This is a genomic window from Micromonospora trifolii (assembly GCF_050516465.1).
GTDB lineage: Bacteria > Actinomycetota > Actinomycetes > Mycobacteriales > Micromonosporaceae > Micromonospora > Micromonospora trifolii.
This window is the reverse complement of record NZ_CP191526.1, coordinates 4,824,171-5,052,239: the sequence shown is the minus strand read 5'-3', so window position 1 is coordinate 5,052,239 and position 228,069 is coordinate 4,824,171. Positions and strand designations below refer to the sequence as shown.

Genomic DNA, 228,069 nt, shown 5'->3' with positions numbered 1-228,069 from the left:
GGTCTGCGAGATACCGCTCACGAGCAGCTCACCGGCCATCAGGCTGCGCCAGGAGAAGGCCCAGCCCTGCTTGAGGCCGGCGACGATCGCCGGCAGGGCGGCCGGCGCGATGACGTACCGGTAGAGGTTGAGCCCTCGGGCGCCCAGGTTGCGGCCGGCGCGCACCAGCAGCGGTGGCACGTAGTCCACGCCGGAGATCACCCCGTTGGCGATGGACGGCGCCGCGCCGAGCACCACCACGAAGAAGATCGCCTTCTCGCTCAGCTCGAAGAGCAGGATGGCCAGCGGGAACCAGGCGATCGACGGCATGGTCTGCAACGCGGTGATCATCGAGCCGATGGCGGCGCGCAGCACCGTGGACCGGGCCACCGCGAGGCCCAGCAGCAGGCCGACGGCGACCGAGAAGACGTACCCGAGGGCGGCCCGTTGCAGCGTGGTGAGCAGGCCGTCCCAGAGCTGCGGGCCCTGGGCCTGGGCCACCAGTTCGCGGCCGACCTCCAATGGCGGCGGCAGTGAGTACGGCGGCTTCCAGCCCGTCCAGACCACGATCTGCCAGACGGCGATGGCGATGGCCAGCGCGGCGAGCTTGGGCCAGGTGGCCGCCCAGATCCGGGCGCCCCGGGAGACCTCCTTGTCCCGGCCGGCGATCTCCAGCGCGTCGAGGCCGGAGATCTGCGCGTCGGTACGCGCCGAACTGGTGAGGGTGTCACTGGCCATGGCGGCCCACCTCCGTACGGAGCCGCTCGGTGACCTCGGCGGCGATGGCGGCGACCTCGGGGGAGTCGATCCGGCGGGGGCGCGGGATGTTCACCTCGGCGGAGTAGATGATCCGGCCGGGTCGGCTGGAGAGCAGGATGATCCGGTCGGCCAGCCGGGCCGCCTCGCGGACGTTGTGCGTCACGAAGAGCACCGAGAGTTTGCGCTCGGACCAGATCCGTTCCAGCTCGTCGTGCAGGATGTCCCGGGTCATCGCGTCCAGCGCGCCGAACGGCTCGTCCATCAGCAGCACCGGGGTGTCCAGGGCCAGGGTGCGGGCCAGTGCGACCCGCTGCCGCATTCCGCCGGATAGCTCGTGCGGGCGCTTACGGCCGAAGTCGGCCAGGTGCACCGTGCGCAGCAGTTCGGCGACCCGCTCGCGACGCTGGGCCCGGGGCAGTCGGCGCAGCTTGAGGGGCACCTCCACATTGGCGTCGACGGTCAGCCACGGGAAGAGCGCCGGCTCCTGGAACATCAGGCCCGGGTTGGCGTCGCCGGCCAGGGTGATCTGCCCACCGCTGACCCGGTCCAGCCCGGCCACCAGGTTGAGCAGGGTGCTCTTGCCGCAGCCGGACGCGCCGACCAGGCAGACGAACTCGCCGGGCGCGACGTCCAGCGACACACCGTCCAGGGCCAGGACGGCGTTCGTCCCGCGCCCGTACACCTTGGTCACGCCGGAGAGCGCGACCGCGGTGGTCGCGTTCCCCGGCGTCGTCGTGGTCGACGTCATGGCTGGACGACCTCGGGCTTGCCCTGCGCCTTGAGCGCGTTGTTGAGGTACTTCAGGTCGTACAGGCCCTTGAGGTCCACCGGCTCGGTCAGGTCCACGTCGACGGCGTGGTCGAGCCCGGCCTTGAGCGAGGACGAGATCGGGTCGTTGGTGAACTCCAACGTCGGCCACGCCTGCTTGATGAGCTTCAGGTCCAGCGGCTTTCCGGTGATCTTGCCGATCGCGTCGGAGATGGCCTGCTGCGCCTCCTCCGGCTTGGTGTTGACGAACTCGTTGGCGGCCACCTGGCCGTCGACGAGCTTCTGCACCACGTCCGGGTGCGCCTTGAGGAACTTCGTGCTCACCAGCAGGTTGGTGATGACGAACTTCTTGTCCGGCCACAGGTCGCGCTCGTCGACCAGCACCTTGCCGCCGGCGTTGACCAGGCGGGAGACGAACGGCTCGGGCACCCAGGCGCCGTCGATCCCGCCGCTGTTGAACGTCTCGACGGTCTGGGCGTTCTCCTGCGGCACGATCTTGACGTCACCACCACCCTCCTTGGTGGTGGTGAGGCCCTGCTGCTTGAGCCAGTACCTGATCGCCACGTCCTGGGTGTTGCCCAGCTGCGGGGTGGCGATCTTCTTGCCCTTCAGGTCCTGCGCGCCGTTGATGCCGGGCTTGACCACCAGCGCCACGCCGCCGGAGGCCGCGCCGGAGATGACCCGGACGGCCTCACCCTTGGACTTGGAGAAGGCGTTGACGGTCGGGTTCGGACCGATGTAGGTGGCGTCCAGTGCGCCGGAGAAGACCGCCTCGATGGCGGCCGGGCCGGCGTTGAAGGTCTTCGGGTCCAGCTTGACGTTGGTGCCGAGCTTCTCCGCGAAGATGCCCTTCTCCACGCCGACGACCGCCGGTGCGTGGGTGATGTTGGGGAAGTAGCCGAGGCGCAGCGTCACCGGGCCGGAGCTGCCGCCCGCGCCCTCGCTGTCGTCGCCGCACGCGGCGGTGCTGCCCAGGGTCGCCGCGCCGACCACGGCGAGGGTGGCCAGGGTGACCAACCGGCGCAGGGGGAGCCGTCTCATCGTCCGTCCAATCCGCAGTATTCCTACTTAGTTGGTAGGAAGAGTGGGCCAGACTGCGACCAGCGTCAAGACCCATCCACATGGCGGGATGACGCGTCTCAGTCATGTCGGTATTTCCTACCAGCTTGCTAGGGTAATCGGCGTTCGGTCACCGGCAGAGAGGCGACTTCGCGATGACCTTCCACTGGTTCCTGCCCACCTCCGGCGACGGCGACCAGGTCGGTGCCGCCACCGTCACCGCCGGTGCCGCGAGGCACGACCGGGCCGCGACGGTGGCCTACCTGGCCGAGGTTGGCCGGGCCGCCGAGACGAACGGGTTCACCGCCGTTCTCACCCCGGTGGGCGCCGGCTGCCCCGACCCGTGGATCGTCTGCGCCGCGGTCGCCCAGCACACCGAGCGGCTCGGCATGCTGGTCGCGGTCCGGGCCGGTTTCGCGCTGCCCACCCTGATCGCCCAGCAGGCCGAGGCGTTCCAGGCCGTCTCGGGTGGCCGGCTCTCGCTCAACATCGTGACCGGGGGCGACCCGGCCGAGCAGCGGGCGTACGGCGACTTCCTCGGGCACGACGACCGCTACGCGCGTACCGGCGAGTTCGTCGAGGTGCTTCGCCGCGCCTGGGCCGGCGGGCCGTTCGACTACGCCGGAAAGCACTACCGGGTCGACGGTGGGGGCCTGGCCACCCCACTTGCCGCGCCGCCGCCGGTCTACTTCGGCGGCGCGTCCCCGGCCGCCGAGACGGTGGCCGCCCGACAGGCCGACGTGTACCTGATGTGGGGTGAACCACCGACGTCGATCGCGGCCCGGGTCACCCGGGTCCGGGCGCTCGCCGCCGAGCAGGGCCGCACCCTGCGCACGGGCCTCCGGCTGCACGTCATCGCCCGGCCGACCAGCGCGGAGGCGTGGGCCGAGGCGGACCGGCTGCTGGCCGGGATGAGCCCGGAGCGGATCGCCGCCGCCCAGGCCCGGTTCCGCCGGATGGACTCGGTGGGCCAGGCCCGGATGGCCGCGCTGAACGCCGGCCGCACCGACGGGCTCACCGTCGCACCGAACCTCTGGGCCGGCGTCGGCCTGGTCCGCGAGGGCGCCGGCACCGCGCTGGTCGGCAGCTACGCCGAGGTCGCGGCCCGAATCGACGAGTACGCCGCGCTCGGCGTCGACGAGTTCATCCTCTCCGGCTGGCCGCACCGCGAGGAGGCGGAGCGGGTCGGCGCCGAGGTGCTGCCCCTGGTGACGGCCCCGGTCGCGGCGGCTCCGGGAAGGTCGCGGGTGGCGGAGGTGTCGACGCGCTAGGGTCGACTCCGTGGCGGCGCGGAGATCCAGAATTCCAGCGACGAAGTATCCGGTCGAGCGGTTCACCCTCGACAACGGCCTGCGGGTGGTGCTCACCCCCGATCGCAGTGCCCCGGTGATCGGGGTGGCGGTGGTCTACGACGTCGGCATCCGCTCGGAGCCGGAGGGGCGTACCGGCTTCGCTCACCTCTTCGAGCACCTGATGTTCCAGGGCTCGGAGAACCTCGAGAAGCTGGCCCACTTCCGGCACGTGCAGGGCGCGGGTGGCACCTTCAACGGCTCCACCCACCTGGACTACACCGACTACTTCGAGACGCTGCCGAGCAACGCGCTGGAACGCGCGCTGTTCCTGGAGGCGGACCGGATGCGGGGGCCTCGGCTGACCGAGGAGAACCTGCGCAACCAGGTCGACGTGGTCAAGGAGGAGATCCGGGTCAACGTCCTCAACCGGCCGTACGGTGGCTTCCCCTGGCTGACCCTGCCGCCGGTCATGTTCGACACCTTCCCGAACGCCCACGACGGCTACGGCTCCTTCGACGACCTGGAGTCGGCGACCGTCGCCGACGCCGCGGACTTCTTCCGCCGCTACTACGCCAGCGGCAACGCCGTGCTGGCTGTCAGCGGCGACATCGACGTGGCCGAGGCGACCGAGCTGGTCACCCGGCACTTCGGCGACGTGCCGGCCCGGCCGGCACCGCAACGGCCCGACTTCACCGAGCCCGACCTGAGCGCCGAGCGGCGCACCTCGTACACCGATGCCCTGGCGCCGCTGCCGGCGGTGGCCGGCGCCTGGCGCGTGCCCGACCCGGTCACCGACTTCGCCGGCTACCTGCCGTACGTGGTGCTGGCCGAGGTGCTCACCGACGGCGACGCGTCGCGGCTGGTCGAGCGACTGGTGCAGCGGGACCGCACCGTGACCAGCCTCGGCGGATACCTCGGTTTCATGGGCGACCCGTTCGACGTCCGGGATCCCACCGCGCTGCTGTTGCAGGCGCACCTGCCGCCCGCTGGCGATGTGGACAAGGTGCTGCGCACCATCGACGAGGAGCTGGACCGGCTGGCCACCGACGGGCTGACCGACGGTGAGCTGGCCCGCACCCAGGCCCGGATGGCGACCCACCTGCTGCGCGACACCGACGCGGTGCTCGGTCGGGCGCTGCGGATGGCCGTGCTGGAGCAGCAACGCGGCGAACCGGGCCTGCTCAACGAACTGCCCCGCCTGGTCGGAGAGGTCACCGAGGAGCAGGTCCGGGCCGCCGCGGCCACCCTGCGTCCGGAGCGCCGGGCCGCCATCGAGGTCATCGCCGGAGGTGCCCGTTGAGCGCGACCACCACCACCGCTCCGGTCGGACCGCGTACGCTGCCGCCGCTCGGGCCGACCCGCAAGCTCAAGGTGCCCAAGCAGGCCGAGCGCACGCTGCGCAACGGTCTCACGGTGATCGCCGTACGCCGGCCCGCCGTACCCCTTGTCGAACTACGGCTCTGGGTGCCGTTCGGCCGGGTCCACCTGGCCCGCGGCGCGATGCTCTCGCAGACCATGCTCTCCGGCACCGAGTCGATGACCAGCGTGCAGATCGCCGCCGAGCTGCAGAAGGTGGGTGGCGGGCTCTCCGCGGGCGTCGACCCGGACCGGCTGATGCTCTCCGGCGCCGGCCTGGTCACCGGTCTGGACCGGATGCTGGAGCTGCTGGCCGAGGTGCTGACCGGCGCCAGCTACCCCAGTGACGAGGTGGCCACCGAACGGGACCGGCTGGTCGACCGGATCCAGGTGGCGCAGAGCCAACCGGCGCACCTGGCCCGGGAGGCGCTGCTCAAGCGGATCTACGGCCGGCACCCGTACGCGACGCAGACGCCGGAGCCCGGCCAGATTCGTGCCGTCCGACCGGCGGCGCTGCGCACCCTGCACTCGGAGCGGGTCCACCCGACCGGCGCGCAGTTGGTGCTGGTCGGTGACGTGCAGCCGGAGAAGGCACTGGACGCGGCCGAGCGGGCGCTCGGTGGCTGGTCGGGTGCCGGGCGGGTGGCCGAGCTGCCGGCGACCCCGCCGCTGGAGCCGGGGCCGCTGCTGCTGGTCGACCGGCCGGGCTCGGTGCAGTCCTCGCTGCGGATCGCGCTGCCGGCGGTGTCGCGCACCGACCCTGACCACGCCCCGCTGCAACTGGCCAACCTGATCTTCGGCGGCTACTTCTCCTCCCGGTGGGTGGAGAACATCCGCGAGGACAAGGGCTACACCTACGGCCCGCACTCGGTGATCGAGCACTCCGTCGCCGGGTCGGTGCTGGTCGCCGCCGCCGACGTGGCCACCGAGGTCACCGGCCCGGCCTTGCTGGAGACGACGTACGAGCTGGGTCGGTTGGCGTCGCTGCCGCCGAAGCCCGAGGAGTTGGAGCAGGCCCGGCAGTACGCCCTGGGCACCCTCCAACTCGGCATGTCCACCCAGGCCGGGTTGGCGGCGTTGACCAGCGCGTACTCCGGCAATGGTCTGCGTCTGGACTTCCTCGCCGAGTACGCGGCGAGGTTGGCGAAGGCGAGCATCGACGACGTCGCGCAGGCGGCGGCCCGCTACCTGGCCCCGGCCCGAGCGGCGATCGTGGTGCTCGGCGACGCCGAGCGGATCACCCCGGGGCTGGCCGCGCTGACCACGGTCACTGAGCAAGAAGCGTGAGCGAGCGGAGCGAGCGAGCCGTGGGGTTCAGCAGCGGGCCGTCTCACGGCGGCGCGCAGCGAAGCGGAGCGCCGGCGTGAGCGGGGAGGCGGCGCCGCCGTTGGCGCGGTCCACGCTGGATCGGGCTGCGCACCGGCGGGGCGACTCGCAGTGGTTGACGGAGGCGTGGTTGCGCGCCCGGGTGCTGCTGCTCGATTCGACCGACGAGGGGCGGACGCTGGCCCGCACCGAGACGTCGCCTCCGACGTTGGTGCTGTTCGGGGCGGCTGACGTGCCCGCCGGGTCCGAGTCGATGGCGATGTTCCTGGGTGTCGAGCCGGACGGGGTCCCGGTCTTCGCTGTCGACGCGCCTCTTCCGGCGATACCGGGGACCCGGGCGGTCCACCTCCGGGAGGTGGGTCACCTGCTCGCCGACCGGGAGGCCGGCATCTTCACCACCGCGTTGGCGCTGGTCAACTGGCACACCCGACACGGTTACTCGACGAGCACCGGCGCGCCGACCTCGATGGACGAGGCGGGTTGGTCGCGGGTGGACCGCAATGGTGGGCGGATCTGGCCGCGTACCGACCCGGCGATGATCGTGCTCGTCCACGACGGCGTGGACGGCCCGGACGGCCGTTGCCTGCTCGGCAACAACGCCGGCTGGCAGGGCACCCCGGGTGGTCGCCGCTATTCCTGCCTGGCCGGCTACGTGGAGCCGGGCGAATCGGCGGAGGCGGCCGTGCTGCGCGAGGTCCGCGAGGAGGTGGGCGTCGGGGTCGAGCGCATCGGGTACGTGGGCAGCCAGGCATGGCCGTTCCCCGGCTCGCTGATGCTGGGCTTCCTGGCCACCGCGAACCCGACCGAGCCGGTGCGGGTCGATCCGTCCGAGATCGCGTACGCCCGGTGGTTCTCCCGTCGCGAGATCGGGGCGGCGTTGGCCGGGCAGACGGTGGACGTGGGCGACGGGGCCCGGCTGATCCTGCCGCCTCCGTCGTCGATCGCGCTGTTCCTGATTCACCGCTGGCTCGACGGCTGGGTGGACGCTGACCGCTGAGCACGGTCCCGACCCGTGGCCGCCGTTGCCGCGGCGGTCACGGGCCGGGAACACGGGCCGTCGTGATCGGCGGGTGCGAGTAACGCGGCGGGGGAGCCGGTCCGACCACGACGGACGACCTGTGGAATCAGGTGCCGGTGCGGCCCGGTCTGTGTCGGAAGGCGGGCCGCGACTCGATCAGCGGGACGACCTTGACCCGTTGCTTGCCGGCGCGGACCGCGCCGACGGTGGCCAGGGCGCGGGCCAGCAGCAGCGCGGCGTCCCGGTCCTCGGCGTGCACGATCTGCCGGCGCGGCTCGGGCGTGGTCGTCTCGTCGCGAAGTCGGTGGCCGTCCGCCCAGGCGGCGGCGATGTCCCCGTCAGCGACGGCGCGGATGTCGGTGCGAACGATCAGGAACCGCATGGGGGTCTCCGGATGAACCGCGACGGATGAGCCAGTGTGGAAGTTCCACGTACTCGAGGGCCATGTTACGCCCCGTGTTCGTCCCAGCAACTGAAACGCGCCTATCGGTTTCGAGCCTCGTCCGATTAGCCGATGGCTGCTCAGCAGGGTCGCCGGGTCGCGAAGCGACGGAGCCGCCGGTCGCCGAGCGACGGATCGGCGGGTGCGACGCGACGGGGCCGCCGGCAGTGCGCCGACGGCCCCGTACCAGTCACCGAATCAGTTCAGATCGAACTGGCCCTTCTTCGCTCCGGTGATGAAACCCAGCCATCCCGCGCGGTTGAAAAGCAGCACCGGACCGCCCCGGTCCTTGCTGTCGCGCAGGGCGACCGCCGACGGGCCGGTGGCGAGCGGGGCAACCTCCACGCAGTTGGAGGTCTGGCTACGTGTGCTGGTACGCCACGGGGCGTCCGCCAACGAGTGGGCGGAGACGGACGGCGTGTTGCGGATGTCTTTCATGGTTCTGCTCCTGATGTGCAGCGATCCGATGGGACGAGTGGTGCCGCACGTCCCGACGGAGGGTCCCCCGTGGATCACCGGTCCGTCAGTCGCCCTGATTCCCGGCGGCGTTGGGTCGGCGCCGTTGCCGGCCCGAACGCCACTGTGGATGGGGGCGTCGCCTCGGTCAGCCGTCCCGTCGCCTCGATCAGCCAGGAGAGGGTGTCCGAAGCGTTAAGTGCCGCCGTGCATAGCCACTCGAACACCACTTTATAGCGATTTAGCGTGATTGACTCGGTCGACATGACGTCGGTGAAGCCACCTTCGATGGCCAATGTCTCCGGATCGAGGGGATCGGCGAACCGATAGACCGAGAAGGCGGTCGGCGGAAGGTACCAATTCCCGATCTGGGTGTCCCGGGGCAGCACGTGCAGGGCCACGTTGGGCAGCAACGCCAACTCGCAGAGTTGGAGCAGCTGCTCGTGCAGCACCTCCGGCGGCCCGGCCCGGCGGCCGAGAGCCGCCTCCTCCAACACCGCTGTGTAGCGGGGAGCGTGCGGTTCGCGGGTCAGCAGCGACTGGCGGGCCAGCCGCGCCTGCACCTCGGTCTCCGGCTCGTCGCCGGGCTCCGGCTCGCCCGCGCCCGCGTTCACCTGGCGGGCCGACACGATCCGCAGCTGGGCGTACCCGGGGGTCTGCAACAGGCCCGGCACCAGCACCGGGTTGTACTCGGAGATCTCCGCGCAGCCCGCCTCCAACTCGGCCCAACTGCGCTGTTGCTGCGTCATCACTGGGAAGTTCTTCAACCAGCCGCGCATGTCGCCGGCCTCGTTGGTGATGCCCAGCAGCTCGTCGTGCAGCGCCTGGTCGGCGCCGTAGAGGTCGAGCAGGTCGCCGACGTCCTGCGGGTCCGGTCGGCTGCGGCCGTTCTCCAAGCGGGACAGTTTGGACGCGGAGGCCCAACCGATACGCTCGATGACCTGATCGCCGGTGAGGCCCGCGGCCTCACGTAGGCGGCGCAGCTCGATGCCCAACCGGCGACGACGCAGGATCGGGCTGGGTGCGGCAGGAGGCACAGTGTCCTCTTTCCCGTCGACCGCCGCAGACGCGACGGTAACTGTATGAAATTCGCCCCCCACGGTCAGTATGGACGGCGCGACCGGTGTCGGAGGTTCCGGCGAGGGCGTGTCTTGCGAAAATCGGACCACGGGAATGCCGGATGACGACGGACCCGCGGTCGCGGCCCGTCGACCTCGCCCATCTGGGCACGCCATCCCGCCGGAGGGACCCCATGCGCACGATCCTGCGCCGACCCGACTTCCGCCTGCTCTTCGGCGGCCTGCTGGCCAGCATGACCGCCGAGTCGATCCTGCTGCTCGCACTCGCCATCTGGGTCAAGGATCTGACTGGCTCGAACGGGTTGGCCGGCGCCACGATCTTCGCGGTCATCGCGCCGATGACGCTGGCGCCCCTGGTCGGCTGGGTCGTCGACCGCTACCCGCGCCGGCCGTTCTTCGTGGCCGCGAACGTGCTGACCGCGGTCCTGCTCGCCCCGTTGTTCACCGTCCGCGACGCGGGCGACGTCTGGGTCGTCTACCTGGTGGCCGCCCTGTACGGACTCTCGTCCATCACGCTCGGGGCGGCGCTCAGTGGGCTCATCCGCGAGATGGTGCCGGTCGAGCTGCTGGCCGACGCGAACGGCGTACTCCAGACCGTGCGCCAGGGGATTCGACTGGTCGGCCCACTGGTGGGCGCGGCGCTCTACGCGGCGCTCGGCGGGTGGGCGCTGGCCGGAATCGGCATGGTCGGATTTCTGACCGCGGCGGCGGTGGTCACCGCGCTGCCCACCCCGCAACAGCTGCCACCGGCCGTACGGCTGCGATGGCCGGCCGAACTGGGCGCCGGTCTGCGGCACCTGGCCGGCGAGCCGGCCCTGCGGCGGGCCCTGCTCGGCTACGGGCTCGGGTCGCTGGTGATGGGCTTCAGCGAGTCGCTCATCTTCGCCTACGTCGACCAGGGGCTGAACCGGGATGCCGCGTTCGTGGGCGTGCTGGTCACCGTGCAGGGCGTCGGTGGGTTGCTCGGTGGCCTCTGCTCACCGACGCTGGTCCGCCGGCTCGGAGAGGTCGGCACGCTGGCCGCCGGGGTCGCCTTCTTCTCTCCGGCCGCTCTCGCGCTCGCGTTCCCCGATCTGCGGCTCGGGTTCGCGGCGGTGCTGCTGGCCGGGGTCTCGCTCCCGCTGACGATGGTGGGTCTGCACACGCTGATCCAGCGCCGCACCCCACCGTCGCTGGTCGGCCGGGTCGCCGCGGCCACCCAGGCGGTGGTCAGCGGGCCGCAGGCGTTCTCCATCGGGGCGGGTGCCCTGCTGGTCGGGTTCCTGGACTACCGGCTGCTGTTCGCGCTGGTCGGGCTCGCCACGCTGGCCGCCGGCAGCTACCTGTGGCGGGGCCGGCACCTGAGCGCGCCGGCCGGGGCCCGCCCGCCGACGCCGCCCACCCGCCCAACGCTCCCGGCGCCCCGCCGACCGGCCGAGGACGCCGACCGACCCGAGCTTCCGGCACCCGCCGACCGCCGCCGCCGTGACCCCTCCGGAACACGACGAGCGGCCGCCCCAAATGAGGCGACCGCTCGTCGAAAATGAACCGGCAGATCAGGCGTTGAGCGTCTCCAGGTGCTGCTTCACCTGGGTGATCGAGGGATTCGTCAGGGCACTGCCGTCGGCGAAGCGCAGCGTCGGCACCGTCTGGTTGCCGCCGTTGACGCTCATCACGAACTCCGCGGCCTTCGGGTCCTGCTCGATGTCGACCACCTCGTACCCGATGCCCTCCCGGTCGAGCTGTGACTTCAGCCGGTGGCAGTAGCCGCACCAGGGGGTGGAATACATCGTCAGCATCCTCGGATCCTCCAACTCCTCCGGCCGCGGCTTGCGGATCAAGCCGAGCCTGTTCGCTGCAACGCTGGGAGGAGCTGAGATGATTCCTGGTTGTGGTGGTTCACTCAGCGTCGGAACAGGTGCTCGCCGGGCTGGACCCTGAGCAACGCTCCGCCGTGACCGCACCTGCCGGCCCGGTCTGCATCCTGGCCGGCGCCGGCACCGGCAAGACCCGGGCGATCACCTCCCGAATCGCCCACCGGGCGCTCTCCGGGGAGATCTCCCCCCGGCACGTGCTCGCGGTCACCTTCACCGCCCGCGCCGCCGCCGAGATGCGCAGTCGGCTCACCGTCCTCGGGGTGGGCGGTGTCCAGGCGCGGACATTTCACGCGGCCGCGCTGCGCCAGGTGCGGTACTTCGCGCCCCGGCTGCTGGCCGGCCGCGCCATGCCCGAACTGCTGGACAGCAAGGTGCGACTGGTCACCCTCGCCGCCGCCCGGGTCGGCCTGCGTACCGACCGGGCCGCCGCCCGCGACCTGGCCGGCGAGATCGAGTGGGCGAAGTCGTCGCTGGTCGAGCCGACGGACTACGTGGTGGCCGCGGCCCGGGCGCTGCGCGACACACCGCACGAGCCGACGAAGGTCGCCGACGTGTTCACCGCGTACGAGCAGCTCAAACGCTCGAACGGCGTGATCGACTTCGAGGACATGCTGCGTGCGGCGGTGTGGGGCATCGAGGAGCACCCGGACGTCGGCGAGCAGATCCGCACCCAGTACCGGCATTTCGTGGTCGACGAGTACCAGGACGTCAACCCCCTCCAGCAGCGGTTGCTGGAAGCCTGGCTGGCCGGCCGCAACGACCTGACAGTGGTCGGCGACGCCAGCCAGACGATCTACTCGTTCACCGGGGCGACCTCCGCGTACCTGGTCGACTTTCCCCGCCGGCACCGCAATGCCACAGTGGTGCGGCTGGTTCGCGACTACCGCTCCACCCCGCAGGTGGTCGGGCTGGCCAACGCGGTGATCTCCCAGGCCCGGGGTACCGAGGCGCGGTTGCGGCTGGAGCTGAGCGGGCAGCGCCCATCCGGCCCCGAGCCGGACCTGCGGATCTTCACCGACGAGCCGGCCGAGGCGAACGCGGTGGCCGCACGCTGCCGCGCGCTGATCGACGCGGGCACGCCGGCGAAGGAGATCGCCGTGCTGTTCCGGGTCAACGCGCAGTCCGAGGCGTACGAGAAGGCACTCACCGAGGCCGCGGTGCCGTACGTCGTGCAGGGCGCGGAGCGGTTCTTCGAACGGACCGAGGTGCGCCAGGCGATGGTCGCGCTGCGTGCCGCCACCCGCTCGATCCCGGGGGAGACACCACTGCCGGCCGCCGTCGTCGAGGCGCTCACCGCCGTCGGCTGGGCCCCGGACGCGCCCCCGGCCGGCGGCGCGGCCCGCGAGCGGTGGGAGGCGCTGTCCGCGCTGGTCCAGCTTGCCGAGGAGTACGCGGCCACCCCCGAGGTCGTGCCGATCGGTGAGGCCGCCTCGGTGGAGCGCCCGGTCACCCTCACCGACTTCACCGAGGAGTTGGCGCGCCGGGCCGCCCAGCAGCACGTGCCGACGGTGGACGGCGTGACGCTGGCATCCCTGCACTCGGCGAAGGGGTTGGAGTGGGACGCCGTCTTCCTGGTCGGCCTCGCCGAGGGCACCCTGCCCACCACGTACGCCAAGACCGTCGAACAGGTCGAGGAGGAGCGCCGGCTGCTCTACGTCGGGATCACCCGCGCCCGGGAGTGGCTGTGGCTGTCGTACGCCGCCGCGCGCTCGCCGGGCGGACGGGCCCGGCGGCCGTCGCGGTTCCTGCCCCAACTGGACCGCTCCGGCGGCACCGAACGGGCGACCGGCGGTGCCGGTCCGGCCCCTCGTCCCGAGCGGCGGCGAACCCAGATCGTCTCCTGCCGGATCTGCGGCGCCACACTGCTCGCCGGCCCGGACCGCAAGCTCGGCCGCTGCCCCACCTGCCCGTCCGACATCGACGATGAGCTGCACGAACGGCTGCGCGAGTGGCGGCAGCGGGTGGCCGGTGCGCAGAAGGTCCCGGCGTACGTGGTCTTCACCGACGCGACGCTTGTCGCGTTGGCCGAGCGGCGACCGGGCCGGTCGGAAGAGTTGATCGCCATCGCCGGTATCGGCCCTCGCAAGCTGGGCCTCTACGGGGAGTCGGTGCTGGCCCTCGTGGCCGGTGCCGGGGTGGACGATGTCTGCCCGGAGAAAACTTTCGAAATCTCGTCGTAAATTCGTTTGCCCTCGCCCCGGCGCGAGGAATAGCCTCAGGACACACCACGCGAGCGGCGCCATTCCGGCTGCTCACGGGGTCGGTCCAGTCGATTCGAGGAACGTGAGGGAGGTGGCACCCGTGAAGATCTTCACCTATGAGCGTCTGACGGCGATGCCGTCTGTCTGCGCTCCGCTGTCGGCTGTCCGGGTGGCCCTCGCGGCTGCACGACCGTCGGTTCCACAGGTGCACCAGGTTCAGGCCGAGCTGATCCTGACCGTCGCGCCCGCTGGAGTCGAGGGGACCAGTGGCTTCACGGGCAATGGCACCCAGGTCGCCAAGAAGCGCATGGATGTCCGCGGCGTTCCACCTCGAGGTAAACCGGTCTGACCATCAGACTCCGGCTCACCTCGAGGCCGCGGAACCCGCTTACCGGGATCCGCGGCCTCAGTTTTTTGCCCGCCGTAAGTACGTCGGAATGCGATCCACGAGATCGAAGTGAGAGAGAGGTGACCGGGAGATGAGTCTGGCGTTGGCCCCCCTCGACATGAGCGTCGAGATGGAGGCGAACCTGCCCTGCCGGAAGTTCGACCCCGACCTGTGGTTCTCCGACTCGCCCACCGAGCTCGAGCTGGCCAAGTCACTCTGCGGGGACTGCCCGCTGCGTGTCGAGTGCCTGGCCGGAGCCGTTGAGCGAGCGGAGCCGTGGGGCGTCTGGGGCGGCGAGATCTTCGAGCGTGGCGCGGTTGTCCCGCGTAAGCGGCCCCGTGGCCGTCCGCGTAAGGAGGACGTCGCCCGTGACGCCGAGCTTCGGGTCGAGGCCGAGGCGCGCCTGGCGGCCAGTGGGCTGTCCGAGGTGCGTGGCGCGGTCCGGCTGGCAGCCTGACATGTTCCCGACCCGTTCCAACTACGCCGGTGGCACACCGGCAGTGAGTGAGAAAACGATGTTGAACGTTCCGAGTGGAGCCTTCGAGATGCAACTACTCCACGAAGCGTTGACCCGGGCTCGAATGCGCCGGCCTCAGGCCGGTCGTACCACCACGAGCACTGAGGCAACCCGATCCGCCCGTACCGTCGCCATGACCGGCCGCAACCAGGCGGCTCGCGACCTGGGCGTTCTCTAGTACCACCCCACGCAGAAGGGCGGGTGCCGACCGGCACCCGCCCTTCCCCATGTGGTCAGGCACCTTGGCCTCGGCGTGGTCAGGCGACCGGGGCGAAGCCGGGCAGCCAGCGCTCCAGGATGCTCCGGTAGGGGGCCTTCGCCTCCAACTGGCAGAGCACCCCGATCGACCCGAGCGTCACCCGGTGGATCAGCAGGTACGACGGTGGCAGGTTGAGCTGCCTGCTCAGCTGGTACGTGGGGGAGCGGGGGCTGGCCAGTCGCCCCGCCTCGGCCCGTAGCCAGGCCCGGGTGAACCGGAAGCCGTCCGCCGCGATGGGCTCCAGCATGGGGCGGATGAAGTCAAGCACCCCCTCGGCGTCGATCTCGTCGGCCGAGCCGATGAACCCCTCCGACCGCAGCCCCGCCACGACCTCGTCGGCATCGCCGCGCAGGGCCATCGCGGCGATACGACCGATCGGCTCCGGGGTGCCCTCCGGCATCCGGGCCACCGCACCGAAGTCGATCACCCCAAGTCGGCCGTCGGGCAGCAGCCGGAAGTTTCCCGGGTGTGGGTCGGCGTGCAACAGCCCGGCCCGCTGCGGCGCGGAGAGGTGCAGGGTAGCCATCAACCGGCCCGCCTCGTCCCGATCCTCCTCGGTGCCCTCGCGGATGATGTCGGCCAGCGGGGTGCCCGTCACCCATTCGGTGACCAGCACCCGGGGCGAGGCGTCGATCACCTCCGGGATGTAGATCTCCGGGTCGCCGGCGTACGCGGCGGCGAAGGTGCGCTGCGACTCGGCCTCCAACTCGTAGTCCAACTCCTCGGTGATCCGTTCGCGCAACTCGGCCAGGAGCGGCTTGACGTCCAGGCCGGGCTGGATGGCCCGGAACATTCCGCCCAGTCGGGACAGCTGCTTGAGGTCGGCGAGCAGGGCGTCGCCGGCCCCCGGATACTGGATCTTGACCGCCACGTCGCGGCTGTTCGGTTCGCCCGACTCGTCGAAGCCCGGCTCGCGCCAGCGCGCCCGGTGCACCTGGCCGATGCTCGCGGCGGCGGCCGGGACGTCGTTGAACTCGACGAACAGGTCCCGCCAGTCGGGGCCGAGCTGCTCGGCCAGCACCTTGTGCACGCTGGCGACCGGCAGCGGCGGGGCCGCCTCCTGCAACTTCGTCAGCGCCTGCCGGTAGGGCGCGGCGATCTCCTCCGGCAACGCGGCCTCGAAGACCGACAGCGCCTGGCCGAACTTCATCGCCCCGCCCTTGAGCTGGCCCAGCACGCTGAACAACTGCTCGGCGGTGCGCTGCTGAATCTCCGCGGAGATCACGTCGGAAGCCAGCCCGGTGACGCGCTTCCCCATCCCGAGAACGGTCCGGCCGGCGAAGCCGAGCGGCAGGGAGGCGAGCTTGGCGGTGCGGGACACGGCGCGGCGCGGGATGTCGGTCACTCGGTCATTGTTACCGACCGGAGGGCCCCGCTGCTGCTCTGCGGCCGGGCTGGTGCGGACACTCGGCCACGCGAGCACCCACACGCCGGGTGTGGCGGCCAACCCCGACGACGGAAACAGCCGGCACCGGTGATCTCCATGGCGCTACCCAGCGTCTCCGGCTGGCCGCCGTCCAGCTGCGTCAGCGCCTCGGCCAGCGCGTACCCGCAGGCGGCGAGCAGCGTGCCGGTCGTTCCGGCGGCCACCGGGTCGGCGGCGGCGAGTTGCGCGGCGAGCCGCGGCCAGTCCGGGTCGCGGTCAGCCCGGTGCAGCTCGACGCAGTGCAGGCAGGGCCCGGCGGGTGGGCGGACCAGAGGCCCGATCACCGGTACGCCCTCGCGCAGTGTGACCAGCAGGTGCGGCTGCCGGCGCTGGGCGAGGCCGGCGGCGAGCAGCGCGGGAGGCCGGTCCGTGCCGAGCTGGATCACCAGGTCGATCCGCCCGGCGCGGCTCGGATGGGTGCCGGTGCCCGGTGCGACGCGGTTGACCGCAGCCCGTACCGCCGGTGCCAGAGGGTGACCGAGTTCGGTGGCGGGGATGCCCGTGCCGATCAGGTCGACGGGGCGTACCGGGCCGGTGAGCTGGGGAATCACCTGCCCCACGCCGGACTGGGCCAACGCCACCGTCAGCGGCCCGCCGAACGCCCCGGCGCCGCTGAGCAGGACGCGGGCCGCCCGTCGCCGACGCAGGACCTGCGCGGGGGTGCCGGGCAGTCGGGCGGCGGCCAGGGCCAGCGCGCCGGCCTCGGCCGCGAGCCGGGAACGGACCGGGCCGGTGAGGTCGCGGGGGAGCAGGCTGTGCGCGGGTACCAACAGGCCGGCGGCCCGCAGGGTGTCGAGCAGGGTACGTGCGTCGTCGGCGCTGACCTGGGCGGCCGCCGCCTGGGCCAGCACGGTGCGCTCGCTGCGGGTGCCGTCGAGCAGGTCGAGCAGGTAGGCGGTGCGGGGGTTGGCCAACTCCAGGAGGACGGCCGGCCCGGGGCCGACGCCGAGTTGGAGGTGTGCCGGTCCCGCCAGAGCCGGTTGAGGCCGGGCAGCAGGGTGGGGCGGGGCAGTGCGGTGCGGCTCATGGTCACGAATCGTGACCGCATCTTCGCTTTCGGTCGATCGTTGTCCACAGGCGGCCAGGCCGCTGTCCAGCGCTATCCACAGGATTTGACGGGTTATCCACAGCCCTTCGCGCCTGTTGTCGGTCAACCGACAGGGCTACCGACGCCGGTGGCACCGAACTCCCGATCGGAAACGGGGGTGGGGCGACCACTGGCCACCCCACCCCCGTTCACCCGTTCGGGTCAGACCTTGGCCTTGCCCAGGATGCGGTTCACTGTTGTGCCGCATACCGGACACTTGCCCTTGGCCATGTTCATTCCGGTCTTCGAGACCTCGACGTGCCCCTCGAAGTCCCGCTTCTCCTTGCACTTCACGCAGTAACCGTTGTAGGTCGTCTGGGCCTGGTCGGCCACGGTGCCCTCCTCGTCTCGTCCGCCGGTCAATGCCGTTCCGGCGGGGTGCCCGGCGGCGGGCCACACGGGGCGCCGGCGCTGGGTCTCACTCCGCGGCCACCTTCGTGACCGCTGGTCCGCGGACCCTACCCAGGTCTGGGCAGTTCCATGTCAGCTGTGCATCGACACTGTGAGCAAGTCGACGTCGAGAGTGTGCATGGCGAAATAGGTCGGATAAGTCAGTTTGGCGGGGACACGCCGACCAAACCCTGACAGCCACCCGTGCGAGTGCCCCTGCGGCGGCATTCGGGACGGTGATCACCTACGGTGGGGACGTGCCGCGCACCGGCGCCATCGCCGTTCACCAAGGGTGACGAGATGGCGCGATGGCGCTGCGGTCAAGAAATTTTCGGGACGCCTGGCGACCAATCACCATTTTCTGGGCGCGTGTCGTGCGGTTGACTCTTGCGGACCCCTGGTCAGTGGGCATTAGCTGTCCTTCGTGACACGTAGTCGAGGCTGCGCGGGCCAGTGATGGCGGGGACGCGCAAGCCGGTCGTCGAGGTGCGACGCAGCCAGCGTCGGCGACGCACGGTGTCCGCGTACCGTGACGGTGAGCGAGTGGTCGTCCTCATCCCCGACCAGTTCTCCCGTGCCGAGGAGAGCGAGTGGGTCGACCGGATGCTCGCCCGGCTCGCCGCCCGGGAGGGGCGCCTCGCCCGCTCCGACGCTGAACTGCTGGCCCGCGCCAACCGGCTCATCGAGCTCTACCTCGCCGGGTACGCCACGAAGGCGGTGCCGGCCAGTGTCCGGTGGGTCACCAACCAGAACGGCCGGTGGGGCTCCTGCACGCCGGCAGACCGCAGCATCCGAATCTCGCACCGCGTCCAGGAGATGCCCGAATGGGTGATCGACTACGTGTTGCTGCACGAGTTGGCGCACCTCATCGTGCCCAGCCACAACGCCCGGTTCTGGGCGTTGGTCGGTCGCTACCCCAAGTCGGAACGCGCCCGCGGCTACCTCGAAGGGGTCGCCGCCGCCTCCTCCTGCGCCCCGCTGCCCACCTGATCCACACCCCCGCGCCGAGCCGAGCCGCGATCGGCCGAGATCCACTCGCGTTCCTGAATACCGCGCTATTGAGGGCTCCGGGACGCCGCGACTTCAATGAAACCGAGTCGATCATGTCGCCGAGCCCCGCTCAGGTAGGCGGGTCGGGCGGGTCGGGTGGCCGTGCGGGGCGGGGCGCTAGGGTCGGGGGATGGCGCGACGGGTGGTAGTGGCGTTGCTCGGGCCGGTGCAGTGGTCGCCGCCCGGCGTCGACCTGGCGCAGTGGCGATCGGCTCTCGCGGAAGACGTGATCGACCTGTTCGCCACGCTCAACGAGGTGGAGGTCGCGGTCGCGGTGACCCCGGCCGACCGCGCTCTGGCCGATGCCCTGGTGTGGCCCGGCACGGCGGTGTACGAGGTGGCCGAGCCGACGCCGAACGCCGTCTTCGCCGCGCTGGAGGGTTACGACCAAGCGGCCGTGCTGGTCAGTGACGTGCCTGACCTGCCCGCACTGACCGTCGGCAAGCTGCTCCGCCCACTCACCAGCCGGCCGGTCGCGGTGGCCCCGGTCGAGGGCGGCGGCCCGGGTCTGCTCGGGGTCGCGGTACGACTGCCCGCGCCGGACTGGCTGCCGACGCTGGAGCTGGACACGGCGACGCCGGCTGAGGCGCGCGCCAACGCCCCGCGACTTGGTGACGTGGCGGTCACCGCCGGTTGGCGACGACTGCGCGGCCCGGCCGACCTGGCCACGCTGGACCCGGCCTTCGAGGGTTGGGAAGCGACCCGCGCCCTGCTCTCCGGGTCGGGCCGACCCACCTGAACCGTCGGCACCGCCGAACGCGCCGCGGGTGCCGCTGTCGATCTGCGGGCACCCGCGGCGCGGGCGGTCGATGCGCGGGCGTCAGGCCTTGGCGTCGCCCTCGCCGTCGGTCTCGTCGGACTGGCCGGACTGACCCGACGAACCGGACTGACCCGGCTGATCCGGCTGGCCGGGGGCCTTCTCCTCCACGCCGCCGGGGGCGGTGAAGTCGAAGCTGTCCAGCTCGCTGAGGTCCATGTCGTTCATCGCGAAGGCGACCGGGTCGGCGAAGTCGTCGTCCGACGGGAGCAGGTCCGGGTGGCCCCAGACGGCGTCGCGGCCCTCGATGCCCCGGTGCTGAGTGAGCGCGGCCCAGAGCGCCGCGGCCTCGCGCAGTCGGCGGGGGCGCAGTTCCAGACCGACCAGCGCGGCGAAGGTCTGCTCGGCAGGACCGCCGGCGGCCCGGCGACGGCGGAACGCCTCGCCCAACCGGACGACGTTGGGCAGCCGGTCGCTGGCGGCGCTGTCCACGACGTGGCACACCCAGCCCTCGACCAGGGCGAGTGCGGTCTCCAGGCGGGCCAGTGAGGCCTTCTGCGCCGGAGTGTCCTCCGGGGTGAAGATGCCCTCCAGGGCGATCGCCTGCATCGACTCGGGGTCGGTCGGGTCGACCCGACCCATCGCCTCCTCGATCGCCTCCCGGTTGACCCGGATGCCCGAGGCGTACATCTCGACCGCGCTGAGCACATGCCCACGCAGCCACGGGACGTGCTGGAACAGCCGCTGGTGGGCGGCCTCGCGCAGCGCCACGTAGAGGCGGACCTCGTCCTCGGGCAGCTCCAGGCCCTCGCCGTACGCCCGGATGTTGGCCGGGATCAGCGCGGCCGTGCCGGCCGGGCCGAGCGGCAGCCCGATGTCGCCGGCGGAGAGCACCTCCGCGGCGAGCGAACCGAGGGCCTGGCCCAGCTGACCGCCGAAGAGCGCGCCACCGAGGGAGGCCACCATCGACTGCATCGGGCCGAGCTGGGCGCGGGCCTCCGGTGGCACCAGGTCGCCCATCGCGCCGACCATCCGGCTGGCGACCGGGTCGCACAGCTTGCGCCACACGTCCAGCGTCTTGAAGATCCACTCGTTGCGGTTCCACGCAACGGGGTTCTGGATGCCGGAGGGCCACGCCGAGGCGGGCTCCAACCACAGGTCGGCAAGGCGCAACGCCTCCTCGACCGCGTTGCGCTCGTACATCGACACCGCCGGGTCACCGGCGGCCGCGAGCTGGCTGGCTGCTACCTGCCGGGCCAGGTCCCAGTTGACCGGCCCGCTGCCCGGCGCGGAGAGCAGGTGCTGCAACTGCGACATGAACTGCTGCATCTGCGCGGGATCGTTGGGGTCTGGTGGCTGCCCACCCGGGAGCGCGAAACCGAACGGAATATCAGGCACGACATCTACGGTACGCGGACCGCGCCCCAGGTCGCCGCTGCTGGCGTTGCGCTGAGGGCGAAGTCGCGCGGCGCATCCGGCGGGTGACCCGCGACCGGTCGGTACGCTCTGCGGCATGAGACGTCGTGGCCTGACGGTCCTGCTCGGTGCCCTGTTCACCGCCCTGCTGAGCATCGGGGTGCTCCGGGTGCCGATTCCGTACGTGGTGCTGGGCCCGGGGCCGACGGTCAACACCCTCGGTACTACCGACGGCAAGGAGGTCATCCAGGTCTCCGGTCGGGAGACCTCGACCTCGGCCGGTCAGTTGCGGTTGACCACGGTGGGGGTGCAGCCCACGGTTCGGCTGCGGGGGGCGATCGCGGGCTGGTTCTCCGACGACGAGGCGGTGGTGCCGCGTGAGCTGGTCTACCCGCCGGGGGAGTCGACGGAGCAGGTCGAGCAGCGCAACGCCGAGGACTTCAAGGCGTCGCAGACCAGCGCGGAGACCGCCGCGCTGCGGGAGCTGGGCTTTCCGGTGCAGGTGGTGATCAAGACGGTGGCCGGGGACGGCCCGGCGGCTGGAGCGCTGAAGGCCGGCGATCTGATCACGTCGGTCGACGGCCAGCCGGTGCCGGTGGCCGCGAAGGTCACCGAGCTGGTCCGGGCCAAGCCGGCGGGCACGGCGTTGACCATCGGCTACACCCGTGACGGCGTGCCGGCCACCGCGACGGTGACCAGTCAGGAGCAGGACGGCCGACCGCGAATCGGTGTCGAGATCGATCAGCAGCAGCCGCACCCGTTCACGCTCGGCATCGACCTGGGGGACATCGGTGGGCCGAGCGCCGGTCTGATGTTCGCTCTGGGGATCGTGGACAAGTTGACCCCGGCCGACCTCACCGGCGGCCAGGTCATCGCCGGCACCGGCACCATCGACGACGAGGGCGCCGTCGGCCCGATCGGCGGGATCGCCCAGAAGCTGGTCGGCGCCAAGCGCGCCGGGGCGAAGGTCTTCCTGGTGCCGGCGGACAACTGCGCCGAGGCGGTCCTCAATCCGCAGCCCGATCTGCCGCTGTTGCGGGTGGGCTCGTTGGACGAGGCGATGACCGCTCTGGAGACGTTGCGCGCGGGTGGTCAGCCGACGCGTTGCTGACCGGTGTGACCGTGCCCCGACACGCTCAGGAACAACCCGTACTCTGGGTGCCTGGTCGGTGCCGATCATATCGAGCGTGCGGAGCCAACAGTGGTCATGCGTAGCAGCAGCCCCCTCCCGAGGATGAGCCGGCGCGGGCGCGTCACCATCGCGGTCCTGGTCGGGGTGTTCGTGCTCTTCACCCTGCTCGGCTGGGGTGTCCAGGCGTGGACCGACTGGCTCTGGTTCGACGAGGTCCGTTACACCGAGGTCTTCACCGGTGTCCTGCTCACCCGGTTGGTGCTCTTCCTCGCCATCGGCCTCGGCATGGCGGTGATCGTCGGTGGCAACCTGTGGCTGGCCTACCGGTTGCGCCCGCGACTGCGTCCGCACTCCGTGGAGCAGGCGACGCTGGAGCGCTACCGGATGGTGCTCAGCCCGCGTCTCGGCACCTGGATCTCGTTGACCGCCGCGGTGGTCGGTCTCTTCGCCGGTCTCTCCGCGCAGAACCGGTGGAACCAGTGGCTGCTCTTCCGCAACGGCGGTGACTTCGGCATCAAGGACCCGGAGTTCGGGGTCGACATCGGCTTCTACGTCTTCCAACTGCCGTTCTGGCGTTACCTGCTCGGGGTCGCCTTCACCGCGGTGGTGCTGGCCGTGATCGGCGCGCTGGCGGTGCACTACCTCTTCGGCGGGGTCCGTCTACAGGGCGTCGGTGACCGGATGAGCAACGCGGCCCGCGCGCACCTCAGCACCCTGGTCGCGGTCTTCGTGCTGTTGAAGGCGATCGCGTACGTGTTGGACCGGCGGGCCATGCTGCTGGAGTACAACGAGGGCGCCAAGTTGTACGGCGCCGGCTACGCCGACGTCAACGCGTTGCTGCCGGCGAAGGAGATCCTCGCCTACATCTCGATCGTGGTCGCCATCGCGATCCTGGTGTTCTCCAACGCCTGGATGCGGAACCTGGTCTGGCCGGGGATCTCGCTGGCGCTGCTCGGCGTGTCCGCGGTGGCCATCGGCGGCATCTACCCCTGGGCGGTGCAGACCTTCGAGGTCAAGCCGAGCGCCAAGGACAAGGAAGCGCCGTACATCCAGCGCAGCATCGACGCGACGCGGGCGGCGTTCGGGTTGGGGGCTACCGAGACGACCCCGTACGCGGCGAACAACCTCACCCCACCGGGGAACCTGGCCACCGACACGTCGGTGGTGTCGAACGTGCGGCTGCTCGACCCGCAGTTGGTCAGCGAGACGTACACCCAGCTCCAGCAGGTGCGTGGCTTCTACGACTTCGGTCCGAAGCTGGACATCGACCGGTACGGGGTGAACGGGAAGGTGACCGACTACGTGGTCGGCGTCCGGGAGATCAACTACGGTGAGCTGACCGACCAGCAGAACACCTGGATCAACCGGCACACCGTCTACACCCACGGGTACGGGCTGGTGGCCGCCCCGGGCAACCAGGTGGTCTGCGGCGGGCAGCCGTTCTTCGTCTCCGGCTTCCTCGGCGAGAAGACCCAGGAGGCGTGCTCCTCCCAGACCGAGCAGATCCCGGCCAAGCAGCCGCGCATCTACTACGGCGAGCGGATGGCCGACGACGACTACGCCATCGTCGGGCAGTCCGACCCGAACAAGAAGGCCGAGTTCGACAGGCCGGTCGGTGAGGGCGGCGGCGAGTCCTACACCTACACCGGTGAGGGCGGTGTGGAGATCGGCTCCTTCACCCGGCGACTGCTGTACGCCATCAAGGAGCAGGAGTCGAACTTCCTGCTCTCCGAGGCGGTCAACAAGGACTCCAAGCTGCTCTACGTGCGTAACCCGCGCGACCGGGTGGAGAAGGTAGCGCCGTTCCTCACCCTGGACGGTGACCCGTACCCGGCGGTGGTCGACGGTCGGGTGCAGTGGATCGTGGACGGCTACACCACGGCGGCCTCCTACCCGTACGCGGAGAAGGTCAACCTGCAGACCGAGACCACCGACGAGTTGACCAACCGGGGCACCTTCCAGCTCGCCCGGGAAGACGTCAACTACATGCGCAACTCGGTGAAGGCCACCGTCGACGCGTACGACGGCACGGTGAAGCTCTACGAGTACGACGACACCGACCCGGTGCTCAAGGCGTGGAACAAGGCGTTCGGTGGTGACCTGGTGCTGCCGAAGGCGGAGATCCCGGTCGAGCTGAGCGAGCACCTGCGCTACCCGGCGGACATGTTCAAGGTGCAGCGCAATCTGCTGACCAAGTTCCACGTGACGAACCCGGGTGACTTCTACTCCGCGCAGGACTTCTGGCAGGTGCCGAACGTGCCGGACGCTCCGGACAGCGGTCAGAAGCAGCCTCCGTACTACCTGTTCACCCAGTTCCCGGGGCAGGAGAGCCCTCGGTTCCAGCTCACCTCGGCGGTCACCCCGAACGGCCGGCAGAACCTCGCCGCGCTGATCTCCGGGTCGTACGTCGAGGGGAAGCCCCGGCTGGAGGTGCTGGAGTTGCCGGATCAGACCCGGATCTCCGGCCCGGTGCAGGTGCACCAGCAGATGACCAACAACGCGAACATCCGTCAGCAGCTCAACCTGCTCTCCAGCAACCAGGCGCAGGTCCAGTACGGCAACCTGCTCTCGTTGCCGTTCGCCGACGGGATGCTCTACGTCGAGCCGGTCTACGTGAAGAGCAACCAGCAGGACGCGTACCCGCTGTTGCAGAAGGTGCTGCTCTCGTACGGTGACGGCGGCTCCTTCGTGGCGCTCGCCGACAACATCAACGACGGCATCAAGCAGTTGGTCGAGCAGGGTAAGAAGGCCGGGCAGGGCACGTCGCCGCCGCCGACGACGGGGGGCAACCCGACGACCCCGAGTCCGACGCCGACGCCTTCGGGGACGGCGGCGCCAACGCCGACCCCGAGCGCCGGCACCCCACCGCCGACCGGTGACCTGGCTGCCGCCGCGGACCGGGTGCAGACCGCGATCACCGAGGTCCGGGCCGCGCAGACGTCGGGCGACTTCGAGCGGTACGGGCGTGCGCTGAAGGCCCTCGACGAGGCGCTCACCGCGTTCCAGCAGGCGCAGCAGGCCGCTGGTGCGCCGGGTGCCAGCCCGAGCGCCGGCGGCTGACCGGCCACCGCCGGGAGTACGTCTCGGAGCCCCCGTCGTCGGACCGCACCGGTCCGAACGGCGGGGGCTCCGCCGCGTCCGGAACTGGGCGCCTGTCACCTCGCCGACAGGCGCGGCTGGGCCGCAACCTGCGGCACCGGTCCACCGTCCTCAATTGCAACGGGGTGGATGAGGGGGAGCAGTTGTGAGGGACGGGCAAAGCTTCGATGACTTCTACCGCAGTACGACGCGGCGGATGATGCGGTACGGCTATGCGGTCGTCGGCGACTACAACGAGGCGCAGGACCTGGTGCAGGAGGCGTACGCCCGGGCCTGGCGGCAGTGGGGCAGGTTGTCGGCGCATCCGGCGCCAGAGGCGTGGCTGCGGTTGGTGGTGTCCCGGTTGGCGACCGACCGCTGGCGGCGGCTGCGCGGTCTGCGGGGCGCGTTGCGGTTGGCCGGGCCACCGCCGTCGGTGTCTCCGCCCAACGAGGACAGCGTGCTGCTGGTCCAGGCTCTGCGCCAGGTGCCGGCAACCCACCGGCGAGCCCTGGCGCTGCACTACCTGTTCGACATGCCGGTCGAGGAGATCGCCGTTGAGATCGGCGTACCCGTCGGCACTGTGAAGTCCTGGCTTTCCCGCGGCCGGGCCCGACTCGCCGCGTTGCTGCCCGATCTGGCTGTCGTGGAATTGGAGGCCACCGATGTCGCGTGAACTGTCCGAGCTGTACAGGTCCCTCGCCGCCGACGCTGACGCCCGCGATCTGGGCCTTCCTGACGTCCTCCGGCACCAGGCGGACCGGCGGGCCCGGCTCCGCGCGGCCGGGGGCACCCTCGCCGTGGGGCTGGTGGTGGTGGGCGTGGTGATCGGGGCCCAGGTGGTCGCCCCGCCGTCGGCGTCCGTACCCGCGCCGGCCGGCACGCCGACGCCGTCGGCGTCGCCGTCTCCGAGCGCGACTGGCGGTTCGCCATCGCCGTCCGTCCCGCCGACGACGCCCGGCCGCACTCCGAGTGCGACGGCAACGTCTCCGGGTGCCACCGGCACGCAGCAGCCGACGCCGACGCGCATCCCGGATCGGGCGTTCTTCACGCTCGCGCCGAGCAACGACAAGGGCATCGCGCCGGTGTTCCAGGACGTGGCCGCGCTGCCGGGCCTGTGCGGCGCACGCATCCCGAGCGAGGCGGTCGTGCACCGCCGAACTCGAGTCCTCATCTACAAGCTGCCCCAAACCCCCAAGGGGTACGTCCCGGACGGCAGCTACGCGCACTCCATCACGATCTACCGGGCCGGGCGCGCCGACGACGTGCTGAAGGAGTTGCGGCAGGCGGTGCGGGACTGCCCTGTGCAGAAACTACCGGGCGACGACACGCCGGGGGAGAGCAGGCAGCGGTTGATCCCCGACAGCGGGTTCGGCGACGAGTCGGTGCTGTTCGAGATGCGCCGCGCGGGTCAGGACGTCGAGGGCAACCCGAACGGTGCGGAAGTGGTTCGGCTGATCCGGGCGATCCGGGTCGGCGACGTGGTGACCATCCTCTGGGAGCAGGGCTGGGAGGGCACCTCCAGCCAGCGGGCGCAGGTCGACGCGGACGGTCGACGCGCGGTCGCCGCCATCCGGAGGTGGCTTGGCTGACCGGGACGTGCCGGACCGCTGTCCGGCGGATTCGGATGTCGTTTTGCGGGGCCCGGGGGTGGTGCGCTACGGTTAGCGAGCCGACGCGGGGTGGAGCAGCTCGGTAGCTCGCTGGGCTCATAACCCAGAGGTCGCAGGTTCAAATCCTGTCCCCGCTACAAGTTCGAAGCCCGTCTCCGGGTCACCGGAGGCGGGCTTTCGACTATCTGGCGTGGCGGGCAGCAGCGGTTGGTGACCCCCGCTGATCATCGCCGGAACGGGTGGGTTAGTCTTAACCAGTCGACGCGGGGTGGAGCAGCTCGGTAGCTCGCTGGGCTCATAACCCAGAGGTCGCAGGTTCAAATCCTGTCCCCGCTACCACTGAAGGTGATATGAGTCCGGCCCCCACAGTGTGGGGGCCGGACTTGTTTGGTGCCGCTGCGCAATGAGGGGCCCCGCAGGGGCCGGCACCTCGTCGGCGCCGACCCCCGGGCGGGTTCTACCGCAGGCCGAAGGCCCGGGTGACGGTCTGGGTGACGCCGCCACCGTTGCGCTGCTTCGCGGTGACCCGGATCGACACGAAGTCGGCCCGGTGCGGCGCGTTCAACGACGCCTGCCAGGTGCCCTTCTTCTCCCGCAGGTCCTGCCTCTGCCAGGTCGCCCCGTCGTCGTAGGAGATCTCCAGCTGGAGTGACGACACGGCGTCGCGGGCAGCGGTGCTGCCCACCACCACTGGCGTGATCGCGAAGTCGGTTCGACGCTTCGTCCGACCCGCGAAGTCCACATCCGTCCCGTAGTCCAGCTGGACCAGCGGGATGGCCTCCACCTCGGCGCTGCCGCCGGAGACGAAACTCCACTCGGTGTGCGTGGCGGTCGAGTACGGGCTGAACTCGGGCTTGCCAGTGGTATCGACGACCAGTCGGTACGGCAGCTTCTCCGGCGACAGGTCACCCGCGCCGACCTCCGGCCAGCCGTCGAACTGGGTCAGCTGCTTGTCGCCCTGATAGAACGTGGCGATCTGCGACATGCTGGCCCCGCCGCTGTGTGCGGCGCCCGCGTCACCGAACCCCTGGATGTAGGCGCTCATGGCGGTCTCACCACGGAACGGGATCTCGGTGCTGAGCAGCCGCGGCCGGGTGATGGGCCCGAACCAGCGGTCCTTCTGGACGCTGCCCGGCTGGTACGCGATGGCCTCGGTGTTGGACCGCGCCCAGTCGGCGACGTCGGCGTACTGCATCCACTTGATGCCGCCGCCCGCGGAGACCCAGTCGGTGCGCGGCCCCGGAGCGACCGGCTCGAACGGGAACGGGCGTGCCGCCGCGTACTCGTACGGCGGGAAGTCCATCCGCGTCTCGCTGGACTGCTTCCCCGGGGGCGGGGAGAAGGTGAGATCGATCCGGGCGAGGTCGCGCGGGTCGGTCTTGGCGGACGGGTCCTTCGGCACCCCGCCACTGTGGTAGTCCACCAGGTCGTACAGGTACTTCGCCCTGGGGTGGGCGACCACGGCCAGTCGTACCGGGATGCGGCCCGCTGCGGTGATCTTCTGGATCAACGCCTCGCCCTCGTCCATGGTCACCGAGGCCACCGGGATCGGTCCGGTCGTCACGGCGTCGGGGTTGCCGTACCAGTCGCTCTTGCGACCCGCGCGGTCGTTGACCACGACGAGCATCGCCGCACCGGCGGTGTGCGCCGCCGCTGCCTGGTCCGTGGGGGTCACCGAGTCGTTGCCGCGGACGACCACGGCCTTGCCACGGGCGGAGACGCCGGCGTAGTCGGCGGTGCCGCCGACGCCCGCGAAGACCGCGTCCAGGCGCGAGGTGCCGTCGGGCAGCGGTGGGGAACCGGGCTGCGCGAGCGGGTCGCTGAGGTGCCGGTCCTGGTAGCTGATCGCCAGCGGCGTCTGCTCGGCGCGGATCCGGGTGGTGAAGACGAAGCTGCCCTTCCGCACCTTGTCCCTGGTCGGCAGGGCCCACAGGCTGTCGTAGGCGGCGCCCGGCCAGAACGTCTCGCGGAGGGCGCTCCAGTCGGTGGGTGTCGGCTCGCTCGAGGTGAAGGAGCGGTAGACGTCGATTCTGCTGTTGACGATGGCGGTCGGCTGGGGTGTGGCCACCTTCACCTGGCGGGCCCGCGCGGCGTCGAGTTCCACGACCCGGTTGGTCGACAGGTCGACCTCGGGGGCGGTCAGCATCGCGAGCCCGAGGGAGCGGGGCCCGTGCAGACCCTCCACGTCCGCCGCCGTGACGACGGTGTAGGAGCCGGGCGCCAGGCGGGCGGCGAGCTTTCCGTCCGGCACCCACATGAAGGCGGAGCCGGTCTCGGCGTTGACGACCTCGACCTCGCCGCTCATGGGCCGGCCGGCGCGGTCCTTCAGGTGGATGGTGAGGTCGTACTTCTTGGACTCGACGGCGACCCCGACGGCCGTGTGCACCTCGCCGGCGGCGAAGCGGGCCGTGACCTGGGCGGAGTACCTGCCGGCGGGAAGGCCGGCCGGGGCCACCACGACGTCGACCGTCGCGCTGGCCCGAGCCGGCACCGTGACGCGGTCGGCGGTTGCCGTGAACGTCTGCGCGGGGGAGTTGCCGTGGTCGACGGAGAGCTCCAACGCGATCGGGCTGTCCGTGGTGTTGGTGTAGGTGATCGTCCGCTTGATCGGCTGTGGTGTGCTGCCCGGCGACCACGTGACGAGGCCGGCGTCCACCGACCCGGACGCGACGACCTGGTCCTGGTGGTAGGCGGCGGCGACGTTCAACCGACCGCTGCCGGCCTGGTAGGCGTCGTAGTCGGGCGTGCGGACGCTGGTGCTCATCAGCGCGTCCTTGAGCTGCCGCGCGCTCCACGTCGGGTGCTTCTGCACCAGCAGGGCGGCCGCCCCGGCGACGTGCGGCGCTGCCATCGAGGTGCCACTGTCGACGTAGTAGTAGCCCTCACCCCAGGGGATGTGCTGCGAGCGTGCCGCCAGCACGTCCACCCCGGGAGCGGTCATGTCCGGCTTGAGGGCCTCGTCGTTCATCCGGGGCCCGACGCTGGAGAAGCCCGCCAGGTGGTCGGAGGTGTCCACCGCGCCGATGGTCAGCGCGGCGTCCGCGGTGCCCGGCGCGCCGAGGGTGTACGGGTCTGGTCCGCTGTTGCCGGCGGCCACGACGAAGAGCGCACCCGTCTCGGCGGTCAGCTGGTTGACGGCCTGGCTCAGCGGGTCGTCCTGGGTGTGCCACGCGCTCACGCCGAGGCTCATGTTGATCACTTTGGCGTGCTCGGCCCGCGCCGCCCACTCCATGCCCGCGATGATCCCCGAGATGGATCCGCTGCCGTACTCGTCGAGGACCTTGCCGATCACCAGGTCGGCGTCGGGGGCCACGCCCCGTTCCTTGCCGCCGGAGGCAGCGCCCGTCCCGGCGACGGTGGAGGCGGTGTGGGTGCCGTGCCCGTTGCGGTCGATCACGTCCTGGCCGGTGATGAAGCTGCGGGAGGCCACCACCTGGTCGGCGAGATCCGGGTGGGTGGTGTCCACCCCGCTGTCCAGGACGGCGACCCGGACACCGCTGCCGGTGCCACCCGCGGCCCACGCCGCGGGCGCGCCGATCTGGGCGGTGGTGTCGGCCAGGGTGGCCTTCGCCTTGCCGTCGAGCCACACCTTGTCGACGCCGGCCGCGAAGGAGGGTGCCGGGGTGGCGGCGCTGCGGCCGGTCGGCGACTGTCCAGCGGTGAGGGCCGACCAGAAGTCCGCGGCCTGCGATCGGCGGGTGCGGATCGCCTCACCACGGACGGAGGGAAGCTCCAGCGTGGTCTGCGCGCCCGGCAGCGTGGTGCCGGTCCTGAGCTTCGCCGAACCCGGCGTGCGGGTGACGATCAGGGGGAGTTCGGCGGCCCGCGCGTCGTCGTAGCCCTGGGCGATGAGCTGGGTGACGTCGAACAGCTGCTTGTCGAGTCGACCGGTGGCGAGGTACGGCAACGCCTCGTCCGGGTAGACGTAGGTGTCCCGGCCCTCGGTGGAGATGCGTACGGAGCCGGTGGCGCCCGGGGCGCGCTTGATATCCACCGAGGGGGTTGCGCCGTGGACGCCCGGGGTCACCGTCACCCGGTCGCCGGTGATCAGCGTGACCGTGACCGGTGTGCGGTCCGCGTTGCCGCTCGGAGCGGGTCTCGTCGGCGGCGGTGTGGGCGGTGGGGCGCCGTGCGCCGTGGTGGGGGTGAGGAGTGCGGCGACGAGGGTGACGCCGACCGCTGCCGCCGCAGATCTTCGGGTGCGAGAGATCCGCGCACTGTCTACAGAGTTGAGCATGAGGCGAATCCGATCACCTCGAGAGATTCATGTAAAGATCATCATCTTTGCCGGGAGGTTGCGAGCGCGTTGCGCGCCGGCCGGAGAGATTCTGGATCATCCGGTCCCGTGATTCGGCGTGGACCGACGTGCCGAGGTTGCGCCCTTCGGCGAGAATGGGCACATGTCTTCATTCGCTAAGTGGTGGGGCCGCCTGAGCGCGGTCTTCGGTGCTGTCGTACTTGCGGTCTTCGTGCCCGTCGCGGCCTGGGCGTCCACGGGCACCGGCGAACTCGTGGTGGAGGCCGCCCGGCGGCGAAGCCGCAGTGGCTTCGGGGTGCTCCCGCTGCTCTGCTGCCTGGTGGTGGTCGCGATCGTCGTGTTCCTGGTGCTGCGTCTGATGCGCAACCGCCGGGGTGGCCCGCCGCGCTGAGCGGGCTCGAGGCTCGGCGGGTCACCAGCGGCCGGCTTTGTGCCGGCCGCCGGTGTTCACACCGCCAGGGCCGCGATGGCCTGGGACAGGAAGCGCGCGGTGGCCTCGCGGGTGCCGTCGCGCTTGACGCGGATGCGCTCGGCGGCGGTGACCAGCAGGGTGCGCACCTTGGCGTGCCCCTTTGGCGGCGGCGCCGGCGCCGGCCCGAGCAGGTCGGCGATGCTGGCGCCGAACTCGGCGGCACGCCGCTGGGCCGGGTCGGTGATGCTGCCCTCGGCGTAGCGGCGGACCGCGGCACTGGCGTTCAGCCCACGCTCGTGGCCGAGAACGGCGCCAACCTCACCATTGGTGGTCAGAAAGTTGATCACGTCGGCGACCGTGTCCGGGTGGCGGGTGCCCCGGAACGCCGCCCAGTACATCGACGCTCGTGCCCACTGTGCGCCCGGCGGGCCGGGAACGCCGACGATGCCCAACTCGGACTCGGTGAGTCGTTGTAGCTCCGGTAGCTGGTGCGACCAGGCGAAGGACGCCGCCGTCACCCCGCTCACCACCAGTTGCCGGGCCGGCTCGCCGCTGTCGGCCTGCTCGACCAGGGCCGCGCTCGGCGTGGCGCGGCCCCGGCGGGCCCGCTGCCACAACTCGAACCACGCGATCAGCTCGTCCGCGCCGAAGCCGAGCTGGTTGCCCCGGTAGAACTCGCCGCCCTGCGACCGCAGCCAGAGCCAGAGCGCCCGGTAGTCGCCCGACCCGTCCATGGTGCCGGCCACCCGACGGTCGCTGGCCTCGGTGACCTGCGTGGCCCAGGAGATGTAGTCGGCCCAGGTCATCCCGGCGCGCGGCTCCGGCATCTCCAGCTCCCGCAGCAGGTCCCGGTTGAACACCACGACGGCGTGGGTCTGCCCGGCGGCCACCGCCATCGTCCGCCCCTCCACCGTGCCGTAGCGGATCAGACCCTCCGGCAGGCCCCGAAGATCCAGGTGGCGGTCGGTGAGGTCGAGGATGACCTGACGTTGGGTGTACTCGGTCAGCATGGCGTCGTCGATCTGGATCAGGTCCGGTACGTTGCCGCCGCCCGCCTGGGTGGCCAGCCGGTCGTAGTAGCCGTCGGCGCCCTGCCAGGTGACCCGGAACGTGACCCGGGGGTTGCGATCCGAGTAGAGCCGCAGCGCCTTCTCGGTGAGCTCGGCCCGCTTGGTGCCACCCCACCAGAAGACCGACAGCTCGACGGGCCCGTCCTGGGTCGAGGTGGCGGCACCGTCGCTGCACCCCGCCAGCCCACCGGACGCGAGCAGAGGTGCGCCGAGCAGCGCGCCGAGCAGTCGGCGCCGGCCCGGGTCGGCACCGAGGGGGACGAGCGGGGGTCGAACAACGGGCACGGGGCTCTCCTGGACCTACGGGGGTGGCGGTCGGACCATTCACGCAGGCAGCGCACGAAGGTGTCAACGTCCGTCCGGTCACCCTCGGTCGGGTGGTCGAATCAGGCCCGCCCAATGTCGCGTGGTGTACTAGGGCGCGTGGAACTTCTGCACTCGGGCAAGGTCCGGGACGTCTACGCCGACGGCGACGACCTGATCCTGGTGGCCTCGGATCGCATCTCGATCTACGACGTGGCGCTGCCGACACCGATCCCGGACAAGGGTCGCCTCCTCACCGCGCTCTCGCTCTGGTGGTTCGAGCAGCTCGCCGACCTGGTGCCGAACCACGTCATCTCGGCCACCGACGTGCCCGCCGAGTTCGCCGGGCGGGCCATCCGCTGCCAGCGGCTGGACATGGTCCCGGTCGAGTGTGTCGCTCGCGGATACCTGACCGGTGGCGGCCTGCGGGAGTACGAGCAGACCGGCGCGGTCTCCGGCGTGCCACTGCCGCGAGGGCTCGGCGAGGCGTCGATCCTGCCTGAGCCGATCTTCACGCCGTCGAGCAAGGCCCCGATGGGTGAGCACGACGAGCCCATCACGTACGACGACGTGGTGGACAAGGTGGGTCAGGCCACCGCCGAGCGGCTCCGGCAGATCACCATCGACATCTACCGGCGCGGCGCCGAGCTGGCCGCCGACCGGGGCATCCTGGTCGCCGACACCAAGATCGAGCTGGGTTGGGCGCCGGACGGCACCCTGGTCCTCGCCGACGAGTTGCTCACCTCCGACTCGTCGCGGTTCTGGCCGGCCGAGTCGTACCAGCCGGGCCGGGTGCAGTTCTCCTACGACAAGCAGTACGTGCGGGACTGGGCCACCGGCAGCGGCTGGAACAAGCAGGCCCCCGCCCCGGACATGCCGGCCGAGGTGGTCGAGGCGACCCGGGCTCGCTACGTCGACGTCTACGAGAAGCTCACCGGCAACCACTGGGAGTGACCGCCGCAGCGGCGGTCACTCCACCCAGTCGAGGGTGCGCTGCACGGCCTTGCGCCACTGGCGCAGCTCCTTCTCGCGCAGGTCCGGGGCCATGGCCGGCTCCCACTGCGCATCGGAGCGCCACTGCGCCCGCAGGGTGGCCAGGTCCGGCCAGAAGTCGACCGCCAGACCGGCCGCGTACGCGGCGCCCAGGCAGGTGGTCTCGGTGATCCGGGAACGGACCACCGGCACGTCGAGCACATCGGCGAGGAACTGCATGAGCAGGCCGTTCGCAGTCATCCCGCCGTCCACCCGCAGACGGCGCAGCGCCACATCCGAGTCGGCGTTCATCGCGTCGACCACCTCGCGGGTCTGCCACGCCGACGCCTCCAGCACCGCACGCGCCAGGTGCCCCTTGGTGATGTAGCCGGTCAGACCGGCGATCACCCCGCGGGCGTCGCTGCGCCAGTGCGGAGCGAACAGCCCCGAGAACGCCGGCACCACGTAGCAGCCGCCGTTGTCGTCCACGGTGCGGGCCAACTCCTCCACCTCGGCGGCGGTGGAGATCAGCCCGAGGTTGTCCCGCAGCCACTGCACCAGCGAGCCGGTGACCGCGATGGCGCCTTCGAGGGCGTACGCCGGTGGTTGGTCCTTGATCCGGTAGGCGACCGTGGTGAGCAGGCCGTGCGTCGACGGGACCGGGCTGGCGCCGGTGTTGAGCAGCAGGAAACTGCCGGTGCCGTAGGTGCACTTCGCCTCACCCGGCTGGAAGCAGGTCTGCCCGAACAGGGCGGCCTGCTGGTCGCCGAGCGCACTGGCCACCGGCACCCCGGCGAGCACCCCGCTGGCAGTGCCGTACACCTCGGCGGAGCAGCGGATCTCCGGCAGCATCGCCGCCGGAACGCCCATCGCGTCCAGCAGCTCCGGGGCCCAGTCCAGGGTCGTGAGGTCCATCAGCATGGTCCGGCTGGCGTTTGTCACGTCGGTGACGTGCTCGCCGGTCAGCTTCCAGATCAGCCAGCTGTCCATGGTGCCGAAGAGCACCTCGCCGCGCTCGGCGCGCTCGCGCAGGCCGTCGACCTCGTCGAGCAGCCAGCGCAGCTTCGGCCCGGCGAAGTAGGTGGCCAGCGGCAGGCCCGTGCGGGCCCGGAACCGCTCCTCGCCGTACGCCGAGGCAAGCTCGCGCAGCAGCGGCCCGGTCCGGGTGTCCTGCCAGACGATGGCGTTGGCCACCGGGCGGCCGGTGGCCCGGTCCCAGACGACTGTGGTCTCCCGCTGGTTGGTGATGCCGACGGCGGCCAACCCCGACGTGTCGGTGCCGGCGGCCCGCAGCGCCTCGACGACCACCTGCTGGACGTTGTCCCAGATCTCCTCGGCGTCGTGCTCCACCCAACCCGGTCGGGGAAAGATCTGCCGGTGCTCGCGCTGGGCCACGGCGACGATGTCCCCGGCCCGGTCGAAGACGATGCACCGCGAGGAGGTGGTGCCCTGGTCGATGGCGGCGACGTACTGGGGAGTCACCGCAGCACCGTACCCGGACGGCGGCGCGGCGCGACAGGCGTCACGGCGGGTTCGGGCCCGCCGCCGTCGGCGGCCGTCGGCTTCCCCTACGATGTGCGAACGTGCGCGACATCGCAGTTTTCAGTGGAACCGCCCATCCCGACCTGGCTGCCGAGATCTGCGCCCACCTGGGGGTGCCGCTGCACCCGGTGCGGGTCTCCCGGTTCGCGAACGACTGTCTGGAAGTCCAGTTGCAGGCCAACTGCCGGGAGCGGGACGTCTTCCTGATCCAGCCGTTGGTGCCGCCGGTGCAGGAGCACCTGGTCGAGCTGCTGCTGATGATCGACGCCGCCCGGGGCGCCTCCGCCGGTCGGATCACTGTGGTGCTGCCGCACTACGCGTACGCCCGTTCGGACAAGAAGGACGCGCCACGGATCTCGATCGGCGCGCGGCTCGTCGCCGACCTGCTCACCTCGGCCGGAGCGGACCGGGTGCTCGCGATGACCCTGCACTCGCCGCAGGTGCACGGCTTCTTCAGCGTCCCGGTGGATCACCTGCACGCGCTGCGGGAGTTGGCCACCCACTTCCGGCGCTACGACCTCAGCAACACAGTGGTGGTCTCGCCCGACCTGGGCAACGCCAAGGAGGCCGCGGCGTTCGCCCGGCTGCTCGGCACGCCGGTCGCGGCCGGGGCGAAGCAGCGGTTCAGCGACGACCTGGTCAAGATCAGCGCGGTGATCGGCGACGTGGCCGACCGGGACGTCATCGTCCTGGACGACGAGATCGCCAAGGGCAGCACTGTGGTCGAGCTGATGGAGCATCTGCGCGGCCTGAAGGTCCGGTCGATCCGGCTCGCCTGCACGCACGGCCTCTTCTCCGGTGACGCGTTGCAGCGGCTCAGCGACCAGGACGGCGTCCTGGAGATCGTCTGCACCAACACGGTGCCCATCCCGGCCGCCAAGCGGGTTCCCAAGTTGCAGGTCCTGTCGGTGGCCCCCGCCCTGGCCGAGGCGACGCGCCGAATCCACAACGGAGAATCCGTCTCCGCCCTCTTCGCCTGACCCGCCCCCTTACCCGCGCGATCTTGCAGTTTGTGTCGCCTATGGGCGGGTTCGGGTGATTCGTCGGGACAGTAGTAAGTGCAAGATCGCGCGCGGCGGGGGTGCGGGCGGGGCGCGTGGGGCGGGGGGTTAGCGCGGGGTGTGGTTGTGGGTGGTTAGGCCCGTGGTGATGCGGACGGTGGTGCCGGCGGTGCCGGTCGCGACCTCCATCGCGTCGGTCAGCTCGCGGGCCAGCCAGAGGCCCCAGCCGCCGGCGGTGTCCGGGGCGGGTCGACTGCGGTCGCCCAGGCGCTGTGGGCTGATCCCGTGCCCGTGATCGGCGACCTCGCAGACCAGCACATCCGACTCGTGCCAGAGCCGCAGCCAACCGCGCCCGCCGCCGTGTCGCACCGCGTTGGTGATCAGTTCGTTGATCGCGAGCACGAAGTCGTCCAGCCGTTGGCCGCTGAGACCCGAGGCATGCGCGCAGGAGGTGACCGAGTGTCGAATCTCGGTCACCTGGGCCTGGTCAAAGGCTTCGGCGATCAGGAGGGCGGTTTCGATGGGCACAACCGTACGCGGTGCGTGCGGATCTGCGTTCGTCATGGGCCCGTCCCGGCGGCGCATCTCGGAGTATTTCGCGGCTTTTTCACCGTACGTCAGCGTTTCCCGAACCGCACTCGCTGCTCGCCGTGCGCCGGCCCGGTTATGGCATCCTGACCGCCATGCCGTCGCCGCCGGGTGGGTTCGAGGTGCCGCTGTGGCGTGCGCTCACCGTGTTCCGGCTGGCCTCCCTGGCGTACGTCTGCGCGCTCGCGGTGCGCGACGCCGACCGGTACGCCCACCCGTACGCCGTCGGCGCCCTGATCCTGCTGATGATCGCCTGGACCGGCGCGACCGCGATCGGGTACGCCCGACCGGCCTGGCGGCGCTGGCCGCTGCTTCTGGCCGACCTCGGGGTGGTCATGGCCATCGTGCTGGCCACCCCGTGGGTGGTCGGCCGGACGGCGCTCACCCACGGCGTACCCACCCTGGGGGTGGCCTGGATGGCCGGCCCGGTGCTGGCCTGGGCGGTCTCCGGCGGCCGGCGGCGGGGCACGGTCGCCGCGCTGCTGGTCGCCGGCGCGGACCTGGCCACCCGGGAGCGGATCGGCCAGTCCTCGTTCACCGGGGTGATCCTGATGCTGCTCGCCGGGGTGGTGGTCGGGCACGTGGCCCGGCTGGCGGCGAGCGCCGAGGAGCGGTTGCAGCGCGCGGTGGAGCTGGAGGCCGCCACCCGGGAGCGGGAGCGGCTGGCCCGGGACATTCACGACTCGGTGCTCCAGGTGCTGGCGCTGGTGCAGCGACGCGGTGCCGACCTGCCCGGCGAGGCCGGCGAGCTGGCCCGGCTGGCCGGCGAGCAGGAGGTTGCCCTGCGGGCGCTGATCGCCGGCGCCGGCCCGGCCGCCGCGAGCCTCCCGGACGGCGGCGAGGCGGTGGACCTGCGGACCCTGCTCGGCCGGTACGCCTCGGCGGCGGTCGCGCTCTCCGCCCCGGCCACCCCGGTGCCGCTGCCCCGACGGGTTGCCGGAGAGTTGGCCGCCGCGACCGGCGCGGCCCTGGACAACGTGGGGCGGCACGCCGGTGGGCGGGCCTGGGTGCTGATCGAGGACGAGGGGGCGACGGTGACCGTGTCGATTCGCGACGAGGGGCCGGGCATCCCGGACGGCCGGCTGGACGAGGCGGCCGCCCAGGGTCGGCTCGGCGTGACCCAGTCGATCCGGGGCCGGGTGGCCGACGTGGGCGGGACGGTGCGGATCATGTCCGCCCCCGAGGCGGGCACCGAGATCGAACTGAGCGTGCCGAGGTCACCGCGGTGAATCCGATCCGGGTGATGGTGGTGGACGACCATCCGATGTGGCGAGAGGGCGTGGCCCGCGACCTGACCGAGGCCGGTTTCCTGGTGGTGGCGACCAGCGGCGAGGGGCGACAGGCCATCCGGGTGGCCGCCGCCGCCCGGCCCGACGTCGTCGTCCTCGACCTGCAACTACCCGACATCTCCGGAGTCGAGGTGATCCTGGGGTTGCGCGCGGCACTGCCCGCCGTACGGGTGCTGATGCTCAGCGCCAGCGGCGAACAGCAGAGCGTGCTGGACGCGGTCAAGGCCGGGGCCACCGGTTACCTGGTGAAGTCCACCGCGCCCGCCGAGTTCCTGGAGGCGGTGCACCGCACCGCGGCCGGCGAGGCGGTCTTCACCCCCGGCCTGGCCGGGCTGGTGCTCGGCGAGTACCGGCGGCTGGCCGCCGGACCGGGGCGGGGGACCGGCCCGGCCGGCGCTGCCGAAACCGCGACGCCCCAGCTCACCGAACGGGAGACGGAGGTGCTGCGGCTGGTGGCGAAGGGGATGTCGTACAAGCAGATCGCCCAGCGGCTCGGCCTGTCGCACCGCACGGTGCAGAACCACGTGCAGAACACTCTGGGCAAGCTGCAACTGCACAACCGGGTCGAGCTGACCCGGTACGCCATCGAACGCGGCCTGGACGACTGAGCGGACGTCAGACCGAGCGCGGCGGCTCCGTCTCGTGGATGGCCAACTCCTCGGCGGTCGCTCCGCCCCCGGCCGATCCGGCGTCGTACGCCACCGAGTCGGTCTCCTGGTCGGTGTGCGACCCCTCGTCCGGTTCCACCAGCCGGCCCACCGTGGCGTCGGCCACCGTGCCGAGCTGACCGTGGTCGTAGAGGGAGACCGGTGAGTTCGGGTCCGAGGTCGGCCCGGGATCCATCACGTCGGCGTCCAGTTGAGCCTCTGCCGCGGCTTCCAGGTTGTCCGCCTCGAAGGCGATCTTCGGGTCGATGGTGCCGGCCAGCGGGTCGTCCGCCGGGCGCTCGTAGACCTCGCGGTCGAGCTTGTAGTCCAACGACTCACCGTCGAGCTGCTCCTCGGCGGTCGTTCCGAACCGGTCCACCGCCACCGGCGTCCGATCGCCAGGCAGTTGGGCCGGGTCCGGGCCGTCCGCCTCGCGCCCGGTGAGGACGTCGTCGTTGGCGGTCGAGTCGTCATCGGCGGTGTCGGGCAGCCCTTGCGCCTCGGTGTCGGACAGGGGGGTCGGGTACTCGTTGTCGCGCATGTCTGATCACTACCCGCTGCCCTGCCGCCATAACCGGGCGACCTCCGGCGGTACGTCGCCGAACCGGGCGCCGATGGCGAAAGCCCCGTCAGGCGGCCTCGTCGTCGGGGTGCAGCACACACCAGACGACCTTGCCGTCCGGTACGGCACTGCTGCCCCAGCGACGGGTCACCGTGTCGATCAGCAGCAGGCCCCGGCCGCCGGCCCGGGTCGGCGGGGATATCCCGGCGAACGTCGGCTGACGCGGGGAGTGGTCGCGAACCGCCAGGTGCAGGGTGGTCTCCTGGGGCGCCAGTCGAACCGTCATCGGGGTCCGGGCGTGCGCCACCACGTTGTTGACCATCTCGGTGATCGCGATGCACGCCGGGTCGATGAGCGTCGGCATGCCCCAGCGCTCGCAACCGGTGGTGACCAGCTCGCGCGCCTGCCGGGCGGCTCCCACCGCCGGAGCCAGTTCGGCGGTGAGCACCGCCGCCAGTGGTGTCGCCGCGACAGCGGCCAGCGCCCCGTCGAGCGTCGGCCAGGCCGGCACCCCGGCGAGCGCGGCGTCCGGGTGGGCGGGCCCGTCGACCGCCGGGTCACACAGCAGCAGGTCCGCGGCGGGCCAGTCGGCGACCTCCCGGCGTACGTCGGCGAAGACGCCCCGCCCGGCCGGGTCGACGACCCGCAGGCCGGTCACGTCGGCCACCACCGGGCCGGGCCGGGCCAGCAGACGGGCGAGCAGCGCGCCGCGCAACGCCTCGGCGCCGGCGGCATCGAGCACACCGGTCAGCCGGACCACCGCTGACGACTCGTCGATTTCCACGAGACAGCTCGACATGATCGCCCCATTGTGCGCGCCGGTGACGGTCAGCGCATTCGGGCGCTCGACATCGGCCATCAGCGGTCCGACCGGGAGCGGCGGTTGATGGCCGCCAGGGTGCCGACAGCGGTGCCGGCGGCGGCCAGACCGAACGCGGCGGTCATCCGCACCAACTGTCGCCGCCGACCGTTCCAGCCACCGTCCTGGCGTGCCTGAGCATCGGCGTGGAACACGTTGCCGCTGCTGTCCACCCGGGCACCCGGGCCGAACTGGGTGCGGTGGGCGTACCAGCCGAGGGTGCGCTCCATCAGCGCGGGCGCCAGCCGCCACTGGAGGCCGATCAGCCGGGCCGCGCCGCCGGCGTACGCCTCGCGGCGGGGCCGGCGCAGCAGCCGGACGATGGTCTCGGCGACCACCTCCGGCGGGTAGACCGGAGGAGGCGGCACCAGATCTCGGCCGCTGTGGTTGCCGGTGTGCCGGAAGAACGGGGTGTCGATCGTGGCCGGCAGCACAGTGCAGACGGAGATGTGACCGCGACCGGTGACCCGCAGCTCCTGCCGGACGGTGTCGGCCAGCCCGCGGATGCCGTGCTTGGTGGCGTTGTACGCCGACTGGTACGGCATGGCCACCTCGGCCAGCACCGAGGCGTTGTTGACCAGCACACCGCCACCGGCGGCGCCCAGGTAGGGCAGGGCCGCCTTGATGCCGTGCACCGCCCCGAGCAGGTTGACCTCCAGCACCCGGCGGAACTCGGCGACCGGGATCTCGTCGAACAGCCCCACGGCGCTCACCGCGGCGTTGTTCACCCAGGCGTCGATCCGGCCGAACTCGGCCGCCGCCCGATCGGCCAGCCGTCGCACCGACTCCAAGTCCGTGACGTCGGTCGGTACGACCAGCGCTTGGCCGCCCAGCTCCCGGCAGCGCTGCGCGACCTGTAGCAGGGCGGGCTCGCTGCGGGCGGCCAGCACGACGGCGGCGCCCCGGCGAGCCAGTGCGTACGCGGTCGCCGTGCCGATCCCGCTGGACGCGCCGGTGATCACCACGGTCGAATCGTCGAGACTGCGGGTCAGCGGCATTCCTGAGCGGTACCCCCGGCCGGGCCTGGTCACACCGACGACGGCTTGTCGATCATCGTCGAACCCTGCTGTCGCGTGTCGCGTGTGCTTGCCGTGGCGCAAGTGTCGGTGGCACTCGCGCGGACTCTTCCCGATCTGCCAGGTTTCGGCTCAGCGTCGCGGGGTTAATGGGACGCTCTGACCGGGAGGACCACCGCCGAGGAAAGATCGCAGGGAGGTGACCCATGCGCGTCGGCCTCGTCTGCGCGCACGCCAGTTCCTACCGCCACGCCGACGGCCCGCCGGTCGGCACCCGACAGCACACCGCGCGGGTCGCTGCCGAGCTGGCCGAGCGAGGCCATGACGTCCGGCTCTACGTGCGCCGCGACGACCCGACGCTGCCGGCGACGACGAACGTCGACGGCTATCAGGTGCACCAGGTGCCCGCCGGCCCGCCCAACGCACTACCCACCGCCGAGCTGATCCCGTACGTGACGGAGGTCGGTCGCTGGCTGGCCGACGACTGGTCGGGTGCCTGGCGGCCCGAGGTGGTGCACGGGCACTACTGGGTCGGTGGCCTGGCCGCCGCGCACGCGGTTCGGGAGACCGACATTCCGGTGGTGCAGACGTTCCACTCGCTCGGCATCGAGCAGCTGCGTCACCTGGGCGGCCATTACGACGGGCCGGGCCAGCGGATCACGCTGGAGCGCGCGTTGACCCGAGCGGTCGACATCGCCGTGGCCCAGTCCAACGACGAGGTCGACGAGCTGACCCGGATGGGTCTGCAACGCAGCTCGGTCGCGTTGGTGCCGGCCGGCGTCGACATCGACCTGTTCCATCCCGATGGCGAGGCCGCGCCGCGCGAACAGCGGCCCCGCATCCTCTCGGTGGGCTCGCTGGCCGCCGGGCACGGCCAGGAGGACCTGATCCGGGCGATGCGGCTTGTCGGTGACGCCGAGCTGGTGATCGCCGGTGGGCCGCCGGCCGACCAGTTGGCCAACCACGCCGAGGCGCGCCGGCTGCGTGAGCTGGCCGAACAGCTCGGCGTCGTCGACCAGGTACGGCTCGTCGGGGCGGTGCCGCACGACCAGATGGCCACCTGGTACCGGTCGGCGGACGTGGTCGCCTGCACGCCGCACTACTCCTCGGCCGGGCGGGTCTCGCTCGAGGCGATGGCCTGCGGGGTGCCGGTGATCGGCTACGCGATGGGCGGCCTGGCGGACGCCGTCGTCGACGAGGTCACCGGCCGTCTGGTGCCCCCCGGTGACGTACGCGCACTCGGAGTGTCGATGCGCCGGCTGCTCGCCGACAACGCCGGCCGGTTCGCGTACGGGCACGCCGCGGTGGACCGGGTGCGCAGCAGCTACACCTGGGAGCGGACCGCCGGCGCGTTGGAACGCCTCTACGAACGGGTGGTGAGCCGCCGCAAGCCGGTCGAGGCTTGAGTCGGCGGTGCTGTAACCGCTCTGCTGTGGTGCGGTGCCGGATGGTCAGCCCGGCCGGCCGGCACCGACCATGGCGCGGTCCCGACGGCGCGCCACCGAGCGGTGCTGCTGCGGTTCGGCGTACCGGGTCAGGCCGATCACCGCGGCCAGGGTGACCAGGAAGCCGGCCGCGGCCAGCCACTCCCGCCCCGGCCAGATCTTGTCGTTGAGCAGTAGCAGGCCGACGATCGCGGCCGGCACCGCACCGGCCGCGTCCATCGCGGCGACCGCAGCGGTCGTCGAGCCGCGCTGCATGGCCAGACCGAGCAGCAGCTGACCGACGATCGAGTGGGCGATCAGCAGGTAGAACAGCGGGTCGGCGAGGAATGCCTCGGCGGACGGCGCGGATGCCAGTGGCCGGGCGGCGACCGCGGCCGAGCTGAACGCCAGCCCGGCCAGTGAGCCGAGGGCCACCGAACCCGGCGCCCCGCGCAGCCGGACGGCGAAGACACCGAGCACCGCGATCACGCCCAGCGCCACCAGCAGGGCGATCGAGCCGGCGGTGCCGAGCTGCTTCGACGGCGCCGGCCGCGCGGACAGCACCAGCGCGGTGATCCCCGCGAAGAGCAGCGCCAGCAGCACCACCTCCGCCGCCGGCAGCCGCCACTTGAGCACCAGCACCCCGAGGATGGCGGTCACCCCGAGCCCGGCGGCCACGCTGGCCTGCACGAGGAACAGCGGCAGGTCCCGCCGGGCCAGGAAGGCGAGCACGAAGCCGCCGATCTGACAGCCGAGGCCGATCAGGTACGTCCGGTGCCCGGCGAGGCGCAGCAGCAGGCCCGGATCGAAGGTGTGGTGGACCGTGGTGCGGGCCGCCGCCACCGACTGGAGCAGGTTGGCGAAGCCGTACGCGACGATCATCGCCGCGAGAAAGCACCAACCGGAGGAGACCACCTGGCGAGGATAGAGGTTGCCGGGGGTCAGCGCTCGGCTGGTCGATTGAGGCGGGCGAGGATGTCGGCGTGCAGCACACCGTTGGTGGCCACCACGCTGCTGTCGGTGCCCGGGGCGCCGGCGGGGGCCGGTTGTCCGGCCAGATCCGTGACGGTGCCACCCGCTTCCGTGACGATCGGCACCAGCGCCGCCACGTCCCACACTGACAACTCCGGCTCGGCCATCACGTCAAGTGCCCCCTCGGCCAACAGCATGTAGCCGTAGAAGTCGCCGTACGCCCGGTTGCGCCAGCTGCCCCGCATCAGGTCGAGCACCGCGTCGAGCCGCCCGACTTCCTCCCACCCGTTCAGTGACGAGTAGCAGAAGCTGGCGTCCGCGACCCCACGCACCGCGGACACGCCGATCCGTTCGCCCGCGTCGGGGCCCGGCCCGGCGTACGCGCCCGCGCCCGCGCTGGCCCACCAGCGTCGTCCGAGCGCTGGTGCGGACACCACGCCGACCGCCGGCCGATCGCCGTCGTATAGCGCGATCAGGGTGGCCCAGATCGGTACGCCACGGACGAAGTTCTTGGTGCCGTCGATCGGGTCGATGATCCACCGGCGGCCGTTCGGGTCGGCGGACGGCTGCGCGCCGTACTCCTCACCGAGCAGGCCGTCGGCCGGTCGGCGCTCGGCCAGCAGGGCGCGGATCTCCCGCTCCACGGCGGTGTCCGCGTCGGAGACCGGGGTCAGGTCGGGCTTCGCCTCGACGCGAAGGTCGAGCGCGCGGAACCGGGCCGTGGCGATGGCGTCGGCCCGGTCGGCGAGCAGGTGGGCGAGGGCGAGGTCGTCGGCGTACCCGGTCATGCCCGGCAACCTAGCCCACGCCCGTCGGGTCACTCGTCGGGCCCGCGCCGGTCACCCTCGCCGGGACCGCGCTGGTCGCTGTCGCCGCGCGAGTCACCCTCGCCGGCCCGGGAGGCGAGCAACCGACGGTACGAGGCCAGCCGGCGCGGGTCGGCCTTACCGGCGGCCACCCACGCGTCCAGCCCACAGTCGGTCTCGTCGGCCGTGTGGGGGCAGTTCGGTGGGCAGTCGACGGTGCCCTCGACCAGGTCCGGAAAGCCGTGCAGCAGGCTGTCGGCCGAGACGTGCGCCAACCCGAAGCTGCGGATCCCGGGGGTGTCGATGATCCAGCCCGGGTCGGTGTCGATCCCGGGCACCGGTGGCAGCCGTAGCGCCACCGCGCTGGTCGAGGTGTGCCGGCCCCGGCCGATCGCGCTGACCACGCCGACCGCGCGCAGCGCGTCCGGAACGAGGCGGTTGACCAGCGTCGACTTGCCCACGCCGGAGTGCCCGACCAGCACCGACACCTTGCCGCTGAGCAGCGAACGGAGCGCGTCGAGGTCGGAGTCGGGGCGGTTGAGCACGTACGGCAGCTCCAGCTCGGTGTAGTAGCCGAGCACCTCCTCCGGCCCGGCCAGGTCGGCCTTCGTGAGGCAGAGCAGCGGCTCGACGTCCGCGTCGTACGCGGCCACCAGGCAGCGGTCGATGAACCCGGTACGTGGCGGTGGGTCGGCCAACGCGCTGACGATCACCAACTGGTCCGCGTTGGCCACCACGACCCGTTCCAGCCGACCCTCGGCGGTGGTCTCGTCGTCGTCGGCGGTGCGGCGCAGCACTGAACGGCGCTCGGCGATCCGGACGATGCGGGCGAGTGCGCCCTCCGCGCCGGACGTATCGCCGACCAGGCTGACCCGGTCACCGACCACCACCGACTTGCGGCCCAGCTCGCGGGCCCGCATGGCGGTGACCGTGGGCAGCTCGGCGCCGACCACGCCGCGCTCGGCCCCGGAGAGCACGCAGGTGTAGCGCCCCCGGTCGACGGCGATGACGAACCCGTCGACCGCGTCGGTGTGCTGTGGGCGGGTGCGCGTACGCGGGCGCGACGACTTTCCGGGCCGGACCCGTACGTCGTCCTCGTCGTACTCCCGCCGTTTGGTCGCCAGGACCTGTCCTCTTCTCGCGTCAGCTCTTGCCGGTCACCATCGCTGACCATAGTGCCGGGAACTCGGGCATGGTCTTGGAGGTACACCCCACGTCGTCCACCTCGATGCCCGGAACGGCGAGCCCGGCCACCGCGGCGGCGTGCGCCATGCGGTGGTCGTGGTAGGTGCGGAAGACCGCGCCGCGCAGCGGTCGGGGCCGGATCTCCAACCCGTCCGGTGTTTCGGTGATGTCCGCCCCGAGCCCGCCGAACTCGCGCGCGAGCGCGGCCAGTCGGTCGGTCTCGTGGCCACGGATGTGCCCGACGCCGGTGAAGACCGACGGCGAGTCGGCCAGCATGGCCAGCGCGGTCAGCACGAGGGTCAGCTCGCCGACGTCGGAGAGGTCGGCGGTCAGACCGTGCACCACGCCGGTGCCACGGACGGTGAGCCCGTTGGTGGAGAGGGTGACCTCGCCGCCCATCCGCTGTAGCAGCGAGCGGAGTTTCTCGACCGGCTGCGCGCTGCTGTGCGGCCAACCCTGCAAGGTGACCTCGCCACCGGTGACCAGGGCGGCGGCGAAGAACGGCACGGCACCGGAGAGGTCCGGTTCGATGTCCCAGCCGCGCCCGGTGAGCGGGCCGGGCTCGACGGCCCAGACGTCGGGGGTGCCGTCGTCGACCGCCGCACCGGCGGCCCGCAGCATCTGCACCGTCATCCGAAGGTGCGGCGCGGAGGGCACCGGCGGGCCGACGTGGCGGACCACGACGCCCCGGTCGAAGCGCGGGGCGGCCAGCAACAGCCCGGAGACGAGTTGGCTGGAGGCGGATGCGTCGATCACCACCTCGCCGCCGGTGACGCGGCCGGTGCCGAGCACGGTCAGCGGCAGGCTGCCGGTGCCGGTGACGTCGATCCGAACGCCCAGCGAGCGCAGCGCGCCGACCAGCGGGCCGAGTGGCCGGGTGCGCACGTACGGGTCACCGTCGAAGGTGACCTGCCCGTCGGCCAGGCCCGCCACCGGTGGCACGAACCGCATAACGGTGCCGGCCAGCCCGACGTCGACGTGCGCGGGGCCGGCCAGCGGGTGCGGTCGGACCAGCCAGCGCTCGTCGTCGCTGATCGAGACGTGCGCGCCCATCGCTCGCAGGCCGGCGGCCATCAACTCGGTGTCGCGGGCGCGCAGTGGCCGGGCCAGCGTCGACGGGCCGGCGGCCAGCGCGCTGAGCACCAGGGCCCGGGCGGTCATCGATTTGGAACCGGGCAGGCGCAGCGTCGCCGCCACCGGGTCGGATGCGGTCGGTGCGGTCCACGGCTGCGGCGGCCGGGTCGCGGTCAGGTTCCCCACGGTTACATTCTGCCGTGTCGGCGGGTGGACGGCGGCGCCCGGCGCTCGTACTCCCGGTTGGCGGGACAGCCGACGGGGTCTCCGACGCGTTAGCGTGTGCCCCATGTGCGGCAGGTACGCGACCACTCGGAGCGCCGGCGAGCTGAGCGCGCTGTTCGAGTCTTCCGACGACTCCGACGGCCTGGTCCGAGCGGATCACAACGTCGCGCCGACCGACCCGGTGCCACTGGTCCGGGTCAGCCCGGAGGGGCACCGCAGCCTCTGTGTCGGCCGCTGGGGTCTGCTGCCGCACTGGTCCCGGTCCGTCTCGGGAGCCGCCCGCATGATCAACGCGCGAGCGGAGACGGTGGCCACCAGCCGGGCGTACGCCGGCTCCTTCTCCCGTCGCCGTTGCCTGGTCCCGGCCGACGGCTGGTACGAGTGGGTCCGGCTGCCCGACGGCGAGCGACAGGCGTACTTCATGACCCCCCGGGACGGTTCGGTGCTCGCGCTGGCCGGCATCTGGTCGGTCTGGGAGTCCGACGCCGAGACCCGGCTCACCTTCAGCGTGCTGACCACCGCGGCGCTCGGCGACCTGGCCGAGGTGCACGACCGGATGCCGGTGCTGCTGCCACCCGAGCGTTGGTCGTCGTGGCTCGCGCCGACCGACGAACCGGGGCGGCTGCTCACGCCGGCGTCGGCGGAGCAGTTGGCGGGGTTGGAGATCCGCCCGGTGGGTGCGGCGGTGGGAGACGTTCGTAACGACGGGCCGCAGCTGACCGCCCGGGTGGCGGTGGCGCCGACGGTGACACCGCAGGAGCTGACCCTGTTCTGACGCGCTGTGCATCGTCGTCCGCCGATTTGCCAGGGTTCCGCTCGATTCGTCTCCTGACTGTTTAGTCATGTTCCCGGCAGACCCTTGTCCCGGTGTTGTGAAGTGCGATAGAACACAGCGCCGGTAGTGGCTGTCGATCCGCACGGGGCGGACGACGTCCACAGATTTTGCCGGTCCCACGGGGGAGGTGGGTGGATGACACGGGCACGTATGCCGCGCCCGCACGAGGTGGCGGCGGCGCGGCGAGATCCGCGACTGCTGCGGGCCGTGCGAGAACGGCGAGAGGACGACGCGTGGCGCACCAGGGGAACCTGCCAGAGCGTCGATCCGGAGACATTCTTTCCGGCACCGAACGAGCCGGCGGACGCCGCCGTCGCGCTGTGTCGCAGTTGTGACGTGCAGGGGTCCTGCCTGGCCTGGGCCCTCGACGTCGGTGACTGCCACGGCGTGTGGGGCGGCACCACGCCGCGGGAACGACGGGCGATGCTGGTCGCCTGGCGCGGCGAGGTCGAACCCGACCCGGACGCCATCGACGACGCCGGCCCGCCGGTGCGCGATCGCCTGCTCGCCCTGGTCCCGCTGAGCTGATCGGCGGCCGGGTTCGCACCCGACGCCCGTCCGGCGGCGCAGAATAGGCCGGTGCCAGCCAGCAACGAGATCGACACCCCGCGCGGTCCGGCGTGGATCGACACCGACCTGCCGGTCCGCCCGGCCACCGCTCTGCTCGTGCTCGGGCACGGCGCGGGCGGCAGCGTCGACGCGCCCGACCTGCTCGCGGTCCGGGACGCGTCGGTGGCGGCCGGCCTGGCGGTGGTCCGGGTGACCCAGCCCTACCGGGTAGCCGGCCGACGTGCGCCGGCGCCGGCAGGTCACCTCGACGAGGCCTGGGCGGCGGTGCTCGCCGTGCTGCGTGACCGGCACGCCGGCGTGCCGACGGTGGTGGTCGGTGGGCGTTCCAGCGGTGCTCGGGTGGCCTGCCGGACGGCCCGTGCGGTGGGCGCGGTGGGCGTGGTCGCGTTGGCCTTTCCACTGCACCCGCCCGGCCGGCCGGAACGCTCGCGGGCCGCCGAACTGGACACCGGCCTACCGACGTTGGTCGTCAACGGCGACCGGGACCCGTTCGGGACGCCGGAGCCGGGGCCGGCCGTGCAGGTGGTGAGCCGTCCCGGTGAGACGCACGATCTGCGCCGGGATCCGGCCGGCACCGCCACCGCCGTGCGCGACTGGCTGTCCGCCCAGGGTTGGGCGGCCAACTGACCCGCCGCGGCCGGCTCGCCGGGGCGACCGTTTCCGGCGCCGGGCACGGGTCGTTGCATCCGATGGTGCCGCCGGCCCGATCAGGGCCGGTGACACCAGTCCTCCCAGGCCCTTCCTGGTCCCAGCGCCGGCCGCCGTCGGGGCCGGGACCAGGAACGGGAGGGCCGGACGGAATGCCCCAGTGGTCATCTCGCGTTACTACCCCCGGACGACTTTTCTGCGAGGGGGGTGACCGGTGCCAACCGAGACACGAAGCCTGGAACGGGACGAACGGGACGCCCGGCAGCTGAAGCGGCTGCTGGATGGCCCGGAGTGGCCCGCGACGGCGGGACCGGGCGGGGTGGGTGCGGTGAGCACGGGCACACCGGCTGGAAGTGAATCTGCGGGCAGGTCCGTGCGCGTATCCTCGGCGGGAAAGCATCCGACGCGAGGGGATGTGCGGTTGACCACCGAGAAGACGGACGAGCGCAGGGCCCGATTCGAGCGGGACGCGATGCCATTCGTCGATCAGCTCTACGCTGCTGGGCTGCGGATGACACGCAACCCGGCGGATGCCGAGGACCTGGTCCAGGAGACGTACCTGAAGGCGTACGCGGCCTTCCACCAGTTTGAGCAGGGCACGAACCTCAAGGCCTGGCTCTACCGGATCCTGACCAACACCTACATCAACTCCTACCGCAAGCGGCAGCGCCAGCCGATCCAGGCGCCCACCGAGGAGATCACCGACTGGCAGCTCGCCGAGGCCGAGTCGCACACCTCCAGCGGGTTGCGCTCGGCCGAGACCGAGGCACTGGACCGGCTGCCGGACAGTGACGTCAAGGAGGCCCTCCAGCAGTTGCCGGAGGAGTTCCGCCTGGCCGTCTACCTCACCGATGTCGAGGGCTTCTCCTACAAGGAGGTCGCGGACATCATGGGCACGCCGATCGGCACCGTGATGTCGCGTCTGCACCGGGGCCGTCGTAATCTGCGCAAGCTGCTCGAGCGTTACGCGGGGGAGCGGGGCTTCAGTGCGGCCCGCTCAGCGAAGGGCTCGACCGCCGCTGCCGGCCGGGAGGTGTGACGTGAGCTGTGGGGAGCCGCACGAGACGGACTGCCGCGAAGTGCTCGCGGAGGTGTATCTCTACCTGGATCTGGAGTGCGCCGACGAGCGCCGCTCGCTGATCCGGCACCACCTGGACGAGTGCGGGCCCTGCCTGCGCGAGTACGGGCTGGAGCAGGAGGTGCGGGCGCTGGTGGCGCGTTGCTGTGGCAACGAGACCGCGCCGGATGAGCTGCGTGAGCGGCTGCGGGTCAAGCTCACCGAGCTGGTGGTCTTCGAGACCAGCGACTCCCGTGAGCTGGCCGACTGAGCGTCTGAGTTGGCCGATCGAGCGTCGGCACCAGCTGGCAAGACCGGTGGCCCGGGTCGATGTCGACCCGGGCCACCGGTGTACCCGGCCTCGGCCGGCTGAGCGGCGACGGGCAGTCGGCCCGTCGACCCGTTCAGGAGTTGGGACGCTTGCCGTGGTTCGCGGCGTTCTTCTTACGAGCCTTCTTCTTCCGGGACTTCTTCGCCATGCTGACCTCCTCGTGATGGGTCGGATCCGTCCTGCGCACGACCTCGGCGCGGATGCGGCCACCGGCGGTCCGGCGTCGGGTCCGACCCGCTGATGGTAGTGCGGCCGACACCCGCCGCCTTCCCCAGGGCGGGCCTGTCATCCCGGCTGTGCCGCTGCCCGCCCGTCGCCGGTCGGCGCATGATTGGATACATCGGCAGGCACGTCGCGAAGAGGGAGGGCCTGGACATGGCCGAGGAGATCCGCGCCGAGATGGTGGCCAACGTCTGGAAGGTCGTCGCCACGGCGGGTGACACGGTGACCGAGGGTGACACCCTGGTGATCCTCGAGTCGATGAAGATGGAGATCCCGGTCGTCGCCGAGTCCGATGGCGTGCTCCAGCAGCTCGTCGTCAACGAGGGCGACGTCGTGCAGGACGGTGACCTGATCGCGGTGATCGCTTGACCGGGTTGCGGGTCCGTCCGGCCGAGTCGGCCGACTTCCCTGCGGTGGCCCGGCTGACCGTGGCCGCGTACGAGGCGGACGGCCAGCTCAAGGGCGAGCACGGGTACGGCGAGGTGCTGGCCGACGTGTCGACCCGAGCCGTCAACGGCGAGGTGCTGGTCGCGGTCGACGAGGTGACCGGGGCGGTGCTCGGCTCGGTGACGTTCGTGCTGCCGGGCACCCCGTTCGCCGAGCTGTCCGGGCCGGGCGAGGCGGAGTTCCGGATGCTCGCGGTCGACCCTGGCGCGCAGGGGCGGGGCGTCGGTGCCGCGTTGGTCGAGGCGTGTGTCGAGCGGGCGACCGGGTTGGGTTGCACGGCGGTGGTGATCTGTGTCCGGGCCGGGATGGCCGATCCGGCGCACCGGCTCTACTCGCGGCGCGGGTTCGTCCGTTCGCCGGAGAAGGACTGGTCACCGGCGCCGGGTGTGGACCTGCTCGGCCTGCGGCTGGAGCTGACGCGCGGCTGAGCCGCCGGCCGACGAGCCCGGGCCGGAACGATCACGACCGGGTCAGGCGTCGGGCTGCGTGCCGATGGCGGCCAGCAGCTCGTCGGCCACCTCCAGGGCGAGCTTGCGGCGTTCGTCGTCGCTGATGTGCGGCGCGCGGACCGCGAACCAGCTGGTGTGCACCGCAAAGATCGACAGCGCGGCGCGCAGTTGGGCGGCGGGAGAGTCATCGCCCCGGCAGAGCGCGTCGGCCAGCTCCAACATCCGACCGCGCATCTTCTTGCCGGCGGACAGGCTCTTGAGCGCGGTCTGGTTCTGCTCGAAGAACCGCATCACCGACGGCTGGGTCCCGTCGAACATCGTGTCGGCGTACCGGGAGATCAGCTCGCGCCGGGTGGCCAGGGTGGCGGGTTGGGTGGCGGCCCAGGCGATCAACGCGTCCATCCCCTCCAGCCGGTCCTCGACGAAGCTGGCGACGATGTCGTCCTTGCTCTTGAAGTGGTAGTAGAGCGCGGCCTTGGTGACGTTGAGGCGCTCGGCGATTTCCCGGAGCGAGGTCTTCTCGTACCCCTGCTCGGTGAAGAGCTCGAGCGCGACGGCCTTGATCCGTTCCCGCGTTCCGCCGCCTGTGCTCTCGCTCACCTACGCCCTCCAAATGGCTTGACCGTTGCTTGTACCCAACTTACCGTGCGGCTAGTAAGGTGACTAGCCGGGCGGCAAGTAAGTACGGCAATCTTCGGGGGGAGCTTACCCATGACTCAGGCAACCCAGGCCGGCACGCGACCCAACAACATCCGGGTCGTGCTGTTCGGGCTGATGATCGCGATGATGCTCGCGATGCTCGACAATATGATCGTCAGCACCGCGTTACCGCGGATCGTCGGCGAGTTCGGCGGGCTCAACCACTTCACCTGGGTGGTTACCGCGTACGTCCTGGGCACCACCGTCTCCACCCCGATCTGGGGCAAGCTCGGTGACCTCTACGGCCGCAAGTCGGTCTTCCTGACCTCGGTCGTCGTCTTCCTGGTCGGCTCCGCACTCTGTGGCATGGCCGGCTCCGGGATGCTCGGCGGCCCGCAGGACGGCATGGTCCAGCTCATCGCCTTCCGGGCCGTGCAGGGCCTCGGTGCCGGCGGCCTCATGGTCGGCGTGATGGCGATCATCGGTGACCTGGTCCCGCCCCGCGAGCGTGGGCGCTACCAGGGCATGATCGCCGGCATCATGGCCATCGCCATGGTCGCCGGCCCGCTGGCCGGCGGATTCATCACCGACCACCTCTCCTGGCGCTGGGCGTTCTACGTGAACCTGCCGCTGGGCGGAGTCGCGCTGCTCGTGCTGATCACCACCATGCACCTCCCGAAGTACCGCACCGAGCACCGGATCGACTGGCTCGGCGCCGGGCTGCTCTCGGTCGGCATCACCGCGATCGTGCTCATCACCACCTGGGGTGGCAACGAGTACGACTGGACCTCGGCGCAGATCTCCGGCCTGGCCGTGCTCGCGTTTGTGACGTTGGTCTTGTTCGGCCTGGTGGAACGCCGGGTCCAGGAACCGATCCTGCCGCTGGCGCTCTTCGCCAACCGCAACTTCGCGCTGATCTCGGTGATCGGCTTCCTGCTCGGCTTCGCGATGTTCGGCGCGATGAACTTCCTGCCGCTCTACCAGCAGACCGTGCAGGGGGCGTCGGCCACCAACAGCGGTCTGCTGCTGCTGCCACTGATGTTCGGCATGCTGGTCGTCTCGCTGGTCATCGGCCGGGCGATCACCCGCAACGGCAGGTACCGGGCGTACCCGATCATCGGTGGTGTCGTCATGACCGCGGGCATGGCGCTGCTGTCCATGCTCGACACCGACACCAGCAAGCTGATGTCCTCGCTGTACATGGTCGTGCTCGGCGTCGGCATGGGCTTTCTCATGCAGACGTCCATGCTGATCGCGCAGAACAGCGTGGAGCAGAAGGACCTCGGCGCGGCCAGCGGCGCGGCCACCTTCTTCCGGTCGATCGGCGGTTCGTTCGGCATCTCGCTGTTCGGCGCGATCTTCGCCAACCGGCTGGCCAATTCCGAGGGCGGTCGGGCCTTCGGCGGCGAGTCCGGCGGCGCCGGGATGGACCTGGAGAAGCTCAAGGACCTGCCCGCTCAGGCCCGCGAGTTGGTGCTCGGTGGCCTCTCCGACGCCATCTCGCACGTCTTCCTCTGGGCGGTGCTGTTCACCATCGTGATCCCGGTGCTCGCCTGGTTCATAAAGGAGATCCCGCTGCGCACCGCGAACGAGGCGCCGCCGCAGGCCACCCCGGAGGAGGACGCCGAGGTCGCCCTCGGCAAGGCCCCGGTCGCCTGACCCCACCGAGCGACACGCGCCGCGTCAGCCCTCAGGGCCGGCGCGGCGCGCCCTTTCCCCCGCGATCTTGCACTTTCTGTCCCGGCATAAGCCTCTTCCCGACAAATCACCAACAGCAAGTGCAAGATCGCCGGGGCGGGGGTTAGGGGTGCCTGGTTGTTAGGCGTTGCCAGAGGCGGCGCAGGGGGTTGCGGGGGCGGGGAAGTCGGGGGGAGTGCGCTTCCAGCAGATCGGTGGCCAGTGCCGCCGTCGCCGGATCCAGCTGCGGGGCGGCGAGTGCCAGGTGAGCCAGCGAGGCGGCGATCGGGACCGGTCGGCTCCGCGCCACGGCGGCCGCGTCGGCCAGTCGCTCCGCCACCACCCGGGCCACGTCCGGCCGCACCGAGGGGTCCACCCAGGCGGCGGTGACCAGGGCGAACAGCGCCGCCTCGGTGACCCAGTCCTCGACGCCCCAGATCAGATCGAGCAGCACCCGGCGTCGGGTCGAGCCCTCCCACGGCTCGTCGGTGCGATGGTGCAGCAGCCCCAGACAGGCCCACACCTGCACTCCACGGACCCAGACCGACGGGTCGTGGGCGGCCAGCAGTCGACCCACCGCGTTGGCCGGCGCCGCCGGTGGGTGCACCAGCAGGCCGAGCAGGTCAGCCAGGTCGAGGCCGGCCAGGCCCACCGCCGCGTCGTACGCCGCCGGTGGGTGTGCCCACGCCGGGTGGGCGATCTGCCCGATCCGTTCGACCGCCGTCGCCGAGGGCGCCGCCAGCGCGGGCGTGGGCACCGCGTCCGCGTAGTGCCACAACCGCTGGGCGGACGCCCGCCGGGGCTCGCGCGGGTCGGGCTCCGGCGTACCGACGACCTCGATCCTCAGCCCCGGGGCGGTGGAGATCGCCGTCCCGACCGCGCTCGGAGGGGCGGCGGCGGGTAGGCGTACGGCGCCGCCGAGACCGTTGTCGTCATCGGCCACCGCCTGGCGCATCGCGTCGACCAGGGGCCCGCCGGCCGGGGTGAGTTGACCGAGCCACGGCCGGCCTCGGCAGCACTGGGCCAGGTCGCCGTGCTCGTGGCTGTCGTCCGGGTGGTCCCGCACGAAGTCGGCGAGCGCGACCAGGTGGGCGAGGTCGCCGTCGCGCAGGTGCCGCAGGCGGTGGGCGGTGTGCACCGCGCAGTCGAACGACGGATCGCGCGCCAGCGCCCGCTCGATCCACTCCAACGCCTCGTCCAGCCGGCCGATCTCGGCCAGGGTGCCCGCGATGTCCGCGTAGATCGCCAGGTCGTCGGGGTCCAGCTCGACGGCCCGACCGAGGGCCGCGAGGCCGTCGCGGGTCCGGCCCGAGCTGCGGTACGCGTACCCCAGCCACACCTCGCCCATCTTCGAGGGCTGCGCGCGTACCCCTCGGGTGGCCCAGCGGACCGCCAGCTCGACCTCGCCGAGGCGCCGGGCCAGCGCGGACGCCGCGCCCAGCAGCAGGCCGTGGTCGGGGTGCACGGTGGCCGCGTTGCGGGCGAGCGTGAGGTACGGGGTCAGCGGGGCCCGGCCGATCCGCGGCACCGGGTCGGGCAGCGCGGCGCAGACCTGCATGAGGACGCGGGCGATGTGCGCCGGGTCCAGTCGTTCGGCCAGCTCGGGCGCGGTGACCCAGGGCACGCCGGCCCACTCGGTGCCGGGCGCGTACGACGTCGCCGCGGCCAGCAGCTCCAGCCCTTCGGCGGGGCGGCCGGCGGTGGCGAGGAGGTGGGCGCGGGCGACGACCGCACCGACGAAGGTGTGGTGGTTGATCGGGAAGAGGTCGAGGCCACCGCCGCTCGTCGCGGCGAGCCGGGCCAGAGTCTCGTGCACCTCCGGGAGGGTGGGGGCCCGTGCCAACGCGCCGGCGAGGTGGCCGGCGGCGTGGTGCAGGTCGCCCTCGTCGAGTGCCAGCCGGGCGAGCGCCAGCTCCTCCGTCGCGGAGAGCGCGGGATCGTCCGTTCCCTCGGGCACGTCGTCCTCTCGTGGCAGTTGAACCGGGTGCAGCGGGTAAAGCCTAGTTGATATTGAGATCAACTGGTGATCACCTGCGCAGTCCTGCTCGTTCGATTGCTGAGATACGCTTAAAAGTGCAAGACTGAGCAAGAATCGCGCGGCAACCGCGCAGGGGGAGGGGTTTCCGTGACACGTGCAGGGGCTGGAATGGCCGCCGACATCGACGAGCAGCCGGCTGGCTACGCGCGCCTGCTCTCGGCTGCCAACGCCGCCGATATCGCCCGGGTGGCGGCGGTCATCGCGGAACGTCGGCCACGGCACGTGGTCTTCACCGCGCGGGGCACCTCCGATCACGCGGCCCTCTACGGGGCCTACCTGACCGAGATCCGGCTCGGCCTGCCCGCCGGGCTCGCCTCGCCCAGCGTCGTCACCCTGTTCGGGGCCCGCCCCGACCTGTCCGACGCGCTGGTCGTCGGGGTCAGCCAGAGCGGCGGCTCACCCGACCTGGCCGAGGTGCTGCGTGCCGCCCGAGCCTCCGGTGCGCTGACCCTCGCGGTGACCAACGCCCCCGACTCGCCGCTGGTCGACGTGGCCGAGCTGAGCGTCGACATCGCCGCCGGGCACGAGCGGGCGGTGGCCGCCACCAAGACGTACACCGCCGAGCTGCTCGCCCTGCTGATGCTGGTGGAGGGGATCCGGGCTGGTGACGGCGTGCTCCCGAAGGCCGAACGGGAGGCGCTCGACGCACTGCCCGAGCTGGCCGCCCGCACCCTGGCCGACGGCACCCCGGCCCAGCTCGCCCCGCGCTACCGGTTCGCTCGTCAGCTGGTCACCACGGGCCGGGGGTACGCCTACCCCACCGCTCGGGAGGCCGCGTTGAAGCTGATGGAGACCTCGTACCTGCCGGCTCTCGCCTTCTCCGGCGCCGATCTGCTGCACGGCCCGCTCGCGATGACCGACCCGGAGGTCCCGGTGCTCGCCGTGGTCGGCTCCGGCCCCGGTGGCCGGTCGATGGGTGAGGTGCTGCCCCGCCTCGGCGAACGCCGCGCCGACGTCGTGGTGGTCGGCTCCGCCGACGTGCCGGGCGCCACCCGGCTGGCCGTCCCCGAGGTCGACGAGCGGTACGCCCCGCTGTTGGACATCCTGCCGATGCAGCGGTTGGCGCTGGCTCTGGCGCTCACCCGGGGCGAGGACCCGGATGCGCCGCGCGGGTTGAAGAAGGTCACCGCGACGATGTGAGGCGCGGCGTGGCACCCTGGTCACCGTGTCCACGCTGCGCGACCTCGCCGAGGAGCACACCCATCTCCGTCCGGCCGACATCGACCACCTGCACCGGATCGCCGGCGACTGGCAACTGCTCTCCGATCTGTCCTTCGCTGACCTGCTGCTCTGGGTGCCGGTCGACGCCGACGGCACGTTCCTCTGCGTCGCCCAGGTGCGCCCGACCACCGCACCGACCGCCTACCAGGACGACCAGGTGGGTCGGATCGTCGGCGGGCCGGAGGTGGCCCACCTGGGGGTGGCGTACTCCCAGGGCCGGATCTGGCGCGAGGGCGACCCGGTCTGGTACGGCGACGTACCGGCCCGGCACGAGGCGATCCCGGTTCGGCTGCGTACCGCCGAGGGGGAGGCCGGCGAGGTGATCGCCGTGGTGGGGCGGGACACCAACCTCTCCACCGCGCGTACGCCCAGCCAGCTGGAGCTCAACTACCTCACCACGGCCGACGACCTGGCGCAGATGATCGCGGACGGCACCTTCCCGCCGCCGCGGCATCCGGGCGAGACCACCTCGGCGCCCCGGGTCGGCGACGGCCTGGTCCGGCTCGACGCCGGCGGGAAGGTCACCTACGCCAGCCCGAACGCGCAGTCCGCGTACCGCCGACTGGGCTACGCCTCGCACCTGGTGGGGGAGGACCTGGCCGCGTTGCACCGCCGGTTGGCCGGTGACCCGCTGGACGGCACCGAGGCCTCGAACGGCATCCTGGCCGCGCTCCGTGGTGAGGCGCCACCCCGCCGGGAGATCGACGCACGAGGTGCCACGATGCTCACGCGGGCTTTGCCGCTGATGCCGGCCGGGGTGCCGATCGGAGCGTTGGTGCTGGTCCGGGACATCACCGAGGTCCGCCGCCGGGACCGGGCACTGATCACCAAGGACGCCACCATCCGGGAGATCCACCATCGGGTGAAGAACAACCTCCAGACGGTGGCCGCGTTGCTGCGGTTGCAGGCCCGCCGGGTGGCGATGCCGGAGGCCCGGGTCGCGCTGGAGGAATCGGTCCGGCGGGTCGCCTCGATCGCCCTGGTGCACGAGACACTCTCGATGTCCAGCGACGAGGCGGTGGAGTTCGACGGCATCGTCGACCGGGTGGCCAGCGCGGCGACCGAGGTCGCGGCGACCGAGGTGAGCGTCGGCATGCGTCGGCGGGGCAGCTTCGGCGTACTGCCGGCGGAGATCGCCACCTCGCTGGTGATGGTCCTCAACGAGTTGCTGCTCAACGCCGTCGAGCACGGCTTCCCGCCGGCCGACGAGACGGAGGAGGCCCCGGTGGCCGCCGCCTCCGGCATGGTGCCGGTCGCCGCTCCCGAGGTCGACCCGTCGCTGCGGCCCGAGGTGGTGGTCTCCGCGCACCGGTTCCGCAAGATGCTGCACGTCTCGGTGACCGACAACGGGCGCGGCCTGCCCCCGGACTTCGACGCCGAACGCGGCAGCCGGCTCGGCCTCCAGATCGTCCGAGCCCTGATCACCGGGGAGCTGCGCGGCACCATCGAACTGCGTGCCGGCGCAAACGGTGGCACCGAGGCCATGCTGGTCGTCCCGCTGGCCCGCAACACCCACGACGGCCGCTCGCAGGCCTGACCGCCGCGCCGCCCGGCCGCGGCTCGCCGGGCTGTGAACGGGTCAGCGGTCGGGGCGGGTGCTCAGCAGGGCGACGGTGAGGCCGGGGCGCTGCCAGACCTGGGTGACGGTGAAGTCCGTGCGTAGCGCGTCGCCCTTGGGGCCGGGCACGGTAGCCAGCGGCTCGGCGTGCCGGCCGGAGACGACGAGCCACACCCGTGTCGTACCGGCCAGGCACGGTGCTGGCTGGGGGCACTCGGCGGCCCACAGGTCGCCGCGGCGGACCTCGTCCTCGGTGACCAGCACGTCGCGTGGTGGGTCACTGAGGTGGTATTCGATGCCGAGGTCGAGGAAGAGCCAGCTGTGCCGGGGCGAGTAGACCACCGCGTCCCCCGGGCGTTGACCGTCGGCGATCACCCGGGCCGCCCCCGCGTAGTCCAGCGGCGCGCTGCGCGGCCACTCGTGGGTCCGTCGCAGCGCGGCCTGGTCGGGTAGGCCGAGCAGCCCGGCCAGGACCACCACGACGAGCGCGGCCGGAGCGGCCACGGCGGCCAGCGCCGCTCCCGCCAGCAGGCATGCGAAGGGCACCACGAAGACCAGGTACCGGGGCACCCACAGCGGTACGACCGTGCCGGCGGCGAAGAGCAGCAGTACGGGCAGCAGCACCGCGCTGACCGGCAGCAGGGCGCGCCGCCCGAGCCGGGCCGCGCCCAGCGCGGCGACCCCGACCAGCAGGCCACCGACCACGCTGCTCTGGGCCACGCCGCCGGGCAGCGCGGTCAGGTCGTCCAGCCGGGCCAGGTGAACCCAGTTCAACTGCCGGGACTGCTGGGTCCGGGCCTTGACCAGCAGCGGGCTGGCCAGCAGCGCGACCGGCACCACGGCGACCAGCCACCGCCACACCCGCCGGTCCCGCTCGACGTCGGGCTGGGCCGGGGTGGCGATGCCGGCCGGGGCCGGGCCGCGCCACCAGGCGATGAGGACGACCAGCGCGTGGGCGGCGAGCACTGTGAGCGCGATCAGGTGGATGAGCCCGAGAGCGGCGACGGCGGCGGCGTAACCGGCCCAACGGGCCCAGCTCGGCCGACGCAGCGCGGTCACCAGCAGCAGCGTGGCGAGCACGGCGAGCATGGTGGCCAGCGCGTACGGGCGAGCCTCCTGCCCGTAGCGAGAGGTGCCGGGGAGCACCGCGAACAGCAGCCCGGCGAAGAGGCCGCCGCGCCGGTCGACGAGCCGCGCGCCGAGCACGGCGAGCAGCCCGGCGGCCACGGTCATCGCCAACACCGCCGGTACGCGCAGGGCGATCGTGGAGTCGCCGAAGACCCTGGTCCAGAGGTGCATCAGCAGGTAGTACGGCCCGGTGGCGGCGTCGATGGTGCCGGCCAGTCGGGCCAGGTCGCCGGGCGACCGGGTGGCCGCGCTCCACGTCGCCAGCTCGTCGCGCCAGAGCTGGGCGGAGCCCAGCCCGGTCAGGGTCACCGCCAGGGTCAACAGTGCCGGGGGGAGCCAGACCGGCAGGCGGCGCAGGTGCTCCCACGCCGCCCCGGCCGACCTCTCGGACAATTGCCCCACGGTCCGAGCCTGCCACGGCCACCCCCTCCGTGGGCGTCAGCCGGCGGCAGGTGGCGGGCGCCAGGCGGGCATCACGTCGTTCGGCCGGGCGGTCTTCGCCGGATCACGCTCCACGAGTTCGTCGAGAACGGCGTCGATCCGGGCCATCAGCTCGTCGTCGAGCCGTACCGTGGCGGCCTTGGCCGTCTCGGCGAGCTGCTCGGGCCGTGACGCGCCGACGATCGTGGCCGCCACTGTGGGCTGGCGCAGCACCCACGCCACCGCCAACTGGGCCATCGTGCAGCCGGCGGCCTCGGCGATCGGCCGGAGCTGGCGTACCCGGGAGAGCAGTAGATCCGAGGAGTAGCGGGCGATGAACGAGCCACCGAAGCCGTCGGTGGCCCGGGAGCCGGCGGGCGGGCGTCGGCCAGGTTCGTACCGACCGGTCAGCACGCCCATCGCGAGTGGCGACCAGGCGAGCTGGCCCAGGCCCAGGTCAGCGCAGGCGGGCGACACCTCGGCCTCCACCACCCGCCACAGCATCGAGTACTGCGGCTGGTTGGCGATGAACGGGATGTGCAGCTCGGCGGCGAGCCGCAGGCCGGCGCGCAGCTGCGGGGCGGTCCACTCGGAGGCGCCGACGTAGAGCACCTTGCCCTGGCGGACCAGGTCGGCGAAGGCGAGCATCGTCTCCTCCAGCGGCACGCTGTCGTCGTACCGGTGCGCCTGATAGAGGTCGAGGTAGTCGGTGCCCAGCCGGCTCAACGAGGCGTGACAGCCCTCGATGATGTGCTTGCGGGACAGCCCGGCGTCGTTGGCCCCCGGCCCGACCGGCAGGCACACCTTCGTGCACAGCTCGATCGAGCTGCGCCGGACGCCGCTCAGCGCCTTGCCCAACGCCTCCTCGGCCCGCCCCTGGGCGTACCGGTCAGCGGTGTCGAACGTGGTGATGCCCGCGTCCAGTGCGGCCGCCACGCACGCGGCCGCCGCACTGTCGTCGAGCTGGTTGCCGTGGGTCACCCAGTTGCCGTACGCGACCGCGCTGACGCGCAGGCCCGACCGGCCCAGTTGCCTGTACTCCATACGGGGATCCTCGGGCCGCCCCGCGCTGTCGCCGAACCGTTCGAACGTGGTCGAATCCGTGGGTGATCGAGATCCGGTTCTCGCCCGACGACCTGAGCCGGGTCCGGTTCGTGCACTCGCCCATGGCTGAGCTGGTGGCCAGTTCCTGGGCGTTGCGCAAACCGGCGAAGTACTGGATGCACCGGCCGTGGCGGGAGCGCGCGGAGCGGCTGCTGCCCGATGCCGGCCTTGAACCGCTGTTGGCGGTGCTCAGGTCGTCCAACGGCTACGTGCCGGATTTCCTCACCCCGATCGGGGTGGCGCCGAACCTGGCCGCCGAGTTGCGGGCGGTCGCCGGCACCCACCCGTCCCGGGTGCGCCGGCAACTGGAGCGGGCCGGAGCACCCTGGCTGGCCCCGGACGAGCTGGTCGCGCAGCTCCACCGGTACTTCACAGTGCTGATCGCACCGGACTGGCCGCGGCTGCGGGCGCTCGCGCTGGCCGACATCCGGCGGCGGACGCTGCTCGCCGCCGAGCAGGGCGGGCGCACCCTGCTGCGCGAGGTGCACCCGTTGATCCGGTGGGACGGCGCGGCGCTGCGGGTCGCCGTCGGCACGACCCTGCCGGCCGGACTGGACGGGCGCCCGTGGACGCTGCTGCCCACCGCGTTCTCCGGGCCGACGGTGCACGCGATCATGGAGGGTGACGCCGGGCCGGCCCTCTGCTATCCGCCCACCGGGTTGGGCGGGCTGTGGGATTCGCCGGCACCCAGCGCGGCGCTGGGCGCCCTGCTCGGCGGTACCCGGGCGGCGGCGCTCTCCCTGCTCGACTCGCCGCTGAGCACCGGGGAGCTGGCCGCGATGCTGGGTCTCGCGCCGGCGACGGCGTCGCACCACCTCACCACACTGCGGGACAACGGCCTGATCGTCGGCGTACGACAGGGGCGGGTGGTGCGTTATGCCCGAACTATCCTTGGTGACCAGCTGGTCGGCTGAGCCCTGGCCCGTGATGTGGGATCCAGCACGTGGACATTGGCCGGCCCCCATGGGGTGTGGCAGCATGGGCCCCATGACCGCCGCTGTCGTCCGCCGCTTCGTGGCACGTCGCCACGTCGATTACGGCCGCGTGCGCAGCGCGATCTGTCCGGCCTACTGACGACGCCCGACCAATCTGTCTCGGGCGCGCTCCGCGCCGGCTGTCTCCGACACCGTTGTCCCGCCCGCTTCGCCGGGCCGGCCGCCGCGCCCCGCGTATCCCGAGGCACAGCAGACAACGGAGGACGCCGCGATGGCGGTCAGCAGCATCCCGGCCCGTTCCGAGGACTCGACGGCTCGCCCGACCCGAGCGCCGCGCCGGCCACGGGGTGAGGGTCAGTGGGCGCTCGGCCACCGCGAGCCGCTCAACCCCAACGAGCGGATCAAGAAGGACGACGACCCGCTCAACGTCCGGGCCCGCATCGAGACCATCTACGCGCACCGCGGCTTCGCCTCGATCGACCCGCAGGACCTGCGGGGCCGGTTCCGCTGGTGGGGCCTCTACACCCAGCGCAAGGCGGGCATCGACGGCGGGCGCACCGCCGTGCTCGAGCCGCACGAGCTGGAGGACGAGTTCTTCATGCTCCGGGTCCGCATCGACGGCGGTCAGCTCAGCCTGGCGCAGCTGCGGGTGATCGCGGACATCTCCCGGGGGTTCGCACGGGACACCGCCGACATCACCGACCGACAGAACATCCAGTACCACTGGATCCGGGTCGAGGACATGCCGGAGATCTGGCGTCGGCTGGAGTCGGTCGGTTTGCAGACCACCGAGGCGTGCGGCGACTGCCCGCGGATCGTGCTGGGCAGCCCGGTCGCCGGGGTGGCCCGCGACGAGCTGCTCGACCCGACCCCGGCGATCGACGAGATCGTCTCCCGCTACGTCGGCGACAAGCAGTTCTCCAACCTGCCCCGCAAGTTCAAGACCTCGATCTCCTGGCTGGTGGACACCCCGTACGAGTCGAACGACATCGCGTTCCTCGGTGTCGACCACCCGGAGCACGGGCCCGGCTTCGACGTCTGGGTCGGCGGGGGCCTCTCCACCAACCCGATGCTCGCCAAGCGGCTCGGCGTCTGGGTGCCGCTGGCCGAGGTGCCGGATGTGTGGGCCGGGGTGGTCGGGATCTTCCGCGACTACGGCTACCGCCGACTGCGCAACCGGGCCCGGTTGAAGTTCCTGGTGGCCGACTGGGGCGTGGAGCGCTTCCGCGAGGTCCTGGAGAAGGACTACCTCGGTCGTACGCTGCTCGACGGCCCGGCGCCGATCCTGCCGTCGAAGCCGGTCGACCACGTGGGCGTGCACGAGCAGGCCGACGGGCGGCACTACGTGGGCGCCGCTCCGGTGGTCGGGCGGGTCTCCGGCGCGCAGCTCAGCCAGCTGGCCGACGTGGTCGAGGCGCACGGCAGCGACCGGGTGCGGCTCACCCCGTACCAGAAGCTGCTGGTGCTCGACGTGCCGTCGGAGCGGACGGAGTCGCTGATCGACGCGCTGCGCGGGATCGGTCTGGAGGCCCGGCCGTCGGCCTGGCGGCGCGGCACGATGGCGTGCACCGGCATCGAGTACTGCAAGCTCGCCATCGTCGAGACGAAGGCCCGCGGCGAGGAGTTGGTGGCCCGGCTGGAGCAGCGGCTGCGCGACTTCGACGCGGACATCTCGATCCACATCAACGGCTGCCCGAACGCGTGCGCACGCACCCAGGTGGCCGACATCGGGCTCAAGGGTCAACTGGTGGTCGGGCCGGACGGCCGGCAGGTCGAGGGTTTCCAGGTGCACCTGGGCGGCGGCCTGGGCATGGCCCAGGGGCAGACCGCCGGTTTCGGCCGCAAGCTGCGCGGCCTGAAGACCACCGCCGACGAACTTCCGGAGTACGTGGAACGGCTGGCCCGTCGCTACCTGGCCGGTCGGAGCGAGGGCGAGACGTTCGCCAACTGGGTGATCAGAGTCGACGAGGAGGAACTGCGGTGAGCAGCGAGAACCGAGCGGCACCTCTGTACTGCCCGTACTGCGGCGAGGAGGACCTGCGGCCGCACGAGGCGGGTCACGGCGCCTGGGAGTGCCACGCCTGCACCCGGGTCTTCTCGGTGAAGTTCACCGGGTTGCTGAGTCGGGCGGTGACCTCATGAGTCTCGTCTCGGCCGCGAGCCTGCGCCTGGTGGGGCCGGGCGGCTCGACGCCGGTCGACCCGGCCCGACGCGGCCCGGACGAGCTGCGGGCACTGGCCGAGCAGGCCGCTCGGGACCTGGAGGGCGCCCCGGCACTGGAGATCGCCCGCTGGGCGGCGCAGACCTTCGGTGAGCGGTTCTGCGTGACCAGCTCGATGGCGGACGCCGTGCTGGCGCACCTGGTGTCCCGGGTGGCCCCCGGGGTGGACGTGGTGTTCCTCGACACCGGCCTGCACTTTCCCGAGACGCTGCGGGTACGCGACGAGGTCGCCCGGACGCTGCCGGTGAACGTCCGGTCGATCCGGCCGCGGCTCACCGTCGGCCAGCAGGACGGCCAGTACGGCCCCCGGCTGTTCAACAAGTCGCCGGACGACTGCTGCCAGCTGCGCAAGGTGGAGCCGCTGGAGCGGGCTCTGACCGGGTACGACGCCTGGGCCGCCGGTCTGCGGCGGGACGAGTCGCCGAGCCGGGCCAACACGCCGGTGGTGACCTTCGACGCGCGCCGTGGCAAGGTCAAGGTCAACCCGATCGCGGCCTGGTCGCAGAAGGATGTGGACTCCTACATCGCCCGCTTCAACGTGCCGGTCAACGAGCTGTTCAAGCAGGGTTACGGGTCGATCGGCTGCTGGCCGTGCACCCGCCGCACGAAGGCCGGCGAGGACGCGCGGGCCGGCCGGTGGGCCATGTTCGAGAAGACCGAGTGCGGGCTGCACGTCTGACCTCCCCGGCGACGACCCTGACCGGCCTCGGTGCGGCCGGCGGGGCGGACCCGGTGGTACTGGTCGCGCACGGCAGCCGGGACCCACGGGCAGCCGATGCCACCCGGGCGCTGGCTCGGGCGGTGTCGGCGGCCCGGCCGGGCACACCGGTGTGGGCGAGCTGGCTGGACCACACCGAGCCGGGGCCGACCGAGGTGCTGCGCGACCTGGCCGTGGCCGGCCATCGCCGGGCGGTGCTGGTGCCGCTGCTGTTGACCGCCGCGTACCACCATCGGGTGGACATCCCGGCGGCGGTCGCCGCTGCGGCGCGGTCCGGGCCACCGCTGTCGGTACGGGTCACCGATGTGCTCGGCCCGGCGGACGACGCGCCCGATCCTGGGTTGTTGGCCGGGCTGTGCCGTCGGCTGGGTGAGACGTGTCCGGGCCGCTTCGACGCGTTGGTGCTGGCCGCGGCGGGCACCCGGGACGCGCGGGCGCGCCGCTCGGTGGGCCGGGTCGCCGACGCGCTCGGCGCGGAGTTCGGGGTGCCCTGCCGGGTGGCGTACGCCTCGGCGGCGCCACCGGCGACCGGTGTGGCGGTGTCCCGGCTGCGGGCGTCCGGCGCGCGCCGGGTCGCGGTGTCCGCGTACTTCCTGGCGCCGGGGCTGTTCCACGACGCGGTGACCGAGGCGGCCGGGGCGGCGGGTGCGGTGGCGGTCGCCGCGCCGTTGACCGACGCACCGGAGTTGGTCGAGTTGGTGCTGCGTCGGGTCGACGACCGGCCTGTGCTGGCGTCTACGGGCTGACCCGTGCCGGCACGGGTGATCCGGTGCCGGACAGCAGAACGCCCCGGCGGGCGGACCCACCGGGGCGTACAGCTGTGTGTTGGGAATCAGGCGGAGTGAGCGCGCAACACCCGGAGACCGCCGCGCCGCTTGACAGCGCGCCGCTCCTCCTCGCTCATTCCGCCCCAGACGCCAGCGTCCTGACCTGACTCGAGTGCCCACTGAAGGCACTGGTCGGTCACGGAGCAGCGCCTGCAGACGGCCTTGGCCTGCTCGACCTGCAGGAGAGCCGGACCGGACGTCCCGATCGGGAAGAACAGCTCCGGGTCCTCGTCACGGCAGACACTATGGTGACGCCAGTCCATGGCGGCAACACTCCTCATTCTGGATGGGTGGCAACAATTGCTTGGTCGTGCTTTTCCTATATGCATCCGCGTGCCGATGGTGACAGTTAGCGTCCGTCCATTCGGCAGTGCGTGAGCAGGCAGTTAGTGCCGGGGACCTGCTGGAACAGCTCAACTTGACGAGCATATCCAGGCAATGTCCCGGTAACTCAAGTTCGCTTGTGAATACTTTCACGAACAGTCGTGATGTCAAGGGTGACGCTCGGAAAAACTCCGGGCGGTGAGCAAGCCCACAACCCATTTGTCCGGGTTTCAGTGCTTTCCTGGTTACCCGCCGTGCCACAGTCGAGGATCAATATAGTACAGTCCGCGTGACATTGCTGACATTTCCGGCACCTGTCCTCGGTGTGGCGGCGACCGTGTCGATCGGTTGCGGCTACCGCGTCGACCAAGGGCAGTACCCCGAGACCTAGCAGATTACTCTCAGTGCGGCCGGAACGGAGGTGAATCTGACTTTTTCCCGCTCGCCGAGATAGTCCCCGTCCAGCTGGAACGCCTGCGGACGGCTCGAGACCAGCGTGAACTCCGCCGTGTCATGGAGTCGTAACACCTGCCGGCCGCGCGGATTCGGTTGCCGGGAGAGGAACTGCGTCACTGTCCGTGTTGTGCTAGCCACCCGGAGCTGACGCAACGCCAGCACATCCAGCCCGAGATCGAACGACGCCGCCGGGTTCGGGTTGACCTCCCGGTCGCCCAGGTACGTCCAGGGTGCCGTGTTCTGGATGATGACGGTGGCCAGCTCGGCCTCCGCCGGCTCGCCCGGACGCTCCAGCACGATCGCCGGGTGTCGCCGGTCCGAGGCGAGGAAGTACTGGTTCATGATCGAACGCAGATAGAGCGACGGCGTGGACACCCGCCCCTTCCGCCGGGCCTGCTCCACCCGGTGGATCACCGCGGCGTCCAGGCCGAACCCGGCGCAGAAGGTGAAGTAGCGGTCGTCGGCGAGGCCCAACCCCACCGTCCGGCTCCGGCCCAGCCGCAGCCCCTCCAGGATCATGCTGGTCGCCTCCGGCCACTCCCGGGGCAGACCCACCGCCCGGGCGAACACGTTGGTCGAGCCACCGGGGACGGTCGCCAGCGCAGGCAGTCGCTCGGCCATCGGCACGTCGCCGGCGCGAGTCGGCGGTTCGGCCGTCATCAGACCGTTCACCACCTCGTTCACCGTGCCGTCGCCACCCAGGGTGACGACCAGGTCGACCCCCTCGGCGGCTGCCTCCCGGGCCAGCGCCACGGCGTGCCCACGCCGACGGGTGTAGCGCACGCTGAGATCGACTTCGCTGCGCAGCGCCCGGACGAGCACGTCCCGGCTGCGTTCGCTGGTTGTGGTGGCCTTCGGATTGACCACCAGGACGGCCCGCATGGGCGGCACTGTACCTTCCGGAAGCCCGGGTATCGTGGCGCGCGTGACCATCGACTCGGACCCGATTCCCGTCACGCTCCGCTGGGCGGTCCGGCTGCTGTGGGCGGAGGCGGCCGTCGTCGGGCTGATCGCCGTCTGGCTGGTCTGGGCCGACCTCACGGCCACCCGCACCGACCTGCTGGCGGCGTTGCTGGTGACCGTGTTCGCCATCGGGGCGGCCGTCGCGCTCTGGGCCCTGGGCCGCGCGCTGCTGCGCCGTCAGGCGGGCGCACGAGCCCCCGCGATCGTGCTTCAGCTGATGCTGCTGCCGATCGGGTGGTTCATGATCCAGGCTGGCCTTGGCTGGCTGGGCGTGCCGCTGATGGCGCTCGGCCTGGGCGTGGCCTGGTTGCTGATCTGCCCACCGACGACCCGCGCCCTCGGCTTCGAGTGACCGCGCCGGCGCGTCGGCCCGGTCAGTAACCGCCGGAACGGCGGGTGAGCAGCGCGATCGTGGCCCGATCGTCGGCGGACGTGGCGGACGCCGAGGTGGTCAGCGCGGTGAGCACCTTCCAGGCGAAGGACGACTCGGCGGGCAGGGTGGCACCGCGCACGGTCGGCACGGTCACCTCAACGGTCAGCGCGTCCTCGGTGACTGCGAAGCGGCACTCCAGCTCGGCGTCGCGGGTGGCGATGGCGAGCAGCATGGCGCACGCCTCGTCGACCGCGATCCGCAGATCCTCGATCTCGTCGAGCGCGAACTGCAAGCGGGCCGCGAGACCGGCGGTGGCGGTGCGGAGCACGCCGAGGTAACCGCCGTCGGCAGGCACCGTGAGGTGCACCACGTCGTCGTCGGTCGCTGGCTGGCCAGTCAGTTGAGTCACGCCTCATCCCCCCGGTCGGGGACTCTACCCGGTCAGTCGCCCGTACGCGTGCCGGCGGTGGTGGCCAGCTCGCGGAGCGCGGCGCCGCTGAGTCGGTAGGGAACCCACTCGCTCGTCTGCTCGGCGCCGATCGAGGCGTAGAAGCCGGCGGCCGGATTCCAGTCGATCATTTGCCAGTCCAGCCGCTGGTAGCCGCGTCGTACGCAGATGTCGGCCAGCGTGGCGAGCAGCAGTCGACCGGCTCCGGTGCCCCGGGTGGCCGGCCGGACGTAGAGGTCCTCCAGATAGATGCCGTGCACGCCGGCCCAGGTGGAGAAATTGAGGAACCACAGCGCGAAGCCGACCGGCTCGTCGTGCTCGTCCACCGCGACGTGACCGAAGAGCGCCGGTGCGGTCGTACGACCGCTCCAGCTCGGCCCGTCCGACGCCACGCCACGACCTGGAGCAGTCGTAAAGAGCGCCGAGGTCAGCTGCTCGGTGGTGAGGTGGCACTGCTCCGGGGCACGCTCGTACTCGGCCAACTCGTGCACCATGGCGACGACGGCCGGCACGTCCTCGGGACGTGCCGGCCGGATCGTCGGGATGACCGGGGAGGTCACGCCTTCTTGGTCTCCCAGAAGATCTTCGAGATCTCGTCGATCTTCGCGAGGAGCTTGTCGGCGGTGGCCGGGTCGAGGCTGCCCTTGACGCCACCGGCGCCGGCGAGCTTGGTGGCCTCGTTGAACAGGCTGTGCAGGTTCGGGTACTTCTCGAAGTGCGGCGGCTTGAAGTAGTCGGTCCACAGCACCCAGAGGTGGTGCTTGACCAGCTCGGCGCGCTGCTCCTTGATGATGATGGCGCGGGTGCGGAACTCCGGGTCGGTGTTCGACTGGTACTTCTCGCAGATCATTTTGACCGACTCGGCCTCGATCCGGGCCTGAGCCGGGTCGTAGACACCGCACGGCAGGTCGCAGTGAGCGCTCGCGGTGACGCGGGGCGCAAGGATGCGCGGAAGTCGCATCGGGATCCTCCATGGGAAGTTTGCGATGATCAAAGGCGACATTACTCCTGGGGATGCTCCCCGAACCGGCTGGAGGTGAAACCAGTGGTCGCCGATCACCCGGCTGAGGTGCCCCGGTTGCGGAGGCCGCTGACCGCCGTTCTGGTGACCGGCCCGTCCATGGCCCCGACCCTGCGGCACGGTGACGCGGTTCTGGTTCGTCCCGGTGGCCGCCCGATCCGAGCCGGTGACGTGGTGGTCGCGGTCTTCCGGACCCGGCCCGATCTGCTGGTGGTGAAGCGTGCGGTCCGGCCGCAGGACGGCGGCTGGTGGCTACGCGGCGACAACGACCTGATCACCGACGACTCCCGGGCGTACGGGGTCGCCGACGTACGCGGACGGGTGGTGGTCCGCTACTGGCCCCGCCCCGGACGGGTGCCTCGTCGTCAGTTATGACCCTGCTCACATCCGAGGGGTGGTGCCGACACTATGCTCGGAAAGTGCCCGGGTGACCCCCCGCACCGCGTGCCACCGCTCGCCGCCCACCTCGCGGCGGGGCCGGCCGCCTCACATCTGCTCGACAGATCCTGGAGTCACCACCATGTCTTCGTCCAACGTGGACCCCGCTGATCCCGTCTTCCTACTGCACCGGGGCGGCAAGATGGCCGTCACCTCGACCGTGCCGCTCACCAGCCGGGAGGACCTCTCCCTGGCGTACACCCCGGGGGTGGCCCGGGTGTGTGAGGCGATCGCCGCCGACCCCGCACTGGTAGACGACTACACCTGGGTGTCGCACACGGTCGCGGTGGTCACCGACGGCTCGGCGGTGCTCGGGCTGGGCAACATCGGCCCCCGGGCCGCGATGCCGGTGATGGAGGGCAAGGCGGTGCTGTTCAAGCAGTTCGCCGGGGTGGACGCGGTGCCGGTGTGCCTGGACACCCAGGACGTGGACGAGATCGTCGCGGTGGTGCGGGCGCTGGCCCCCTCCTTCGGTGGGATCAATCTGGAGGACATCAGCGCGCCGCGTTGCTTCGAGATCGAGCGTCGGCTCGACGAGGCGCTGGACATCCCGGTCTTCCACGACGACCAGCACGGCACTGCCATCGTGGTGCTGGCCGCGCTGCGCAACGCCGCGATGTTGCTCGACCGCAAGCTCGGTGACCTGCGGGTTGCGGTGAGCGGCGCGGGCGCGGCCGGCGTGGCCGTGACGAAGATGCTGATCGCCGGGGGCGTCAACCCCGACCAGGTGGTGGTCTGTGACTCCAAGGGGATCATCGGCCGGCACCGCACCGAGCTGACCGGCACCAAGGCCGAGTTGGCGGCGAGCACCAACGCCGACGGCCGTCACGGCGACATCACCGAGGCGCTGCGCGATGCGGACGTGCTGGTCGGGGTTTCCGGCGGGCAGATCCCCGAGGCCGCGGTGGCCGGGATGGCGCCCGGCGGGATCGTGTTCGCGCTGGCGAACCCGACTCCCGAGGTGCACCCCGAGGTGGCCGCCCGGCACGTCGCGGTGGTCGCCACCGGGCGCAGTGACTACCCCAACCAGATCAACAACGTGCTGGCCTTCCCCGGCGTGTTCCGCGGCGCGCTGGATGCCGGCGCCACCCGGATCACCGAGGCGATGAAGGTCGCCGCCGCGGACGCCATCGCCGGTGTGGTGGCGGAGTCCCTGACCGCCGACGCGATCGTGCCGTCCCCGCTCGACCCGCGCGTCGCGCCGGCCGTGGCCGAGGCGGTCGCCGAAGCCGCCCGCCGCGACGGCGTCGCCCGCCGCTAAGCGCGCATGGCCGGTGGCGCTCTGCGCCGCCGGTGTGCGCGCACGCGTGGGCTGGGGGCGCTCCGGCGCAGCATGCGCCGCCGGCCTGCGCGCACGGCTTCTTAACGAGCGCTCAGCTTGTTACCGTGCCGATCATGCGTGCTGCCTTTGCCTCCCGTTTCGACGACGCCGATCCGCTCGCCGCGCTCACCGTCGGCGAGCGGCCCGAGCCGACCCCTCCGGCCGACGACTGGGTGACCGTGCAGTTGCGGGCCACCTCGCTCAACCACCACGACCTCTGGTCGCTGCGCGGGGTGGGTCTCACCGAGGCCCAGCTGCCGATGATCCTCGGCTGCGACGCGGTCGGGCTGGACCCGGAGGGGCGCCAGGTGGTCGTGTACCCGGTGGTCGTCACGCCGGGTGACCCGCGCGGGGTTTCCATCCTCTCCGAGCACTTTGCCGGGACGCTCGCCGAGCGGGTGGCCGTACCCCGATCGAACTTGATCCCGCTGCCCGACGGCATGGCCGCGACCGACGCGGCGTGCCTGCCCACGGCCTGGCTGACCGCGTGGCGGATGCTGACCACCAAGGGCCGCGTCGCGGACGCCGACAGTGTGCTGGTCCAGGGCGCGGGCGGCGGCGTGGCCACCGCGGCCGTCGCGCTCGCCGTCGCGATGGGCAAGCGGGTGTACGCGACCAGCCGCGACGCCGTCAAGCGGGACCGGATCTCGGCCCTCGGCGCCATCGCTGTGGAGCCCGGCGCCCGGCTGCCGGAACGGGTGGACGTGGTGATCGAGACGGTCGGCGCTGCCACCTTCGACCACTCGCTGAAGTCGGCCGCGCCGATGGCCCGGATCGTGGTCTCCGGCGCGACCGCCGGGCACGAGCCGTCGGTCAACCTGCGCCGGGTCTTCGCCATGCAGCTGGAGATCCTGGGCACCTCGATGGGCACGCCCGGCGAGCTGTACGAGCTGCTGGCGTTCTGCTCCGACAACGAGGTGCGCCCGGTGGTGGACAGCGTCATCCCGTTCAGCCGGGTCGAGGACGCCTTCGCCCGACTGCACTCCGGTGACGCCTTCGGCAAGGTCGTCATCGACCACACCGCCTGACGCGCACCGCCTGACGCACACCGCGCCGGCACCGCCCCAGGCCGGGTCCGGCCCGGCCCGGCCCGGCCCGGCCCGGCCCAGCCGCAAGATCGCGCAACATCATGGAAATAGTGGCCTCCGCGTCCTGGGAGGCCACTATTTCCTGGTTATTGCGCGATCTTGGGCGGCCGGAGCGGTCGGCGCGGTCGGCGCGGTCGGGCCTCAGAGGTGGTCGTCGAAGGTGGCGATGTCGCCGCGCGTCGCGTCGGTGGGGATGCGCTTCTTGGCGTCGGCGTCGCCGTAGAGCGACCAGCGCAGGAACTCGACAGACGTGTCCGAGACGACCCGCAGCGTCGCGCCGTCGCTGAGCAGCGCTCGGCCGTGGTCGCCCTTGGGCAGGCTCAGCATCGCCTTCGGCCAGGGCACCTTGTCGTACGCGGCCCTGCCCGCCGCGTACTCGACCACCTCGTCCAACTCGCCGTGCACGAACAGCTGCGGTGCGGCCGCGCCGGCGAACGCGGTGCCCACGCCGAGCGCCGTGCCGGCGAACACCACACCCGCGTCCAGTCGTTCGTCCCGGCTCGCGGTGAACAGGCCGATGGTGGTCACCCCGCCCGCCGAGTGCCCGGCCGCTGCCACCCGCTCGGCGTCCAACCGGCCGCGCAACGCGTCGCTGGCCTTGCCGTCCAACGCCAGTACCTGGTCCAACGCGTACGACACGTCGGCGGGCTGGTTGAGCACGTCGAGGACGTTGTTGTCCGCGCCACGGGAGGTGTGTGGGAACGTCGGGGCGGCCACCACGAAACCCGCCGCCGCCCAGCGGGTCAGCAGCGTGGCGTAGTCGTCGGGCCGCCCACCCAGGCCGTGACTGAACATCACCACCGGGAACCGGCCCTCCGCCGCCGTCGCCGACCGCTTGGCCGCGCCGCCGGACTGCCCGGCCGCCGGGTACCAGAGCGTCGTCGGCAGCGCGCGGCCGTCCCGGTTCAGCTTGAGCTGGCGTACGCCGACCGCGAAGGCGCGCTGCGGGGCCTTGCCGGCGGGGACCTGCGGTGTTGGTGTGGCGGCGGGCGGTGGTTCGACGGGCGCCTGCTGACCCTCGGTCTTCCTGGCGTCCGCCGAGCAGCCGACCAGACCGGCCAGGAGCACGGCGCTGGCCAGCAGGGCGGGGGTGACGCGACGTGGCATGAATCCGATTGTGCCTTGCCCCGCAGACGTGCCTGGTGGACTTCGACACGGTGTGCCCGCCCGCTCACTCAGCGCTGGGCGGCCGGCATCAGGCCGCGGCACGTTCGGCTAGCGGGCGTCGCCGTCGTGTGGTGTCGGTCAGCGCGCGCGGAGGGAAGGCGGCGTTGGGGTTGTACCGGTTCGTTCCGGGCGGGACGATCTCGTCGATCCGGTCGAGGGTCGCGTCGTCCAGGGTGAGCGTGGCGCCCTTGAGCAGGTCCTCCAGTTGCGGCATGGTTCGCGGCCCGATGATTGCCGAGGTGACGGCCGGATGGGCCACGGCGAAGGCGATGGCGAGCTGCGGAAGCGTGCAGCCGATGCTCGCCGCGAGATCGACGAGCTGTTCCACGATGTCGAGCTTGGCGGCGTTCTCGGCGATCGTGGGGTCGAACTGCGCCGGCCGGAGCACGGCACGCCCGGTCGACAGGTCGATGGGCTGGTCCCTGCGGTACCTGCCGCTGAGGAACCCGAAGGCGAGCGGGCTCCAGACCAGCACCCCCATGCCGTAGCGCTGGCAGACCGGAAGGGTTGACGCCTCGACCCCGCGAGCCAGGATCGAGTACGGCGGCTGCTCGGTGCGCAGGCGCCCGAGGCCGCGCCGCTCGGACACCTGGTGCGCCTCGACGATCTCCTCGGCCGGGAACGTCGAGCAGCCGAACGCGCGGATCTTCCCGTCGCGGACGAGGTCGGTGAGCACCGAAAGCGTCTCCTCGATGTCGGTCGAGGGGTCAGGACGGTGGATCTGGTAGAGGTCGATCCAGTCGGTGTTCAACCGCCGGAGGCTCCCCTCGACGGCCTTGAGGATCCACCGCCGCGAGTTGCCACCCTGGTTGGGGCCCTCGCCCATCGGAAAGTGCACCTTGGTGGCCAGCACGACGTCGTCCCGGCGTCCCCGCAGCGCCTTGCCCACGATTTCCTCGGACTCACCCCGGCCGTACATGTCGGCGGTGTCGACGACGTTGATCCCCTGGTCGAGGGCGGTGTGGATGATGCGGACGCAGTCGTCGTGGTCGGGGTTGCCGACGGCACCGAACATCATGGTCCCGAGGCAGTGGGTGCTCACCTCGATGCCGGTGCCGCCGAGGGTGCGATAGCGCATGTCGATGCTCCTTGGCTGATTCAGTCACGATCACCGCGCACCCTAGGAGCTCGAGTCGGCTCTAGGTCAACTCCTCGTTACCGTGCTCGGCATGGCTGAGGTCACCGCGAGTCTGAGCATCGGACAGGTCGCCGAACGCACCGGCTTGAGCGTGCACACCCTCCGCTTCTACGAGCAGGAGGGCCTCTTCATCAGCCCGGTACGCCGTGGGCCTGCCGGGCGTCGCAGCTACACCCAGGACGACGTGGACTGGCTGACCGTCTGCATCATCCTTCGCGCCTCCGACATGCCGCTGCCCGCGCTCCGCCGGTACACCGACCTCGTCCGGGAAGGCGCCGGCAACGAGGAGGAACGACTCGCGCTCCTCCGCGAGCACCACGGGCGCGTCACCACCCAGATCGGCAGGCTCACCCAGAGCCTGGACCTGATCACCTTCAAGGTCGGGGTGTACGAGGATCTGCTCGACCAGGACCGCCCCGCAGCCACACCGGGATACCGCCCGCCCCGGTCACCGCGATGACCGCGGCGATGCTCGCCAACTGCCGGCGTCGGCCGGGTCAGTGCGCCGGGCGGGACTCGTAACGGGTCAGGGTGGGGGAGTGGGCGTCGGCGGGGAGGCGGGCGCCGGCGGCCCGGTCGCCGTAGAGGGTCCAGCGCAGGAAGTCGGTGGTGGTGGCGAGGACCGGGGCGAAGCCCGGGTGGCCCGGCGTGAGGTACGCGCCGTGGTCCTGGCCGAGCAGGCTGAGGAACGCGGCCGGCCCGGGGGTGCGCGTGTACGCGGCCCGGCCGACCGTCACCGGCACCACCGGGTCGGCCGTGCCGTGCACGAAGAGCACCGGCGCGGCGGGCCCGGCGAAGCTGCCCGGCAGCCCGCCGCCGGCGATCACGATCCCGGCGCGTAGCCGGGCCGGGTGGCCCTCGCTGAACATGCCGGAGGTGGTGAAGCCGCCCGCCGAGTGCCCGGCGGCGGCGACCGCGGTCAGGTCGAGGTGCCCGGCGAGGGGGTCGACCCGGCTCCGGTCGAGGCCGGCCAGATACCGGATCAGTCGCCAGGCGTCGGCCGGCTGGTGGCGTACGTCGGCCCGGGTGAAGTGCGCGGCACCCTGTCGGGTGTGCGGGTAGGCGGGAGCGGCCACCACGAAACCGGCCGCCGCCCAGCGGGTGGTCAGGCCGGCGTGCAGCTCGGGTCGGCTGCCCAGCCCGTGGCTGTAGATCACCACCGGGAACCGCCCGGCCGCCACCTGATCGGTCGACGCCGGGTACCAGATCGTCACCGCCAGGGGGCGCGCCGAGCGCGGATCGAGGGTGAGCGTACGCACGCCGACGGCGTACGACCCCTCGGGCGCCCGACGCGCCGACACCGGGCCGGTGGCCCCGCCGGCCACGGCCGTTGCCGGCGCGCAACCGGCCAGCAGCGCTGTCACCAGTACGGCCATCAGCCGGCCCACCCCCATCGTTCCACGGTAGGTGCCCGGGCGGGCGTAGCGGCCCCGCCGTCCGGCTCGGGTGCACCCGCCACCCGGTCGGGTCGCCTCCGCCGGCCGGGTCCACCCCTGGGACGCCGCGGGCCGGGGACGGTGCCGCGTGACCAGCTTCGCTAGGGTCACCGGCATGCCTGAGAACTACACGGACCCCAGCGGCAACACCGAGGCGTTCCGCGCCTTCAACCAGACGCCGGAGGCTGCGGCGCCGACGGAGGCCCCGTCCCGCCTGCCGCTCATCATCGGTGCGGCAGTGGTCGTCGTGGTGCTGGTGGCACTCGTCGCCTGGCTGGCGACCGGCTGATCGGGTCGCCTGGCTGGCGTCTCGCTGATCGAGTCGCCTGGCTGGCGTCTCGCTGAACGGCTCTACCGACTCGCGCGCACCCTCGGGCCTCCCGGGGGTGCGCGCCTCAGTGGCGTCAGGCCGCTCCGATCACGTCCCGGGTCTGCCGGGCGATTTCCCGTTCCTCGTCGGTGCGGATGACGCAGACGCTCACCTCGGCGCCATCGGGCGAGATCAAACGGTCGCCCTCGCCGTCGTTGCGGGCGTCGTCCACTGTGATGCCGAGCCGGCCCAGGCCGGCCAGCGCGGCAGCCCGCACCGGCGCGGCGTGCTCGCCGACCCCGGCGGTGAAGGTGATCGCGTCGACCCGACCGAGCAGTGCGTAGTACGCCCCGACGTACTCGGTGATGCGCCGGCAGTACACGTCGAAGGCGAGCGCCGCCGCCCGGTCACCGGCCGCCCGGCGTTCGAGCACCTCGCGCATGTCGTTGACGCCGGTCAGCCCGAGCAGGCCGCTGCGGTGGTTGAGCAGGTCGTCGATGTCGTCCACCGACAGCCCGCCCTCCCGGCGCAGGTGAAAGATCACTGTCGGGTCCACGTCGCCGCTGCGGGTGCCCATCACCAGCCCCTGCAACGGGGACATGCCCATCGAGGTGGCGACGCTGCGACCGTTCGCCACCGCGCAGGCGCTGGCCCCGTTGCCCAGGTGCAGGGTGATCGTGTTGACCTGCTCGTACGGGCGGCCCAGCAGCTCGGCGGTGCGCCGGGACACGTACGCGTGTGAGGTGCCGTGGAAGCCGTACCGGCGGATGTCGTACCGCTCGGCGGTGTCCCGGTCGATCGCGTACGTCGCGGCGGCCTCCGGCAGGGTGTGGTGGAACGCGGTGTCGAAGACGGCGACCTGCGGGACGTCCGGCAGCGCCGCGCGGGCCACCTCGATGCCGGCCAGGTTGGCCGGGTTGTGCAGTGGGGCGAGCGGCACCAGATCCTTGATCGCGGCCAGCACCGCGTCGTCGACCAGCACCGGCGCGCTGAACGTCCGGCCACCGTGCACCACCCGGTGTCCGACCGCCGCCAGCCCGGTCAGGTCCAGCCCGTCCAGGATCTGCCGGACCGCCTCGGCGTGGTCCGCCGGGCCGCCACCGGGCTCACCGATCCGCTCGACGGTGCCGTGGTCGAGTGCCCGGTCGTCGTCATAGCGGCGCCACTTCACCGACGACGACCCGCAGTTGAGCACCAGTACCCGACTCATGACGCCTCCTCGGTGGCCGCCTGGATGGCGGTGATCGCCACCGTGTTGACGATGTCCGGCACCGTGGCGCCCCGCGACAGGTCGTTCACCGGCCGCCGCAGGCCCTGCATGACCGGGCCGACGGCGACCGCCCCGGCCGAGCGCTGCACCGCCTTGTACGTGTTGTTGCCGGTGTTCAGGTCCGGGAAGATGAAGACCGTTGCGTGCCCGGCGACGGGGCTGTCGGGCAGCTTCGTGGCCGCCACCGCCGGGTCGATCGCCGCGTCGTACTGGATGGGCCCCTCGACCAGCAGGTCGGGCCGGCGCTCCCGGACCAGCGCGGTGGCCGCGGCGACCTTCTCCACGTCCGCGCCCGCGCCGGAGCTGCCGGTGGAGTACGACAGCATGGCCACCCGGGGTTCGATGCCGAACCGGGCGGCGGTGTCGGCCGACGAGATCGCGATGTCGGCGAGCTGGGCCGCGTCCGGGTCGCGGTTGACCGCGCAGTCGCCGTAGACCAGCACCCGGTCGGCGAGCAGCATGAAGAAGACGCTGGAGGCCACCGAGACGTCCGGCAGCGTACGGATGATCTCGAATGCCGGCCGGATGGTCGCGGCGGTGGTGTGCGTAGCGCCGGAGACCATGCCGTCGGCGCGGCCGGTGGCCACCATCAGCGTGCCGAAGTAGTTGGGCTGCGCCACGATGTCGTGCGCCAACTCGGCGGTGACGCCCCGGTGGGCGCGCAGCCGGGCGTACTCGGCGGCGAAGTCGTCGCGCCACCCGCTGGTGCCCGGGTCGACCACCTGCGCGTCGCCGAGGTCGATGCCCAGCTCCCGGGTGCGCCGGGCGATGTCGTCCGGCCGGCCGAGCACCGTCAGCTCGGCCACCCCACGGCGCAGCAGGATCTCCGCCGCGCGCAGGATCCGCTCGTCGGTGCCCTCCGGCAACACCAGGTGCCGGGGCTTCGAGCGGGCCCGGTCGATCAGCTCGTTCTCGAACATCAGTGGGGTGACCCGCGCCGACCGGCTGACCCGCAGCCGACGGGCCAGGTCGTCGGTGTCCACACACCGCTCGAACGCACCGAGCGCGGCCTCCACCTTGCGGGGATTGGTCGCGCTGGGCCGGCCCTCGATGCGACTGGACGCGGCCACCGTGTCGTAGCTGTCGCTGCGTACGGAGAGCACCGCCAACCCGGTGTTGAGCCCCTCCACCAGCCGCATCACCCGGGGGTCGGGCTGCTCGCCGAGGGTGAGCACCAGCCCGGCCACCGACACCTGCCCGGCCACGTGCGCGGCGCTCGCGGCGACGAGCAGGTCGGCCCGATCCCCGGGGGTGATCACCAGGGCGCCCTCGGTGAGGTGGCCCAGCAGGGTCGGCACATGTGCCGCGCCGACCACGAAATCCAGCACGTCGCGACCGAGCGCGGCGTCGTCCCCGGCCAGCAGGGTGGCGCCGAGCGCCGCCGCCACCTCCGCGACCGTCGGCGCCGACACGGTCGGCACCTCCGGGATGGCGTACGCGGGGACCGGCAGTTCGGGCAGCGTCATCGGTTCGGTCATCCGGTTGGCGATCACCGCGAGCACGGTCGCGCCGAGGTCGGCCAGGTCGTGGTACGCCCCCCGCATCGCCGACGCGACGGCCGCCGGCTCCTGCCCGAAGCCGTCCACCACCGGCACCACCACGCTGCCGAACTCGGTGGCCAGCCGGGCGTTGAAGGCCAGCTCCCGGGGATGGGCGGGGTCGCCCGGCTCGTCGAAGTCACTGCCCACCACGACCACCGCCGGGCACTGCCGCTCCACCGCCCGGTAGCGCTCGACGATGGCGGAGATGAGCTGCTCCCGTCGGCCGTCGGCGACCAGCGCCGCAGCCTCGGCGTAGCTCGCCCCGGCCAGTTCGGACAGCGGCACCTCGACCCGGTAGCGCTCGCTCAGCAGGGCGAGGATCGGGTCCTGGCCGGTGTCGGCCACCAACGGTCGGAACACGCCGATCTGCCCGACCTGGCGAGACAGCAACTCCGCCAACCCGAGGGCAATCGTCGACTTGCCCCCGCCGGACCCCACGCTCGTCAGATACACACTTCGGGCCACAGCCCCACCCTAGAAGATCGCAAGGCCCTCCACCCGGGCCCTCCGCCCCTGCCGCCCCGACCCATCGCCCCGGCGATCATGGAGTTATCGCCCGACACGCCGACGACACGCGCGGACAACTTCATGATCAACGCGTCGGGTGGGGGTGGGGGTTAGGCGTCTTCGTCGTCGGGGTCGTCCAGGCGGGCCAGGTAGGTGGCCAGGCGCTCGATGGGGGTCTCGAAGTCGGGGTTGAGGTCGACGAAGTCGCGCAGGCGCTCGCCGAGCCACTCCAGGGTCACCTGCTCTTCGCCCCGGCGCTCGACCAACTCCTCGATGCCACGGTCGGTGAAGTACATGGGTACGTCCTTGTGCTCGGCCCGGCTCGGGCCGGGCGGGTGATGGGTGGGCCTACGAGAGCCGGGGCAGGACCGTGGTGAAACGGCCCTGCCCCGGCTTCCGTGCTCAGGTCAGGTCACGGGCGGGGGAGAGCCGCCTCGATCAGCGCGTTCTGCTCGACCTCGTGGGTCTTGGCCGAGCCGACCGCCGGGGCCGCCGCGGCCGGGCGGGAGATCCGCCGCAGCCGAACGTCCGTGAGGTGCTCCAGCAGGTTGAGCGCGACGAACGACCAGCCACCCTGGTTGGCCGGCTCCTCCTGCACCCAGGCGAAGTCCTCCGCGTTCGGGAACTGCGCGAGGGCGGCCCGGATCTCCTCCACCGGCAGCGGGTACAGCTGCTCCAGTCGGAGGATCGCGGTGTCGGTGACGCCGCGCTCCTGCCGGGCCTGGAACAGGTCGTAGTAGACCTTGCCGGAGCAGAGCAGCACCCGCTTCACCGCCTCCGGCGCCGGGGCGGCCGTGTCGCGCAGCACCGGCTGGAAGGTGCCGGTGGTGAAGTCCTCCACCGACGAGACGCAGAGCTTGTGCCGCAGCAGCGACTTCGGCGTGAACACCACCAGCGGCTTGCGCTTGGGCGACAGGGCCTGGCGGCGCAGCAGGTGGAAGTAGTTCGCCGGGGTCGTCGGGATGGACACCCGCATGTTGTCCTCGGCGCACATCTGGAGGAACCGCTCCGGCCGGCCGGAGGTGTGGTCCGGGCCCTGGCCCTCGTGGCCGTGCGGCAGCAGCAGGGTGATGGCGGAGCGCTGGCCCCACTTCACCTCACCGGACGAGATGAACTCGTCGATCACCGACTGGGCGCCGTTGACGAAGTCGCCGAACTGGGCCTCCCAGGCGACGAGGGCGTTGATGTTCTCCACCGAGTAGCCGTACTCGAAGCCCATCGCCGCGTACTCGCTGAGCAGCGAGTCGTGCACGAAGAACCGGGAGCGGTCGCCGTCGCCGGTGAGCGACTTCAGCGGCAGGTAGTCGTCGCCGGTACGGGAGTCGACCACCGAGGCGTGCCGCTGGACGAACGTGCCGCGACGAGAGTCCTGCCCGGCGAGCCGGACGGTGACCCCGTCGTGCAGCAGCGCCCCGAGCGCGATGATCTCGCCGAAGCCCCAGTCGATGTTGCCCTCGACGGACATCTTGGCCCGCCGGTCCAGCAGCTGCTGGATCCGCTTGTGCGGGGTGAAGCCCTCCGGCAGGTTGATGTGCGCCTCGCCGATGGCCTTGACCACGGACGCGTCGGTGGCGGTGTCGACCTGCGGCTCCGGCTCCTCCTCGCGGCGCGGCCGGTTGAGCTGGCGCGGTGCCGAGGCGGCGTCCCGGGTGGCCTTGAAGACCTTCTCCAGCTGCGCCTGGTAGTCGCGCAGCAGCTCCTCCGCGTCCTCCACGGTGATGTCACCACGACCGATCAGCTCCTCGGTGTAGAGCTTGCGGACCGAGCGCTTCGAGTCAATGATCTTGTACATCTGAGGGTTGGACATCGACGGGTCGTCGCCCTCGTTGTGCCCGCGCCGGCGGTAGCAGACCATGTCGATCACGACGTCCTTGTTGAACGTCTGCCGGTATTCGAACGCCAGCCGGGCCACCCGGACCACTGCCTCCGGGTCGTCGCCGTTGACGTGGAAGATCGGCGCCTGGATCATCCGGGCCACGTCGGTGCTGTAGAGGCTGGACCGGCTGTACTCCGGGGCGGTGGTGAAGCCGACCTGGTTGTTCACCACCACGTGGACGGTGCCGCCGGTGCGGTAGCCGCGCAGCTGGGACAGGTTGAGCGTCTCGGCGACCACGCCCTGCCCGGCGAAGGCGGCGTCACCGTGCACCGCCAGCGGCAGCACGGTGTAGCCCTCCAGCTTGAGGTCGATCCGGTCCTGCTTGGCCCGGACGATGCCCTCCAGCACCGGGTCGACGGCCTCCAGGTGCGACGGGTTGGCCACCACCGACACCTTGACCGCGTGCTCGCCGTCGGGAGTGGTGAACTTGCCGTTCTGACCCAGGTGGTACTTCACGTCGCCGGAGCCCTGCGTCGAGCGCGGGTCCAGGTGACCTTCGAACTCCGAGAAGATCTTCTCGTAGGGCTTGCCGACGATGTTGGCCAGCACGTTGAGCCGACCCCGGTGGGCCATGCCGATGACGACCTCGTCCAGCCCGTTCTCGGCGGAGGATTCCAGCACCTCACCGAGCAGCGGGATCAGCGATTCGCCGCCCTCCAGCGAGAAGCGCTTCTGGCCGACGTACTTCGTCTGGAGGAAGGTCTCGAACGCCTCGGCGGCGTTGAGCCGGTTGAGCACGTGCTTCTGCTCGTCGGCGGACGGCTTCTCGTACTTGCGCTCGATCCGTTCCTGGACCCAGCGCCGCTCCTCCGGGTCCTGGATGTGCATGTACTCGATGCCGACCCGGCGGCAGTACGAGTCGCGCAGCACGCCGAGGATCTCGCGCAGCTTCATCCGCTGCCGGCCGGCGAAGCCGTTGACCGGGAACTCGCGGTCCAGGTCCCACAGGGTGAGCCCGTGCTGGAGGACATCCAGGTCGGGGTGCTTGCGGATCTTGAATTCCAGCGGGTCGGTGTCGGCCATCAGGTGACCGCGCACCCGGTACGCGTGGATCAGCTCGTGCACCCGGGCGGTCTTGTTGATCTGACCCTCGGAGTTGACCGCGACATCGCGCATCCAGCGCACCGGCTCGTACGGGATGCGCAGCGCGGTGAAGATCTGATCGTAGAAGCCGTGCTCGCCCAGGATCAGCTCGTGCATCACCTTGAGGAACTCGCCGGACTGCGCGCCCTGGATGATCCGGTGGTCGTACGTGCTGGTCAGCGTGATGATCTTGCTGACCGCCAGCTCGGCCAGGGTGGCCTCGGACATCCCCTGGTAGGGGGCCGGGTACTCCATCGCGCCGACGCCGATGATCGCGCTCTGCCCCTGCATGAGCCGCGGCATCGAGTGCACCGTGCCGATGCCGCCCGGGTTGGTCAGCGAGATCGTGGTGCCGGAGTAGTCCTCCATGGTCAGCTCGTTGCGCCGCGCCCGTCGGACCACGTCCTCGTACGCCTGCCAGAACTGCCGGAAGTCCATCTGCTCGCAGCCCTTGATGGAGGGGACCACCAGGTTGCGGCTGCCGTCCGGCTTGGCCAGATCGATAGCGATGCCGAGGTTGACGTGCGCCGGACGGACCACCGCCGGCTTGCCGTTGGCCTCGGCGAAGGAGTTGTTCATCTCGGGGTGCTGGACCAGCGCGCGCACCATGGCGTAGCCGACCAGGTGAGTGAAGCTGACCTTGCCGCCCCGCCCACGGGCGAGGTGGTTGTTGATCACGATGCGGTTGTCCACCAGCAGCTTGGCCGGGACCGCACGCACGCTGGTCGCGGTGGGCACGCTCAGCGAGGCGTCCATGTTCTGGACGATCTTCGCCGCGACGCCCCGCAACGGGGTGGTCTGCGGGCCGTCGGCGCTCGGCGCGGCGGCCTTGGCGGCCGGCTTGGCCGGGGCGGCCTTCTCCGGCGTGGCCTTCGGCGTCGCCGGGGCGGCGGGCTTGGTCGGCGCTGGCTGGGCGGCGGCCGGCTTGCTCGCGGTCGCCGGCTTGGCCGGGGCGCTCGGCTGGGCCACAGTGGCGGCTGCCTCCGGCTGGCCGTCCGGCTCCGGGGCGGCGGCCGGCTTGTCCGACGATTCGGCGCCGCGCGGGGTGCCCGCACCGGGTGCCGGTCGGTAGTCGGCGAAGAAGTCGTGCCAGGCCGAATCAACGCTCGATGGGTCGGCGAGGTAGCGCTGGTACATCTCCTCGACGATCCACTCATTCGGGCCGAAACCCGCCAGTGGGTTCTCCTGCGAAGTCTGCTGGGTCGACACGGCCGGTAATCGCCTCTTTCACGCGGGTTTGTGTGGCACGCGGTGGGTCCGTCGCGCCCGATTAGGAGCACGGACTGGACGGGTTCCAGGCTACGCCGTACCGATCCCGCAGGCATTTCCGCCTCGGTCCCGTGGCCGGTTTCACAGAAGATGCCAGAAGTTCAGCAACGCCTGCGCGCACCGTGTCGAACTGGTAACACCCGGCCCTCGCGCGGCCGGTCGGCGCGGGTGACGCCCGACCCCGGAGCGGCCAGCGTGTCGTTGCCGCCCCGGGGTCGCAGACGCCATCAGGCGATGTCGCGCCGCCGGGTGAGCAGGATTCCGGCGATTCCGCTGACCAGCGCGTAGCCGATCAGCACCAGGGCACCGACCCACCAGGACGGGGTGAACTCCGAGGTGCCCTCCGTGATCATGACCTGGGATGCCACAGCGGGCCAGACCACCTGCCACTTGAGCACCGCCTGGCTGTCGAGCACGTTCGACAGGAGCAGGAACAGCAGACCCACCACCTGGGTGCCGATCAGATAGAGCACCGCCGCCGTGATCACCGCACCGAGTTGGTTGGTGATCAGCGTGCCGATGCCCACCCCGAGGATCGTCCAGATGGCGTAGGCCAGCAGGTTGAACAGCAGGGCCCGCTGCACCGGCCACTCACCGAGCTGAGTGCCGTAGTCGTTCGCGGACAGGAAGATCGCGCCGGCGGCGAGGTCGATCAGCGTGGTCGCCAGCCAGAACATGAAGCCGAGCAGGCTGGCGGCGACGAGCTTGCTGACGATGACCGACGTTCGCCGGGGAGTCGTCAGGAACGTCGTGGTCGCGGTCTGGTGGAAGAACTCGTTGGTGACCATCAGGATGCCGATGAGCATCACGAACATCAGCCCGAGGTACTGGCCCGAGGTGTAGAGGTTCGCCGCCTGCGCCGGCGCGGTCGCCTGCTCGGCGCTGACGCCGATCTCCTCGGCGTCGCCGCCGAGCGTCGTGACGAGCAACCACGCGTTGATCGCGAAGGCCAGTGCGATCGAGAGGAACGCGCCGAGGGCCAGCCACCACCAGGTGCTGGTGGTACGGATCTTGAGTAGCTCGGATCGGACCAGGTTCATCGGATGCCCGCCTTTCCGGCCGTCAGCTCCAGGAAGACCCGTTCCAGATCGGGCCGTTCGGTGGTCAGTTCGTGCAGCTCGACCCCGGCCGCGAGGGCGGACCGGCCGATCGTCGGGGCGTCCACCCCGCCGACCAGCAGCACACCCTGCTCATCGGTCTCGATGGTTGCCGACTGCGCCTTGAGGGCGGCGGTCAACGCCTCGGCCTGCGGGGTGCGGACCCGGACCCGGGCGCCCTGGGCCATCGACCCGAGCACCTGGTCGACCGGACCCTGCCGGACCAACTGCCCGGCCGCGATGATCACCACGTCGTCGGCGAGGAGCTGCATCTCCGACAGCAGGTGGCTGGAGACCAGCACCGTGCGGCCCTCGTGGGCGAGGTTCTTGAGGAACCCACGCATCCACCGGATGCCCTCCGGGTCCAGCCCGTTGGCCGGCTCGTCGAGGATCAGCACGCGGGGGTCACCGAGCATCGCGGCGGCGATGCCGAGCCGCTGCTTCATGCCCAGCGAGTAACCCTTGAACTTGCGCTTCGCCGCCGGGGTCAGCCCGACCAGGGCCAACGCCTCGTCGGCCCGCTGCTTGGGCAGCCCGGCCGCCGCGCAGATGACCCGCAGGTGGTTGATGCCGGTGCGGCCCTTGTGCGCGCTGGACGCCTCCAGCACCGCGCCCACCTGCCGCAGCGGGGTGGCGAGGTCGGCGTACCGCTGGCCGCTGATGGTGGCCGTGCCGGCGGTCGGCGTGACCAGATTCAGCAGCATGCGCAGTGTGGTGGTCTTGCCTGCGCCGTTCGGGCCGAGGAAGCCGGTCACCCGCCCCGGCGCCACGGTGAAGGACAGGTTGTTCACCGCCCGGACGTTCTTGTACTGCTTGGTCAGACCGGACACCACGATCTGACCGTCGCTGGTGGGGCTTCGCTGCCCGTCAGTCATCGTTCTCCTCCCGTGTGTGGCGTCGAGGTACGCCGTGGCACAGCGTGACGGCCCGTGGCAACAAGGTCAATCAGGCGCGGTCGGTACGTTTGCCTCCGTCGCGGGGTGGAGGCGACTCATCCCTGCGGACGACGGCCCGGCTTCAGCGGGCGATCCAGGTTGCCCGGGCCGCGCCGAGCAAGGACCCGTCCGGGCCGTACAGGCTGGTGTGTACGAGCGCCTTGCGCCCATCGACGCGCAGCAACGCCCCGGTCACCACGCACTCGTCGCCCGGCCCGGGCAGCGCCGCGACAACGGCGGCGATCCGGCCCAGCAGGTACGGGCGGCCCGGCGCGAGCACAGCCCAACCGCCGGGGCAGTCCAGCGCCGCCCAGACCGTGGCCGCGCTGACCTGAGCGGGCGCGCGGAACGGCGCGGCGGTCCGGCCGTCCGGCAGCCGGCCGGGGAAGATCCGCAGCCCGTCGGCCCGCTGCGGCCCGCAGACGTAACAAGTGGGGAACGGATGCTCGACCAGGCCGGGGTAGCGGGCCGCCGCGGCCACCGCCGTCGCCAGGTCGACCGGGGGTACGACGGCATCGATCACCCCGGCCGGGCGCACCTCGGCCACCAACTCGCCGGCCGGGTCCCGGACCTCGCCGTCGACCAGGGTCAGCTCGGTCTCCAGCGGTGGTGGCCGGCGCAGCGTCACCTCGACCGGCCCGCTGCCGCCCGCCTCGGCGGCGAAGACCCCCGCGCTCCAGCCGCCGTTGCCGGAACCGGTGGGCCCGTTGTAGCGGGGTTCGATGCGCATCGTCGACCTCCGATGGTGCGTGTCGGCGCCTTCGCCGGCCTGCCCGGGCAGCCTCGCACGGGCCGCGCCGGGCGCCGCTAGCGGTCTCGCCTGCCGGCGTTCATCCGATCGACACCGGTGCGCCCCGTGAATGGCAACCCGGGCACCTACACAGATCCCATGGCCGTTCTGCATGCCGCTGGCGCACCCCTGAAGACCAGCGGATACACCCTGCTGATCGCCGACGACCCCACCCAGGTCGCGGCCGCGCAACGCCTGCGCCACGAGGTGTTCGCCACCGAGCTCGGCGCCACCCTCCTTCCCGGCGAGGCCGGGTTGGACGTGGACCCCTTCGACGCGTACTGCGATCACCTGATCGTCCGCGAGGACAGCACCGGCGAGGTGGTCGGCACGTACCGGCTGCTGCCGCCGGGGCGCACCACCCGGCGCTACGCCGAGGACGAGTTCGACCTGAGCCCGCTCGACCCGCTCCGCGACGACCTGGTCGAGGCGGGTCGGTCCTGCGTGCACCCGGACCACCGCTCCGGCGCGGTGATCAACCTGATGTGGGCCGGCATCATCCGTTACCTGCACCTGCGCGGCTCCCGCTGGCTCGGCGGCTGCGCGTCGGTGCCGGTGGCTGACGGCGGGCGGACGGTCGCCGAGGTGTGGACCCAGGCCCGGGCCCGGCACCTGTCGCCGCCGCCGCTGCGGGTCCGCCCGTTGCGGCCCTGGTTCACCGAGGGGGCTGCCGCCGGCCCGCTCACCGCTGCCCCGGCCGGGCGGGTAGCGGTCCCGCCGCTGCTGCGTGGCTACCTCCGGCTCGGCGCGTGGATCTGCGGCGAGCCGTCGTACGACCCCGACTTCGGGTGCGCGGACTTCTACGTCCTCTTCTCCCTGGACCGGATGAACCCGCGCTACCTGCGGCACTTCCTCGGCGGGGAGCAGCGGTGACCGCCGTGCCGCGTGACCTGTGGCGGCCCTCCTCGGGCTGCGACGACGACTGCCTGCCGGCGGCCGGCGAGGTGCCCACGGTGCCGGTGGCCCGCCGGGTGCTCCGGCTGGTCGCCGCGCTCGGCATGCTGCTGGCCGGGATCCCGGTGGTGCTGCTGCTGCCCGTGCTTCCCACTCGGGAACGGCAGGCGCTGGTCAGCGGCTGGGCGCGGGCCACCGCGCGCGCCTTCGGCGTCCGCCTCGTGATCCGGGGTCGGTTGCCGCGGCGGCGCGCGCTGCTGGTCGCGAACCACGTCTCCTGGCTGGACATCCTCGCCGTGCTGGCAGTCGCGCCCACTCGGATGGTGGCGAAACGGGAGATCCGTTCCTGGCCGGTGGTCGGTCTGCTGGCCGCTGCGGCGGGCACGGTCTTCGTGGACCGCGCCCGGCCGCTGGCGCTGCCGAGGACCGTCGCCCGGGTCGCCGACGCGCTGCGCGCCGGGCGGTCGGTGGCGGTCTTTCCGGAGGGTACGACGTGGTGTGCCGGGAGCGGTGCCACCGACTGCCGCCCCGGCGGTGGTTTCCGGCCCGCGACGTTCCAGGCGGCCATCGACACGGGCAGCCCGGTGGTGCCGCTGCGGCTCACCTATCGCTGTGCGGCCACCGGGTCGAGCACCACGGCAGCCGCCTTCCTCGGTGCGGACACCCTGCTGCGCTCGGTGGCCCGGGTGGTCGCGGCGCGGGAGCTGGTGGTCTCGGTGACGATCGCCGGTGCGCTGCACCCGGCCCGTGATGCCGATCGGCGGTTGCTGGCTCGGGCCGCCGAGTCGGCCGTACACCTGGTGCCGACGGCGGGTGCCGTGGCGCGGGCCCGGCTGCGGCCGGTGCCGACGGTGACCCCGGCCGTTCCCGTGCCGGCTCCGCTCGTCGATCGGGAGCTGGACCTGGCGGCCTGAGGGGAGCACGCCGAACGCCGAGCGGGCGACCAACTCACGACCTGTCTTGTGGTGTCGCGATGTATCGCGTTACATTCTCCTCCTGTTCGACGTGCGTCCCGCGCGTCGTCGAGAGGGGGACGCCATGGCCGGATGGACGGTCGAGAGCCCGCAACGGCTCACCCTGGACGCTCCGGTCGTCCGGCTGGACGTTCGACTGATCAGTGGGCGGCTCAACGTGGTCGCCACCGACGGCCCGACCCGGATCGACGTGACCCAGGTCGGCCGTCGGCCGGTCCTGATCGACCACACCGACGGTCGGCTCAGCATCCGCCAGGAGCGCGGTCGGGGCTGGTCGGACGTCCTGCGCTGGCTCCGGATGATCCACCGCTACCCCCGGGTGGACGTCTCCATCGCCGTGCCCGCCGACGTCCTCGCCGACCTGGGCCTGGTCGCGGGCTCGCTGGTCGCGTCCGGGCTGCGCCGGCAGACCACCGTCAACGTCGTGGCCGGCCAGATCACCCTGATGGGGCTGCGCGGCAGCACCTCCGCGAAGCTCACCTCGGGGCCGGTGGAGGCGCTCGGCGTCCGCGGCGACCTCACCCTGGAGACGGTCTCCGGGGAGGTGATCCTCGCCGACAGCGCCGCCGACCGGGTACGGGCGCAGACCGTCTCCGGCGCCATCACCTGCGACCTGGACAACCCCCGGCGCAGCGAGATCCGGTTGACCACCATCTCGGGCAGCATCACCGTCCGGGTCCGCGCGGACAGCGACCTCGCCGTCCAGCTGAACACCGCCTCCGGCCGGATCACCAGCGGCTTCCCGCAGCTGCGCAGCTCGACGTTCCCACTGCCCAGCAGCGAGGGGGTGCTCGGCGCCGGCGAAGGTAAGCTCTGGGCTTCCGCGACCTCGGGGAGCATCGCCCTGCTCGCCCGAGCCGTCGACGACGATGGGGAGGAGCTGCCGTGACCGCCGTGTTCAGCCACGGGCGGCTCCGGCTCTACCTGCTCAAGCTCCTCGACGACGGCCCGAAGCACGGCTACGAGCTGATCCGGCTGCTGGAGGACCGCTTCCTCGGGCTGTACGCGCCCAGCGCCGGCACCATCTACCCCCGCCTGCAACGGCTGGAGGTCGAGGGTCTGGTCAGCCACACCGCGGCGGGTGGCCGCAAGACGTACGACATCACCGACGCCGGTCGGGAGGAACTGCGCCAGCGGGCCGGTGAGTTGACCGCGCTGGAGACGGACATCGCGGCCTCCGTGGCGGATCTCTCCAGCCTGGCCGGCGAGATCCGCAGCGAGGTACGCGGATCGGCACGCGACCTCAAGCGGGAGTTGAGCGAGGCCACCCGGCAGACCCGGCGGGCCCGGTGGGAGGCGCCCGCACCGCCGCCCCGGCCGGCGTCGACCGCCGGGCCGCAGGCCGAGCTGCTCGACGAGCTCGACAAGCGGCTGGCCGCGTTCACCGCCGAGGTGGGCAGGCTGATGCGCGCCCGGCAGTTCAGCGACACCCAGCTGCGCACCGCGATCCGGCTGCTCGACGGCGCCCTGGACGGGCTGCGTCGCCTGCTGCGCTGACCGACGTCACCGGGCGGCCGGGGACTCACAGCCTTTTTGCAGGAAGCGTCCAGCGCTGACGCAGTGATGTCACCGATGATGGGCCCATGCCCGCTACCCAGACCGAGGCGCGACTGCTTGTCGTCGAGGACGACCCCAACATCCTCGAACTGCTCTCCGCGAGCCTGCGGTTCGCGGGCTTCGACGTGGCCACCGCGACAAGTGGGAGCGCGGCGCTCAACGCCGCCAAGGACCACCGGCCCGACCTGGTGGTGCTCGACGTGATGCTCCCCGACCTGGACGGCTTCGAGGTCATCCGGATGCTCCGCGAGGGCGGCACGCGTACCCCGGTGGTGTTCCTGACCGCCCGGGACGCCACCGACGACAAGATCCGTGGGCTGACCCTGGGCGGCGACGACTACGTCACGAAGCCGTTCAGCCTGGAGGAGTTGACCGCCCGGATCCGCGCCGTGCTGCGCCGCACCACGACCGGCGAGCAGGCCCCGTCCCGGCTCACCTTCGCCGACCTGGAGTTGGACGAGGAAACCCACGAGGTGCACCGGGCCGGCCAGCGGGTGCAGCTCTCGCCGACCGAGTTCAAGCTCCTGCGGTACCTGATGCTCAACGCCAACCGGGTGCTGTCCAAGGCACAGATCCTCGACCACGTCTGGAACTACGACTTCCGTGGCGACGACAACATCGTCGAGTCCTACATCTCGTACCTGCGTCGCAAGGTCGACACCACCCAACCCCGGCTGATCCACACTCTTCGCGGCGTCGGGTACGTCCTGCGCAAGCCGGCGGCGTGAACGCGGTCCAGCAGGCGAAGGGACGGGTGCGCAGCGTTCCGCTGCGGGTGAAGCTGGTCACCTCGGTGCTCGCGCTGGTCGCCGTCGCGCTTCTGGTGATCAGCTCGCTGACCGCGTACTTCCTCCGCAACTACCTGGAGGGCCAGGTCGACGGGCAGGTCCGGTCGACCGCCCAGGGCCTCGGCCAGTTGCTCCCGAAGCTGCGCAGCGGTGAGGTCGGCGCGATGCTGCCCAGCGACTACGTCGTCATCGTGGCCGACGAGCAGCGGGTGTACGCGCCCAAATACGACGACCTCAGCTACGACCCCGACCAACTGCCCGCGTTCCCCACCAGCCGCGCGGGTTTCGAGGCCGAGGAGGGCGAGCCGCAGACCGTCCTGTCCCACAACGGCTACACCCGCTGGCGGGTGTACTACGCCCCCCAGCCGGACGGCTCGGTGCTGGCCGTGGGTCAGCCGCTGACCGACGTGGACCGGGCGGTGAAGCAGCTCGTCTGGATAGACCTCCTGGTCGGTGGCGCAGTGCTGATCATGCTGGCCTCGGTCGGCGCCGCGATCGTCCGGACCAGCCTCAAGCCCCTCGTCGAGATCGAACAGACCGCCGCAGCGATCGCCGGCGGTGACCTGACCCGCCGGGTGCCCGACCCGGAGGAGGGCCAGGCCGAGCCAACCTCGGAGCTGGGTCGGCTGTCGCGGGCGCTGAACGCGATGCTCACCCAGATCGAGGCGGCGTTCACCGCCCGAGCCGCGTCGGAGACCTCGGCCCGGTGGGCGGAGAGCGCAGCCCGGGACGCCGCCGCCGCAGCTCAGGCGTCCGAGGCGCGGGCCATCCGCTCCGAGGAACGGATGCGGCAGTTCGTCGCCGACGCCTCCCACGAGCTGCGGACTCCGCTCACCACCATTCGTGGCTTCGCCGAGCTGTACCGGCAGGGTGCGGCAAGTGCGCCGGAACAGACCGCCGGCCTGCTGCGCCGGATCGAGGACGAGGCGGCCCGGATGGGGCTGCTGGTGGAGGACCTGCTGCTGCTCGCCCGGTTGGACATGGAACGGCCGCTGTCGCTGACCCCGGTGGAGCTGCCGGTGCTCGCCTCCGACGCGGTGCAGGCCGCGCGGGCGATGGCACCGGACCGGCGGATCGAGCTGGAGATCGCGCCCGAATCCGGCCCGCTCGTCGTCTCCGCCGACGACGCGCGGCTGCGGCAGGTGATCGGCAACCTGGTCACCAACGCGCTCACCCACACCCCACCGGAGGCCGAGATCCGGGTACGGCTGCGCGCCGAAGCGGGTGACTTCGCCGTCGTGGAGGTGGCCGACACCGGCCCCGGCCTCTCGGCCGAGCAGGCGGAACGTGTCTTCGAGCGGTTCTACCGGGCCGACGCGGCCCGTACCCGGCGGGCCGACGGCAACACCGGCACCGGCCTCGGCCTGGCCATCGTGGCGGCGCTGGTCGCCGCCCACCACGGCTCGGTCGAGGTGGCCGAGACGCCCGGCGGTGGGGCCACCTTCCGGGTTCGGCTGCCGCTGCTGCCGCAGGTCGACGGAGCGGGCGAGTGACTTTCAGCCAACTTCCAGGACGGTTCCAGGTTGATTGCAGTGCCGGGGGAGAAGGTAGTGCCATGACCGAGTTCGAGTCCGACCCGCAGCGCCGGCCGGCCCCCACCGACGCCGAGCCGTCGCACCCCACCGCCGAGCTGCCGCGCGACGAGCGCGTGCAGTCCGACTCCCCGACCACTCCCGTACCGGTTGTCTCGACCGGCGGTGAGCCGACGGTCGCCTCCACCACCGGTGACGCCGAGACCACCGCCGTCACCCCGGCCGCCGCGCCCGCCGGGTACGCCGGCTCCACCGCGCCCGCCGGGTACGCCGGCTCCACCGCGCCCGCCGGCCCGCCGGCCGCCGCTCAGCCCGCCGGGTACGAGCCGTCGACCGGCTACGAGCGCCCGGCCGCCACCGCGTCCGCGCCGCCGTACCCGGTCTCCGGTCACCCGGCGCCCGGCCAGCCCGGCTACCCACAGCCGGCCGCCGGCCACTACCCCGGTGCACCCTGGTACCCGGGCCAGCAGTCCGGCTGGGCCGGCGGGGGCCAGCCGGGCATGCCGTACGCCCAGCACCAGCAGCACCCCGGGCAGCACGCCCAGCACCCCGGACAGCACCCGCACCACCCGGGCCAGCCGGTCCCGCCGTGGGGCCCGCAGGTCGCGCCGCCCGGCAGCGGCCCCCGGCCGGGTCGAATCGCCAAGTTCGCCGGTGCCGGCGTCGCGGTGTTCGCCCTGATGCTCGGTTCCGGCGTGGCCGGTGGGGCACTCGCGCTCGCCCTCGACGGCGACGGCGGTGGCATCACCCGCACCTACTCCGCGGCTCCCGTGATCAATGGCGCCGACCTGCCGAAGATCGCCGCGGCGGTGCAGGACAGCGTCGTCTCGATCACCACCGACAGCGGTGAGGGCTCCGGGGTGGTGCTCAGCGCCGACGGGTACGTGCTGACCAACAACCACGTGGTCGCGTCCGCCGCAGGCGACGCCGTGCGGGTGGTCTTCGCCGACGGCAAGACGGCCGACGCGAAGATCATCGGCACCGACCCGAAGACCGACCTGGCCGTGGTGAAGGCCAACGGGGTGAGCGACCTCAAGCCGGCCAAGTTCGGCGACAGCGACGCCATGCAGGTCGGTGATCAGGTGCTCGCCCTGGGCAGCCCGCTCGGACTGCAGGGCTCGGTGACCTCGGGCATCCTCAGCGCCCGGGACCGCACCATCCGGGCCGGTGAGGGTCAGCCGCAGGACCCGACCCAGCAGCAGAGCCAGCCGGTCAGCTCGATCTCCGGCCTGCTCCAGACGGACGCCCCGATCAACCCCGGCAACTCTGGCGGAGCCCTGGTCAACACCCGGGGCGAGGTGATCGGCGTCAACACCGCCATCGCGACCTCCGGGCAGAGCACCGGCAACATCGGTGTCGGGTTCGCCATCCCCAGCAACAAGGCCAAGGACGTCGCGGGCAAGCTCCAGCGTGGCGAGAAGGTCAGCCACCCGTCGCTCGGAGTCGGCGTCAACCAGGCCGAGGGCGGCGGCGCGCTCGTCGCGTCGGTCACCCCGGGCAGCCCGGCGGAGAAGGCCGGCCTCCAGCGCGGCGACGTCGTCACCCGGTTCGGCGACAAGCCCGTCAACGACTCGGACGACCTGGTCGGCGCGGTGCAGGCCGGCAAGGTCGGCGACCGGGTCGAGGTGCAGTTCAAGCGCAACGGTGTCGAGAAGTCGGTGACCGTGACGCTCGCCGAGACGTCCTAACCAGCTATCTGAACCTGCTTCCTCCCTCCGGCGGCGGGTGGCGGGGCCGAGGGGGTCGGCTCCGTCACCCGCCGCTTTTTTCCGCCCCGACGGCGGTTCACCCGGATCGGGTGAACCGCCGTCACCCGTTCGCCCGGCAGGTTCGGGGGGCGACGACCGGAACCGGGGGTGGGGTGCCATGACCGAGGTGGTGGGTGTCCGCGACGACCAGCGGATCCAACGCGACGTCCTGGCCGAGCTGGCCTGGGACGCCCGGCTGCAACCGAACGAGATCGGGGTCACTGTCGACCAGGGCGTGGTCACCCTGACCGGATTCGTGGACGGTGCCGCTCGCGGTTGGGCCGCGACCCGATGCGCACAGCGGGTTCGTGGCGTACGGGCGGTGGCCGACGAGATGGAGGTGCGGTTGCCCGGCACTCCGGGGCGTACCGACGCCGAGGTCGCCAACGCCGCCACCCGCGCCCTGGAGTGGGACAGCTTCGTGCCCGCCGAACGGCTGGACGTGACAGTGGCCAACGGTTGGCTGATGCTGCGCGGTGAGGTCGAGTTCGGGTGGCAGCGGCGGGCCGCCGAGGGCGAGGTGCGCCGGCTCGACGGCGTACGGGGGATCACCAACCTGATCGAGGTACGACCCGCGGCGCCACCGGCCGCCGAGCGGCTGCGGCGGGACGTCCAGCGCGCGCTGTTGCGCACGCTCGGCGGCGAGCGGGTGACCGTCGAGGTGGACGGCGACACGTTGGTCCTTGCCGGGGTGGTCCGTTCCTGGTGGGAACGCGACCAGGTCGAGCGAGTGGCATGGTCCGCGCCCGGGGTGCGAGTGGTCCACGACCAACTCCTGGTGGGCGGGTGATCGTCCGCCATGTCCGGTTTACCTGTGCCGCCACCGGGAAACCGCCGCCGACCGGCGGTGTCGCCGCACCGGGGAGCAACGGGGAGGACTCGTGGCCGTGAACCACCCGCCTGCGGGCCGCCCCGAGGAGCGGTCGCTGCGCATCGCGATGGTGGTTCCGCCGTGGTTGTCCGTACCGCCGCCCGGCTACGGCGGCCTCGAACAGGTCGTCGCTGCCCTGGTGGACGCGCTCTGCAGGCAGGGGCACTCGGTGACCCTGTTCGGCGCAGGTGGTGACCACGGCACGGCGGCCGACGGCTTCGTCTCCACCGTTGCCGAGGTCCAGTACGAGCGGCTCGGCGAGTCACTGCCCGAGCTGGCCCACCTGGCCCGGGTGAATCGGCTGATCAGCGCGGCCGACTTCGACGTGATCCACGACCACACCACGATCGGTCCGCTGGTCGCCGGCCGCCGGGCCGTGCCGACGGTCGCGACAGTGCACGGCAACCCCGTCGGGGAGTACGGCGACGTGCTGAGCGACATCGACGCGGGCGTCGCTCTGGTGGCCATCTCGCACGCCCAGCGCCGGCTGAACCCGAACCTGCCCTGGGCTGGCACCGTGCACAACGCGCTGGACATCCGGGGCTTCCCGCGCAAGCACACGCCCGGCGCGGGGCCGGTGCTGTGGCTGGCCCGGTTCAGCCCGGACAAGGGCCCGGACACCGCCATCCGGGCGTGCCGGGCGGCCGGTGTGCCCCTGCTGCTGGCCGGCAAGTGCAACGAGCCGGCCGAGCGCCGCTACTACGAGCAGGTCGTCGCGCCGATGGTCGACGAGGATGTGACAGTCGTGCTCAACGCGGACCGCGCGACGACGTTACGGATGCTTGTCGACGCCCGCTGCCTGATCATGCCGATCCAGTGGGACGAGCCGTTCGGCATGGTGATGCTGGAGGCGATGGCCACCGGCACGCCGGTGGTCGCCCTCAACAGGGGTGCGGTGCCGGAGCTGGTTCGGCCGGGGCTGACCGGGCTCGTCGTCGAGCGGTCGGAGGAGCTACCCGCGGCGTTGCTCGCGGCGGAGCGACTCGACCCGGAGGACTGCGTGGCGCACATCGCGCGGAACTTCTCGGTCGAGCGGATGGCGAGCGGCTACGCGGAGGTCTATCGGCGCTTCGCCCTCGGCCGGCACGACGTCCGTGAACCGGCCCGGGTGCCGGTGCGCTGACCCACCGGTGCCGCCGGGTCAGGCCCCGGTCGCGCCCAGCTCGGCGATGGCGGCGTCGAGGCGAGAGGCGTACGCCGGGCTGATGCCACCCTCACCGAGGCGGACGGCGACCTTGGTGCGCAGCCGGGCCACCGGCGGCGCCAGCTCTTCGCGGCCGGAGCTGACCGCCACGGTCAGGTTGCGCAGCTCGTTGCGAAGGTCGAGGGCCACGTCGTCGCGGATCTCCCCGGCGCTCAGCCCGGCGCCGATCAACCCGTCGACCCGGTTCGCGACCTCGGTCAGGGTGCCCGGGTTCGAGGTGGGCGCCCCGGTGGTCGGCTTCGTCGACGGCACCGTGGTCGGCGGGGTCGACGTGATCGGCGCGGACGACTCGGGGGCCGGCGGATCGGTCGACGGGGTCGTCACCGGCCCGGCGGAGGGCTGCGCCCGGCGGGTCGGCTGCTGTTCCGGCAGCAGGGCCACGCCGGCCAGGGTCACCCCGACGGCCAGCACCAGCAGCAACACCAGCCGCCGCCGCGACCAGCCCGACCCGGTCGCCGGACCGCCCACGCCGGAGGAGGCCCCGCCGTCCGAGGTGTCTCCATCCGTCCGCGCCGCCGCCGGGACGCTGGCCGTCGCGACGCCGGGTGACTGTGGTGGCAGGGGCTGGGTGGGCACCCGGATGGTCGCGGTCGGAGGTTCGGCGGGCAGCGAGTGGTCGCGGAGCGCGGTGGCGACCTGCCGGGCGGTCGGCCGATCGGCCGGGTTCCGGGCGAGGCTGCGCAGGCAGATCTGGGCCACCGGTGCGGGCAGGTCCGGCAGGTCGGCCAGCGTCGGCGGCGGACCACTGGCCAGCGCGGCGCTGAGCTGCTCCCAGGTGTCCGCCGGATACGGGACCCGGCCGGTGAGCGCCTCGTGCAACAGCACGCCGAGCGAGTAGACGTCGGTGGACGGCTGGGCCGGCGCGCCGTCAAGGCGTTCCGGGGCTACGTACGCCGGGGTGCCGAAGGTCTCGCCGTCCTCGTCCTCGTCGGGTGCGCCGATCCGGGTGGCGATGCCGAAGTCGAGCACCTTGACGCCCGTCCCCGTCATCATCACGTTGGCCGGGGTGATGTCCCGGTGCACGATCCCGAGCCGGTGCGCGGCGGCCAGCGCGTCCGCGACCTGCGCGCCCACCTGGACCGCCTCGGTCCACGGCAACGGCCCCTCGGTGAGCCGCAGCTTCAACTCCTCGCCGCTGAGCAGCTCCATCACCACGAACGAGGTGATCGAGCCGTCCGGGTCGACCGTCTCGCCGTAGTCGTGCACGGAGGTCAGGTGCGGGTGCACCAGCTGGGCGGCGGCCCGTGCCTCCTCGCGCACCATGCCCCGGAACCGCGCGTCGGCGGCGAGTGACGGGGCGAGCACCTTCAGCGCGACCACCCGGTCCAGTACCTCGTCCCGGGCACGCCAGATGACCGACATGCCGCCGGCGCCGATCTGGTCCAGAAGTCGGTATCTGCGAGCCAGCAATCGGCCCGGATGCAGTGCTGCCTTCACGGATCGCACCTGCCTCAGGGGTGGGAGCGGTATCAGGTTGCGCGAATGCGTCCGGCCTGTCAACGCCGTCGGCGCCGGCCGTCGACGGACGGTGCGTGCCGTGCGCTGACCGCCGGTCGACGCCGGCCCACCGGTCGGCGGCGGGCCCGTGCCAGGATGAGAGACATGGCGGGGGGACCGGTGGCGTTCGTGCTCGGCGGCGGGGGAGTGCTCGGCGCGGTCGAGGTCGGCATGTTGCGGGCCCTGTTCCGCGCCGGCATCCAACCCGACATGGTGCTCGGCACCTCGATCGGAGCGGTGAACGGCGCGCTGGTCGCCGCCGACCCGTCCGAGGCGGTGACCGACCGGCTGGTCCGGCTCTGGGCCTCACCGGAGGCGAGCGAGGTGTACGGCGACTCGGTGGCCCGGCAGCTGCGCCGTTTCGCCGCCCGCACCCACCTGCACTCACCCCGGCCGCTGCGCCGCCTGTTGGAGACCGAGCTGGGGGTGGACACCACCTTCGCCGACCTGCGGGTGCCGTTCCGCTGCTGCGCCGCCCACATCGAGCGGGCCGCCGAGCACTGGTTCGACAGCGGTCCGGTCGTGCCGGCGGTGATGGCGTCGGCCTCGGTGCCGGGCCTGCTTCCGCCGATGGAGATCGACGGCGCGCACTACGTGGACGGCGGGATCGTCAACTCCATCCCGATCGGCGAGGCCGTGGCCGTCGGCGCCCGCCGGATCTACGTCCTCCAGGTGGGTCGGATCGAACGGGAGCTGACCCCGCCCCGCCGGCCGTGGGAGATCGCGCAGGTCGCGTTCGAGATCTCCCGCCGGCACCGCTTCTTCCGGGAGATGGCGGCGCTGCCCGAGGGCGTGGAGGTGCACGTCCTGCCGACCGGCGGCCTCAACCCACGCGACGACACGCCGTGGGCGTACCGGGACATGGCGGCGGTGGGACGGCGGATCAGCCGCGCGTACACCGCCTCCCGGCGCTACCTCGCCACCCACCTGGAGCGGTGATGCCGCTGCCTCCCCGGTGGCTGCGTCGGCTGCTGTTCGCCCCCGCCGTCGTGCTGCTCGCCTTCCTCGTGGTCACCACGTTGCCGATCTGGGCGCTGCTCGCCGCAGCCGCGTCCCCGCTGGTCCCGGGCCGGTTGCGCCCGCTGCGACTGCTCTGGATCGGCTGCTTCTACCTGGTCTGGGACGCCGCCGCGCTGCTCGCGCTCTTCCTGCTCTGGGTCGTCTCCGGCTTCGGCTGGCGGACCCGGTCGCCGGCCTTCCAGCGCGCGCACTACGTGCTGGCCGGCTGGTTCCTGCGGGTGCTGTTCTGGCAGGCACGTTGGACACTGCGGTTGCGCATCGACGTGGTGGGCACCGACCCGGACACCGCGCTGCCCGGCCGGCCCGAGCTGGTGCTCTGTCGGCACGCCGGGCCGGGCGACTCGTTCATCCTGATCCACGGGCTGGTCAACTGGTTCCACCGGGAACCCCGGATCGTTCTCAAGGACAGCCTCCAGTGGGATCCGGCGATCGACGTGCTGCTCAACCGGCTGCCCAACCGGTTCATCGCGCCGACCCCGGAGCGCGGCGAGGAGACGGTACGCCAGGTCGGACACCTCGCCACCGGCCTGGACGACAACGACGCGTTCGTGATCTTCCCCGAGGGCGGTAACTTCACCCCCCGGCGACGGCTGCGCGCCATCGCCCGGCTGCGCTCCCTCGGCCTGGAACGGATGGCCCTGCGCGCCGAGCGGATGCGCCACGTGCTCGCCCCGCAGCCCGGTGGGATGCTCGCCGCGCTGGACGCCGCACCGGACGCCGGGGTCATCTTCGTCGCCCACACCGGGCTGGACCGGATGCTCACCGTCGCCGACGTGTGGCGGGAGCTGCCGATGGACAAGCGGATCGTGATGCGGTTCTGGTCCGTGCCCCCGGAGGACGTACCGACCGGACGGCAGCAACGCATCGACTGGCTCTTCGATTGGTGGGCGCAGATTGATGCCTGGATCGCCGCTAATCGGTAGATGTCCGCGTAGGGTGCGGGCGTGGACGAGATCTGCGTGGTGACAACGGTGGTGGATGCGCGTTCGGTCGCCGACGTGCTGGCGGCTGCGGCCGTCGCCGGCAGGCTCGCCGCCTGCGCCCAGGTGGGTGGTCAGGTGGACAGCACCTACTGGTGGCGGTCCGGGATGGAGACGAGCACCGAGTGGTCGGTGCAGTTCAAGACCGCACCGGATCGGCTCACCGCGTTGCTGGACCAGATCCGGGTCAGCCACCCGTACGAGGTGCCGGAGATCCTGGTGTCCAGGGTGGAGAGCGGCAACCCCGACTACGCCACCTGGGTGTACGAGCACACCCGATCCTGAGTACGCGCACTCTGGGTCGCACCCCGGCCGGTTGTCGATGATGACCGGGTGGACGACACCCGTTACCCCTGCCCCGCCTGCGGTGCACCGGCCGATCTGAGCGCCGGTTGCTCCGGCTGCCGACGCGCGCCCGACCCGATCGCCGCTGAGGTGGTTCGGCTGAGCCGGGAGGTCGCCGAGCTTGAGCCGCAGGTGGAGCGGGCTCGCCGCGCGTACACCGAGTTGGCCGGACGGCTGTCGACAGTGTCCGGGCGGCGAGCCGAACTGGCGGCGGTCGTCCGCGCCGGGTTGGCGGCCTCGGTCGTGGCGCGCCCGGCGCCTCTCGTCGTCGGCCCGGCGCCGTCAATCGGCCCGGGTCCCGGGGTCGCGACGGATTCGCGGCCGGGTGCGGCGGAGACCTCGACCCGGACGGTCCAGGGTCTGCTCTTCGTCCTCGGTGGACTCCTGCTGGGGACCGCGGCGGTGGTGTTCACCGCGGTCGCCTGGGCGGCGGTGGGGGTCGCCGGGCGGGCGTTGATCCTGGCCGTGTTCACCGCGCTCGCGCTGGGCGTACCGCTGCTGGCGGTCCGCCGAGGGCTGCGCGGTACTGCGGAGACGTTCGCCGCGGTGGGGTTGCTGCTGGTGGTGCTGGACGGTTACGCGGCCTGGTCGGTGGACCTGGCCGGCGTGACCGGCTGGCCGGGCAGCCGGTACGCCGCGCTGGTCGGGGGGGCCAGCGCGGCGGTCGCCGTGGCGTACGGCCGGTGGAGCGGGTTGACGGGGCCGTGGTTCGCCGCCCTGGTGGCCGCCCAGCCGGCGTTGCCGCTGCTCGCCGCCGAGGCCGGGCTGGGTGCCGCGGGGTGGGCGTTGGTCCTGCTCGGGGTGGCGTCGCTGAACCTGGCCGTGCTGGCCGCGCTGCGTGGCCGGGAAGGGGTGGCGCAGCTCGTCGGCCGGGTGTTGGCCGGCGCCGGTCACGTCGCCGCGCTGGTTGGCGCCTCGGCGTGCGCGGTGGTGCCGCTGGTCAGTGGGCGGGCGGGGGGCTCGCCACTGCTGGCCGGGGTGCCGCTGTTGCTGGTCGCGCTGACCGGGTTCGGCGCGGCCTGGCTCGTCGGGGGGCGGGCGCTGCGGGCGGTGGCGGCCGGGCTGCTGGTGCCGGTGCTCGCCGCCGCCCTGCTGCGTCCGGTGGCGGAGCTGCGGCCGTCCCTGCTGCTGCTCGCGGCGGCGACGGTGGCGGTGGGGATGGCCGCCGCCGTGCGGCTCCTGCCGGCGGCGGCCGGGGCGGCGCTGGACGGTGGCGGCGGTTGGCGGACCGGTCCGCGGGCGGGTGCGCTGTTCGTCGCGGCGGGCACGGCGCAGGTCGCCGTGTTGATCACCATCGGGCTGGCGCTCGCCGCCGTCGGCCGGTCGCTGCCGCCCTGGGGTGGGGCTGGGACGGGGCCGGACCTGCTCTGGGGTTGGCAGCTGGCACCTGCGGTGGCGCTGGCGATCGGCGCGACGGTGCTGCTGCTCCCTCGGAACACGCGGACGGTGCTCGCCACGGCCGGCGCGGTGGCGGTGCTGTTCGCCGTGCCCGCCGGCTGGACGGCCTCCTGGCCCCAGGTGGTGGCCATCGACCTGATCGGCGGGGTCGCGCTGCTGCTCGCCGTGCTGGCCCGCCCGAGCACCCCATCGGTCGCCCTGCGCATCCGTGCGCTCGGCGGTGCCGTCCTGCTCGGGCACGGGCTGCTGGTCGCCCTGGCCGCCCCGACCGGTGCCCTGGTGGCGCTCGGTGTGCTCGCCGTGGTCGGGTTGGCACTCGCCGTCCGACGGGGGGCCGGCGCGTACCGGGAGGTGGCCGGCGCGGGTCTGCTGGTCGGGCAGCTCGCGCTGCCCGGGATCGCGGCGGTGGCGATGTTCGCCGCGGGCGGGCCGCCGTGGTGGCAGGCCCGGCTCGCGCTGGCCGCCGCCGGGCTGTCGCTGGTCGCGGCGCTCGCGGCCCGCCGCCACCGGGTGGAGCTGATCGGGTACGCGGTGACCGGCGCCGTCGCGGCGGTGGCCGTGCCTGGCCTCGCGCCGCTGGTCGGCGCGGGTGACGAGCCGCTCGCGCTGTACGCGGCGCTGGCCGCGCTGGGGGTCTGCTGGCTGCCGTCGGCGAGCGCCTCAGGTCAGGCGGCCCTCGGGGACCGGCCGACGGCCGACGAGCGCGAGCCGGCCCGGTCGGCGCCGTTGCTGGCGGCCGGCGGAGCCCTGGCGGTGGTCGCTGTGCTGGCGGCCCTGCCGACGGTGCTGACCGCGCTCGTGTCGCCCTACGGCGGCCGGGACCGGGTGTGGTCGGGGGTCCCCACGGTCGTCGCCGACCCGACGGTGCTCCCGGTCGGGTTCGCGCTGGTCGTGCTCGCGGTGGCCGGGGCGCTGGCCGGTCGGCGGGTCGGCCTGCCGGTGCCGCTCGCGCTGCCGTTCGTCGCGGTGTCGCTGCCGGTGCTGCTCGTCGCGGTCGGCGCGCCGTGGCCGGTGCTCCCGGCCGCCGTTCTGCTCGCCGGCCTGGCCGCGTTGCTGTTCACCGCGTTGGCCGCGGCCCGCCCGGCGCTCGCACCGGTCGCCGTGCCGGTGGGCGTGGTGCTGGTGGCCTCCGGTGTGCTCGGTCTACTGGCCACCCGGGCCGGGACGCTCGCGGCCGAGGGGGCGCTGCTGGTGGCGGCGGTCGCGGTCACCGTCGGGGCGCGCAGCTTCGCGGTACGGGTCGCCGGTTGTCTCGCCGCCGTTGGTGCGGCGTCCGCGTTGGCGGTGACCGCCCCGCTCGCCGGTGGGCTGCCGCTGCGGGCTGCCGCGTACCCACTGCTGGCGGTGGCCGCGTTGGTGCTGGCCGCCGCGGCGGTCACCCCGGCGCGGGCCCGGCTGGGACGGGTGCTGGACGCCACCGCGCAGGCCGTCGCGCTGGTGGCGGCGGTGCTCACCGTCGAGGTGGCACGGCACCTCGCCACCGTCTGCGTGCTCTGGGGTGTCGCCGTGGCGCTGCGGCTGCTGCGCCGGGGCGAACCGGCCGGTCGGCGGTGGGCGTTCGCCGGGATCGCCGCCGGCAGCGAGTTGCTCGGGGCCTGGGTGCTGCTGGCCGCCGGTGGGGTGACGGTGCTGGAGGCGTACACCCTGCCGGCTGCGGCGCTCGCCGTCGGTGCGGGTCTGCTGGCGCTGCGTACCCGACCGGGTTTGACCAGCTGGCCGGCCCTCGGCCCGGGGCTGGTCGCGGCGTTGCTGCCCAGCCTCGTGTCGGTGCTGGCCGGGGCGGACCCACAGCCGTGGCGGCGACTGCTCCTCGGCGCGGCGGCGACCGGCGTGGTGCTGGCCGGCGCGACCCGTCGCTGGCAGGCGCCGGTGCTGCTCGGCGGCGGGGTGCTGACGCTGTTGGCGCTGCACGAGCTGGCCCGGGGGTGGGATCTGCTGCCCCGGTGGATCTACCTGGGGGTCGGCGGGCTGGCGCTGGTCGGGCTCGCCGCCACCTACGAGCGGCGGCGCCGTGACCTGGCTCGACTGCGCTCCGCGGTGGGCCGACTCGGCTGAGTCGAACCAGTAGGGGTAGGGCCTGCCCTACCCCCCATTCGGGGGTTGTCGGGGTTACTCAGCGCTACCGCGATTGGGAGACTTGACATTAAGCCCGAACCATCCTGGTACGGGCGCAAGCGGAACGGGAGCAGCGATGGCGCTCGGAGCGGTGGCAGAACCGCCGGTACGACGGCGAGGTAGTGACTACGCACAGTTGTCCCGACGGATCAGCCAGGCGGGCCTGCTGGAGCGGCGTCCCGGCTGGTATGTCACCCGCATCGCGTTCACCCTCGGTGCCTTCGTGGCCGGCTGGGTGGCCGTGTTCCTGCTCGGCGACTCCTGGTGGCAGCTTCCGCTCGCGGCCCTGATGGCGGTCGCCACCACCCAGGTCGCGTTCCTCGGTCACGACGCAGGGCACCGCCAGATGTTCCGTCGGCGTGGCCCCAGCGAGTTGGTGGGGCTGCTCGCCGGCAACGCGGCGGTGGGGCTCAGCTACGGCTGGTGGGTCGACAAGCACAACCGGCACCACGCCAACCCGAACCACGAGGACGAGGACCCGGACGTCGGCGCGGGCGCACTGGTGTGGACACCCGAGCAGGCGTTGGAGACCCGCGGGTTCGGCCGTTGGATGGCTCAGCGGCAGGCGTACTTCTTCTTCCCGATGCTCCTGCTGGAGGGCCTGAGCCTGCACGTGGCGAGCATCCGGGCGATCATCGGCCGGGAGCCGAACGGCGGCGGGTACACCGTCCCGATGCGGCACCGGGCGGTCGAGGCGGCGTTGCTCGTCGCGCACACCGCCGCCTACGTGGCGCTGCTGCTGGCGGTCATGTCCCCGGTCAAGGCGCTGCTCTTCGCCGTCGTGCACCAGGCGCTGTGGGGCCTCTACATGGGCTGCGCGTTCGCGCCGAACCACAAGGGCATGCCGATGCCGACCGCCGAGGACGAGCTGGACTTCCTGCGTAAGCAGGTGCTGACCTCCCGCAACGTGCGCGGCAGCCGACTGGTGGACACCACGCTCGGCGGTCTCAACTACCAGATCGAGCACCACCTCTTCCCGAACATGCCCCGCGCCAACCTGCGCCGGGCCCAGCCGATCGTGCGCGCCTACTGCGCCGAGCAGGGCATCCCGTACGCCGAGACCGGACTGGTCGAGTCGTACCGGCAGGCGCTCGGTCACCTGCACGAGGTGGGGCGGCCGCTGCGCGGCTGAACGGAAACGGCCGCTGCGCGGCTGTTGCGAGGACTGATCGGTGGGGCGGCATCTGACGATGCCGCCCCATCGTCGCGTTTCTGACCCGACATCTCCGGTCCGGGCCGGGAGCATCCGGTAGATCCGGTTGTTCCCAATATTCGTATTCCGCCCGCCGTTGCTCCCGCCTCCGCCAAAAATTGTCATAGGTCAATAGTTGCCATGGTCAATCTGGGCTTGCTAGGTTCACTGCGGCACCCACGGGGGGCGCTGATCCGACTCATTCTCTGAGCCTCGTCGCGGTGTCCGGCGCTGTCTCCGCGCGCCGATTTCTCCTTCGCGGCAGTTCGACCGGCACGAGCTGTGCCGTGGGCAAATCGTGTCTTTCGTCGTCGGCATCGCGTGAAGGAAATCAGATGAGCATTGTCGGTAATGGACGCCGCCTAATTGCAGTACTGGTCGGTGTCCTGCTGGTGGTTTCGGGCAGTCCCGCGTACGGGCGCCAGGCGGGTGAGCCCAAACCGGCACCCCGGCCGGGGACTGTGTTGCGTCCGCCAACGCCGCTTGGCCGCGAGGTGCCGCCGACCCCGCCGGGTCCGGCGAAGGTCCTGCCCTCGGTGGCCCGGCCGGTGACTGCCGAGGCGATACCGCCGGCACGCCGGGTCCGGGAACTGGTCGACCGCCGCACCGCGAGCACCAAGGTCTACCTGTTGGCAGACGGTCGGATGCAGGCGGAAGCCAGTCGTGAGCCGGTCCACTACCGCGACGGCAAGGGTCGCTGGCAGGACATCCAATCGACAGTGTCCGCCGGTGACAGGGCGGGTTATCCGTATGCCGCCACCCGGAACACGTTCGTCGGCAGGTTCGGCGACCGCAGCGACCGCGTGCTCTCGTACTCGATGGGGGGTTACGGGTTGACCCTCGGGCTCGCCGGCAGCGCGCGGGCCCTGCGCCCGACCGCGAAGGGCACCCGGGTCACCTACCCGGGCGCGGTCGGCGGCGCCGACCTGGTCTATGAGGTGACCCCGTCGGCGGTCAAGGAGCAGATCGTGCTGGCCGCCGCGCCGAGCGGGCCAGCGACGTACACGTTCACGCTGGACACGGATTCGGTTCGGGTGGTGCCGGAGGCGGACGGCTCGCTGTCGTTCTTCGCCACGGACCGGCAGGGTCCGGCACTGTTCACGATGCCTCGGCCGTACATGTACGACAGCGCCGACGACGCGACCTCGGTGGTCGGCAAGGCGATGAGCTACAAGGTCAGCCAACGGGTCAGCCAGCAGGGTGGCCGCACGGTGGTGACGGTTGCGGCGGACGACGCGTGGCTGCGCGACCCGGCCCGTAAGTACCCCGTGGTGATCGACCCGACGATCAAGGTGCAGCCGACGTTGAGTCAGGCCCAGGACGTGATGATCGCGTCCGGTGGTCCGACGGAGAACTTCGACAGCACCTGGAAGCTGTCCGCCGGCGCCTCCACCGGGGGCACGTTCCGCGCCCTGACCAAGTTCGACCTGTCCAAGGTGCCGGCCAACACCGTGCTGGACTCGGCGCAGCTGCAGATGTACTTCGATCAGGTCCACGGGGGCGCCGACGAGGCGTCGATGGCGTTCGAGGCGCGTCGGGTGACCGCGGCGTGGAACGAGACCACCGCGACGTGGGGCACCATGAACACCAAGTTCGCCGAGGTCGGGGAGAACCGCGAGCAGGTGGACGAGGCGGACGGCGCCAAGGTGTCGGCCAGTGGTGAGTGGGTCGGCGCCACGGCCACCGACCGCAGTCAGGCGAACAACGGCACGTACCGGTACAACGCCGACGCGTCCACCGGGCAGACGTTCACCTGGGTGCCACGGCTGACCGAGGATGGTCAGTACGAGGTGTACGTGCACTACGTGCCAGGTTCCGACCGTGCCACGAACGCGCCCTACACCGTGTTCCACGACGGCGGCTCGGTGGTCAAGACGGTCAACCAGACCACCGGTTCCGGCAATCAGAACTGGGTGTCGATCGGCACCTACGGGTTCAAGGCGGGCACCACCCACAAGGTGGTGCTCGGCGACGTGGCCAACAAGAAGGTCGTGGCCGACGCGGTCCGGCTGGTCAAGCGGGCCGAGGTGACCAAGCCGCTGCACCAGACCAACGCCTGGCACAGCTACAGCGTCCGCTCGACTGTGCAGGGCTGGCTGGACAACCCCGCGACCAACTACGGCTTCATGGTCAAGGGCAAGGACGAGACGAACAAGAACGGCGGCCCGCGGTACGAGTCCGGCGACTTCTCCTACGGAGGCGAGGACGACCACGGCCCGAAGCTGGTGCTCACCTGGGGCAAGCCCGGAGTCGCGCTGAATCCGGTGACCACCGTCCGGGCCACCGGCGCGGACCTGTCCTGGTCGTCCTACACCGACCCCTCGTCGTCGCCCGATGACGACCTGGTCGAGTACCAGGTGCACTCCAGCAAGACGCAGAACTTCATGCCGAACGCGTCCAGCCTGGTCGCCCCTGTCCGACCGGGCCGCACCACGTACTCGGACACCCACGCCACGCCCACACCGGCGAACTCGGCGAGCCAGTTCGGCGACGCCTACTTCTACATGGTCGCCGTGCGGTTGCGGAACGGCACTGTCATCCCGGCGCAGACCCAGATGGTGCGGCTGCCCAAGGCCGGCCAGGTGATCAGGTTCTTCACCGGCGCGGACGACAACACGCTGACCAGCCTCAAACCAGACAGCAACTGGGACAAGCTGGATGCCGGCGGCGAACTCCAGGTCGGCAACAAGGGCCCGATCTACGGCACCAGCCGGGTGGTGATGAAGTTCCCCAACGTCACCGGGCTGCCCGCCCAGGCAAAGGTCATCAACGCGCAGGTCGGCCTGTGGGGCTGGTACGCCGACGGGACGGGCGTCGGCCAACAGCAGTTCCAGCTGCGCGGGCTGACCCGTGACTTCAGCGAGACCACCTCGACGTGGAAGAGCGCCCAGACCGGGATCGCCTGGATCACGCCCGGCGGCGACGCCGAGTCGACTGTGCAGTCGTCGGTCGGCTCGGTCAACGGTGACCCGGGCTGGACCAACTGGGAGGCCGGGCCGCTGGTGCAGCGGTGGGTGGACACTCCGAGCAGCAACAAGGGAGTGCAGATCCGGCTGGCCGACGAGGCCGGCGCGGAACAGCGGTCGCTCTTCCTCTCCGCCGAGGCGGCCGAGCCGTCGCTGCGCCCCCGGCTGCGGGTCATCTACACCGCGCCGAACAGCGCCAGCACCTATCACGCGCCGAACACGCCGAGCCGGATGATTCCGGGCGACCAGTATCTGGTGCCGGTCACCGTCACCAACACCACGTCGTCGGTGTGGTCGCCGTCGGACTGGGTGCTGTCGTACCACTGGGCGCTTCAGGACGGGCCGGACGCCCCCAACGCGGGCAACCCGATCGAGACGCCCCTGCCGTCGGCGCAGGCACCCGGCGGTGTCGTCACCATCAACGCCACGGTCAAGGCTCCGAACTCCGGCAGTGACGGTGACCGCCGCGAACCGTATGTGCTGAAGTGGGAACTGCGTAACAAGAACAGCGGGAAATGGCTGTCGGAGGTCGCCCAGATCGATCCGCTGGACCAGTCGGTCGCGGTGGAGGACCCCACCTCCGACCAGCTCGGGCTGGAGAAGTTCTACCAGTACGCGGGCGGTGGCACCGGGGCTGGCGCCACCCTTCTGGTCAACCAGTTCTCCGGCAACGCGCTGGTCGGCTACAACCCGATCAACAACCCGAGCCGCGGCGTCACCACGTTCGTCCGGATGACCTACAACAGCCAGGACACCTCCACCTCGTCGGCGGGCCTCGGCTGGTCGTTGTCCACCTCCAGCGCGGTCCGGCTCGGCTCGCCGCTCGAGTTCCGCGGTGGCGACACGACGTGGCCGCAACAGGTCGCGATGACCGACGGTGACGGCACCACCCACCTGTTCAACCTCGACAAGCACGGCAGCGGCAATCCGGCCGACTGGCGGTACATCCAGCCGTCGGGCGTCCACCTCTTCCTGCAACGCACCGGCAGCGGTGACACCGCCGAGGCCTGGACGATGACCCGCCCGGACCGCAGCCAGTTCGTCTTCGACGAGCAGGGCTACCAGATGGCCGTCCGGGACCGTAACGGCAACCAGTTGCGCTTCACGTACGAGCGCAAGCAGGTCGGCTACCGGAATACCGCGGTGCTGCGCTACCTGACCGATCCGGACAACCGGCAGACGTTGACGCTGGAGTATTACGAGCCGGGCGACGGCTACACCGCCTTCGTCGGCGGTGTCCGACAGACCCTGACCAACCTCCAGAACTCGCGGATCATTGGCCAGCTGAAGACGATCACCGACGTCAGTGGTCGGACGATGTCGTTCGTCTACAGCGACACCGGTCTGCTGCGAGAGGTCACCGACGGCGCTGGCACGGGAGAAGCCAAGACATTCGGGTACGCCTACGACGAGTCACAGGGCGCGCAGAACGCCCGACTGACCAAGGTCACCGACCCGCGCAACTCGAACACGAAGGTCGCCTACAACGACCCCGGCGACGCGTTCCAGCAGGGCAAGGTCAACTCGATGATCGACCGGATGAACAGGTCGACGCTGTTCGAGTACCAGGACCCGGACGGCGAGTCGAGTGCGGGCGTGGTCACCACTGTGACCGACCCCAAGGGCAGGGCGACCGAGACGACGATCGACGGGTACGGCCGCAGTACCCGGATCTCCAACGCCAAGGCCCAGGTGACTCTGCTGGGCTGGGACGCGGACAACAACGTGGTCCGGCTCGAGGACGACAAGAACGCGGTCTCGACCTGGCGCTACGACCAGTTCACCGGCCTGCCGCTCGAGGTCAGGGACGCGGAGGCGGTCAAGAACAACACCCCGGGCATCCGGCTGGACTACCGGTTCGGCCTGAGCGGGCACACCGCCGAACTCACCGACAAGTACTCGGCCGAGGGCCGGCACTGGAAGTTCGGCTACGACGGGGTCGGCAACGTCACCTCGGTCACCGACCCCAAGGGCACCGCGACCGCGGCCGAGGGTGACTACACCACGCTGTACTCGTACGACTCGTACGGGCGGATGCTGACCGCGACCGACGCGAACGACGGTGTCACCGAGTACGCGAGCTTCGACGCCAACGGATACCCGAAGACGATCACCGACGCGCTGCTGAACGACACCACCTACACGTACTCCGCGATCGGTTCCGTCACCACGGTGACCGACGCGAACCAGCACACGTCGACGTACGGCTACGACATCCTCGGCCGACCGACCACCAGCAAGGTGCCGGTCGACAGCGCCGCGGGCGTGTACGCCACCACCCCGTCGCCGGTCTACGACAAGAACGACAACGTCACCCAGCAGACCACCGCCACGGGTGCGGTGACCACCGCCACGTACGACCTGCTCGACCGGGCCGCCACGGTCGTCACCGCCAAGGACACCTCCACCTCCGACGCGCCGACGACCAAGTACGAGTACGACCCGGTCGGCAATCTCACCAAGGTCACCGAACCGCGGGGAATGCTGACCACGACGGACCCGAACGACTTCGCCACCGTCTACGTCTACGACGAGCTGAACCAGCCGACCGACGTCACCGACGCCGCGAACGGCCGGCTGCACGTCGACTACGACACGGTCGGCAACGTGATCAACGTGGTCGACCAGCGGAAGATGGCCACGTCCGACTCGACCGACTACACGGCCAAGTACAACTACGACGCCAACCACCGGGTGATCAGCACGGTGGACGCGAAGGGCTACACCACCTCGGTCACGTACGACAGGGACGGCAACACGACGTCGTCGACGGACCAGGACGGCAACAAGACCCTGATCGACTACGACGAGCGCTCCGCGGTGATCGCGCAGAAGGTGCCCTATGTCTCGGTCAACGGCACGATCACCTACCGCACCACCCGAAGCGGCTACGACGAGGTCGGCAACCGGACGACCCAGGTCAGCCCGAGGGGCGTCGACACCACCGACGACCCCGACGACTTCACCACCGTCACCCTCTACGACAAGCTCAACCGGGTCCGCGAGGTCCAGCAGCCGTACGACCGGGACGACTCAGAGTTCAAGACGCCGCCGAGCACCATCTACACCTACGACAAGGTCGGCAACCCGGAGCGGATCTCGGCACCGCCGTCAAAGGGGGAGAGCACCCGCAACGACACGGTCCAGACCTTCTTCGACACCGGGTGGGTGCGTACCTCCGAGGACGCCGGCTGGAACATCAAGACGGGGTACAAGTACGACCTGGTCGGCGCGCAGACCTCCCGCACCGTCACCGGGTCCAGCGGCACCCCACGCGAACAGCTCTGGACCTACTACCCCGACGGCAAGAAGAAGACCCAGGCCGACAACGGCGCGGGCTCCGGCACGCCGAGCAAGAACTTCAGCTACGAGTACGACGTCAACGCCAACCTGACCAAGATGTCGGACAGCAGCACCGGCGCCACCATCGACACGTACGCGATCTCCTACGACCCCCGTAACCAGGTCGCCAGTGTCGAGGAGAAGAAGTCCGGCACCGTCAAGAACACCACCACCTTCAGTTACGAGCCCAACGGCCTGCTCAAGCGCCGGACGCACGACACGCAGATCTCCGAGTACACCTACGAGCCCCAGCGCGATCTGGCGACCGAGATCAAGAACCTGACCTCGCCGACCGACCCGAAGCCGAAGTACACCCGGTACACCCACACCAAGCGGGGGCAGACCGACACCGAGACCAAGGGCAACGGGAACGTCGTCACCAACGCCTACTTCCTCAACGGCGCGGTGCAGAGCCAGGTCGAGAAGAAGTCCGGCGGCACCCTGGTCAACCAGCACACCTACGAGTACGCGGCGAACGGGCAGAAGTCGAAGGACGTCTCCCGCAAGCAGAACGCGGACAACCGGACGTCCTATCTGGACACCACCACGACCTACGGGTACGACCCGCAGGACCGGGTCCGTTCGGTGACCAAGACCGGTTCGGGCGCGACGACCGAGAGCTACGTGCACGACGCGAACAGCAACGTCATCACGCAGACGGTCGGCGGCCTCACGACCTCGTTCAACTACACGAAGAACCGGTTGCAGTCCGCGACGACGAGCGGGGCGAGTGTAAGCGCGACCTACGCCTACGACCCGTACGGTCGGCTCAAGACGGTGACTGCCGACAGCACCACGCTGGAGAGCTACACGTACGACGGTTTCGACCACGTCGTCACGAACGTCAAGAACCCCGGCAACAAGACCACCACCTACAAGTACGACCCACTGGACCGGCAGGTCGAGCGGACCTACGCCGGCAAGACCACCACGTACGCGTACCTCGGCCTCAGCTCGGACATCTCCGCCGAGCTCGAAGGCACCAAGGTGGTCAAGTCCTACCAGCGTGGCCCCGGCGGTTCGCTGCTGTCGCAGGTCAAGACCAACACCGACAACAGCCAGGAGGACTCGTACGCCGGGTACGACGGCGGCTCGGACATCGAGCAGATCACCGACGACAAGGGTGACGGGCGGGCGACGTACGGATACACCGCCTACGGCAAGAACGACAGTGGCCAGTTCACCGGGGCCGACAAGCCGGACGCGAGCAACCCCGACAACCCGGACCGGGTGCCCTACAACTCGTACCGCTTCCAGTCCAAGCGGTACGACCAGTCCACCGGCAAGTACGACATGGGCTTCCGTGACTACGACCCGGGCATCAACCAGTTCCTGACCCGGGACTCGTACAACGGGGCGCTGAACGACCTGTCGCTGGCGATCGACCCGTACACCGGCAACCGGTACGCCTTCGCCGGCGGCAACCCGATCTCGAACGTCGAGCTGGACGGTCACGGCTGGCTCGACACGGCGAAGGACGCCGTCAAGGATTACGTCGGAACGGTGGCCAGTGGCCTGAAGGACACCGCGAAGGGGGCGCTGGACACCTACGCCGAGTTGGACGACTGCTCCTCCGGCGACAGCGATGCGGCCTGCGACAGTCTTCGCGGCAAGGCCAAGACGGCCGGGGAGCAGTTCGACAAGGCCGGTGACTGCGGCTACAACAACGACAAGGCCGCCTGTGACTCGGTGAAGCAGTCGGTCGGGTGCGGTGACGACAAGTCCGGTGCCGAGTGTGCGGGCAATCTGACCGTGGCCGCGGTGGACATGTTCGCCGGCAAGGGCGCCGGCCGGGCCAGCAGCGCGGCAAAAGCCGGCACGGCCAGCCGCGCCTCGAAGGGTGGTGCCGCCTCCAACGCCGCCAAGGACTGTTTCTCCAACAGCTTTGTGGCAGGCACGCTGGTGCTGCTCGCCGACGGCAGCACGAAGGCCATCGAGGACGTGAACCTCGACGACGAGGTGCTGGCGACCGATCCGGAGACCGGCGAGACCAAGGCCAAGCCGGTGAGCCGTCTCATCGGGGGCGAGGGGCATCGCGACCTGGTGGACGTCACGGTCGACGTCGACGGTGACGCCGGAGAGTCGACCGCCGACATCGTGGCCACCGACGGACACCCGTTCTGGGTGGCCGACGAGGGTCGATGGATCGAGGCCGGGCAGCTCCTCGTCGGCGACCAGGTGGCGACGCCGGACGGCCAGACCCTGACGGTGGTCCGGACTCGGCACTGGACGCAGAGCACTGCGGTCTACAACCTCACCGTCGAGGACATCCACACGTACTACGTGTTCGCTGGCACGACACCGGTCCTGGTACATAATTGCGGTGCCAAGCCCGGCCCGGCTCCAGCAGGATCCACCTTGGGTGACTATCGGCAGGCGAATCTCGGGACGAATGCGCCGCGATTTGTCACCGAATACACCTCGCCTAACGGGAACCGGTATTACGGCCGGACTACACCTGGAGGGGTAGACGTCGAATCGGGATCCGTTTTGGATGATGTTCTGCGGGGGCGGCATACGGGCTGTTCCGAAGTCTGTGCACTCAACGAGGCGCAAAAGGCCGGGGATGAGATCTTCGGAGGAACCTTCCGTACGCTCAAGACCAATTCTGGGCAGGCGGTGGATCCCTGCAAGGACTTCTGCCAGCCCTTGATCAACCGGCTATACGGTACGTGGTGATGAGGTAAGATTCGTTGTCGGTGAGTGAAAGGGTGCGTCGTGATGGATCTACCGGAAGGCGCCTTGTCTCGGCGTGCCCTTTCATTTGTGCGAGCGCATGGGCAGCGAGTCACTAGTAATCGAGTACAGCGGTCCGCGGCGCATTGGATCGAGCAAGGGTTCGACGAGGGGCTAGTTCTGCGAGCTGTGGACTATGAGCGGCGGTGGGGTGATCTATATCTTCCACCATCAATACTGTTTAACGGCGGTCCACAATATCTCGGCCCCGATCTGCTTGCTGGGCATTGGTCGGACGGCGGATATCTTGAGGCAGGCCCTGCCCGTTATTCCGTCTTCTATGACTTCCTTCTTGGGCCCGATGGCGCCTTCGGTGTGGGGGACACCGAATTCATTCCACTTTACGCGTCTGTGGAGGGATGGATTGAGTCGCTGGCGCTTGAGTATGAGATCCGCGGAGTAGCGAAAGAAATACGGAAGTTAAGAGGATCCGAGGTCTCATCACTCGATCTATTGTCGATGCCATCTTTTCCGGGAGTCTCAGGACATTCGGAGAGTTGGCTCATGGATGCCGAGCGGGTCGTCCTTGTCAGCCGCGGGATTTGTCTCATCTCCGGCCATCCGGACGATTTAGTCGCGATCGTCTATTCAGGTATTCCTGATCGCGAGGCGAGTCTCGGAATGCGGCTACCTTGAGTAATGAGAATTTTTTCCGATACCCGGTTGTGCGAGTTCTTGAAGGATGGTCGCTGTGATCGAAGTGGCCCTCAAGCTTCCAGTATGTGCACGATTGCGCGTCTGAGTGCTTCGGATGAGTTCCTCGTTCCTGGACAAGGTCAGCGGCGCTGCCCAGCGGTATGACTTGCAAGGCTCCGGGGGAAGCCCACGTATCGAATTCGAAATTCCGTTTAGTCCGCCTTGAGGAGTTCAACAAGCTTACTGAGCATCGCATGGGTGCCTATGGGAAGTTGCTGACAGGCATGCGGAGCGTCTGCGGCTGTAAGTAAGTGATCGCCCCGCTGTCCCGTCTCACGGTGGCGCGTCCGGCTCCCTGGACGCGCCACCGGTAGGGTCTGGTCATGGCAGACCTGCTCACCGCTGATGCGGTGCGAGAAGAGCTGAGCCGGTTGCCCGACTGGTCGGGTGACCCGACCGGCATCGGCCGTACCGCCCAGCTCGGCAGTTTCCCGGCGGCCATCGCGGTGGTGGACCGGGTGGCGACGGTGGCCGAGGAGCTCGACCACCATCCCGACATCGACATCCGATGGCGGACCCTGATCTTCCGCTGTGTCACGCACTCGGCCGGTGGGGTCACCCACCGGGACATCGAGCTGGCCGGGCGGATCGACGACATCGTCCGGAGCGCGGCATGAGATTTGAGATCAGCAAGGTGTTGGACGCCATCGAGGGTCGCGTCTGCACGGACCCGTCACTGGCCCGAGCCGTGATCGACCTGGCCGAGGTGATCCGCTACCAGGACATCGACGGTGGTCGGCCGGCCAGCCTGCTGCGCCTCGGCATGGTCATCGACGCGCTCTCCCGCGAGTTGGAGGAGGACAGCGTCCAGGTCTACGCGGTGGTGCACCGGGCGTTGCTCTCCGACGCCGACCTCACCTCGAACGAGCGGATGGTCGTCCGCCGCTGGGCCGACGACGGGCTCGTCGAGGTGCTCGACAACCCGGGTGACCGGATGTTGGAGGTCGCCGACCTGCTCGGTCTGCCGGTGCTCAGCCGGGTCCGCTTCGACGGGTTGCGCGGTCGGTTCCCGTGGCTGGTCGAGCAGCCCGGTCGGGTGGTCGCGCCGGTGCCGGGCGCCGGCGGCCCGGTGTTCATCGCGCACGTCGGTGGTGGGCATTCGCCGGTGGCCGGCAAGCGGTCGCCGACCGGTGCCAAGCTGCTGGCCCGCCAGTGGCGCTGCCCGGAGTCGGGCTGCGCGCTGTTCGGCGGCGGTGGTGGGGGCGGCGCGTTCGCCGACCTGGCCGGGGGTGCCGACCGCAGCCCCGCCGCGCAGCCGCCGCCCGCGCTGCGCAACGGCGTGCCGACCTGCCCCCGGCACGGCGTACGGCTCGGTGACGCCGGCCCGCGTCCGCGTACCGAGGTGCTCGCGGTGCGCGTCGGCGGTCTGGTCCGACGGCGGTTCGTGCTCAGCGAGGAGCAGCCGATCGTGGCTGGTCGGGCTCCCGAGCAGGACGGCGGGATCATGCTCGGGCAGTGGCTCAACGACGAGGCCCGGCGCTGGATCAGCCGGGGTCACGTCCGCTTCGAGCTGCGCGTCGGCGAGGTCATCGTGACCGACGTCAGCACCAACGGCTCCGGCATCCGCCCGGCCGGTTCGATGACCGAGTCGGAGCGGATCCCGCTGGCGCCGCAGCAGTCCCGGGTGCTGGGCGAGAACGACATGGTGGAGCTGTACCCGGGGGTGCAGATCGGTCGGGCCGAGGAGTTGCCCACCGGCGCCCCGTTCACCCCCACCTCGGTGATGGCCGAGGCCCCGACGATGGCCATGCGCCTACCCCGCCCCTGACGCGAAAGGCGGGCGCCGGAACCCCGACGCCCGCCTTTCACCACGTTCCTGGGTCAGCCGGCCAGCACCTCGGCCAGCTGGGTCACCGCCAGGTCGATCTCCTCCTCGGTGATCACCAGCGGCGGGGCGAGCCGGATGGTGGAGCCGTGGGTGTCCTTGGCGAGCACGCCACGCTCGGCGAGCCGCTCGCACGCCTCCCGACCGCTCATCAGCGCCGGGTCGATGTCCAGACCGGCCCACAGGCCACGGACGCGTACCCCGACGAGACCCTTGCCGACCAGCCCTTCCAGGCCGGCCCGCAGCCGCTCACCCAGCTCGGCCGAGCGGCGCTGGAACTCGCCGGTGGCCAGCAGCCGGACCACCTCGATGGCCACCGCGCAGGCGAGCGGGTTGCCGCCGAAGGTGGAGCCGTGCTGGCCGGGCTTGAGCACGCCGAGCACGTCGGCGTTCGCGGCCACCGCGGAGACCGGCACGATGCCGCCGCCGAGCGCCTTGCCGAGCAGGTACATGTCCGGCACGACGCCCTCGTGGTCACAGGCGAAGGTCGCGCCGGTACGCCCCAGACCCGACTGGATCTCGTCGGCGATGAACAGCACGTTGCGCTCGGTGCAGACCTGGCGTACGCCCGGCAGGTAGCCCTCCGGCGGCACCACCACACCCTGCTCACCCTGGATCGGCTCCAGCAGCACGGCCACTGTGTTCTCGTCGATCGCGGCGGTCAGCGCGTCCAGGTCGCCGTACGGCACGACAGTGAACCCCGGGGTGTACGGCCCGAAGTCGGCGCGGGCGTCCTCGTCGGTGGAGAAGCTCACGATGGTGGTGGTCCGCCCGTGGAAGTTGCCCTCGGCGACCACGATGTTGGCCTGCCCGGCGGCCACGCCCTTGACCTGGTAGCCCCACTTGCGGGCCACCTTGATCCCGGTCTCCACCGCCTCGGCGCCGGTGTTCATCGGCAGCACGAGGTCCTTGCCGCACAGCTCGGCCAGCTCCCGGCAGAAGTCGGCGAACTGGTCGTGGATGAACGCCCGGCTGGTCAGCGTCAGCCGGTCCAGTTGGGCGTGCGCGGCGGCGATCAGCTGCGGGTGCCGGTGACCGAAGTTCAGCGCGGAGTAGCCGGCCAGGCAGTCCAGGTAGCGGCGGCCGTCCACATCGGTGAGCCAGGCGCCCTCGGCGGACGAGATCACCACCGGCAACGGGTGGTAGTTGTGCGCAGTCCAGCGCTCGGCGTCCCGGACCGCTCCCGGCGTACGCAGCTTGTCATCCACGATCACTTGCTTGCCTTTCCCTGGCGGAGTCGCAGCGTGCAGCACTTCGGTCCGCCGCCGGCCTTACGTAGCTCGGACAGGTCGACCCCGATGGTTTCGTAGCCCCGGTCGCGCAGCTTGGCGGCCAGGTCGGTGGCCTGCGCGGGCAGCACCACGTGCCGCCCGTCGCTGACCGCGTTCAGCCCCAGCACCTCGGCGTCGGCCATGGTGGCGTGCACCGCGTCGGGGAAGAGCCGGCGCAGCACGGCCTGGCTGCCCGGGGAGAACGCCTCCGGCAGGTACGCCACGGTCCGCTCGTCGAGCACGGTCAACGCGGTGTCCAGGTGGTAGAAGCGCGGGTCGACAAGCTGCATGGTGATCACCGGGTAGCCGAAGACCTCCTGCAACTGGGCGTGCGCGGCGTGCGCCGTGCGGAAGCCGGTGCCGGCCAGCAGGTGGTCACCGGCCAGCAGGACGTCGCCCTCGCCCTCGTTGACGTGCTTCGGGTCGTACATCTCGAAGCCGGCGGCCTCGAACCAGGCCCGGTACGCGGGCGCCTCGTCGGCGCGCTGCGGGTCCCGGAACTGCACGGCCATCGCCTTGCCGTCGATCACGGTGCCGCCGTTGGCGGCGAAGACCATGTCCGGCAGGCCGGGCACCGGAGTGATCTCCTCGACGGTGTGGCCCAGGTCGAGGTACGTCTGGCGCAGTTGCTCCCACTGCCGGACGGCCAGCGCGGCGTCGACCGGCGCGCTCGGGTCCATCCAGGGGTTGATCGCGTAATCGACGGCGAAGTACGTCGGCCGGCACATCAACAGGCGCTGGCTGGTGGCGTCCATCGTCATTGTCCTGCTCCCAGGGTCGGGCGCGCCCCGGCCACCGTGGCCCACGGGCTGGCGCCGTTGTTCAACGGTATGCGGCGTCAGCGGCAGGATCCACCACCGAGAGTTGCGCAGACCGAACATTCGTTGCGTCTGGACGGCATCCGACCGCGAATCGTTGCGTGCAAGCCTGCCTGGGTCGGGATTCGTGTTCCGGGCCACCCCGCCGCAGGCCTTTCACGCGGCCTTTGCTCTGCTTCACCGGGCGCACCAGTCACGTCCGATACCGGACATGCGGTGTCGCCTGGAGTGAAGCAGAGCAAAGTGGCGTGCAGAGGTGGTCGGGCCGTCGCTCAACCAGGGTCTGCTTTGTCGGTCAGCGAGCCGATCCATCGGGACTGTCAGGCCCCGGAAACACTTCAGGGGCGGCGAACCGCCGCCCCTGAAAGGGTGTCGCCCGGCCGGTGAACCACCGGACTGATCGGGCTGCCGGCGAATCGCCGGCTGTTCGCCGGTGCATCACCGGCGAGCGGAACAGTGCCCGCTAGAAACGATCCACAAACTGTGAGTCAAGCCACTCTCGGAAGCGCGACACCCAGTCGCCGTCGGTGGTCGGCCAGTCGAACTGGCCGGTCATCGCGAGCACCCCGATCACGACCGCAGCCAACCCGATCAGCACGCCGAAGAGCGCGTCGGTCTTGCCGGCGACGTGCCGGCGACGAGTGGCCATCAGACCGAGCACCGCCAGCACCGCACCGAACGCGCCGAGCCCGATGCCGTACCCGGCCAGGGTCCCGGTCAGCACGAACATCGCCCCGACGACCGACACGATCAGGCCGAGGGTGGCGAGCAGGCTGGCTCGCGGCTTCGGGCCACGCGTCACCGGCGGCTCGGGCGTGCTCACGCCGGGGGTCGGGTCGACCGGGCGGTCGGTGGTGTCCCGGTCGGTCGTGTCGGGCCGACGGGTGGTGCTGTCGAGGTCGGCGTCCCGCTCGGCGGTGCGTGCCATGGCCGGGGCGACGGCGGGCCGGGACTCGGTCTCCACCTTGGGGCCGGTGCCGGTGCGGGGCTCGGGCGTGACCGGGCTGGTCGTGCCGTTCAGGGGCTCGGGCGCGACGGGCCGGGTCGTGCCGTTCACGGGCTCGGGCGCGACCGGGCGGGCGGTACCCCGGGGCTCGGGCTCCGCCGGTCGCGCGGTAGCGGCTCTGGCCACCGCCGCGCGCTCGTTGGCTCGCCGCTCGGCCTCGCTGGTCTGGCCGCCGGTCGCGCCGGCGCTGCGGTACGTCGTCTGGTCGGCGTCCCGGTCGGTGACCACCGGGCGGCCGGCGCTGTCGTCGGACTGACCGGTCTCGGTGACCGGGGTGTCGCGGCCGTCCACGCGGCCGTCGAGGTTCTCGTCCCGCTTCGGTGCCGGCTCGGACCGGCGGGACAGCGAAGGAATCCTGACCACTACACACCTCCTGATGAATGCGTGGTGGCCGACGGAAAGGGTGGCACCCACGCGGTGTCGCCCCCCAAATACCCACCTGGGCGTTTCCTGACACCAATCCTGGGTACGGCCGCCAAGACCGGCCTTGACCGGCCCTGGTCCCGGCGCGGCGGCGGGCCCGAGCCGATCGGCGCGCGGTCCGGTCGGGCGGGGCTGGCTATCCTTGGCACCTGTGCCAGAGGGACACACGATCCATCGCCTGGCGGCCCGGCACGCCGAGCTGTTCGCCGGGGACAAGCTGCACGCCGTGAGCCCACAGGGCCGCTTCGCCGAGGGTGCCGCCCGGCTATCCGGGACCGTGCTGGAAGGCACCGAGGCGTACGGCAAGCACCTGCTGCACCACTACGCCGGCGAGCTGACCCTGCACGTACACCTCGGGCTGTACGGCAAGTTCACCGACGGGACGGGGGAGCCGCCGGAGCCGGTCGGGCAGGTGCGGCTGCGACTGGCCAGCGACCGGCACTGGCTCGACCTGCGCGGGCCCACGGCCTGTGAGCTGCTCACCCCACCCGAGGTGGCCGCGCTGCGGGACCGCCTCGGGCCGGATCCGCTGCGCGCCGACGTCGACCCGGAGCGGGCCTACGCCCGGATCGCCCGCAGCCCCACCCCTCTCGCCGCGCTGCTGCTGGACCAGTCGGTGGTGGCCGGCACCGGCTTGATCTTCGTGACCGAGGCGCTGTTCCGGGCGGGGCTGCCGCCCACGATGCCCGGCCGACAGTTGACCAGGACCGGCTGGGACGCGCTCTGGGCCGACCTGGTCGGGCTGATGCGGCTCGCGGTCGAGCAGGGCCGGATCGACACGGTCCGCGACACGCACCTGCCGGAGGCGATGGGCCGGCCGGCGCGGGTGGACCGGCACGGTGGCGAGGTGTACGTCTACCGCCGCCCGGGAGCGCCCTGCCACGTCTGCGGCACCGAGGTCAGTCGGGGCGAGCTGGCCGGCCGCAACCTGTACTGGTGCCGTACCTGCCAGGCCGGCTGAGCCGCCCTGCCCGTCCCGCGCCCTCGGCGCCCGCCTGGCGCCGATCTTGCAGTTCCTGTTGTCGACATGGATGGATATGCACCCTAGGTCGGGACAGAAAGTGCAAGATCGCGGAGCTGGGTCAGGATCGCCGAGCCCGACCTCGGTTGGCGTCGAGCAGCCAACGGACCACCTCGATCTTCTCGGGGAAGATGATGTCGTCGGCGACGCTCCAGGCCAGCGTGTGCCCGATCGTCCAACCCCGGACCCGTTCCCGGTCCAGCCCCAGTTCGGTGCTGAGCCGGTCCAGCCGGTGCCGGACCGCGGTCGGTGAGTGGCCCAACTCCGGGCCGCGCACCATCGGCACGACCGAGAACTCCCGCTCCCCGATCAGCGGCTTCGGGTCGATGGCCAGCCACGGCCCGCGGTCGCCGGCGAGCGCGTCGGCGGCGAGGATGTTGCCGGCGTGCAGGTCCTGATTGACCAGCACCTGCTCACCCTGACTCGACGCCAGGCCGGTGAGCAGGTCGAGCGCCGCGTCCAGCAGCCGCCGCTCGTACGGTCGACCGGCCCGTTCCCAGGCCCAGGGCATCCGGTCGATCCAACCCGCGGCCTCCTGCGCCAGCGGGCTGAACGGCGCGCCGGCCGGTCGCCAGAGCCGGGGGAGTAGCCCGATCACCGCGTCCAGCGCCCGGTCCAGCGGAAGGTCGTGCAGGGGAGTGCCGGGTTGGCAACGTTCGAGCAGCAGGGCGCGCCGCCCGGGGTCGTGGGCGAGCAGACGGATCGCCGCGTCGCCGTCCCAGTGGGTCAACGCGTCGGCCTCGTGCCGGCTTTCCTCGTCGGGGTACTGGAGCTTCAGCACCGCCGCCGTGCCGTCGGGCAGGTCGGCGGGGAGCGCGAGTGAGGCGTACGCCTGCCGGAAGGGCGGACCGACCCGCAGCGACCACCGCTCGGCGCACTCAGTCAGCCACGTCGGGAGTGCGGCCAGCCAGGCGCGGCCGGCGGGTGTTCCGCGTACCCAGTCGAGCCCTTCGGGTAGATCCATCGGGCCAGCCACCGTCCCGTCACGACCGCTGCGGCGTCAGGCGTGGGCCGCGATAGGGCAGTGTGGCGCTGTAGACCACGTTCGTGGTGGTGCTGCCGAAGCCGGCGAGATCGTTGATGATCTGTTCGAGGTGCGCCATCGACGTGGCTGCCACCTTCAGCACGTAACAGTCGTCCCCGGTGGTGCGCAAGCACTCCAGGATCTCCAGCCGCCGATCCAGTAGTCGGTGCAGCGGCTCGTGCCGACTGCCGGGGTATTTCAGCCTGACCACCGCCAGCACCGCGAAGCCCGCCTTGGACAGGTCGACCTCGGCGCGGTAGCCGCTGATGACGCCGGTCGCCTCCAGCCGTCTCACCCGTTCGGTGGTGGCCGACGCGCTCAACTTGACCCGGCGGCTGAGTTCGGTGATCGGCAAGCGGCCGTCGCCCTGCAACTCGGTCAGGATCGACCAATCGAGATTGTCAAGATTCTCGGCCACCGGGCCAATCTACCGGTGAATCAACGGCAGATGGCAGCGTAGGCAGGGATCATGGCGTTCCCACGTTGGGTCCGTAATGACTAGCGTGGACGGGTGCAGATTGGCGTGAACGTACCGAACTTCGCCCCGGGAACCGACCCCGACGTGCTGCGGCGGTGGGCGCAGACAGTCGAGGGTCTCGGCTTCGACCTGTTGATGGTCTCCGATCACATCGCGGTGACCCCGGACGTGGCCGAGCAGTATCCGGCGCCGTTCTACGAGCCGTTCACCACGCTGTCCTGGCTGGCCGGGGTGACCAGCCGGGTCCGGCTGGGCACCACGGTGCTCATCGTGCCGTACCGGCATCCGCTGCTCACCGCCCGGATGGCGGCGAACCTCAACCGGCTCAGCGGCGGCCGGCTCGTCCTCGGTGTCGGCGTCGGCTGGGCCCGGCAGGAGTTCGAGGCGCTCGGCGTGCCGTTCCGGCAGCGCGGCGCGCTGACCGACGAGTACCTGCACACCATGCGTGCGGCCTGGCAGGACACCGACGACTACGACACGGATTCGATCCCGATCTGGGTCGGTGGCAACAGCGAAGCCGGCATGCGCCGCGCGGTGTTGCTCGGTGACGCCTGGCACCCGCTGCGCGTCACGCCGGGACGGCTGGCCGAGGCGCTCGGACGGCTGACGGCCATCGCCGACGAGCTGGGTCGCCCGGTGCCCGCGTTGGTGCCGCGGATCGCGCTCCAGGAGACCCGAGATCCGGTGACCGGCCCGGACCGGCTCGCCGGTGTCGGCACCATCGATCAGATCGTCGCCGACCTCGACCAGCTTCGCGCGCTCGGCGCGGAGACGGTGGTGCTGGACCCGTTCAACGGCGACCTGACCGAGATCCGCCAGCCCGAACGCGCCTGGCGGACCCTTGCGGCCGTGGCCGCACATCACGCAACCCAGGAGGATCGATGACCCCCGACGACGAGAAGTTTCTCCGCCACGCAGTGGAAATCGCCAGGCGGGCGGGGGCTTCCGGCGAACGCCCGTTCGGCTCGTTGCTGGTCGACGCGGCCGGCGTCGTCCTGATCGAGGACCACAACACTGTGGTCTCCGACGCGGACATCAGCGCCCATCCGGAGTTGAAGCTGGCCCGCTGGGCGGCTCGGGAACTCTCCCCAGAGGTGGCCGCCGGCACCACCATGTTCACCAGTTGCCAGCCCTGCGCGATGTGCGCGACGGCGATCGACCGATCCGGCCTCGGTCGAGTGGTGTACGCGCTGTCCACCGAGCAGTTCGAGGAGGTCAAGCCGGCCACCCCGCCGCTGCCCCCGGTCCGTTACGAGGGGCCGGCGCTGTTCGATGAGGCACGCCAGCCGATCGACGACTACTACTGATCGGAGCTGTCCCGGGGCGGTGTGACGCAGCCGGAATTGACAGTCGGCGGGCTGCCGGAGCAGGGTTGAGCAGTGACAACGATGTCAACGGGCAAATGGGAGCAAAGCTCCGCGCCGCGTGCCGACTCCGGCCAGTCGATTCGTGGCGTACCGTTGGCCGTTTTGCGGCGCGGACCCGGTCCGTCCGCCGATCCTGGCCGTATGTCCCTTTCCTACCCGACGGTGACCAGCTGAAATGACCGACGTGCCCCGATCTAACGCCGCAACGACCCCCACTCCGACGGGGTCACCAGACCTCCCCGATCTGGACGATTTCCTCGTCGACCAGACCCGGACGCTGCTCGACACCGCCCGCCGCTCGGTGCGGCCCGAGGGCGGCTTCTGGTGGCTCACCGACGACCGCACCCCGGACCGCGGCGAACCGATCCACACCTGGATCACCTGCCGGATGACCCACGTGGCCGCCCTCGCCCACCGCAACGGAGACCCGGACGCCGCCGCCCTGGTCGACCACGGGATCGCCGCACTCAGCACGCTCCTGCGCGACGACCGGTACGGCGGCTGGTTCGGCGCGGTGGACCAGCAGGGAACGCCCGTCAACGACCGCAAGGCCGGCTACGACCACGCGTTCGTGCTGCTCGCCGCCTCCAGCGCCGCACGCGCCGGCCGGCCCGGAGCGGACCGGTTGCTCGCCGACGTGCTGGCCGTCGTGCGGGACCGGTTCTGGGACGACGAGGCCGGCGCGGTCCGCGAATCGTGGAACCGGGACTGGACGGTCACCGAGGACTACCGGGGCGCCAACAGCAGCATGCACATGGTCGAGGCGTTCCTCGCCGCTGCCGCCGCGACCGGCGACGCGAGCTGGGCCGACCGGGCCCTGCGGATCGCCACCCACCTCGTGCACGGTGAGGCGGCCCGGCACGACTGGCGGCTGCCCGAGCACTTCACCACCGACTGGACGCCGCTGCCCGACTACAACCGGGACCAGCCCGCCGACCCGTTCCGGCCGTACGGCTCCACCATCGGGCACTGGCTGGAGTGGGCCCGGCTGCTGCTGGAGTTGGAGGCGGTGCTGCCGCAGCCACCCCGCTGGCTGCTCGCCGACGCCCGTTCCCTGTTCGCCGCCTCCGTGCGTCGCGGCTGGGCGGTCGACGGTGCCGACGGCTTCGTCTACACGATCGACTGGGACGACCGCCCGGTGGTGCGCTCCCGGATGCACTGGGTTCTCGCCGAGGCCATCGGCGCGGCGATCACCCTGCACCGCCGCAGCGGGGACACGGTCTACCTCGACTGGTACCGGGTCTTCTGGGCGTACGCCCGCCGCAGCCTCATCGACCAGACCGGATGGCGGCACGAGTTGGACGCGCAGAACCTGCCCGCCGACACGGTCTGGCACGGCCGACCGGACGTCTACCACGCCTACCAGGCGGTACTGCTGTCCCGCGCGGCCGACGGGCTCGGCGGCCCCGGCCCGCTCGCTCCCGGGGAGGTGACCGCGTGATCGTCGTCGCGGGTGAGGCGTTGATCGACCTGGTCGTCACCGCCGAGGGGCAGCGGGCCGTCCCGGGTGGCTCCCCGGCGAACGTCGCGGTCACCCTGGCCCGGCTCGACCAGCCGGTACGGCTGCTGGCTCGCCTCGCCAGCGACGAGTACGGTCGGCAACTCGTCGAGCATCTGAGCGCCAACCGGGTGGACCTGGAGTGGGCGGTACGCGCCGAGGAGCCCACGTCGGTAGCGGTGGCCACCCTGAACGCCGCCGGGCAGGCCAGCTACGAGTTCCGGCTGGCCGGCGCGGCCGACTGGCAGTGGACGCCGCAGGAGCTGCCCGAGCTGGCCGGGTCACCGGCGATCGCGCTGCACACCGGGTCCCTCGCGCTCGCGTTGGCGCCCGGCGCGGACGCGCTGGAGGGCCTGCTCGCCCGGGAACGCCAGCGCGACGGGCTCACCGTCTCCATCGACCTCAACCTGCGGCCGAGCATTGTCACCGACCGGTCGGCGGAGCAGGAGCGGGTACGCCGGCAGATACGCCTCGCGCACCTGGTCAAGGCCAGCGACGAGGACCTGGCCTGGCTCTACCCGGACCGTTCGGTGGCCGACGTGATGACCGAATGGCATACGGCCGGCGTGTCCTGCGCCGTGGTGACCCGGGGCGGGGACGGCGCCTGGCTGCTCGCGCCGGACGGCTCGCTGCACGAGGAGCCAGCGGTCCGCACCACAGTGGTCGACACCGTCGGTGCCGGCGACTCGTTCACCGGGGGCCTGTTGGCCGCGCTGGCCGACCTCGACGCGCTCGGTGACCGACCGGCCGACCGGCTCGCCGCGGTGACCCCGCAGCAGTGGGCGGAGGTGCTCCGGCAGGCCGCCACGGTGGCCGCGCTGACCTGCGGCCGCCGGGGCGCCGACCCGCCGACCCGCGCCGAGGTAGACAAACTCCTAAACCCCGCAAGCTAACCCCGTCCCGCCCCGCCCCCCGCGATCTTGCATTTTCTGTCGCGACAAAATTGGCCATCTGCCGCAAGCCGGCAACCGAAACTGCAAGATCGCGCGGGCGGGGGCGCGGGCGGGGGCGGGGGGTTAGGTCAGGCCGCGCTTCAGGAGTCTGGTGGGCAGGACCGTGGTTGAGGGTGGGGTGTCGTCGCCGGCTACTCGTTGGAACAGTCGCTCGGTGGCGACTCTTGCCAGCTCCCTCGTGTCGTACGCGACGACGGTCAGCGGTCGGGGCATCAGGTGGGCCAGTTCGAAGTCGTCGAAGCCGACCAGCGCGGCGTCACTGCCCCGCCGGTGCAGCTCCTGGAGCGCGCCGACGGTGAGTCGGTTGTTGGCGCAGAAGAACGCGGTGGGCGGCTCCGGAAGGTCGAGCAGCGCGGCGACCGCCCGCCCGGCCTCCTCGGGAGCGATGAGCCGCTCACGGATCAGCGTCTCGTCCGGCTCGACCCCGGCGGCGTCCAGCGCCGCCCGTGCCCCAGCCAGCCGCTCCCGCATGGTGGGCACGCTCGGCGCGCCGAGCAGGAGCCCCACCCGTCGGTGTCCCTCGTCGAGCAGCGCGCTCACCCCGGCGTGGCTGCCACCTCGGTTGTCCAACAGCACGGCGTCGGCTTGCAGCCCCTGCGGCGGCCGGTCCAGGAACACCACCGGCATGCCCAGCTCGACCTCGCGACGCAGGAACGAGTGGTCCAGGCCCGCCGGTACCACCAGCAGGCCGTCGACCCGGCGCTGGGTGAAGTCCTGGAGTAGGGCGCGTTCCCGCTCCGGGTCCTCCTCCGACGACGCGGTGATCAGCATGGTGCCGTGGGCGGCGGCGATCTCGGCGGCGACGCTGGCGATGGTCGCGTAGAACGGGTTGGCGATCTCCTCGATCAACAGCCCGACGGTGGCGTTGAGCTGCCGGGAGCGCAGGTTACGAGCGATGTCGTTACGCCGGAAGCCCAGCTCGGCGATCGCGGCCAGCACCCGGCCGACCAACTCCTGCCCCACCGGCTCGTCGTTGACGACCCGGGAGACCGTCTTCAGGCTGACGTCGGCCCGCCGGGCCACGTCGACCATCGTGGGACGCCGACGCACGGTCGGCCGGGTCGGGGTCTGGGTCACGGGGTGGTCCTCCACGGCGGGCGCGGGTCAGCGGTCGAGGGCGGCGAGCGCGTCGACCGCTTTTCGGGCGGCGATGAGCACCGGATCCCAGACCGGCGCGTACGGCGGAGCGTAGCCCAGGTCCAGCTGCGTCATATCGTCCACCGTCATGCCGTTCCACAGCGCCACGGCCAGCGAGTCGATCCGTTTGGCCGCCTCGGACCAACCGACGATCTGCGCGCCGAGCAACCGGCCGCTGGGGCGCTCGGCGATCAGCTTCACCGTCATCGGCCGGGCGCCCGGGTAGTAGCCGGCCCGGTTGGTCGACTCGGCGATCACCGAGACGAACTCGAAGCCGGCAGCCGTGGCGTCGCGCTCGCGCAGACCCGTCCGACCCACCTCCAGGTCGCAGACCTTGGTCACCGCCGTGCCGATCACGCCCGTGAAGGTGGCGTACCCGCCACCGATGTTGATCCCGGCGACCCGGCCCTGCTTGTTGGCGTGCGTGCCGAGTGGCACGTGCACCGGCAACCCGCTGACCCGGTGCAGGGTCTCCACGCAGTCACCGGCCGCCCAGATCCCGGCGTGCCCGGGCACCCGCATCCGCCGGTCCACCCGGATCGCGCCGGTCGGCCCGAGGGGCAGCCCGGCCGCCTCCGCGAGTGCGGTGTTGGGGCGTACGCCGAGACCCATGACCACGACGTCGGTCGGGATCGGCCCCTCGGCGGTGACCACGGCGGACACCCGGCCGTCCCGCTCCTCTAGGCCGGTCACCGGCAGGCCGCCGCGGATCGTGATGCCGAGGCCGCGCATCGCCTCGGCGACCAGCTCGCCCATGTCGCTGTCGACCGTCGACATGGGCTGTTCGCCCGCCTCCACCAGGGTCACCGAGAGGCCGCGTTGGATCAGGGCCTCGGCGATCTCGACGCCGATGTACCCGCCGCCGACCACCACGGCCCGGCGGGGCTGCGGGTCGGCGTCCAGCCAGTCGCGCAGCGCCGCACCGTCGTCGAGGGTCTGCATGCCGAACACACCGCCCGCGTCGGTGATCGCCCACGGCGGCTTCACCGGCACCGCGCCGGTGGCGTACATCAGGTCGTCGAAGCGCTCACGGACCTCGCCGCCGCCCTTCAGGTCCCGGGCCACCACCTCGCGGCGTTTCAGGTCGATGGCCGTGACCTCGTGGCGCATCCGGACGTCCATCGCGTACTCGGTGCGGAACGTCTCCGGGGCCCGGGCGATCAACGCCTCGGGACCGGGCACCAGGCCACTGATCCAGTACGGGATGCCGCACGCCGAGTAGGAGGTGAAGTGACCTCGCTCGAAGACCACGATCTCCAGGTCGCCACGGTCACGGCGGCGTCGGGCCTGGGACGCCGCCGACATTCCGGCGGCGTCCCCGCCGATGACGATCAGCCGTTGCGCCACGGGTTCATCCTGTCACGCGGTGATCAGCCGCGGGTCTGCCGTGCGACGTCCTGCACCACGTCGGTGAGTCGGCCGGTGCGCTCGAACACCGCGCGCTGCCGTGCCGCGCCGCTGCCGTGCCGGCGCAACCCACCCAGCAGGTCGGTCACCTCGGCCCAGTCGCCGTGCTCCTCCAGCGCCGGCCGCATCCGCTCCACGAACCGGTCCAACAGCTCCCAGGCCGGGCGCAGCTCACCGTTGGTGACGTCGACGGCCTCGCCTTCCAGGCCGTCATGGGCGGCCCGCCAGTGCGCCCCGACCAGCAGGTGGTGTTCGGTCTGCAACGCCGGTCGGCCGGCCTCGACGTCCGCCATCGCGGTGGCCACGAGCGCCCGGACCAGCGCGGCGACCAGCACCGCGTCGTCCACCGACGGGCAGACGTCGCCGATCCGCAGCTCCACCGTCGGGTACTTCGCCGACAGGCGGGCGTACCAGTAGAGCATTCCCTCGTCGAGCATCACCCCGCTGGAGATCAACTGACGGATCAGCCGTTGGTAGTGCTCGTGCGACTCCAGGAACGGCGTCGGCGCCACCGACGGCCAGCGCTCCCACTCCACCGAGCGCCAACTGGCGTAGCCGGTGTCCTCGCCCCGGGAGAACGGCGAGTTGGTGGTTACCGCGTGCAGCATCGGCAGCCACGGCCGTACGTGGTTGAGCACCTGCACGCCGGTGTCCGGGTCGGGCACCCCCACGTGTACGTGCATACCGTTGTTGCCGGGACCGGGGACGAGCAGCCGGAACCGCTCGATCATCCGGTCGAAGCGGGGCTTGTCCACCACCGGCGGCACCGGGCCGTCCACCGGGCCGGTGCCGATGGCGAGCAGGCGTACGCCGGCCCGCTCGGCGGCGTCGGAGAGCTCCCGACGCAGTACGCCGAGGGAGTGCCGGATCGACGAGAGCTCCAGGCCGGGCGGGCTGCCGATCTCGATCTGACTGGTCTGGAACTCCCGCTCCACCTGCCCGCGAAGTTCGGCCGGCACCTGCTCCATGACCAGGTCCACGGCCGGGACCGCAGCCCCGGTGTGCGGGTCGACGAGCAGGAACTCCTCCTCGACACCCACGGTGAGCAACCCGGTCGCCGCAGCCATGTCGCTGGGCACCTCCGCCACCTGACCGGTCATTGACATCACCCGTCCGTTCCTACCGTCCGCGGTCCGTCCGCGTTGGTCCGCCGTTGGTTACCCAACGTGGCGATGCCGGGAAACGTGGCGGCGGTGCGTCGTACTCGGGTCGGCCCGCCGAATTCGGCTGGATGACGTGACAGCGGGTCCTATGCTGGGCCCGTGCCGGTGCTGCTGGGCTATGTGGGGGTCGCGTGGATGTCCGCGTTCGCCCAGCTCACCCTGCTCGCGGGCCGACCTGTCGACCTGCTCGCGGGCGCCGCGTTGACCGCCCTGGTACTGCTCGCGGTGGTGCTGGCGGCCCGGGTGCACGACCGGGCGGGCGCGCCCGGTGCCGGGCCGCGGTGGGCCGGCCTCCGGGCCCGCTCCCGAAGTCGCCGAATGCCCCGCCAGATCGACCCGGATGCCCCCGGTCGTCCTCGTCCCCGTGCTCCGGGGCACCCCTCGGCCGCGTAGCGCCTCGCCGCCGCGCGGCCGATCCCGCCGTCACCGGCCCCCCTTGCTGAGCGGATACCGCCCGGGGGAAGGGCCTCACCGGAATCGGACCGAGGGGTTCCCATGCTTGCCTTCGCACCACTGCACGACGCTGTCGCCGCTGCCGGCAGCGCGCTGTCCTGGCTCACCGAGCTGCTCGAACCACTGGCCGGCGGCGGAGCGACCGCCGCCGCCATCGTGCTCTTCACCATCGCCGTCCGCCTGCTGATCTCGCCGCTGACAGCCGCGCAGGTCCGCGGCGAGCGGCGCCGCGCGGCGCTCGCCCCACAGGTGCGTGACCTTCAGCAGCGGTACGCCGACGACCCGGCGACGCTTCAGCGCGAGGTGTTCACGTTGTACCGCGAGGCCGGCGCGAACCCGATCGCCGGCTGCCTGCCGCTGCTCATCCAGGCACCGTTCCTGCTGGTGCTGTACCGGTTGTTCAGCACCAGTGAGGGCGGCACCGGGTTGCTGGACGAGCGGTTGGCCGGCGTGCCACTGGGTCACCACCTCAGCGACGGGCTGGCCGGCGCGGCCGGACCGCTGTTCGGCGTACTGCTGGTGGTGTTGCTGGCGGTGGCATGGTGGTCGTCGCGGCGGGCCCGCCGGGCGTCGGCGGCGGTGGGCACGGTGGCCGGTACGCCGACCGAGGGGCCGGGGGCGGCCACGCTCGGCCGGCTGCTGCCCCTGCTGCCGTTCACGACCGTGCTGGTGGCGCTGGTGCTGCCGCTGGCCGCGGTGATCTACCTGGTGACCACGAGCGTGTGGTCGGCCCTTGAGCAGGTGGTGCTGCGCCGCCCACAGGCGGCCCCGTCGTCGCGCCCTCTGGACAGAAACAGTTAACTGTCTTAATAATTGGCGGCAACGTTGACGTCCATAAATGCCCGTCCGGGCCCGGAGGGTCGCATGAAACGCTCGAGATCCCTTGTCCTGTCCCTCGTCGCCGCCCTCGCGGCGACACTCGGCGCGGCCTGGGTGGCACTGCCCGCGTACGCCGCCGGGGCCACCGCCAGCTTCGTCAAGACCGCCGAGTGGGGCTCCGGCTGGGAGGGGAAGTACACCATCACCAACGGCGGCAGCTCGACCATCAACGGCTGGAGCCTCGCCTTCGACCTGCCGTCCGGCACCACCCTCGGCAGCTACTGGGACGCGTTGCTCAGCTCATCCGGCCAGCGGCACACCTTCACCAACCGGTCCTGGAACGGCACCATCGCCCCGGGCGCGTCGGTCTCCTTCGGCTTCCTGGCCAGCGGCTCCGGCTCGCCGGGCGGCTGCCAGCTCAACGGCGCGTCCTGCGGCGGCGGCACCCCGCCCACCACGCCGCCACCGACCACGCCCCCACCGACCACGCCCCCGCCCACCACCCCACCGCCGACCGACCCGCCCACCGGTGGGCTGCCGAAACACCTGCTCACCGGGTACTGGCACAACTTCGACAACCCCGCCGTCGAGCTGCGGCTACGCGACGTCCCCGCCGAGTACGACCTGGTGGCGGTCGCCTTCGCCGAGGCCACCGCGACCCCTGGGGCGCTCACCTTCGGCGTCGACCCCGGACTGGCCGCCGCTCTCGGCGGCTACACCGACGCGGACTTCACCGCCGACGTCCGCACCCTGCACAGCCGGGGCAAGCGGGTGATCCTCTCCGTCGGTGGCGAGACCGGCCGGGTCACCGTGAACAACGCCGCCTCGGCCACCGCGTTCGCCGACACGGCCGCCGCGCTGATCGCCCGGTACGGCTTCGACGGGATCGACATCGACCTGGAGAACGGACTCAACCCCACGTACATGGCGCAGGCGCTGCGCGCGCTGCGGGCCACTGTCGGATCCGGGCTGATCATCGCGATGGCGCCGCAGACCATCGACATGCAGAACCCGGCCGGCGGCTACTTCAAGCTGGCGCTCGACATCAAGGACATCCTCACCGTCGTCAACACCCAGTACTACAACTCCGGCGCGATGCTCGGCTGCGACCAGAACGCCGCGTACGGCCAGGGCACCGTGAACTTCATCGTCGCGTTGGCCTGCATCCAGCTGGAGGCCGGGCTCCGCCCCGACCAGGTCGGCCTCGGCCTGCCCGCCGGAGCGGGGGCGGCCGGCGGCGGCATCGTCGCGCCCAGCGTGGTCAACGCCGCCCTGGACTGCCTGGCCCGGGGCACCAACTGCGGCAGCTTCCGCCCGCCACGCACCTACCCCGGCATCCGGGGCGCGATGACCTGGTCGGTGAACTGGGACGTCAGCAACGGCAACGGCTTCGCCAACACGGTGGGCCCGCACCTGGACACCCTGCCCTGACCGTGCTCGCCGGCGTCCGTCCAGGACGCCGGCGGTAAGCGGTAGCGCGGATCAGCGACCGGCGGTCACCGACCGCCGGTCGTCGCGCTCACGACGCTTGCGAACCTTGCGGATCACCCAACTGGCCACCATCACGACGAAGACCGCGACGATCGCGTAGTTGAACCAGTCGCTGTAGCGCTCGACGTCCTGCCAACGGCTCCCGAGCGCGTAACCGGCCCCCACGATGAGACCGTTCCACACCCCGCTGCCGATGGTGGTGAGCAGGATGAACTCACCCAGCGGCATCCGGTTGGCCCCGGCCGGCACGGAGACCAGGCTGCGGACCACCGGCACCACCCGGCCGATCAGCACCGCCCACCGACCGTGCCGCTCGAACCACTTGTCGGCCTTCTCCAGGTCGTCGCTGTCCACCAACGGGATGTGGTCCAACCAGCGCTTGAGTCGTTCCTCGCCGAGCGCCGCGCCCAGCCAGTAGAGCACCAACGCGCCCACCAGCGAGCCGACCGTCGCGGCCAGCACCACGAGGAAGACGTTGAACTTGCCCTCGTGCGCCAGGAAACCGGCGAGCGCCAGCACGATCTCACTGGGGATCGGTGGAACGATGCTCTCCAGCGCCACCAGCAGCGCCACGCCGACCGGGCCCATCGCCTCGATCACCGAGGCCACCCAGCCGGTCAACCCGGTGAACTCGGACGGGTCGCCAGCCTGGGCGTACGCCATGGTCGTCCTTCCGGTCGGCTGTCGGGGATCGGAGGGTCATACCCAGCGGGGCCCGAACTACACCTGCGCTCAGTGCTCCGGGTGCAGGGCCGTGTCCGCCGGCCCCTGCCGCCAACCGGTGAACACCACAGTCAGACCGGCGCGGGACGGCGCGCAGCAGAACGGGCCGGCCACGGCCTCGGCCGTCGGGTCCAGCGGGGCGAGCCGGACCAGTCGCCACGGCTCGTCGTCGACCCGGGCGCGGATGGTCAGCGCGTCGCCGGCCCTGCTGACCCGGACGGTCACCTCCCGGCCCGCCCACTCCGGCACCGGCCCCACCGACCAGTCAGAGAACTCCCGGGTCACCACCGCGCCGAGCTGAACCTCGCCGTCGCTGATCTCGACACCGGCCTTGGTCCAGGTGCGTTCGTCGACGCGGACGAACGCACCGGCCTGATCGAACTGCGCCGAGAAGTCGAGCCGGAAGCTCACCTCCATGGCGGCGCCCACCGGCAGCGGCGCCAGCAGGGCCGGGCCGTTGTCGTGGACGAAGCCGTAGCTGGTCCGCCGCCAGAAGTCGCTGTCCGCCGCCGGCTCGACGATCAGCTCGCCGGCCGGGCCCTCCTCGACGCGTACCGGCGGGTGCAGCCAGCTGCCCCGGGACCAGTCCAACAGTTCGCTCGGCGGTACGAGGTCGTTCTCCATGACGGCACGGTAACCAACGCCACCCACAGCCGCCGCACGGGTTTGCCGCGGTGATCGAACGGAGATGTTCCTCCGGCATGGGTGACCGTTGGTATTCCGAAGCCGTCGTCTACTGCCTCGACATCGACACGTACGCCGACTCGGACGGCGACGGGGTCGGTGACATCCGTGGGCTGATCGGGAGGCTGGACTACCTGGCCCGGCTCGGGGTGACCTGCCTGTGGCTGCACCCGATCCACCCGTCGCCCAACCGCGACGACGGCTACGACGCCACCGACTTCTACAACGTGGACCCGCGCTTCGGCACCCTGGGCGACTTCGCCGAGCTGCTGCACCAGGCGCAGAACCGGGGCATCCGCGTGATCATCGACCTGGTGGTCAACCACACCTCCGACGAGCACCCGTGGTTCCAGTCCGCCCGTTCCTCGCCGGACTCGCCCTACCGGGACTGGTTCGTCTGGTCCGACACCGAACCGGACGACCGGCACCAGGGCATGGTCTTCCCCGGCGAGCAGGACGAGACCTGGAGCTACGACCGGACCGCCAAGGCCTGGTTCTACCACCGGTTCTACAAGTTCCAGCCGGACCTCAACTTCGCCAACCCGCAGGTCCGCGACGAGATCAAGAAGATCATGGCGTTCTGGCTCCAGCTCGGTGTCTCCGGCTTCCGGATGGACGCGGTGCCGTTCATCATCGAGCTGACCGAACCGGGCAACCCGAACTCCCCGAAGGACTTCGAGTTCCTCACCGAGATGCGCCAGCACGTCCAGTGGCGCCGCGGCGACGCCGTCCTGCTGGCCGAGGCGAACGTCGAGCCCGACCAGCTACCGACGTTCTTCGGCGACGCCAGCGGTTCCGGCAACCGGATCCACATGCTCTTCGACTTCATGCTCAACGGGCGACTCGTGCTCGCCCTGGCCCGCGAGGACCCGGAGTCGCTGATCGAGGCGCTCCGCGACACCCCGAAGCTGCCGGTCGGCGGGCAGTGGGCCACCTTCCTGCGCAACCACGACGAAATCGACCTGTCCCGGCTGACGACCGAACAGCGCAACCAGGTGTACGCGCAGTTCGGCCCGGACGAGAACATGCGCATCTACGACCGGGGTATCCGTCGCCGGCTCGCCCCGATGCTCGGCAACGACCGACGGCGCATCGAGCTGGCGTACGCCCTCCAGTTCTCGATGCGCGGCACGCCGGTGCTGCGCTACGGCGAGGAGATCGGGATGGGCGAGGACCTGTCGCTGCCCGGTCGGGAGGCGATCCGTACCCCGATGCAGTGGTCGTACCAGCCGAATGCCGGCTTCTCCACGGCGGACCCGGAGAAGCTGGTCCGCCCGGTGATCGACAAGGGTGAGTTCGGCTACCAGAACGTCAACGTCACCGCCCAGCGGGGCGACGCCAAGTCGTTGCTCGCCTGGTTCGAGCGCATGATCCGTACGCTGCGGGAGGCTCCGGAGATCGGCTCCGGCTCGACGACCCACATCGACGTGGCGATGCCGGCCGGAGTGCTCGCGCACCGGGCCGACGGGCCGACCGGGACGATGGTCTTCGTGCACAACCTCAGCACCGACGACGTCGAGGTGGACCTCAGCAGCCTCGAGCCGGAGGCCGACCTGCCGATCGACGTGCTTGCCGACCGTGGCTACGGAGAGTTGGGCAAGCTCGGCGCGGTGAAGGTCTCCGGCCACGGATACCGGTGGATTCGCCTATGCCGAGGGTCGGCCTGTTGAGGTTAAGCTCCTCCGATCGACCCCAAGTTACCGGGAGGTAATCATGTCGGAGGAGTCCCGCGTCGCCATCGTCACCGGAGCCGCACGCGGCATCGGCGCGGCCACCGCCCGACGGCTGGCCGCCGACGGAATGGCCGTCGCCGTGGTCGACATCGAGGAGGCGGCCACCAAGGAGACGGTGGACGCCATCGCCGGGGCCGGTGGCCGGGCGCTCGGGGTGGGCGCCGACGTGTCCGACCGGGACCAGGTCGAGTCGGCGGTGAGCCGGATCGCCGCCGAGCTGGGCGCGCCCACCGTGCTGGTCAACAACGCTGGTGTGCTCCGCGACAACCTGCTGTTCAAGATGACCAACGCCGACTGGGACACGGTGATGGGCGTGCACCTGCGCGGCGCGTTCCTGTTCAGCCAGGCCGCCCAGAAGCACATGGTGGACCGGAAGTGGGGGCGGATCGTCAACCTCTCCAGCACCTCCGCGCTGGGCAACCGGGGCCAGGCGAACTACGCCGCCGCCAAGGCCGGTCTACAGGGCTTCACCAAGACGCTCGCCATCGAGCTGGGGCCGTTCGGGGTGACCGTGAACGCTGTCGCACCCGGCTTCATCGTCACCGACATGACGGCGGCCACCGCCGCCCGGATGAAGGTCGACTTCGACGACTTCCAGAAGCACGCCGCCGCCGAGATCCCGGTCCGTCGCCCGGGCCGGCCGGAGGACGTCGCGCACACCATCTCGTTCCTGGCGAGCGAGGGCGCCGGCTTCGTCTCCGGTCAGGTCATCTACGTCGCGGGCGGCCCACGGGACTGATCCGTACTCCCGACGAGGGCGCTCCGGCAGGTAGGCCGGCGCCCTCGTCGCCGGGTCGCCTCCCTGGGTCTTTCGCCCGGTCAGGCGGGTGCGCGGCGGGTGCGCCAGAGCCAGATCAGGCCGAGCACCGGCAGCACCAGCGGGATGTAGCCGTACCCGCTGCCGAACTGCGACCAGACCGTCTCGTCCGGGAAGAGGTCCTTGTCGACCAGGCTCAGAATGCCGACCGCGACCACCCCGACCAGCTCCACCGAGCAGCACGCCAGCGCGACCCGACGGCCGGTGTGCCCGGCGCGGGCCAACCCCAGAGCCGCCACGATGTAGATGAGCGCGGCCAAGCCGGAGAGCAGGTACGCCACCGGCGCCTCGTCTAACTTGGTGGCGATCTGCAAACCCGCCCGACTCGTCGCCGCGATGGCGAAGAGCAGGTAGACAGCGATCAGCAGCCGCCCCGGGCCGGAGTTCGTGCGCTGCCGAGCCGTTCCCGTCTCAACCACCGAGCACCTCCCAGGTCTGCTGCAACCGGACCACCACCACCGGGGCCACCAGGCAGACCGCGCACACGATCGCCGAACCCCAGCGGGTCGGTTCCATCCGGGCCAGCACCCAGGCCAGCGGCGGCAGGCACACCAGCGTGACCAGGTAGCCGAAGAAGGCGCCGGGCTCGCCGGGCCGATCCCCGCCGCCGACCGCGACGAGCGCCAGCACGCTCAACACCAACAACGCCACTTCGAGTACGGCCAGACCGACGAATTGCACCCGGTCCGGCGGCCGGTGGCGTACCGCCGCCACCAGCGCCCACACCGCGACGAGCAGCGACAGCACGATCGGCACTGTCGCGACGATCCCGTCCACCGGTGAATCGGCGCCCACGCTGGTCACCGGACCCACCCGGTCGTTGCCTCGGTCACCGGCACAGCCTACTAACCGTCGTAGTAAAGGGGTGCCCTGCCTCTCCGCGTGTGACGCGCGCCCATCGAGGGGTCCGCAGCCCCGGTGCCCACGCTTCTCGGGTGGGCGTCAGTCGCCTGCTTGCAGCCAGTAGACGGAGATGGCGAGGAGCAGGTCCGGTCCGTCGTTCCGAATCTGGTGCGGCACCCTGCTGTCGAACGCCGCGACGTCGCCGGCCCGCAGGACGCCCGTCTGGTCGCCGAACGTCAAGGTGCCGGTCCCGGACACGATGATCCACACCTCACGAGACCGGTGGACGTCGAGGTCGTTGGAGGTGTTCGGGGCAACCGACCAGCGAGCAACCTCGAACGGGGCGGGCGCCGTGGACGGGAACGGCAGCAGCGCGCGGTGCACGGGGCCGCCCTCGGTGAAGTCGTACCAGTGTTCAAACGTCACGACACCGCTGGTGATCGCTGGATTCGTGCTCGGCATGTCGTCGAGACTGCCTGGTCGCACCTGGTGTGTCTGGCGGCAATCGGACCTGAGGCTACCGAGAGCGGCGCAGGCGGTGCCGTCAGCCCGACGGGTAGCTCGACCAACGACCCGGAAACGAAGGTGGACTGCTTCGATTGGTCGAACCCGCCGCCGTCATGGCCGCCGGGGCGACTAGCGTGGATCACGTCCGTGGCGTTGCCGCGGTGCGGGGAAACAGCGGAGGTACACGTGCTGCGGTTCGGCTTGTTCGGCACCGGTCACTGGGCGATCGAGACGCACGGGAAGGCGCTGCACGCACATCCCGATGCCGAGTTGGTCGGGGTGTGGGGCCGCAACCCGGAGCGGGCCTCCGCGCTGGCCGAGCGGTACGGGGTGCCCGCCTACGCCGACGTCGACGCGCTGATCGAGCAGTGCGAGGCGATCGCCGTCGCGCTGCCGCCGGACATCCAGGCCGACATCGCGGTCCGGGCCGCCCGCGCCGGTCGGCACCTGCTGCTGGACAAGCCGCTGGCGCTCAGCGTGGCCGACGCCGATCGCGTCGTGGCCGCCGCCGAGGAGTCCGGAGTCGCCTCGGTCGTCTTCTTCACCCAGCGGTTCCAGCCGAACGTGACCGCGTTCCTCGCCGCCACCGCCGCCGCCGGGGGCTGGCAGCATGGCCGGACCACCGCGTTCGCCTCGATCTTCCAGGACGGCAGCCCGTACGGCGGCTCGTTGTGGCGTCGGGAGCACGGGGCGCTCTGGGACATCGCCCCGCACGCGCTCTCGATCCTCCTGCCGGTGCTGGGCCGGGTGACGCAGGTGGCGGCGATGGACGGACCGAGCGGGATGGTGCATCTGCTGCTCACCCACGAGGGCGGTGCCACGAGCAGCGCCTCGCTCTCCCTGGATGCCCCGAGCGAGTCGATGGCCCGGGAGTTCGTGTTCTACGGCGAGAACGGCATCGAGGACGTCCCGTTCGGCGAGAACGACGCCGCTACCGCGTTCGGCGTCGCCATCGACCAGCTCGTCGAGCAGGTGCAGGCCGGCACCAGGGACCACCGCTGCGACGTCCGCTTCGGCCGCGAGGTCGTCGCCATCCTCGCCGCCGCCGAAACCGCCCGCACCGAATCCCGCACCATCCCCGTCCCTAACCCCTAACCCCTAACCCCCCGCCCACCCGTCGACCCCGGCGATCATGGAGTTAGCGGCGCGACACGCCGTGGTAGACGGCAACAACCTCATGATCACCGGGGCTGGGCTGGGCTGGGCTGGGTTTAGGTGGGGGTGGAGAGGGCGGCGTTCAGTTCGTCGGGGGAGTTGAACTGGTCGGGTGGTAGGGCCTGGAGCATTTGGAGCATTGCCGTGCTGGCCCCGTTCTCCTGACCCCAGCGGATCAGGTCCTCCCGGGAAACCGGGTAGTCGAGCCCGGCCAGGTACTCCTGCAACTGAACGCCGGTGACGGTCATGTCGGCCGGCTACCCGCTCGCGGTGGCCGTACACCGGCTTGGTTGGCGCCCACGACGGCCCGGCGGCCGGCGTGTCGGCCCGCGACGCGCGCACGGTTTGCCGCAGCGGCGGCCGGGTAGCCGCTGGCATGCTGGTTCAGCGGCTCGGCGCGCCGAGCGATTTCGACCCGTTGCTGGAGCGCGTTCGGGACGCCCGGGTGGTGATGATCGGTGAGTCCACCCACGGCAGTTACGACTACTACCGGTTGCGTGAGCAGCTCACCCGCCGGTTGATCGCGGAGTGCGGCTTCTCCTTCGTCGCCGTGGAGGGTGACTGGCCCGACTGCGATCGGGTGCACCGTTCGGTGACGGCCGCGCCGGGCGGCGCGCTCGAACCGCAGCTCGCACTCGACCAGTTTGAGCGATGGCCGACCTGGATGTGGGCCAATGCCGAGGTGGCCCGGTTCGCGAGCTGGCTGCGGGCCTGGAACGTGGAGCGTCCGGAGGAGCAACGGGCCGGGTTCCACGGCCTCGACGTGTACAGCCTCTGGGAGTCGATGCAGGCGATCTTCGACTACCTGGGGGAGGAGGACCCGAAGTCGCTGGAGGCGGCGCAGGACGCGTACCGGTGTTTCGAGCCGTACGGCAAGAGGGTCGAGGAGTACGGCGCGGCCAGTCGGTTCGTCTCCGCCCGCTGCGAGGAGGAGGTCGTCCGGTTGCTCGCCCGGACCCGCGAGCACGCCCTCTCTGATGGCCCGGACCGCTTCTCGGCCTGGCAGAACGCGGAGGTGGTGGCCGGCGCCGAGCGCTACTACCGGGCGATGGTGGCCGGCGGGCCGGACTCGTGGAACATCCGCGACACCCACATGCAGGACACCCTGGACCGGCTGTTGGACCGGTACGGCCCCGATGCCCGGGGCATCGTCTGGGCGCACAACACGCACATCGGGGATGCGCGGGCCACCGACATGGCCGCCGACGGGATGGTCAACATTGGTCAGTTGGCCCGGGAGCGGCACGGCGAGGACGCGGTGGCCCTGGTCGGCTTCGGCAGCTACCGGGGCACGGTGATCGCCGCACCCCGCTGGGGTTCGCCGCCCGAGGCGATGGTGGTGCCCCCGGCTCGGGAGGGTTCGATCGAGCGGCGGTTGCACGAGCTGATGCCGGAGCGGGCGGTGCTGATCTTCGGCGGCGACGACCAGCCGGGCTGGGTCACCGAAACCGTGGACCACCGGGCGATCGGGGTCGTCTACGACCCGTCGTTCGAGTCCTGGGGCAACTACGTGCCCACCCGGCTCGGCGACCGCTATGACGCCTTCATCTGGTGCGACGACACCACGGCCCTGCACCCGCTACCGGTGCCAGCGGTCCCCGGCGAGATGGAGACCTACCCGGCGGGCGTCTGACGCGGTGGAGGTGTGGTGCCCGGCGGGCACCACACCTCCACTGTCGGGTGGGTCAGACGTGCGTCGGGGTGCGGTCTTCGAGGTGGGTGCGCAGGCCCTCGCCTTCGATGTCCACGTTGGGCAGGGCGCGGTTGAGCCAGCGGGGCAGCCACCAGGCGCGGTCGCCGAGGAGTGACATCACCGCCGGGACGATGGTCATCCGGACCACGAACGCGTCGATGGCGACACCGATGGCGAGCGCGAAGCCCATCGACTTGATCACCGGGTCCTCCAGGAAGACGAAGCCCCCGAAGACCGAGATCATGATCAGCGCTGCGGCCGTGACCACCCGCGCGCCGTGCCCCATGCCGCTGATGGTGGCCTGTCGGGCGGTCTCACCGTGGACGAAGTCCTCCCGCATCCGGGACACCAGGAACACCTCGTAGTCCATGGCGAGCCCGAACAGGATGCCGATGAGCAGGATCGGCAGGAAGCTGATCAGCGGGCCGGGCGTGTCCAGGCCGACGAGGTCGGCGAGGTGCCCCTGCTGGAAGACGGCCACCGTGATGCCGAACGTCGCGGCGACGGTGAGCAGGAAGCCCAGCGCCGCCTTGATCGGCACCAGCAGCGAGCGGAACACCAGCATCAGCAGCAGCACCGAGAGCCCGACCACCAGCAGCAGGTAGATCGGTAGCGCGTCGGAGAGCTTCTCGGAGACGTCGATGCCGATGGCGGTGACGCCGGTGAGCAGCACGTCCGCGTCGGGGATACCGCTCACCGCCCCACGGATGTCGTGCACCAGGGTCTCGGTGGCCTCGTCGGTCGGGCCGGTCTTCGGCACCACGCCGAGCAGCGCGGTCCGGCCGTCCGGGCTGAGTTGGGGCGGCGCCACCGCGAGGACGTTCTCGGTGCGCTGGAGCAGGGCGGTGACCTGCGGCACGGCGGCCGAGGTGGCCTGTGGCGTGTCACCGGCGACCACCACCGCGAGCCGGCCGGTGAAGCCCGCTCCGAAGCCCTCGACGGTCAGGTCGTTCGCCACTCGGGCGGGTGAGCCGACGGCGGCCGTCGCGGCGCCCGGCAGGGCCAGCCGCATGTCCGGCGTGGGCAGCGCGAGCAGCCCCAGGCCGAGCAGGCCGACCAGGATGACCGGTACCCGGAACCGGGTGACCAGTCGCGCCCAGCGGAAGCCGAACCGGTTGCGCTCCTCGGTCGTGGTCGTCGTCGCCGCGGGCGGCCGGTCGGTGACGTCCGAGTCGTCCTCGTCAGCGGCGGTGCCGTCGGTGGGAACGGAACGCAGCCGGCGGGGGAGCACCCGGCGACCGGCGAAGCCGAGCAGCGCCGGCTGGAGGGTGATGGCGACCAGCACGGCGACAGTGACCGTGCCGGCGGCGGCGAGACCCATCACGGTGAGGAACGGGATGTCCACCACGGCGAGCCCGGCCAGGGCGATGACCACTGTGGCGCCGGCGAAGACCACTGCCGAGCCGGCGGTACCCACGGCCCGGCCGACCGCCTCCTCCGGGGACAGGCCGTCGAGCAGGTTCTGCCGGTGCCGGGAGGTGATGAAGAGTGAGTAGTCGATGCCGACCGCGAGACCGAGCATCAGCGCCAGGATCGGCGCGGTGCTGGTGAGCTGGACGACTCCGCTCAGCGCGAACAGCCCGGCCATGCCGGCGCCCACGCCGATCAGCGCGTTGAGCATCGTCATGCCGGCGGCGACCAGGGAACCGAACGTGATGATCAGGACGATCGCGGCGACCAGCACGCCGAGCGCCTCGGTGGAACCGATCTCCGGCTCGCCGCCGAGCACCTCACCGCCGGGGGCGACCTGCCAGCCCTGCGCCTTGGCCGCTGCGCCAACCTGCTCGTACGCGGTGCGCTGCTCGTCGGTCACGTCGTCCCCGCCGGTGGCGAACTGGACCTGGACCAGCGCGTACCGGCCGTTGGGTGAGACCGCGCCGACCTGGAGCGGGTTGACCGCGCCGACCACGCCGGGCAGTGTCGACGCCTGCTGGACGAGCTCCTGCACCACGGCCTGACCCTGCGGGGTGGCCAGTTGGCCGTCGGCGGGCGCCTTGACCGCGATGGTGCCGGTGGCGCCGCTCGCCGCGGGGAACTGGTCGGCCAGCAGGTCGAGCGCGCGCTGGCTCTCGGTGCCGGGCATGGTGAAGTTGCTCGCCGTCGGGCCGCGCAGGGTCGCCGCGGCCAGGCCGGCGCCGACGAGTACGACGAGCCAGAGCGCGACGACGAGCCGTCGCCGGCGCAACGCGCCCCGGCCGAGCCGGTAGAGCAGGGTGGCCATCAGGAGTCCTTGTCCTCGGTCGTGGGTGGATGGGGCAGGGGTGCGTCGACGGGTTCGACGGCCCGCCGGGCGAGGGTGAGCAGGGCGAGGCGCAGTTCGTCGTCGGGGATGTCGGCGAACTCGGCGCACGCCTCGGAGATGCCGGCGAGCAGCACCAGCGCGGCGATCCGGGCGCCCGGCCGGTCGGAGTGCCCGGCCAACGCGTCCCGCAGCCGGTCGGAGATCTCCTGGATATGCGCGAAGGCCGGCTGGCACAGCAGTTCCGGGAACTCGCCGCGCAGTACGGCGATCTCCTGCCGGAACCGGACCGCGAGGTCGACGAAGCCCTGTGCGGCGACCTCCTGGGCGGCCGCACCGGTCAGGCCGTTGAGCTGGTCGTCGAGGCTGCGAAGCACCTCGATCGCGGGGGCCATCAGCTCGGCGAGCAGGGCTTCCTTGTTGGCGAAGTGGTAGAGCACGGTGGCCTTGGAGCAGCCGACCTCTCGGGCGATGTCCTGCAATGAGGTGCCCCGGTAGCCGGTCACCGTGAACTGCCGCGCCGCCGCGGCGAGTATCTCGCCGTGCGTGTCGGGTACCGCTCTGACCATGCCCGGTCCACCTCCCGCAGACCAGCATGCCTGACCGATCGGTCAGACCCTGACCGATCGGTCAGATGGAAGCGGTGGCGTTCACCACACCCCTGGCGTGTTTATCCGATCTGTTGGGCGTCGTACCTGGTCCGCGCCTCGGCGATGGCCCGGCGGTGCCGCTCGGCCCAGCTGGTCAGCGCGACCAGCGACTCGTAGAGCTCCAGCGCCATCGGGGTGGCGGTGTATTCGACCTTGGGCGGGACGGTCGGGTAGACCGTGCGGTGCAACAGGCCGTCTCGTTCCAGGTTGCGCAGCGTCAGCGTGAGCATCCGGCGGCTGATCCCCTCGATGTGCCGCTCCAGCTCGGTGAAGCGCACCGGCCCGCTCGAGGCGGCCACCAGGATGCCGATGCTCCACTTGCCGCCCACCCGGTCGAGCACCTCGCGGACGGTGCACGCCCGAGCCTGACCCGGGGTGAACGGCACGTTCTCGGCCGAGCAGGTCAGCTCGGCCTTGACCAGCGCGGACACATCGCTGTTCCTCTGGGACATCAAAGTGCCTCCTTCCGCTCCGGTTCATGGTCACAGACGATGACCTCGGTAACAAACCGTGCACCAAGGAGGGTTTCGTGGAGCGTGTCGTCCCATCCCGTTGGCCGGCGCTGCTGGTGCTCTGCGCCGGCAGCCTGATGATCATCCTGGATGGCACCGTCGTCGCGGTGGCGCTGCCCGCCATCCAACACGACCTGGGCTTCAGCGCCGCCGGCCTGGCCTGGGTGGTGAACGCCTACCTGGTCGCGTTCGGCGGGCTGTTGCTGCTCGCCGGCCGGCTCGGTGACCTGCTGGGCCGGCGCAGGGTCTTCCTGGCCGGCGTCGCGCTGTTCACGGTGGCCTCGCTGGCCTGCGCGGTCGCCACCGGGCCGGCCCTGCTGGTGGGCGCGCGGTTCGGGCAGGGCGTCGGCGGCGCGCTGGCCATGGCCGTCAGCCTCGGCATGATCGTCCGGCTCTATCCCGAAGCGGCCGAACGGGCCCGCGCCATCGCCGTCTTCAGCTTCACCGGCGCGGCCGGTGCGTCGGTCGGCACGGTCGCCGGAGGGGTGCTCACCCAGGCCGCCGGGTGGCGGACGATCTTCCTGGTCAACGTGCCGATCGGGGCGGCGATCCTCATCGCGGCCCTCCGCCGGCTCCCGGCCGAACGAGGGATCGGCCTGCGCGCCGGCCTGGACCTCCCCGGCGCGCTGCTCGCCACCGCCGGTCTGATGGCCGCCGTGTTGGGCATCGTCGGAACGGGCGAGCACGGCTGGACCAGCCCTCGGACGCTCGGCGCGGTGGCCCTCGCGGCGCTGCTGCTCGGCGGGTTCGCGCTGCGCCAACGGGTGGCGGCGGCCCCGCTGGTGCCGTCCCGGGTGCTGCGCGTCCCGGGTCTGGTGGCGGCGAACGCCGTGCAGTTCCTCATGGTCTGCGCGTACTTCGGGTTCCAGTTCCTGCTCGCCGTGGAGCTGCAACTGGTGCTGGGGTTGGACGCCGCCGCGACCGGCTGGGCCTTCCTGCCCACCCCGGTCGTGATCGCCGTTGTCTCGCTCGGCCTGGCCGGTCGGCTGATCGCCCGCTTCGGTGCCCGGATGGTTCTGCTGGTCGGACTCGGCCTGGCGACCGTCGGCTTCCTCCTGCTCGCCCGGCTGCCCGCCGACGGCGGCTACGTCGCCGACGTACTCCCGGCGATGTTGATCTTCGGCGTGGCCGGCGGCCTGACCCTGCCGGCGGTCACCACGGTGGCCATGGCCGGCGCGACCGACACCGACGCCGGGCTCGCCTCCGGCCTGGCCAACACCACCCAACAGGTCGGCGGAGCGGTCGGCCTGGCCGCGCTGGCCACCCTGGCCGCCACCCGCAGCGACGGGCTGCGGGCCGCCGGCTGGGCCGAGACCGCCGCGCTCGCCGGCGGCTACCGGACCGCGTTCGCAGTGGCCGCCGGTCTCGTGGTCGCCGCGTGGCTGGTGGCGCTGACCACCCTGCCCCGACGCCCGGCCGGGCCGTCGTCGGCGGCCGACCCGTCGGAACCGGCCGGGGTGAGCGCCGGAATCGATTCGTACCGAAGCGCCGCGTCCAGTTGACCGACGGCACCGGGGCCGGGAGGGTGGTCGGGTGAGCAAGGCTGACGAGACCCGGGACGGCGTGGCCCTGACCAACCTGGACCAGCCGCTGTCCGACCGCGATGACGCGACGAAGCGTGACCTGGTCGACTACCTCGACGCGGTCCGGGACCGGATCCTCCCGCAGCTGCGGGGCCGGCCGCTCTCGGTGATCAGGGTCCGTCCCGGCCAGCCGCCGTTCATGCAGAAGAACCTGCCCCGCTACACCCCGGACTGGGTCCGCCGGGCGCCGGTCTGGGCGGAGGCGTCGCACCGGGAAATCTCGTACGCCCTCTGCGACGACCGCCGCACCCTGCTCTGGTTCGCCAACCAGCGGGCGGTGGAGTACCACCCGACGTTGGCCACCGTGGCGGATCTGCACCGCCCGACCCACCTGATCCTCGACCTGGACCCGCCGGACGGCGACGGTTTCCGCGCGGCGGTCGGCGCCGCCCTGCTGGTTCGTCAGGCGCTCGCCGATGCCGGCCTGGCCGGCGCCGTCAAGACCAGCGGCGCCAAGGGCGTGCACGTCTTCGTTCCGGTGACCGACGAACCCACGGCCGAGGAGCTGGCCGCCGCCACCCGGGCGCTCGCCGTCCGCGCCGAGCGGCTCGACCCGGCGCTGGCCACCACGGCGTACATCAAGGAGGACCGGGGTGGCCGGGTCTTCGTGGACGCCACCCGGGCGGGCGGGGCGACAGTGGCCGCCGTGTACAGCCCCCGGCTGCGCCCGGGGATGCCGGTCTCGTTCCCGGTCGACTGGGCCGACCTGACCGAGGTGACCCCCGCCGACTTCACCATTCGGACCGCGCCCGCACTGCTCGCCGACGGCGACCCGTGGGCCGCGCTGATGCCGGCCCCGCAGTCGCTGCCCGCCGACCTGGTCGCCGAGGGCAGGACCATCCCGGTGGCCCGGGTGCAGGCCATGCACGAGGGGAAGCGCCGGGCCCGCGCCCGTCGCGAGGCCGGCTGACCGGTTCGTCGGCCCCCGCTCGCGCCCGGCGAGCGGCGGATTGTCGGTGGGTTGTGGCACGATTTCGCAGGTGAGCAGCAAATCCGACGCGACCCAGCGACTGGCCGACCTGGCACGGCTGCGTCGGGTCCGCGACCGGATCGACCGGGAGTACGCGCAGCCGTTGGACGTCGAGGCGCTCGCCCGTGGCGCGCACATGTCGGCCGGGCACCTCAGCCGCGAGTTCCGGCTCGCCTACGGCGAATCTCCGTACAGCTACCTGATGACCCGACGGATCGAGCGGGCGATGGCCCTGTTGCGCCGTGGCGACCTGAGCGTCACCGACGTCTGTTTCGCAGTCGGTTGTTCGTCGCTGGGCACCTTCAGCACCCGCTTCACCGAGTTGGTGGGCGTGCCACCCAGCGTCTACCGGCGGCAGGCGGCGCAGGCGACGGCCGGAATGCCATCGTGTGTGGCGAAGCAGGTGACCAGACCGGTCAGGAATCGAGAAGCGCGGGTCACCGAGCCGCAACTAGCGTGACCAGCATGGACATCACCATTCATTCGAGTTTCCTGCCGCACACCGATCCGGAGGCCTCGCTGGCCTTCTACCGCGACATCCTCGGCTTCGAGGTCCGCCTCGACGTCGGGTACGAGGGGATGCGGTGGATCACGGTCGGGCCGGTCGGCCAGCCCAGCACGGCCATCGTTCTGCACCCGCCGGCCGCCAACCCCGGCATCACCGACGACGAGCGGCAGACCATCCTTGAGCTGATCACCAAGGGCAGCTACTTCGGCGTCAACCTCGCCACCACCGACCTCGACGCCACCTTCGCCAAGCTGGAGGCCAGCGACGCCGAGGTCGTCCAGGAGCCGACCGAGCAGCCGTACGGCGTGCGCGACTGTGCCTTCCGGGACCCGGCGGGCAATATGGTCCGCATCCAGGAAGTGCGCTGAGTCCTGCGCGCCCGACAGATGGAGACACGATGAGCACGGCCATCCAGCCGTCCGCGCCGCACGTCGCCGACAGCCACGACCTGATCCGGGTGCAGGGCGCGCGGGTGAACAACCTCAAGGACGTCAGCGTCGAGATCCCGAAGCGGCGGCTGACGGTGTTCACCGGTGTGTCCGGCTCCGGCAAGAGCTCGCTGGTGTTCGGCACCATCGCGGCCGAGTCGCAGCGGATGATCAACGAGACCTACAGCGCCTTCGTGCAGGGCTTCATGCCGACGTTGGCGCGGCCCGAGGTCGACCTGCTGGATGGCCTGACCACGGCGATCATCGTGGACCAGGAGCGGATGGGCGCCAACTCCCGCTCCACCGTCGGCACCGCCACCGACGCCAACGCGATGCTGCGCATCCTGTTCAGTCGGCTCGGGCAGCCGCACATCGGCTCGCCCAACGCGTACTCCTTCAATGTTCCCTCGGTGAAGGCGACCGGCGCGATCACCGTCGATCGCGGCGCCGGCAAGACGAAGACCGAGAAGGCGACCTTCAACCGTCTCGGCGGCATGTGCCCGCGGTGCGAGGGCATGGGCGCGGTGACCGACATCGACCTGTCGGCGCTCTACGACGACAACCTCTCGCTCAACGAGGGCGCGATCACCATCCCGGGTTACAGCATGGAGGGCTGGTTCGGCCGGATCTTCCGTGGCTGCGGCTACTTCGACCCGGACAAGCCGATCGCCAAGTTCAACAAGCGGGAGCTGCACGACCTGCTCCATCGGGAGCCCACCAAGATCAAAATCGACGGGATCAACCTGACGTACGCGGGCCTGATCCCGTCGATCCAGAAGTCCTTCCTCGCCAAGGACATCGACGCGTTGCAGCCGCACATCCGCGCCTTCGTGGAGCGCGCGGTGACCTTCACGACCTGCCCCGAGTGTGCCGGCACCCGGCTCAGCAAGGAGGCCCGGTCGTCGAAGATCAAGGGCAGGAACATCGCCGACGCGTGCGCCATGCAGATCAGCGACCTGGCCGCCTGGGTGCGCGGGATCGAGGAGCCGTCGGTGGCCCCGTTGCTGGCCGGCCTGCAACACCTCCTCGACTCGTTCGAGGAGATCGGGCTGGGATACCTGTCGCTCGACCGGCCGTCAGGCACCCTCTCCGGCGGCGAGGCGCAGCGCACCAAGATGATCCGCCACCTCGGGTCCTCGCTCACCGACGTCACCTACGTCTTCGACGAGCCGACGATCGGGCTGCACCCGCACGACATCCAACGGATGAACGAGCTGCTGCTCCAACTACGCGACAAGGGCAACACCGTCCTGGTCGTGGAGCACAAGCCGGAGGCCATCGCCATCGCCGATCACGTCGTCGACCTCGGGCCCGGCGCCGGCACGGAGGGCGGGACGGTCTGTTACGAGGGCACCGTGGAAGGTCTGCGGGCCAGCGGCACCATCACCGGCCGCCACCTCGACGACCGGGCGGCCCTCAAGGAGACGGTGCGGACGCCCACCGGCAAGCTGGAGATCCGGGGCGCCACGGCCAACAACCTCCAGGACGTGAACGTCGACGTACCCCTCGGGGTGCTCGTCGTCGTGACCGGCGTCGCCGGCTCCGGCAAGAGTTCGCTCGTGCACTCCTCGATCCCGGCCGGCGCGGGCGTGGTCTCGATCGACCAGGGCGCGATCCGCGGCTCAAGGCGCAGCAACCCGGCCACGTACACCGGGTTGCTCGACCCGATCCGCAAGGCATTCGCGAAGGCCAATGGGGTGAAGCCGGCGCTGTTCAGCGCCAACTCCGAGGGTGCCTGCCCGAGCTGCAACGGCGCCGGCGTCATCTACACCGACCTGGGGATGATGGCGGGCGTCGCCGCCCCCTGCGAGGACTGCGAGGGCAAGCGGTTCCAGGCGTCGGTGCTGGAATACCGCTTTGGCGGTCGCGACATCAGCGAGGTGCTCGCGATGTCGGTGACGGAGGCCGAGAAGTTCTTCGGCGCAGGCGAGGCGCGTACGCCGGCAGCGCACGCCATCCTCGACCGGCTCGCCGACGTCGGGCTCGGCTACCTGAGCCTGGGGCAGCCGCTCACGACCCTCTCCGGCGGAGAGCGGCAACGGCTCAAGCTGGCCACCCACATGGCCGAGAAGGGCGGCGTCTACGTCCTCGACGAGCCGACCACCGGCCTGCACCTGGCCGACGTCGAGCAACTGCTCGGTCTGCTCGACCGCCTGGTCGACGCCGGCAAGTCGGTGATCGTCATCGAGCACCACCAGGCGGTCATGGCGCACGCCGACTGGATCATCGACATCGGCCCCGGTGCCGGCCACGACGGTGGCCGGATTGTCTTCGAGGGCACACCCACGGACCTCGTCGCCGCCCGCTCCACCCTCACCGGCGAGCACCTGGCGGCGTACGTCGGCACCTGACCGGCCGCCGTCGGCCGGACGTCAGGCCACCGGCGGTCGGACGCGCCGTGCCGCCGTGGTGGCGAGGACTCCGCAGGTGGCGGCGACCAGACCGAGGCCGGTCGTGCCCGGGTTGACGTACCCGGGCACGGACGAGGTGACGTAGGCGCCACCACCGCTGAGACGACACTCGAAACGCAGCGGTAGGAAGCTGACGTCGTACCCGACGACCAGGCTCGCCAGCTGTGGTCCGGCCTCGCGACAGGGTCCGACGGGGGCGGATCCGGCGCCACCGTCCTCGGCCTGCATCACCGCGTAGCCGAGATGGAGCAGACCCCAGGCGTACAGGGCGACGGCACCCGCGCCGACGAGCAGCGCCGCCGTGCGCAGGCGGCCTGACCGTCCGCTGTTCCTGAACATCGCGCGGAACCCGCGGACGGCCAAGGCTGTTGCGATGACGGCTCCACCCAGCGCGGCGACGAGCAACCCGAGAAACAGCATGATCGACATTCTGGCGGGTGTTCGGCCAACACAATGAAGGCCCCTGACCCAATTCCTGGTCAGGAGCCTTTGGTGCTGGTCAATCTTGGTGCCCCCGGCAGGATTCGAACCTGCGCCCCCGCCTCCGGAGGGCGGTGCTCTATCCCCTGAGCTACGGGGGCTCAGCGACTGGAGAAGACTAGCAAACCTCCCCTGCGTACGCCGAATCGGTATCGGGTGAGCCGATCGTGTCGGACCGGCCCACCCGGTGCTCAGGCGGCTACCGCCCGCCCGCAGCTGGGCAGCGGGTGCAGGACGACTCGCCGAGGGAGCCGGCGCGGCCACTCGTTGCGCGGCCAGGAGCCGTCCACGATCAGGTGGACGGTGCGCTGCTCCTCGCCGCTGAGTCGCAACACGAAGTCGCGGGGGAGCGGCGGGTCCACCGTCGGCGTGGTGATCATGAAACGCACCCGGCCGCGAGACGAGACAGCGGAGATCACGTCGGCGGCCGGCATCGTGCCGCGCAACCGGACCCGGCCGATCCAGTAGACCTCCGCGAGGTGCTCCTGGGCGGCCCGGGTGATCGCCGGGTACTCGCTGCGGACCCAACGCTCGACCGCGCTGACGCAGAGCCCGCAGGCCCGCTCGCGCGGTTCCCGCGGACCCAACCCCCAGGCCCGCAGGTACGCCCCGACCGCGCCGGCGTCCAGCGGCAGCTCGAAGCGCCGCTGGATGAGCGTGGTGAGGCTCTGCCGCGTCCACAACTCCTCGTCCAGGCCGAACTCGTCGGGATGGACGCCCCGCAGCATGTCGATCAACTCGAGTTCCTGTTCGCGGCTGAGCATTCCCGGCTCGCCCTGCCGCTGTCCGCGACGGACGGCTGCCACCGCCCCGTCACCACCGATGGTGTGGCGTCGGCACCAACTGGTGACCGAGCGCCGTGCGTCTCTGAGTGCAACCCCCACGTCTTGGGCAACGAGCCCGAATCGCAACTGGTCACGATATGTGGGGAGAAAACTCTCTAAGCAACGTAATCGCCTGTGCCACGCAAAACACCCACAAGGTCCAAAGGGGGGTGATTGCACCTCAAGCGGGCGTCGGCTCGCCTTGATCGACTCGGGTTCCTGGAAGTCGGGGCGTCCCGATCGTGGGGACAGCGCGGTTTCCTGAAAACCGAGTCGATCAAGGCCAAGACTGCGGCCCGTGTCACCGCCACGGATCGGCGGGGACACGGGCCGGGTGCCCGTCCGGTCGGTCAGCCCTTGGCCTGCGCCTGGAGCTGCCGGAGGTTGTTCAGCTCGGTCTGCTGGGTGTTCTTCATGGTGTTCGCCACCCGCAGCACCTCGGCGTTGTCGGTCGCGCCGAGCGCTGCGTCGATCATGTGGATGCCGCCCAGGTGGTGGGCGTACATCAGGGTCAGGAACTGTCGGTCGACCTCGATGCCCTGAGCGTTGCGCAGGGCGGTCATCTGTTGCGGCGTGGCCATGCCCGGCATCAGACCGTCCTTGACGGTGGCCCCGTCGGACATCCACGACATCGGCGGGTTCGACCCGGTCGGGCTGAGGCCCCATTCGCGCAGCCAGGTCTGCATCGCGCCGATCTCGCCCTGTTGCCCGGTGGCGATGTCGACGGCGATCTGCCGCACCTCGGGGAGGGTCGCCGACCGGTACGCGATCAGGCTCATCTCCACCGCCTGCGCGTGGTGGGTCGTCATGTCCCGGGCGAAGCCCGCCTCGACCGAGGCGTCACCGGGTCGGGTGAGCCGCGGGGTGAGCAGACCGCCGGCGTATCCGAGGAGGAGCCCCACCACCAGCATGATGGCGAGCGCCAGCACGCCGTAGCGCGACGCCGGGGCCCGGCCGCCCTCGTCCGGGACGGCCGGGATCTCGTCGTACTCGCTGTCGGTGGTCGCCGGAGCGGTCATTGCCGTCCTTACTGTGTGGGCTGCTGCTGGAGCTCACGCGGCGTGGTGCCGGTGGCGGTGATGCCGGTGTTGCACAGCGCCGTCGGGCCCTCGACGGAGGCGTTCACCCGCAGGTCCTTGATGAACTCGTCGATCCGCGAGTCGTCGGCGTTGTCGACCTTGAGCTGGTAGCCCCAGGCCTGAAGCGAGATCGGCTTGTCCAGGCCCTCGTACGGGCTCATCAGCGTCTTCTCGACACCGCGCACCTTGCCGGCGAGCTTGTCGACCTGGTCCTTGGGCAGGTCCGGGCGGTAGGTGATCCACACCGCGCCGTGCTCCAGGCTGTGCACCGCGTGCTCGTTGGCGATCGGGGCGTCGTACACGTCGCCCATGCAGTTCTGCCAGGCGGCGTTGTGCACCCCACCCACCGGCGGTGAGTAGTTCCAGGTCAGCGGGCCCGACTTGTGCGACTCGTACTTCAGGCTGTCCGGGTCGGACTTGCGGATGTTGGAGATGCCGTCGATGGCGTTGGCCCGCTTGTCCCACGGCTTGGAGCCCTGGAACGACGCCCAGGCGCCGTAACCGATGATGCCGGCCGCGAGCACGCCAACCGCGACGAAGAGCGCGATCGGCCCCCACGCGCGGCCCTGGCTCACCTTGACCGGGGTGACCGGCTTGCGCGGGCCCTTGCCCCCGGCCCGGGGGGTGCCCGTCGGCTTGCCGGAACCGGCCTTGGCGCCGGACGCCGGCCGGCCCGCGGCCGGCTTCTTGCCGGTGCTGACCACGGTCGGGCGGCGCTCAGGGCCACCCGGGGTGCTGATGCTCATCGTGCCTCGTCAAGTCGGTCGGTCAGGGGAGTGGCGGGCCGGATGACGCGCAGGGGAGCCGCCGAGTGCCCGAGTCTACCCCCGATAACATGGTTGGGTGACTCCTGCAGAACTAGCCTCGGTCGTCCTTGCCGCCGCCCACGCCGTCTTCGAGCAGCGTGGGCTCGACCGCGCCGCGCTGCCGGCGAGCACTGTGGTGGAGCGACCGCGCAACCCCGAGCACGGCGACTACGCCTCGACGCTCGCGCTGCAGTTGAGCAAGAAGGTGGGCGTCCCTCCCCGGGAGCTGGCGACGGCCCTGGCCGACGAGCTGGGCCGGGCGCCGGGGGTCAAATCGGTGGAAATCGCCGGGCCGGGCTTCCTGAACATCCGGCTCGACGCCGCCGCGGCCGGTCAGCTCGCGCGGGTGATCGTGGAGACCGGCGCGGAGTACGGCCGCAGCGACCGGCTCGCCGGCGAGAAGATCAACCTTGAGTTCGTCTCGGCCAACCCGACCGGGCCGGTGCACATCGGCGGGGTCCGCTGGGCGGCCGTCGGCGACGCGCTGAGCCGGCTGCTGCGTGCCACCGGCGCCGACGTCGGCACTGAGTACTACTTCAACGACGCCGGCTCGCAGATCGACCGGTTCGCCCGGTCGCTGCTCGCCGCCGCCAAGGGTGAGCCGGCGCCGGAGGACGGCTACGGCGGGGCGTACATCGCCGAGATCGCCGCCGAGGTGCAGGCCCGCCGGCCGGAGGTGCGCTCGCTCGACGACGACGCCGCCCAGGAGGTCTTCCGGGTCGAGGGCGTCGCGCTGATGTTCGACGAGATCCGCACCTCGCTGCGCGACTTCGGGGTGGAGTTCGACACCTACTTCAACGAGAAGGACCTGCACGACCGGGGTGAGCTCGACCTGGCGTTGAACCGGCTGCGCGAGCAGGGGCACCTCTACGAGTCCGAGGGCGCCACCTGGCTGCGCACCACCGACTTCGGGGACGACAAGGACCGGGTGCTGCGCAAGTCCAACGGCGAGTGGACGTACTTCGCCGCGGACTGCGCCTACTACCTCGACAAGCGCGAGCGCGGCTTCGAGCGGGTCGTGATCATGCTGGGCGCCGACCACCACGGCTACATCGGCCGGATGAAGGCGATGTCCGCCTGCTTCGGCGACGACCCGGAGCGCAACCTGGAGATCCTCATCGGGCAGCTGGTCAACCTGCTGCGCGACGGCGCCCCGATGCGGATGAGCAAGCGGGCCGGCACCGTGATCACCCTGGAGGACCTGGTCGACGCGATCGGCGTGGACGCCTCCCGGTACGCGTTGGCCCGCTACTCCAGCGACTCCCCGATCGACATCGACATCGAGCTGTGGACCCGGGCGACCCGCGACAACCCGGTCTACTACGTGCAGTACGTGGCAGCCCGGACGGCGGGCGTGGCCCGCAACGCCGCCGAGGTGGGGCTGGTTCCGGGCGACGCCGACGCGTTCCGCCCGGAGCTGCTCGACCACGAGAAGGAGAACGAGCTGCTCAAGGCGCTCGCGCAGTTCCCCGCGGTGGTGGCGACGGCCGCCGAGCTGCGGGAGCCGCACCGGGTGGCCCGCTATCTGGAGGAGAGCGTCGCCGCCTCCTACCACCGGTTCTACGACAACTGCCGGGTGCTGCCGCTGGGCGACGAGGAGATCACCGACCTGCACCGCGCTCGGCTCTGGCTCAACAACGCCACCCGCACGGTGATCGCCAACGGCCTGTTCCTGCTGGGCGTCTCCGCCCCCGAGAGGATGTGACATGAGGGCTCATGAGGCTGGTGCGCTGCACGCGGACATCAGCAACCAGGGGCCGGCCTGGCTGCGTGCCCCGGCCGACGTCAACGCCCTCGTGCCGGCGCTGTGGCCGCGGTCGGTGACGCGCGGCGCCGACGGTGCGGTCGCCGTCGCGGGCCTGAGCGTCCGCGACATCGCGGCCGAGTTCGGCACCCCGGTGTACGTCCTCGACGAGGCCGACCTGCGCTCGCGCTGCCGCGACTTCCGGGCGGCCTTCCCGACCGAGGACGTCTTCTACGCGGGCAAGGCGTTCCTCTGCCGGGCGGTGGTCCGGATGATCGCCGAGGAGGGGCTGCACCTGGACGTCTGCACCGGTGGCGAGCTGGCCACCGCGCTGTCGGCCGGGATGCCGCCGGAGCGGATCGGTTTCCACGGCAACAACAAGTCGGTCGCCGAGCTGGGCCGGGCGCTGGACGCCGGGGTGGGCCGGATCATCGTCGACTCGTTCACCGAGATCGACCGGCTCACCGCGCTGGCCCGCGAGCGCGGGGTCCGGCCCCGGGTGCTGGTCCGGGTCACGGTGGGCGTCGAGGCGCACACCCACGAGTTCATCGCCACCGCCCACGAGGACCAGAAGTTCGGCTTCTCGCTTGCCGGCGGTGCCGCCGCGAACGCCGCGTTCAAGATCCTCGACGAGGGTGTGCTGGAGCTGCGCGGTCTGCACTCGCACATCGGCTCGCAGATCTTCGACGCCAGCGGCTTCGAGGTCTCGGCCCGTCGGGTGCTCGCCCTTCAGGCGCAGATCCGCGACGCGCGCGGGGTGGAGCTGCCCGAGCTGGACCTGGGCGGTGGCTTCGGCATCGCGTACACCACCCAGGACGACCCGGCGACCCCGCAGGATCTGGCCAAGCGGCTGCGCAAGATCGTCGATTCGGAGTGCGCGGCGGAGAACCTGGCCGTGCCGCACCTGTCGATCGAGCCGGGCCGGGCCATCGTCGGGCCGGCCGTGTTCACCCTCTACGAGGTCGGCACGGTCAAGGACCTCGACGGCCTCCGGACGTACGTCAGCGTCGACGGCGGGATGAGCGACAACATCCGCACCGCCCTCTACGACGCGTCCTACTCGGCGACGCTGGCCTCGCGGGCCTCCGGCGCGCAGCCGTTGCTCGCCCGCGTGGTGGGAAAGCACTGTGAGTCCGGGGACATCGTGGTGAAGGATGAATTCCTGCCCGCCGACGTGCAGCCCGGAGATCTTGTCGCAGTGCCCGGCACCGGTGCGTACTGCCGAAGCATGGCCAGCAACTACAACCATGTGCCCCGGCCACCGGTGGTCGCGGTGCGCGACGGCCAGGCGCGCCTGATCGTCCGGCGGGAAACCGAAGAGGACCTGCTCGCATTGGATGTTGGATGACGTCACCTGTGCGCTTGGCGCTGCTCGGCTGTGGCACTGTCGGCCAGGAGGTGGTCCGGCTGCTGCACGAGCAGTCGGCCGACCTGACCGCGCGGATCGGCGCCCCGCTGGAGATCGCCGGCATCGCCGTCCGTCGGCTCGGCCGCGACCGGGGTGACCTGCCGGTCGACGAGGACCTGTTCACCACCGACGCGCTTGGCCTGATCAAGCGCGACGACGTGGACGTGGTGATCGAGGTGGTCGGTGGCATCGAACCGGCCCGGAGCTGGCTGGTCGAGGCGCTGCGCGCCGGCAAGAGCGTGGTCACCGCCAACAAGGCGCTGCTCGCCGAGGACGGCGTGGCCCTGCACGAGGCGGCGGCCGAGGGCGGCGGCGACCTCTACTACGAGGCGTCCGTGGCCGGGGCCATCCCGCTGCTGCGCCCACTACGGGAGTCGCTGCACGGCGACCGGATCAACCGGGTCACCGGCATCGTCAACGGCACCACCAACTTCATCCTCTCCGCGATGGACGCGACCGGCGCCGGCTTCGCCGAGGCCCTCGAAGAGGCCACCGCCCTGGGGTACGCGGAGGCCGACCCGACCGCCGACGTGGAGGGCTTCGACGCGGCGGCGAAGGCGGCGATCCTCGCCTCGCTGGCGTTCCACACCCGGGTCGGCGCCGCCGACGTGCACCGCGAGGGCATCACCGAGGTGACCGCCGCGGACATGGCCAGCGCCCAGGCGATGGGCTGCACGATCAAACTGCTCTGCATCGCGGCCCGGGGTGTCGACCCCACCGGCCGGGAGACGGTCAGCGTCCGGGTGCATCCGGCGATGATCCCGCGCAGCCACCCGCTGGCCAGCGTCGGGGACGCGTTCAACGCGGTCTTCGTGGAGGCGGACGCTGCCGGGCAACTGATGTTCTACGGTCGGGGCGCCGGTGGCGCGCCCACCGCCAGCGCGGTGCTCGGTGACGTGGTCGCGGTGTCCCGCAACCGGCTCGCCGGGGTGCGCGCGGCCAGCGAGAGCGCGTACGCGGACCTCGCGGTCCGGCCGATGGGTGAGGCGTTGACCCGCTACCACGTGAGCCTCGACGTGGCCGACCGCCCGGGTGTGCTGGCCTCGGTGGCGAGCGTGTTCGCCCGACACGACGTGTCGATCGCGACGGTGCGGCAGGGCTCGGCCGGCGGGCCAGCGGGCCGCGACGGCGACGCCGAGCTGGTCATCGTCACGCATGTGGCACCGGACGCCGCGCTCGCCGCGACCGTCGACGAGCTGCGCGGTCTGGACATTGTCCGGTCGGTGACCAGTGTGCTGCGGGTCGAGGGCGACGCCTGAGTCGTTGCATCATCGACGGGACGGCTCACGCGTCCCGCCAGGTGGGTAAGCCGGGGTGTGCCATCGACCACTCCAGCAGGCTGGTCCAAGGTGGCCCTGATATTCGGGTGGGCGCGGCGGTAGAGGCGAGGAGAGCGACATGTGGCGGGGTCTGATCGAGGCGTACCGGGATCGGCTGCCGGTCACCGCGGCCACGCCGGTCGTCACGCTGCACGAGGGGAACACCCCGCTGTTGCCGGCGCCGGTGCTGTCCGCCCGGCTCGGTTGCGACGTGCACCTCAAGGTGGAGGGCGCCAACCCGACCGGCTCCTTCAAGGACCGGGGGATGACCCTCGCGGTGTCCAAGGCGGTCGAGGCCGGTAACAAGGCCATCATCTGCGCCTCCACCGGCAACACCAGCGCCTCCGCCGCGGCGTACGCGGCCCGGGCCGGGTTGACCTGTGCCGTGCTGGTGCCGCAGGGCAAGATCGCGTTGGGCAAGCTGGCCCAGGCGCTGGTGCACGGCGCGAAGCTGCTCCAGGTGAACGGCAACTTCGACGACTGCCTCGCGACGGCCGCCAAGCTCGCCCAGGACTACCCGGTTGCGTTGGTCAACTCGGTCAACATCGACCGGCTGCACGGCCAGAAGACCGCCGCCTTCGAGATCGTCGAGGCGCTCGGTGACGCGCCCGACATCCACTGCCTGCCGGTCGGCAACGCCGGCAACATCTCCGCGTACTGGATGGGATACGAGGAGGAGTCGGCCGTCGGCGCGACCACCCGGACGCCCAAGATGTACGGCTTCCAGGCCGCCGGGGCGGCCCCGATCGTGACCGGCCAGGTGGTGCCGGAGCCGTCGACCATCGCCACCGCGATCCGGATCGGCAACCCGGCGAGCTGGACCAAGGCGTTGGATGCCCGGGACGCCTCCGGTGGCCTGATCGCGTCGGTGACCGACCGGGAGATCCTCTCCGCGTACCGCCTGCTCGCCCGTGAGGTGGGGGTCTTCGTCGAGCTGGGCAGCGCGGCCAGCGTGGCCGGCCTGTTGCAGCAGGCCGCGGCGGGCGCGGTCCCGCCCGGTTCCACTGTGGTCTGCACGGTGACCGGCCACGGGCTGAAGGACCCGGAATGGGCGATCTCCACCGCGCCGGCGCCGGTGACCATCGCGAACGACCCGCTGGCCGCGGCCCGCGCCCTCGACCTGGCCTGAGCGGGCCACCGTCCGGGCGGTGAACGACGGCGGGTAGCTGGACGGCGGGACGGCCCGGGGGCGGCGGGGGTCGAGGTATGCGAGTCCGGCACACTTTCGGGTATCCCCGCCCGCATTCTCGTTCAGGAGTGAGCCAGGCCGATGTCGCTGCTCGCCAGATTCAGCCTCGCCAACCGAGGGCTGATTGCCCTCATCGCGGTGGTGACCACGGTGTTCGGAGTGTTCGCCGTGCCGTCGCTGAAGCAGCAACTGCTGCCGTCGCTCGAGTTCCCGGCCGCGTTCATCGTGGCCCCCTACCCCGGCGCCGGCCCCGAGATCGTCGAGTCGCAGGTGACCGAGCCGATCGAGAACGCCCTCCAGGGCATCCCGGGGCTGGACCAGGTCACCTCCACCTCCCGCGAGGGGGCGGCCACCGTCCAGGTGACGTACGAGTTCGGCACCGACCTCGACGACGTGGTCAACAAGATGCAGACCGCGCTGAGCCGGATCGACGCCCAGCTCCCGGAGAGCGTCGACCCGCAGGTCATCGCGGGTAGCACCGACGACCTGCCGGCGGTGGTGCTGGCCGCGGCCGGCGCTGCGGACGAGCGGGCGCTCGCCGAGAAGCTGCGCGCGACGGTGGTGCCGGAGCTTGAGGGCATCGAGGGGGTACGCACTGTCGAGGTGACCGGCACCCGCGACGACGTCGTGGTGGTCACCCCGGACCCGGCGAAGTTGGCCGCCGCGAAGATCCAGCCGACGGCGATCGGCGCGGCGCTGAAGACGAACGGCGTGGCGGTTCCGGCCGGCGCGGTGACCGACGGCGCCTTGGCCCTCCCGGTGCAGGTCGGCACGCCGATCTCCACCCTGGAGGAGTTGCGCGGCATCGTGGTCGTCCCGGCCGCGGCACCCGTTCGCCTCGGTGACGTGGCGACGGTCGAGCAGCAGCTCGCCCCGGCCACGGCGATCACCCGGACCAACGGCAAGGACAGCCTCGGTATCGCGGTCACCGCGGCACCGGACGGCAACGCCGTGGAGATCTCGCACGAGATCCGGGACCGGCTCGACGACCTGAAGGACGCCTCCGGCGCGGAGCTGACAGTGGTCTTCGACCAGGCGCCGTTCGTCGAGAAGTCGATCGAGTCGCTGACCACCGAGGGCCTGCTGGGCCTGGTGATGGCGGTCATCGTCATCCTGGTCTTCCTGCTGTCGGTGCGCTCGACGGTGGTCACCGCGGTCTCCATCCCGCTCTCCGTGCTGGTGGCGCTGATCGCCCTGTGGATCGGTGACTACTCGCTCAACCTGCTCACCCTCGGCGCGTTGACCATCGCGGTCGGTCGGGTGGTCGACGACTCGATCGTGGTGTTGGAGAACATCAAACGACATCTGGAGTACGGCGAGGAGAAGCGGCACGCCATCATCACCGGCGTCCGGGAGGTGGCCGGCGCGGTGACCGCGTCGACCCTCACCACGGTGGCGGTGTTCGCGCCGATCGCGCTGGTCGGCGGGTTCGTGGGCCAGCTCTTCGCGCCGTTCGCGATCACAGTGACGGTGGCCCTGCTCGCCTCGCTGCTGGTGTCGCTCACCGTGATCCCGGTCCTCGCGTACTGGTTCCTCAAGCCGCGCGGCGGCACCGCGGACGACGAGGCGGTACGGCACGCCGCGGAGGCGAAGGAGCTGCGCAGCCCGTTGCAGCGCGCGTACCTGCCGGTGATCGGGTTCGCCACCCGCAAGCGGTCGACCCGTTGGATCACCGTCGGGCTCGGCCTGCTGGTGCTCTTCGGCACCTTCGGTCTGGCGCAGAAGTTGGAGACCAACTTCCTGGACGACTCCGGCCAGGACACCCTCAACATGAGCCAGGAGCTGCCGGCCGGCAGTGGTCTGGCGGCCACCGACGCGGCGGCCAAGCAGGTCGAGTCGGTGCTGTCCCGCACCGACGGCGTCGAGACGTACCAGGTGACCGCGGGCGGTGGGGACAACCCGTGGGCGGGCGGTGGCGGCAACAACGTCGCCAGCTGGTCGCTGGCGCTCGACGGTGACACCGACGCGAAGCAGATGCGTGAGGTGCTGCGCAAGGAGTTCGACAAGCTCGGTGCCGGTGCGGGTGAGATCAGCTTCGGTGGCGGGCAGGAGGCGTCGACCAGCCAGCTGGAGGTGATCGTCCAGGCCAGCGACCCGGAGGCGCTGACCCGGGCCGCCGAGGAGGCGCGGGCCGCGATGGCCGGCGTCCCGGACGTCGAGGACGTCTCCACCAGCCTGGCAGCGCGGGTGCCGCGGGTCGACGTGGTGGTCGACCGGGTCGCCGCCGGTCGGGTCGGGCTCACCGAGGCCGCCGTGGGGCAGCTCGTGTCCCAGGCGTTCCGGGGAGCGCCGCTGGGTCAGGTAGCGCTCGACGGCCAGCAGCAGAACGTGGTGCTGCGGTTGGGCACGCAACCGCCGATGACAGTGGATGAGCTGCGGGCACTGCCGGTTGGTCCGGTCAAGCTGGGCGACATCGCGCAGGTCACCCAGGGCGAGGGCCCGCAGCAGGTCACCCGGATCGATGGTGAGCGCAGCGTGTCGGTGACCGGCGCTGCGACCGGCTCGAACCTGGGCGCGACCAGCCAGGAGTTGCAGAAGCGGCTGGACGGCATCAACGTGCCGGGTGCGAGCTTCACCATCGGCGGTGTCAGCGCGGATCAGGCGGATGCCTTCGCGGACCTGGGCCTGGCGGTGCTGGCCGCGATCGCCATCGTCTTCCTGATCATGGTGGCCACGTTCCGCAGCCTCACCCAGGCGCTGATCCTGCTGATCTCGATCCCGTTCGCCGCGACCGGTGCGATCGGTCTGCTGTTGATCACCGGGACGCCGCTCGGTGTGCCGGCGCTGATCGGTGTGCTGATGCTGGTCGGCATCGTGGTGACCAACGCGATCGTGTTGCTCGACCTGATCAACCAGTACCGGGCGCAGGGCATGGGGGTCCGGGAGGCGGTGGTCGAAGGTGGCCGTCGCCGGCTGCGCCCGATCCTGATGACGGCGGTGGCGACCATCTTCGCGCTGCTGCCGATGGCGTTCGGGTTGACCGGTGAGGGCGGCTTCATCTCTCAGCCGCTGGCGGTCGTGGTGATCGGTGGTCTGCTCAGCTCGACGCTGCTCACGCTGATCCTGGTGCCGACGCTCTACACGATGGTGGAGCACACCAAGGAGTCGCTGCGGGGCCGGCGCGCACGGCGGCGCTCCGGGGGGTCGGCGGTGACCACGACGGAGACCGACGAGGTGCCAGCCCCGAACCAGGTCGCGGTGCCGAGCGGCGCGCCCGCCCCGGCTGCGTCCGAGGGTGGGCAGCCGGCCGCGCGACCCGCGCCGTCGGCCGCGTTGGTCGAGGGCACGGACCAGTTCGAGGTGCTGCGGCTGCCCCGTAGCCGTACCTCGCCGCTGCCTCCGGCGGAGCCGACCGAGTAGGTAGCAGTGCGGTTCGGAACGCCCCCGGCGGATTTTCGCCGGGGGCGTTCCGGGTTCATTTCGTCCAAAAACACTCCGACTCGACCACCCCATACTTTGTGTAACTTCTTGCATACTCCTCGTAGACGGGTGGGGGTGCGGGTGGAGCGGGGCGGGCGGATGGTCGAGGGCGCGCGCGGGTGGGGGCGACGCGACCTGCTGCGCCGTGGCCTGCTGGTGGTGGGCGGCGTGGCCATCGGCGCGGGGACGTCCGAGGCGTGGTGGACCACCCATCGCCGGATGCCGATCGCCGGCGCCCCCGCCAGCGCCACCCTCGGTAACGGCCAGCAGGGTGTCGGCTCCGGCGCGCTGGAGGTCGTCTGGTCGGGAAGAACCGACCAGCGTCTGGTGGCCCTCACCTTCGACGACGGTCCCGCACCAGAGTGGACCCCGATGGTGCTCGACACCCTGGCCCGGCACCGGGTCCCGGCCACCTTCTTCATGGTCGGGGCGCAGGTCCGCCGGCACGCCGACGTCGTCCGCGACCGGCTCGCCGGGCACGAGGTGGGCAACCACAGCTGGGGGCACCGGGACCTGGCCGAACTGGACGCCGCAGAGGCGTACGACGACCTGCGCCGCAGCCACGACGCGATCGTCGACCTGACCGGGGTGCCGCCGGTGCTCCTCCGCCCGCCGTACGGCCACCTGGGCGGGGCGGTGCTGCACGCGGCGGCCCGGCTGGACTATCGGCTGGTGCTCTGGTCGTTGCAGATGGTGGAGCGCGAGTTCCCTGACGATCCGGCCGGTCACGCCCAGCGGATCGTGGCCGAGGTCCGACCGGGAACGATCGTGCTCGGCCACGATGTGGGGGCGCGCCGGCGGCTGGTCGCACTGCGGGGTCTGACCGACATGATCAACGGACTCCGGTCGCGCGGTTACACCTTCGTCACGGTTTCGGCGCTGCTGGGAGCGGGTGTGGGTCCGACACCGACCAGGTAGGGTCGCGCTCCGTGACGTCCACCCTCTCGGTTCTGACCGGCAATCGGAGCTTCCGCAATCTGTTCCTCGCCGAGTTGGTGGTCTTCGGCGCCGACTGGTTCGTCATGGTGCCGCTGCTGGTGCTGCTGCCGCACCTGACCGGCAGCGGCGTCTGGGGCGCGCTGGTGTTGGCGGTGGACACCGGCATCGTGGCGTTGCTGCTGCCGTACACCGGCACGATCGCCGACCGCTTCGACCGCCGCAAGATCATGATCGTCGCGAACGTGGCCGCGCTGGCGGGCGTGCTGCTGCTGCTCGGCGTGCGGGACGCCGGAACGGCGTGGCTGGCGCTGGTCGCGATCGGCGTGGTGGCGGTCGCCAAGGCGTTCTACTCGCCGGCCGCCCAGGCCGCGCTGCCCAACGTGCTGGAGCCGCACGAACTCGCCGCGGGCAACGCCGTCGCCGGCTCGGCCTGGGGCACCATGACCGTGGTCGGCGCCTCGCTCGGCGGCGTGCTGAGCACCGCTGCCGGTCCGTACGTCTGCTTCTGGGTGGCGGCGGCGGGCCTGGCGGTGGCCGCGGGCCTCGCCACCCGGATCCGCCGGCCGTTGCAGGCACCCCGGGACGCCGACCAACCGGCCCAGCGGACCTGGTCGGCGGTCCGCGAGGCGCTCGGCTACATCGGTCACCGCCCCCGGGTGCTCGCGCTGGTCACGGTCAAGTCGGCGGTGGGCCTGGGCAACGGCGTGCTGACCGTGTTTCCGCTGCTGGCCGGCGTGTACGGTGTCGGCTCGCTCGGCGCCGGCCTGCTCTTCGCGGTACGCGGCGCGGGAGCGTTGGTGGGGCCGATCCTGATGCGCCGGGTGTTGACCAACCGGGCCTGGCTGCTGCCCGGGCTCGCGCTGTCCATGTCGCTCTACGGCCTGTCCTACCTGGGCACCTCGGTGGTGCGATGGTTTCCGCTGGTGCTGCTGCTGGTCTTCGTGGCGCACTTCGCGGGTGGCAGCAACTGGGTGATGTCGAACTTCGCCCTCCAGGGTGAAGTCCCGGACCGGTTGCGGGGCCGCGTCTTCGCCACCGACATGATGCTGGCGACGCTGGCGATCTCGGTGAGCCAACTGGCGGTGGCCCTGGTGGTGGACTCGGTCGACGAACGGGTGGTGCTCGCCGGCTGCGGTCTGATCACCCTCGTGTACGCGGTCGGCTGGCGGATCGCCACCCGCCGGCTGTCGCTCACCGATCCGGCCGCCGAGCCGGTCCCGAAGCCGGCCGGCTGAACTCGGCGGTCCCAGGCAGCGGGCGCGGGGCCGGTTCGTCGGTCCCGAGCCCTAGCATGAGCGCGTGCCGACGAACTTCACCCCCGAGCCGGTCCGGGTCCGGGTCCCCGCGACCAGCGCCAACCTGGGTCCAGGCTTCGACGCGCTGGGCCTCGCCCTCGGGCTCTACGACGACGTGGCCGCCGAGGTCGCCTCGGGTGGTGTCCGGGTGGCAGTGACCGGGCAGGGCGCCGGTGAGCTGCCCGACGACGACCGGCACCTGGTGGTGCGGGCCATGCGTGCCGCGTTCGACGTGCTCGGGGCCCACCCCGCGGGGCTGAGCGTGGAGTGTGTCAACCGGATCCCCCAGGCACGTGGGCTGGGCTCCTCGTCCGCCGCGATCGTCGCCGGGGTGCTGCTGGCCCGTGCCCTGGTCGTCGACGGGGAGCACCGCCTCGACGACGCCGGCGCGCTGCGGCTGGCCGCCGAGATCGAGGGCCACCCCGACAATGTGGCGCCGTGCCTGCTCGGCGGTTTCACAGTGGCCTGGTCCGAGCCGGGCGGCGCCCGGGCGGTCTCCCTGCCGGTCGCCGCCGCGGTGCGGCCCACCGTTTTCGTTCCGGCGGAACGCGGTTTGACCGCGACCGCGCGGGCGGCTCTGCCGGCAACCGTGCCGCACGGTGACGCCGCGTTGACCGCCGGGCGGGCAGCGCTGCTGGTGCACGCGCTCACCACGGACCCGACCCTGCTGCTGCCGGCCACCGTCGACCGGCTCCATCAGGATTATCGCGCAGCCGGGATGCAGGGAACGTCTGCCCTGGTCAGCGCGTTGCGAGCGGCCGATGTGGCAGCTGTGGTCAGTGGGGCGGGGCCGACTGTGCTGGCGCTCAGCGAGCCCCCAGCGGGCTTCCCAGTGGGAACAGACTGGGAGATCTGGCAGTTACCGATAGACGTCAGCGGCGCGCGGGTTGCGCGGGGTAGACTTGGACACGCCGAGCGGGACCCTGTTGCCGCAGGTCGGAAGAGTTGATTACGCTCTAGACCTAGCACAGCCGCGAAGCACGCGATCTCCTGCGGGGCGGCGCACCCCCGAAGCTCTCGGCGGTCAGCCCGTCTACCCCTGCCAAAGGCCCACGCCGCACCGCAGTTTCCACAGGTCGCCGCAGACGGCGAGACCTGCTCACCGACGTTGGTGAGTCGGGATACCGACCGGCTGCTGTGTCACAGACTCCCGCGACGCGTCCTTGCGAGGCGGGTGCACCGAGGCCGCCCGGCCACCTGAGCTCCGACTCCGGGCAGTCCCGGCCTTATCGAGGGAAGGAATCCATTGAGCGACACCACCGACGTGACGTCGGATGTTTCCAACGTCGCTGGCGATGCCACCGCCGCCGCTCCCGCCCGTCGTCGGCGTAGCGGCACCGGTCTGTCGGCGATGCTGCTGCCAGAGCTGCAAAGCCTGGCTGCGTCGCTCGGCATCTCCGGCACGGCTCGCATGCGCAAGGGCGAGCTGATCGCCGCGATTTCCGAGCGGCAGGGCGGCAACGCCGCCGGGACCCCTCGACCACGGGCCGAGGTCGCGGCCGCGGCCGCCCCGACCCGTGAGGGAGTGCGCGCCGAGGTGCGGGAGACCGCCGACCGGCCGGCAGCCGAAGGACGCGGTGCCGAGCAGGCGCCGGCCGAGCCGGCCGCCGAGACCGAGGGTCGTAGCCGCACCCGGCGGAGCCGGACCGCAACGGCGGAGGCCCGTGCCACCGAGGCCCGTGCCACCGAGGCGCGCCCCGCTGAGGTGCGTGCGACCGAGGCGCGTGCGACCGAGACGCGTACCGACGAGGCGGAAGCCGGCGAGCGGGCCGACCGTGGCGAGAACCGCCGCGACCGGGCCGAGCGTCCGGAGCGCGCCGAGCGGGGCGAGCGCAACGAGCGCAACGACCGGGGCGAGCGGACCGAGCGTGCCGACCGTGGCGAGCGGACCGAGCGGACCGAGCGTGCCGACCGGACCGAGCGTGCCGAGCGGACCGAGCGGACCGAGCGTGGCGAGCGGACCGAGCGTGGCGAGCGGACCGAGCGTGGCGAGCGGACCGAGCGTGGCGAGCGGACCGACCGTGGCGAGCGCAACGACCGGGGCGAGCGTGCCGATCGTGGCGAGCGCAACGACCGGGGTGAGCGTTCCGACCGGGGTGAGCGTGCCGAGCGCAACGACCGACCCGACCGCAACGACCGCAACGACCGGGGTCAGCGTGCCGAGCGGGACAGCGACGACGACGACGAGGGCGGCGGCCGGCGCGGCCGGCGCAGCCGTTTCCGGGACCGTCGCCGCGGGCGCGGCGAGCGCACCGAGACCGGCGCCGACACCGGCGGGCGTGAGCCGCAGGTCAACGAGGACGACGTGCTCGTCCCGGTGGCCGGCATCATCGACGTGCTCGACAACTACGCCTTCGTGCGGACGACCGGTTACCTGGCCGGCCCGAACGACGTGTACGTCTCGATGTCCCAGATCAAGAAGTACGGCCTGCGCCGCGGTGACGCGATCACCGGTGCGGTGCGGGCGGCCCGCGAGGGCGGCAACAGCGGCGACCAGCGGCGCGACAAGTACAACCCGCTGATGCGCCTGGACACGATCAACGGGATGGAGCCGGAGGAGGCGCGGCGTCGTCCGGAGTTCTACAAGCTCACTCCGCTCTACCCGCAGGAGCGCCTGCGGCTGGAGACCGAGCCGCACATCCTGACCACCCGGGTCATCGACCTGGTCATGCCGATCGGCAAGGGCCAGCGGGCACTCATCCAGTCTCCGCCCAAGGCGGGTAAGACGATGGTGCTGCAGGCGATCGCGAACGCGATCACCCGCAACAACCCGGAGTGCCACCTGATGGTGGTGCTGGTGGACGAGCGGCCTGAAGAGGTCACCGACATGCAGCGGTCGATCAAGGGCGAGGTCATCGCGGCCACGTTCGACCGTCCGCCGCAGGACCACACCACGGTGGCGGAGCTGGCCATCGAGCGGGCCAAGCGCCTCGTGGAGCTTGGGCACGACGTCGTCGTGCTGCTCGACTCGGTGACCCGGCTCGGTCGGTCGTACAACCTGGCGGCGCCGGCCAGCGGCCGGATCATGTCGGGTGGTATCGACTCCACCGCGCTCTACCCGCCGAAGCGCTTCCTCGGCGCGGCCCGCAACATCGAGAACGGCGGGTCGCTGACCATCATCGCCACGGCGCTGGTGGAGACCGGGTCCATGGCGGACACGGTCATCTTCGAGGAGTTCAAGGGCACCGGCAACGCCGAGTTGAAGCTGGACCGGAAGATCGCCGACAAGCGGACCTTCCCGGCCATCGACATCAACCCGTCCGGTACGCGTAAGGAAGAGGTCCTGCTCGCACCGGAAGAGCTGGCCATCATCCACAAGCTCCGGAAGGTGCTGCACTCGCTGGACTCGCAGGCCGCGATGGATCTCCTGCTGGACCGGCTCAAGCAGTCCCGCACGAACATCGAGTTCCTGATGCAGATCGCGAAGTCGACGCCGGGGGAGTAACCATCCCCGGGTGAGACGAAGGGGCACGGCCACACAGGTCGTGCCCCTTCGCCGTGTCTGCGGACGGCACTTGATGGAATTTTCCTTCGGTTCAGTCGATAGGTATTGAAACTTCTATTCATTGCCGGGTTGACTGTCGTCCATGCGTACCCGCAGACGATCCGCCCGCCGCACCGGCGTCCTGCTGCTGACGCCGCTGCTCGCCCTGGCCCTGTCACCGCCGGCCACTGCGGCACCCACCGTGGACCCGCCCACCGTCGCCTCACCGTCCCTGGCCTCACCCACGATCGCGGAGGACGCGCCGCCCGCGTCCTCCCGCCCAGCCGGCTCGGTCAGCCTGGCCGCCGCCCCGACCGCCGACGTTGGTGGGCTGGAGCCGGCCGGCGGGCTGGAGACCACGAAGGCCATCCGGCCGGTCGCGCCCGGCGTGCAGTTGACGTCCTTCGACCGGTACGACGCCGAGGGCTGGTTGCGCGCCGACGCGCTCACCACCGACCTGGCCGGCGGCTCCACCGTCGACTACGTCAACTCGGGCGCGGTCAGCCGGGCCGAGCCGCTGCGAAAGGCGGTGGACCAGTCGCATGCGGTCGCCGCGGTCAACGGCGACTTCTTCGACATCAACAACTCCGGCGCGGCCCAGGGCGTCGGAGTCCGTGACGGCGAGCTGATCCAGTCGGGGGTCAGCGGTCACCGCAACGCGGCGGCGGTCACCACGACCGGGCTCGGGCGGGTGATCGAGGTGAACTTCGACGGCAGCGCCACCCTGCCCACCGGGCCGGTCCCGCTGACCCAGTTCAACAACATGGTGCAGGCCGACGGCATCGGCGCCTTCACCGAACTGTGGGGGACGTACACCCGGCAGCGTGCCGTGGAGGGCGCGGCCCGGGTGGTCGAGGTCACCGTGACCGACGGTCGGGTGGCAGCGGTGGGAAGCGTGGCCGGTAGCGGCCCGATCGTCGCGGGCAGCACCGTGCTGCTCGGCCGCGACCTCGGCGCGGACGCGCTGGCCGGCCTGCGCCCCGGTGACCAGGTGGCGGTGGCCTGGCGGCCGAAGCCCTCCGACGGCAGCACCCTGCACGCGGCGGTCGGGGGCGGCAACGTCCTGGTCCGCGACGGCGTCGTGCAGAGCATCGCCGACCCGACCCTCGCCCCCCGCACCTCCGTCGGGTTCAGCGCCGACGGTCGAAAGATGATCATGCTGACGGTGGACGGCCGTCAGGTCGACAGCCGCGGCGTGACGCAGACCGAGATGGGCCGGATGATGGCCGAGCTGGGCGCCCACCACGCGCTCAACCTCGACGGTGGCGGATCGTCCACGCTGCTGGCCCGGGAGCCGGGCGCGCCCGCCGTGCAGCTGGAGAACGGCCCCTCCGACGGCAGCGAGCGGGCCGTGCCCAACGGCCTGGCCATCTATGCGCCGAAGGGCAGCGGGCGACTCACCGGCTACTGGGTCGAGACGGCCAGCGACCCCACCGCCGCCCCGGGCGTCTCACCGGTGCGAGGTGGGCGGCCCGACCGGGTCTTCCCGGGGCTGACCCGCACCCTCACCGCAGCCGGCTACGACGAGACGTACGGCCCGGCGGCCGGCGCCCCCACCTGGCGGGCGACCCCGGCGGTACGCGGCCGGGTCGACAGCGACGGCGTGTTCCACGCCGGCGCACCGGGGGCCAGCACGGTCACCGCCGCACGGGGGCGGGTCACCGGCTCGCTGAACCTCACAGTGCTCGGCCCGCTGGCCCGGATCGGCACCACCGCGCCGCGGGTCGGACTGACCGGCCGGGACGGTAACGCCCTCGTCGGCGTGGTCGGGTACGACGCCGAAGGCAACACCGCGCCGATCGAGCCGGCCGACCTCACCCTCGACTACGACCGGGACCTGCTGCGGATCACTCCCACCGGGGACGGCAACCTGTCCATCGCCGCGTTGCGGGACACCGGCTCGGGGCTGGTGACTGTTCACGTCGGACGCACGAGCGCTGTCCTGCCGGTCACCGTCGGGCTGACCGACGTGCCGGTCGCCGGTTTCGACGACGCCGCGTCCTGGCGGTTCAGCCAGGCCCGCGCCAGCGGTTCGGTCGCGCCGGCACCAGGGCACACCGGCACCGGCCTGCGAATGTCGTACGACTTCAGCCAGTCCACCGGCACGCGGGCCGCGTACGCCGACCCGCCCGCCTGGATCGAGGTGCCCGGTCAGCCGCAGGCCTTCGGGATGTGGATCCACGGCAACGGCACCGGGGAGTGGCCCAGCCTGCACCTGCACGACGCCCAGGACACTCAGCACGTGCTGCGTGGCCCACTGATCACCTGGACCGGCTGGCGGTACGTGGAGTTCGCGGTGCCGGCCGGGGTGCAGTACCCGGTGCGGGTACGCCGCTTCTACGTGGCCGAGACGAACGCCGCGGCGCAGTACACCAGCGAAGTGATCATCGACGACCTGGTGGCGAAGGTGCCCCCGACGGTCGACGTGCCGGAGGTGGCACCGCGTACCGATCGGGTGGTGGTTCGCGACGGCACGGTGGACGGCGCGCCCTGGCGGTTCGCGGTGCTCTCCGACGCCCAGTTCGTCGCCGCCGACCCGGACAGCGACCTGGTCGCCCAGGCCCGGCGGACGTTGCGCGAGGTGCGGGCGGCCCGGCCGGACTTCCTCCTGATCAACGGCGACTTCGTGGACACCGCCTACCCGGCCGACTTCGCGCTGGCCCGGCGGATTCTCGACGAGGAGTTGGGCGACGCGCTGCCCTGGTACTACGTGCCCGGCAACCACGAGATCATGGGCGCCCCGATCAGCAACTTCGCGGCCGCGTTCGGCGCCACCTCCCGGGTGTTCGACCACAACGGCACCCGGTTCGTCACGCTGAACTCGTCCACCGGGACGCTGCGCGGCGGAGGCTTCGACCAGGTACGGATGCTCCGCGAGACGCTGGACGCGGCGGCCACCGACCGGCGCGTGGGTTCGGTCGTCGTCCTGCACCACCACCCGCCGCGTGACCCCAGCCCGGCGCAGGCCAGCCAGCTCGGCGACCGCAAGGAGGCGGCGCTGCTGGAGCAGTGGCTCGCCGACTTCCAGCACCGGACCGGCAAGGGCGCGCTGTTCGTGGGCGGGCATGTCGGCACCTTCCACGCCGACCGGGTGGACGGGGTGCCCTACGTGATCAACGGCAATGCGGGCAAGACGCCGTCCACCCCTGCCGACCAGGGCGGCTTCACCGGCTGGACGGAGTTCGGCGTGGACCCGGTGACCCCGGCCGAGGCCGACCGGGCCCGCCGTAACCCGCTCGCCGAGGGCCCGCGCTGGGTGGACGCGGAGTTCCACGCGCACGCCGACCGTCTCACGGTGGCCGCCCCGGCCAGCGTCGTGGTCGGCAGCCCCGCAGCGGTCACCGCCACGCTGACCCAGCCCGGCGGGCGTACGGTCCCGGTGGCCGCACCGGTCAGCGCCGACTGGTCGGCCTCGCCGGGAGTGCACGTCGGCTCGGCGGCCGGGGTGCGCCCCTGGCACACCGCCCGATTCGACCCGGCCACCGGCACCCTGACGGCACTGCGGCCCGGCGCGCCGATACGCCTGACGGTCGAGGTCAACGGCGCCCGTGCCGAGGCCACCATCACCGTCACCGGGTGAACTGTCCGGACGGGCCCCCACGCGCGGGGCCCGTCCGGACACCTCAGAAGTCGCCGTCGGCCACCTGGAAGACGGTGAGGCCGAGGGATCGCCACATCTGGACCACCTGGACGCGGTCGTCGAAGACGCCGGCCACCCGGTAACGGTCCCGGATCTCCCGGTCGTAGATCTCCCGCTTGACGATCGAGTCCTTCCGGGAGTCGCCGACGGCGCGCAGGTGCAGGCCCAGGTAGGGCACTCGTACGTGCCGGGCCAGCCAGGCCTCGGTGGCCGCGCGGGCGGAGGCGTCCCGCCCCGAGCAGAAGACCACCCCGTAGCCGGCGGCGTGCATCGCCCGGACCGCCGCGATCACCGCCGTGTTCGGCTGGTCCTGGCCCACCCGGGTCATGTCGTACGGGCTGCGGGAGACGGCCAGCGCGACGGTGCCGTCGATGTCCACCAGGACGATCTCCGGTGGCTCGGCCGACGGCGGGTGCACCACGGCGGGGCGTCCGGTGCGGGCCTGCGGCACCGGCAGCGGCAGCTCCCGACCCTGAAGGTACCGCTCGTGCAGCCGGCGGATCGCGTCCGCGCCGACCTGGTCGACGGCCGGCCGGGCGGCGTCGCGGCGCAGGCACTCGTCCAGCGGCACGTCGGTGAAGTCGTGCACCTCGAAGTCCGCGCCGTGGCGGGCGGCCAGCTCGGCCCAGCCCCGCAGGGTCCGCGCACGCAGGTTGGTGTCGTCCACGCAGACGTCCGCTCGGGCCCGCAGCAGCGCCTCGACCTGAGCCTGCTGTACGGCGGTCACCTGCGCCTCGGCCCACTGGGTGAACAGCCGTTCGCCGTGCAGCATCCGGCGCAGGTCGTCCCGGTTGACCCGCGATACGGACGGCTGGAGCGTGCGGGCGAACGTCGTCTTGCCCGAGGCGGGCAGTCCCCGGGTGGCGATCAGGCGGGTCATCGACGCATCTCCGGCTCGACGGGCGTACCCCGGCCGGGGTACCTGGCGGCGGTCCGCCGGGTGCGCGAATGCCCCGCCGGGCGGCGGGAATGCGGACGGGTAGGCACGTGTTGACGATGCCGGACGAGGTGTGCGGCCCGATTACCGGGTCGGCTCAGGCCCATGGCACACTGGTCAATCGGCCACCGGTTCCGGTTCACGCCCGAGCCCGTCGCGTACGGCGCGACGAGCGATGACGGCGACCCGGCGACCACCAACGAGAGGACCGAGGCGAGATGAAGGCAAACATCCACCCGGAGTACGTGACCACCGAGGTCAGCTGCTCCTGTGGCAACACGTTCACGACCCGCAGCACCGCCAAGGGCGGGGCGATCCACGCCGAGACCTGCAGCGCCTGCCACCCGTTCTACACCGGTAAGCAGCGCGTTCTCGACACCGCCGGCCGGGTCGCGAAGTTCCAGCAGAAGTACGCCAAGGTTCAGGCCAAGAAGGCCAAGTAGCTCCTCGTTCGGCGCCCGCGTCCGGTTTTTCACCGGACGCGGGCGCCGTCCGTATTTTCCTCCATTTCCGCCCGGCCGCTGGCCCCCGGCCCCGGCCCGGTCGTCGCGCACCGTCGAAGGAGCATCCGCAGCATGAGCAGCGAGCGTCTGGCCGGCCTTCTCGACGAGTACGCGCAGCTGGAGAAGCGGTTGGCCGATCCGGCCATCCACGCCGACCAGGCCACCGCGCGCAGGGTCGGCCGCCGGTACGCCGAGCTGGTGCCGCTGCACAAGGCCGCCGACGAGTTGGAGCAGGCCCGCGCCGATCTGGCCGCGGCTCGCGAGTTGGCCGCCGAGGACCCGTCCTTCGCGGCTGAGGCGGACGCCATCGCCGGGTCCCTGCCGGTGTTGGAGGAGCGGCTCGCCGAGCTGCTCATTCCGCGCGACCCGCACGACGCCAAGGACGTGATCGTCGAGATCAAGGCGGGTGAGGGTGGCGAGGAGTCGGCGCTGTTCGCCGGTGACCTGCTGCGGATGTACACCCGGTACGCCGAGCGGCACGGCTGGGTCACCGAGGTGATCGACGCGCAGGATTCCGACCTCGGCGGGGTCAAGGACGTCTCCCTGGCGATCAAGACCAAGGGTGTGCCGGACGGCGGCAACGGCGTCTGGTCGCGGCTCAAGTGGGAGGGCGGCGTGCACCGGGTGCAGCGTGTCCCGGTGACCGAGTCGCAGGGCCGGATCCACACCAGCGCCGCCGGGGTGCTGGTGCTGCCGGAGGCCGAGGACGTCGACGTCACCATCGACCAGAACGAACTGCGCATCGACGTGTTCCGCTCGTCCGGCCCGGGTGGCCAGTCGGTGAACACCACCGACTCGGCGGTGCGGATCACCCACCTGCCGACCGGCATCGTCGTCTCCTGCCAGAACGAGAAGTCCCAGTTGCAGAACCGGGAGCAGGCGATGCGGATCCTGCGGGCCCGGCTGCTCGCCGCCGCCCAGGAGCAGGCCGACGCCGCCGCCTCGGACGCGCGCAAGGCGCAGGTGCGCACCGTGGACCGCTCGGAGCGGATCCGCACCTACAACTTCCCGCAGAACCGGATCACCGATCACCGGATCGGCTACACCGCGTACAACCTGGATCTGGCGCTCGGCGGCGAGCTGGACGGGGTGCTGGACGCCCTCACCGAGGCCGACCGGGCCGCCCGGCTCGCCGGCGACACCGAGCTGACCCGCCGCTGACCGCGGCAGCGAGCTGACCGGCGCGGTCAGCTCGCGCGGGGGCGGGTCTTGGCGCGGAGCATCTCGCGGTCGGCCTGCTCGAACGCGACGCTGAGCGCGTCGCGCAGCCCGCCGCCACCGGAGACCTCGGCGAAGCCGATGCTCACCCCGACCGGGGTGCCGGGCACCAACGATTCCCAGTCCTCCAGGCGGACCGCGGCCTCGATCCGGCGGGCCACCTCGGCTGCCTCGGCCATGCCGGTGTCCGGCAGCACCACCACGAATTCGTCACCGCCGTAGCGGGCCACGAAGTCGCCCCGGCGCATCACCCGGTTGATCACGCCGGCGATGCGTTGCAGCACCAGGTCGCCGGAGTGGTGCCCGTGCCGGGTGTTTACCGCCTTGAAGCCGTCCAGGTCGCAGACGCCGATCACGACTCGTTCGCCACGGGTGACCACGGCGGTGATGTAGCGCTCCAGCCGGCGGCGGTTGGGCAGCCCGGTGAGCGGGTCGGTCAACGCCTCGCCCTCGAAGCGCGCCGCTTCGCGCCGCATCTCCTCGTGGTCGATGCGGGCGGCGATGCCGTCGATGTAGACGTCGCGCAGCCGGTCGTTGCGCTGCGCGGCGAGCCGGAACGCCAGCCGGTCGGCCCGGTGCGCGGCCAGGTGGTCCCCGGCGCGGGTCAGCGCGATGCTGCGCAGCCGGGCCGGTTCGGCCGCCCCGAGCGTCTCGTTGGAGACCTGGACGGTGTCCAGTCGGGCGACCGCCTCGATCGGCCGGCCGTCGGCGACGGCGAGGCACACCTGCCCGAGCTGACGCAGGTCGCGGGCGCGGGCGCTGTCGCCGCCATGGGTGATCAACCGGGCCGGCTCGGGGCCTTCGGTCGCCACCTGGTCGCCGAGCGCGGCCTGTCGGGCCGCCGCGTAGCCGTACGCGGCGAGGCTGCTCGGGCGTAACTGGCCGGCTCGCCCGGCGCGGACGAAGCGGGTCAGGTCGGCGGCCACGTCCCGGAGCACCCGCAGACAACCGTCGCTGTCGCCGTTGTGGTCCAGGGCCACGGCGTTGCGCAGCCGGATGCCCGGCGCGGCGAAGGTCTCCTCCGGGATCCCGGCGGTCAGCCCGAGCTGCCGGGCACGCTCGATGGCGCCCAGGGCGTACCCGTGGAAGCTGAGGTAGCTGTAGGCCATGGCCAGGTCGTGCCAGCCCCAGGCGGTGTCCCGGTCCGGGTCGGCGACGGCGCCCAGGGCCCGAGCCGCCCGGACGAGGTGCATGACGCAGCGGTCCAGTGCGCCCTGGTGGTGCGCGGCGAGCGCGGCCAGCGCGTTGAGGTGACCGTGCAGATAGGGCTCGGCGAGGTCGCGGACCGCCGCCGACGCCTCTTCGATGGCCCGGGTGAACTCCGCGGTGCGACCGAGATTGATCAGCGCGGAGAGGCGCTGCACCATGGCGTCCGCTCGCGCCGCCGGGTCGTTGGTGGTGCGGATCACACGCTCCAGCAGGACGTACGCCTCCGCGGAGCGGCTGGCCTCCTGCAACGCCCGGGCGTGCGTGAGGGCGTCAACCTGGTCATCGACCCGGTCGAGCCAGCCCACCCGCCAACCTCCTGTCGTGCGCGCCTGGGCGCACCTGTTCGTCACGTCGCCCGCGACGCTTCATGATTATGTCGTGAGTACTTTGCCGCAACACCCCCCCGAAGGGACAGGCCCCATCCGGCCGTCCGCCGCGGTGGCCCGAGCGGCCCGCGCGCTCGCCGCCGCCGGGGTTGGCTCGGCCCGGGTGGAGGCCGAGTTGCTGGCGGCGTACGTGCTGGGGGTTCCCCGGGGCCGGCTGGCTCTCGCCGACGACCTGAGCGACGACCAACTGGTGCGGCTCGACGAGTTGACGCGCCGCCGTGCCGCGCGGGAGCCGTTGCAGCACCTGACCGGTCGGGCCGGGTTCCGGCATCTGGAGCTGTCGGTCGGCCCGGGTGTCTTCGTGCCCAGGCCGGAGACCGAGCTGTTGGCCGGCTGGGGTGTCGAGCAGGCCCAGGGCCGGCCCGACCCGGTGGTGGTGGACCTGTGCAGCGGCTCCGGGGCGATCGCGCTGGCGGTGGCTCAGGAGCTGCCGGGAGCGCGGGTGATCGCGGTGGAGCGGTCCCCGGCGGCGCTGGCCTGGCTGCGGCGCAACGCGGCGGAGCGCGCCGCGGCGGGGGACCGGCCGATCGAGGTGGTCGAGGCCGATGTGACAGCGCCGGACCTGCTGGCCGAGCTGGTGGGCCGGGTGGACGTGCTGCTCTGCAACCCGCCGTACGTGCCGGAAGACGTGGTGGTCCCGCCGGAGGTGGCCGGGCACGACCCGGCGGAGGCGGTCTTCGGCGGCTCGGACGGTCTGGTGGTGATCCGGCCGGTCGTCGCCCGGGCGGCGGTGCTGTTGCGCCCGGGGGGCGTGCTCGGCGTCGAGCACGACGACACCCACGGCGCGGCGGTGCCCGAGCTGCTCGCCGGGAACGGCGGCTTCACCGCTGTAGCGGAGCATCTGGACCTCACCGGGCGTCCCCGCTACGCCACCGCGTCCCGACGGGCGGACGGCCAGCACGCCCCGATCGGGGCGGCGTGGCAGACTGACTCCTCGTGATGCTCTACGACTGCCGGTCGCCCGCCGATCGGGACCGCGGCATCGCTGCGGCGATCGAGGCGGTCAAGAACGGCGAGCTGGTCGTTCTTCCGACGGACACCGTGTATGGGATCGGCGCGGACGCGTTCACCCCGTACGCGGTGAAGGCGCTGCTCGACGCCAAGGGTCGGGGTCGGCAGATGCCGCCGCCGGTGCTGATCGGCTCGCGGCACACCCTGGACGGGTTGGTCTTCTCGCTGCCCACTGCCGCACGGGATCTCGTGGAGGCGTTCTGGCCGGGTGCGCTGACGATCGTGGTCGAGCACTCGCCGAGCCTGCAATGGGACCTGGGCGACAAGACCGGCACGGTGGCGGTGCGGATGCCGCTGCACCCGGTGGCGTTGGAGGTGCTGCGCGAGACCGGCCCGATGGCGGTCTCGTCGGCCAACAAGACCGGGCAGCCGGCCGCGGTCACCGCCGACGAGGCGCGTGACCAGCTCAGCTACTCGGTGCGGGCCTACCTGGAGGCCGGCCCCTGCCCGGACCCGGTGCCCAGCACGATCGTGGATCTGACCGGTGAGGTGCCGCAGCTGTTGCGGGCCGGGGCGATCCCGCTGGAGAAGCTGCGCGACGTGGTTCCGGATCTCATCGACGGTCGGGCGGTCTGAGTGCCCCCGTTCACGGTTCTGCACGTCTGCATGGGCAACATCTGCCGCTCGCCGATGGCGGAGCGGCTGCTGGCCCTGGCGGTGCGGGAGCGGCTGACCCGGCGTTCGCAGGACCCGGCCCAGGCCGAGGAGCTGGTGCACAGCCACAGCGCCGGCACGGGTGGCTGGCACGCGGGCGAGGAGATGAACCCGCCGGCGGCACGGCAGGTCACCGGCCGTGGTGGGGACGTGGCGGGGTTCGCCGCGCGCAAGCTGCGCTCGGACCACATCGACGCCGCCGACCTGGTCCTGACCGCCACCGCCGACCAGTTTGAGTACGTTGTGGCGCTTCGTCCGGACGCGGCGGCCCGCACGTTCGTGCTGGGGGAGTTCGGCCGGCTGCTGGCCGCGGTGGACGCCGCCGCGCTGCCGCCGGGCGACGCCACCCCGGAGGCCGTGTACGCCCGTGGGGTGGCCCTGGTGGCGGCGGCTCACGACGCGCGGCTGGGCGCTTCGGCGTTGGCCACCGATGATCTGGACGACCCGTGGGGTCGTGGCGACCAGTGCTTCAGCCGGGTCGCCGACGAGATCGAGGAGACGGTCCACCCGCTGGCCGGCGCGCTGCTCCCCTGAGCGTGGTGCGAGTTTCCTCCGGGTTTGGGGAAAACCCAGGGCTAAAGGGGCGTTCCGGGTCATTCTGAACGGGTCCTAGCGTGACCGGCTCCTGCGGGGAGAGCTGATGATCCGGGCCCAACTCGACAAACTGCTGACCGTGGTGATCGCCGGAGTGCTGGCCGGGTTGGTGCTGGCCGCCGCCGCACTGCCCGCGGCCCTGGTCTTCGGGATCGGCTTCAGCGCCCTGTCGACGCCGTACTCGGAGCTGCCGAACACACTCCGGACGCCGCCCACCGCGCAGCGCTCCAACCTCTACGCCAACGACGGCACCACCCTGATCACCTCCTTCTACCAGGAGGACCGGGTGGACGTGCCGCTGCACGAGGTGGCTCCGGTGATGCGCCGGGCGATCGTGGCCGCCGAGGACGTCCGGTTCTACCAGCACAGCGGGGTCGACCTGCGGGGCGTGGTGCGCGCGTTCACCGTCAACAAGCGCGACGGCCGGACCCGGCAGGGCGCCTCCACGCTGACCATGCAGTACGTCCGTAACGTGCTCAGCAACGATCCCCGGCTGACCGAGGCGCAGCGGGACGCCGCCACCGAACTCACCACCGTCCGCAAGCTCCAGGAGATGCGGTACGCGCTCGCGTTGGAGCGGGAACTCGACAAGGACGAGATCCTGACCCGCTACCTCAACATCGCCTACTTCGGTGCCGGGGCGTACGGCATCGCGGCGGCCAGCAAGCGGTACTTCTCCCGCTCCCCGGCCGAGTTGACCCTGGCCCAGGCGGCACTGCTCGCCGGTCTGGTGCGTTCGCCGGACAGCGACGATCCGATCAACGGCGACGCCGACAGCGCGGTGGCCCGGCGGTCGTACGTGTTGGAGCGGCTGGTGGAGTCGGGGCAGGTGCCGGCGGACGCGGCGGCGGCGGCACGCGCGGAACCGCTGCAACTGCGGCCCAGCGAGACCCCGAACGACTGCACGGGTGTGCCCGACGCGCACAACGACTGGGGCTTCTTCTGCGACTGGTTCACCCGCTGGTGGAGCAGCCAGTCCGCGTTCGGGGCGACCGCCGACGAGCGGCAGCGCGCGCTGCGCCGGGGCGGCTTCTCCATCGTGTCGTCGCTGGACCCGGGGGTGCAGCGGGCCACCACCGAGCAGGTGTTGAAGATCTATCCGACGACCAGGGCCGAGGCGGTGCCCACCGCCGTGGTGCAACCGGGCACCGGGCGGGTCCTGGCGATGTCGGTGAACCGCGCCTACAGCGTGGCGGACAACCCGGTCGGGCAGAAGAACCGCCCGAACACCGTCAACCAGTTGATCGCCGGCGGCGGCGCGATCGAGGGGTACCAGGGCGGCTCGACGTTCAAGCTCTTCACCCTGCTGGCCGCGCTGGAGTCCGGCCTGCCGCTGTCGACCGACTTCGTGGCGCCGACCCAGTTGCTCACCCGCTTCCCGGTGACCGGGGAGGCGAGCTGCGACGGACGGTGGTGCCCGGCCAACGCCAGCCCGTCGGCGATGGACGGCCCCCGCACCATGTGGAGCGCGTTCGGCCGCTCGGTGAACACGTACTTCGCCTGGCTCACGGAGAAGGTCGGCGCCGACCGGGTGGTGGAGATGGCCGAGCGGCTCGGCATCGTGCTGCGGGCCGAGTCCGACGCCAAGCTGGCCCGCTACGGCGCGAAGGACTGGGGTCCGTTCACCCTGGGCGTGGCCGCGACCACCCCGTTGGACCTGGCCAGCGCGTACGCCACGGTGGCGGCCGAGGGGACGTGGTGCGCGCCGCTGCCGGTGGTCTCGATCACCGACTCGGGCGGCCGGCCGGTCGACGCCGCCAAGCCGGACTGCCGGCAGGTGCTCGACGCCGACGTGGCGCGGGCGGCCACCGACGCGGCCCGCTGCCCGGTCGGCGACCAGTCGATGTACGGGCGCTGCGACGGCGCCACAGCACCCGGGCTGCGGGCGAAGCTCGGCCGTCCGGTGGCGGGCAAGACCGGCAGTTCGGAGCGGTACGAGACGGAGACTGTGGTGGCGTTCACGCCGCAGCTCGCGGTCGCCTCGATGGCAGCGAACCCGGACGATCCCCGGGACGCGGTCGGTCAGGCGGTGCAGGCCCAGATGGTGAACGCGGTCGGCGAGGTGCTCGCCTTCGCCCTGCGCGACCAACCGGTCCGCGACTTCGTCCCGCCCAGCCAACGAACCGCCCTCCAAGCCCAACCCCAAGCCGGCAACTAACCCCCCGACCCCCACCCCACCCCACCCCACCCCACTCGCCGATCTTGCACTTCCTGCCGTGACAAAAGGTGCCGAGGTCCGCAAATCGGCAACACAAAGTGCAAGATCGCGGGAGCGGGGCGGTCAGGGGGTCTGCTCGGCGTTGCGGGCTATGTTGCGGGCCATTCCGCCGAAGACCACCGTGTGGAACGGGGCCACCGACTTCCAGTAGGCGTGCCCCGGCAGGCCGCGCGGCAGGAAGACCGCGCGCTGCTGGTAGCGGCTGCGGCCGCCGTCAACCGGTAGTACCCGCATCTCCAGCCAGGCCCGGCCGGGTAGCCGCATCTCGGCGCGCAGCCGCAGCAACTCACCGGGGATGATCTCCTCGACCCGCCAGAAGTCCAGCGCCTCGCCGACCTGGAGGTGGTGCGGGTCGCGTCGGCCCCGGCGCAGCCCGACCCCGCCGACGAGCCGGTCCAGCCAGCCGCGGATGGACCAGGCGAGGGGGAACGAGTACCAGCCGTGTTCGCCGCCGACGCCCTCGATCACCCGCCAGAGCGCCGTCGGCGACGCGTCCACCGCCCGTTCCCGGACGTCGGTGTAGGCGGTGCCACCGGACCACACCGGGTCGGTGGGTAGCGGTTCGGCCGGCGCGTCCGGGCCGCTCGCGTTCGACCAGCGGGTCTCCACCTGGGCGTCGCGCACCTTCGCCAGCGCCAGCGCCACCGCGTCGTCGAAGCCGGTCAGCCCGCCCGGCGGGTCGGGTACGTAGCGGGCGATGTCGTGTTCGTCCGCGACCGCCTCCTGGATCAGGCTCTCCACCAGCGGGCGGGCGATGGCGTTCGGCACCGGCGTGATCAGGCCGACCCAGTGCGAGGAGAGCGACGGGGTGAGCGCCCGGACCGGCACGATGATCCGCCGGCGCAGCCCGGCCACCCGGGCGTAGCGCTGCATCATCTCGCGGAACGTGAGCACGTCCGGCCCGCCGATGTCGAAGCCCCGGTTGACCTCTGCCGGCAGCGCGGTGCAGCCGACCAGGTAGTTCAGCACGTCGCGGACGGCGATCGGCTGGATCTGGTTGCGCACCCACCGCGGCGTGATCATGGCGGGCAGTCGCTCGGTCAGGTACCGCAGCATCTCGAACGACGCCGAACCGGAGCCGATGATCACCGCGGCCCGGAGCACCGCCGTGGGCACCCCGCTGGCCAGCAGGATCCGGCCCACCTCGGCCCGGGAGCGCAGGTGCGGCGAGGGGACGGTGTCGGTCGCCGGCAGCGGGCCGCCCAGGTAGACGATTCGACGTACGCCGGCCGCGCGCGCCGCTGTCGCGAAGTTGGTCGCCGCCGTCCGGTCGGCCGCCTCGAAGTCGGGCCGGCCCAGCGAGTGCACCAGGAAGTACGCGACGTCCACGTCGGCGAACGCGGCGGCAAGCGTCTCCGGTCGACTCAGGTCTCCCTCGACGATTTCGGCCGCCGAGGCCCAGGGCACGTCCCGCAGCCGCACCGCCTTGCGGGCGAGGCAGCGCACGGTGTGCCCGTCGGCGAGCAGCAGCGGCGTCAGCCGCCCGCCGATGTAGCCGGTCGCTCCGGTGACGAGGCATCTCACAGGTCCCAGTCTGCTGCCCCCTAGACTCGTTCGCTGTGGAGACCGAGACGAGCACCTTCTGGGGGCCGGATTTCGCGCAGCTCAGGGCCACTGACCCGGAGATCGCCGGGGTGGTCCTCGGCGAGTTGGACCGGTTGCGGGGCGGCCTGCAGCTGATCGCCAGCGAGAACCTGACCTCGCCGGCGGTGCTGGCCGCGCTCGGTTCGACGCTGACCAACAAGTACGCCGAGGGTTACCCGGGCCGGCGCTACTACGGCGGCTGCGCCGAGGTGGACCGGGCCGAGGAGATCGGCATCGCCCGGGCCAAGGAGCTCTTCGGGGCCGAGCACGCCAACCTCCAGCCGCACTCCGGGGCGAGCGCCAACCTGGCCGCGTACGCCGCGCTGGTGCAGCCGGGGGACACGGTGCTGGCGATGGACCTGCCGCACGGCGGGCACCTCACCCACGGCAGCCGGGTGAACTTCTCCGGCAAGTGGTTCCACCCGGTCGGCTACCCGGTCCGGTCGGACACCGAGCAGATCGACTACGACGAGGTACGGGACCTGGCGCGGGCGCACCGACCCAAGCTGATCATCTGTGGGGCCACCGCGTACCCGCGCCTGATCGACTTCGCGCGGTTCCGGGAGATCGCCGACGAGGTCGGCGCGTACCTGATGGTGGACGCGGCGCACTTCATCGGCCTGGTGGCCGGCCGGGCGATCCCGTCCCCGGTGCCGTACGCCGACGTCGTCTGCGCCACCACCCACAAGGTGCTGCGGGGGCCGCGCGGCGGCATGATCCTGTGCCGCGAGTCGCTGGCCCAGCGGATCGACAAGGCGGTCTTTCCGTTCACCCAGGGCGGCCCGCTGATGCACGCGGTCGCGGCCAAGGCGGTCGCGCTGCGCGAGGCCGCCCAGCCGGATTTCCAGACGTACGCCCGGCAGGTGGTCAGCAACGCCCAGGCGCTCGCCGCCGGGCTGGCCGACGAGGGGATGCGCCCGGTGTCCGGTGGCACCGACACCCACCTCGCCCTGATCGACCTGCGGGAGCTGGGGGTGACCGGCACCGAGGCCGAGCGACGCTGCGACGCCGCGTCGATCACCCTGAACAAGAACGCCATCCCGTACGACCCGCAGCCGCCGATGGTGGCCTCCGGCATCCGGGTGGGCACGCCGAGCGTCACCACGCAGGGGATGCGCGAGGGGGAGCTGCGCCAGGTGGCGACGTTGATCGCCCGTGCGGTGCGCACCGATCCCGGCGCTCCGGGTGGTGCCGACGAGCTGATCCGGCTCGGTGCCGAGGTGTCCGAGCTGGTCGCGGCGTTCCCGGCGTACCCCCGTGGCTGAGCCCGGGGTGGTCGAGCCGGACACCGACCGGCGGTGGCGGCTGCGGCACCTGCCGGTGCTGTTGGCCGCGTCGGCGGCGCTCGCCGCGGTCGCCGCGGTGGTGGGCGGGGTGACCGGTGGCGTGACGGCCGCGCTCGGCGCGGCGGCCGGCGTGGGCGTCACGGTGCTCAGCTACACCCTCACCACTGTGGTGCTGGCCCGCGCCGACCAGGTCAACCCGCAGTTGCTGCTGCCGCTCGGCGTGGGCCTGTACGTGCTGAAGATCAGCCTGCTGGGTGCGGTGCTGGTGGCGGTGGCGTCGACCGGTTGGCCCGGTTTGATCCCTCTCTGCCTTGGCATCGTCGCCGGGGTGGCAGTGTGGACAGCGGTGCACCTCTGGTGGCTGACCACGGTGCACGCTCGCCGGCCGCGCGGCTGACCTGGCGGTCGTCCCAACCAGCGGACGCGCCGCAATGTGTCGGCCTCCGGTCATTTTCCGACGGGCGGAAGGGGAGTAGCGTGCCCACAGACGACGGCGCCCACGAGAAGCCCACACAACGACGGTTGTGCGGGGGGTGAGGCACAGCCTCGTCTTCCCGGCTGATATCGTTCGCCCCGTCATGGCTGGTGACCAAACCCCCCGTCCCGCCGGTGAACCGGACGATTATCCGTCCGGCGCCGGTCAGGGTTGGACCGCGCTCAGCTACCTCATCGGAGGAATGCTTGTGTGGGGTTTCATCGGCTGGCTGGTCGACCAGTGGCTCGATACCGGTGGCGTCGCCACCGGGATCGGCGTCGTGCTCGGCGTGACCGGGGGGATCATCCTCGTCGTCCGTCGGCTCGGCACGCCTACTTAGGAAGGGACACGGTGTTCGGACAGGCGAACGTTCTGGCAGCGGGCCAGGCGGCATTCCCACCCAGTGTGGACGACTTCTACCTGCCCGCGATCGCGCCCTGGGGTGTGGAGAACGCTCCGTGGTTCACCAAGTTCACGCTGATGATCTGGATCGCGGTCGGCGTTCTGATCATCTTCTTCCTGGCGACCTATCGGAACCCGAAGTTGGTGCCGACCAAGAAGCAGTGGTTCGCTGAGTCGATCTACGGCTTCGTCCGGAACAACATCTCGGTCGACATGATCGGTCACCAGGGCGTGCGGTTCGCTCCCTACTTCACGACGCTGTTCTGCTTCGTGCTGCTGACGAACGCGTTCGCGATCATTCCGCTCTTCCAGATCTCGCCGAACTCGCACATCGCCTTCCCGGCGATCCTCGCGGTGATCAGCTACGTGCTGTTCAACTACATCGGCATCCGGCACCACGGCTTCGGCAAATACTTCAAGCACGCCCTGATCCCGCCGGCACCGTGGTACATCCTGCCGCTGCTGATCCCGATCGAGGCGTTCTCGACCTTCATCATCCGGCCGTTCTCGCTGGCCGTCCGTCTCTTCGCGAACATGTTCGCCGGCCACATGCTCCTGCTGGTCTTCACGCTCGGCGGCTTCGCGATGCTCAACGCCAACGCCTGGCTGGCGCCGATCTCGGTGGTGTCCTGGGTGATGACCGTGGCGCTGACCCTTCTCGAGGCGCTGGTCATCGTCCTGCAGGCCTACGTCTTCACCGTGCTGAGCGCCAGCTACATCCAGGGCGCGCTCGCCGAAGAGCACTGATCCACGCACCAACCGTTGTCGTCCCGCGTGAGAGTCACGCGTGATAACCAGGAGGAACCACACCAATGGACGCTAGCGTTCTCGCCGAGGTCACCGGTAGCACCGCTGCCATCGGCTACGGTCTCGCCGCCATCGGCCCGGGCATCGGCGTTGGCCTGGTCTTCGCCGCCTACATCCAGTCGACCGCCCGGCAGCCCGAGTCGTCGCGCATGACCCTGCCGTACGTCTGGATCGGCTTCGCCGTCATCGAGGCGCTCGCGCTGTTCGGCATCGCCTTCGGCTTCATCTGGGCCGGCTGATCCCGCCCCTTCCGACCGGGAGGTCACCCATGTTGTTCCTCCTCGCCGCCGAGGGTGGTGAGTCAGACCACAACCCGATCATTCCGATCTGGCAGGAGATCGTGGTCGGCACGGTCGCCTTCGCCGTGCTCTGCTTCGTGCTGATGAAGTTCGTCTTCCCGCGCATGGAGCAGACGTTCCAGGCTCGGGTCGACGCGATCGAGGGCGGCATCAAGCGCGCCGAGGCCGCCCAGGCCGAGGCGAACCAGCTGCTCGAGCAGTACCGTGCCCAGCTCGCTGAGGCCCGGACCGACGCCGCCAAGATCCGTGACGACGCGCGGGCCGACGCCGAGGGCATCCGGCAGGACATCCTCGCCAAGGCGCGGGAAGAGTCCGACCGGGTCATCCAGGCGGGCAAGGACGCGCTCGCCGCCGAGCGGGCCACCATCGTGCGCGAACTGCGCGCGGAGGTCGGCACGATCGCGGTGGACCTGGCCAGCAAGATCGTTGGCGAGTCGCTGGCCGACGAGGCGCGGCGTAAGGGCACCGTCGACCGGTTCCTGAGCGGTCTCGAGAGCACGGGGGCCCGCTGATGCAGGCCGCCAGCCGGGAGTCGTACAAGGCTGCGGCGGAGCACCTGGAGACGTACGTCCGCGGAGCGGAGCCGTTGGCGGTGGCCAACGCCGCCGCCGGCATCCTCTCCGTCGCCACCCTGCTGCGGCGCGAGCCGCGGCTGCGCCGGGCGCTGTCCGAGCCGGCCCGGTCCGGCGCGGACCGTGCCGGCCTGCTCGGCGAGATGCTGCGCGGCAAGATCGACGCGGGGGCGCTGGACCTGCTCTCGACGCTGGTCGCCGGCCGGTGGTCGGCACCGTCGGAGCTGCTCGACGGCGCCGAGCGGCTCGGCGTGGAGGCGCTGCTCGCCAGCGCCGACTCCGCCGGCGGCCTCGGGGAGGTCGAGGACGAGTTGTTCCGCTTCGGCCAGGTGGTCGCCGGTCAGTCGGCGCTGGGCAACACACTGGGCGATCCGGCGGCTCCGATTGAGCGGCGGGCCGCCCTGGTCCGCGAACTGCTCGCCGACAAGGCCCACCCGATCACCGTCCGGCTCGTCGAGGCGGCGCTGGGCGGGTTCGGTGGACGCTCCTTCACCAGCGCGCTCACCCGGCTGGTGGAACTCGCCGCCGAGCGACGTGACCGGCAGGTGGCGTACGTGACCGTCGCGGCCCCGTTGAGTGACGAGGACGAGCGCCGGCTGGGTGCGAGCCTCGGCGCGATATACGGTCGAGAGGTCTCCGTCAAGCAGACGGTGGACCCCCACGTCCTGGGTGGCGTGAGCGTTCGGGTCGGCTCCGACCTGTACGACGGCACCATCCTGCGCCGCCTCAACGAGACCCGCAACGCGCTCGCGAAGCGCTGATCGGCTTCGCCGCCCCGCGGCTGAGCGGCTTTGCCGCCCAGCGTCGGGGTGGCTGGACCGCGCAGCGCCCGGAATGACAGACGCCATTCGGACCGGTCGGTACTAGGTATCCCGGGCCCCTGAATTTTAAGGAAGCAGAGGATGGCCGAGCTGACCATCTCGACGGAGGAGATCCGCGGCGCCCTGGAGCGCTACGTCTCTTCCTACTCGTCCGACGTCTCCCGCGAGGAGGTCGGCACCGTCGCCGACACCGGCGACGGTATCGCCCACGTCGAGGGCCTGCCCTCGACCATGACCAACGAGCTCCTGGAGTTCGAGGACGGCACGCTCGGCGTGGCGTTGAACCTCGACGTCCGGGAGATCGGCGTCGTCGTTCTCGGTGACTCCGCCAAGCTGGAGGAGGGGCAGCGCGTCAAGCGCACCGAGCGGGTTCTCTCCGTTCCGGTCGGCGACGCCTTCCTCGGCCGCGTGGTCGACGCGCTCGGCAAGCCGATCGACGGGCTCGGTGACATCGCCAACGAGGGCTTCCGCGAGCTGGAGCTGCAGGCTCCGAACGTGATGTCCCGGCAGTCGGTGTTCGAGCCGCTGCAGACCGGCATCAAGGCGATCGACGCGATGACCCCGATCGGTCGGGGTCAGCGGCAGCTGATCATCGGTGACCGGAAGACCGGCAAGACCACTGTCGCTCTGGACGCGATCCTCAACCAGCGGGACAACTGGCGCACCGGCGACCCGAAGAAGCAGGTCCGCTGCATCTACGTCGCCATCGGCCAGAAGGCCTCCACGATCGCCTCGATCAAGGGGCAGCTCGAGGAGGCGGGCGCGATGGAATACACGACCATCGTCGCCTCGCCCGCGTCCGACCCGGCCGGCTTCAAGTACCTCGCCCCGTACACCGGCTCGTCCATCGGGCAGCACTGGATGTACGGCGGCAAGCACGTTCTGATCGTCTTCGACGACCTGAGCAAGCAGGCCGAGGCGTACCGGGCCGTGTCGCTGCTGCTGCGTCGCCCGCCGGGCCGTGAGGCGTACCCGGGTGACGTCTTCTACCTGCACTCCCGCCTGCTGGAGCGCTGCGCGAAGCTCTCCGACGAGCTGGGTGGCGGCTCGATGACCGGTCTGCCGATCATCGAGACGAAGGCCAACGACATCTCGGCCTTCATCCCGACCAACGTCATCTCGATCACCGACGGTCAGATCTTCCTGGAGACCGACCTGTTCAACCAGGGCGTCCGTCCGGCGATCAACGTCGGCACCTCGGTCTCCCGGGTCGGTGGCGCCGCGCAGGTCAAGCCGATGCGCAAGGTCGCCGGTTCGCTGCGGCTCAACCTCGCGCAGTACCGCGAGCTGGAGGCGTTCGCCGCCTTCGCCTCCGACCTGGACCGGGCCTCTCGCGCCCAGCTCGACCGGGGCGTCCGCCTCGTCGAGCTGCTCAAGCAGCCGAACTACTCGCCGTTCCCGGTCGAGCAGGAGGTCGTCTCGGTCTGGGCCGGCGTCGAGGGCAAGCTGGACGACATCCCGGTGGGTGACGTTCGGCGCTTCGAGGCGGAGTTCCTCCAGTACCTGCGGCACAAGCACCAGGGTGTGCTGGCCGGTATCGCCGACAACCAGTGGGGCGACGACATCGTCGGCTCGCTGGACGCGGCGATCGCCGAGTTCAAGCAGGTCTTCCTCAACAAGGACGACGAGCGCAAGGTCAACGACGCGCCGGCCGCGCCGCTTGAGGGCGACGAGAACCGCGAGACGGTGACCCGCTTCCGCGACAGCGCGACCGACCGCCCGGCCGAGAGCTGATCCCGTGGCGGCCCAGGTACGCGTTCTTCGTCAACGGATCCGCTCGGCGAAGTCGATGAAGAAGATCACCAAGGCGATGGAGCTCGTGGCGACGAGCCGGATCGCCAAGGCCCAGGCCCGGGTGCAGGCGTCCCTGCCGTACGCCCAGGCCATCACCGGTGTGCTCACGGCGCTGGCGTCCAACGCGCGGATCGACCACCCGCTGCTCACCCCGCGCGAGCGGGTGCGGCGGGCGGGCGTCCTGTTGGTCACCAGTGACCGTGGCCTGGCCGGCGGCTACAGCTCCAACGCGATCAGGATGGCGGAGTCGCTGATCGCGCGGCTCAAGGCGGACGGCAAGGAGCCGGTGCTCTACGTCATCGGGCGTAAGGGCGTCGGGTTCTACCGGTTCCGCAACCGGCCGATCGAGGCGAACTGGACCGGCTTCAGCGAGCAGCCGTCGTTCGAGGACGCCCGTACCGTTGGTGAGACGCTGATCAAGGCGTTCACCGCCGGTGCGGACGACATCGACGGCGGCGGCGGAGCGGACGGGGTGCTCGGCGTCGACGAGTTGCACATCGTCTACACCGAGTTCCACTCGCTCATGACGCAGAGCCCGGTCACCAAGGTCATCGGTCCGATGCAGGTGGAGGACCGGCCGCGCTCCGAGGGGTTGCTGCCGGCGTACGAGTTCGAGCCGGAGGCGGAGGCGCTGCTCGACGCGCTCCTGCCGAGGTACATCAACACGCGGATCTACGCGGCGTTGATCGAGTCGGCGGCGAGTGAGTCGGCGGCACGGCGGCGGGCGATGAAGAGCGCCACCGACAACGCCGAAGAGATGATCGAGAAGTACACGCGCGAGATGAACTCGGCTCGCCAGGCCGGGATCACCCAGGAGATCAGCGAGATCGTCGGCGGCGCCAACGCGCTGGCCGCGTCGGGAAGTGAAGTGTGATGACTGCACCAGTAGAGACCAAGACGGCCACGGGTCGCGTGGTCCGGGTCATCGGCCCGGTCGTCGACGCCGAGTTCCCGCGCGACGCCATGCCGGCCCTGTTCAACGCCTTGAACGTGAAGGTGAACCTGTCCGGCGGTGAGAAGACGCTGACCCTGGAGGTCGCCCAGCACCTGGGTGACAACCTGGTCCGTGCCATCTCGATGCAGCCGACCGACGGCCTGGTCCGTGGCGCCGAGGTGCGCGACCGCGGCGAGCCGATCACGGTGCCGGTGGGCGACGCGGTCAAGGGCAAGGTGTTCAACGCGATCGGCGAGGTGCTCAACCTCAAAGAGGGCGAGACGTTCGAGGCCGACGACCGGTGGGGCATCCACCGCAAGGCCCCGGCCTTCGCGGACCTGGAGCCGAAGACGGAGATGCTGGAGACCGGCATCAAGGTCATCGACCTGCTCGCCCCGTACGTCAAGGGCGGCAAGATCGGCCTGTTCGGCGGCGCGGGCGTGGGCAAGACGGTGCTCATCCAGGAGATGATCACCCGGGTTGCCCGCAACTTCGGTGGTACCTCGGTCTTCGCCGGCGTGGGTGAGCGCACCCGTGAGGGCAACGACCTCATCGCCGAGATGACCGAGTCCGGCGTCATCGACAAGACCGCGCTGGTCTACGGCCAGATGGACGAGCCGCCGGGCACCCGGCTGCGGGTGGCGCTCTCCGCGCTGACCATGGCCGAGTACTTCCGGGACGTGAAGAAGCAGGAGGTGCTGCTCTTCATCGACAACATCTTCCGCTTCACGCAGGCCGGTTCGGAGGTGTCCACCCTGCTCGGCCGGATGCCGAGCGCCGTGGGTTACCAGCCGACCCTGGCCGACGAGATGGGCGAGCTCCAGGAGCGGATCACCTCCGTCCGGGGCCAGGCCATCACCTCCATGCAGGCGATCTACGTGCCGGCGGACGACTACACCGACCCCGCCCCGGCCACCACGTTCGCCCACCTGGACGCGACCACCAACCTGGAGCGGTCGATCTCCGACAAGGGCATCTACCCGGCCGTGGACCCGCTGGCGTCCTCGTCCCGGATCCTCGCCCCGGAGTTCGTCGGCAACGAGCACTTCCAGGTTGCCACCGAGGTGAAGCGGATCCTGCAGCGCTACCGCGACCTGCAGGACATCATCGCCATCCTCGGTATCGAGGAGCTCTCCGAGGAAGACAAGATCACAGTGGCTCGCGCCCGGCGGATCGAGCGCTTCCTCTCGCAGAACACCTACGCGGCGGAGCAGTTCACCGGCGTGCCGGGCTCGACGGTCCCGATCAAGGAGACCATCGAGGCGTTCCGCAAGATCAGCGAGGGTGAGTACGATCACTTCCCCGAGCAGGCGTTCTTCATGTGCGGCGGTCTCGAGGACCTGGAGCGCAAGGCTGAGGAGCTGATGAAGGGCTGACCAGCCCCCATCCGATCCGTAGCAAAAAGACTGCCCCGGCAATGCCGGGGCAGTCTTTTGTTCATGTTCGCGTCTTACCATCGTCGCGGTCCGTTACTCGTGGTCGTCACTCCGGAGGCTCCCGAGCTACGGTTCGTTCCGCGCGCTCACCTGAACGAGCGTTGATCCTTGCAACCTTTCGACGACGTGCGCCCGTCTTCCTCGTCGTGGGCGTAACGAACGGAGATGCTCGTGGGTAAGGCCGGCAAGAGTGGCCGCAAGCCGTCCATCTGGCGAGGTGTGCCGCGGTGGGCCAGGATCTGCACGGTGTTCGGCACCGTGCTGACCGTGCTCAGCGGCGCCGTGCTGGTCGGCACCGAGGTCCTCATGGCCCGCTACGAGGGCGCTGTCGGCAAGGCCGACCTGTTCGGCGACCAGGCGGCGGGGGCCCAGGCGAAGAAGAGCGAGATCAAGGGTCCGCTCAACATCCTTCTCGTCGGCATCGACCCGCGTACGCCGACGGCCGCACCACTGGCCGACTCGATCATGGTGCTGCACGTGCCGGCCTCGATGGACCGGGCCTATTTGTTCTCCCTGCCACGTGACCTCTACGTGAAGATCCCGGCGTTCAAGAAGGCCGACTTCCCGGGCGAGACCACGAAGATCAACGCCGCGATGTCGTTCGGCAGCAAGGTGCCGGGGGCCAACCCCGACGCGGCCCGGGGCTTCGAGCTGCTGGCCACCACCGTGCAGAACGTGACCGGCATCAAGCGCTTCGACGCTGGCGCGATCATCAACTTCACCGGCTTTCAGAAGATCGTCGACGCCATGGGCGGTGTCGACATGTACATCGAGCGCGACGTGAAGTCCGAGCACAAGCAGCCGGACGGCAAGCCGCGGCCGGGCAACACCCGTGGTGAGGGCTATGTCGGCCCGCAGGCGCTCTACAAGAAGGGCAACCGGCACCTGAGTGGGTGGCAGGCGCTGGACTACGTCCGGCAGCGCTACCCGAAGAACGGCGTTCTGGATTCCGACTACGGCCGGCAGCGCCACCAGCAGCAGTTCGTCAAGGCCATGGTCGGCCAGGCGTTCAGCGCCGACGTGGTGTCCAACCCGATAAAGCTGGACAAGGTGCTCCGGGCCGCCGGTCAGTCGTTGATCTTCAATGGTCGAGGCAACAGCGTGGTCGACTTCGGGCTCGCCCTGAAGGACATCCGCCCGAACACCATCGAGATGATCAAGCTGCCCGGTGGTGGGGTGTTCGAGGGTAAGAAGTACCTGGGCGAGCAGTTCCAGGACGGGGTCCCGGACTTCTTCACCGCCCTGCACAACGAGCAACTCGACCCGTTCCTGCTGGAGCACCCGGAATTCGTCAACAAGGCCAAGTAGTCAGGTCGGCGTTGTCCCCACCCGCGTTGGGCGCGCCGCGTCGTCAGGCTAGACTTTCGGCAATCCGTAGCCGCAGCAAGGAGACAGCGTGGCACAGCAGCTTCACGTCGAGCTCGTCGCCGTCGAGGAGAAGGTCTGGTCCGGTGACGCCGAGATGGTCGTCGCCCGGACGACCGAAGGCGAGCTCGGTGTCCTGCCGGGGCACGCGCCGCTACTCGGCCAGCTCGCCGAGCCCGGCCAGGTCCGCATCAAGCTCGCCGGCGGTGAGCAGGTCTCCTACGAGGTGTCCGGTGGCTTCCTCTCGGTGAGCGCCGACGGTGTCACCGTGCTGGCCGAGAGCGCAACCCCGGTCTCCGCGCAGAGCCGCTGAGCCACACCGGGGATGGAGATCGTCGAAGGATTCGGAATCGGCGTTGTCGTCATCCTCGGCGCGCTTCTGATCCTCTTCGTCCGGCGAGCTCTGGTCACCCGCAGCGGTGGCATCATCCGGCTCAGCGTCCGGGTCTCCACCATGCTCGACGGCCGCGGCTGGTCGCCCGGCTTCGGCCGGTTCGCCGGTGACGAGCTGCGCTGGTACCGGATGTTCAGCTTCGCGATCCGGCCCAAGCGGGTGCTCTCCCGCAAGGGGCTGGCCGTGGAGCGCCGCCGGTTGCCCGAAGGTCAGGAACGGTTCTCCATGCCGGCCGACTGGGTGATCCTCCGCTGTACCAGTCACCACGCACCGGTGGAGATCGCCATGGCGCGATCGACCGTTACCGGTTTTCTCTCCTGGCTCGAGGCCGCCCCTCCGGGGGCGGTCTCGCCGCGTATGGCCTCCCAGGACTGGCCGGCTGCCTGATCTGCTCTTCTGTGGTCGCTCTTCTGGGCTCCCCCGGAAACCCGTCGCTGCCGCCCTGCGTCGGTCTGGCGCGGTTTTTCATCACCTGCCGTTACCGACGCGGCTGAGTCCCGCCTCCTCAGCGAGCCGGCCTGCGTGGCGAGCGCGTTAGGCGGGTTGATCGACTCGGTTTCTTGATGTCGGGGTGTCCTGGTGGCTGGGATGGCCCGACATCAAGGAACCGGAGTTGATCAGGCGCTGGTCGGGCCTGGCTCGCCGAGGAGTCAGTGAGTCAGCCTGGGCTACGCGTGGTGGCGGGCAGAGTGGGAACCCATACCTCGACGTGGTGCGGAGCGCCGACGTTCAGCGCTCGCCGCCCGGCACCCATAGCACGTCTCCTGCCGGATTTGCCGTTCTTGACAGGATAAAGAGCAGATCGGAGAGCCGGTTGAGATACTTTGCCGGGAGCGTGCTGGTTCGTTCCGGATCGTGGCCGACCAGCGCCCACGCTGCCCGTTCGGCACGCCGGGCGACGGTCCGCGCCACGTGCAGCAGCGCCGCACCTGCGGTGCCGCCGGGGAGGATGAAGGAGTCGAGCTTGCTCAGGCGTGCGTTGTACTCGTCGCACCAGCCTTCCAGGCGCTCGACGTACTCCTCGGTCACCCGCAGCGGCGGGTACTTCGGCTCCGGCTCGACCGGGGTGGACAGGTCGGCGCCAACGTCGAACAGGTCGTTCTGCACCGACCCCAGCACGCCGCGAAGCTCCTCGTCGAGGTTTCCCAGCGCGAGCGCGACGCCGATCGCCGCGTTGCACTCGTCGACATCCGCGTACGCGGCGATCCGTGGATCGGTCTTCGGCACCTGCTCGTTGTTGCTCAGCCTGGTCATGCCGGCGTCGCCGGCCTTGGTGTAGATGCGCGTGAGGTGGACGGCCATGACGCACAGCCTACGGATTCCCGACCTGACGATCCCGGCCCGGCCGGACAGCACCGCCGGTTGGCCGGTGGTGGTGGGCCCCGGCGACGCCGGCGATCCGGCGGTCAACGATGTCGACGTCATCCGGGTCCGCGGTGACGCCCGACTGGCCGGCACCGTGCACGTGGTCGGTGCCAAGAACTCGGCGTTGAAGCTGATGGCCGCCGCGCTGCTCGCGCCGGGCCGCAGTGTGATCACCAACGTCCCCCGGATCACCGACATCGCGATCATGGGGGAGGTGCTGCGCCGGCTCGGCTGCGACGTCCAGTTCGAGGCGGACGATCCGGTCGACCCGATGGTCGCCCGTGGCGGCGTGGCCCGGTCCCGGTCGGTGACGATCGACGTACCCGAGCAGCCGGGCGCGGAGGCCGACTACGACCTGGTCCGACGGTTGCGCGCGTCGATCTGCGTGCTCGGCCCGTTGCTGGCCCGTCGGGGGTACGTGCGGGTGGCCCATCCCGGCGGCGACGCGATCGGGTCGCGGGGGTTGGACATGCACATCTCCGGGCTGACCCGGATGGGCGCGGAGATTTCCGGTGAGCACGGGTTCGTCATCGCCTCCGCCCCGCACGGGCTGCGTGGCGCGGACATCGTGCTGGATTTCCCCAGCGTCGGCGCGACCGAGAACCTGGTGATGGCGGCGGTGCTGGCCCAGGGCACCACGATGATCGACAACGCGGCCCGGGAGCCGGAGATCGTCGACATCTGCACGATGCTCAACCAGATGGGCGCGCGCATCGTCGGCGCGGGCACGTCGATGTTGCGGATCACCGGTGTGCCCGGTCTGCGTCCGGTGCGCCACGCCACTGTGGGGGACCGGATCGTCGCCGGCACCTGGGCGTTCGGCGCGGCGATGACCCGGGGCGACGTGACGGTGACCGGGCTGGACCCGGCCTTCCTGGAGGTCGCCCTGGACAAGGTGGTTGCCGCCGGCGGGCTGGTGGAGACCCGGGGGGACGGCTTCCGCGTACGGATGGACGAGCGGCCCCGGGCGGTGGACGTGGTGACGCTGCCGTACCCCGGCTTCGCCACCGACCTGCTGCCGATGGCGATCGGGCTGGCGGCCGTCAGCGACGGCGCCTCCCTGATCACCGAGAACATCTTCGACGGCCGGTTCATGTTCGCCAACGAGATGATGCGGCTCGGCGCGGACATCAAGACCGACGGGCACCACGCGGTGGTCCGGGGCCGGGGTCGGCTCTCGGGTGCCCCGGTGCAGGCCACCGACATCCGGGCCGGAGCAGGGTTGATCATCGCCGGGCTCTGCGCGGAGGGGGTCACCGAGGTCTCCCACGTGCACCACGTCGACCGGGGCTACCCGGACTTCGTGGCCGACCTGCGTGCGCTCGGGGTGGCGGTCGAGCGGGGCACCACGCCGGAGGAGCCGGCACTGGAGATCTGAGGTCCCCCACGACCCAGCCCCGACCGCCACTTAGCCATCGTTCAGGCTCGCCGACTAGGGTGCAGGCAGGCACTCAATCGCAGCGAGGGAGAAGCAGATGGCGGGTCGACTCGCGGTCGTCGGGGCCGGGCTGATGGGCTCCGGCATCGCCCAGGTGGCGGCGCAGGCGGGCTGGCAGGTGACGCTGCGCGACCTGGACGACGCGGCCACCACCCGGGGTCTCGGCGGCATTCGGAAGTCACTGGAGAAGTTCGCCGAGAAGGGCAAGATCGAGGCGTCCGAGGTCGAGGCGACGCTGGCTCGGATCACCCCGACCACCGACCTGGAGGCGGCGGCGGACGCGGACATCGTGGTCGAGGCGGTCTTCGAGCGGCTGGAGATCAAGCATGAGGTGTTCCGCGCCCTGGACAAGATCTGCAAGTCGGACGCGGTGCTCGCCACCAACACCTCGGCCATCCCGGTCACTCAGATCGCCGCGGTGACCGAGCGGCCCGAGGCGGTCGTCGGCACCCACTTCTTCTCCCCGGTGCCGATGATGCAGCTCTGCGAGCTGGTGCGCGGTTACAAGACCAGCGACGCCACGCTGGACACCGCGCGGGCCTTCGCCGAGGAGATCGGCAAGACGGTCGTCGTGGTCAACCGGGACATCGCCGGCTTCGTCACCACCCGACTGATCTCCGCCCTGGTGATGGAGGCGGTCAAGCTGGTCGAGTCCGGAGTGGTGTCCGCGGAGGACCTGGACACCGCCTGCCGGCTGGGCTTCGGGCACGCGATGGGCCCGCTGGCCACCACCGACCTGACCGGTGTGGACGTGCTGCTGCACGCCTCGAAGAACATCTACACCGACACCGCCGACGAGAAGTTCTTCCCGCCGGAGCTGCTCCAGCGGATGGTCACCGCCGGCGACCTGGGCCGCAAGACCGGCAAGGGCTTCTACACCTACTGAGACCGGCAGCCGCGGGGGCCCGGTTCGCGGGCCCTCGCGGTCAACTCAGTTCGGGCCGGGTGGCGCGGTCAGCGCCGCCGCGACGAAGTCGAGGGCGCCGGGTATGACCGAGCCCCAGTATCGGAAGTCGTGCCGGCCGTCGGCGTACTCGGATCGGGCGGCCGGCTCGGGAAGGGCCCGCTCCAGCGCCTGCACGTCGGCGAGGAAGTCGTCCTGGCGACCGCACCAGAGGCCCAGCGGAGTGCCGCGCAACCGGTCGACACCGGCGAAGACGGCATCACCGGGCGCGACGGCGGGGGAGAAGGCCGCCACCGCCCGCAGCAGCCCCGGCCAGGTGGCGGCGAGCAACAGCGAGCCGAAGCCCCCCATGGACCAGCCCCAGGCCGCCAGCCGGGTGGCGTCGAAGCCCCGCTCGGCGCACCAGGCCGGCAACTCCTCACGCACCATCCGCTGCGGGTCGTCCCGGCCGGCGGGGCGCCAGGAGAGGCGGTCGCCGGTCGCTCCGGCGAGCACGAACGGCGGCGCGCCCCGACGCACCGCGTCGGTCAGGAAGCGCCCCAGGCCGAGCCCGGGGAAGTCCCGTGCGGTGGTGGACGCGCCGTGCAGCACCAGGCAGACCGGCAACCCCTGACCGTCGCCGTGCCCGTCCGGGACGGCGGTGTAGAAGTCGACTGAGCGGCCACGTGCGGCGGACGGGCGGCTGACCAGTCGCTCGTCGCCGGCCGGCGCGTCCGGGGGGACGGGTCGCGTCGGTGACGGGCGGATCAGGTCGCGGGCCGTCCAGCCGACCCCGACCGCCAGCGCCGTTGCCCCTGCCCCCGCGAGCAGGAGCCCGCGCCGGGTCGGTCGAACGGCCATGGTCAGAGTCTGGCAGCCCCGGGGCGGATCGGGGGCCCCGGAGAGGGGTCAGCCGTCGCGCTTGGTGGTCCAGCGGAAGGTGGTCAGGCAGAGCACCACACCGATCACGCACCACAGGACCAGCACCACCGCCACCCGGCCCAGCTCGAACGAGCCGCCCGGCTCCTGGGCGCCGAAGCTCTCCGGCAGGAACACCGACCGCAGCCCCTGGCACATCCACTTGAGCGGGAACAGCGCCGCCACCTGCTGCATCCAATTGGGCAGGTCGGTGAAGACGAAGAACACCCCGGAGATGAACTGGAGCACCAGGGCCACCGGGGTGACCACCGCCGAGCCGCTGCGGGCGGTGCGGGCCAGCGACGAGATCGCGATGCCGCACAGGGTGCACGCGGTGACCCCGAGCACGGCGACCCAGCCAAAGGTGAACCACTTCGCGGCGGTGCCCGGCAGGTCGAGGTCGAACAGCGCCACGGCGACGGCCAGGAGCAGGACCGTCTCGGCGATGCCGATCGCCACCACCATGATCACTTTGCCGGCGAACCAGACCCACTTCGGCATCGGTGTGCCCCGGTAGCGCTTGAGCACGCCCCGGTCCCGTTCGATCGGGATCCAGATGCCGAGGTTCTGGAAGCTCACCGTCATCAGGCCGGTCGCGATCATGCCGGTGATGAAGTACTGGGTGAACTTGACCCCGCCGCCGATCGTGCCGTCGAAGATCGACGCGAAGATCAGGATCATGATGATGGGGAAGCCCATCGTGAAGACCACCGACTCCCGGCTGCGCAGGAACTGGGTGATCTCCAGTCGGCCCTGGCGCAGGGCGAGCGTGCCGGCACTCGGCCGTCGGCCGCGGGTCGCGGTGACCGGCGTCGCCGGCTTCGTCGTGGTCGTCATCGCGCGTGTCCGATCATGGTGAGGTAGACGTCCTCCAGGGTCGGCCGGGTCACGGTGAGCCCGGGGACCTCGCCGCCGTAGCGCGCGGCGAGGTCGGCCACGAAGGCCGTCGGCGTCGCGGTTTGCGCAAGCTCCAGCGTCCCTTCCGGGGTACGCCAGGAGACCGTCGCGAGGGCCTCCTGTCGATTGCCCAGCCGGTTGGGAGCGGCGACCTCGACCAGCCGGCCGCCGGCGATCACGCCGACCCGGTCGGCGAGGGCCTCGGCCTCGTCCAGGTAGTGGGTGGTGAGCACGATTGTGGTGCCGGCCGCGGCGAGGTCGCGGATCAGCTCCCAGAACTCGCGGCGGGCCTCCGGGTCGAAACCGGTGGTCGGCTCGTCGAGGAAGAGCAACTCAGGACGGCCGATGATGCCCAGGGCCACGTCCAGGCGGCGCTTCTGCCCACCGGAGAGGGTGTGCGTCCGGGCCTTCGCCTTGTCGGCCAGCCCGACCCGGTCGATCACCTTGTCCGGGTCGTCCGCGTCGGGGTAGAAGCCGGAGAAGTGCCGGATCACCTCGGCGACGGTCAGCTCGTCGAACTCGCCGGTGCCCTGAAGCACGATGCCGACCCGGGTACGCCAGTCGGCATCCGGTTGGGCCGGGTCGACGCCGAGGACGGTGACCTCGCCGGCGTCCCGGCGGCGGTAACCCTCCAGGATCTCCACCGTGGTGGTCTTGCCGGCGCCGTTCGGGCCGAGCAACGCGAACACCTCGCCGCGGTGGACGTCCAGATCCACGCCCGCCACCGCCACGTTGTCGCCGTATGCCTTGCGCAGCCCTCGGACGGAGATGGCCAGCTCGTCATCCATGCCGTCCAGTGTGCGTCCTGGCCTGGGCCGGGTGGTGCCCGGGGTGTGGCGGTCCGCGCCACTGCGGGCGCTTGCCACCCGGACGTCCCCGACATGGACCTGTGTGGTTTTCCACAGCTCCTTTTACTGAACGGTAACTTAGACTCCGGCCATGGATGAGACGGCATTCCCGGGGCGACTGCCCGAGCGGGACCGCCCGTGGGTGATGCGCACCTACGCCGGCCACTCGTCGGCCGCGGCGACCAACGCCCTCTTCCGCCGCAACCTGGCGAAGGGGCAGACCGGCCTGTCGGTCGCCTTCGACCTGCCCACCCAGACCGGGTACGACCCGGACCACGAACTCGCCGCCGGCGAGGTCGGACGGGTCGGCGTGCCGGTGGCCCACCTCGGCGACATGCGGGCGCTCTTCGACGGTCTCCCGCTCGCCGACACGAACACCTCGATGACCATCAACGCCCCGGCGATGTGGCTGCTGGCCCTGTACGGCACCGTCGGGCTGGAGCAGGGCGCCGACCTGGCCCGTTGCGCCGGCACCACCCAGAACGACATCATCAAGGAGTACCTGTCCCGGGGCACCTACATCTTTCCGCCGGCGGCGTCGCTGCGGCTCACCGCCGACGTGGTGGCGTACACGCTGCGCGAGATGCCCCGGTGGAACCCGGTCAACATCTGCTCGTACCACCTCCAGGAGGCCGGCGCCACGCCCGTGCAGGAGGTCGGCTTCGCGCTGGCCACCGCGGTCGCCGTGCTCGACGCGGTCCGTGACTCCGGTCAGGTGCCGGCCGAGCGGATGGGCGACGTGGTCCAGCGGATCTCGTTCTTCGTCAACGCCGGGGTGCGCTTCGTCGAGGAGATCGCCAAGATGCGTGCGTTCGGCGTGCTCTGGGACGAGATCACCCGGGACCGGTACGGGGTCACCGACGCCAGACAACGGCGGTTCCGCTACGGCGTGCAGGTCAACTCGCTCGGCCTGACCGAGGCGCAGCCGGAGAACAACATCCAGCGCATCGTGCTGGAGATGCTCGGCGTGACGATGTCCCGCGACGCCCGGGCCCGCGCGGTCCAACTGCCCGCCTGGAACGAGGCGCTCGGCCTGCCCCGACCGTGGGACCAGCAGTGGTCGCTGCGGATGCAGCAGGTCCTGGCGTACGAGTCGGATCTGCTCGAATATCCCGACCTCTTCGCCGGCTCGCACGTGATGACCGCGCTGGTCGACGAGGTCGTCACCGGGGCGCGGGTCGAGCTGGACAAGGTGCTGGAGCTGGGCGGCGTCGTCGCCGCCGTGGAGACCGGCTATCTCAAGAGCGCGCTGGTCGCGTCGCTGGCCGAGCGCCGTCGCCGGATGGAGTCCGGTGCCGACGTGGTGGTCGGGGTCAACCGATACACCGAGACCGAATCCTCCCCGTTGACCGCCGCCGGCGCGGGCGCCGTCGAGCAGGTCGATCCCGCGGTCGAGGCGGCCGGCGTGGACGGCGTACGCCGGTGGCGGGCCGACCGGGACGCGACCGTGGTCGACGCGGCGCTGGCCCGGCTCCGCGCGGACGCCGCGACCACCACCAACCTGATGCCGGCCACCCTGGAGTGCGTGCGGGCCGGGGTGACCACCGGCGAGTGGGCCGGCGCGCTGCGCCAGGTCTTCGGCGAGTACCGGGCGCCGACCGGCCTGGCCGGCGCCACCGGCGGCGGTGGGGAGCCGGGCCTCGTGGCGGTTCGCGAGCGGGTAGCCGCCACCGCGCGGGAACTGGGCAGCGGCCGGCTGCGGCTGCTGGTCGGCAAACCCGGCCTGGACGGGCACTCCAACGGCGCGGAGCAGATCGCGGTACGCGCCCGCGACGCCGGCTTCGAGGTCGTCTACCAGGGCATCCGGTTGACCGCGGGGCAGATCGTCGCCGCCGCCGTGGAGGAGGACGTCGACCTGGTCGGGCTCTCCGTGCTCTCCGGATCCCACCTGGCCGCCGTGCCCGCGGTGCTCGACGGGCTGCGCGCCGCCGGCCGGGCGGACCTGCCGGTGGTGGTCGGCGGCATCATCCCGGCCAGTGACGCGGACACCCTCCGAGCGGCCGGGGTAGCCCGGGTCTTCACCCCGAAGGACTTCGCCCTCACCGGCATCATCGACGACCTGGTGACGGTCATCCGTCGCGCCAACGACCTGCCCTGACCGAACGCCGTCCCGGCAGGTCGTCGGCCGACGTGGGTCAGCGGCCGGCGTAGGTCATGCAGTCGGCCATGTCGTTGTCCGGGCCGACCCTGATCGACGCCGCGTGGCACTCCAACTGCTCGTTGTGCCGGCAGTCGGCGCGCTGGCAGGCGCCCACCTGCGCGATCAGGTTCTCCACGCCGCCCCGGACGGGCGACTCGACGAAGGTGTGGCAGTGGGCGTGATCCATGCTGCCGATGGTGATCGCGAAGGCGTGGCAGTCACCCGACTGGTTGTACGCGCACGCGGCGACCACACATTCCTGGACTCGGGGCATCTCCAACGCTGCGGTCATGCCGACCTCCTCTAGGCTCTTGCCCCGATCCTAGGCTTTTGTCAGCCCCCGAAACCCCGGTATGGCGAGCCCGCCCGCCCCTCAGACGCGGAAGCCGGCGGCGCGGGCGGCCTCTCGTTCACGGCGTCGTTCGGAACGACGGCGGACGAACCAGAAGGTGAAGAACGCCAGGCCAACCAGGAAGACGAGCACCAGCACCGGCAGGATGATCGCCACCAGGGAGACCACCACGCTGGTGGCGTCCTCGGCGGTGCTGGCGACCGGGGCGCCGATCCCGGCGGTGGTCGCGTTGATCACCGGGCGAGCAGCGGACTTGAGCAGGTGCACGCCCAACGCCAGCAGTACGCCGGTGACGACCGGCACCCACTGGTGGGACGAGAAGAAGCTCCCCGGGTCGCTGACCGTCACCGTCTCCGACGAGGAGCCGGCGCCGAAGGCCAGGCCACCGGCGGTGGGTCGGACCACGGTCTGCACCACGTCGTTGATGTGGTCGACCACGGGCACCTTGTCCGCCACCATCTCCACGGCGAGCAGCACGGCCATGATGGCGATGACCCAGCCGTTGCCGAGCCAGGTCCAGCCGCTGGGCAGGTCGATCAGGTCGGTGTAACGGCCGAGCAGGCCGAGGATGAGCAGGGGTATGTAGGCGTTGAGCCCCGCCGAGGCGGCGAGACCGGTGCCGGTGAGGACTTCGAACACGGTCTCAGCATCGCATCGACGCGCCAGTGCCGCTCGCTGGCGACCGGTGGGTGCTCGGCTACCCTCGTCGGGTGCGGTTGGTCATTGCGAAGTGCTCGGTGGACTATGTCGGACGGCTCTCGGCTCACCTGCCGCTGGCCACCCGGTTGCTGATGGTGAAGGCGGACGGGTCGGTGTCTATTCACGCCGACGACCGGGCGTACAAGCCGTTGAACTGGATGAGCCCGCCGTGTCGGTTGGAGGAGGCCCCCGGTGTGTGGCGGGTCGTCAACAAGGCTGGCGAAGAGCTGCGGATCACCCTGGAGGAGATCTTCCAGGACACCTCGTACGAGTTGGGTGTGGATCCGGGCCTGCGCAAGGACGGGGTGGAGGCGCACCTCCAGGAGTTGCTGGCCGCCAACCCCGGTGCCCTGGGCGAGGGGTTCACGCTGGTCCGGCGCGAGTACATGACTGCCATCGGCCCGGTCGACCTGCTGTGCCGGGATGCCAACTCGGGCTCGGTCGCCGTCGAGGTCAAGCGGCGTGGCGACATCGACGGCGTGGAGCAGTTGACCCGCTATCTCGAGCTGATGAACCGTGACCCGCTGCTCAGCCCGGTCGTCGGAGTCTTCGCCGCTCAGGAGATCAAGCCGCAGGCCCGGGTGCTCGCCACCGACCGGGGCATCCGGTGTGTGGTCGTGGACTACGACAAGCTGCGTGGCATCGTGAAGGACGAGCTGACCCTCTTCTGATCGGCGCCCTACCCGGTGCGCACCGCGATGAGTGACTTCGGCAGGCCGAACACCCGCTCCACCAGCATGGTCGAGTCGGGGAAGTAGTGGCGCATCTGCGAGCGGTCCAACAACTCGGTCCAGAGCACCTGGTGGATGGCGGCGTCGTGGCTGCGGGTCGGCTTGTGCCCCAACGGCCAGCGTCGGGCGAGCGCGGTGCGCAGTCGTACCGGCAGGAACTGCATGCCCGGCGCGATCCAGTGTGGCTCGATGGGGAAGTAGCGGTAGGGCGTCTGCACCCAGTGCCGGTCGGCCAGTGAGCGGGCGGCGGCGGCGAGGCGAATCCGGCGTTCGTGCCCGCCCACATGCTCCAGCACCGAGTTCGAGAAGACCAGGTCGTAGCTGCCCTTGGCGAGGTGCGGGGGCAGGTCGCAGGCGTCGGCCTGCTCGACGTGGGCCCATTCCGGGACGACGGCGGGCGGCTGCTCCAGGTTGACGACGGTCACCCGGGCCGGTCGGACGGTGGCGCGGTGCCAGGTGCCGAGCCGGCCACCGAGGTCGACCACGTGCATGTCGCCGATGTCGGGGAAGGTGCGTGCCAGCCAGTCCGAGCGGTGCCGACGCCGCCGGGCGCCCCACGACTGCTCACTGTCGACAAGGCAGTAGCGCAATCGATTGGGCCCCAATTTAACGCAATGTACCGCCGTGGCGACGCTGTATAAACATGTGGATACGCCGATCCTTCTTGATGATCGGTTATCCGACACTCACCTTCCGTACATGACCTTGATGGCCTTGACGAGTCGGGCCACGTCGGCGGGGGTGCGCTCGAAGGTCATCGACGGCAGCAGTGACCGGGCACGACGTCGGGTGATCGCCTTGGATCGACCGAACTCACGCAGGCCGTCCTCCCCGTGGATCCGCCCGAAGCCGGAGTCGCCGACACCGCCGAACGGCAGAGTGGACATGCCGGCGAAGGTCAGCGTGGAGTTGATCGAGGCCATCCCTGAGCGCAGCCGCCGGGCGATGGCCACCGCGCGCCGCCGACCGAAGACCGAACCCCCGAGGCCGTACGAAAGGGCGTTGGCCCGGGCGACGGCCTCGTCGGCGTCGCGAACCCGGCTGATGGTCAGCGTGGGGCCGAAGGTCTCCTCGCGGACGGCGTCCGACTCCTCCGGGACATCCACCAGCACGGTGGGGTGGACGTACGGCGGCTGCACGGCGCTCGGGCCGCCGAGCACGGCGCGCCCGCCGGACGTGATCGCGGCGTCGATGTGCCGGCGGATCACGTCGATCTGCTTGGGCATGGTGATCGGGCCGATGTCGGTGCCCTCCGGCCCGACCGTCAGTTGACCGGCGCGGGCCACCACCTTGTCGACGAAGGCGTCGAAGACGGCGTCGACCGCGTACACCCGCTCGATGCCGATGCAGGTCTGGCCGGCGTTGGTCATGCCGCCCCAGACGCACGCCTCGGCGGCCGCGTCCAGGTTGGCGTCGCTGTCCACGATCATGGCGTCCTTGCCGCCGCCCTCGATGAGCACCGGGGTCAGCGTCTCGGCGCAGGCACCCATCACCTTGCGGGCGGTGGCGGTGGAGCCGGTGAAGGCCAGCTTGTTGACGCCGGAGCGGCACAGCGCCGCGCCCACGTCGCCCAGCCCGTGCACGGCGGTGAACACCGGCTGCTCGGGCACCACCTCGGCGAAGCTGTCCACCAGCCACTGGCCGACGACGGGCGTGTACTCGCTCGGCTTGAGCACCACGGCGTTGCCGGCGGCGAGGGCGTACGCGGCGGAGCCGATCGGCGTGAAGACCGGATAGTTCCACGGCCCGATCACGCCGACCACCCCGTACGGCTGGTATTCGAGGTGCCCGGAGAACTCGGCGAGGATGAGCCGGGACCGCACCCGGCGTGGACCGAGCACGCGGCCGGCGTTGCGGGCGGCCCAGTCGATGTGCTCGATCGCGGTGACGATCTCGACGATCGCGTCCGCGATCGGCTTGCCGCCCTCGACGTGCACCAACTCGGCCAACTGCTCGATGCGCTTGGCGAGCAGGGCACGCCAGCGCAGCATCCGCTGGCGGCGGCCGGTGAAGCCGAGACCGGCCCACCACTCGCCGGCGGCGCGGGCGCGGTCGACGGCCTGCCGCACGTCGGCGTCGGTGGCGACCGGGAGACGACCGGCCTCAGCGCCGGTCGCCGGGCTGGTGGAGACCAACTGGCCCGCGTCGATGACCGGGACGCCCGGGATATGCACTGCCGTCATGGCGGAAGTCTAGACCCGAGGATTACTCACCGGTAGGGTCCCCGATTCGGGGCCGGGGGACCGGCGTCGCACCAACCCGGCCGATCGTTGATCAGTGCAGGTCAGGGCGTTGGTGGCGGATGCGGCCCGCCCGAATCGTCGAACGGCAGGTGTCCAGGAGGTGACGAGAGGCTGACCGGCCGGTCGGTATTGACGACTACCGTCTGATGGCAAGCTGACGCGCGGAGTGACGGTGTGGGGTGGAGGGCTGACTGTCCATGGAGGAACATCCGGAACTGATGCCGCTGTTGACGGTCGCGGGTGGACCGATGCGCGGAGCGAGCTTTCGCATGCGAGCCGAAATACAGGTGATCGGCCGAGCGCCGACCGGTCAGGTGGTCATCAACGACCCACACCTGAGCCGTCGCCACGCCGAGGTGTGGCTGGCACCGGAGGGCCCGTCCCTGCGGGACCTGGGCTCCACAAACGGCACCTGGCTCAACGACCGGCGGATCACCGAGGTGGAACGACTCTCCGACGGCGACGTGATCCGGTTGGGCCGTACCGAGCTGCGCCTGTTCGACCCCGGGGTGGCGCTCACCGACCCGGTGGGGCTCAGCTTCGGCCCGTCCCGGCGCGACGTCCGACCGACGCTGCCGCTGCCGCTGGCCGCACCACCGGGCTCCCGACGCTGATCTCCTGGCGGCCGGCCACACCGGGCAGCTCCGTTGGATGGCGGTCCGACACCTGGACCGGCGGGGACACCCGTGGCAGCATGCCGCGGATGGAGACCGAGCAGCGGACCGTGACGGCGAACGGCATCACCCAGGCGGTACGGGTGGCCGGCCCGCCGGACGGCACTCCGGTGCTGCTGATCCACGGCAACTGCTCGTCCGCGCTGTTCTGGGAGCCGCTGGTCCGCCGTCTGCCACCGACGCTGCGGGTGGTCGCCCCCGACCTGCGGGGGTACGGCGACACCGCGACCGCCCCGGTGGACGCCACCCGGGGTCTGCGGGACTTCGCCGACGACGTGGCCGCCCTGCTGGACGACCCGACGCTCTTCGGCGCCGACGCGCGCCCGGTGGTGGTCGGGCACTCCCTCGGCGGCGGGGTGGCGATGAGCCTGCTGGTCCACCACCCGCACCGGGTGGGGGCGTTGCTGCTCGCCGCGCCGGTCTCCCCGTACGGCTTCGGCGGCACCCGTGACCTGACCGGCACGCCGACCACCCCCGACTTCGCCGGCACCGGCGCCGGCACGGCGAACCCGGACTTCGTCGCCCGCCTCGCAGCCGGCGACCGGAGCACGGACGCCCCGGCCAGCCCACGAGCCGTGCTGCGAGCCACCTATGTGGCCGATCCCGCCTCGCTGGGCACGGACGAGGAACTGCTGCTGGACACAGTGCTCTCCACAGCGACCGGGGACGACAACTACCCGGGCACGGCGGTTCCGTCGGAGAACTGGCCGGGCACCGCGCCGGGGGAGCGCGGGGTGCTCAACGCGCTCGCGCCGACCTGGTTCCGGCTCGCCGACGAGCTGGTGGCCGTCGCCGAGAAACCCCCGGTCACCTGGGTACGCGGAGACGTCGACGTCATCGTCTCGGACACCTCGCTCTTCGACCTGGCGTACCTGGGTTCGCTGGATCTCGTGCCCGGCTGGCCCGGCGCGGACGCCTGCCCACCGCAGCCGATGGTCGGCCAGACCCGGGCGGTGCTCGACCGGTACGCGGCGGCCGGCGGCGCGTACCACGAGGTCGTGCTGCCCGGCTGCGGGCACAGCCCGCACCTGGAGCGCCCGGCGGAGTTCGTCGCGGAGTTGCTGGCTTTGACCAGCCTGTCGGCCGCATAGCGGCGCTGCTGCGCCGTGGTGAAATATGCCACGGCGTCTCGACAACTCACCGTCACGTGGCAGACTCGCGCGCATAACCTTAGCGGCCGTTCAGTGGTCGTGCGGAGTCTCTGGGGAGGCCGGTCGTGGCGCGCGAGTTCAGCACCGTTGGCGTGGTGGGGCTGGGCACCATGGGTGCCGGCATCGTCGAGGTCTTCGCCCGCAACGGCATCGACGTGGTGGCCGTGGAGATCTCCGCGCCGGCGCTGGAGCGCGGCCGGGCCACCCTGAAGGGCTCCACCGACCGGGCGGTCGCCAAGGGCAAGCTCGCCGAGGCGGACCGCGACGCCCTGCACGAGCGGGTGCACTTCGCGGTCGGGCTGGACGCGCTGCACTCCGTCGACCTGGTCATCGAGGCGGTGCCCGAGCACCTGGACCTCAAGCAGCGGATCTTCGCGGAACTGGACCGGATCTGCCGACCGGAGACGATCCTCGCCACCAACACCTCGTCGTTGAGCGTCACCGAGATCTCGGTCGCCACCAGCCGACCCAACCAGGTGATCGGCATCCACTTCTTCAACCCGGCCCCGGTGATGAAGCTGGTCGAGGTGGTCCGCACTGTCGTCACCGCACCCGAGGTGGTCGCCGACGTGGAGGCGCTCTGCGCCCGGCTCGGCAAGGTCGACGTCACCATCAACGACCGGGCCGGCTTCATCGCCAACGCGCTGCTCTTCGGCTACCTCAACCACGCGGTCGGCATGTTCGAGTCGCACTACGCGACCCGGGAGGACATCGACGCCGCCATGAAGCTCGGCTGCGGCCTGCCGATGGGCCCGCTGGCGTTGATGGACCTGATCGGCCTGGACACCGCGTACGAGATCCTGGACACCATGTACCGGCGCGGCGGGCGGGACCGCCGACACGCCCCGGTGCCGCTGCTCAAGCAGATGGTGACGGCGGGACTGCTCGGCCGGAAGTCGGGCCGGGGCTTCTACACCTACGAGCGGCCCGGCTCCCCGGTGGTCGTACCGGACGAGGCGACGCCGCTGGCCACGGATGGCGCGCTCGCCGACGGCGCGCGCGCCATCGCGAAGGTGGGCGTGGTCGGCTCCGGAACGATGGCCACCGGGATCATCGAGGTCTTCGCGAAGGCCGGCTACGAGGTCGTCTCGGTGACCCGCGGCATGGAGAAGTCCGCGAAGGTCTGCGAGGCGGTGAAGACCTCGCTGAACAAGGGCGTGGTGCGCGGCAAGCTCGCCGAGGCCGACCGGGACGCCGCCCTGGGCCGGATCAGCTGGTCCGCCACGCTCGACCATCTCGCCGACGTCGACCTGGTGGTCGAGGCGGTCGTCGAGGAACTGAGCGTCAAGAAGGCCCTCTTCGCCAGCCTCGACGAGATCTGCAAGCCGGGCGTGGTGCTGGCCACCACCACCTCGTCGCTGCCGGTGATCGACGTGGCAATGGCCACCCAGCGCCCGGCCGACGTGGTGGGGCTGCACTTCTTCAACCCGGCGCCGGTCATGCCGCTGGTCGAGGTCGTCCGCACCATCCGCACCTCCCCGGAGGCCACCGCCACCGCCCGCGCCGTCTGCGCCGCGCTCGGCAAGACCGGTGTGGTCTGCGGCGACCGGTCCGGCTTCATCGTCAACGCGCTGCTCTTCCCGTACCTGAACGACGCGGTGAAGATGCTGGAGGCCAGCTACTCGACGGCCGACGACATCGACCACGCCATGAAGCTGGGCTGCGGCTACCCGATGGGCCCGTTCGAACTGCTCGACGTGGTCGGGCTGGACGTCTCCCTGGCCATCCAGCGCGAGCTGTACCTGGAACTGCGCGAGCCGGGCTTCGCCCCCGCGCCGCTGCTGGAGCACCTGGTCACCGCCGGCTACCTGGGCCGCAAGACCCGTCGCGGCTTCCGCGACCACTCGCACCGCTGACCGGGTCAACGCTGGGCGGCTCCGGCCGCGTCTGCATGGTGTGACCTTCGAGGAGTACGTCGGCAGCCGCGGCGCGGCCCTCGTTCGGCTCGCCCGGCTGCTGACCGGTGACGAGCACCGGGCCGAGGACCTCACCCAGGAGGTGCTGTCCCGGGCGTACGTGCACTGGCGCAGGATCTCTCGGGCGGACCGGCCCGACGTGTACGTGCGCCGGATGCTGGTCAACGCCAACTACTCCTGGTGGCGCCGCCGGTCGAACCGCGAACTGTCCATCGACACGTTCGTGGACCGGCCGCACCGCGGCGACCTCGGCGGCGAAGCGGCCGACCGGGACGAGATGTGGCGACTGATCCTCGGCCTGCCCGACCGCCAGCGGGCGGTCCTGGTGCTGCGCTACTACGAAGACCTGGACGACGCGACGATCGCGCAGATCCTGGACTGCTCGCCGGTCACCGTCCGCACCCACGCGATGCGGGCGCTCGCCAACCTCCGGGAGCGCTGCGGCGTCCCGACGACGAACGGGAGCCGGCCGTGACCGACCTCGACGAGCGGATCGTCCTGACGTTGCGGGAACACGCCGAGGCGCCGGTGGACACCGATCGGCTGTTGGCCGGCGCGGTGGTCCGTGGACGGACCCGGGTGCGCCGGCGGCGGGCCGCCGCCGGCGCGGCTCTGAGTGTGGTCGCCCTGCTCGGTGCCGGTCTGGTCGCCGGTCCGATGGACCGACTGCCCGGCCTGGCTCCCGCGATCGGTCCGGACCAGACCGAAGCCACGGTGCCCCTCGTGCCGAGGCGGGTCGACGGTGCTCCCGGCGCCGCGGCCCGGCCCGACCGGATCGGCAAGGACCCGACTCTGCTGCACATCGGCCTCGCCGCTGGCGGCCCCCGGTTCCTGGAGTGGAACGTGGGTGGCGGCAAGGAGACCGCGAAGCTCGACGTGGGTGGCCGGACGGTCACCGTCGAGCTGACCTCGGTCGAGCTTCTGCGATCCGGCCACGACTGGAACATGCCGCCGTTGGAGGGCCCCACCGGCAACCGCTACGACGGTTCGGTGGTCCACTCGGACAGCCCGAACGGGGTGCGGATCTGGCGGCGTTACTGGCAGCCGGCACCCGGGGTGTACGCCGGAGCCAGCGTGTCGGGCCCGGACGAGGCCCCGCTGCACGACGCGGCTGCGGCACTGCGCCTCGACGCGGCGTACCGGTGCAACGGTCCGCTCCGGTTGACCGACCTGCCGGCCGGCGCCGAGTTCACCGGCTGTTGGATGGTGGTGGGCACTTTCCCGGCCGCGTACGCGGTGATGCTGCACGTCAACGACTACGACCGGAAGATGGGGATGTTGGTCGAGTTGCAGTACGCCGCCACCACCTTGGTTCATACGACAGCGAACCGGGCGATCGGCGGTAGGCCCGGCTATTTCGACCCCGGTCGCGACCGGCTCGAGCTGCTCGACATCCCCCGAGCCCTGCTGAGTGCCACCACCTACGACTCCGAGACGACCTTCAGCGAGGCGGAGGCAGGCACCGTGCTGACCGGGGCGCAGGTCGCCGAGCACCTGGACCGGCCCGCGACCTGGTGACCGCCCCCGGCGACCGCACCCGCCGGACGTACGCTTGGTGACTGTGAGCCCCCGTCGCAATCGCCCTCGCCGGGACGAGAACGCCAACCTGGACGCCGACCGGGTCCGGCAGGGCGTCGCCTCGGTGCAGCAGTGGACCGACGGTGCCTGGCAGGTACGCGGCATCGGCGCGGGGGCGTCGGTAAAGACGTACCGCTGCCCCGGCTGTAACCAGGAGATCCGGCCCGGGGTGGCGCACCTGGTGGCCTGGCCGGCGGACGGCCTGGGTGACCTGACCGACCGGCGGCACTGGCACAGCGGCTGCTGGCGGGCCCGGGATCGGCGCGGCCCGGCGGTGCAGCGCGGCCGGGGCACCCCGCGCTACTGAGCGACCCAGGTCCTGACGCCTCGCGCTCCCAGCCTGAGCGGCCCTGCCGGGGTGCTGCGGGCTCCCGCTGAGCGACCTGGGTCACCCTGTTCGTGCCTGGGCGGGCGGCGGCGGCGACTTCGCGACAGACTTGGGCGGTGAGCACAGCGATCCGCGCGTCGTCGATCCTGCCCGGCCGCCGGGAGGACATCGAGCTGCACACCGCCGACGGTCTGCGGCTGGTCGGTGAGCTGGCCCTGCCGGCCGACCGGCCGCCGGTGGCCACCCTGGTCTGCCTGCACCCGCTGCCCACCCACGGCGGAATGATGGACAGCCACGTGTTCCGCAAGGCCGCCTGGCGGCTGCCCGCGCTGGCCGACCTGGCCGTGCTGAGGTTCAACACCCGGGGCACCAGCAGCGTGCGCGGCACCAGCGAGGGGGCCTTCGACGGCGCGGTGGGCGAGCGGTACGACGTGGCCGCCGCCATCGAGTACGCGGAGTTCGCCGAGCTGCCCAACATCTGGCTGGTCGGCTGGTCGTTCGGCACCGACCTGGCGCTGAAGTACGGCTGCGACCCGACGGTCGCCGGGGCGATCCTGCTCTCCCCGCCGCTGCGCTTCTCCGCCCCCGAGGACCTGGCCACCTGGGCCAACTCGGGTCGCCCGCTGGTGGCGCTGGTGCCCGAGTTCGACGACTACCTGCGCCCCACCGAGGCGCGGGAGCGGTTCGCCGCCGTGCCGCAGGCCGAGGTGGTCGGGGTGCCGGGCGCCAAGCACCTCTGGGTGGGCGACGCGGAGACGGTGCTCGACGAGATCGTCCGGCGGGTCAACCCGGCCGTCGAGGTGCCGCTGCCGACGACCTGGGACGGCCCGATGGAAGCCGGCGACGTCAGCGCGTACGCCGACCGGACGGTGGCCGCCTTCGCCGACACCCCCGTTCCCGGCCCGGCCGCCACCAGGGCGGACTGACCCGCCCGTCCCCGGCGGCCTGACCGCCGGTCCGGCGGGCTGACGCTCAGCGGCGCTCCTGGCGGGGCAGCACCACCTCGCGCAGGATCAGTTGCAGCGCGGCCACCGTGGGGATGGCGATCAGCGCGCCCACCACGCCCAGCAGCGCCACCCCGAGCAGCGCGGCCAGCAGGGCGGCCACCTCGTTGACCTCCACCGAACGCCGCATCACCTTCGGGTAGATGAGGTAGTTCTCCACCTGCTGGTAGATGAGGAAGAAGACCGCGCAGGCGATGCCGGTGGGCAGGTCGGCGGCGAAGCCGACCAGGCTCACGATCACCGCGCCGAGGGTGGCGCCGATCTGCGGGATCAGGTCGGTCACCGCGACCACCACGGCCAGCGCGAACGGGTACGGCAGGTCGACGATCAGCGCGAACACGAAGGTGGTCGCGCCGGCCAGCACCGCGATGCTCAGCGCGCCGACCATGTAGGCGCCAACCTTTGCCAGTATTTCGTCGCCGATCAACTGCACCCGCTCCCGCCGCGACCGGGGCACCAACGAGTAGCTCAGCGAGCGCAGCTTGTCGAAGTAGGCCAGGAAGTAGATGGTCAGCACCAGCACGGTCAGCGTCCGGAACACCGTGCCGAAGATCAGTTGTGCGCCGCCCAGCACCCCGCCGAGCGCCCGTCCGACAGTCTCCGCGTTGGCCGCGCCCTGTACCCGCTCCACCACGTCGTACCGCTCCACCAGGTCATTGACCGTCGGGTTGCGGCGCAACTCGTCGAGCAGGCTCGGGATCTGGTCGATGAACTGCCCCGACTGGGTGACGATCGGCGGGACCAGCGCCACGATGCCGCCGCAGAGCAGCAGCACCACAGTGAGGGCGACCGCCGCCACCGCCAGGCCGTGCGGCACACCCCAGCGGCCCAGTCGGACCACCGCCGGGTTGAGGCCGATCGCGAGGAAGAGCGCGATCACCACCAGCACGAGGATGCCGCCGGCATTGCGAATCCCCAGATAGAGGGTGTACGCCAGCAGCACGCCCAGCGCACCGGTGAAGCCGATCAGGAAGCTGCTGCGGCGCAGTGGCCGCCCCGGTGTGCCGAACTTTCCGGACGGAACCGCCGGCGGCTCATCCGGGTCGATCCCCGGGGCGGGGACCGGCACCGGCGGCGGTGTCTCCGCCGACGGTGGCGTCTCCGCGAGGGGACCGGTCATGTCCGGCTGGTCGCCCGACTGGTCGTGCTGTGGCACCAGGGACCTCCCGGCTCAGGCGGTGGGACGACGGGCGGCGGCCACGAACGCCCGCCACGCGGCAGGCGCGAACACCAGCACCGGGCCGGTCGGGTCCTTACTGTCCCGCACCCCCACGGCCCCGGGCAGATTGTCCGCCACCTCGACACACTCTCCGTTGCCGCTACGGCTGGACGTGCGCCAGAGCGCGCCGGTCAGGTCCATGAGGTCACAACTTCCTTCATCAGGTCGATCGACTGGCGGCGGGACAACGCACCGTTTCTGATCATCTCCCAGCGCGCCAGCAGCGTAGCCACCTCATGGTCGCCATCGACCACGAGACCGTCAATCTGATGCTCCATGTGCCCCACCCAACCACCGTCGGCACCGCGAGCCAGATTGAACGGTCCGGAAAGGCCGACGTGCAGCCCGGCCTCGGCCGGAACGACATGCAGGCTGACGTGTGGTCGCTCGAGGCTGGCGACGAGGTGGGTGATCTGCTCGACCATCAACCCGCGGACCTCCTCGCCGGCACGCCGCAGCACCAACTCGTCGACGACCGCGACGAACTGCGGCGGCTCCGGCTGCACCAGCAGCGACTGACGGTCCAGGCGGGCGTGGACTCGGCGTTCCACTTCGTCGTCGCTGAGCAGATCGTCGCAGCGAATCACCGCGCGGGCGTAGTTCTCAGTCTGGAGTAGCCCGGGGATCAGCGAAGGCTGAAAGCAGCGCAGTTGGCGGGCGGTGCGCTCGGCGTCCAGCCAGGGCCGGAACCAGCTCGGCTGGCCGTCCCGCTCGGCGAGCTTGAGCAGGTAGACGAGCAGACCGCCGGTGGTCAGCACCTCGTCGGCGCGGGCCAGGAAGAGCCGGTCCAGCGGACGTTGGCCCAGCTCCAGCGCGGAGACCATTGAGCCGGAGTAGTGCACCAGCCGGCCGAAGTCCTCCTGGCTCATCCCGGCGGCGATCCGCAGCCGGCGCAGTTGCGCGCGGATCATGTCGGCCGTCGGCGCGGCGTCGCCTTCCACAGTGCCTCCGCAGGTCGAGGGTCGTCTCCACCGGTCGACCCGGCGGGCCACGTCGTTCCCGCAGTCACCCCACCGGCGTCGGCGATGTCTTCCGACCGTAGCCGTGTCCTCAGCAGACTGTCACGTACCGGGTCGTCCCAGGCCACTCCGGTTCCCCACCGCGCGGACCTGCCATCGAACGGCGGCGCGACCGCGCCTCAGCCGAGGAGATAACCCCATGCCCACGTCTCGCCCCGCCGGCCGGTCGCTGCCCGTCACCGTCACCTCGGCGTCGCGGTCGTCCGCCGGCTGTACCCCGCCGGGATCCAGTTCAGGCGGGCGAACACGTACCCCGATGTCCGGGCTGCCGCAGCCGCGGCTCGGGCCGTACCCCGTGTTTCCCCGACCCTGCGGCGCGCGGACGCCGCACACCCCGCTGCGGCCCATGTGGTGCTGCCGGGCCGACGGCCGGCCGTGGCCCTGCGCGGACGCCCGGCTGCTGCTCAAGGCGGAGTTCGACGAGGACCCGGCCGCGCTGACCATCTACCTCGCCGGGCTCTACCACGAGGCGGCGCACGACCTCTACCAGCTCAATCCCTACGACGGCCCGGCGCCCAGGGAGCTGTTCGAACGCTTCGTGGCGTGGGGCCCGTTCCGTCGCCCGATCATCGACCCACCCCCGGACCAGCGGGCTTGATCCACTCGCTATTCAGGAAGTCGGGGTGTCCGGGTTAGCGGGACACCCCGACTTTGCTGACGTCGTGTCGATCTTGAGCGCGTGGCTCAGCGCCCGCCGTCACTCCTTCTCGATGGTGACCTTGCTGGGCTTGGCGCTGCGCTCGTCGGTGGTCGGCTTGGTGGGTCGCTTGCCGTTCTCACCGGTGCTAGTGATCTTGGTGGGCTTGGCGCCCCGGCCACCCTCGCCCGGAACGGCGGCCACTGTCGGCTCCCCGTCCACCCCGGCGCTCGCCGTCCCACCGTCCACGGTGGTCACCGGCTCGGCCACCGGCCGCGTCGTGGACTGCCCGGACTCCTCTGCGCCCGCATTCACCGGCTGCCTGGTGTCGGTGGGCTCCGTCTTCAGCCCGGTGCCCGTACCCGGCCCGGAGGCCGCGCCGGCGGCGACGCTCACGCCGTCGTCCCCACCACCGGGCACGCCTCCGCTCGCCCCGTCCTCGCCGGCCGGCGCGGTCGGGCCGTCGATCGGGCCGGCGACACTCTGCAACCGCAGCTCGGACATCTGACGCTGGAACTCGTCGGACTCCTGCCGGGCCTTCCAAGTCTCCTGCCGCAGATCCGCCAGCTGCTGCTGGGCCTGGGCGATCTCCAACATCACCTGGGCCAACTGCTGCCGGCCCGCCGCCGACTCCTGCTGGGTCGCCGCCAGGTGCTGCTGGGTGGTGGCCAGGTGCTGCTGCGTGGTGGCCGCGTACTCCTCGAACTGCCGCCGGGACGCCGCGACATGCTCGTCGGCCTTGCGGCGCTTGTCGCCGGCCTCGGTCTCGGCCCGGCTCAACAGCTCGGCGGCCTCAGCCTCGGACCGCTGACGTAGTGCCGCCGCGTCCTGCTCGGCCGCCTGGCGCACGCCGGCCGCGCCCTGCTCGATCTCGTTCTTGCGAGCCGTGTACTCGGTCTCCAGCTCGTCCTTGCGACCGGAGTATTCGGTCTCCAGCTCGTCGCGGCGAGTGGTGAACCCGCTCTCCAGCTCCTGCTGACGGCTGGCGAACCCGGCATCCAGCTCCTGCTGGCGTGCCGCGTGCTGCTGGTCCAACTCGTCGCGGCGCTTGGTGAACTCCTGCTCGGCCGCGGACCGTCGCTGCGCCAACTCCCGGTCGGCGGCCTCCCGGCGGGAGTTGACCTCCTGCTCCACCCCGGCCCGCCACGCGCCCAGCTCCTGCTGGGTCTGCGCCCGGGTGTGCTGCACGTACGCCTCGGTCTCGGTGCGCATCCGCTGCACGTACGCCTCGGTCTCGGCCCGGCTGCGTTTCGCCGACTCGGTCGCCTGCGTCGTCAGCCGCTCGGCCTCCTGCTGCGCCTTGGCGCGGGTGGCCCGACCGGCCATCGACGCGTCGTCGATGATCTGCTTGGCCTCCTGCTGCGCCTTGGCGTGGGTGGCCCGCCCGGCCTCGGTCGCCGTGTCGGTGAGCCGCTTGGCCTCCTGGAGCGCCTTGGCGTGCACCTCCTTGGCGGCGTCGCGCAGATCGCTGGACTCCTGCCGGGCGTTGGCCAGCGTCTCGCGGGCCGTCTCGCGCAGCTTGGTGGCTTCCTGCTGGGCCCGGGTGTGGATCTCCTTGGCGGAATCCCGCAGCTGGGTGGCTTCCTGCTGGGCCTTGGCCAGCGCGTCCTGCGCGGCCTTGCGCAACTGCGCCGACTCGTCCTTGGCTGACCGCAGGGTCGCGTCCGCCTCGGCCCGCTGGGCGGCGCTGTGCCGCTCCTCCTCCGCCCGTCGGGCGGCGAGGGCGATCTCGAAGTCCTTCAGAGCCCGCGCGGCCTGCTGGCGGGCCTCCTCGATGATGTGCTCGGCTGCGGCACGACGGGCCTCGATCTCCCCGTTCGCATCGGTGAGAATCTGCTCGGCCTGCTCCTCGGCGAGCGTGAGGATCGACTCGACCCGCGGGCCGAGGTGCCGGAACGACGCCCGGTCGACCACGTTCATCTGCTTGCGCACCTGGGTCAGGTCGCGCTGGAGAACCTCGACCTGGCCGGCGAGCTTGTGGATCTGTGTGTACGCCTGTTCCCGTTCGGAAGCGAGGGTCGCGATCTCGTGCTCAGCACGTGCGACATAACGGTCGACCTGTTTCTTCTCGTACCCCCGCAGAGCGGACTCGAAGCTGGGCTCCGTCGTCACGTCCCCGCCGAGCGCGAACAGTTCCTCGCCGTGCGACATGCCCCCATCCTCACACGCAACGGGCCCTGCTGGGGCGATACGGACGGGCCTTGTGGGAGCTACTTCACTCCGTTGCGGCCAACGGATACCACGGGTTAGGAAACGCATACGGCGCGAGGTGGCACCGGTTACCCGGTGTCACCTCGCGCCGTCGATGCCCCGACCTGACGCCTCGCGTCAGCCGGCGGTCTCCGCGGGCACCCGCTCCTGACCGCCCTCGGTCTTCTTGGCTTCCGGCTTGGCAGCCGGAGCGGCCTGCGCCGGCATTCCCGGAACGATGCCGGCGAGCCCGGAGAGCATCTGACCCAGCTGCGAGGTGACCGCGTCCTTCTGCCGGGTGAGGTCCTCGACCTCGCGGCGGGCGGCCTGCGTGGTCAGCTCCGCCTCGGTGCGAGCCTCGGTGAGCAGACGCTGCGACTCGGCCTTCGCCTCGTTGAGGGTCTTCTCCGAGTGGGCCTTGGCCTTGTCGACCGTCTCGGCGGCGTTGCGCTCGGACTCGACCCGCCGCGCCTCGGCGCGCTGCTCGATCTCCTTGGCCCGCTCCTGCGCGGCCCGGGCACGCTGCTCGGCCTCGCTGACCATCTTCTGGGTCTGCGCGACCTGGGCGGAGTGCCGCTCGGACTCCTCGCGCTCGGCCTTCTCCCGACGCTCGGCCAGCTGGAGCTCCAGGGCCTGCAGGTCCTTGTCGCGCTTGTCCCGCGCATCGGTGAGCAGCTTGGTCGCCTCGGCGCGCTTCTCCTCAGCCTCCCGGGCGGCCTTCGCCCGCTGCTGGGTGATCTCCCGCTCGGCGGTGGCCCGGAGGGTGGCGACCTCCCGCTCGACGGTCGACTTCAGCTCGGCCACCTCGTGCGCGGTGACCGTGCGCAGCTGCTTGGTCTCCCGGTCGGCGTCGGCGCGCAGCGTGTCGGCCTCGCGGCGGGCCTGCACCCGGGCCTCGGCGGCCTCGCGCTCGGCGACCGTGCGCAGGTTGCCCGCCTCACGCTCGGCGCTCGCCTTCATGGCGGCGGCCTCGGCACGCGCCTTGTCGGTGATCTCGCGGGCCTCGAGGCGGGCAGCGGAGAGGATGCCCTCCGACTCGCGCTTGGCCTCGTTGCGGTGGTCGTTGGCCTGCTCCTCGGCGAGCCGGAGGATCTGCTCAACGCGGGTGCCGAGCCCGGAGAGGGTGGGCCGGCTGTTCTCTTCGAGCTGCTTGTTCGTGTCGGTGAGCTTCTGCTCCAGCGCACTCATGCGCTGCTCGGCCTGGCGGAGCCGACGCTGGGCGTCGTTCATCCGCTGCTCGGCCTCGGCACGGGCCTGCTCGGACTGGGTCAGCGCGGCGGTCATCCGGCCGAGGAAGTCGTCGACCTGATGGGTGTTGTAGCCGCGCAGGCCAACGGTGAAATCTGGCTGCGAGTTCGCGTTATCGAAGAACGCGAGAGGGGAGGACTGCTGCTGGGGCATTGGGACATACTGGCAGACGCCCCAGGGTGCTTCGCAAGAGCGGTGCGAAGCTTTCGTGCCCTCTTTACATGGTCAACTCGCGCGATCGGCGAGGTCGGACCAATCGGCGATCTTGGCAGGTCCCGGCGGGTCGGACGCCACGCAGCGTGACGCGGAAAAGGGCCCCGGGGTTACCCCGAGGCCCTTTGTTCGATCCGGGTGGCTTATCCGCTAATGGGGGCGGAAGAACAATGAGCGATCAGCGCAATGGTCGTCCGGCGTTCCACCGTCCGGCCGGGACGGGCGGCCGGCGGTGCCGGTCAGTGACCCCGGAACCGGTTGATCGCGTCCTCGTGCCGGGCCCGCAACTCTCCGTCGCGTACACCCAGCCCGTCGGTGGGTGCGAGGCAGCGCACGCCGACCTTGCCCTGGTGGGCGTTGCGGTGCACCTCGTACGCGGCCTGGCCGGTCTGCTCCAGCGGGTAGGTGCGAGACACCGTCGGGTGCACCTTGCCGAGCGCGACGAGGCGGTTGGCCTGCCACGCCTCGTGGTAGTTGGCGAAGTGGCTGCCGACGATCCGCTTGAGGTGCATCCACAGGTAGCGGTTGTCGTACTGGTGCAGGAAGCCGCTCGTGGAGGCGCAGGTGACGATGGTCCCACCGCGCCGGGCCACGTAGACGCTGGCGCCGAACGTCTCCCGACCCGGGTGCTCGAACACGATGTCCGGGTCCTCGCCACCGGTCAGCTCGCGGATCCGTTCGCCGAAGCGCCGCCACTCGTCCGGGTCCTGGGTCTCCTCGTCCTTCCAGAAGCGGAAGCCCTCCGCGGCCCGGTCGATGACCAGCTCCGCGCCCATCCGGCGGCACAGCTCGGCCTTCTCCGGTGAGGACACCACGCAGACCGGGATGGCGCCGCCGTTGAGTGCCATCTGGGTGGCGTACCCACCGAGGCCGCCGGAGGCGCCCCAGATCAGCACCACGTCGCCCTGCTTCATGTTGGCGCCGTGGTGCGAGACGAGCTGTCGGTACGCGGTGGAGTTGACCAGCCCGGGGCTGGCCGCCTCCTCCCAGCTCAGGTGCCGCGGCTTGGGCATCAGCTGGTTGGCCTTGACCACCGCCAGCTCGGCCAGCCCGCCGAAGTTGGTCTCGAAGCCCCAGATCCGCTGCTGCGGGTCGAGCATGGTGTCGTCGTGCCCGGCCGCGTCCTCCAACTCGACGGAGAGGCAGTGCGCGACCACCTCGTCGCCGGCGGCCCAGCGGGTCACCCCGGGGCCGGTGCGCAGCACCACGCCCGCCGCGTCCGAGCCGACCACGTGGTACGGCAGGTCGTGCCGGCGGGTCAGCTCGGAGACCCGGCCGTAGCGCTCCAGGAACTTGAAGGTGGGCAGCGGCTCGAAGATGCTGGTCCACACCGTGTTGTAGTTGATCGCGCTGGCCATCACCGCGATCAGCGCCTCGCCCGGCGCCAGCTCCGGCGTCGGCACCTCCTGCACGTGCAACGCCTTGCGCGGGTCCTTGTCCCGGGTGGCCATGCCGTCGAACATCCGGGCTTCCTCGGCGCGGACCACCACGCCCCGGTAGCTCTCCGGTACGGGCAGCCCGGCGAGGCCGGCGAGTTCGCGGTCCGGATCGTTCGATTCCTCCGCCGCCATGATCGCTTCGAGGATGTCCTGCACGGTGACCTCCGGTTCATCCGCACCCGCACGGGCCCGGGTGCTGCCATCGTCGGCGCCGGTGGGCACGACCGCCATGTCGGCATTCGACACATCCGGCACCGGTCGCGCTCCTGTGGGGCCGGACGTTACTGAACGGTAGCTAGGCCGGGAAGTCCTCTGTGAAAAACTGCATCCGCCGATGCGTGAAGGTGTCCAACCACCCCGCCAACCGCGCACTGACGTGCGCGCACCCGGCCCCGATGGCCGCCACCCCCTGTTGATCAACAGCTTTCGGTCACCCGCGAGGCGCAGGCTGACGCAAACCTCTTGATCAACCAGGGGGAGGGAGAGGGCAGGGGGCAGGGCGGGGCAGGGGGGCGGGGTTAGTGGGGGGTGGGGGCGGGTTGGACCAGTTCGACGAGGACGCCGCCAGCGTCCTTGGGGTGGACGAAGTTGATGCGGCTGTCCGCGGTGCCACGCCTCGGAGCGTCGTAGAGGAGGCGCATGCCGCGCTCGCGTAGCGCCGCGCAGGCCGCGTCGATGTCCACGACGGTGTACGCGACCTGCTGCACGCCCGGCCCGTTGCGGTCCAGGAACTTCGCGATCGTCGACTCCGGGGTGAGTGGGGCGAGCAGCTGTACGCAGCCACCCTCGGTGGTCGGCCCGACGGCCAGCATCGCTTCCCGAACGCCCTGCTCGGTGTTGGTCTCCACGTGTACGCAGCGCATCCCGAACGTCCGCTGGTAGAAGTCGATCGCGGCGTCCAGGTCGGCCACGGCGATCCCGACGTGGTCAATCTTGCGAAGTCCGATGTCTGTGACGTAGTCCGCACCGGGCTCGACGGGGGAGTTCTCTGCCATGGCGCTAGTCTGACCGAACAATCGTTAAGGCGTACAGCTCGGCACCCCCTCGGAGGCAGGCATGGCTTCGGTGATCGTCAGCGGCGCGCGGACCCCGATGGGCCGGCTGCTGGGCAACCTCAAGGACCTCCCGGCCACGAAGCTCGGCGGGATCGCCATCAAGGCGGCGCTGGAGCGTGCCGGCGTCAGCCCGGACCAGGTCCAGTACGTGATCATGGGGCAGGTGTTGCAGGCCGGCACCGGTCAGATCCCGGCTCGGCAGGCGGCGGTCGAGGCCGGCGTGCCGATGTCCGTGCCGGCGCTGACCATCAACAAGGTCTGCCTCTCCGGCCTGGACGCGATCGCCCTGGCCGACCAGCTGATCCGGGCCGGCGAGTTCGACATCGTGGTGGCCGGTGGCATGGAGTCGATGACCAACGCCCCGCACCTGCTGATGGGCCAGCGCACCGGCTACAAGTACGGCGACGTGGTGGTCAAGGACCACATGGCGCACGACGGGCTCAGCGACGCCTGGGACTGCTGCTCGATGGGTGAGTCGACCGAGCGGCTCGGTGCCAAGCACGGCATCTCCCGCACGGAGCAGGACGCCTTTGCCGCCGCCAGCCACCAGCGGGCCGCCGCCGCGCAGAAGAACGGCCACTTCGCCGACGAGATCGCCCCGGTGGTCATCCCGCAGCGCAAGGGTGACCCGCTGGTGATCACCGAGGACGAGGGCATCCGCCCGGACACCACCGTCGAGTCGCTGGCCAAGCTGCGCCCCGCCTTCGCCAAGGACGGCACCATCACCGCCGGCAGTTCGTCGCCGATCTCCGACGGCGCTGCCGCGGTGCTCGTGATGAGCAAGGCCAAGGCGAAGGAGCTGGGGCTGACCTGGCTGGCCGAGATCGGTGCGCACGGCAACGTGGCGGGCCCGGACAACTCCCTGCACTCGCAGCCGTCCAACGCGATCAACCACGCCCTGAAGAAGGGCGGCCTGAGCGTGGCGGACCTGGACCTCATCGAGATCAACGAGGCGTTCGCGCAGGTCGGTGTCCAGTCCACCCGGGACCTCGGGATCAGCCCGGACAAGGTCAACGTCAACGGCGGCGCTATCGCGCTGGGTCACCCGATCGGCATGTCCGGCGCGCGCCTCGTACTCACCCTCGCCCTGGAGCTGAAGCGGCGCGGCGGTGGCACCGGCGCGGCCGCGCTCTGTGGCGGCGGTGGCCAGGGCGACGCGCTGATCATCCACGTGCCGGGCAAGGCTGCGGTCGACCAGTGAGCGCGAGCAGTGAGCCGGTCTTGCGAGCCCCGCAGTCGCGAACAAAGGCGGCTCAGTGAGCGAGGCTGAGCACGTCCCGGCAGCGGGCACCACGTCGGTGCGCCGCAGCCGGGACGTACCGCTGCTGGTCGAGCGGGCCCGCGCTGGCGACCCCCGCGCGGTGGCCCGGCTGATCACGTTGGTGGAGAACGGTGACGCGCTGTTGTCGGCGATCGCCGCGGCGCTGGCGCCGTACGCCGGGCAGGCCCAGGTGGTCGGGCTGACCGGTTCACCCGGTGTGGGAAAGTCGACCACCACGAACGAGCTGGTCCGCGCGCTGCGGGCGCGCGGGCACCGGGTGGGCGTGCTGGCGGTCGACCCGTCCAGCCCGTTCACCGGCGGAGCGATCCTCGGTGACCGGGTGCGGATGCAGGACCACGCCACCGATCCGGGCGTCTACATCCGGTCGATGTCCAGCCGGGGGCACCTCGGTGGGCTGGCCGCGGCGACGCCGCAGGCGGTCCGGGTGCTGGAGGGCGCCGGCTGCGACGTGGTGCTGGTGGAGACGGTCGGCGTCGGGCAGGCCGAGGTGGAGGTCGCCTCGCTCGCCGACACGACGCTGGTGCTGCTCGCGCCCGGGATGGGCGACGCGATCCAGGCGGTCAAGGCCGGCATCCTGGAGATCGCCGACGTGTTCGTGGTCAACAAGGCGGACCGGGACGGCGTCGACGCCACCGTCCGCGACATCCAGGGCATGATCGCGCTCGGTGAGCGCGGCCCCGGGCAGTGGCGGCCCCAGGTGGTCCGCTCGGTCGCCTCGCGCGGCGAGGGCATCGACGAGATCGCCGCCGCCATCGACAAGCACCGGGGCTGGCTGGTCGAGCACGGGGAGCTGCGCCGACGCCAGGAGGCGCGGGCCGCCGCCGAGATCGAGGCGATCGCGCTCGGCACCCTCCGCGCCCGGATCGGTTCACTGCGCGACGGTACGGAGTTGGCCACGCTCGCGACCAAGGTTGCCGAGGGTGCCACCGACCCGTACACGGCGGCGGACGAGCTGCTCGCCCAGCTCGCCCGCTGACCCGGCGTTCCGCCGGCCGGCGCGTCCACCTGGACGAACCGGGCCGGCACTGTCCGGTGCGGACGGACGTCGTCGCTGGTGCGGCTGGCGCAACGCGCCTCACGCCCGCAAGCGAAGGCCGCTCTGGTTTTAGTAGGCTCGCCGCGCGTGGCCCAAGTGAGGCTTCCGCGCAGCGGGCTGACGAGCCGTTCGGTCCACAACGCACCGGGACCAGGGGAGATGTAAACATGACGGACGCGGTGGAGAATGCCGGCGCAGTGCAGCCCGCGACGGGCGCGGCCCGGGGTGTCACGTCGGTTTCCGACGAGGTCGTGGAGAAGATCGCTGGTGCGGCCGCTCGCGCGGTGCCCGGTGTCGCCGATCTCGGCGGTGACGTGGCCCGGTTCTTCAACAGCGTGCTGGACAAGGTCGGCCTGGACGCGGTGGGCGACGCTCGCCGGGGCGTCTCGGCCGACGTGAAGGGCAGCGCGGCCGTCATCAACGTGGTCCTGGTGATCGACGCCGGGCACGTGGTGGCCGACGTGACCGAGGCGGTGCGGGCCGCGGTGATCGAGGCCGTGGAGAAGTACGGCCTGACGGTCACCCAGGTCAACGTCACGGTGGACGACATCGAGCTGAACCAGCCGGGCGCGGCAGCGGTCTGAGGGGGCGACGCCGGCCAGCTCACGTTACCCGTGGGTACGGTCTGACTTAGCGATCGTTCAGGTAGGGGCCTTACACTCGACATGCAGTCGAGGACCCGAGGAGGAGCCCTGCTCATGGACGCCGACGAGATCGACGCCGGACGGGCGCGCTGGCAGGCCCGGTACGACGCCGCGCGCAAGCGGGACGCGGACTTCACCACACTCTCCGGTATGCCGGTGGAGCCGGTGTACGGGCCGCCGGAGGGCGCCACCTATCCGGGTTTCGAACGGATCGGCTGGCCGGGCGAGTATCCGTACACCCGGGGTTTGTATCCGACCGGCTACCGCGGGCGGACCTGGACGATCCGGCAGTTCGCCGGCTTCGGCAACGCCCAGCAGACCAACGAGCGCTACAAGATGATCCTCGGCGCCGGCGGCGGTGGGCTCTCGGTGGCGTTCGACATGCCGACGCTGATGGGCCGTGACTCGGACGACCCGCAGGCGCTCGGCGAGGTCGGCCACTGCGGCGTGGCCATCGACACCGCCACCGACATGCAGGCGCTCTTCGACGGCATCGACCTGGCCGACGTCACCACCTCGATGACCATCTCCGGCCCGGCCGTGCCGGTGTTCTGCATGTACCTGGTCGCCGCCGAGCGGCAGGGCGCCGACCTGTCCAAGCTGGACGGCACCCTGCAAACGGACATCTTCAAGGAGTACATCGCGCAGAAGGAGTGGCTCTTCGACCCGGAGCCGCACCTGCGCCTGATCGGCGACCTGATGGAGTACTGCGCCCGGGAGATCCCGCGCTACAAGCCGCTGTCGGTCTCCGGCTACCACATCCGCGAGGCCGGCTCGACCGCGGCGCAGGAGCTGGCGTACACCCTGGCGGACGGCTTCGGCTACGTCGAGCTGGGTCTGTCGCGTGGGCTGGACGTGAACGTGTTCGCCCCGGGCCTGAGCTTCTTCTTCGACTCGCACCTCGACTTCTTCGAGGAGATCGCCAAGTTCCGTGCCGCCCGCCGGATCTGGGCCCGCTGGCTGCGCGACGTCTACGGCGCGACCAGCGAGAAGGCCCTGTGGCTGCGGTTCCACACGCAGACCGCCGGGGTGTCGTTGACCGCGCAGCAGCCGGTCAACAACGTCGTACGGACCGCCGTCGAGGCTCTCGCGGCGGTGCTCGGCGGCACCAACTCGCTGCACACCAACGCGCTGGACGAGACCCTGGCGCTGCCCACCGACGAGTCGGCCGAGATCGCCCTGCGTACTCAGCAGGTGTTGATGGAGGAGACCGGTGTGGTCAACGTGGCCGATCCGCTCGGCGGCTCCTGGTACGTCGAGGCGCTGACCGACAAGATCGAGGCCGAGGCGGAGGAGATCTTCGCCCGGATCCGGCAGCTCGGTGGGGACGGGCCACACCAGATCGGCCCGATGACCTCCGGCATCCTGCGCGGTATCGAGGACGGCTGGTTCACCGGGCACATCGCCGAGTCGGCCTTCGTCTACCAGCAGGCCCTCGAGAAGGGCGACAAGAAGATCGTCGGGGTCAACTGCCACACCGGCACGGTCGCCAAGGAGTTGGAGATCCTGCGCATCTCGCACGAGGTGGAGCTGGAGCAGCGCCGGGTGCTCGCCGAGCGCAAGGGCGCGCGGGACGAGTCAGCGGTCCGCGCGGCGGTGACCCGGATGATCGAGGCGAGCCGTTCCGACGAGAACATGATCCCCGCCATGCTCGACGCGGTCCGCGCCGAGGCGACCCTGGGCGAGATCTGCGACGCCCTGCGCGCCGAGTGGGGCACCTACCGGGAGCCAGCCCGCTTCTAACCCCCTGCCCTCACCCCCACCCCCGTCGATCTTGCGGTTTGTGCGCCGACATAAGGCATGAATGCGGCGTACCGGCGACAGAATGTGCAAGATCGCGGGGGGGTGTGGGCGGGGCGTGAGAGTTGCAACGTCGGGGTTGCGGGTGAGCTGAGATCGGGGGCTCACGTGCGAGACTAGGTAACCATGAGCGACCCACGGATCACCTCGTCGATCTTCACCCGCGGCGCGGTCGACCTCAGCACGCTGCGTGGCCCCGCACCAGCAAGTACCCGTCCCGGCACGCCCCCTCAGGGCGGCCCGTCAAACGGCGCCCCCGGCGCGCCCACCGCCGACGGTGACACCGCCATCGTGGACGTCACCGAGGCGACCATCCAGTCCGACGTGCTCGAACGCTCGATGGCCACGCCCGTCGTCGTGTTCTTCGGCGCGGCCGGCTTCCCGGAGAGCGACGAGTTCGCCCCGGTCCTGGAGCGGCTGAACGCCGAGGGCGGCGGCACCTGGGTGCTGGCCCGGGTCGACGTGCAGGAAAATCCCCGAATCGCCCAGATGTTCCGGGTGCAGGGCATCCCCATGGTCTACGCGGTCGTCGGCGGCCAGCCGGTCGACGCCTTCTCCGGAGTGGTGCCCGAGGCGCAGCTGCGGCAGTGGATCCAGGCCGTCCTCAAGGCCGGCGGCGTGACCGTCGCCGAGCCGGAGGACCCCCGCCTCGACGAGGCGGACGACGCGCTGATGAGCGGCGATCTGGACGCTGCCGAGCAGGCGTACCGGAAGATCCTCGCCGACGCCCCGGCGGACGCCGCGGCCACGGCGGGGCTGGCCCAGGTCGGGGTGGCCCGCCGGGTGGCCGGCGCCGACCCGTCCACCGCGCTGGCCGCCGCCGAGAGCGCCCCCGACGACGTCGCCGCCCAACTGCTGGCCGCCGACATCGAGGTGCTCAGCGGCCTGGCCGAGCAGGCGTACGCGCGGCTCGTCGGTCTGGTCCGGCGCACCGTCGGTGAGGACCGTGAGACGGTTCGCCAGCACCTGGTCTCGCTCTTCTCCATCGCCGGCCCGGACGATCCGGCGGTCGCCTCGGCGCGTCGGGCCCTGGCCAGCGCCCTGTTCTGAGTTCGTAGCACGCCAGCGCGGGCCGGCGTTCCGGCCGGCCCGCCCGACCACCGAGGACGGGAGCTCACGATGCGCCGGATCGCCGTCCTCGACGCGCCGACAAATCTCGGTCTACGGCCGCCGACGCCCACGTCGGTCCCGGGTTGCGCCAAGGCGCCCGGGGCGCTGCGCGACCACGACCTGCTGGCCCGGCTCCGCGCCCGCGACGCCGGCTGCGTCACCCCCGCCCGGTACGACCCGGGGGACTGGCGGCCCGGCGACGGGGTGTGCCACGCCCGGGAGATCGCCGACTACTCGTTGGCCCTCGCCGAACGCATCGGCTCGATCATCGACCGGGGCGAGTTCCCGGTGGTGCTGGGCGGCGACTGCTCGGTGCTCCTCGGCTCGGCCCTGGCCATGCACCGCCTCGGCGAGGCCGTCGGCGGGCGGATCGGGCTGGTCTTCGTCGACGGGCACTCCGACTTCCGGCACCCCGGCAACGCCTCCTACGTCGGCGCGGCCGCCGGTGAGGACCTGGCCCTGGTCACCGGGCGAGGGCAGGCCGACCTGGCCGCGCTGGAGGGCCGCCGGCCCTACTTCCGCGACATCGACGTGGTGGTGCTCGGCATCCGCGCTCAGGACGAATACCGGCTCGACCTCCAGGCCGCCGGGATCACCACCCGACCGGTGCCGGCGCTGCGTGCCGAAGGCGCGGCCCGGACGGCCCAGTGGGCGCACGAGCAACTCGCCGACTGCGCGGGCTACTGGGTGCACATCGACGTGGATGTGCTCGACCCGGCGGTGATGCCCGCCGTGGACGCCCCCGACCCGGGCGGGATCGCCTTCGCCGAGCTGGAGATCCTGCTCGCCGGCCTGGTCGACACCCCGCACTGCCTCGGCGTGGAACTGACCGTCTTCGACCCCGACTACGACCCGGACGGCTCGTACGCGGCCGAGATCGTCAACACCGTCGTCGCCGGTCTGGCACCGGTGACCGCCCCGGAAGCCGTCCCGCCCCGACTGCTGTCGGCCCGGCCGACGCCCTCCCCGAGGCGCGGCAACGGCCGGGCGGCGACCGCCACCACCGATCGCTCCGACCGTGTCGAGCGGCTCGACCGTGCCGAGCGTCCCAACCGTGTCGAGCGGCTCGACGGGCTGGCTGGGCTTGACGGGCTCGATCGTGCTGAGCGGGTTGCGAGGCTCGAACTCCCCGCTGACATCGATCCTGCTGACCCCGACCCCGTCGATGTCGGGCCTGCTGGGCTCGGGTCTGCCGATGTCGGGCCTGCCGGCGTCG

The 228,069-nt window shown here is 71.4% G+C and carries 203 protein-coding genes, 3 tRNA genes and 2 pseudogenes (1 of these 208 cut by a window edge); 125 read left to right on the top strand and 83 right to left on the bottom strand.

What is annotated here, in order from left to right:
• The 3 genes in view from ACQRWP_RS23400 to ACQRWP_RS23390 are tightly spaced (each overlapping or abutting the next) and all read right to left on the bottom strand, a layout consistent with a single transcriptional unit that may run on beyond the window.
• Window positions 1-717, bottom strand: partial view of an ABC transporter permease gene (locus ACQRWP_RS23400; RefSeq protein ID WP_430497732.1) — the 5' portion only. 168 nt of this gene lie to the left of the window's left edge; only the first 717 of its 885 coding nucleotides appear in the window; it begins with the start codon at window positions 715-717; its stop codon lies off the left edge, out of view.
• Window positions 707-1,486 (bottom strand): ABC transporter ATP-binding protein, encoded by a 780-nt coding sequence (locus ACQRWP_RS23395; RefSeq protein WP_430497730.1) that lies wholly within the window; start codon window positions 1,484-1,486, stop codon window positions 707-709. The genes ACQRWP_RS23400 and ACQRWP_RS23395 overlap by 11 nt, the downstream gene beginning before the upstream one ends.
• Complete coding sequence (locus ACQRWP_RS23390) at window positions 1,483-2,547, bottom strand: ABC transporter substrate-binding protein (protein ID WP_430497728.1); 1,065 nt, start codon at window positions 2,545-2,547, stop codon at window positions 1,483-1,485. The genes ACQRWP_RS23395 and ACQRWP_RS23390 overlap by 4 nt, the downstream gene beginning before the upstream one ends.
• Window positions 2,548-2,720: 173 nt before the next feature.
• Between ACQRWP_RS23390 and ACQRWP_RS23385 the strand changes: the two genes are divergently transcribed.
• The 4 genes from ACQRWP_RS23385 (at window position 2,721) to nudC (ending at window position 7,536) form a co-directional block, all read left to right on the top strand.
• A complete protein-coding gene (locus ACQRWP_RS23385) occupies window positions 2,721-3,836 on the top strand; it encodes an LLM class flavin-dependent oxidoreductase (protein WP_430497727.1) in 1,116 nt (371 codons plus the stop codon).
• Between the two features lie 10 nt (window positions 3,837-3,846).
• Window positions 3,847-5,157 (top strand): M16 family metallopeptidase, encoded by a 1,311-nt coding sequence (locus tag ACQRWP_RS23380; RefSeq protein ID WP_430497725.1) that lies wholly within the window; start codon window positions 3,847-3,849, stop codon window positions 5,155-5,157.
• The gene (locus ACQRWP_RS23375; RefSeq protein WP_430497723.1) at window positions 5,154-6,500 is read left to right on the top strand and encodes a M16 family metallopeptidase; all 1,347 of its coding nucleotides are present in this window, start codon (window positions 5,154-5,156) and stop codon (window positions 6,498-6,500) included. Before ACQRWP_RS23380 ends, ACQRWP_RS23375 begins: the two co-directional genes overlap by 4 nt.
• Before the next feature lie 76 nt (window positions 6,501-6,576).
• On the top strand, window positions 6,577-7,536 hold the full coding sequence (gene nudC, locus ACQRWP_RS23370; RefSeq protein WP_430497722.1) for an NAD(+) diphosphatase: 960 nt from the start codon (window positions 6,577-6,579) through the stop codon (window positions 7,534-7,536).
• 127 nt (window positions 7,537-7,663) lie between these two features.
• On the opposite strand, the gene ACQRWP_RS23365 is transcribed toward nudC, so the two are convergent.
• From ACQRWP_RS23365 to ACQRWP_RS23355, 3 genes are all read right to left on the bottom strand, one after another.
• The gene (locus ACQRWP_RS23365; RefSeq protein ID WP_430497720.1) at window positions 7,664-7,939 is read right to left on the bottom strand and encodes a hypothetical protein; all 276 of its coding nucleotides are present in this window, start codon (window positions 7,937-7,939) and stop codon (window positions 7,664-7,666) included.
• A gap of 258 nt (window positions 7,940-8,197) precedes the next feature.
• Window positions 8,198-8,437 carry a DUF397 domain-containing protein gene (locus ACQRWP_RS23360; RefSeq protein WP_430497718.1) on the bottom strand — a complete coding sequence of 80 codons (240 nt, stop codon included), beginning with the start codon at window positions 8,435-8,437 and terminating at the stop codon, window positions 8,198-8,200.
• 74 nt (window positions 8,438-8,511) lie between these two features.
• Window positions 8,512-9,492: a helix-turn-helix domain-containing protein gene (locus ACQRWP_RS23355; RefSeq protein WP_238677814.1), complete on the bottom strand. Its 981-nt coding sequence runs from the start codon at window positions 9,490-9,492 to the stop codon at window positions 8,512-8,514.
• A gap of 215 nt (window positions 9,493-9,707) precedes the next feature.
• Between ACQRWP_RS23355 and ACQRWP_RS23350 the strand changes: the two genes are divergently transcribed.
• Entirely contained in the window at window positions 9,708-11,060 is a 1,353-nt protein-coding gene (locus ACQRWP_RS23350; RefSeq protein ID WP_430497715.1) for an MFS transporter, read from the top strand.
• A gap of 9 nt (window positions 11,061-11,069) precedes the next feature.
• Here ACQRWP_RS23350 and ACQRWP_RS23345 read toward each other — a convergent pair whose 3' ends face one another.
• Entirely contained in the window at window positions 11,070-11,312 is a 243-nt protein-coding gene (locus tag ACQRWP_RS23345; protein WP_030337579.1) for a mycoredoxin, read from the bottom strand.
• Between the two features lie 92 nt (window positions 11,313-11,404).
• On the opposite strand from ACQRWP_RS23345, the gene ACQRWP_RS23340 reads away from it, so the two are divergent.
• The 3 genes from ACQRWP_RS23340 to ACQRWP_RS23330 all read left to right on the top strand — a co-directional run bounded on the left by ACQRWP_RS23340 (window position 11,405) and on the right by ACQRWP_RS23330 (window position 14,436).
• Window positions 11,405-13,570, top strand: coding sequence for an ATP-dependent DNA helicase UvrD2 (locus tag ACQRWP_RS23340; RefSeq protein WP_430497713.1), 2,166 nt, complete (start codon window positions 11,405-11,407; stop codon window positions 13,568-13,570).
• 154 nt (window positions 13,571-13,724) lie between these two features.
• Complete coding sequence (locus tag ACQRWP_RS23335) at window positions 13,725-13,940, top strand: hypothetical protein (protein WP_430503274.1); 216 nt, start codon at window positions 13,725-13,727, stop codon at window positions 13,938-13,940.
• A 130-nt stretch (window positions 13,941-14,070) separates the two neighbouring features.
• Window positions 14,071-14,436: a WhiB family transcriptional regulator gene (locus ACQRWP_RS23330; RefSeq protein WP_030490434.1), complete on the top strand. Its 366-nt coding sequence runs from the start codon at window positions 14,071-14,073 to the stop codon at window positions 14,434-14,436.
• Between the two features lie 317 nt (window positions 14,437-14,753).
• Here ACQRWP_RS23330 and ACQRWP_RS23325 read toward each other — a convergent pair whose 3' ends face one another.
• The 3 genes and pseudogenes from ACQRWP_RS23325 to ACQRWP_RS23315 form a co-directional block, all read right to left on the bottom strand.
• Complete coding sequence (locus ACQRWP_RS23325; RefSeq protein WP_430497710.1) at window positions 14,754-16,100, bottom strand: ABC1 kinase family protein; 1,347 nt, start codon at window positions 16,098-16,100, stop codon at window positions 14,754-14,756.
• Window positions 16,097-17,208, bottom strand: a pseudogene (locus tag ACQRWP_RS23320) (hypothetical protein). The gene ACQRWP_RS23325 and the pseudogene ACQRWP_RS23320 overlap by 4 nt, the downstream one beginning before the upstream one ends.
• A 222-nt stretch (window positions 17,209-17,430) precedes the next feature.
• Window positions 17,431-17,601 (bottom strand): DUF5679 domain-containing protein, encoded by a 171-nt coding sequence (locus ACQRWP_RS23315; protein WP_167457767.1) that lies wholly within the window; start codon window positions 17,599-17,601, stop codon window positions 17,431-17,433.
• Window positions 17,602-18,114: 513 nt separating this feature from the next.
• Here ACQRWP_RS23315 and ACQRWP_RS23310 point away from each other — a divergent pair.
• Window positions 18,115-18,648, top strand: a complete 534-nt coding sequence (locus ACQRWP_RS23310; protein WP_430497708.1) for a M48 metallopeptidase family protein — start codon at window positions 18,115-18,117, stop codon at window positions 18,646-18,648.
• Between the two features lie 190 nt (window positions 18,649-18,838).
• A complete protein-coding gene (locus ACQRWP_RS23305; protein WP_430497707.1) occupies window positions 18,839-19,447 on the top strand; it encodes a hypothetical protein in 609 nt (202 codons plus the stop codon).
• A gap of 81 nt (window positions 19,448-19,528) precedes the next feature.
• On the opposite strand, the gene ACQRWP_RS23300 is transcribed toward ACQRWP_RS23305, so the two are convergent.
• The gene (locus ACQRWP_RS23300) at window positions 19,529-20,794 is read right to left on the bottom strand and encodes a zinc-dependent metalloprotease (RefSeq protein WP_430503273.1); all 1,266 of its coding nucleotides are present in this window, start codon (window positions 20,792-20,794) and stop codon (window positions 19,529-19,531) included.
• A gap of 184 nt (window positions 20,795-20,978) precedes the next feature.
• On the opposite strand from ACQRWP_RS23300, the gene ACQRWP_RS23295 reads away from it, so the two are divergent.
• From ACQRWP_RS23295 to ACQRWP_RS23270, 6 genes are all read left to right on the top strand, one after another.
• Entirely contained in the window at window positions 20,979-21,992 is a 1,014-nt protein-coding gene (locus ACQRWP_RS23295; protein WP_430497705.1) for a YlbL family protein, read from the top strand.
• Window positions 21,993-22,088: 96 nt separating this feature from the next.
• Entirely contained in the window at window positions 22,089-25,073 is a 2,985-nt protein-coding gene (locus tag ACQRWP_RS23290; protein ID WP_430497703.1) for a UPF0182 family protein, read from the top strand.
• A gap of 184 nt (window positions 25,074-25,257) precedes the next feature.
• Window positions 25,258-25,767 (top strand): SigE family RNA polymerase sigma factor, encoded by a 510-nt coding sequence (locus ACQRWP_RS23285; RefSeq protein WP_425700642.1) that lies wholly within the window; start codon window positions 25,258-25,260, stop codon window positions 25,765-25,767.
• Entirely contained in the window at window positions 25,757-26,683 is a 927-nt protein-coding gene (locus tag ACQRWP_RS23280) for a hypothetical protein (protein ID WP_430497701.1), read from the top strand. The genes ACQRWP_RS23285 and ACQRWP_RS23280 overlap by 11 nt, the downstream gene beginning before the upstream one ends.
• A gap of 84 nt (window positions 26,684-26,767) precedes the next feature.
• Window positions 26,768-26,841 (top strand) — tRNA-Met (locus ACQRWP_RS23275).
• A 125-nt stretch (window positions 26,842-26,966) separates the two neighbouring features.
• A tRNA-Met gene (locus ACQRWP_RS23270) sits at window positions 26,967-27,043 on the top strand.
• A gap of 118 nt (window positions 27,044-27,161) precedes the next feature.
• Here ACQRWP_RS23270 and ACQRWP_RS23265 read toward each other — a convergent pair.
• On the bottom strand, window positions 27,162-30,941 hold the full coding sequence (locus ACQRWP_RS23265) for a S8 family serine peptidase (protein WP_430497699.1): 3,780 nt from the start codon (window positions 30,939-30,941) through the stop codon (window positions 27,162-27,164).
• 163 nt (window positions 30,942-31,104) lie between these two features.
• Between ACQRWP_RS23265 and ACQRWP_RS23260 the strand changes: the two genes are divergently transcribed.
• Window positions 31,105-31,353 (top strand): hypothetical protein, encoded by a 249-nt coding sequence (locus ACQRWP_RS23260; RefSeq protein WP_430497697.1) that lies wholly within the window; start codon window positions 31,105-31,107, stop codon window positions 31,351-31,353.
• Window positions 31,354-31,409: 56 nt separating this feature from the next.
• Here ACQRWP_RS23260 and ACQRWP_RS23255 read toward each other — a convergent pair whose 3' ends face one another.
• Window positions 31,410-32,729, bottom strand: a complete 1,320-nt coding sequence (locus ACQRWP_RS23255; RefSeq protein WP_430497695.1) for an ABC transporter substrate-binding protein — start codon at window positions 32,727-32,729, stop codon at window positions 31,410-31,412.
• A 138-nt stretch (window positions 32,730-32,867) separates the two neighbouring features.
• On the opposite strand from ACQRWP_RS23255, the gene ACQRWP_RS23250 reads away from it, so the two are divergent.
• Window positions 32,868-33,701 (top strand): phosphoribosylaminoimidazolesuccinocarboxamide synthase, encoded by an 834-nt coding sequence (locus ACQRWP_RS23250; RefSeq protein WP_430497694.1) that lies wholly within the window; start codon window positions 32,868-32,870, stop codon window positions 33,699-33,701.
• 15 nt (window positions 33,702-33,716) lie between these two features.
• Here the strand turns inward: ACQRWP_RS23250 and glpK are convergent, their stop codons facing one another.
• On the bottom strand, window positions 33,717-35,201 hold the full coding sequence (glpK, locus tag ACQRWP_RS23245; RefSeq protein WP_430497692.1) for a glycerol kinase GlpK: 1,485 nt from the start codon (window positions 35,199-35,201) through the stop codon (window positions 33,717-33,719).
• Between the two features lie 101 nt (window positions 35,202-35,302).
• On the opposite strand from glpK, the gene ACQRWP_RS23240 reads away from it, so the two are divergent.
• The gene (locus tag ACQRWP_RS23240) at window positions 35,303-36,241 is read left to right on the top strand and encodes a ribose-phosphate diphosphokinase (RefSeq protein WP_112623539.1); all 939 of its coding nucleotides are present in this window, start codon (window positions 35,303-35,305) and stop codon (window positions 36,239-36,241) included.
• 129 nt (window positions 36,242-36,370) lie between these two features.
• On the opposite strand, the gene ACQRWP_RS23235 is transcribed toward ACQRWP_RS23240, so the two are convergent.
• On the bottom strand, window positions 36,371-36,826 hold the full coding sequence (locus ACQRWP_RS23235; RefSeq protein ID WP_430497690.1) for an ATP-binding protein: 456 nt from the start codon (window positions 36,824-36,826) through the stop codon (window positions 36,371-36,373).
• Between the two features lie 119 nt (window positions 36,827-36,945).
• Here ACQRWP_RS23235 and macS point away from each other — a divergent pair, with 119 nt between their 5' ends.
• Both macS and ACQRWP_RS23225 read left to right on the top strand, forming a co-directional pair.
• Entirely contained in the window at window positions 36,946-38,079 is a 1,134-nt protein-coding gene (gene macS, locus ACQRWP_RS23230; RefSeq protein ID WP_430497688.1) for a MacS family sensor histidine kinase, read from the top strand.
• Between the two features lie 14 nt (window positions 38,080-38,093).
• Window positions 38,094-38,747 carry a response regulator gene (locus ACQRWP_RS23225; RefSeq protein ID WP_430503272.1) on the top strand — a complete coding sequence of 218 codons (654 nt, stop codon included), beginning with the start codon at window positions 38,094-38,096 and terminating at the stop codon, window positions 38,745-38,747.
• A gap of 7 nt (window positions 38,748-38,754) precedes the next feature.
• Here ACQRWP_RS23225 and ACQRWP_RS23220 read toward each other — a convergent pair whose 3' ends face one another.
• The 3 genes from ACQRWP_RS23220 to ACQRWP_RS23210 form a co-directional block, all read right to left on the bottom strand.
• Window positions 38,755-39,327: a DUF5709 domain-containing protein gene (locus ACQRWP_RS23220; RefSeq protein WP_091406114.1), complete on the bottom strand. Its 573-nt coding sequence runs from the start codon at window positions 39,325-39,327 to the stop codon at window positions 38,755-38,757.
• An 88-nt stretch (window positions 39,328-39,415) separates the two neighbouring features.
• Window positions 39,416-40,207: an ATP-binding protein gene (locus ACQRWP_RS23215; protein WP_430497686.1), complete on the bottom strand. Its 792-nt coding sequence runs from the start codon at window positions 40,205-40,207 to the stop codon at window positions 39,416-39,418.
• Window positions 40,207-41,205, bottom strand: coding sequence for an SDR family oxidoreductase (locus tag ACQRWP_RS23210; protein ID WP_430497684.1), 999 nt, complete (start codon window positions 41,203-41,205; stop codon window positions 40,207-40,209). The genes ACQRWP_RS23215 and ACQRWP_RS23210 overlap by 1 nt, the downstream gene beginning before the upstream one ends.
• Window positions 41,206-41,429: 224 nt before the next feature.
• Here ACQRWP_RS23210 and ACQRWP_RS23205 point away from each other — a divergent pair, with 224 nt between their 5' ends.
• Window positions 41,430-42,629, top strand: a complete 1,200-nt coding sequence (locus tag ACQRWP_RS23205; protein ID WP_430497682.1) for a glycosyltransferase — start codon at window positions 41,430-41,432, stop codon at window positions 42,627-42,629.
• Between the two features lie 45 nt (window positions 42,630-42,674).
• On the opposite strand, the gene ACQRWP_RS23200 is transcribed toward ACQRWP_RS23205, so the two are convergent.
• The 4 genes from ACQRWP_RS23200 to aroA form a co-directional block, all read right to left on the bottom strand.
• Entirely contained in the window at window positions 42,675-43,529 is an 855-nt protein-coding gene (locus tag ACQRWP_RS23200; RefSeq protein WP_430503271.1) for a hypothetical protein, read from the bottom strand.
• A 59-nt stretch (window positions 43,530-43,588) separates the two neighbouring features.
• The gene (gene hisN / locus ACQRWP_RS23195; protein WP_430497680.1) at window positions 43,589-44,407 is read right to left on the bottom strand and encodes a histidinol-phosphatase; all 819 of its coding nucleotides are present in this window, start codon (window positions 44,405-44,407) and stop codon (window positions 43,589-43,591) included.
• Between the two features lie 29 nt (window positions 44,408-44,436).
• Window positions 44,437-45,432, bottom strand: a complete 996-nt coding sequence (rsgA, locus tag ACQRWP_RS23190; RefSeq protein ID WP_430503270.1) for a ribosome small subunit-dependent GTPase A — start codon at window positions 45,430-45,432, stop codon at window positions 44,437-44,439.
• 136 nt (window positions 45,433-45,568) lie between these two features.
• Window positions 45,569-46,870, bottom strand: a complete 1,302-nt coding sequence (aroA, locus tag ACQRWP_RS23185; RefSeq protein WP_430497678.1) for a 3-phosphoshikimate 1-carboxyvinyltransferase — start codon at window positions 46,868-46,870, stop codon at window positions 45,569-45,571.
• A 103-nt stretch (window positions 46,871-46,973) separates the two neighbouring features.
• On the opposite strand from aroA, the gene ACQRWP_RS23180 reads away from it, so the two are divergent.
• The 5 genes from ACQRWP_RS23180 to rsrA all read left to right on the top strand — a co-directional run bounded on the left by ACQRWP_RS23180 (window position 46,974) and on the right by rsrA (window position 50,290).
• Window positions 46,974-47,684, top strand: a complete 711-nt coding sequence (locus ACQRWP_RS23180; protein WP_430497676.1) for an SOS response-associated peptidase — start codon at window positions 46,974-46,976, stop codon at window positions 47,682-47,684.
• A gap of 195 nt (window positions 47,685-47,879) precedes the next feature.
• Window positions 47,880-48,272, top strand: a complete 393-nt coding sequence (locus ACQRWP_RS23175) for a WhiB family transcriptional regulator (protein ID WP_354943108.1) — start codon at window positions 47,880-47,882, stop codon at window positions 48,270-48,272.
• Window positions 48,273-48,323: 51 nt separating this feature from the next.
• Complete coding sequence (locus ACQRWP_RS23170) at window positions 48,324-48,941, top strand: alpha/beta hydrolase family protein (protein ID WP_430497674.1); 618 nt, start codon at window positions 48,324-48,326, stop codon at window positions 48,939-48,941.
• A 235-nt stretch (window positions 48,942-49,176) separates the two neighbouring features.
• Window positions 49,177-50,001 (top strand): sigma-70 family RNA polymerase sigma factor, encoded by an 825-nt coding sequence (locus ACQRWP_RS23165; protein ID WP_112583674.1) that lies wholly within the window; start codon window positions 49,177-49,179, stop codon window positions 49,999-50,001.
• Between the two features lies 1 nt (window position 50,002).
• Complete coding sequence (gene rsrA, locus ACQRWP_RS23160) at window positions 50,003-50,290, top strand: mycothiol system anti-sigma-R factor (RefSeq protein ID WP_030336658.1); 288 nt, start codon at window positions 50,003-50,005, stop codon at window positions 50,288-50,290.
• 133 nt (window positions 50,291-50,423) lie between these two features.
• Here the strand turns inward: rsrA and ACQRWP_RS23155 are convergent, their stop codons facing one another.
• The gene (locus tag ACQRWP_RS23155) at window positions 50,424-50,498 is read right to left on the bottom strand and encodes a 50S ribosomal protein bL37 (protein ID WP_372433306.1); all 75 of its coding nucleotides are present in this window, start codon (window positions 50,496-50,498) and stop codon (window positions 50,424-50,426) included.
• 221 nt (window positions 50,499-50,719) lie between these two features.
• Here ACQRWP_RS23155 and ACQRWP_RS23150 point away from each other — a divergent pair, with 221 nt between their 5' ends.
• Together ACQRWP_RS23150 and ACQRWP_RS23145 are read left to right on the top strand one after the other, a co-directional pair.
• Window positions 50,720-50,941: a biotin/lipoyl-binding carrier protein gene (locus tag ACQRWP_RS23150; RefSeq protein ID WP_181518367.1), complete on the top strand. Its 222-nt coding sequence runs from the start codon at window positions 50,720-50,722 to the stop codon at window positions 50,939-50,941.
• Complete coding sequence (locus ACQRWP_RS23145; protein WP_430497671.1) at window positions 50,938-51,447, top strand: GNAT family N-acetyltransferase; 510 nt, start codon at window positions 50,938-50,940, stop codon at window positions 51,445-51,447. Before ACQRWP_RS23150 ends, ACQRWP_RS23145 begins: the two co-directional genes overlap by 4 nt.
• Before the next feature lie 42 nt (window positions 51,448-51,489).
• Here ACQRWP_RS23145 and ACQRWP_RS23140 read toward each other — a convergent pair whose 3' ends face one another.
• Complete coding sequence (locus ACQRWP_RS23140; RefSeq protein ID WP_430497669.1) at window positions 51,490-52,068, bottom strand: TetR/AcrR family transcriptional regulator; 579 nt, start codon at window positions 52,066-52,068, stop codon at window positions 51,490-51,492.
• Between the two features lie 111 nt (window positions 52,069-52,179).
• Between ACQRWP_RS23140 and ACQRWP_RS23135 the strand changes: the two genes are divergently transcribed.
• A complete protein-coding gene (locus tag ACQRWP_RS23135; protein ID WP_430497667.1) occupies window positions 52,180-53,766 on the top strand; it encodes an MDR family MFS transporter in 1,587 nt (528 codons plus the stop codon).
• Window positions 53,767-53,908: 142 nt separating this feature from the next.
• Here the strand turns inward: ACQRWP_RS23135 and ACQRWP_RS23130 are convergent, their stop codons facing one another.
• A complete protein-coding gene (locus ACQRWP_RS23130) occupies window positions 53,909-55,741 on the bottom strand; it encodes a tetratricopeptide repeat protein (protein WP_430497666.1) in 1,833 nt (610 codons plus the stop codon).
• 189 nt (window positions 55,742-55,930) lie between these two features.
• On the opposite strand from ACQRWP_RS23130, the gene ACQRWP_RS23125 reads away from it, so the two are divergent.
• Window positions 55,931-56,962, top strand: a complete 1,032-nt coding sequence (locus ACQRWP_RS23125) for an SIS domain-containing protein (RefSeq protein WP_430503269.1) — start codon at window positions 55,931-55,933, stop codon at window positions 56,960-56,962.
• Between the two features lie 25 nt (window positions 56,963-56,987).
• A complete protein-coding gene (locus ACQRWP_RS23120) occupies window positions 56,988-58,580 on the top strand; it encodes a histidine kinase N-terminal domain-containing protein (protein ID WP_410821967.1) in 1,593 nt (530 codons plus the stop codon).
• A 42-nt stretch (window positions 58,581-58,622) separates the two neighbouring features.
• On the opposite strand, the gene ACQRWP_RS23115 is transcribed toward ACQRWP_RS23120, so the two are convergent.
• Together ACQRWP_RS23115 and ACQRWP_RS23110 are read right to left on the bottom strand one after the other, a co-directional pair.
• Window positions 58,623-60,131 carry a glycosyltransferase family 39 protein gene (locus tag ACQRWP_RS23115; RefSeq protein ID WP_430497663.1) on the bottom strand — a complete coding sequence of 503 codons (1,509 nt, stop codon included), beginning with the start codon at window positions 60,129-60,131 and terminating at the stop codon, window positions 58,623-58,625.
• Window positions 60,132-60,167: 36 nt separating this feature from the next.
• On the bottom strand, window positions 60,168-61,193 hold the full coding sequence (locus tag ACQRWP_RS23110) for an aldo/keto reductase family protein (protein WP_430497661.1): 1,026 nt from the start codon (window positions 61,191-61,193) through the stop codon (window positions 60,168-60,170).
• A 62-nt stretch (window positions 61,194-61,255) separates the two neighbouring features.
• On the opposite strand from ACQRWP_RS23110, the gene ACQRWP_RS23105 reads away from it, so the two are divergent.
• The 5 genes from ACQRWP_RS23105 to ACQRWP_RS23085 all read left to right on the top strand — a co-directional run bounded on the left by ACQRWP_RS23105 (window position 61,256) and on the right by ACQRWP_RS23085 (window position 65,873).
• The gene (locus tag ACQRWP_RS23105) at window positions 61,256-62,167 is read left to right on the top strand and encodes an ArsR family transcriptional regulator (protein WP_430497659.1); all 912 of its coding nucleotides are present in this window, start codon (window positions 61,256-61,258) and stop codon (window positions 62,165-62,167) included.
• 292 nt (window positions 62,168-62,459) lie between these two features.
• Window positions 62,460-64,172, top strand: coding sequence for a nitrite/sulfite reductase (locus tag ACQRWP_RS23100; RefSeq protein WP_430497657.1), 1,713 nt, complete (start codon window positions 62,460-62,462; stop codon window positions 64,170-64,172).
• A complete protein-coding gene (locus ACQRWP_RS23095) occupies window positions 64,169-64,330 on the top strand; it encodes a hypothetical protein (RefSeq protein WP_165435836.1) in 162 nt (53 codons plus the stop codon). Before ACQRWP_RS23100 ends, ACQRWP_RS23095 begins: the two co-directional genes overlap by 4 nt.
• Entirely contained in the window at window positions 64,327-65,088 is a 762-nt protein-coding gene (locus tag ACQRWP_RS23090; RefSeq protein ID WP_410821971.1) for a phosphoadenylyl-sulfate reductase, read from the top strand. Before ACQRWP_RS23095 ends, ACQRWP_RS23090 begins: the two co-directional genes overlap by 4 nt.
• On the top strand, window positions 65,070-65,873 hold the full coding sequence (locus tag ACQRWP_RS23085; RefSeq protein WP_430497654.1) for a sirohydrochlorin chelatase: 804 nt from the start codon (window positions 65,070-65,072) through the stop codon (window positions 65,871-65,873). The genes ACQRWP_RS23090 and ACQRWP_RS23085 overlap by 19 nt, the downstream gene beginning before the upstream one ends.
• A gap of 86 nt (window positions 65,874-65,959) precedes the next feature.
• Here ACQRWP_RS23085 and ACQRWP_RS23080 read toward each other — a convergent pair whose 3' ends face one another.
• Both ACQRWP_RS23080 and ACQRWP_RS23075 read right to left on the bottom strand, forming a co-directional pair.
• Window positions 65,960-66,217: a WhiB family transcriptional regulator gene (locus ACQRWP_RS23080; protein ID WP_088950012.1), complete on the bottom strand. Its 258-nt coding sequence runs from the start codon at window positions 66,215-66,217 to the stop codon at window positions 65,960-65,962.
• 448 nt (window positions 66,218-66,665) lie between these two features.
• Window positions 66,666-67,616 carry a diacylglycerol/lipid kinase family protein gene (locus ACQRWP_RS23075; RefSeq protein ID WP_430497652.1) on the bottom strand — a complete coding sequence of 317 codons (951 nt, stop codon included), beginning with the start codon at window positions 67,614-67,616 and terminating at the stop codon, window positions 66,666-66,668.
• 43 nt (window positions 67,617-67,659) lie between these two features.
• Here ACQRWP_RS23075 and ACQRWP_RS23070 point away from each other — a divergent pair, with 43 nt between their 5' ends.
• The gene (locus ACQRWP_RS23070) at window positions 67,660-68,049 is read left to right on the top strand and encodes a hypothetical protein (protein WP_124853891.1); all 390 of its coding nucleotides are present in this window, start codon (window positions 67,660-67,662) and stop codon (window positions 68,047-68,049) included.
• 22 nt (window positions 68,050-68,071) lie between these two features.
• Here ACQRWP_RS23070 and ACQRWP_RS23065 read toward each other — a convergent pair whose 3' ends face one another.
• Genes ACQRWP_RS23065 through sodN form a run of 3 tightly spaced genes read right to left on the bottom strand, consistent with a single transcriptional unit; the run spans window position 68,072 to window position 69,479 of the window.
• Window positions 68,072-68,479, bottom strand: a complete 408-nt coding sequence (locus tag ACQRWP_RS23065; protein WP_410821975.1) for an ATP-binding protein — start codon at window positions 68,477-68,479, stop codon at window positions 68,072-68,074.
• A 32-nt stretch (window positions 68,480-68,511) separates the two neighbouring features.
• On the bottom strand, window positions 68,512-69,078 hold the full coding sequence (locus ACQRWP_RS23060) for an N-acetyltransferase family protein (RefSeq protein ID WP_430497649.1): 567 nt from the start codon (window positions 69,076-69,078) through the stop codon (window positions 68,512-68,514).
• Window positions 69,075-69,479, bottom strand: coding sequence for a superoxide dismutase, Ni (gene sodN, locus ACQRWP_RS23055; protein ID WP_030336684.1), 405 nt, complete (start codon window positions 69,477-69,479; stop codon window positions 69,075-69,077). Before sodN ends, ACQRWP_RS23060 begins: the two co-directional genes overlap by 4 nt.
• An 84-nt stretch (window positions 69,480-69,563) precedes the next feature.
• Between sodN and ACQRWP_RS23050 the strand changes: the two genes are divergently transcribed.
• The 3 genes from ACQRWP_RS23050 to ACQRWP_RS23040 all read left to right on the top strand — a co-directional run bounded on the left by ACQRWP_RS23050 (window position 69,564) and on the right by ACQRWP_RS23040 (window position 72,326).
• A complete protein-coding gene (locus ACQRWP_RS23050) occupies window positions 69,564-69,914 on the top strand; it encodes a S24/S26 family peptidase (protein WP_430497646.1) in 351 nt (116 codons plus the stop codon).
• Window positions 69,915-70,059: 145 nt separating this feature from the next.
• Complete coding sequence (locus tag ACQRWP_RS23045) at window positions 70,060-71,238, top strand: NAD(P)-dependent malic enzyme (RefSeq protein ID WP_430497645.1); 1,179 nt, start codon at window positions 70,060-70,062, stop codon at window positions 71,236-71,238.
• 125 nt (window positions 71,239-71,363) lie between these two features.
• Window positions 71,364-72,326 carry a zinc-binding dehydrogenase gene (locus ACQRWP_RS23040; protein ID WP_430497643.1) on the top strand — a complete coding sequence of 321 codons (963 nt, stop codon included), beginning with the start codon at window positions 71,364-71,366 and terminating at the stop codon, window positions 72,324-72,326.
• Window positions 72,327-72,527: 201 nt separating this feature from the next.
• Here the strand turns inward: ACQRWP_RS23040 and ACQRWP_RS23035 are convergent, their stop codons facing one another.
• A complete protein-coding gene (locus ACQRWP_RS23035) occupies window positions 72,528-73,493 on the bottom strand; it encodes an alpha/beta hydrolase family protein (protein WP_430497641.1) in 966 nt (321 codons plus the stop codon).
• 88 nt (window positions 73,494-73,581) lie between these two features.
• Window positions 73,582-74,631, bottom strand: coding sequence for an aldo/keto reductase (locus tag ACQRWP_RS23030; protein ID WP_430497639.1), 1,050 nt, complete (start codon window positions 74,629-74,631; stop codon window positions 73,582-73,584).
• A 91-nt stretch (window positions 74,632-74,722) separates the two neighbouring features.
• Here ACQRWP_RS23030 and ACQRWP_RS23025 point away from each other — a divergent pair, with 91 nt between their 5' ends.
• Window positions 74,723-75,151, top strand: coding sequence for a MerR family transcriptional regulator (locus ACQRWP_RS23025; protein WP_430497637.1), 429 nt, complete (start codon window positions 74,723-74,725; stop codon window positions 75,149-75,151).
• 37 nt (window positions 75,152-75,188) lie between these two features.
• On the opposite strand, the gene ACQRWP_RS23020 is transcribed toward ACQRWP_RS23025, so the two are convergent.
• On the bottom strand, window positions 75,189-76,085 hold the full coding sequence (locus ACQRWP_RS23020; RefSeq protein WP_430497635.1) for an alpha/beta hydrolase family protein: 897 nt from the start codon (window positions 76,083-76,085) through the stop codon (window positions 75,189-75,191).
• A 157-nt stretch (window positions 76,086-76,242) separates the two neighbouring features.
• Between ACQRWP_RS23020 and ACQRWP_RS23015 the strand changes: the two genes are divergently transcribed.
• Complete coding sequence (locus ACQRWP_RS23015; protein WP_238677859.1) at window positions 76,243-76,416, top strand: hypothetical protein; 174 nt, start codon at window positions 76,243-76,245, stop codon at window positions 76,414-76,416.
• A gap of 115 nt (window positions 76,417-76,531) precedes the next feature.
• Here ACQRWP_RS23015 and ACQRWP_RS23010 read toward each other — a convergent pair whose 3' ends face one another.
• From ACQRWP_RS23010 to ACQRWP_RS22980, 7 genes are all read right to left on the bottom strand, one after another.
• On the bottom strand, window positions 76,532-77,647 hold the full coding sequence (locus ACQRWP_RS23010) for an acetate/propionate family kinase (protein WP_430497632.1): 1,116 nt from the start codon (window positions 77,645-77,647) through the stop codon (window positions 76,532-76,534).
• Window positions 77,644-79,713, bottom strand: coding sequence for a phosphate acetyltransferase (gene pta / locus ACQRWP_RS23005; protein ID WP_430497630.1), 2,070 nt, complete (start codon window positions 79,711-79,713; stop codon window positions 77,644-77,646). Before pta ends, ACQRWP_RS23010 begins: the two co-directional genes overlap by 4 nt.
• A 152-nt stretch (window positions 79,714-79,865) precedes the next feature.
• Complete coding sequence (locus ACQRWP_RS23000) at window positions 79,866-80,051, bottom strand: DUF6104 family protein (protein ID WP_030490374.1); 186 nt, start codon at window positions 80,049-80,051, stop codon at window positions 79,866-79,868.
• Window positions 80,052-80,167: 116 nt separating this feature from the next.
• Window positions 80,168-83,923: a multifunctional oxoglutarate decarboxylase/oxoglutarate dehydrogenase thiamine pyrophosphate-binding subunit/dihydrolipoyllysine-residue succinyltransferase subunit gene (locus ACQRWP_RS22995; RefSeq protein WP_430497628.1), complete on the bottom strand. Its 3,756-nt coding sequence runs from the start codon at window positions 83,921-83,923 to the stop codon at window positions 80,168-80,170.
• 287 nt (window positions 83,924-84,210) lie between these two features.
• Window positions 84,211-85,023: an ABC transporter permease gene (locus ACQRWP_RS22990; protein WP_196929680.1), complete on the bottom strand. Its 813-nt coding sequence runs from the start codon at window positions 85,021-85,023 to the stop codon at window positions 84,211-84,213.
• Window positions 85,020-85,955, bottom strand: a complete 936-nt coding sequence (locus ACQRWP_RS22985) for an ABC transporter ATP-binding protein (protein WP_091406038.1) — start codon at window positions 85,953-85,955, stop codon at window positions 85,020-85,022. Before ACQRWP_RS22985 ends, ACQRWP_RS22990 begins: the two co-directional genes overlap by 4 nt.
• Before the next feature lie 142 nt (window positions 85,956-86,097).
• A complete protein-coding gene (locus tag ACQRWP_RS22980) occupies window positions 86,098-86,745 on the bottom strand; it encodes a hypothetical protein (protein ID WP_430497625.1) in 648 nt (215 codons plus the stop codon).
• A 159-nt stretch (window positions 86,746-86,904) separates the two neighbouring features.
• On the opposite strand from ACQRWP_RS22980, the gene ACQRWP_RS22975 reads away from it, so the two are divergent.
• The 9 genes from ACQRWP_RS22975 to ACQRWP_RS22935 all read left to right on the top strand — a co-directional run bounded on the left by ACQRWP_RS22975 (window position 86,905) and on the right by ACQRWP_RS22935 (window position 96,292).
• A complete protein-coding gene (locus ACQRWP_RS22975) occupies window positions 86,905-87,678 on the top strand; it encodes a GNAT family N-acetyltransferase (protein WP_430497624.1) in 774 nt (257 codons plus the stop codon).
• Window positions 87,675-88,613 carry a lysophospholipid acyltransferase family protein gene (locus ACQRWP_RS22970; protein ID WP_430497622.1) on the top strand — a complete coding sequence of 313 codons (939 nt, stop codon included), beginning with the start codon at window positions 87,675-87,677 and terminating at the stop codon, window positions 88,611-88,613. The genes ACQRWP_RS22975 and ACQRWP_RS22970 overlap by 4 nt, the downstream gene beginning before the upstream one ends.
• 124 nt (window positions 88,614-88,737) lie before the next feature.
• The gene (locus ACQRWP_RS22965) at window positions 88,738-89,562 is read left to right on the top strand and encodes a DUF4097 family beta strand repeat-containing protein (RefSeq protein ID WP_430497620.1); all 825 of its coding nucleotides are present in this window, start codon (window positions 88,738-88,740) and stop codon (window positions 89,560-89,562) included.
• Window positions 89,559-90,170, top strand: a complete 612-nt coding sequence (locus ACQRWP_RS22960; protein ID WP_430497619.1) for a PadR family transcriptional regulator — start codon at window positions 89,559-89,561, stop codon at window positions 90,168-90,170. The genes ACQRWP_RS22965 and ACQRWP_RS22960 overlap by 4 nt, the downstream gene beginning before the upstream one ends.
• Before the next feature lie 86 nt (window positions 90,171-90,256).
• Window positions 90,257-90,958 carry a response regulator transcription factor gene (locus ACQRWP_RS22955; RefSeq protein WP_030336721.1) on the top strand — a complete coding sequence of 234 codons (702 nt, stop codon included), beginning with the start codon at window positions 90,257-90,259 and terminating at the stop codon, window positions 90,956-90,958.
• Entirely contained in the window at window positions 90,955-92,511 is a 1,557-nt protein-coding gene (locus tag ACQRWP_RS22950; protein ID WP_430497617.1) for a sensor histidine kinase, read from the top strand. Before ACQRWP_RS22955 ends, ACQRWP_RS22950 begins: the two co-directional genes overlap by 4 nt.
• Before the next feature lie 62 nt (window positions 92,512-92,573).
• Window positions 92,574-94,238: a trypsin-like peptidase domain-containing protein gene (locus tag ACQRWP_RS22945; RefSeq protein WP_430497615.1), complete on the top strand. Its 1,665-nt coding sequence runs from the start codon at window positions 92,574-92,576 to the stop codon at window positions 94,236-94,238.
• Window positions 94,239-94,416: 178 nt separating this feature from the next.
• On the top strand, window positions 94,417-95,088 hold the full coding sequence (locus tag ACQRWP_RS22940) for a BON domain-containing protein (protein ID WP_210785378.1): 672 nt from the start codon (window positions 94,417-94,419) through the stop codon (window positions 95,086-95,088).
• Between the two features lie 148 nt (window positions 95,089-95,236).
• Window positions 95,237-96,292, top strand: coding sequence for a glycosyltransferase family 4 protein (locus ACQRWP_RS22935; protein ID WP_430503268.1), 1,056 nt, complete (start codon window positions 95,237-95,239; stop codon window positions 96,290-96,292).
• 18 nt (window positions 96,293-96,310) lie between these two features.
• Here ACQRWP_RS22935 and ACQRWP_RS22930 read toward each other — a convergent pair whose 3' ends face one another.
• Window positions 96,311-97,810 (bottom strand): protein kinase domain-containing protein, encoded by a 1,500-nt coding sequence (locus ACQRWP_RS22930; protein ID WP_430497613.1) that lies wholly within the window; start codon window positions 97,808-97,810, stop codon window positions 96,311-96,313.
• Window positions 97,811-97,975: 165 nt separating this feature from the next.
• Between ACQRWP_RS22930 and ACQRWP_RS22925 the strand changes: the two genes are divergently transcribed.
• The 9 genes from ACQRWP_RS22925 (at window position 97,976) to ACQRWP_RS22885 (ending at window position 116,428) form a co-directional block, all read left to right on the top strand.
• Complete coding sequence (locus ACQRWP_RS22925; RefSeq protein ID WP_238680595.1) at window positions 97,976-98,809, top strand: patatin-like phospholipase family protein; 834 nt, start codon at window positions 97,976-97,978, stop codon at window positions 98,807-98,809.
• Window positions 98,809-99,813 carry a 1-acyl-sn-glycerol-3-phosphate acyltransferase gene (locus tag ACQRWP_RS22920; protein ID WP_430497611.1) on the top strand — a complete coding sequence of 335 codons (1,005 nt, stop codon included), beginning with the start codon at window positions 98,809-98,811 and terminating at the stop codon, window positions 99,811-99,813. Before ACQRWP_RS22925 ends, ACQRWP_RS22920 begins: the two co-directional genes overlap by 1 nt.
• Window positions 99,814-99,834: 21 nt before the next feature.
• Window positions 99,835-100,155, top strand: a complete 321-nt coding sequence (gene cutA, locus ACQRWP_RS22915) for a divalent-cation tolerance protein CutA (protein ID WP_091406014.1) — start codon at window positions 99,835-99,837, stop codon at window positions 100,153-100,155.
• Window positions 100,156-100,203: 48 nt separating this feature from the next.
• On the top strand, window positions 100,204-103,668 hold the full coding sequence (locus tag ACQRWP_RS22910; RefSeq protein ID WP_430497609.1) for an SCO7613 C-terminal domain-containing membrane protein: 3,465 nt from the start codon (window positions 100,204-100,206) through the stop codon (window positions 103,666-103,668).
• A 136-nt stretch (window positions 103,669-103,804) separates the two neighbouring features.
• A complete protein-coding gene (locus ACQRWP_RS22905; RefSeq protein ID WP_430497607.1) occupies window positions 103,805-104,860 on the top strand; it encodes a fatty acid desaturase family protein in 1,056 nt (351 codons plus the stop codon).
• Window positions 104,861-105,456: 596 nt separating this feature from the next.
• Complete coding sequence (locus ACQRWP_RS22900; RefSeq protein WP_430497606.1) at window positions 105,457-113,907, top strand: DNRLRE domain-containing protein; 8,451 nt, start codon at window positions 105,457-105,459, stop codon at window positions 113,905-113,907.
• Window positions 113,908-113,949: 42 nt separating this feature from the next.
• Entirely contained in the window at window positions 113,950-114,600 is a 651-nt protein-coding gene (locus ACQRWP_RS22895; RefSeq protein ID WP_430497604.1) for a hypothetical protein, read from the top strand.
• A 383-nt stretch (window positions 114,601-114,983) separates the two neighbouring features.
• Entirely contained in the window at window positions 114,984-115,277 is a 294-nt protein-coding gene (locus tag ACQRWP_RS22890; RefSeq protein ID WP_430497602.1) for a 4a-hydroxytetrahydrobiopterin dehydratase, read from the top strand.
• Complete coding sequence (locus ACQRWP_RS22885) at window positions 115,274-116,428, top strand: FHA domain-containing protein (RefSeq protein ID WP_430497600.1); 1,155 nt, start codon at window positions 115,274-115,276, stop codon at window positions 116,426-116,428. The genes ACQRWP_RS22890 and ACQRWP_RS22885 overlap by 4 nt, the downstream gene beginning before the upstream one ends.
• 53 nt (window positions 116,429-116,481) lie before the next feature.
• Here the strand turns inward: ACQRWP_RS22885 and rocD are convergent, their stop codons facing one another.
• The 3 genes from rocD to ACQRWP_RS22870 form a co-directional block, all read right to left on the bottom strand.
• Entirely contained in the window at window positions 116,482-117,696 is a 1,215-nt protein-coding gene (rocD, locus tag ACQRWP_RS22880; protein WP_354943239.1) for an ornithine--oxo-acid transaminase, read from the bottom strand.
• On the bottom strand, window positions 117,696-118,511 hold the full coding sequence (gene ddaH, locus ACQRWP_RS22875; RefSeq protein ID WP_181518433.1) for a dimethylargininase: 816 nt from the start codon (window positions 118,509-118,511) through the stop codon (window positions 117,696-117,698). The genes rocD and ddaH overlap by 1 nt, the downstream gene beginning before the upstream one ends.
• Window positions 118,512-119,037: 526 nt before the next feature.
• Window positions 119,038-119,943, bottom strand: a complete 906-nt coding sequence (locus ACQRWP_RS22870; RefSeq protein WP_430497599.1) for a thrombospondin — start codon at window positions 119,941-119,943, stop codon at window positions 119,038-119,040.
• A 211-nt stretch (window positions 119,944-120,154) separates the two neighbouring features.
• Here ACQRWP_RS22870 and ACQRWP_RS22865 point away from each other — a divergent pair, with 211 nt between their 5' ends.
• Entirely contained in the window at window positions 120,155-120,964 is an 810-nt protein-coding gene (locus ACQRWP_RS22865; RefSeq protein ID WP_430497597.1) for an Fpg/Nei family DNA glycosylase, read from the top strand.
• A 121-nt stretch (window positions 120,965-121,085) separates the two neighbouring features.
• Here ACQRWP_RS22865 and ACQRWP_RS22860 read toward each other — a convergent pair whose 3' ends face one another.
• A complete protein-coding gene (locus ACQRWP_RS22860) occupies window positions 121,086-121,988 on the bottom strand; it encodes an aminoglycoside phosphotransferase family protein (protein ID WP_430497595.1) in 903 nt (300 codons plus the stop codon).
• 19 nt (window positions 121,989-122,007) lie between these two features.
• A complete protein-coding gene (locus tag ACQRWP_RS22855; protein WP_430497594.1) occupies window positions 122,008-122,466 on the bottom strand; it encodes an Lrp/AsnC family transcriptional regulator in 459 nt (152 codons plus the stop codon).
• A 93-nt stretch (window positions 122,467-122,559) separates the two neighbouring features.
• On the opposite strand from ACQRWP_RS22855, the gene ACQRWP_RS22850 reads away from it, so the two are divergent.
• The 4 genes from ACQRWP_RS22850 (at window position 122,560) to ACQRWP_RS22835 (ending at window position 126,284) form a co-directional block, all read left to right on the top strand.
• Window positions 122,560-123,411, top strand: a complete 852-nt coding sequence (locus ACQRWP_RS22850) for an LLM class flavin-dependent oxidoreductase (protein WP_430497593.1) — start codon at window positions 122,560-122,562, stop codon at window positions 123,409-123,411.
• Window positions 123,408-123,833 carry a nucleoside deaminase gene (locus tag ACQRWP_RS22845; protein WP_091405997.1) on the top strand — a complete coding sequence of 142 codons (426 nt, stop codon included), beginning with the start codon at window positions 123,408-123,410 and terminating at the stop codon, window positions 123,831-123,833. The genes ACQRWP_RS22850 and ACQRWP_RS22845 overlap by 4 nt, the downstream gene beginning before the upstream one ends.
• Window positions 123,834-124,068: 235 nt before the next feature.
• Complete coding sequence (locus tag ACQRWP_RS22840; protein ID WP_430497591.1) at window positions 124,069-125,334, top strand: AGE family epimerase/isomerase; 1,266 nt, start codon at window positions 124,069-124,071, stop codon at window positions 125,332-125,334.
• Window positions 125,331-126,284: a carbohydrate kinase family protein gene (locus ACQRWP_RS22835; RefSeq protein WP_430497589.1), complete on the top strand. Its 954-nt coding sequence runs from the start codon at window positions 125,331-125,333 to the stop codon at window positions 126,282-126,284. The genes ACQRWP_RS22840 and ACQRWP_RS22835 overlap by 4 nt, the downstream gene beginning before the upstream one ends.
• Window positions 126,285-126,407: 123 nt before the next feature.
• Here ACQRWP_RS22835 and ACQRWP_RS22830 read toward each other — a convergent pair whose 3' ends face one another.
• From ACQRWP_RS22830 to ACQRWP_RS22820, 3 genes are all read right to left on the bottom strand, one after another.
• A complete protein-coding gene (locus ACQRWP_RS22830) occupies window positions 126,408-127,376 on the bottom strand; it encodes a LacI family DNA-binding transcriptional regulator (protein WP_425700653.1) in 969 nt (322 codons plus the stop codon).
• A gap of 72 nt (window positions 127,377-127,448) precedes the next feature.
• Window positions 127,449-128,828 (bottom strand): FAD-dependent oxidoreductase, encoded by a 1,380-nt coding sequence (locus tag ACQRWP_RS22825; protein WP_430497588.1) that lies wholly within the window; start codon window positions 128,826-128,828, stop codon window positions 127,449-127,451.
• Between the two features lie 23 nt (window positions 128,829-128,851).
• Window positions 128,852-129,988 (bottom strand): carboxylate-amine ligase, encoded by a 1,137-nt coding sequence (locus ACQRWP_RS22820; protein WP_430497587.1) that lies wholly within the window; start codon window positions 129,986-129,988, stop codon window positions 128,852-128,854.
• Between the two features lie 162 nt (window positions 129,989-130,150).
• Here ACQRWP_RS22820 and ACQRWP_RS22815 point away from each other — a divergent pair, with 162 nt between their 5' ends.
• The 3 genes from ACQRWP_RS22815 (at window position 130,151) to ACQRWP_RS22805 (ending at window position 132,754) form a co-directional block, all read left to right on the top strand.
• Window positions 130,151-130,444, top strand: a complete 294-nt coding sequence (locus ACQRWP_RS22815; RefSeq protein WP_430497585.1) for a DUF6412 domain-containing protein — start codon at window positions 130,151-130,153, stop codon at window positions 130,442-130,444.
• 102 nt (window positions 130,445-130,546) lie between these two features.
• Entirely contained in the window at window positions 130,547-131,305 is a 759-nt protein-coding gene (locus ACQRWP_RS22810) for a YidC/Oxa1 family membrane protein insertase (protein ID WP_430497583.1), read from the top strand.
• A 63-nt stretch (window positions 131,306-131,368) separates the two neighbouring features.
• Window positions 131,369-132,754, top strand: a complete 1,386-nt coding sequence (locus tag ACQRWP_RS22805; protein WP_430497582.1) for a chitinase — start codon at window positions 131,369-131,371, stop codon at window positions 132,752-132,754.
• A 51-nt stretch (window positions 132,755-132,805) separates the two neighbouring features.
• Here ACQRWP_RS22805 and ACQRWP_RS22800 read toward each other — a convergent pair whose 3' ends face one another.
• Together ACQRWP_RS22800 and ACQRWP_RS22795 are read right to left on the bottom strand one after the other, a co-directional pair.
• Window positions 132,806-133,477, bottom strand: coding sequence for a DedA family protein (locus ACQRWP_RS22800; protein ID WP_430497581.1), 672 nt, complete (start codon window positions 133,475-133,477; stop codon window positions 132,806-132,808).
• Window positions 133,478-133,546: 69 nt separating this feature from the next.
• The gene (locus ACQRWP_RS22795) at window positions 133,547-134,161 is read right to left on the bottom strand and encodes a DUF1349 domain-containing protein (RefSeq protein WP_430497579.1); all 615 of its coding nucleotides are present in this window, start codon (window positions 134,159-134,161) and stop codon (window positions 133,547-133,549) included.
• 77 nt (window positions 134,162-134,238) lie between these two features.
• Between ACQRWP_RS22795 and ACQRWP_RS22790 the strand changes: the two genes are divergently transcribed.
• Window positions 134,239-135,891, top strand: coding sequence for an alpha-amylase family protein (locus ACQRWP_RS22790; protein ID WP_430497577.1), 1,653 nt, complete (start codon window positions 134,239-134,241; stop codon window positions 135,889-135,891).
• A 43-nt stretch (window positions 135,892-135,934) separates the two neighbouring features.
• Window positions 135,935-136,693 carry a 3-oxoacyl-ACP reductase FabG gene (fabG, locus tag ACQRWP_RS22785; protein ID WP_430497576.1) on the top strand — a complete coding sequence of 253 codons (759 nt, stop codon included), beginning with the start codon at window positions 135,935-135,937 and terminating at the stop codon, window positions 136,691-136,693.
• Window positions 136,694-136,773: 80 nt separating this feature from the next.
• On the opposite strand, the gene ACQRWP_RS22780 is transcribed toward fabG, so the two are convergent.
• From ACQRWP_RS22780 to ACQRWP_RS22770, 3 genes are all read right to left on the bottom strand, one after another.
• Window positions 136,774-137,190 carry a hypothetical protein gene (locus tag ACQRWP_RS22780; RefSeq protein ID WP_430497574.1) on the bottom strand — a complete coding sequence of 139 codons (417 nt, stop codon included), beginning with the start codon at window positions 137,188-137,190 and terminating at the stop codon, window positions 136,774-136,776.
• The gene (locus tag ACQRWP_RS22775; protein ID WP_181518429.1) at window positions 137,183-137,575 is read right to left on the bottom strand and encodes a hypothetical protein; all 393 of its coding nucleotides are present in this window, start codon (window positions 137,573-137,575) and stop codon (window positions 137,183-137,185) included. The genes ACQRWP_RS22780 and ACQRWP_RS22775 overlap by 8 nt, the downstream gene beginning before the upstream one ends.
• Window positions 137,576-137,713: 138 nt before the next feature.
• On the bottom strand, window positions 137,714-138,040 hold the full coding sequence (locus tag ACQRWP_RS22770; protein WP_430497572.1) for a cupin domain-containing protein: 327 nt from the start codon (window positions 138,038-138,040) through the stop codon (window positions 137,714-137,716).
• A 267-nt stretch (window positions 138,041-138,307) separates the two neighbouring features.
• On the opposite strand from ACQRWP_RS22770, the gene ACQRWP_RS22765 reads away from it, so the two are divergent.
• Window positions 138,308-139,216 carry a Gfo/Idh/MocA family protein gene (locus tag ACQRWP_RS22765; RefSeq protein WP_430497570.1) on the top strand — a complete coding sequence of 303 codons (909 nt, stop codon included), beginning with the start codon at window positions 138,308-138,310 and terminating at the stop codon, window positions 139,214-139,216.
• 116 nt (window positions 139,217-139,332) lie between these two features.
• On the opposite strand, the gene ACQRWP_RS22760 is transcribed toward ACQRWP_RS22765, so the two are convergent.
• The gene (locus tag ACQRWP_RS22760) at window positions 139,333-139,524 is read right to left on the bottom strand and encodes a DUF2795 domain-containing protein (protein ID WP_238670564.1); all 192 of its coding nucleotides are present in this window, start codon (window positions 139,522-139,524) and stop codon (window positions 139,333-139,335) included.
• A 128-nt stretch (window positions 139,525-139,652) separates the two neighbouring features.
• Here ACQRWP_RS22760 and ACQRWP_RS22755 point away from each other — a divergent pair, with 128 nt between their 5' ends.
• A complete protein-coding gene (locus ACQRWP_RS22755; protein ID WP_430497568.1) occupies window positions 139,653-140,909 on the top strand; it encodes an erythromycin esterase family protein in 1,257 nt (418 codons plus the stop codon).
• Between the two features lie 52 nt (window positions 140,910-140,961).
• On the opposite strand, the gene ACQRWP_RS22750 is transcribed toward ACQRWP_RS22755, so the two are convergent.
• The 3 genes from ACQRWP_RS22750 to ACQRWP_RS22740 all read right to left on the bottom strand — a co-directional run bounded on the left by ACQRWP_RS22750 (window position 140,962) and on the right by ACQRWP_RS22740 (window position 144,313).
• Window positions 140,962-143,190 carry an MMPL family transporter gene (locus tag ACQRWP_RS22750; RefSeq protein WP_430497566.1) on the bottom strand — a complete coding sequence of 743 codons (2,229 nt, stop codon included), beginning with the start codon at window positions 143,188-143,190 and terminating at the stop codon, window positions 140,962-140,964.
• Window positions 143,190-143,777 carry a TetR/AcrR family transcriptional regulator gene (locus tag ACQRWP_RS22745; RefSeq protein WP_357184789.1) on the bottom strand — a complete coding sequence of 196 codons (588 nt, stop codon included), beginning with the start codon at window positions 143,775-143,777 and terminating at the stop codon, window positions 143,190-143,192. The genes ACQRWP_RS22750 and ACQRWP_RS22745 overlap by 1 nt, the downstream gene beginning before the upstream one ends.
• Before the next feature lie 101 nt (window positions 143,778-143,878).
• Window positions 143,879-144,313, bottom strand: a complete 435-nt coding sequence (locus tag ACQRWP_RS22740; protein ID WP_430497564.1) for a winged helix-turn-helix transcriptional regulator — start codon at window positions 144,311-144,313, stop codon at window positions 143,879-143,881.
• Between the two features lie 74 nt (window positions 144,314-144,387).
• On the opposite strand from ACQRWP_RS22740, the gene ACQRWP_RS22735 reads away from it, so the two are divergent.
• The 5 genes from ACQRWP_RS22735 (at window position 144,388) to ACQRWP_RS22715 (ending at window position 150,210) form a co-directional block, all read left to right on the top strand.
• The gene (locus tag ACQRWP_RS22735; RefSeq protein ID WP_430497562.1) at window positions 144,388-145,872 is read left to right on the top strand and encodes an MFS transporter; all 1,485 of its coding nucleotides are present in this window, start codon (window positions 144,388-144,390) and stop codon (window positions 145,870-145,872) included.
• Window positions 145,873-145,903: 31 nt separating this feature from the next.
• Window positions 145,904-146,863 (top strand): DNA polymerase domain-containing protein, encoded by a 960-nt coding sequence (locus ACQRWP_RS22730; protein ID WP_430497560.1) that lies wholly within the window; start codon window positions 145,904-145,906, stop codon window positions 146,861-146,863.
• A 70-nt stretch (window positions 146,864-146,933) separates the two neighbouring features.
• Window positions 146,934-147,383: a helix-turn-helix transcriptional regulator gene (locus ACQRWP_RS22725; protein WP_210785751.1), complete on the top strand. Its 450-nt coding sequence runs from the start codon at window positions 146,934-146,936 to the stop codon at window positions 147,381-147,383.
• Window positions 147,384-147,388: 5 nt separating this feature from the next.
• Complete coding sequence (locus ACQRWP_RS22720) at window positions 147,389-147,799, top strand: VOC family protein (RefSeq protein ID WP_430497559.1); 411 nt, start codon at window positions 147,389-147,391, stop codon at window positions 147,797-147,799.
• A gap of 29 nt (window positions 147,800-147,828) precedes the next feature.
• Window positions 147,829-150,210, top strand: coding sequence for an ATP-binding cassette domain-containing protein (locus ACQRWP_RS22715; RefSeq protein ID WP_430497557.1), 2,382 nt, complete (start codon window positions 147,829-147,831; stop codon window positions 150,208-150,210).
• A 21-nt stretch (window positions 150,211-150,231) separates the two neighbouring features.
• Here the strand turns inward: ACQRWP_RS22715 and ACQRWP_RS22710 are convergent, their stop codons facing one another.
• From ACQRWP_RS22710 to ACQRWP_RS22690, 5 genes are all read right to left on the bottom strand, one after another.
• A complete protein-coding gene (locus ACQRWP_RS22710) occupies window positions 150,232-150,690 on the bottom strand; it encodes a hypothetical protein (RefSeq protein WP_430497555.1) in 459 nt (152 codons plus the stop codon).
• 86 nt (window positions 150,691-150,776) lie between these two features.
• A tRNA-Arg gene (locus tag ACQRWP_RS22705) sits at window positions 150,777-150,851 on the bottom strand.
• A 90-nt stretch (window positions 150,852-150,941) separates the two neighbouring features.
• Window positions 150,942-151,634 carry a winged helix-turn-helix domain-containing protein gene (locus tag ACQRWP_RS22700; protein ID WP_430497553.1) on the bottom strand — a complete coding sequence of 231 codons (693 nt, stop codon included), beginning with the start codon at window positions 151,632-151,634 and terminating at the stop codon, window positions 150,942-150,944.
• A gap of 290 nt (window positions 151,635-151,924) precedes the next feature.
• Complete coding sequence (locus ACQRWP_RS22695) at window positions 151,925-152,593, bottom strand: DUF305 domain-containing protein (RefSeq protein ID WP_430497552.1); 669 nt, start codon at window positions 152,591-152,593, stop codon at window positions 151,925-151,927.
• Between the two features lie 8 nt (window positions 152,594-152,601).
• Window positions 152,602-153,399 carry a DUF3105 domain-containing protein gene (locus ACQRWP_RS22690; protein ID WP_430497551.1) on the bottom strand — a complete coding sequence of 266 codons (798 nt, stop codon included), beginning with the start codon at window positions 153,397-153,399 and terminating at the stop codon, window positions 152,602-152,604.
• Between the two features lie 97 nt (window positions 153,400-153,496).
• On the opposite strand from ACQRWP_RS22690, the gene argS reads away from it, so the two are divergent.
• The 10 genes from argS (at window position 153,497) to ACQRWP_RS22640 (ending at window position 171,837) form a co-directional block, all read left to right on the top strand.
• Entirely contained in the window at window positions 153,497-155,164 is a 1,668-nt protein-coding gene (argS, locus tag ACQRWP_RS22685) for an arginine--tRNA ligase (RefSeq protein ID WP_430497549.1), read from the top strand.
• A 1-nt stretch (window position 155,165) separates the two neighbouring features.
• A complete protein-coding gene (lysA, locus tag ACQRWP_RS22680) occupies window positions 155,166-156,551 on the top strand; it encodes a diaminopimelate decarboxylase (protein ID WP_430497548.1) in 1,386 nt (461 codons plus the stop codon).
• Between the two features lie 8 nt (window positions 156,552-156,559).
• Window positions 156,560-157,870: a homoserine dehydrogenase gene (locus ACQRWP_RS22675; RefSeq protein ID WP_430503267.1), complete on the top strand. Its 1,311-nt coding sequence runs from the start codon at window positions 156,560-156,562 to the stop codon at window positions 157,868-157,870.
• A 139-nt stretch (window positions 157,871-158,009) separates the two neighbouring features.
• Window positions 158,010-159,059, top strand: coding sequence for a threonine synthase (gene thrC / locus ACQRWP_RS22670; protein ID WP_430497546.1), 1,050 nt, complete (start codon window positions 158,010-158,012; stop codon window positions 159,057-159,059).
• A 141-nt stretch (window positions 159,060-159,200) separates the two neighbouring features.
• Complete coding sequence (locus tag ACQRWP_RS22665; RefSeq protein ID WP_430497544.1) at window positions 159,201-162,479, top strand: efflux RND transporter permease subunit; 3,279 nt, start codon at window positions 159,201-159,203, stop codon at window positions 162,477-162,479.
• Window positions 162,480-162,614: 135 nt separating this feature from the next.
• Window positions 162,615-163,457, top strand: a complete 843-nt coding sequence (locus tag ACQRWP_RS22660; protein ID WP_430497543.1) for a polysaccharide deacetylase family protein — start codon at window positions 162,615-162,617, stop codon at window positions 163,455-163,457.
• Between the two features lie 11 nt (window positions 163,458-163,468).
• On the top strand, window positions 163,469-164,713 hold the full coding sequence (locus tag ACQRWP_RS22655) for an MFS transporter (RefSeq protein WP_430497541.1): 1,245 nt from the start codon (window positions 163,469-163,471) through the stop codon (window positions 164,711-164,713).
• Window positions 164,714-164,777: 64 nt separating this feature from the next.
• On the top strand, window positions 164,778-165,722 hold the full coding sequence (gene thrB / locus ACQRWP_RS22650) for a homoserine kinase (RefSeq protein ID WP_238680637.1): 945 nt from the start codon (window positions 164,778-164,780) through the stop codon (window positions 165,720-165,722).
• A 297-nt stretch (window positions 165,723-166,019) separates the two neighbouring features.
• On the top strand, window positions 166,020-168,218 hold the full coding sequence (gene rho / locus ACQRWP_RS22645) for a transcription termination factor Rho (protein ID WP_430497540.1): 2,199 nt from the start codon (window positions 166,020-166,022) through the stop codon (window positions 168,216-168,218).
• Between the two features lie 142 nt (window positions 168,219-168,360).
• Complete coding sequence (locus ACQRWP_RS22640; RefSeq protein ID WP_430497538.1) at window positions 168,361-171,837, top strand: phosphodiester glycosidase family protein; 3,477 nt, start codon at window positions 168,361-168,363, stop codon at window positions 171,835-171,837.
• A gap of 43 nt (window positions 171,838-171,880) precedes the next feature.
• Here the strand turns inward: ACQRWP_RS22640 and ACQRWP_RS22635 are convergent, their stop codons facing one another.
• Complete coding sequence (locus ACQRWP_RS22635; RefSeq protein ID WP_430497537.1) at window positions 171,881-172,777, bottom strand: AAA family ATPase; 897 nt, start codon at window positions 172,775-172,777, stop codon at window positions 171,881-171,883.
• A 275-nt stretch (window positions 172,778-173,052) separates the two neighbouring features.
• Between ACQRWP_RS22635 and rpmE the strand changes: the two genes are divergently transcribed.
• A complete protein-coding gene (rpmE, locus tag ACQRWP_RS22630; RefSeq protein ID WP_030333150.1) occupies window positions 173,053-173,277 on the top strand; it encodes a 50S ribosomal protein L31 in 225 nt (74 codons plus the stop codon).
• A gap of 132 nt (window positions 173,278-173,409) precedes the next feature.
• Window positions 173,410-174,498 carry a peptide chain release factor 1 gene (prfA, locus tag ACQRWP_RS22625; protein WP_430497535.1) on the top strand — a complete coding sequence of 363 codons (1,089 nt, stop codon included), beginning with the start codon at window positions 173,410-173,412 and terminating at the stop codon, window positions 174,496-174,498.
• Window positions 174,499-174,524: 26 nt separating this feature from the next.
• On the opposite strand, the gene ACQRWP_RS22620 is transcribed toward prfA, so the two are convergent.
• Window positions 174,525-176,069 (bottom strand): diguanylate cyclase domain-containing protein, encoded by a 1,545-nt coding sequence (locus ACQRWP_RS22620; protein ID WP_430497534.1) that lies wholly within the window; start codon window positions 176,067-176,069, stop codon window positions 174,525-174,527.
• A gap of 73 nt (window positions 176,070-176,142) precedes the next feature.
• Between ACQRWP_RS22620 and prmC the strand changes: the two genes are divergently transcribed.
• The 4 genes from prmC (at window position 176,143) to ACQRWP_RS22600 (ending at window position 180,567) form a co-directional block, all read left to right on the top strand.
• Entirely contained in the window at window positions 176,143-177,090 is a 948-nt protein-coding gene (gene prmC / locus ACQRWP_RS22615; RefSeq protein ID WP_430497533.1) for a peptide chain release factor N(5)-glutamine methyltransferase, read from the top strand.
• The gene (locus ACQRWP_RS22610; protein WP_430503266.1) at window positions 177,090-177,737 is read left to right on the top strand and encodes an L-threonylcarbamoyladenylate synthase; all 648 of its coding nucleotides are present in this window, start codon (window positions 177,090-177,092) and stop codon (window positions 177,735-177,737) included. Before prmC ends, ACQRWP_RS22610 begins: the two co-directional genes overlap by 1 nt.
• A complete protein-coding gene (locus tag ACQRWP_RS22605) occupies window positions 177,738-178,349 on the top strand; it encodes a phosphotyrosine protein phosphatase (RefSeq protein WP_357568962.1) in 612 nt (203 codons plus the stop codon). It abuts the gene before it with no gap.
• A gap of 106 nt (window positions 178,350-178,455) precedes the next feature.
• A complete protein-coding gene (locus tag ACQRWP_RS22600) occupies window positions 178,456-180,567 on the top strand; it encodes a transglycosylase domain-containing protein (RefSeq protein ID WP_430497531.1) in 2,112 nt (703 codons plus the stop codon).
• Between the two features lie 123 nt (window positions 180,568-180,690).
• On the opposite strand, the gene ACQRWP_RS22595 is transcribed toward ACQRWP_RS22600, so the two are convergent.
• The gene (locus ACQRWP_RS22595; protein WP_430497530.1) at window positions 180,691-182,151 is read right to left on the bottom strand and encodes an SDR family oxidoreductase; all 1,461 of its coding nucleotides are present in this window, start codon (window positions 182,149-182,151) and stop codon (window positions 180,691-180,693) included.
• 35 nt (window positions 182,152-182,186) lie between these two features.
• On the opposite strand from ACQRWP_RS22595, the gene glyA reads away from it, so the two are divergent.
• The 13 genes from glyA to ACQRWP_RS22530 all read left to right on the top strand — a co-directional run bounded on the left by glyA (window position 182,187) and on the right by ACQRWP_RS22530 (window position 193,183).
• On the top strand, window positions 182,187-183,476 hold the full coding sequence (gene glyA / locus ACQRWP_RS22590; RefSeq protein WP_430497528.1) for a serine hydroxymethyltransferase: 1,290 nt from the start codon (window positions 182,187-182,189) through the stop codon (window positions 183,474-183,476).
• Window positions 183,469-183,894, top strand: a complete 426-nt coding sequence (locus ACQRWP_RS22585) for a hypothetical protein (RefSeq protein WP_430497527.1) — start codon at window positions 183,469-183,471, stop codon at window positions 183,892-183,894. The genes glyA and ACQRWP_RS22585 overlap by 8 nt, the downstream gene beginning before the upstream one ends.
• A 181-nt stretch (window positions 183,895-184,075) precedes the next feature.
• Window positions 184,076-184,312 (top strand): AtpZ/AtpI family protein, encoded by a 237-nt coding sequence (locus tag ACQRWP_RS22580; protein ID WP_091405894.1) that lies wholly within the window; start codon window positions 184,076-184,078, stop codon window positions 184,310-184,312.
• A gap of 11 nt (window positions 184,313-184,323) precedes the next feature.
• Window positions 184,324-185,121 carry a F0F1 ATP synthase subunit A gene (gene atpB, locus ACQRWP_RS22575; protein WP_091405892.1) on the top strand — a complete coding sequence of 266 codons (798 nt, stop codon included), beginning with the start codon at window positions 184,324-184,326 and terminating at the stop codon, window positions 185,119-185,121.
• Between the two features lie 65 nt (window positions 185,122-185,186).
• A complete protein-coding gene (locus tag ACQRWP_RS22570; protein ID WP_091405890.1) occupies window positions 185,187-185,420 on the top strand; it encodes an ATP synthase F0 subunit C in 234 nt (77 codons plus the stop codon).
• Window positions 185,421-185,452: 32 nt separating this feature from the next.
• Entirely contained in the window at window positions 185,453-185,992 is a 540-nt protein-coding gene (locus tag ACQRWP_RS22565) for a F0F1 ATP synthase subunit B (protein WP_112584053.1), read from the top strand.
• The gene (locus ACQRWP_RS22560; protein ID WP_430497524.1) at window positions 185,992-186,813 is read left to right on the top strand and encodes a F0F1 ATP synthase subunit delta; all 822 of its coding nucleotides are present in this window, start codon (window positions 185,992-185,994) and stop codon (window positions 186,811-186,813) included. The genes ACQRWP_RS22565 and ACQRWP_RS22560 overlap by 1 nt, the downstream gene beginning before the upstream one ends.
• Window positions 186,814-186,954: 141 nt before the next feature.
• Complete coding sequence (atpA, locus tag ACQRWP_RS22555; RefSeq protein ID WP_430497522.1) at window positions 186,955-188,607, top strand: F0F1 ATP synthase subunit alpha; 1,653 nt, start codon at window positions 186,955-186,957, stop codon at window positions 188,605-188,607.
• Window positions 188,608-188,611: 4 nt separating this feature from the next.
• Window positions 188,612-189,541, top strand: a complete 930-nt coding sequence (locus ACQRWP_RS22550; protein WP_430497520.1) for a F0F1 ATP synthase subunit gamma — start codon at window positions 188,612-188,614, stop codon at window positions 189,539-189,541.
• Window positions 189,541-190,977 carry a F0F1 ATP synthase subunit beta gene (atpD, locus tag ACQRWP_RS22545; RefSeq protein WP_238677311.1) on the top strand — a complete coding sequence of 479 codons (1,437 nt, stop codon included), beginning with the start codon at window positions 189,541-189,543 and terminating at the stop codon, window positions 190,975-190,977. Before ACQRWP_RS22550 ends, atpD begins: the two co-directional genes overlap by 1 nt.
• Before the next feature lie 225 nt (window positions 190,978-191,202).
• On the top strand, window positions 191,203-192,345 hold the full coding sequence (locus ACQRWP_RS22540) for an LCP family protein (protein ID WP_430497519.1): 1,143 nt from the start codon (window positions 191,203-191,205) through the stop codon (window positions 192,343-192,345).
• Between the two features lie 88 nt (window positions 192,346-192,433).
• Window positions 192,434-192,715 carry a F0F1 ATP synthase subunit epsilon gene (locus tag ACQRWP_RS22535; protein ID WP_363614755.1) on the top strand — a complete coding sequence of 94 codons (282 nt, stop codon included), beginning with the start codon at window positions 192,434-192,436 and terminating at the stop codon, window positions 192,713-192,715.
• 12 nt (window positions 192,716-192,727) lie between these two features.
• Entirely contained in the window at window positions 192,728-193,183 is a 456-nt protein-coding gene (locus ACQRWP_RS22530) for a DUF2550 domain-containing protein (RefSeq protein WP_124857610.1), read from the top strand.
• A 342-nt stretch (window positions 193,184-193,525) separates the two neighbouring features.
• Here the strand turns inward: ACQRWP_RS22530 and ACQRWP_RS22525 are convergent, their stop codons facing one another.
• Entirely contained in the window at window positions 193,526-194,098 is a 573-nt protein-coding gene (locus ACQRWP_RS22525) for a cob(I)yrinic acid a,c-diamide adenosyltransferase (protein ID WP_430497517.1), read from the bottom strand.
• Between ACQRWP_RS22525 and murA the strand changes: the two genes are divergently transcribed.
• Together murA and ACQRWP_RS22515 are read left to right on the top strand one after the other, a co-directional pair.
• Window positions 194,097-195,539: a UDP-N-acetylglucosamine 1-carboxyvinyltransferase gene (murA, locus tag ACQRWP_RS22520; RefSeq protein ID WP_430497515.1), complete on the top strand. Its 1,443-nt coding sequence runs from the start codon at window positions 194,097-194,099 to the stop codon at window positions 195,537-195,539. The two genes, ACQRWP_RS22525 and murA, sit on opposite strands and share 2 nt — an antisense overlap.
• Window positions 195,540-195,636: 97 nt before the next feature.
• Entirely contained in the window at window positions 195,637-196,485 is an 849-nt protein-coding gene (locus ACQRWP_RS22515) for a 3-hydroxyacyl-CoA dehydrogenase family protein (RefSeq protein WP_110561611.1), read from the top strand.
• Window positions 196,486-196,530: 45 nt separating this feature from the next.
• Here the strand turns inward: ACQRWP_RS22515 and ACQRWP_RS22510 are convergent, their stop codons facing one another.
• Genes ACQRWP_RS22510 through ACQRWP_RS22500 form a run of 3 tightly spaced genes read right to left on the bottom strand, consistent with a single transcriptional unit; the run spans window position 196,531 to window position 199,085 of the window.
• Window positions 196,531-197,343 (bottom strand): alpha/beta hydrolase, encoded by an 813-nt coding sequence (locus ACQRWP_RS22510; RefSeq protein WP_430497512.1) that lies wholly within the window; start codon window positions 197,341-197,343, stop codon window positions 196,531-196,533.
• 48 nt (window positions 197,344-197,391) lie between these two features.
• Window positions 197,392-198,237 (bottom strand): ABC transporter permease, encoded by an 846-nt coding sequence (locus tag ACQRWP_RS22505; protein ID WP_430497510.1) that lies wholly within the window; start codon window positions 198,235-198,237, stop codon window positions 197,392-197,394.
• Complete coding sequence (locus ACQRWP_RS22500) at window positions 198,234-199,085, bottom strand: ABC transporter ATP-binding protein (RefSeq protein ID WP_430497509.1); 852 nt, start codon at window positions 199,083-199,085, stop codon at window positions 198,234-198,236. The genes ACQRWP_RS22505 and ACQRWP_RS22500 overlap by 4 nt, the downstream gene beginning before the upstream one ends.
• Window positions 199,086-199,236: 151 nt before the next feature.
• Between ACQRWP_RS22500 and ACQRWP_RS22495 the strand changes: the two genes are divergently transcribed.
• Window positions 199,237-201,243, top strand: a complete 2,007-nt coding sequence (locus ACQRWP_RS22495; RefSeq protein WP_430497507.1) for a protein meaA — start codon at window positions 199,237-199,239, stop codon at window positions 201,241-201,243.
• 37 nt (window positions 201,244-201,280) lie between these two features.
• Here ACQRWP_RS22495 and ACQRWP_RS22490 read toward each other — a convergent pair whose 3' ends face one another.
• Both ACQRWP_RS22490 and ACQRWP_RS22485 read right to left on the bottom strand, forming a co-directional pair.
• On the bottom strand, window positions 201,281-201,577 hold the full coding sequence (locus tag ACQRWP_RS22490) for a DUF1540 domain-containing protein (RefSeq protein WP_328652364.1): 297 nt from the start codon (window positions 201,575-201,577) through the stop codon (window positions 201,281-201,283).
• 81 nt (window positions 201,578-201,658) lie between these two features.
• On the bottom strand, window positions 201,659-202,276 hold the full coding sequence (locus tag ACQRWP_RS22485) for a DUF4126 domain-containing protein (RefSeq protein ID WP_430497505.1): 618 nt from the start codon (window positions 202,274-202,276) through the stop codon (window positions 201,659-201,661).
• 71 nt (window positions 202,277-202,347) lie between these two features.
• Here ACQRWP_RS22485 and nucS point away from each other — a divergent pair, with 71 nt between their 5' ends.
• On the top strand, window positions 202,348-203,007 hold the full coding sequence (gene nucS, locus ACQRWP_RS22480; RefSeq protein ID WP_112584054.1) for an endonuclease NucS: 660 nt from the start codon (window positions 202,348-202,350) through the stop codon (window positions 203,005-203,007).
• A gap of 8 nt (window positions 203,008-203,015) precedes the next feature.
• Here the strand turns inward: nucS and ACQRWP_RS22475 are convergent, their stop codons facing one another.
• A complete protein-coding gene (locus ACQRWP_RS22475; protein ID WP_430497503.1) occupies window positions 203,016-203,672 on the bottom strand; it encodes a methyltransferase domain-containing protein in 657 nt (218 codons plus the stop codon).
• Window positions 203,673-203,753: 81 nt separating this feature from the next.
• On the bottom strand, window positions 203,754-205,250 hold the full coding sequence (locus ACQRWP_RS22470; protein WP_430497501.1) for an aldehyde dehydrogenase family protein: 1,497 nt from the start codon (window positions 205,248-205,250) through the stop codon (window positions 203,754-203,756).
• A gap of 257 nt (window positions 205,251-205,507) precedes the next feature.
• Here ACQRWP_RS22470 and ACQRWP_RS22465 point away from each other — a divergent pair, with 257 nt between their 5' ends.
• The 7 genes from ACQRWP_RS22465 to ACQRWP_RS22435 all read left to right on the top strand — a co-directional run bounded on the left by ACQRWP_RS22465 (window position 205,508) and on the right by ACQRWP_RS22435 (window position 211,883).
• Entirely contained in the window at window positions 205,508-205,924 is a 417-nt protein-coding gene (locus ACQRWP_RS22465; RefSeq protein ID WP_091405846.1) for an FHA domain-containing protein, read from the top strand.
• 80 nt (window positions 205,925-206,004) lie between these two features.
• Window positions 206,005-207,075: an alpha/beta fold hydrolase gene (locus tag ACQRWP_RS22460; protein ID WP_430497500.1), complete on the top strand. Its 1,071-nt coding sequence runs from the start codon at window positions 206,005-206,007 to the stop codon at window positions 207,073-207,075.
• Between the two features lie 125 nt (window positions 207,076-207,200).
• Window positions 207,201-208,991 (top strand): 3-hydroxyacyl-CoA dehydrogenase family protein, encoded by a 1,791-nt coding sequence (locus ACQRWP_RS22455; protein WP_430497498.1) that lies wholly within the window; start codon window positions 207,201-207,203, stop codon window positions 208,989-208,991.
• Window positions 208,992-209,031: 40 nt separating this feature from the next.
• The gene (locus tag ACQRWP_RS22450; RefSeq protein WP_430497496.1) at window positions 209,032-209,526 is read left to right on the top strand and encodes a SigE family RNA polymerase sigma factor; all 495 of its coding nucleotides are present in this window, start codon (window positions 209,032-209,034) and stop codon (window positions 209,524-209,526) included.
• Complete coding sequence (locus tag ACQRWP_RS22445; RefSeq protein WP_430497494.1) at window positions 209,523-210,569, top strand: hypothetical protein; 1,047 nt, start codon at window positions 209,523-209,525, stop codon at window positions 210,567-210,569. Before ACQRWP_RS22450 ends, ACQRWP_RS22445 begins: the two co-directional genes overlap by 4 nt.
• A gap of 43 nt (window positions 210,570-210,612) precedes the next feature.
• Window positions 210,613-210,936 carry a hypothetical protein gene (locus ACQRWP_RS22440; protein WP_334501878.1) on the top strand — a complete coding sequence of 108 codons (324 nt, stop codon included), beginning with the start codon at window positions 210,613-210,615 and terminating at the stop codon, window positions 210,934-210,936.
• 137 nt (window positions 210,937-211,073) lie between these two features.
• A complete protein-coding gene (locus ACQRWP_RS22435; RefSeq protein ID WP_430497492.1) occupies window positions 211,074-211,883 on the top strand; it encodes an alpha/beta hydrolase in 810 nt (269 codons plus the stop codon).
• 46 nt (window positions 211,884-211,929) lie between these two features.
• On the opposite strand, the gene ACQRWP_RS22430 is transcribed toward ACQRWP_RS22435, so the two are convergent.
• Genes ACQRWP_RS22430 through ACQRWP_RS22420 form a run of 3 tightly spaced genes read right to left on the bottom strand, consistent with a single transcriptional unit; the run spans window position 211,930 to window position 214,091 of the window.
• Complete coding sequence (locus ACQRWP_RS22430) at window positions 211,930-213,117, bottom strand: AI-2E family transporter (RefSeq protein ID WP_430497490.1); 1,188 nt, start codon at window positions 213,115-213,117, stop codon at window positions 211,930-211,932.
• Between the two features lie 15 nt (window positions 213,118-213,132).
• On the bottom strand, window positions 213,133-213,321 hold the full coding sequence (locus ACQRWP_RS22425; RefSeq protein WP_430497488.1) for a DUF397 domain-containing protein: 189 nt from the start codon (window positions 213,319-213,321) through the stop codon (window positions 213,133-213,135).
• Window positions 213,312-214,091: a helix-turn-helix domain-containing protein gene (locus ACQRWP_RS22420; protein ID WP_430503265.1), complete on the bottom strand. Its 780-nt coding sequence runs from the start codon at window positions 214,089-214,091 to the stop codon at window positions 213,312-213,314. The genes ACQRWP_RS22425 and ACQRWP_RS22420 overlap by 10 nt, the downstream gene beginning before the upstream one ends.
• A 364-nt stretch (window positions 214,092-214,455) precedes the next feature.
• Here ACQRWP_RS22420 and ACQRWP_RS22415 point away from each other — a divergent pair, with 364 nt between their 5' ends.
• On the top strand, window positions 214,456-214,797 hold the full coding sequence (locus tag ACQRWP_RS22415) for a hypothetical protein (RefSeq protein WP_430497487.1): 342 nt from the start codon (window positions 214,456-214,458) through the stop codon (window positions 214,795-214,797).
• A 99-nt stretch (window positions 214,798-214,896) separates the two neighbouring features.
• On the opposite strand, the gene ACQRWP_RS22410 is transcribed toward ACQRWP_RS22415, so the two are convergent.
• The 4 genes from ACQRWP_RS22410 to mce form a co-directional block, all read right to left on the bottom strand.
• Complete coding sequence (locus tag ACQRWP_RS22410) at window positions 214,897-216,987, bottom strand: hypothetical protein (RefSeq protein WP_430497485.1); 2,091 nt, start codon at window positions 216,985-216,987, stop codon at window positions 214,897-214,899.
• Between the two features lie 177 nt (window positions 216,988-217,164).
• Entirely contained in the window at window positions 217,165-218,427 is a 1,263-nt protein-coding gene (locus ACQRWP_RS22405; protein WP_430497483.1) for a DivIVA domain-containing protein, read from the bottom strand.
• A 299-nt stretch (window positions 218,428-218,726) separates the two neighbouring features.
• The gene (gene ccrA, locus ACQRWP_RS22400) at window positions 218,727-220,082 is read right to left on the bottom strand and encodes a crotonyl-CoA carboxylase/reductase (RefSeq protein ID WP_430503264.1); all 1,356 of its coding nucleotides are present in this window, start codon (window positions 220,080-220,082) and stop codon (window positions 218,727-218,729) included.
• A gap of 362 nt (window positions 220,083-220,444) precedes the next feature.
• Window positions 220,445-220,921, bottom strand: a complete 477-nt coding sequence (gene mce, locus ACQRWP_RS22395; RefSeq protein WP_112621592.1) for a methylmalonyl-CoA epimerase — start codon at window positions 220,919-220,921, stop codon at window positions 220,445-220,447.
• A gap of 61 nt (window positions 220,922-220,982) precedes the next feature.
• On the opposite strand from mce, the gene ACQRWP_RS22390 reads away from it, so the two are divergent.
• The 6 genes and pseudogenes from ACQRWP_RS22390 to ACQRWP_RS22365 all read left to right on the top strand — a co-directional run.
• A complete protein-coding gene (locus ACQRWP_RS22390; RefSeq protein ID WP_430497481.1) occupies window positions 220,983-222,182 on the top strand; it encodes an acetyl-CoA C-acetyltransferase in 1,200 nt (399 codons plus the stop codon).
• Between the two features lie 55 nt (window positions 222,183-222,237).
• Complete coding sequence (gene meaB / locus ACQRWP_RS22385) at window positions 222,238-223,239, top strand: methylmalonyl Co-A mutase-associated GTPase MeaB (protein ID WP_430497480.1); 1,002 nt, start codon at window positions 222,238-222,240, stop codon at window positions 223,237-223,239.
• Window positions 223,240-223,466: 227 nt separating this feature from the next.
• Complete coding sequence (locus tag ACQRWP_RS22380; RefSeq protein WP_430497478.1) at window positions 223,467-223,883, top strand: Asp23/Gls24 family envelope stress response protein; 417 nt, start codon at window positions 223,467-223,469, stop codon at window positions 223,881-223,883.
• 114 nt (window positions 223,884-223,997) lie between these two features.
• Entirely contained in the window at window positions 223,998-225,686 is a 1,689-nt protein-coding gene (locus ACQRWP_RS22375; protein ID WP_430497476.1) for an acyl-CoA mutase large subunit family protein, read from the top strand.
• 183 nt (window positions 225,687-225,869) lie between these two features.
• Window positions 225,870-226,793: a tetratricopeptide repeat protein gene (locus ACQRWP_RS22370; RefSeq protein WP_430497474.1), complete on the top strand. Its 924-nt coding sequence runs from the start codon at window positions 225,870-225,872 to the stop codon at window positions 226,791-226,793.
• Window positions 226,794-226,862: 69 nt separating this feature from the next.
• Window positions 226,863-227,828 (top strand): annotated as a pseudogene (locus ACQRWP_RS22365) (arginase family protein); the annotation flags it as partial.
• Window positions 227,829-228,069 lie beyond the last annotated feature (241 nt).

Excerpts from the sequence above, each read along its gene's own strand:
- murA (WP_430497515.1), top strand. The coding sequence starts at position 194,097 with ATGACGCACAGCCTACGGATTCCCGACCTGACGATCCCGGCCCGGCCG.
- ACQRWP_RS23175 (WP_354943108.1), top strand. The coding sequence starts at position 47,880 with ATGACACGGGCACGTATGCCGCGCCCGCACGAGGTGGCGGCGGCGCGG.
- ACQRWP_RS22830 (WP_425700653.1), bottom strand. The coding sequence starts at position 127,376 with ATGGTCGACGTGGCCCGGCGGGCCGACGTCAGCCTGAAGACGGTCTCC.
- ACQRWP_RS22820 (WP_430497587.1), bottom strand. The coding sequence starts at position 129,988 with ATGACCGGTCAGGTGGCGGAGGTGCCCAGCGACATGGCTGCGGCGACC.
- ACQRWP_RS22980 (WP_430497625.1), bottom strand. The coding sequence starts at position 86,745 with ATGCGCATCGAACCCCGCTACAACGGGCCCACCGGTTCCGGCAACGGC.
- ACQRWP_RS22750 (WP_430497566.1), bottom strand. The coding sequence starts at position 143,190 with ATGGCCACCCTGCTCTACCGGCTCGGCCGGGGCGCGTTGCGCCGGCGA.
- ACQRWP_RS23110 (WP_430497661.1), bottom strand. The coding sequence starts at position 61,193 with ATGGAGTACAGGCAACTGGGCCGGTCGGGCCTGCGCGTCAGCGCGGTC.
- ACQRWP_RS22805 (WP_430497582.1), top strand. The coding sequence starts at position 131,369 with ATGAAACGCTCGAGATCCCTTGTCCTGTCCCTCGTCGCCGCCCTCGCG.
- ACQRWP_RS23225 (WP_430503272.1), top strand. The coding sequence starts at position 38,094 with ATGGTGGTGGACGACCATCCGATGTGGCGAGAGGGCGTGGCCCGCGAC.
- sodN (WP_030336684.1), bottom strand. The coding sequence starts at position 69,479 with ATGCGACTTCCGCGCATCCTTGCGCCCCGCGTCACCGCGAGCGCTCAC.
- ACQRWP_RS22610 (WP_430503266.1), top strand. The coding sequence starts at position 177,090 with ATGCTCTACGACTGCCGGTCGCCCGCCGATCGGGACCGCGGCATCGCT.
- ACQRWP_RS23300 (WP_430503273.1), bottom strand. The coding sequence starts at position 20,794 with ATGCAGCAGTTCATGTCGCAGTTGCAGCACCTGCTCTCCGCGCCGGGC.
- ACQRWP_RS23330 (WP_030490434.1), top strand. The coding sequence starts at position 14,071 with ATGAGTCTGGCGTTGGCCCCCCTCGACATGAGCGTCGAGATGGAGGCG.
- ACQRWP_RS22975 (WP_430497624.1), top strand. The coding sequence starts at position 86,905 with ATGGCCGTTCTGCATGCCGCTGGCGCACCCCTGAAGACCAGCGGATAC.
- ACQRWP_RS22840 (WP_430497591.1), top strand. The coding sequence starts at position 124,069 with ATGACCGACGTGCCCCGATCTAACGCCGCAACGACCCCCACTCCGACG.
- ACQRWP_RS23345 (WP_030337579.1), bottom strand. The coding sequence starts at position 11,312 with ATGCTGACGATGTATTCCACCCCCTGGTGCGGCTACTGCCACCGGCTG.
- macS (WP_430497688.1), top strand. The coding sequence starts at position 36,946 with ATGCCGTCGCCGCCGGGTGGGTTCGAGGTGCCGCTGTGGCGTGCGCTC.
- ACQRWP_RS22380 (WP_430497478.1), top strand. The coding sequence starts at position 223,467 with ATGACGGACGCGGTGGAGAATGCCGGCGCAGTGCAGCCCGCGACGGGC.
- ACQRWP_RS23290 (WP_430497703.1), top strand. The coding sequence starts at position 22,089 with ATGCGTAGCAGCAGCCCCCTCCCGAGGATGAGCCGGCGCGGGCGCGTC.
- ACQRWP_RS22795 (WP_430497579.1), bottom strand. The coding sequence starts at position 134,161 with ATGGAGAACGACCTCGTACCGCCGAGCGAACTGTTGGACTGGTCCCGG.
- ACQRWP_RS22465 (WP_091405846.1), top strand. The coding sequence starts at position 205,508 with ATGGAGGAACATCCGGAACTGATGCCGCTGTTGACGGTCGCGGGTGGA.
- ACQRWP_RS23010 (WP_430497632.1), bottom strand. The coding sequence starts at position 77,647 with ATGAGTCGGGTACTGGTGCTCAACTGCGGGTCGTCGTCGGTGAAGTGG.
- ACQRWP_RS23365 (WP_430497720.1), bottom strand. The coding sequence starts at position 7,939 with ATGCGGTTCCTGATCGTTCGCACCGACATCCGCGCCGTCGCTGACGGG.
- ACQRWP_RS23280 (WP_430497701.1), top strand. The coding sequence starts at position 25,757 with ATGTCGCGTGAACTGTCCGAGCTGTACAGGTCCCTCGCCGCCGACGCT.
- ACQRWP_RS22370 (WP_430497474.1), top strand. The coding sequence starts at position 225,870 with ATGAGCGACCCACGGATCACCTCGTCGATCTTCACCCGCGGCGCGGTC.
- ACQRWP_RS22460 (WP_430497500.1), top strand. The coding sequence starts at position 206,005 with ATGCCGCGGATGGAGACCGAGCAGCGGACCGTGACGGCGAACGGCATC.
- ddaH (WP_181518433.1), bottom strand. The coding sequence starts at position 118,511 with ATGGACGCCACCAGCCAGCGCCTGTTGATGTGCCGGCCGACGTACTTC.
- ACQRWP_RS23125 (WP_430503269.1), top strand. The coding sequence starts at position 55,931 with ATGGCCGCCGACATCGACGAGCAGCCGGCTGGCTACGCGCGCCTGCTC.
- ACQRWP_RS23395 (WP_430497730.1), bottom strand. The coding sequence starts at position 1,486 with ATGACGTCGACCACGACGACGCCGGGGAACGCGACCACCGCGGTCGCG.
- ACQRWP_RS23045 (WP_430497645.1), top strand. The coding sequence starts at position 70,060 with ATGTCTTCGTCCAACGTGGACCCCGCTGATCCCGTCTTCCTACTGCAC.
- ACQRWP_RS22755 (WP_430497568.1), top strand. The coding sequence starts at position 139,653 with ATGCTGGTTCAGCGGCTCGGCGCGCCGAGCGATTTCGACCCGTTGCTG.
- ACQRWP_RS22895 (WP_430497604.1), top strand. The coding sequence starts at position 113,950 with ATGGATCTACCGGAAGGCGCCTTGTCTCGGCGTGCCCTTTCATTTGTG.
- ACQRWP_RS23090 (WP_410821971.1), top strand. The coding sequence starts at position 64,327 with ATGAGTCTCGTCTCGGCCGCGAGCCTGCGCCTGGTGGGGCCGGGCGGC.
- ACQRWP_RS22580 (WP_091405894.1), top strand. The coding sequence starts at position 184,076 with ATGGCTGGTGACCAAACCCCCCGTCCCGCCGGTGAACCGGACGATTAT.
- ACQRWP_RS23390 (WP_430497728.1), bottom strand. The coding sequence starts at position 2,547 with ATGAGACGGCTCCCCCTGCGCCGGTTGGTCACCCTGGCCACCCTCGCC.
- ACQRWP_RS22925 (WP_238680595.1), top strand. The coding sequence starts at position 97,976 with ATGGCGGGGGGACCGGTGGCGTTCGTGCTCGGCGGCGGGGGAGTGCTC.
- ACQRWP_RS23000 (WP_030490374.1), bottom strand. The coding sequence starts at position 80,051 with ATGTACTTCACCGACCGTGGCATCGAGGAGTTGGTCGAGCGCCGGGGC.
- ACQRWP_RS22860 (WP_430497595.1), bottom strand. The coding sequence starts at position 121,988 with ATGGATCTACCCGAAGGGCTCGACTGGGTACGCGGAACACCCGCCGGC.
- ACQRWP_RS22600 (WP_430497531.1), top strand. The coding sequence starts at position 178,456 with ATGATCCGGGCCCAACTCGACAAACTGCTGACCGTGGTGATCGCCGGA.
- ACQRWP_RS23305 (WP_430497707.1), top strand. The coding sequence starts at position 18,839 with ATGGCGCGACGGGTGGTAGTGGCGTTGCTCGGGCCGGTGCAGTGGTCG.
- ACQRWP_RS23015 (WP_238677859.1), top strand. The coding sequence starts at position 76,243 with ATGCCTGAGAACTACACGGACCCCAGCGGCAACACCGAGGCGTTCCGC.
- ACQRWP_RS23220 (WP_091406114.1), bottom strand. The coding sequence starts at position 39,327 with ATGCGCGACAACGAGTACCCGACCCCCCTGTCCGACACCGAGGCGCAA.
- ACQRWP_RS22665 (WP_430497544.1), top strand. The coding sequence starts at position 159,201 with ATGTCGCTGCTCGCCAGATTCAGCCTCGCCAACCGAGGGCTGATTGCC.
- ACQRWP_RS22885 (WP_430497600.1), top strand. The coding sequence starts at position 115,274 with ATGAGATTTGAGATCAGCAAGGTGTTGGACGCCATCGAGGGTCGCGTC.
- ACQRWP_RS23210 (WP_430497684.1), bottom strand. The coding sequence starts at position 41,205 with ATGCCGCTGACCCGCAGTCTCGACGATTCGACCGTGGTGATCACCGGC.
- ACQRWP_RS22405 (WP_430497483.1), bottom strand. The coding sequence starts at position 218,427 with ATGCCCCAGCAGCAGTCCTCCCCTCTCGCGTTCTTCGATAACGCGAAC.
- ACQRWP_RS22790 (WP_430497577.1), top strand. The coding sequence starts at position 134,239 with ATGGGTGACCGTTGGTATTCCGAAGCCGTCGTCTACTGCCTCGACATC.
- ACQRWP_RS22800 (WP_430497581.1), bottom strand. The coding sequence starts at position 133,477 with ATGGCGTACGCCCAGGCTGGCGACCCGTCCGAGTTCACCGGGTTGACC.
- ACQRWP_RS22720 (WP_430497559.1), top strand. The coding sequence starts at position 147,389 with ATGGACATCACCATTCATTCGAGTTTCCTGCCGCACACCGATCCGGAG.
- ACQRWP_RS23035 (WP_430497641.1), bottom strand. The coding sequence starts at position 73,493 with ATGCCACGTCGCGTCACCCCCGCCCTGCTGGCCAGCGCCGTGCTCCTG.
- ACQRWP_RS22505 (WP_430497510.1), bottom strand. The coding sequence starts at position 198,237 with ATGACGACCACGACGAAGCCGGCGACGCCGGTCACCGCGACCCGCGGC.
- ACQRWP_RS23235 (WP_430497690.1), bottom strand. The coding sequence starts at position 36,826 with ATGACGAACGCAGATCCGCACGCACCGCGTACGGTTGTGCCCATCGAA.
- ACQRWP_RS22990 (WP_196929680.1), bottom strand. The coding sequence starts at position 85,023 with ATGAACCTGGTCCGATCCGAGCTACTCAAGATCCGTACCACCAGCACC.
- ACQRWP_RS23265 (WP_430497699.1), bottom strand. The coding sequence starts at position 30,941 with ATGCTCAACTCTGTAGACAGTGCGCGGATCTCTCGCACCCGAAGATCT.
- ACQRWP_RS23025 (WP_430497637.1), top strand. The coding sequence starts at position 74,723 with ATGGCTGAGGTCACCGCGAGTCTGAGCATCGGACAGGTCGCCGAACGC.
- atpA (WP_430497522.1), top strand. The coding sequence starts at position 186,955 with ATGGCCGAGCTGACCATCTCGACGGAGGAGATCCGCGGCGCCCTGGAG.
- ACQRWP_RS22695 (WP_430497552.1), bottom strand. The coding sequence starts at position 152,593 with ATGACCGCTCCGGCGACCACCGACAGCGAGTACGACGAGATCCCGGCC.
- mce (WP_112621592.1), bottom strand. The coding sequence starts at position 220,921 with ATGGCAGAGAACTCCCCCGTCGAGCCCGGTGCGGACTACGTCACAGAC.
- ACQRWP_RS22375 (WP_430497476.1), top strand. The coding sequence starts at position 223,998 with ATGGACGCCGACGAGATCGACGCCGGACGGGCGCGCTGGCAGGCCCGG.
- ACQRWP_RS22945 (WP_430497615.1), top strand. The coding sequence starts at position 92,574 with ATGACCGAGTTCGAGTCCGACCCGCAGCGCCGGCCGGCCCCCACCGAC.
- ACQRWP_RS22690 (WP_430497551.1), bottom strand. The coding sequence starts at position 153,399 with ATGAGCATCAGCACCCCGGGTGGCCCTGAGCGCCGCCCGACCGTGGTC.
- hisN (WP_430497680.1), bottom strand. The coding sequence starts at position 44,407 with ATGACCGGGTACGCCGACGACCTCGCCCTCGCCCACCTGCTCGCCGAC.
- ACQRWP_RS22390 (WP_430497481.1), top strand. The coding sequence starts at position 220,983 with ATGGCTTCGGTGATCGTCAGCGGCGCGCGGACCCCGATGGGCCGGCTG.
- ACQRWP_RS22920 (WP_430497611.1), top strand. The coding sequence starts at position 98,809 with ATGCCGCTGCCTCCCCGGTGGCTGCGTCGGCTGCTGTTCGCCCCCGCC.
- ACQRWP_RS23075 (WP_430497652.1), bottom strand. The coding sequence starts at position 67,616 with ATGCGGGCCGTCCTGGTGGTCAATCCGAAGGCCACCACAACCAGCGAA.
- ACQRWP_RS23360 (WP_430497718.1), bottom strand. The coding sequence starts at position 8,437 with ATGAAAGACATCCGCAACACGCCGTCCGTCTCCGCCCACTCGTTGGCG.
- prfA (WP_430497535.1), top strand. The coding sequence starts at position 173,410 with ATGAGCAGCGAGCGTCTGGCCGGCCTTCTCGACGAGTACGCGCAGCTG.
- ACQRWP_RS23205 (WP_430497682.1), top strand. The coding sequence starts at position 41,430 with ATGCGCGTCGGCCTCGTCTGCGCGCACGCCAGTTCCTACCGCCACGCC.
- ACQRWP_RS22500 (WP_430497509.1), bottom strand. The coding sequence starts at position 199,085 with ATGGATGACGAGCTGGCCATCTCCGTCCGAGGGCTGCGCAAGGCATAC.
- ACQRWP_RS23335 (WP_430503274.1), top strand. The coding sequence starts at position 13,725 with ATGCCGTCTGTCTGCGCTCCGCTGTCGGCTGTCCGGGTGGCCCTCGCG.
- lysA (WP_430497548.1), top strand. The coding sequence starts at position 155,166 with ATGAGGGCTCATGAGGCTGGTGCGCTGCACGCGGACATCAGCAACCAG.
- ACQRWP_RS22890 (WP_430497602.1), top strand. The coding sequence starts at position 114,984 with ATGGCAGACCTGCTCACCGCTGATGCGGTGCGAGAAGAGCTGAGCCGG.
- ACQRWP_RS23030 (WP_430497639.1), bottom strand. The coding sequence starts at position 74,631 with ATGCGCTATCGCACCCTCGGCGGCACCGGCATCGAGGTGAGCACCCAC.
- fabG (WP_430497576.1), top strand. The coding sequence starts at position 135,935 with ATGTCGGAGGAGTCCCGCGTCGCCATCGTCACCGGAGCCGCACGCGGC.
- ACQRWP_RS22955 (WP_030336721.1), top strand. The coding sequence starts at position 90,257 with ATGCCCGCTACCCAGACCGAGGCGCGACTGCTTGTCGTCGAGGACGAC.
- rpmE (WP_030333150.1), top strand. The coding sequence starts at position 173,053 with ATGAAGGCAAACATCCACCCGGAGTACGTGACCACCGAGGTCAGCTGC.
- ACQRWP_RS22470 (WP_430497501.1), bottom strand. The coding sequence starts at position 205,250 with ATGACGGCAGTGCATATCCCGGGCGTCCCGGTCATCGACGCGGGCCAG.
- ACQRWP_RS22940 (WP_210785378.1), top strand. The coding sequence starts at position 94,417 with ATGACCGAGGTGGTGGGTGTCCGCGACGACCAGCGGATCCAACGCGAC.
- ACQRWP_RS23215 (WP_430497686.1), bottom strand. The coding sequence starts at position 40,207 with ATGGCCGATGTCGAGCGCCCGAATGCGCTGACCGTCACCGGCGCGCAC.
- ACQRWP_RS22495 (WP_430497507.1), top strand. The coding sequence starts at position 199,237 with ATGGATGAGACGGCATTCCCGGGGCGACTGCCCGAGCGGGACCGCCCG.
- ACQRWP_RS22760 (WP_238670564.1), bottom strand. The coding sequence starts at position 139,524 with ATGACCGTCACCGGCGTTCAGTTGCAGGAGTACCTGGCCGGGCTCGAC.
- ACQRWP_RS23295 (WP_430497705.1), top strand. The coding sequence starts at position 20,979 with ATGAGACGTCGTGGCCTGACGGTCCTGCTCGGTGCCCTGTTCACCGCC.
- ACQRWP_RS22515 (WP_110561611.1), top strand. The coding sequence starts at position 195,637 with ATGGCGGGTCGACTCGCGGTCGTCGGGGCCGGGCTGATGGGCTCCGGC.
- ACQRWP_RS22425 (WP_430497488.1), bottom strand. The coding sequence starts at position 213,321 with ATGGACCTGACCGGCGCGCTCTGGCGCACGTCCAGCCGTAGCGGCAAC.
- ACQRWP_RS22525 (WP_430497517.1), bottom strand. The coding sequence starts at position 194,098 with ATGGCCGTCCACCTCACGCGCATCTACACCAAGGCCGGCGACGCCGGC.
- ACQRWP_RS22490 (WP_328652364.1), bottom strand. The coding sequence starts at position 201,577 with ATGACCGCAGCGTTGGAGATGCCCCGAGTCCAGGAATGTGTGGTCGCC.
- thrC (WP_430497546.1), top strand. The coding sequence starts at position 158,010 with ATGTGGCGGGGTCTGATCGAGGCGTACCGGGATCGGCTGCCGGTCACC.
- ACQRWP_RS23200 (WP_430503271.1), bottom strand. The coding sequence starts at position 43,529 with ATGATCGTCGCGTACGGCTTCGCCAACCTGCTCCAGTCGGTGGCGGCG.
- ACQRWP_RS22905 (WP_430497607.1), top strand. The coding sequence starts at position 103,805 with ATGGCGCTCGGAGCGGTGGCAGAACCGCCGGTACGACGGCGAGGTAGT.
- ACQRWP_RS22530 (WP_124857610.1), top strand. The coding sequence starts at position 192,728 with ATGGAGATCGTCGAAGGATTCGGAATCGGCGTTGTCGTCATCCTCGGC.
- ACQRWP_RS23350 (WP_430497715.1), top strand. The coding sequence starts at position 9,708 with ATGCGCACGATCCTGCGCCGACCCGACTTCCGCCTGCTCTTCGGCGGC.
- ACQRWP_RS22635 (WP_430497537.1), bottom strand. The coding sequence starts at position 172,777 with ATGACCCGCCTGATCGCCACCCGGGGACTGCCCGCCTCGGGCAAGACG.
- ACQRWP_RS23135 (WP_430497667.1), top strand. The coding sequence starts at position 52,180 with ATGACTCAGGCAACCCAGGCCGGCACGCGACCCAACAACATCCGGGTC.
- ACQRWP_RS22560 (WP_430497524.1), top strand. The coding sequence starts at position 185,992 with ATGCAGGCCGCCAGCCGGGAGTCGTACAAGGCTGCGGCGGAGCACCTG.
- ACQRWP_RS22810 (WP_430497583.1), top strand. The coding sequence starts at position 130,547 with ATGCTTGCCTTCGCACCACTGCACGACGCTGTCGCCGCTGCCGGCAGC.
- ACQRWP_RS22845 (WP_091405997.1), top strand. The coding sequence starts at position 123,408 with ATGACCCCCGACGACGAGAAGTTTCTCCGCCACGCAGTGGAAATCGCC.
- ACQRWP_RS22510 (WP_430497512.1), bottom strand. The coding sequence starts at position 197,343 with ATGGCCGTTCGACCGACCCGGCGCGGGCTCCTGCTCGCGGGGGCAGGG.
- ACQRWP_RS22640 (WP_430497538.1), top strand. The coding sequence starts at position 168,361 with ATGCGTACCCGCAGACGATCCGCCCGCCGCACCGGCGTCCTGCTGCTG.
- ACQRWP_RS23020 (WP_430497635.1), bottom strand. The coding sequence starts at position 76,085 with ATGGGGGTGGGCCGGCTGATGGCCGTACTGGTGACAGCGCTGCTGGCC.
- ACQRWP_RS22420 (WP_430503265.1), bottom strand. The coding sequence starts at position 214,091 with ATGATCCGCGCGCAACTGCGCCGGCTGCGGATCGCCGCCGGGATGAGC.
- ACQRWP_RS23310 (WP_430497708.1), top strand. The coding sequence starts at position 18,115 with ATGGCGGGGACGCGCAAGCCGGTCGTCGAGGTGCGACGCAGCCAGCGT.
- ACQRWP_RS22410 (WP_430497485.1), bottom strand. The coding sequence starts at position 216,987 with ATGTCGCACGGCGAGGAACTGTTCGCGCTCGGCGGGGACGTGACGACG.
- ACQRWP_RS22570 (WP_091405890.1), top strand. The coding sequence starts at position 185,187 with ATGGACGCTAGCGTTCTCGCCGAGGTCACCGGTAGCACCGCTGCCATC.
- ACQRWP_RS23180 (WP_430497676.1), top strand. The coding sequence starts at position 46,974 with ATGTGCGGCAGGTACGCGACCACTCGGAGCGCCGGCGAGCTGAGCGCG.
- ACQRWP_RS23080 (WP_088950012.1), bottom strand. The coding sequence starts at position 66,217 with ATGGACTGGCGTCACCATAGTGTCTGCCGTGACGAGGACCCGGAGCTG.
- ACQRWP_RS22985 (WP_091406038.1), bottom strand. The coding sequence starts at position 85,955 with ATGACTGACGGGCAGCGAAGCCCCACCAGCGACGGTCAGATCGTGGTG.
- ACQRWP_RS22935 (WP_430503268.1), top strand. The coding sequence starts at position 95,237 with ATGGTGGTTCCGCCGTGGTTGTCCGTACCGCCGCCCGGCTACGGCGGC.
- ACQRWP_RS23385 (WP_430497727.1), top strand. The coding sequence starts at position 2,721 with ATGACCTTCCACTGGTTCCTGCCCACCTCCGGCGACGGCGACCAGGTC.
- ACQRWP_RS22540 (WP_430497519.1), top strand. The coding sequence starts at position 191,203 with ATGCTCGTGGGTAAGGCCGGCAAGAGTGGCCGCAAGCCGTCCATCTGG.
- ACQRWP_RS22965 (WP_430497620.1), top strand. The coding sequence starts at position 88,738 with ATGGCCGGATGGACGGTCGAGAGCCCGCAACGGCTCACCCTGGACGCT.
- ACQRWP_RS22745 (WP_357184789.1), bottom strand. The coding sequence starts at position 143,777 with ATGGTCAGAGCGGTACCCGACACGCACGGCGAGATACTCGCCGCGGCG.
- ACQRWP_RS23100 (WP_430497657.1), top strand. The coding sequence starts at position 62,460 with ATGGCGGTCAGCAGCATCCCGGCCCGTTCCGAGGACTCGACGGCTCGC.
- atpD (WP_238677311.1), top strand. The coding sequence starts at position 189,541 with ATGACTGCACCAGTAGAGACCAAGACGGCCACGGGTCGCGTGGTCCGG.
- ACQRWP_RS22415 (WP_430497487.1), top strand. The coding sequence starts at position 214,456 with ATGTCCGGGCTGCCGCAGCCGCGGCTCGGGCCGTACCCCGTGTTTCCC.
- ACQRWP_RS22715 (WP_430497557.1), top strand. The coding sequence starts at position 147,829 with ATGAGCACGGCCATCCAGCCGTCCGCGCCGCACGTCGCCGACAGCCAC.
- ACQRWP_RS23260 (WP_430497697.1), top strand. The coding sequence starts at position 31,105 with ATGTCTTCATTCGCTAAGTGGTGGGGCCGCCTGAGCGCGGTCTTCGGT.
- ACQRWP_RS22710 (WP_430497555.1), bottom strand. The coding sequence starts at position 150,690 with ATGCTGTTTCTCGGGTTGCTCGTCGCCGCGCTGGGTGGAGCCGTCATC.